The 223,915-nt window shown below is 49.4% G+C and carries 243 protein-coding genes, 1 tRNA gene and 14 pseudogenes; 98 read left to right on the top strand and 160 right to left on the bottom strand.

Translation table 11 applies throughout. The annotated features are described in order from the left end of the window. The first annotated feature begins 83 nt into the window (after nucleotides 1-83). Nucleotides 84-650: a manganese efflux pump MntP gene (mntP, locus tag A1SC_RS18330; RefSeq protein WP_016261953.1), complete on the top strand. Its 567-nt coding sequence runs from the start codon at nucleotides 84-86 to the stop codon at nucleotides 648-650. Here the strand turns inward: mntP and rlmA are convergent. The 5 genes from rlmA to mgrB all read right to left on the bottom strand — a co-directional run bounded on the left by rlmA (nucleotide 647) and on the right by mgrB (nucleotide 3,153). Beyond that, nucleotides 647-1,456 (bottom strand): 23S rRNA (guanine(745)-N(1))-methyltransferase, encoded by an 810-nt coding sequence (rlmA, locus tag A1SC_RS18335; RefSeq protein ID WP_000010094.1) that lies wholly within the window; start codon nucleotides 1,454-1,456, stop codon nucleotides 647-649. The genes mntP and rlmA overlap by 4 nt on opposite strands. A 166-nt stretch (nucleotides 1,457-1,622) precedes the next feature. Continuing rightward, nucleotides 1,623-1,832: a transcription antiterminator/RNA stability regulator CspE gene (gene cspE / locus A1SC_RS18340; protein WP_001062678.1), complete on the bottom strand. Its 210-nt coding sequence runs from the start codon at nucleotides 1,830-1,832 to the stop codon at nucleotides 1,623-1,625. 39 nt (nucleotides 1,833-1,871) lie between these two features. Then, entirely contained in the window at nucleotides 1,872-1,988 is a 117-nt protein-coding gene (locus A1SC_RS0121235; RefSeq protein ID WP_032141266.1) for a DUF2627 domain-containing protein, read from the bottom strand. Nucleotides 1,989-2,647: 659 nt separating this feature from the next. Next, nucleotides 2,648-2,935, bottom strand: a complete 288-nt coding sequence (locus A1SC_RS18345) for a YebO family protein (protein WP_001006870.1) — start codon at nucleotides 2,933-2,935, stop codon at nucleotides 2,648-2,650. 74 nt (nucleotides 2,936-3,009) lie between these two features. After that, nucleotides 3,010-3,153: a PhoP/PhoQ regulatory lipoprotein MgrB gene (mgrB, locus tag A1SC_RS0121225; RefSeq protein ID WP_000714549.1), complete on the bottom strand. Its 144-nt coding sequence runs from the start codon at nucleotides 3,151-3,153 to the stop codon at nucleotides 3,010-3,012. Between the two features lie 157 nt (nucleotides 3,154-3,310). Here mgrB and A1SC_RS18350 point away from each other — a divergent pair, with 157 nt between their 5' ends. Beyond that, nucleotides 3,311-3,550, top strand: a complete 240-nt coding sequence (locus A1SC_RS18350) for a YobH family protein (protein ID WP_016261952.1) — start codon at nucleotides 3,311-3,313, stop codon at nucleotides 3,548-3,550. A gap of 154 nt (nucleotides 3,551-3,704) precedes the next feature. Here A1SC_RS18350 and kdgR read toward each other — a convergent pair whose 3' ends face one another. Further along, nucleotides 3,705-4,496 carry a DNA-binding transcriptional regulator KdgR gene (gene kdgR, locus A1SC_RS18355; protein WP_001262177.1) on the bottom strand — a complete coding sequence of 264 codons (792 nt, stop codon included), beginning with the start codon at nucleotides 4,494-4,496 and terminating at the stop codon, nucleotides 3,705-3,707. A gap of 176 nt (nucleotides 4,497-4,672) precedes the next feature. On the opposite strand from kdgR, the gene A1SC_RS18360 reads away from it, so the two are divergent. Beyond that, nucleotides 4,673-6,046 (top strand): MFS transporter, encoded by a 1,374-nt coding sequence (locus A1SC_RS18360; protein ID WP_010376166.1) that lies wholly within the window; start codon nucleotides 4,673-4,675, stop codon nucleotides 6,044-6,046. A 46-nt stretch (nucleotides 6,047-6,092) separates the two neighbouring features. Here the strand turns inward: A1SC_RS18360 and htpX are convergent, their stop codons facing one another. From htpX to msrC, 4 genes are all read right to left on the bottom strand, one after another. Next, nucleotides 6,093-6,974 (bottom strand): protease HtpX, encoded by an 882-nt coding sequence (htpX, locus tag A1SC_RS18365; RefSeq protein WP_000984500.1) that lies wholly within the window; start codon nucleotides 6,972-6,974, stop codon nucleotides 6,093-6,095. Nucleotides 6,975-7,165: 191 nt separating this feature from the next. After that, nucleotides 7,166-9,214: a carboxy terminal-processing peptidase gene (gene prc, locus A1SC_RS18370; RefSeq protein WP_016261951.1), complete on the bottom strand. Its 2,049-nt coding sequence runs from the start codon at nucleotides 9,212-9,214 to the stop codon at nucleotides 7,166-7,168. 19 nt (nucleotides 9,215-9,233) lie between these two features. Next, the gene (proQ, locus tag A1SC_RS18375) at nucleotides 9,234-9,932 is read right to left on the bottom strand and encodes an RNA chaperone ProQ (RefSeq protein WP_000431382.1); all 699 of its coding nucleotides are present in this window, start codon (nucleotides 9,930-9,932) and stop codon (nucleotides 9,234-9,236) included. Nucleotides 9,933-10,028: 96 nt separating this feature from the next. Continuing rightward, complete coding sequence (gene msrC, locus A1SC_RS18380; protein WP_001043873.1) at nucleotides 10,029-10,526, bottom strand: L-methionine (R)-S-oxide reductase; 498 nt, start codon at nucleotides 10,524-10,526, stop codon at nucleotides 10,029-10,031. A gap of 129 nt (nucleotides 10,527-10,655) precedes the next feature. On the opposite strand from msrC, the gene yebS reads away from it, so the two are divergent. From yebS to A1SC_RS18405, 5 genes are all read left to right on the top strand, one after another. After that, the gene (yebS, locus tag A1SC_RS18385; protein ID WP_001516266.1) at nucleotides 10,656-11,939 is read left to right on the top strand and encodes a membrane integrity lipid transport subunit YebS; all 1,284 of its coding nucleotides are present in this window, start codon (nucleotides 10,656-10,658) and stop codon (nucleotides 11,937-11,939) included. Beyond that, entirely contained in the window at nucleotides 11,908-14,541 is a 2,634-nt protein-coding gene (gene yebT / locus A1SC_RS18390) for a lipid-binding membrane homeostasis protein YebT (RefSeq protein ID WP_000076949.1), read from the top strand. The genes yebS and yebT overlap by 32 nt, the downstream gene beginning before the upstream one ends. 79 nt (nucleotides 14,542-14,620) lie before the next feature. After that, entirely contained in the window at nucleotides 14,621-16,060 is a 1,440-nt protein-coding gene (gene rsmF / locus A1SC_RS18395; protein WP_024214557.1) for a 16S rRNA (cytosine(1407)-C(5))-methyltransferase RsmF, read from the top strand. A gap of 115 nt (nucleotides 16,061-16,175) precedes the next feature. Continuing rightward, nucleotides 16,176-16,412, top strand: coding sequence for a YebV family protein (locus A1SC_RS18400; RefSeq protein ID WP_001516264.1), 237 nt, complete (start codon nucleotides 16,176-16,178; stop codon nucleotides 16,410-16,412). Nucleotides 16,413-16,516: 104 nt separating this feature from the next. Further along, nucleotides 16,517-16,708 carry a YdfD/YebW family protein gene (locus A1SC_RS18405; RefSeq protein WP_001516263.1) on the top strand — a complete coding sequence of 64 codons (192 nt, stop codon included), beginning with the start codon at nucleotides 16,517-16,519 and terminating at the stop codon, nucleotides 16,706-16,708. On the opposite strand, the gene pphA is transcribed toward A1SC_RS18405, so the two are convergent. The 4 genes from pphA to yobA form a co-directional block, all read right to left on the bottom strand. Next, nucleotides 16,709-17,365: a protein-serine/threonine phosphatase gene (pphA, locus tag A1SC_RS18410; RefSeq protein WP_000806226.1), complete on the bottom strand. Its 657-nt coding sequence runs from the start codon at nucleotides 17,363-17,365 to the stop codon at nucleotides 16,709-16,711. A gap of 409 nt (nucleotides 17,366-17,774) precedes the next feature. After that, the gene (locus A1SC_RS18415; RefSeq protein ID WP_000976465.1) at nucleotides 17,775-18,116 is read right to left on the bottom strand and encodes a YebY family protein; all 342 of its coding nucleotides are present in this window, start codon (nucleotides 18,114-18,116) and stop codon (nucleotides 17,775-17,777) included. 12 nt (nucleotides 18,117-18,128) lie between these two features. Then, a complete protein-coding gene (gene copD, locus A1SC_RS18420; RefSeq protein WP_000879335.1) occupies nucleotides 18,129-19,001 on the bottom strand; it encodes a copper homeostasis membrane protein CopD in 873 nt (290 codons plus the stop codon). A 3-nt stretch (nucleotides 19,002-19,004) separates the two neighbouring features. Further along, on the bottom strand, nucleotides 19,005-19,379 hold the full coding sequence (gene yobA, locus A1SC_RS18425; protein WP_016261949.1) for a CopC domain-containing protein YobA: 375 nt from the start codon (nucleotides 19,377-19,379) through the stop codon (nucleotides 19,005-19,007). A 138-nt stretch (nucleotides 19,380-19,517) separates the two neighbouring features. Between yobA and holE the strand changes: the two genes are divergently transcribed. The 3 genes from holE to exoX all read left to right on the top strand — a co-directional run bounded on the left by holE (nucleotide 19,518) and on the right by exoX (nucleotide 21,192). Further along, a complete protein-coding gene (gene holE, locus A1SC_RS18430; protein WP_000916764.1) occupies nucleotides 19,518-19,748 on the top strand; it encodes a DNA polymerase III subunit theta in 231 nt (76 codons plus the stop codon). 100 nt (nucleotides 19,749-19,848) lie between these two features. Then, on the top strand, nucleotides 19,849-20,505 hold the full coding sequence (gene yobB, locus A1SC_RS18435; protein ID WP_016261948.1) for a carbon-nitrogen hydrolase family protein YobB: 657 nt from the start codon (nucleotides 19,849-19,851) through the stop codon (nucleotides 20,503-20,505). A 24-nt stretch (nucleotides 20,506-20,529) separates the two neighbouring features. Further along, nucleotides 20,530-21,192 (top strand): exodeoxyribonuclease X, encoded by a 663-nt coding sequence (gene exoX / locus A1SC_RS18440; protein ID WP_000944296.1) that lies wholly within the window; start codon nucleotides 20,530-20,532, stop codon nucleotides 21,190-21,192. Here the strand turns inward: exoX and ptrB are convergent. The 4 genes from ptrB to yebG all read right to left on the bottom strand — a co-directional run bounded on the left by ptrB (nucleotide 21,189) and on the right by yebG (nucleotide 25,137). Then, the gene (ptrB, locus tag A1SC_RS18445; protein WP_016248631.1) at nucleotides 21,189-23,249 is read right to left on the bottom strand and encodes an oligopeptidase B; all 2,061 of its coding nucleotides are present in this window, start codon (nucleotides 23,247-23,249) and stop codon (nucleotides 21,189-21,191) included. The two genes, exoX and ptrB, sit on opposite strands and share 4 nt — an antisense overlap. Before the next feature lie 208 nt (nucleotides 23,250-23,457). Continuing rightward, nucleotides 23,458-24,117: a tellurite resistance TerB family protein gene (locus A1SC_RS18450; RefSeq protein WP_016261947.1), complete on the bottom strand. Its 660-nt coding sequence runs from the start codon at nucleotides 24,115-24,117 to the stop codon at nucleotides 23,458-23,460. A 306-nt stretch (nucleotides 24,118-24,423) separates the two neighbouring features. After that, nucleotides 24,424-24,780 (bottom strand): protein YebF, encoded by a 357-nt coding sequence (yebF, locus tag A1SC_RS18455; RefSeq protein WP_016248629.1) that lies wholly within the window; start codon nucleotides 24,778-24,780, stop codon nucleotides 24,424-24,426. Between the two features lie 66 nt (nucleotides 24,781-24,846). After that, on the bottom strand, nucleotides 24,847-25,137 hold the full coding sequence (gene yebG, locus A1SC_RS18460; protein ID WP_016248628.1) for a DNA damage-inducible protein YebG: 291 nt from the start codon (nucleotides 25,135-25,137) through the stop codon (nucleotides 24,847-24,849). A 141-nt stretch (nucleotides 25,138-25,278) separates the two neighbouring features. On the opposite strand from yebG, the gene purT reads away from it, so the two are divergent. After that, nucleotides 25,279-26,457 (top strand): formate-dependent phosphoribosylglycinamide formyltransferase, encoded by a 1,179-nt coding sequence (gene purT, locus A1SC_RS18465; protein WP_001516260.1) that lies wholly within the window; start codon nucleotides 25,279-25,281, stop codon nucleotides 26,455-26,457. Nucleotides 26,458-26,512: 55 nt separating this feature from the next. Here purT and kdgA read toward each other — a convergent pair whose 3' ends face one another. The 4 genes from kdgA to A1SC_RS0121215 form a co-directional block, all read right to left on the bottom strand. Next, a complete protein-coding gene (gene kdgA, locus A1SC_RS18470; RefSeq protein ID WP_000800529.1) occupies nucleotides 26,513-27,154 on the bottom strand; it encodes a bifunctional 4-hydroxy-2-oxoglutarate aldolase/2-dehydro-3-deoxy-phosphogluconate aldolase in 642 nt (213 codons plus the stop codon). Between the two features lie 37 nt (nucleotides 27,155-27,191). Further along, the gene (edd, locus tag A1SC_RS18475) at nucleotides 27,192-29,003 is read right to left on the bottom strand and encodes a phosphogluconate dehydratase (RefSeq protein WP_001516259.1); all 1,812 of its coding nucleotides are present in this window, start codon (nucleotides 29,001-29,003) and stop codon (nucleotides 27,192-27,194) included. Nucleotides 29,004-29,237: 234 nt separating this feature from the next. Beyond that, the gene (gene zwf / locus A1SC_RS18480) at nucleotides 29,238-30,713 is read right to left on the bottom strand and encodes a glucose-6-phosphate dehydrogenase (RefSeq protein ID WP_000301721.1); all 1,476 of its coding nucleotides are present in this window, start codon (nucleotides 30,711-30,713) and stop codon (nucleotides 29,238-29,240) included. A 15-nt stretch (nucleotides 30,714-30,728) separates the two neighbouring features. Beyond that, nucleotides 30,729-31,028: a hypothetical protein gene (locus A1SC_RS0121215; protein ID WP_000155615.1), complete on the bottom strand. Its 300-nt coding sequence runs from the start codon at nucleotides 31,026-31,028 to the stop codon at nucleotides 30,729-30,731. Nucleotides 31,029-31,050: 22 nt separating this feature from the next. Between A1SC_RS0121215 and hexR the strand changes: the two genes are divergently transcribed. Together hexR and pyk are read left to right on the top strand one after the other, a co-directional pair. After that, nucleotides 31,051-31,920 (top strand): DNA-binding transcriptional regulator HexR, encoded by an 870-nt coding sequence (gene hexR / locus A1SC_RS18485; protein WP_016261946.1) that lies wholly within the window; start codon nucleotides 31,051-31,053, stop codon nucleotides 31,918-31,920. Nucleotides 31,921-32,046: 126 nt separating this feature from the next. Then, complete coding sequence (pyk, locus tag A1SC_RS18490; protein WP_000091161.1) at nucleotides 32,047-33,489, top strand: pyruvate kinase; 1,443 nt, start codon at nucleotides 32,047-32,049, stop codon at nucleotides 33,487-33,489. Between the two features lie 154 nt (nucleotides 33,490-33,643). Here pyk and lpxM read toward each other — a convergent pair whose 3' ends face one another. The 3 genes from lpxM to znuA form a co-directional block, all read right to left on the bottom strand. After that, nucleotides 33,644-34,615, bottom strand: coding sequence for a lauroyl-Kdo(2)-lipid IV(A) myristoyltransferase (gene lpxM / locus A1SC_RS18495; RefSeq protein ID WP_016261945.1), 972 nt, complete (start codon nucleotides 34,613-34,615; stop codon nucleotides 33,644-33,646). A gap of 118 nt (nucleotides 34,616-34,733) precedes the next feature. Continuing rightward, nucleotides 34,734-36,056 (bottom strand): murein DD-endopeptidase MepM, encoded by a 1,323-nt coding sequence (mepM, locus tag A1SC_RS18500; RefSeq protein WP_001184055.1) that lies wholly within the window; start codon nucleotides 36,054-36,056, stop codon nucleotides 34,734-34,736. Between the two features lie 15 nt (nucleotides 36,057-36,071). Further along, a complete protein-coding gene (gene znuA / locus A1SC_RS18505; RefSeq protein ID WP_010376204.1) occupies nucleotides 36,072-37,004 on the bottom strand; it encodes a zinc ABC transporter substrate-binding protein ZnuA in 933 nt (310 codons plus the stop codon). A 78-nt stretch (nucleotides 37,005-37,082) separates the two neighbouring features. Here znuA and znuC point away from each other — a divergent pair, with 78 nt between their 5' ends. Together znuC and znuB are read left to right on the top strand one after the other, a co-directional pair. Next, nucleotides 37,083-37,838 (top strand): zinc ABC transporter ATP-binding protein ZnuC, encoded by a 756-nt coding sequence (gene znuC, locus A1SC_RS18510; RefSeq protein WP_001516255.1) that lies wholly within the window; start codon nucleotides 37,083-37,085, stop codon nucleotides 37,836-37,838. Continuing rightward, nucleotides 37,835-38,620, top strand: a complete 786-nt coding sequence (gene znuB / locus A1SC_RS18515; RefSeq protein WP_000571466.1) for a zinc ABC transporter permease subunit ZnuB — start codon at nucleotides 37,835-37,837, stop codon at nucleotides 38,618-38,620. Before znuC ends, znuB begins: the two co-directional genes overlap by 4 nt. Before the next feature lie 837 nt (nucleotides 38,621-39,457). On the opposite strand, the gene A1SC_RS18520 is transcribed toward znuB, so the two are convergent. The 3 genes from A1SC_RS18520 to A1SC_RS18530 all read right to left on the bottom strand — a co-directional run bounded on the left by A1SC_RS18520 (nucleotide 39,458) and on the right by A1SC_RS18530 (nucleotide 41,020). Next, nucleotides 39,458-39,904 (bottom strand): YcgN family cysteine cluster protein, encoded by a 447-nt coding sequence (locus A1SC_RS18520; protein WP_001516253.1) that lies wholly within the window; start codon nucleotides 39,902-39,904, stop codon nucleotides 39,458-39,460. A gap of 91 nt (nucleotides 39,905-39,995) precedes the next feature. Then, complete coding sequence (locus A1SC_RS18525; RefSeq protein ID WP_000284291.1) at nucleotides 39,996-40,655, bottom strand: fumarylacetoacetate hydrolase family protein; 660 nt, start codon at nucleotides 40,653-40,655, stop codon at nucleotides 39,996-39,998. A gap of 71 nt (nucleotides 40,656-40,726) precedes the next feature. Beyond that, entirely contained in the window at nucleotides 40,727-41,020 is a 294-nt protein-coding gene (locus tag A1SC_RS18530) for a YcgL domain-containing protein (protein ID WP_001516252.1), read from the bottom strand. A 128-nt stretch (nucleotides 41,021-41,148) separates the two neighbouring features. Here A1SC_RS18530 and minC point away from each other — a divergent pair, with 128 nt between their 5' ends. The 6 genes from minC to A1SC_RS18555 all read left to right on the top strand — a co-directional run bounded on the left by minC (nucleotide 41,149) and on the right by A1SC_RS18555 (nucleotide 44,084). Continuing rightward, nucleotides 41,149-41,844: a septum site-determining protein MinC gene (minC, locus tag A1SC_RS18535; RefSeq protein ID WP_001516251.1), complete on the top strand. Its 696-nt coding sequence runs from the start codon at nucleotides 41,149-41,151 to the stop codon at nucleotides 41,842-41,844. Nucleotides 41,845-41,867: 23 nt separating this feature from the next. Then, entirely contained in the window at nucleotides 41,868-42,680 is an 813-nt protein-coding gene (gene minD, locus A1SC_RS18540; protein WP_000101053.1) for a septum site-determining protein MinD, read from the top strand. Nucleotides 42,681-42,683: 3 nt separating this feature from the next. Further along, nucleotides 42,684-42,950, top strand: coding sequence for a cell division topological specificity factor MinE (gene minE / locus A1SC_RS18545; RefSeq protein WP_001185664.1), 267 nt, complete (start codon nucleotides 42,684-42,686; stop codon nucleotides 42,948-42,950). A gap of 296 nt (nucleotides 42,951-43,246) precedes the next feature. Continuing rightward, a complete protein-coding gene (locus tag A1SC_RS26165) occupies nucleotides 43,247-43,384 on the top strand; it encodes a hypothetical protein (protein ID WP_228988174.1) in 138 nt (45 codons plus the stop codon). Nucleotides 43,385-43,400: 16 nt separating this feature from the next. Next, entirely contained in the window at nucleotides 43,401-43,745 is a 345-nt protein-coding gene (locus tag A1SC_RS18550) for a YMGG-like glycine zipper-containing protein (protein WP_000726984.1), read from the top strand. A gap of 3 nt (nucleotides 43,746-43,748) precedes the next feature. Continuing rightward, a complete protein-coding gene (locus tag A1SC_RS18555; protein ID WP_000979974.1) occupies nucleotides 43,749-44,084 on the top strand; it encodes a YmgD family protein in 336 nt (111 codons plus the stop codon). A gap of 307 nt (nucleotides 44,085-44,391) precedes the next feature. Here A1SC_RS18555 and ymgF read toward each other — a convergent pair whose 3' ends face one another. The 3 genes and pseudogenes from ymgF to A1SC_RS26160 form a co-directional block, all read right to left on the bottom strand. Next, a complete protein-coding gene (gene ymgF / locus A1SC_RS18560; protein ID WP_001065870.1) occupies nucleotides 44,392-44,610 on the bottom strand; it encodes a cell division-associated protein YmgF in 219 nt (72 codons plus the stop codon). Between the two features lie 170 nt (nucleotides 44,611-44,780). Beyond that, the gene (locus A1SC_RS18565) at nucleotides 44,781-46,304 is read right to left on the bottom strand and encodes an EAL domain-containing protein (RefSeq protein ID WP_016261944.1); all 1,524 of its coding nucleotides are present in this window, start codon (nucleotides 46,302-46,304) and stop codon (nucleotides 44,781-44,783) included. Nucleotides 46,305-46,976: 672 nt separating this feature from the next. Beyond that, nucleotides 46,977-47,062 (bottom strand): annotated as a pseudogene (locus tag A1SC_RS26160) (capsid protein); the annotation flags it as partial. A gap of 52 nt (nucleotides 47,063-47,114) precedes the next feature. Between A1SC_RS26160 and A1SC_RS0121205 the strand changes: the two are divergent. Further along, nucleotides 47,115-47,444: a YkgJ family cysteine cluster protein gene (locus A1SC_RS0121205; protein WP_010376212.1), complete on the top strand. Its 330-nt coding sequence runs from the start codon at nucleotides 47,115-47,117 to the stop codon at nucleotides 47,442-47,444. A 274-nt stretch (nucleotides 47,445-47,718) separates the two neighbouring features. Beyond that, complete coding sequence (locus tag A1SC_RS18570) at nucleotides 47,719-48,435, top strand: YebC/PmpR family DNA-binding transcriptional regulator (protein ID WP_000532916.1); 717 nt, start codon at nucleotides 47,719-47,721, stop codon at nucleotides 48,433-48,435. Nucleotides 48,436-48,547: 112 nt separating this feature from the next. On the opposite strand, the gene A1SC_RS18575 is transcribed toward A1SC_RS18570, so the two are convergent. Beyond that, entirely contained in the window at nucleotides 48,548-48,874 is a 327-nt protein-coding gene (locus A1SC_RS18575) for an EthD family reductase (protein WP_016261943.1), read from the bottom strand. Between the two features lie 228 nt (nucleotides 48,875-49,102). Between A1SC_RS18575 and A1SC_RS18580 the strand changes: the two genes are divergently transcribed. Further along, the gene (locus A1SC_RS18580) at nucleotides 49,103-50,014 is read left to right on the top strand and encodes a LysR family transcriptional regulator (protein WP_016261942.1); all 912 of its coding nucleotides are present in this window, start codon (nucleotides 49,103-49,105) and stop codon (nucleotides 50,012-50,014) included. Here the strand turns inward: A1SC_RS18580 and A1SC_RS18585 are convergent, their stop codons facing one another. Together A1SC_RS18585 and A1SC_RS0121200 are read right to left on the bottom strand one after the other, a co-directional pair. Continuing rightward, the gene (locus tag A1SC_RS18585; RefSeq protein ID WP_016261941.1) at nucleotides 50,015-51,124 is read right to left on the bottom strand and encodes an alkene reductase; all 1,110 of its coding nucleotides are present in this window, start codon (nucleotides 51,122-51,124) and stop codon (nucleotides 50,015-50,017) included. Nucleotides 51,125-51,308: 184 nt separating this feature from the next. Next, a pseudogene (locus tag A1SC_RS0121200) lies at nucleotides 51,309-51,615 on the bottom strand (terminase small subunit); the annotation flags it as partial. Between the two features lie 758 nt (nucleotides 51,616-52,373). On the opposite strand from A1SC_RS0121200, the gene ynfU reads away from it, so the two are divergent. Beyond that, nucleotides 52,374-52,544 (top strand): putative zinc-binding protein YnfU, encoded by a 171-nt coding sequence (gene ynfU, locus A1SC_RS25590; protein ID WP_001405948.1) that lies wholly within the window; start codon nucleotides 52,374-52,376, stop codon nucleotides 52,542-52,544. 279 nt (nucleotides 52,545-52,823) lie between these two features. Here ynfU and cspB read toward each other — a convergent pair whose 3' ends face one another. The 5 genes and pseudogenes from cspB to A1SC_RS23060 all read right to left on the bottom strand — a co-directional run bounded on the left by cspB (nucleotide 52,824) and on the right by A1SC_RS23060 (nucleotide 55,355). Continuing rightward, nucleotides 52,824-53,039: a cold shock-like protein CspB gene (gene cspB / locus A1SC_RS18590; protein ID WP_000066486.1), complete on the bottom strand. Its 216-nt coding sequence runs from the start codon at nucleotides 53,037-53,039 to the stop codon at nucleotides 52,824-52,826. Nucleotides 53,040-53,411: 372 nt separating this feature from the next. Further along, nucleotides 53,412-53,735 (bottom strand): annotated as a pseudogene (locus tag A1SC_RS24940) (antitermination protein); the annotation flags it as partial. A 56-nt stretch (nucleotides 53,736-53,791) separates the two neighbouring features. Next, entirely contained in the window at nucleotides 53,792-53,893 is a 102-nt protein-coding gene (locus tag A1SC_RS24400; protein ID WP_077767216.1) for a hypothetical protein, read from the bottom strand. A gap of 103 nt (nucleotides 53,894-53,996) precedes the next feature. After that, nucleotides 53,997-54,794 (bottom strand): annotated as a pseudogene (locus tag A1SC_RS24395) (helix-turn-helix transcriptional regulator). A gap of 9 nt (nucleotides 54,795-54,803) precedes the next feature. Further along, nucleotides 54,804-55,355, bottom strand: a pseudogene (locus A1SC_RS23060) (kinase inhibitor). Between the two features lie 361 nt (nucleotides 55,356-55,716). On the opposite strand from A1SC_RS23060, the gene A1SC_RS18595 reads away from it, so the two are divergent. Continuing rightward, nucleotides 55,717-56,760, top strand: a complete 1,044-nt coding sequence (locus A1SC_RS18595) for an alpha/beta hydrolase (RefSeq protein ID WP_001516240.1) — start codon at nucleotides 55,717-55,719, stop codon at nucleotides 56,758-56,760. A 60-nt stretch (nucleotides 56,761-56,820) separates the two neighbouring features. Here A1SC_RS18595 and emrE (A1SC_RS18600) read toward each other — a convergent pair whose 3' ends face one another. Continuing rightward, on the bottom strand, nucleotides 56,821-57,153 hold the full coding sequence (emrE, locus tag A1SC_RS18600; protein ID WP_016261938.1) for a multidrug efflux SMR transporter EmrE: 333 nt from the start codon (nucleotides 57,151-57,153) through the stop codon (nucleotides 56,821-56,823). Between the two features lie 195 nt (nucleotides 57,154-57,348). Here emrE (A1SC_RS18600) and A1SC_RS26155 point away from each other — a divergent pair. The 3 genes and pseudogenes from A1SC_RS26155 to A1SC_RS0121185 form a co-directional block, all read left to right on the top strand. After that, nucleotides 57,349-57,495: pseudogene (locus A1SC_RS26155) on the top strand (exonuclease); the annotation flags it as partial. A gap of 106 nt (nucleotides 57,496-57,601) precedes the next feature. Next, entirely contained in the window at nucleotides 57,602-57,703 is a 102-nt protein-coding gene (locus tag A1SC_RS24935; protein ID WP_309186804.1) for a DUF1317 family protein, read from the top strand. Between the two features lie 182 nt (nucleotides 57,704-57,885). Continuing rightward, nucleotides 57,886-58,296 (top strand): ASCH domain-containing protein, encoded by a 411-nt coding sequence (locus tag A1SC_RS0121185; RefSeq protein WP_001516236.1) that lies wholly within the window; start codon nucleotides 57,886-57,888, stop codon nucleotides 58,294-58,296. 263 nt (nucleotides 58,297-58,559) lie between these two features. Here A1SC_RS0121185 and A1SC_RS23050 read toward each other — a convergent pair. Continuing rightward, nucleotides 58,560-58,727, bottom strand: a pseudogene (locus A1SC_RS23050) (NADP-dependent isocitrate dehydrogenase); the annotation flags it as partial. Nucleotides 58,728-59,262: 535 nt separating this feature from the next. On the opposite strand from A1SC_RS23050, the gene ompT reads away from it, so the two are divergent. Continuing rightward, entirely contained in the window at nucleotides 59,263-60,216 is a 954-nt protein-coding gene (gene ompT / locus A1SC_RS18615; RefSeq protein WP_001201818.1) for an omptin family outer membrane protease OmpT, read from the top strand. A gap of 249 nt (nucleotides 60,217-60,465) precedes the next feature. Here the strand turns inward: ompT and appY are convergent, their stop codons facing one another. The 25 genes and pseudogenes from appY to A1SC_RS18735 all read right to left on the bottom strand — a co-directional run bounded on the left by appY (nucleotide 60,466) and on the right by A1SC_RS18735 (nucleotide 83,346). Next, nucleotides 60,466-61,215: a DNA-binding transcriptional activator AppY gene (gene appY / locus A1SC_RS18620; protein WP_016261937.1), complete on the bottom strand. Its 750-nt coding sequence runs from the start codon at nucleotides 61,213-61,215 to the stop codon at nucleotides 60,466-60,468. Nucleotides 61,216-61,761: 546 nt separating this feature from the next. Further along, a pseudogene (locus A1SC_RS0121180) lies at nucleotides 61,762-61,872 on the bottom strand (tail fiber assembly protein); the annotation flags it as partial. 19 nt (nucleotides 61,873-61,891) lie between these two features. After that, a complete protein-coding gene (locus A1SC_RS18625; RefSeq protein WP_000355360.1) occupies nucleotides 61,892-62,185 on the bottom strand; it encodes a hypothetical protein in 294 nt (97 codons plus the stop codon). 12 nt (nucleotides 62,186-62,197) lie between these two features. Next, on the bottom strand, nucleotides 62,198-62,476 hold the full coding sequence (locus A1SC_RS18630; protein ID WP_000654170.1) for a hypothetical protein: 279 nt from the start codon (nucleotides 62,474-62,476) through the stop codon (nucleotides 62,198-62,200). Between the two features lie 1,654 nt (nucleotides 62,477-64,130). Then, a pseudogene (locus A1SC_RS26150) lies at nucleotides 64,131-64,494 on the bottom strand (prophage tail fiber N-terminal domain-containing protein); the annotation flags it as partial. Between the two features lie 58 nt (nucleotides 64,495-64,552). Beyond that, nucleotides 64,553-68,034 (bottom strand): annotated as a pseudogene (locus A1SC_RS18640) (host specificity protein J). 60 nt (nucleotides 68,035-68,094) lie between these two features. Further along, entirely contained in the window at nucleotides 68,095-68,667 is a 573-nt protein-coding gene (locus A1SC_RS18645; protein WP_016261934.1) for a tail assembly protein, read from the bottom strand. Further along, a complete protein-coding gene (locus tag A1SC_RS18650) occupies nucleotides 68,664-69,407 on the bottom strand; it encodes a C40 family peptidase (protein ID WP_032141264.1) in 744 nt (247 codons plus the stop codon). The genes A1SC_RS18645 and A1SC_RS18650 overlap by 4 nt, the downstream gene beginning before the upstream one ends. A gap of 5 nt (nucleotides 69,408-69,412) precedes the next feature. Beyond that, on the bottom strand, nucleotides 69,413-70,111 hold the full coding sequence (locus A1SC_RS18655) for a phage minor tail protein L (RefSeq protein ID WP_001152574.1): 699 nt from the start codon (nucleotides 70,109-70,111) through the stop codon (nucleotides 69,413-69,415). Then, nucleotides 70,111-70,440, bottom strand: a complete 330-nt coding sequence (locus tag A1SC_RS18660) for a phage tail protein (protein ID WP_000847332.1) — start codon at nucleotides 70,438-70,440, stop codon at nucleotides 70,111-70,113. Before A1SC_RS18660 ends, A1SC_RS18655 begins: the two co-directional genes overlap by 1 nt. Next, complete coding sequence (locus A1SC_RS18665; protein WP_016261933.1) at nucleotides 70,437-72,998, bottom strand: phage tail tape measure protein; 2,562 nt, start codon at nucleotides 72,996-72,998, stop codon at nucleotides 70,437-70,439. Before A1SC_RS18665 ends, A1SC_RS18660 begins: the two co-directional genes overlap by 4 nt. Beyond that, nucleotides 72,991-73,425, bottom strand: a complete 435-nt coding sequence (locus tag A1SC_RS18670; protein WP_000459457.1) for a phage tail assembly protein T — start codon at nucleotides 73,423-73,425, stop codon at nucleotides 72,991-72,993. Before A1SC_RS18670 ends, A1SC_RS18665 begins: the two co-directional genes overlap by 8 nt. Continuing rightward, on the bottom strand, nucleotides 73,407-73,829 hold the full coding sequence (gene gpG, locus A1SC_RS18675; RefSeq protein ID WP_000479155.1) for a phage tail assembly chaperone G: 423 nt from the start codon (nucleotides 73,827-73,829) through the stop codon (nucleotides 73,407-73,409). Before gpG ends, A1SC_RS18670 begins: the two co-directional genes overlap by 19 nt. 15 nt (nucleotides 73,830-73,844) lie before the next feature. Further along, complete coding sequence (locus A1SC_RS18680; RefSeq protein WP_016261932.1) at nucleotides 73,845-74,585, bottom strand: phage tail protein; 741 nt, start codon at nucleotides 74,583-74,585, stop codon at nucleotides 73,845-73,847. Nucleotides 74,586-74,592: 7 nt separating this feature from the next. Continuing rightward, on the bottom strand, nucleotides 74,593-74,988 hold the full coding sequence (locus tag A1SC_RS18685) for a phage minor tail U family protein (protein WP_000683106.1): 396 nt from the start codon (nucleotides 74,986-74,988) through the stop codon (nucleotides 74,593-74,595). Continuing rightward, nucleotides 74,985-75,563: a phage tail protein gene (locus tag A1SC_RS18690; RefSeq protein ID WP_000975067.1), complete on the bottom strand. Its 579-nt coding sequence runs from the start codon at nucleotides 75,561-75,563 to the stop codon at nucleotides 74,985-74,987. Before A1SC_RS18690 ends, A1SC_RS18685 begins: the two co-directional genes overlap by 4 nt. 11 nt (nucleotides 75,564-75,574) lie before the next feature. Further along, nucleotides 75,575-75,928: a head-tail joining protein gene (locus tag A1SC_RS18695; RefSeq protein ID WP_000753001.1), complete on the bottom strand. Its 354-nt coding sequence runs from the start codon at nucleotides 75,926-75,928 to the stop codon at nucleotides 75,575-75,577. Nucleotides 75,929-75,939: 11 nt separating this feature from the next. Next, entirely contained in the window at nucleotides 75,940-76,335 is a 396-nt protein-coding gene (locus A1SC_RS18700) for a DNA-packaging protein FI (protein ID WP_000158917.1), read from the bottom strand. A gap of 41 nt (nucleotides 76,336-76,376) precedes the next feature. Then, entirely contained in the window at nucleotides 76,377-77,402 is a 1,026-nt protein-coding gene (locus A1SC_RS18705) for a major capsid protein (RefSeq protein WP_000063216.1), read from the bottom strand. A 55-nt stretch (nucleotides 77,403-77,457) separates the two neighbouring features. Further along, nucleotides 77,458-77,790: a head decoration protein gene (locus tag A1SC_RS18710; protein WP_001299443.1), complete on the bottom strand. Its 333-nt coding sequence runs from the start codon at nucleotides 77,788-77,790 to the stop codon at nucleotides 77,458-77,460. Nucleotides 77,791-77,799: 9 nt separating this feature from the next. Next, a complete protein-coding gene (locus A1SC_RS18715; RefSeq protein WP_000123305.1) occupies nucleotides 77,800-79,119 on the bottom strand; it encodes a S49 family peptidase in 1,320 nt (439 codons plus the stop codon). Further along, the gene (locus A1SC_RS18720) at nucleotides 79,100-80,701 is read right to left on the bottom strand and encodes a phage portal protein (RefSeq protein WP_010379329.1); all 1,602 of its coding nucleotides are present in this window, start codon (nucleotides 80,699-80,701) and stop codon (nucleotides 79,100-79,102) included. Before A1SC_RS18720 ends, A1SC_RS18715 begins: the two co-directional genes overlap by 20 nt. After that, a complete protein-coding gene (locus tag A1SC_RS18725; protein WP_000198149.1) occupies nucleotides 80,698-80,904 on the bottom strand; it encodes a phage head-tail joining protein in 207 nt (68 codons plus the stop codon). The genes A1SC_RS18720 and A1SC_RS18725 overlap by 4 nt, the downstream gene beginning before the upstream one ends. Continuing rightward, on the bottom strand, nucleotides 80,901-82,826 hold the full coding sequence (locus A1SC_RS18730; RefSeq protein ID WP_001027289.1) for a phage terminase large subunit family protein: 1,926 nt from the start codon (nucleotides 82,824-82,826) through the stop codon (nucleotides 80,901-80,903). Before A1SC_RS18730 ends, A1SC_RS18725 begins: the two co-directional genes overlap by 4 nt. After that, entirely contained in the window at nucleotides 82,801-83,346 is a 546-nt protein-coding gene (locus A1SC_RS18735; RefSeq protein WP_000453587.1) for a DNA-packaging protein, read from the bottom strand. The genes A1SC_RS18730 and A1SC_RS18735 overlap by 26 nt, the downstream gene beginning before the upstream one ends. Before the next feature lie 388 nt (nucleotides 83,347-83,734). Between A1SC_RS18735 and A1SC_RS0121165 the strand changes: the two genes are divergently transcribed. Then, nucleotides 83,735-83,968 carry a YlcI/YnfO family protein gene (locus tag A1SC_RS0121165; protein WP_001331705.1) on the top strand — a complete coding sequence of 78 codons (234 nt, stop codon included), beginning with the start codon at nucleotides 83,735-83,737 and terminating at the stop codon, nucleotides 83,966-83,968. 57 nt (nucleotides 83,969-84,025) lie between these two features. After that, a complete protein-coding gene (locus A1SC_RS18740; protein WP_000079508.1) occupies nucleotides 84,026-84,436 on the top strand; it encodes a DUF1398 domain-containing protein in 411 nt (136 codons plus the stop codon). Between the two features lie 588 nt (nucleotides 84,437-85,024). Here the strand turns inward: A1SC_RS18740 and A1SC_RS18750 are convergent. The 7 genes from A1SC_RS18750 to A1SC_RS18780 form a co-directional block, all read right to left on the bottom strand. Further along, the gene (locus tag A1SC_RS18750; RefSeq protein WP_001516221.1) at nucleotides 85,025-85,306 is read right to left on the bottom strand and encodes a hypothetical protein; all 282 of its coding nucleotides are present in this window, start codon (nucleotides 85,304-85,306) and stop codon (nucleotides 85,025-85,027) included. Next, complete coding sequence (locus A1SC_RS18755) at nucleotides 85,303-85,800, bottom strand: KilA-N domain-containing protein (RefSeq protein WP_000839225.1); 498 nt, start codon at nucleotides 85,798-85,800, stop codon at nucleotides 85,303-85,305. Before A1SC_RS18755 ends, A1SC_RS18750 begins: the two co-directional genes overlap by 4 nt. A gap of 201 nt (nucleotides 85,801-86,001) precedes the next feature. Then, the gene (locus A1SC_RS18760; RefSeq protein ID WP_001082731.1) at nucleotides 86,002-86,460 is read right to left on the bottom strand and encodes a lysis protein; all 459 of its coding nucleotides are present in this window, start codon (nucleotides 86,458-86,460) and stop codon (nucleotides 86,002-86,004) included. Then, nucleotides 86,457-86,954, bottom strand: a complete 498-nt coding sequence (gene rrrD / locus A1SC_RS18765; protein ID WP_016261931.1) for a lysozyme RrrD — start codon at nucleotides 86,952-86,954, stop codon at nucleotides 86,457-86,459. The genes A1SC_RS18760 and rrrD overlap by 4 nt, the downstream gene beginning before the upstream one ends. Beyond that, nucleotides 86,954-87,169 carry a phage lysis protein EssD gene (gene essD, locus A1SC_RS18770; RefSeq protein WP_000839582.1) on the bottom strand — a complete coding sequence of 72 codons (216 nt, stop codon included), beginning with the start codon at nucleotides 87,167-87,169 and terminating at the stop codon, nucleotides 86,954-86,956. Before essD ends, rrrD begins: the two co-directional genes overlap by 1 nt. A gap of 188 nt (nucleotides 87,170-87,357) precedes the next feature. Beyond that, the gene (locus A1SC_RS18775; protein WP_001146311.1) at nucleotides 87,358-88,089 is read right to left on the bottom strand and encodes a helix-turn-helix domain-containing protein; all 732 of its coding nucleotides are present in this window, start codon (nucleotides 88,087-88,089) and stop codon (nucleotides 87,358-87,360) included. 351 nt (nucleotides 88,090-88,440) lie between these two features. After that, a complete protein-coding gene (locus tag A1SC_RS18780; protein ID WP_016261930.1) occupies nucleotides 88,441-89,400 on the bottom strand; it encodes a YbgA family protein in 960 nt (319 codons plus the stop codon). A gap of 192 nt (nucleotides 89,401-89,592) precedes the next feature. On the opposite strand from A1SC_RS18780, the gene A1SC_RS18785 reads away from it, so the two are divergent. After that, complete coding sequence (locus A1SC_RS18785) at nucleotides 89,593-90,117, top strand: lipocalin family protein (protein WP_000780582.1); 525 nt, start codon at nucleotides 89,593-89,595, stop codon at nucleotides 90,115-90,117. A gap of 155 nt (nucleotides 90,118-90,272) precedes the next feature. Here the strand turns inward: A1SC_RS18785 and A1SC_RS18790 are convergent, their stop codons facing one another. From A1SC_RS18790 to A1SC_RS18855, 17 genes and pseudogenes are all read right to left on the bottom strand, one after another. Further along, complete coding sequence (locus A1SC_RS18790; protein ID WP_001204777.1) at nucleotides 90,273-90,650, bottom strand: antiterminator Q family protein; 378 nt, start codon at nucleotides 90,648-90,650, stop codon at nucleotides 90,273-90,275. Nucleotides 90,651-90,735: 85 nt separating this feature from the next. Continuing rightward, entirely contained in the window at nucleotides 90,736-90,876 is a 141-nt protein-coding gene (locus A1SC_RS0121160; RefSeq protein WP_000971055.1) for a YlcG family protein, read from the bottom strand. Beyond that, a complete protein-coding gene (gene rusA, locus A1SC_RS18795; protein WP_001099715.1) occupies nucleotides 90,873-91,235 on the bottom strand; it encodes a crossover junction endodeoxyribonuclease RusA in 363 nt (120 codons plus the stop codon). Before rusA ends, A1SC_RS0121160 begins: the two co-directional genes overlap by 4 nt. Further along, a complete protein-coding gene (locus tag A1SC_RS18800; protein ID WP_000774488.1) occupies nucleotides 91,232-91,522 on the bottom strand; it encodes a DUF1364 domain-containing protein in 291 nt (96 codons plus the stop codon). The genes rusA and A1SC_RS18800 overlap by 4 nt, the downstream gene beginning before the upstream one ends. Continuing rightward, the gene (locus A1SC_RS18805; protein ID WP_000224916.1) at nucleotides 91,515-91,685 is read right to left on the bottom strand and encodes a NinE family protein; all 171 of its coding nucleotides are present in this window, start codon (nucleotides 91,683-91,685) and stop codon (nucleotides 91,515-91,517) included. Before A1SC_RS18805 ends, A1SC_RS18800 begins: the two co-directional genes overlap by 8 nt. Beyond that, nucleotides 91,685-92,140 carry a DNA base-flipping protein YbcN gene (gene ybcN, locus A1SC_RS18810; protein ID WP_001054339.1) on the bottom strand — a complete coding sequence of 152 codons (456 nt, stop codon included), beginning with the start codon at nucleotides 92,138-92,140 and terminating at the stop codon, nucleotides 91,685-91,687. Before ybcN ends, A1SC_RS18805 begins: the two co-directional genes overlap by 1 nt. After that, the gene (locus A1SC_RS24385; RefSeq protein ID WP_001303586.1) at nucleotides 92,137-92,238 is read right to left on the bottom strand and encodes a hypothetical protein; all 102 of its coding nucleotides are present in this window, start codon (nucleotides 92,236-92,238) and stop codon (nucleotides 92,137-92,139) included. The genes ybcN and A1SC_RS24385 overlap by 4 nt, the downstream gene beginning before the upstream one ends. 116 nt (nucleotides 92,239-92,354) lie before the next feature. Next, nucleotides 92,355-93,152 (bottom strand): helix-turn-helix transcriptional regulator, encoded by a 798-nt coding sequence (locus tag A1SC_RS18815; RefSeq protein WP_000881075.1) that lies wholly within the window; start codon nucleotides 93,150-93,152, stop codon nucleotides 92,355-92,357. Between the two features lie 9 nt (nucleotides 93,153-93,161). Further along, on the bottom strand, nucleotides 93,162-93,713 hold the full coding sequence (gene ybcL / locus A1SC_RS18820; protein WP_001445652.1) for a Raf kinase inhibitor-like protein YbcL: 552 nt from the start codon (nucleotides 93,711-93,713) through the stop codon (nucleotides 93,162-93,164). 464 nt (nucleotides 93,714-94,177) lie between these two features. Continuing rightward, nucleotides 94,178-95,704 carry a recombinase family protein gene (locus A1SC_RS18825; RefSeq protein ID WP_000709082.1) on the bottom strand — a complete coding sequence of 509 codons (1,527 nt, stop codon included), beginning with the start codon at nucleotides 95,702-95,704 and terminating at the stop codon, nucleotides 94,178-94,180. A 57-nt stretch (nucleotides 95,705-95,761) separates the two neighbouring features. Further along, nucleotides 95,762-95,910 (bottom strand): annotated as a pseudogene (gene ylcJ, locus A1SC_RS24925) (protein YlcJ). A 47-nt stretch (nucleotides 95,911-95,957) separates the two neighbouring features. Next, a complete protein-coding gene (gene emrE / locus A1SC_RS18835; protein WP_001070451.1) occupies nucleotides 95,958-96,290 on the bottom strand; it encodes a multidrug efflux SMR transporter EmrE in 333 nt (110 codons plus the stop codon). Between the two features lie 67 nt (nucleotides 96,291-96,357). Then, complete coding sequence (locus tag A1SC_RS18840; RefSeq protein WP_000145915.1) at nucleotides 96,358-96,660, bottom strand: protein ren; 303 nt, start codon at nucleotides 96,658-96,660, stop codon at nucleotides 96,358-96,360. Further along, nucleotides 96,657-97,358 carry a replication protein P gene (locus A1SC_RS18845; RefSeq protein ID WP_000788823.1) on the bottom strand — a complete coding sequence of 234 codons (702 nt, stop codon included), beginning with the start codon at nucleotides 97,356-97,358 and terminating at the stop codon, nucleotides 96,657-96,659. The genes A1SC_RS18840 and A1SC_RS18845 overlap by 4 nt, the downstream gene beginning before the upstream one ends. Continuing rightward, nucleotides 97,355-98,261: pseudogene (locus tag A1SC_RS0121155) on the bottom strand (replication protein). The gene A1SC_RS18845 and the pseudogene A1SC_RS0121155 overlap by 4 nt, the downstream one beginning before the upstream one ends. A gap of 86 nt (nucleotides 98,262-98,347) precedes the next feature. Continuing rightward, a complete protein-coding gene (locus tag A1SC_RS18850) occupies nucleotides 98,348-98,887 on the bottom strand; it encodes a toxin YdaT domain-containing protein (RefSeq protein WP_001182878.1) in 540 nt (179 codons plus the stop codon). Between the two features lie 30 nt (nucleotides 98,888-98,917). Next, complete coding sequence (locus A1SC_RS18855) at nucleotides 98,918-99,145, bottom strand: helix-turn-helix domain-containing protein (RefSeq protein WP_000184665.1); 228 nt, start codon at nucleotides 99,143-99,145, stop codon at nucleotides 98,918-98,920. A gap of 110 nt (nucleotides 99,146-99,255) precedes the next feature. Here A1SC_RS18855 and A1SC_RS0121150 point away from each other — a divergent pair, with 110 nt between their 5' ends. The 14 genes from A1SC_RS0121150 to A1SC_RS18920 all read left to right on the top strand — a co-directional run bounded on the left by A1SC_RS0121150 (nucleotide 99,256) and on the right by A1SC_RS18920 (nucleotide 107,084). Continuing rightward, complete coding sequence (locus tag A1SC_RS0121150) at nucleotides 99,256-99,948, top strand: XRE family transcriptional regulator (RefSeq protein WP_000712396.1); 693 nt, start codon at nucleotides 99,256-99,258, stop codon at nucleotides 99,946-99,948. Nucleotides 99,949-100,028: 80 nt separating this feature from the next. After that, a complete protein-coding gene (locus tag A1SC_RS18860; RefSeq protein ID WP_000380252.1) occupies nucleotides 100,029-101,090 on the top strand; it encodes a hypothetical protein in 1,062 nt (353 codons plus the stop codon). Next, a complete protein-coding gene (locus A1SC_RS18865; protein WP_000866321.1) occupies nucleotides 101,068-101,445 on the top strand; it encodes an ASCH domain-containing protein in 378 nt (125 codons plus the stop codon). Before A1SC_RS18860 ends, A1SC_RS18865 begins: the two co-directional genes overlap by 23 nt. A gap of 480 nt (nucleotides 101,446-101,925) precedes the next feature. Beyond that, complete coding sequence (locus tag A1SC_RS18870; protein WP_000233577.1) at nucleotides 101,926-102,132, top strand: phage encoded cell division inhibitor protein; 207 nt, start codon at nucleotides 101,926-101,928, stop codon at nucleotides 102,130-102,132. A 75-nt stretch (nucleotides 102,133-102,207) separates the two neighbouring features. Next, on the top strand, nucleotides 102,208-102,504 hold the full coding sequence (locus A1SC_RS18875) for a host-nuclease inhibitor Gam family protein (RefSeq protein ID WP_000995455.1): 297 nt from the start codon (nucleotides 102,208-102,210) through the stop codon (nucleotides 102,502-102,504). 5 nt (nucleotides 102,505-102,509) lie between these two features. Next, entirely contained in the window at nucleotides 102,510-103,295 is a 786-nt protein-coding gene (bet, locus tag A1SC_RS18880) for a phage recombination protein Bet (protein ID WP_016261926.1), read from the top strand. Then, complete coding sequence (locus A1SC_RS18885) at nucleotides 103,292-103,972, top strand: lambda exonuclease family protein (protein WP_016261925.1); 681 nt, start codon at nucleotides 103,292-103,294, stop codon at nucleotides 103,970-103,972. The genes bet and A1SC_RS18885 overlap by 4 nt, the downstream gene beginning before the upstream one ends. Then, nucleotides 103,969-104,130 (top strand): DUF1317 family protein, encoded by a 162-nt coding sequence (locus tag A1SC_RS18890; protein ID WP_000682294.1) that lies wholly within the window; start codon nucleotides 103,969-103,971, stop codon nucleotides 104,128-104,130. Before A1SC_RS18885 ends, A1SC_RS18890 begins: the two co-directional genes overlap by 4 nt. Beyond that, the gene (locus A1SC_RS18895; RefSeq protein ID WP_000129285.1) at nucleotides 104,123-104,680 is read left to right on the top strand and encodes a phage N-6-adenine-methyltransferase; all 558 of its coding nucleotides are present in this window, start codon (nucleotides 104,123-104,125) and stop codon (nucleotides 104,678-104,680) included. The genes A1SC_RS18890 and A1SC_RS18895 overlap by 8 nt, the downstream gene beginning before the upstream one ends. Before the next feature lie 76 nt (nucleotides 104,681-104,756). Beyond that, complete coding sequence (locus A1SC_RS18900; RefSeq protein ID WP_000188870.1) at nucleotides 104,757-104,972, top strand: hypothetical protein; 216 nt, start codon at nucleotides 104,757-104,759, stop codon at nucleotides 104,970-104,972. A gap of 98 nt (nucleotides 104,973-105,070) precedes the next feature. Continuing rightward, entirely contained in the window at nucleotides 105,071-105,289 is a 219-nt protein-coding gene (locus tag A1SC_RS18905; protein ID WP_016261924.1) for a TraR/DksA family transcriptional regulator, read from the top strand. 47 nt (nucleotides 105,290-105,336) lie between these two features. Next, nucleotides 105,337-105,576 (top strand): DUF4222 domain-containing protein, encoded by a 240-nt coding sequence (locus A1SC_RS18910; RefSeq protein ID WP_000488406.1) that lies wholly within the window; start codon nucleotides 105,337-105,339, stop codon nucleotides 105,574-105,576. A gap of 139 nt (nucleotides 105,577-105,715) precedes the next feature. Further along, complete coding sequence (locus A1SC_RS18915; RefSeq protein WP_000088652.1) at nucleotides 105,716-105,952, top strand: excisionase; 237 nt, start codon at nucleotides 105,716-105,718, stop codon at nucleotides 105,950-105,952. Beyond that, nucleotides 105,942-107,084 (top strand): site-specific integrase, encoded by a 1,143-nt coding sequence (locus A1SC_RS18920; protein WP_000741339.1) that lies wholly within the window; start codon nucleotides 105,942-105,944, stop codon nucleotides 107,082-107,084. Before A1SC_RS18915 ends, A1SC_RS18920 begins: the two co-directional genes overlap by 11 nt. Before the next feature lie 113 nt (nucleotides 107,085-107,197). On the opposite strand, the gene icd is transcribed toward A1SC_RS18920, so the two are convergent. Then, nucleotides 107,198-108,448 carry an NADP-dependent isocitrate dehydrogenase gene (gene icd, locus A1SC_RS18925; RefSeq protein WP_000444487.1) on the bottom strand — a complete coding sequence of 417 codons (1,251 nt, stop codon included), beginning with the start codon at nucleotides 108,446-108,448 and terminating at the stop codon, nucleotides 107,198-107,200. A gap of 171 nt (nucleotides 108,449-108,619) precedes the next feature. Between icd and rluE the strand changes: the two genes are divergently transcribed. The 8 genes from rluE to roxA all read left to right on the top strand — a co-directional run bounded on the left by rluE (nucleotide 108,620) and on the right by roxA (nucleotide 116,442). Then, nucleotides 108,620-109,273 carry a 23S rRNA pseudouridine(2457) synthase RluE gene (gene rluE, locus A1SC_RS18930; protein ID WP_001516210.1) on the top strand — a complete coding sequence of 218 codons (654 nt, stop codon included), beginning with the start codon at nucleotides 108,620-108,622 and terminating at the stop codon, nucleotides 109,271-109,273. A gap of 9 nt (nucleotides 109,274-109,282) precedes the next feature. Then, complete coding sequence (gene nudJ / locus A1SC_RS18935) at nucleotides 109,283-109,744, top strand: phosphatase NudJ (protein ID WP_016261923.1); 462 nt, start codon at nucleotides 109,283-109,285, stop codon at nucleotides 109,742-109,744. Between the two features lie 53 nt (nucleotides 109,745-109,797). Then, entirely contained in the window at nucleotides 109,798-110,904 is a 1,107-nt protein-coding gene (gene mnmA / locus A1SC_RS18940; protein WP_016261922.1) for a tRNA 2-thiouridine(34) synthase MnmA, read from the top strand. Between the two features lie 34 nt (nucleotides 110,905-110,938). Beyond that, nucleotides 110,939-111,580, top strand: coding sequence for a high frequency lysogenization protein HflD (gene hflD / locus A1SC_RS18945; protein WP_001516208.1), 642 nt, complete (start codon nucleotides 110,939-110,941; stop codon nucleotides 111,578-111,580). Between the two features lie 3 nt (nucleotides 111,581-111,583). Then, nucleotides 111,584-112,954 carry an adenylosuccinate lyase gene (gene purB, locus A1SC_RS18950; protein WP_000423722.1) on the top strand — a complete coding sequence of 457 codons (1,371 nt, stop codon included), beginning with the start codon at nucleotides 111,584-111,586 and terminating at the stop codon, nucleotides 112,952-112,954. 159 nt (nucleotides 112,955-113,113) lie between these two features. Beyond that, nucleotides 113,114-113,785, top strand: coding sequence for a two-component system response regulator PhoP (phoP, locus tag A1SC_RS18955; protein ID WP_001265481.1), 672 nt, complete (start codon nucleotides 113,114-113,116; stop codon nucleotides 113,783-113,785). After that, entirely contained in the window at nucleotides 113,785-115,245 is a 1,461-nt protein-coding gene (gene phoQ / locus A1SC_RS18960) for a two-component system sensor histidine kinase PhoQ (RefSeq protein ID WP_016261921.1), read from the top strand. Before phoP ends, phoQ begins: the two co-directional genes overlap by 1 nt. Nucleotides 115,246-115,320: 75 nt before the next feature. Continuing rightward, entirely contained in the window at nucleotides 115,321-116,442 is a 1,122-nt protein-coding gene (gene roxA, locus A1SC_RS18965) for a [50S ribosomal protein L16]-arginine 3-hydroxylase (protein WP_000456528.1), read from the top strand. Nucleotides 116,443-116,490: 48 nt separating this feature from the next. On the opposite strand, the gene pepT is transcribed toward roxA, so the two are convergent. Next, nucleotides 116,491-117,717 carry a peptidase T gene (gene pepT, locus A1SC_RS18970; RefSeq protein WP_016248603.1) on the bottom strand — a complete coding sequence of 409 codons (1,227 nt, stop codon included), beginning with the start codon at nucleotides 117,715-117,717 and terminating at the stop codon, nucleotides 116,491-116,493. A 249-nt stretch (nucleotides 117,718-117,966) separates the two neighbouring features. Here pepT and potA point away from each other — a divergent pair, with 249 nt between their 5' ends. The 6 genes and pseudogenes from potA to A1SC_RS0121135 all read left to right on the top strand — a co-directional run bounded on the left by potA (nucleotide 117,967) and on the right by A1SC_RS0121135 (nucleotide 123,073). After that, the gene (gene potA, locus A1SC_RS18975) at nucleotides 117,967-119,103 is read left to right on the top strand and encodes a spermidine/putrescine ABC transporter ATP-binding protein PotA (RefSeq protein ID WP_000531593.1); all 1,137 of its coding nucleotides are present in this window, start codon (nucleotides 117,967-117,969) and stop codon (nucleotides 119,101-119,103) included. Then, the gene (gene potB / locus A1SC_RS18980; protein ID WP_000799418.1) at nucleotides 119,087-119,944 is read left to right on the top strand and encodes a spermidine/putrescine ABC transporter permease PotB; all 858 of its coding nucleotides are present in this window, start codon (nucleotides 119,087-119,089) and stop codon (nucleotides 119,942-119,944) included. The genes potA and potB overlap by 17 nt, the downstream gene beginning before the upstream one ends. After that, nucleotides 119,941-120,735, top strand: a complete 795-nt coding sequence (gene potC / locus A1SC_RS18985) for a spermidine/putrescine ABC transporter permease PotC (RefSeq protein WP_000580316.1) — start codon at nucleotides 119,941-119,943, stop codon at nucleotides 120,733-120,735. Before potB ends, potC begins: the two co-directional genes overlap by 4 nt. Further along, on the top strand, nucleotides 120,732-121,778 hold the full coding sequence (gene potD, locus A1SC_RS18990; protein ID WP_000759322.1) for a spermidine/putrescine ABC transporter substrate-binding protein PotD: 1,047 nt from the start codon (nucleotides 120,732-120,734) through the stop codon (nucleotides 121,776-121,778). The genes potC and potD overlap by 4 nt, the downstream gene beginning before the upstream one ends. A gap of 58 nt (nucleotides 121,779-121,836) precedes the next feature. Then, nucleotides 121,837-122,292 (top strand): DUF3592 domain-containing protein, encoded by a 456-nt coding sequence (locus tag A1SC_RS18995; protein WP_001516204.1) that lies wholly within the window; start codon nucleotides 121,837-121,839, stop codon nucleotides 122,290-122,292. Beyond that, a pseudogene (locus tag A1SC_RS0121135) lies at nucleotides 122,289-123,073 on the top strand (TPM domain-containing protein). The gene A1SC_RS18995 and the pseudogene A1SC_RS0121135 overlap by 4 nt, the downstream one beginning before the upstream one ends. Nucleotides 123,074-123,211: 138 nt before the next feature. On the opposite strand, the gene cobB reads toward A1SC_RS0121135, so the two are convergent. The 5 genes from cobB to lolC are packed head-to-tail and all read right to left on the bottom strand — an operon-like array spanning nucleotide 123,212 to nucleotide 128,125. After that, a complete protein-coding gene (gene cobB / locus A1SC_RS19000) occupies nucleotides 123,212-124,033 on the bottom strand; it encodes a Sir2 family NAD+-dependent deacetylase (protein WP_016261919.1) in 822 nt (273 codons plus the stop codon). A 15-nt stretch (nucleotides 124,034-124,048) separates the two neighbouring features. After that, nucleotides 124,049-124,960, bottom strand: coding sequence for an N-acetylglucosamine kinase (gene nagK, locus A1SC_RS19005; RefSeq protein WP_016261918.1), 912 nt, complete (start codon nucleotides 124,958-124,960; stop codon nucleotides 124,049-124,051). Between the two features lie 27 nt (nucleotides 124,961-124,987). Continuing rightward, the gene (lolE, locus tag A1SC_RS19010; protein ID WP_001251382.1) at nucleotides 124,988-126,232 is read right to left on the bottom strand and encodes a lipoprotein-releasing ABC transporter permease subunit LolE; all 1,245 of its coding nucleotides are present in this window, start codon (nucleotides 126,230-126,232) and stop codon (nucleotides 124,988-124,990) included. Further along, entirely contained in the window at nucleotides 126,232-126,933 is a 702-nt protein-coding gene (gene lolD, locus A1SC_RS19015; RefSeq protein WP_001033706.1) for a lipoprotein-releasing ABC transporter ATP-binding protein LolD, read from the bottom strand. The genes lolE and lolD overlap by 1 nt, the downstream gene beginning before the upstream one ends. Continuing rightward, on the bottom strand, nucleotides 126,926-128,125 hold the full coding sequence (lolC, locus tag A1SC_RS19020; RefSeq protein WP_000284703.1) for a lipoprotein-releasing ABC transporter permease subunit LolC: 1,200 nt from the start codon (nucleotides 128,123-128,125) through the stop codon (nucleotides 126,926-126,928). Before lolC ends, lolD begins: the two co-directional genes overlap by 8 nt. Nucleotides 128,126-128,386: 261 nt before the next feature. On the opposite strand from lolC, the gene A1SC_RS19025 reads away from it, so the two are divergent. The 3 genes from A1SC_RS19025 to ldtC all read left to right on the top strand — a co-directional run bounded on the left by A1SC_RS19025 (nucleotide 128,387) and on the right by ldtC (nucleotide 134,243). Next, complete coding sequence (locus A1SC_RS19025; protein ID WP_000810305.1) at nucleotides 128,387-129,457, top strand: acyltransferase family protein; 1,071 nt, start codon at nucleotides 128,387-128,389, stop codon at nucleotides 129,455-129,457. 127 nt (nucleotides 129,458-129,584) lie between these two features. Further along, nucleotides 129,585-133,031, top strand: a complete 3,447-nt coding sequence (gene mfd, locus A1SC_RS19030; RefSeq protein ID WP_024196607.1) for a transcription-repair coupling factor — start codon at nucleotides 129,585-129,587, stop codon at nucleotides 133,029-133,031. A 249-nt stretch (nucleotides 133,032-133,280) separates the two neighbouring features. After that, entirely contained in the window at nucleotides 133,281-134,243 is a 963-nt protein-coding gene (gene ldtC / locus A1SC_RS19035; protein ID WP_072274906.1) for a L,D-transpeptidase LdtC, read from the top strand. Between the two features lie 82 nt (nucleotides 134,244-134,325). Here the strand turns inward: ldtC and bhsA are convergent, their stop codons facing one another. Continuing rightward, nucleotides 134,326-134,583, bottom strand: coding sequence for a multiple stress resistance protein BhsA (gene bhsA / locus A1SC_RS19040; protein WP_001516196.1), 258 nt, complete (start codon nucleotides 134,581-134,583; stop codon nucleotides 134,326-134,328). A gap of 240 nt (nucleotides 134,584-134,823) precedes the next feature. Between bhsA and comR the strand changes: the two genes are divergently transcribed. Next, nucleotides 134,824-135,456: a TetR family copper-responsive transcriptional repressor ComR gene (gene comR, locus A1SC_RS19045; RefSeq protein WP_000179798.1), complete on the top strand. Its 633-nt coding sequence runs from the start codon at nucleotides 134,824-134,826 to the stop codon at nucleotides 135,454-135,456. Between the two features lie 61 nt (nucleotides 135,457-135,517). Here the strand turns inward: comR and A1SC_RS19050 are convergent, their stop codons facing one another. The 8 genes from A1SC_RS19050 to hinT form a co-directional block, all read right to left on the bottom strand. Beyond that, nucleotides 135,518-136,057: a glycine zipper 2TM domain-containing protein gene (locus tag A1SC_RS19050; protein ID WP_001516195.1), complete on the bottom strand. Its 540-nt coding sequence runs from the start codon at nucleotides 136,055-136,057 to the stop codon at nucleotides 135,518-135,520. Between the two features lie 227 nt (nucleotides 136,058-136,284). After that, on the bottom strand, nucleotides 136,285-137,589 hold the full coding sequence (gene ndh / locus A1SC_RS19055) for an NADH-quinone dehydrogenase (RefSeq protein WP_016261917.1): 1,305 nt from the start codon (nucleotides 137,587-137,589) through the stop codon (nucleotides 136,285-136,287). 386 nt (nucleotides 137,590-137,975) lie between these two features. After that, the gene (gene ycfP, locus A1SC_RS19060) at nucleotides 137,976-138,518 is read right to left on the bottom strand and encodes an alpha/beta hydrolase YcfP (protein WP_000587920.1); all 543 of its coding nucleotides are present in this window, start codon (nucleotides 138,516-138,518) and stop codon (nucleotides 137,976-137,978) included. A 22-nt stretch (nucleotides 138,519-138,540) separates the two neighbouring features. Next, nucleotides 138,541-139,566: a beta-N-acetylhexosaminidase gene (nagZ, locus tag A1SC_RS19065; RefSeq protein WP_000529327.1), complete on the bottom strand. Its 1,026-nt coding sequence runs from the start codon at nucleotides 139,564-139,566 to the stop codon at nucleotides 138,541-138,543. Between the two features lie 10 nt (nucleotides 139,567-139,576). Then, the gene (gene thiK, locus A1SC_RS19070) at nucleotides 139,577-140,401 is read right to left on the bottom strand and encodes a thiamine kinase (protein WP_016261916.1); all 825 of its coding nucleotides are present in this window, start codon (nucleotides 140,399-140,401) and stop codon (nucleotides 139,577-139,579) included. Further along, on the bottom strand, nucleotides 140,382-141,023 hold the full coding sequence (gene lpoB / locus A1SC_RS19075) for a penicillin-binding protein activator LpoB (protein ID WP_001516192.1): 642 nt from the start codon (nucleotides 141,021-141,023) through the stop codon (nucleotides 140,382-140,384). Before lpoB ends, thiK begins: the two co-directional genes overlap by 20 nt. 13 nt (nucleotides 141,024-141,036) lie before the next feature. Continuing rightward, entirely contained in the window at nucleotides 141,037-141,414 is a 378-nt protein-coding gene (locus A1SC_RS19080) for a YcfL family putative periplasmic lipoprotein (protein WP_001225274.1), read from the bottom strand. A 2-nt stretch (nucleotides 141,415-141,416) separates the two neighbouring features. Beyond that, nucleotides 141,417-141,776, bottom strand: coding sequence for a purine nucleoside phosphoramidase (gene hinT, locus A1SC_RS19085; RefSeq protein WP_010377279.1), 360 nt, complete (start codon nucleotides 141,774-141,776; stop codon nucleotides 141,417-141,419). Between the two features lie 286 nt (nucleotides 141,777-142,062). Between hinT and A1SC_RS0121130 the strand changes: the two are divergent. Beyond that, nucleotides 142,063-142,218, top strand: a pseudogene (locus A1SC_RS0121130) (TonB-dependent siderophore receptor); the annotation flags it as partial. A 59-nt stretch (nucleotides 142,219-142,277) separates the two neighbouring features. On the opposite strand, the gene ptsG reads toward A1SC_RS0121130, so the two are convergent. The 14 genes from ptsG to yceD form a co-directional block, all read right to left on the bottom strand. Continuing rightward, a complete protein-coding gene (gene ptsG, locus A1SC_RS19090; RefSeq protein WP_000475699.1) occupies nucleotides 142,278-143,711 on the bottom strand; it encodes a PTS glucose transporter subunit IIBC in 1,434 nt (477 codons plus the stop codon). 294 nt (nucleotides 143,712-144,005) lie between these two features. Next, nucleotides 144,006-144,803, bottom strand: coding sequence for a metal-dependent hydrolase (locus tag A1SC_RS19095; protein WP_000480281.1), 798 nt, complete (start codon nucleotides 144,801-144,803; stop codon nucleotides 144,006-144,008). A gap of 10 nt (nucleotides 144,804-144,813) precedes the next feature. Next, a complete protein-coding gene (holB, locus tag A1SC_RS19100) occupies nucleotides 144,814-145,818 on the bottom strand; it encodes a DNA polymerase III subunit delta' (protein ID WP_016261915.1) in 1,005 nt (334 codons plus the stop codon). Continuing rightward, nucleotides 145,815-146,456 (bottom strand): dTMP kinase, encoded by a 642-nt coding sequence (tmk, locus tag A1SC_RS19105; protein ID WP_001257001.1) that lies wholly within the window; start codon nucleotides 146,454-146,456, stop codon nucleotides 145,815-145,817. Before tmk ends, holB begins: the two co-directional genes overlap by 4 nt. Then, a complete protein-coding gene (gene yceG / locus A1SC_RS19110) occupies nucleotides 146,446-147,468 on the bottom strand; it encodes a cell division protein YceG (protein ID WP_000756887.1) in 1,023 nt (340 codons plus the stop codon). Before yceG ends, tmk begins: the two co-directional genes overlap by 11 nt. Nucleotides 147,469-147,470: 2 nt before the next feature. Then, on the bottom strand, nucleotides 147,471-148,280 hold the full coding sequence (pabC, locus tag A1SC_RS19115; protein WP_016261914.1) for an aminodeoxychorismate lyase: 810 nt from the start codon (nucleotides 148,278-148,280) through the stop codon (nucleotides 147,471-147,473). Between the two features lie 119 nt (nucleotides 148,281-148,399). Then, nucleotides 148,400-149,641 (bottom strand): beta-ketoacyl-ACP synthase II, encoded by a 1,242-nt coding sequence (gene fabF / locus A1SC_RS19120; protein ID WP_000044679.1) that lies wholly within the window; start codon nucleotides 149,639-149,641, stop codon nucleotides 148,400-148,402. Between the two features lie 88 nt (nucleotides 149,642-149,729). Beyond that, complete coding sequence (gene acpP, locus A1SC_RS19125; protein ID WP_000103754.1) at nucleotides 149,730-149,966, bottom strand: acyl carrier protein; 237 nt, start codon at nucleotides 149,964-149,966, stop codon at nucleotides 149,730-149,732. A gap of 210 nt (nucleotides 149,967-150,176) precedes the next feature. Further along, nucleotides 150,177-150,911 (bottom strand): 3-oxoacyl-ACP reductase FabG, encoded by a 735-nt coding sequence (fabG, locus tag A1SC_RS19130; protein ID WP_001008542.1) that lies wholly within the window; start codon nucleotides 150,909-150,911, stop codon nucleotides 150,177-150,179. Nucleotides 150,912-150,923: 12 nt separating this feature from the next. Beyond that, nucleotides 150,924-151,853, bottom strand: coding sequence for an ACP S-malonyltransferase (gene fabD, locus A1SC_RS19135; protein ID WP_016261913.1), 930 nt, complete (start codon nucleotides 151,851-151,853; stop codon nucleotides 150,924-150,926). A gap of 15 nt (nucleotides 151,854-151,868) precedes the next feature. Next, nucleotides 151,869-152,822 carry a beta-ketoacyl-ACP synthase III gene (fabH, locus tag A1SC_RS19140; RefSeq protein ID WP_000288127.1) on the bottom strand — a complete coding sequence of 318 codons (954 nt, stop codon included), beginning with the start codon at nucleotides 152,820-152,822 and terminating at the stop codon, nucleotides 151,869-151,871. Nucleotides 152,823-152,889: 67 nt separating this feature from the next. Further along, nucleotides 152,890-153,960, bottom strand: a complete 1,071-nt coding sequence (gene plsX / locus A1SC_RS19145; protein WP_072024137.1) for a phosphate acyltransferase PlsX — start codon at nucleotides 153,958-153,960, stop codon at nucleotides 152,890-152,892. A gap of 80 nt (nucleotides 153,961-154,040) precedes the next feature. Continuing rightward, on the bottom strand, nucleotides 154,041-154,214 hold the full coding sequence (gene rpmF / locus A1SC_RS19150; protein WP_000290727.1) for a 50S ribosomal protein L32: 174 nt from the start codon (nucleotides 154,212-154,214) through the stop codon (nucleotides 154,041-154,043). A 51-nt stretch (nucleotides 154,215-154,265) separates the two neighbouring features. Next, entirely contained in the window at nucleotides 154,266-154,787 is a 522-nt protein-coding gene (yceD, locus tag A1SC_RS19155) for a 23S rRNA accumulation protein YceD (RefSeq protein ID WP_001174477.1), read from the bottom strand. 198 nt (nucleotides 154,788-154,985) lie between these two features. Here yceD and yceF point away from each other — a divergent pair, with 198 nt between their 5' ends. Then, a complete protein-coding gene (yceF, locus tag A1SC_RS19160) occupies nucleotides 154,986-155,570 on the top strand; it encodes a 7-methyl-GTP pyrophosphatase (protein WP_001516185.1) in 585 nt (194 codons plus the stop codon). 111 nt (nucleotides 155,571-155,681) lie between these two features. On the opposite strand, the gene rluC is transcribed toward yceF, so the two are convergent. After that, a complete protein-coding gene (gene rluC, locus A1SC_RS19165) occupies nucleotides 155,682-156,641 on the bottom strand; it encodes a 23S rRNA pseudouridine(955/2504/2580) synthase RluC (protein WP_024191859.1) in 960 nt (319 codons plus the stop codon). 572 nt (nucleotides 156,642-157,213) lie between these two features. On the opposite strand from rluC, the gene rne reads away from it, so the two are divergent. Beyond that, nucleotides 157,214-160,393, top strand: a complete 3,180-nt coding sequence (gene rne / locus A1SC_RS19170; RefSeq protein WP_001516183.1) for a ribonuclease E — start codon at nucleotides 157,214-157,216, stop codon at nucleotides 160,391-160,393. 196 nt (nucleotides 160,394-160,589) lie between these two features. Here the strand turns inward: rne and flgL are convergent, their stop codons facing one another. From flgL to flgB, 11 genes are all read right to left on the bottom strand, one after another. After that, nucleotides 160,590-161,543, bottom strand: a complete 954-nt coding sequence (flgL, locus tag A1SC_RS19175; RefSeq protein WP_001212793.1) for a flagellar hook-associated protein FlgL — start codon at nucleotides 161,541-161,543, stop codon at nucleotides 160,590-160,592. A gap of 12 nt (nucleotides 161,544-161,555) precedes the next feature. Beyond that, on the bottom strand, nucleotides 161,556-163,199 hold the full coding sequence (gene flgK, locus A1SC_RS19180) for a flagellar hook-associated protein FlgK (protein WP_016261911.1): 1,644 nt from the start codon (nucleotides 163,197-163,199) through the stop codon (nucleotides 161,556-161,558). A 65-nt stretch (nucleotides 163,200-163,264) separates the two neighbouring features. After that, nucleotides 163,265-164,206 carry a flagellar assembly peptidoglycan hydrolase FlgJ gene (gene flgJ / locus A1SC_RS19185; RefSeq protein WP_001516180.1) on the bottom strand — a complete coding sequence of 314 codons (942 nt, stop codon included), beginning with the start codon at nucleotides 164,204-164,206 and terminating at the stop codon, nucleotides 163,265-163,267. Then, nucleotides 164,206-165,303: a flagellar basal body P-ring protein FlgI gene (gene flgI / locus A1SC_RS19190; protein WP_001516179.1), complete on the bottom strand. Its 1,098-nt coding sequence runs from the start codon at nucleotides 165,301-165,303 to the stop codon at nucleotides 164,206-164,208. Before flgI ends, flgJ begins: the two co-directional genes overlap by 1 nt. Before the next feature lie 11 nt (nucleotides 165,304-165,314). Continuing rightward, nucleotides 165,315-166,013: a flagellar basal body L-ring protein FlgH gene (gene flgH, locus A1SC_RS19195; RefSeq protein ID WP_016248589.1), complete on the bottom strand. Its 699-nt coding sequence runs from the start codon at nucleotides 166,011-166,013 to the stop codon at nucleotides 165,315-165,317. 52 nt (nucleotides 166,014-166,065) lie between these two features. Beyond that, complete coding sequence (flgG, locus tag A1SC_RS19200) at nucleotides 166,066-166,848, bottom strand: flagellar basal-body rod protein FlgG (protein ID WP_000625823.1); 783 nt, start codon at nucleotides 166,846-166,848, stop codon at nucleotides 166,066-166,068. A gap of 171 nt (nucleotides 166,849-167,019) precedes the next feature. Then, nucleotides 167,020-167,775, bottom strand: a complete 756-nt coding sequence (gene flgF, locus A1SC_RS19205; RefSeq protein ID WP_000349270.1) for a flagellar basal-body rod protein FlgF — start codon at nucleotides 167,773-167,775, stop codon at nucleotides 167,020-167,022. Nucleotides 167,776-167,794: 19 nt separating this feature from the next. Beyond that, nucleotides 167,795-169,000 (bottom strand): flagellar hook protein FlgE, encoded by a 1,206-nt coding sequence (gene flgE / locus A1SC_RS19210; RefSeq protein ID WP_000885838.1) that lies wholly within the window; start codon nucleotides 168,998-169,000, stop codon nucleotides 167,795-167,797. Nucleotides 169,001-169,024: 24 nt separating this feature from the next. After that, on the bottom strand, nucleotides 169,025-169,720 hold the full coding sequence (flgD, locus tag A1SC_RS19215) for a flagellar hook assembly protein FlgD (RefSeq protein ID WP_016261910.1): 696 nt from the start codon (nucleotides 169,718-169,720) through the stop codon (nucleotides 169,025-169,027). Nucleotides 169,721-169,731: 11 nt separating this feature from the next. Beyond that, nucleotides 169,732-170,136 (bottom strand): flagellar basal body rod protein FlgC, encoded by a 405-nt coding sequence (gene flgC / locus A1SC_RS19220; RefSeq protein ID WP_001196470.1) that lies wholly within the window; start codon nucleotides 170,134-170,136, stop codon nucleotides 169,732-169,734. Nucleotides 170,137-170,139: 3 nt separating this feature from the next. Next, the gene (gene flgB, locus A1SC_RS19225; protein WP_000884689.1) at nucleotides 170,140-170,556 is read right to left on the bottom strand and encodes a flagellar basal body rod protein FlgB; all 417 of its coding nucleotides are present in this window, start codon (nucleotides 170,554-170,556) and stop codon (nucleotides 170,140-170,142) included. Nucleotides 170,557-170,709: 153 nt separating this feature from the next. On the opposite strand from flgB, the gene flgA reads away from it, so the two are divergent. The 3 genes from flgA to flgN all read left to right on the top strand — a co-directional run bounded on the left by flgA (nucleotide 170,710) and on the right by flgN (nucleotide 172,159). Beyond that, the gene (gene flgA, locus A1SC_RS19230) at nucleotides 170,710-171,369 is read left to right on the top strand and encodes a flagellar basal body P-ring formation chaperone FlgA (protein WP_024214550.1); all 660 of its coding nucleotides are present in this window, start codon (nucleotides 170,710-170,712) and stop codon (nucleotides 171,367-171,369) included. 75 nt (nucleotides 171,370-171,444) lie between these two features. Continuing rightward, nucleotides 171,445-171,738 (top strand): flagellar biosynthesis anti-sigma factor FlgM, encoded by a 294-nt coding sequence (flgM, locus tag A1SC_RS19235; protein ID WP_000020864.1) that lies wholly within the window; start codon nucleotides 171,445-171,447, stop codon nucleotides 171,736-171,738. Between the two features lie 4 nt (nucleotides 171,739-171,742). After that, a complete protein-coding gene (gene flgN / locus A1SC_RS19240) occupies nucleotides 171,743-172,159 on the top strand; it encodes a flagella biosynthesis chaperone FlgN (protein ID WP_001516175.1) in 417 nt (138 codons plus the stop codon). Nucleotides 172,160-172,198: 39 nt separating this feature from the next. Here the strand turns inward: flgN and murJ are convergent, their stop codons facing one another. From murJ to rimJ, 4 genes are all read right to left on the bottom strand, one after another. Beyond that, nucleotides 172,199-173,734: a murein biosynthesis integral membrane protein MurJ gene (murJ, locus tag A1SC_RS19245; RefSeq protein ID WP_001050690.1), complete on the bottom strand. Its 1,536-nt coding sequence runs from the start codon at nucleotides 173,732-173,734 to the stop codon at nucleotides 172,199-172,201. 109 nt (nucleotides 173,735-173,843) lie between these two features. Next, nucleotides 173,844-174,767, bottom strand: a complete 924-nt coding sequence (locus tag A1SC_RS19250) for a Gfo/Idh/MocA family protein (protein ID WP_016261908.1) — start codon at nucleotides 174,765-174,767, stop codon at nucleotides 173,844-173,846. 1 nt (nucleotide 174,768) lies between these two features. Then, nucleotides 174,769-175,416, bottom strand: coding sequence for a YceH family protein (locus tag A1SC_RS19255; RefSeq protein ID WP_016261907.1), 648 nt, complete (start codon nucleotides 175,414-175,416; stop codon nucleotides 174,769-174,771). 10 nt (nucleotides 175,417-175,426) lie between these two features. Next, nucleotides 175,427-176,011, bottom strand: a complete 585-nt coding sequence (gene rimJ, locus A1SC_RS19260; protein WP_000468210.1) for a ribosomal protein S5-alanine N-acetyltransferase — start codon at nucleotides 176,009-176,011, stop codon at nucleotides 175,427-175,429. 235 nt (nucleotides 176,012-176,246) lie between these two features. Here rimJ and mdtH point away from each other — a divergent pair, with 235 nt between their 5' ends. From mdtH to A1SC_RS19300, 9 genes are all read left to right on the top strand, one after another. After that, the gene (gene mdtH, locus A1SC_RS19265; RefSeq protein ID WP_016261906.1) at nucleotides 176,247-177,455 is read left to right on the top strand and encodes a multidrug efflux MFS transporter MdtH; all 1,209 of its coding nucleotides are present in this window, start codon (nucleotides 176,247-176,249) and stop codon (nucleotides 177,453-177,455) included. Between the two features lie 170 nt (nucleotides 177,456-177,625). Next, on the top strand, nucleotides 177,626-178,186 hold the full coding sequence (locus A1SC_RS19270) for a lipoprotein (RefSeq protein WP_016261905.1): 561 nt from the start codon (nucleotides 177,626-177,628) through the stop codon (nucleotides 178,184-178,186). A 106-nt stretch (nucleotides 178,187-178,292) separates the two neighbouring features. Then, nucleotides 178,293-179,339: a dihydroorotase gene (gene pyrC, locus A1SC_RS19275; protein WP_016261904.1), complete on the top strand. Its 1,047-nt coding sequence runs from the start codon at nucleotides 178,293-178,295 to the stop codon at nucleotides 179,337-179,339. Between the two features lie 74 nt (nucleotides 179,340-179,413). After that, nucleotides 179,414-179,659, top strand: a complete 246-nt coding sequence (gene dinI, locus A1SC_RS19280; protein ID WP_001217758.1) for a DNA damage-inducible protein I — start codon at nucleotides 179,414-179,416, stop codon at nucleotides 179,657-179,659. Nucleotides 179,660-179,934: 275 nt separating this feature from the next. Further along, a complete protein-coding gene (gene bssS / locus A1SC_RS19285) occupies nucleotides 179,935-180,189 on the top strand; it encodes a biofilm formation regulator BssS (protein ID WP_000414435.1) in 255 nt (84 codons plus the stop codon). Nucleotides 180,190-180,303: 114 nt separating this feature from the next. Beyond that, the gene (gene solA / locus A1SC_RS19290; protein WP_016261903.1) at nucleotides 180,304-181,422 is read left to right on the top strand and encodes an N-methyl-L-tryptophan oxidase; all 1,119 of its coding nucleotides are present in this window, start codon (nucleotides 180,304-180,306) and stop codon (nucleotides 181,420-181,422) included. 48 nt (nucleotides 181,423-181,470) lie between these two features. Beyond that, nucleotides 181,471-181,584 (top strand): YceO family protein, encoded by a 114-nt coding sequence (locus A1SC_RS22840; RefSeq protein WP_016261902.1) that lies wholly within the window; start codon nucleotides 181,471-181,473, stop codon nucleotides 181,582-181,584. A gap of 261 nt (nucleotides 181,585-181,845) precedes the next feature. Then, entirely contained in the window at nucleotides 181,846-182,412 is a 567-nt protein-coding gene (locus A1SC_RS19295) for a cytochrome b (protein ID WP_010377234.1), read from the top strand. A 3-nt stretch (nucleotides 182,413-182,415) separates the two neighbouring features. Continuing rightward, a complete protein-coding gene (locus A1SC_RS19300; RefSeq protein WP_016261901.1) occupies nucleotides 182,416-182,991 on the top strand; it encodes a YceI family protein in 576 nt (191 codons plus the stop codon). 41 nt (nucleotides 182,992-183,032) lie between these two features. Here the strand turns inward: A1SC_RS19300 and A1SC_RS19305 are convergent, their stop codons facing one another. Beyond that, a complete protein-coding gene (locus A1SC_RS19305; protein ID WP_016261900.1) occupies nucleotides 183,033-184,085 on the bottom strand; it encodes an oxygen-dependent tRNA uridine(34) hydroxylase TrhO in 1,053 nt (350 codons plus the stop codon). Nucleotides 184,086-184,308: 223 nt separating this feature from the next. Here A1SC_RS19305 and lpxL point away from each other — a divergent pair, with 223 nt between their 5' ends. From lpxL to A1SC_RS19320, 3 genes are all read left to right on the top strand, one after another. Beyond that, a complete protein-coding gene (lpxL, locus tag A1SC_RS19310) occupies nucleotides 184,309-185,229 on the top strand; it encodes a kdo(2)-lipid IV(A) lauroyltransferase (RefSeq protein WP_001516170.1) in 921 nt (306 codons plus the stop codon). Nucleotides 185,230-185,406: 177 nt separating this feature from the next. After that, a complete protein-coding gene (mdtG, locus tag A1SC_RS19315; RefSeq protein WP_000075038.1) occupies nucleotides 185,407-186,633 on the top strand; it encodes a multidrug efflux MFS transporter MdtG in 1,227 nt (408 codons plus the stop codon). An 82-nt stretch (nucleotides 186,634-186,715) separates the two neighbouring features. Then, on the top strand, nucleotides 186,716-187,090 hold the full coding sequence (locus A1SC_RS19320) for a MysB family protein (RefSeq protein WP_001516169.1): 375 nt from the start codon (nucleotides 186,716-186,718) through the stop codon (nucleotides 187,088-187,090). Here the strand turns inward: A1SC_RS19320 and A1SC_RS19325 are convergent, their stop codons facing one another. The 3 genes from A1SC_RS19325 to mdoG form a co-directional block, all read right to left on the bottom strand. Further along, on the bottom strand, nucleotides 187,091-187,318 hold the full coding sequence (locus tag A1SC_RS19325) for a YceK/YidQ family lipoprotein (RefSeq protein WP_001211026.1): 228 nt from the start codon (nucleotides 187,316-187,318) through the stop codon (nucleotides 187,091-187,093). A 137-nt stretch (nucleotides 187,319-187,455) separates the two neighbouring features. Further along, nucleotides 187,456-189,999, bottom strand: coding sequence for a glucans biosynthesis glucosyltransferase MdoH (mdoH, locus tag A1SC_RS19330; protein ID WP_010377224.1), 2,544 nt, complete (start codon nucleotides 189,997-189,999; stop codon nucleotides 187,456-187,458). Further along, on the bottom strand, nucleotides 189,992-191,527 hold the full coding sequence (gene mdoG / locus A1SC_RS19335) for a glucans biosynthesis protein MdoG (protein WP_010377222.1): 1,536 nt from the start codon (nucleotides 191,525-191,527) through the stop codon (nucleotides 189,992-189,994). The genes mdoH and mdoG overlap by 8 nt, the downstream gene beginning before the upstream one ends. 393 nt (nucleotides 191,528-191,920) lie before the next feature. Here mdoG and mdoC point away from each other — a divergent pair, with 393 nt between their 5' ends. After that, nucleotides 191,921-193,078, top strand: coding sequence for a glucans biosynthesis protein MdoC (gene mdoC / locus A1SC_RS19340; RefSeq protein WP_001516166.1), 1,158 nt, complete (start codon nucleotides 191,921-191,923; stop codon nucleotides 193,076-193,078). A gap of 7 nt (nucleotides 193,079-193,085) precedes the next feature. On the opposite strand, the gene clsC is transcribed toward mdoC, so the two are convergent. The 6 genes from clsC to csgB all read right to left on the bottom strand — a co-directional run bounded on the left by clsC (nucleotide 193,086) and on the right by csgB (nucleotide 196,918). Then, nucleotides 193,086-194,567: a cardiolipin synthase ClsC gene (clsC, locus tag A1SC_RS19345; RefSeq protein WP_016261899.1), complete on the bottom strand. Its 1,482-nt coding sequence runs from the start codon at nucleotides 194,565-194,567 to the stop codon at nucleotides 193,086-193,088. Then, nucleotides 194,509-195,042 carry an O-acetyl-ADP-ribose deacetylase gene (ymdB, locus tag A1SC_RS19350; protein WP_016261898.1) on the bottom strand — a complete coding sequence of 178 codons (534 nt, stop codon included), beginning with the start codon at nucleotides 195,040-195,042 and terminating at the stop codon, nucleotides 194,509-194,511. The genes clsC and ymdB overlap by 59 nt, the downstream gene beginning before the upstream one ends. A 94-nt stretch (nucleotides 195,043-195,136) precedes the next feature. After that, a complete protein-coding gene (locus A1SC_RS19355) occupies nucleotides 195,137-195,448 on the bottom strand; it encodes a type 1 fimbrial protein (RefSeq protein WP_000489594.1) in 312 nt (103 codons plus the stop codon). A gap of 121 nt (nucleotides 195,449-195,569) precedes the next feature. Next, nucleotides 195,570-195,902, bottom strand: coding sequence for a curli assembly chaperone CsgC (gene csgC, locus A1SC_RS19360; protein WP_000992824.1), 333 nt, complete (start codon nucleotides 195,900-195,902; stop codon nucleotides 195,570-195,572). Nucleotides 195,903-195,960: 58 nt separating this feature from the next. Next, nucleotides 195,961-196,422: a curli major subunit CsgA gene (csgA, locus tag A1SC_RS19365; RefSeq protein ID WP_000771420.1), complete on the bottom strand. Its 462-nt coding sequence runs from the start codon at nucleotides 196,420-196,422 to the stop codon at nucleotides 195,961-195,963. 40 nt (nucleotides 196,423-196,462) lie between these two features. Then, on the bottom strand, nucleotides 196,463-196,918 hold the full coding sequence (csgB, locus tag A1SC_RS19370) for a curli minor subunit CsgB (RefSeq protein ID WP_001516164.1): 456 nt from the start codon (nucleotides 196,916-196,918) through the stop codon (nucleotides 196,463-196,465). A gap of 755 nt (nucleotides 196,919-197,673) precedes the next feature. Between csgB and csgD the strand changes: the two genes are divergently transcribed. Genes csgD through csgG form a run of 4 tightly spaced genes read left to right on the top strand, consistent with a single transcriptional unit; the run spans nucleotide 197,674 to nucleotide 200,020 of the window. Continuing rightward, nucleotides 197,674-198,324, top strand: a complete 651-nt coding sequence (gene csgD, locus A1SC_RS19375; RefSeq protein ID WP_000481523.1) for a biofilm master transcriptional regulator CsgD — start codon at nucleotides 197,674-197,676, stop codon at nucleotides 198,322-198,324. Nucleotides 198,325-198,328: 4 nt separating this feature from the next. Beyond that, the gene (gene csgE, locus A1SC_RS19380) at nucleotides 198,329-198,718 is read left to right on the top strand and encodes a curli production assembly/transport protein CsgE (protein WP_000833232.1); all 390 of its coding nucleotides are present in this window, start codon (nucleotides 198,329-198,331) and stop codon (nucleotides 198,716-198,718) included. A gap of 25 nt (nucleotides 198,719-198,743) precedes the next feature. Continuing rightward, nucleotides 198,744-199,160, top strand: coding sequence for a curli production assembly/transport protein CsgF (gene csgF, locus A1SC_RS19385; RefSeq protein WP_001264092.1), 417 nt, complete (start codon nucleotides 198,744-198,746; stop codon nucleotides 199,158-199,160). 26 nt (nucleotides 199,161-199,186) lie between these two features. Continuing rightward, nucleotides 199,187-200,020, top strand: a complete 834-nt coding sequence (gene csgG / locus A1SC_RS19390; protein ID WP_001189334.1) for a curli production assembly/transport protein CsgG — start codon at nucleotides 199,187-199,189, stop codon at nucleotides 200,018-200,020. 50 nt (nucleotides 200,021-200,070) lie between these two features. On the opposite strand, the gene A1SC_RS19395 is transcribed toward csgG, so the two are convergent. The 4 genes from A1SC_RS19395 to ghrA form a co-directional block, all read right to left on the bottom strand. Beyond that, nucleotides 200,071-200,562 carry a DUF1097 domain-containing protein gene (locus A1SC_RS19395; protein WP_010377210.1) on the bottom strand — a complete coding sequence of 164 codons (492 nt, stop codon included), beginning with the start codon at nucleotides 200,560-200,562 and terminating at the stop codon, nucleotides 200,071-200,073. Between the two features lie 101 nt (nucleotides 200,563-200,663). Beyond that, nucleotides 200,664-201,218: a molecular chaperone YcdY gene (ycdY, locus tag A1SC_RS19400; protein WP_001516162.1), complete on the bottom strand. Its 555-nt coding sequence runs from the start codon at nucleotides 201,216-201,218 to the stop codon at nucleotides 200,664-200,666. Between the two features lie 23 nt (nucleotides 201,219-201,241). Continuing rightward, nucleotides 201,242-201,979: a zinc-binding phosphatase gene (ycdX, locus tag A1SC_RS19405; RefSeq protein ID WP_000283676.1), complete on the bottom strand. Its 738-nt coding sequence runs from the start codon at nucleotides 201,977-201,979 to the stop codon at nucleotides 201,242-201,244. Between the two features lie 54 nt (nucleotides 201,980-202,033). Next, nucleotides 202,034-202,972 carry a glyoxylate/hydroxypyruvate reductase GhrA gene (ghrA, locus tag A1SC_RS19410; protein ID WP_000351274.1) on the bottom strand — a complete coding sequence of 313 codons (939 nt, stop codon included), beginning with the start codon at nucleotides 202,970-202,972 and terminating at the stop codon, nucleotides 202,034-202,036. Nucleotides 202,973-203,204: 232 nt separating this feature from the next. Here ghrA and A1SC_RS19415 point away from each other — a divergent pair. Further along, nucleotides 203,205-203,292: transfer RNA gene (locus A1SC_RS19415), tRNA-Ser, on the top strand. Between the two features lie 278 nt (nucleotides 203,293-203,570). Here the strand turns inward: A1SC_RS19415 and phoH are convergent. The 6 genes from phoH to A1SC_RS0121095 form a co-directional block, all read right to left on the bottom strand. Then, nucleotides 203,571-204,359 carry a phosphate starvation-inducible protein PhoH gene (gene phoH / locus A1SC_RS19420; protein ID WP_000533531.1) on the bottom strand — a complete coding sequence of 263 codons (789 nt, stop codon included), beginning with the start codon at nucleotides 204,357-204,359 and terminating at the stop codon, nucleotides 203,571-203,573. A gap of 560 nt (nucleotides 204,360-204,919) precedes the next feature. Then, on the bottom strand, nucleotides 204,920-206,191 hold the full coding sequence (efeB, locus tag A1SC_RS19425; protein WP_016248580.1) for an iron uptake transporter deferrochelatase/peroxidase subunit: 1,272 nt from the start codon (nucleotides 206,189-206,191) through the stop codon (nucleotides 204,920-204,922). A 5-nt stretch (nucleotides 206,192-206,196) separates the two neighbouring features. Continuing rightward, nucleotides 206,197-207,324, bottom strand: a complete 1,128-nt coding sequence (efeO, locus tag A1SC_RS19430) for an iron uptake system protein EfeO (protein ID WP_016248579.1) — start codon at nucleotides 207,322-207,324, stop codon at nucleotides 206,197-206,199. 57 nt (nucleotides 207,325-207,381) lie between these two features. Further along, the gene (efeU, locus tag A1SC_RS19435) at nucleotides 207,382-208,212 is read right to left on the bottom strand and encodes an iron uptake transporter permease EfeU (protein ID WP_000497945.1); all 831 of its coding nucleotides are present in this window, start codon (nucleotides 208,210-208,212) and stop codon (nucleotides 207,382-207,384) included. Between the two features lie 210 nt (nucleotides 208,213-208,422). After that, entirely contained in the window at nucleotides 208,423-209,931 is a 1,509-nt protein-coding gene (gene putP, locus A1SC_RS19440; RefSeq protein WP_001018482.1) for a sodium/proline symporter PutP, read from the bottom strand. Between the two features lie 160 nt (nucleotides 209,932-210,091). Further along, nucleotides 210,092-210,295 carry a hypothetical protein gene (locus A1SC_RS0121095; RefSeq protein ID WP_145961914.1) on the bottom strand — a complete coding sequence of 68 codons (204 nt, stop codon included), beginning with the start codon at nucleotides 210,293-210,295 and terminating at the stop codon, nucleotides 210,092-210,094. A 57-nt stretch (nucleotides 210,296-210,352) separates the two neighbouring features. Here A1SC_RS0121095 and putA point away from each other — a divergent pair, with 57 nt between their 5' ends. Beyond that, the gene (gene putA / locus A1SC_RS19445) at nucleotides 210,353-214,315 is read left to right on the top strand and encodes a trifunctional transcriptional regulator/proline dehydrogenase/L-glutamate gamma-semialdehyde dehydrogenase (RefSeq protein ID WP_016261897.1); all 3,963 of its coding nucleotides are present in this window, start codon (nucleotides 210,353-210,355) and stop codon (nucleotides 214,313-214,315) included. Between the two features lie 39 nt (nucleotides 214,316-214,354). Here putA and rutR read toward each other — a convergent pair whose 3' ends face one another. After that, nucleotides 214,355-214,993, bottom strand: a complete 639-nt coding sequence (gene rutR, locus A1SC_RS19450; protein WP_000191701.1) for an HTH-type transcriptional regulator RutR — start codon at nucleotides 214,991-214,993, stop codon at nucleotides 214,355-214,357. Between the two features lie 212 nt (nucleotides 214,994-215,205). Beyond that, the gene (locus A1SC_RS19455; protein WP_001273657.1) at nucleotides 215,206-215,379 is read right to left on the bottom strand and encodes a con-10 family general stress protein; all 174 of its coding nucleotides are present in this window, start codon (nucleotides 215,377-215,379) and stop codon (nucleotides 215,206-215,208) included. 361 nt (nucleotides 215,380-215,740) lie between these two features. Here A1SC_RS19455 and wrbA point away from each other — a divergent pair, with 361 nt between their 5' ends. After that, nucleotides 215,741-216,337 (top strand): NAD(P)H:quinone oxidoreductase, encoded by a 597-nt coding sequence (gene wrbA / locus A1SC_RS19460; RefSeq protein ID WP_001151439.1) that lies wholly within the window; start codon nucleotides 215,741-215,743, stop codon nucleotides 216,335-216,337. A gap of 20 nt (nucleotides 216,338-216,357) precedes the next feature. After that, nucleotides 216,358-216,585: a YccJ family protein gene (locus tag A1SC_RS19465; protein ID WP_001143120.1), complete on the top strand. Its 228-nt coding sequence runs from the start codon at nucleotides 216,358-216,360 to the stop codon at nucleotides 216,583-216,585. Nucleotides 216,586-216,804: 219 nt separating this feature from the next. Here the strand turns inward: A1SC_RS19465 and agp are convergent, their stop codons facing one another. Further along, the gene (gene agp / locus A1SC_RS19470) at nucleotides 216,805-218,046 is read right to left on the bottom strand and encodes a bifunctional glucose-1-phosphatase/inositol phosphatase (protein ID WP_016261896.1); all 1,242 of its coding nucleotides are present in this window, start codon (nucleotides 218,044-218,046) and stop codon (nucleotides 216,805-216,807) included. 149 nt (nucleotides 218,047-218,195) lie between these two features. Continuing rightward, on the bottom strand, nucleotides 218,196-219,629 hold the full coding sequence (locus A1SC_RS19475) for a hypothetical protein (protein ID WP_016261895.1): 1,434 nt from the start codon (nucleotides 219,627-219,629) through the stop codon (nucleotides 218,196-218,198). A 273-nt stretch (nucleotides 219,630-219,902) separates the two neighbouring features. Here A1SC_RS19475 and A1SC_RS19480 point away from each other — a divergent pair, with 273 nt between their 5' ends. From A1SC_RS19480 to cbpM, 5 genes are all read left to right on the top strand, one after another. Continuing rightward, nucleotides 219,903-220,817 carry an HTH-type transcriptional regulator AdmX gene (locus tag A1SC_RS19480; protein ID WP_000776564.1) on the top strand — a complete coding sequence of 305 codons (915 nt, stop codon included), beginning with the start codon at nucleotides 219,903-219,905 and terminating at the stop codon, nucleotides 220,815-220,817. 50 nt (nucleotides 220,818-220,867) lie between these two features. Further along, complete coding sequence (locus tag A1SC_RS19485) at nucleotides 220,868-222,121, top strand: D-amino acid dehydrogenase (RefSeq protein ID WP_001516153.1); 1,254 nt, start codon at nucleotides 220,868-220,870, stop codon at nucleotides 222,119-222,121. Beyond that, the gene (locus tag A1SC_RS19490; protein WP_024193561.1) at nucleotides 222,118-222,474 is read left to right on the top strand and encodes a RidA family protein; all 357 of its coding nucleotides are present in this window, start codon (nucleotides 222,118-222,120) and stop codon (nucleotides 222,472-222,474) included. Before A1SC_RS19485 ends, A1SC_RS19490 begins: the two co-directional genes overlap by 4 nt. 214 nt (nucleotides 222,475-222,688) lie before the next feature. Further along, nucleotides 222,689-223,609, top strand: a complete 921-nt coding sequence (cbpA, locus tag A1SC_RS19495) for a curved DNA-binding protein (RefSeq protein ID WP_000420635.1) — start codon at nucleotides 222,689-222,691, stop codon at nucleotides 223,607-223,609. Beyond that, nucleotides 223,609-223,914 (top strand): chaperone modulator CbpM, encoded by a 306-nt coding sequence (gene cbpM, locus A1SC_RS19500; RefSeq protein ID WP_000024563.1) that lies wholly within the window; start codon nucleotides 223,609-223,611, stop codon nucleotides 223,912-223,914. The genes cbpA and cbpM overlap by 1 nt, the downstream gene beginning before the upstream one ends. The last annotated feature ends 1 nt before the right edge of the window (nucleotide 223,915 follow it).

Below are 223,915 nucleotides of genomic sequence, written 5' to 3'. Positions count from 1 at the left end.
CATGAGCGCTTCTTGTCGTTCGTGTGTGCATGTTTGCTGGGGGCGATGATGTGTTTTATGGATACCCCGGTCAGGACATTGTCATGAATATCACTGCTACTGTTCTTCTTGCTTTTGGTATGTCGATGGATGCCTTTGCTGCATCAATCGGTAAAGGTGCCACCCTCCATAAACCGAAATTTTCTGAAGCTCTGCGAACTGGCCTTATTTTCGGTGCCGTCGAAACGCTGACGCCGCTGATTGGCTGGGGGATGGGCATGTTGGCCAGCCGTTTTGTCCTCGAGTGGAACCACTGGATTGCGTTTGTACTGCTGATATTCCTCGGCGGGCGAATGATTATTGAGGGTTTTCGCGGTGGAGATGATGAAGATGAAGAACCGCGTCGTCGTCACGGTTTCTGGGTGCTGGTGACTACCGCAATTGCCACCAGCCTGGATGCAATGGCTGTTGGTGTTGGTCTGGCCTTCCTGCAAGTGAACATTATCGCGACTGCGCTGGCGATTGGCTGCGCCACCTTAATCATGTCAACATTAGGCATGATGGTGGGCCGCTTTATCGGTTCAATTATTGGGAAAAAAGCGGAAATTCTTGGCGGGCTGGTGCTTATTGGCATTGGCGTCCAGATCCTCTGGACGCACTACCACAGCTAATTTATTCGTTGCCAGACGTGAATATTAAAATCCGTCTGGCAATTAAATTCTTCTTTTGCTGCCAACGCTTGCCATACCTCTGGCTTTGCGCGCCAGGCAAACGGCGTCATCTGTAACAACGCAACCGCCTCATCTCCGCGCAGGCGCATCGGATAATGTAATTCATTACTCCGCTGCAGCTCAAAACCATCCAGTTTCTCAGCATGGGGCGCATGTAGATGTACTTCGTCGTAAATTAAACCCTTCAGCTCCATTAAATGCCGTGGCCCAGGAGTAGCGGTAATGACCCACCCACCCGGTTTGACTACTCGCGCTAATTCTTCTGCTTTGCACGGTGCGTAGATACGGATAATGGCATCCATACTGGCATCAGAAAACGGCAGACGGTGGCTGGAAGCGACACAAAAGGTGACCTGCTGATAGCGTTTCGCAGCAGCTTTAATCGCGACCTTAGAGACATCCAGACCAAAAGTCGTCACGCCAGGTAAGACATCGGCAAAAGCATGGGTGTAGTACCCTTCCCCACAACCAATATCCAGTATCGCCGTTGCGTGCTGCTCAAGACATTCACACAATTGAGCGACAATCGCATCGCGAAGCGGCTGATAATGACCGGCATCTAAAAATGTACGCCGCGCTTGCATCATTTCCGCACTATCGCCCGGATCGCGAGAACGTTTATGCTGAACGGGCAGCAAATTAACATATCCCTCTTTCGCCATATCAAATTGATGCCGTTGGGGACAGATATAGCTGTTTTTTTCAAGCGCTAAAGGCTGATGACAAAGTGGACAGGAAAATGACATGACAACTCCGGCAGGATACTAAAGGCCGCAAGTGTAACGCGAATCGCACGACTGGCAAATATCCGGAGACAGGAGCAAAAATAAAACAAAGTAAAAAGCCTCGCAAATTCGACGAGGCTTTATAGCGAGATTGAAGCGCGTTTACACTTCAGATCAGTGGATTCGATCAGATAGCTGTTACGTTAACAGCCGCCGGACCTTTCTGGCCGTCCTGAATTTCGAACTCAACGTTCTGGCCTTCGGCCAGAGTTTTGAAGCCATTACCCTGGATAGCAGAGAAGTGTACGAACACATCTTTGCTGCCATCTGCCGGAGTAATGAAGCCAAAACCTTTAGACTCGTTGAACCACTTAACCTGACCTTTAATCTTTGCCATTTGAAAAATTCCTTAGATTGTTTTCTTCGCCCGCAGGCATTACAGAGATAAAACTGACACATTACTGCATGAGGCACTAATATAAGGCTCGGCAGAGAAGCGGTATTCAACGACAACGTGTTTACTCAGGACTTCTTTACTGAAAATGCCACACATAAACAGAACTGTACCTCGTTTAACCCGAAACTGTTATCACATACAACGTTAATTATGGCAAGCCATTTTTAAACATGTCTCGATCAGCCGCACAAATCTCGATACGCCTTCCACTTTTTTTGCACACTTATGCAACGGAATACGTGCCGATATATCGATGCACTTAACCATACCATTACACGCAGATACTTGACCTGATGCAGTTTCTAACATAGTTCAATAAGTTCAGTTCTTCCAGAGCAGCAGTACAAGTTATTACGCAATGCGAGCGATATCACTTTTTATGATATATAACGAATAAAATGTTATATAACTTCACCCAATAAAACAGATAGTTAACAACATACACAGGTGAAATGAAGAAACCAGACTTAATGCTCATTATTAATTTAAAATAAGAAAAATTGATGAATTACTAAAAAGTGAAGGGAGAAACGTTTCGCTAATAAATAATACCGCAATTGATCACAATTCCGATGTAAACATCCCAATAGCTTAGTGCGATTAATATCTTTTTCCGATACCGCTATTATGAAATAAATAACACGATAAATAATCGAAGTCAGACCAGAGTATTAATTTGAATCAATTGCACCACTATAGTGCGGATAAGATGAGTAACCCATCAGCATTAGGGCTACTCAAATTTTGAGGAAAGATTACCGTTCCGCTACCAGGCGGATGATATCTTCATCTTCAGCCGTTTTTAGGTTCTCAGCAGTATTCGCATCCGTTTTTTCAGGTTCGTTTGCTTCGCACAAACGACGTAACAGTGCATTTTGCCGTTTTTGCTGTTCCAGCAATGCCTCAAGAAGTTCAATCTGTTCGTTAGTCCGTGAACTGGCACGGTTGATGAAAAACCACAAGATGAGCCCAATAGCGAGAATTACCACCGATACAACCAAAGACGCAACGTTCATTACGCCTGAATTTACAACTTCGTTCATTTCACCACCTCTAAGTAGAGGTGTCATTCTACCACTGCCACACAGGAAGGAAATCTACTGCTGAAAAAATGATATCACCACGGGATAAATTGATTGATGGCACAAATTCCGCTGAAAAATTGTACATCCTGATCGCACATCATGTTGAATACCTGCGCCCATAGCAGCAAGCAAGCCAGCACAGCAACAACCAGAACGACCCATCGAAACTTTTTCACTCCATTCTCCGTTTAACCTACCTTATGTCATTAAACTATCATGCGTTAGTTAAACAGCGCCTAACCATGTCGATATTCGTGCTTTTTCGGAACTATACGCTTGCTTCAGTCCATATTACCGCTACGATTAAGCGAACAAAAAAGAGAAGAGGTCATAATGCGATTCATTATTCGCACAATTATGTTGATAGCACTGGTATGGACAGGATTATTACTAAGCGGATATGGTGTTCTGATTGGAAGCAAGGAAAATGCCGCTGGGTTAGGGTTGCAATGCACCTATCTGACGGCCCGGGATACCAGTACGGTACAATACCTGCACACTAAAAGTGGTTTTTTCGGGATGACCGATTGCCCACTGTTACGTAAAAACAATATCGTCGTCGATAATGGCTAATAGATTAAGGTATAAATACCCACATTAAACTCAATGAATAAAACGTACACTTATCACCAACGTATACGATATTACGCCAGCCATCAGTAACTTTATTTAACCCCCACCAGATAAGAACCTGTCTGAATATTATACAGACAGGTTCTAACTCTAATCAGAACGGATAGTCGTGATACCCCATTTGCGAGGAAATTTTACGTGCGGCCGTATGCAACATAGCTACGTACTCCTGCAAACGCTCTTCAGAGAAACGCAGCGTTGGGAAGGAGATGCTCAGACCGGCAATAACCACACCAAAGCGGTCAAATACCGGAACCGCGATACAGCGTAGTCCTTCTTCCTGCTCTTCGTTATCTTCACCATAACCTTGCTCGCGCACCTGGTCCAACACCGGTAGTAACGCTTCGGTACTGGTAATGGTACGATCGGTACTGCGTTTATACTCAACGCCCTCAAGGATCTGCTTCACTTCATCACGATCGCGCCAGGCCAGCAGCACTTTACCAATCGCGGTGCTGTAAAGCGGATTACGACGACCAATCCGTGAATACATGCGCAAATTGTACATAGAGTCAATTTTGTGGATGTAAACAATGCTGTCTTCGTCCAGTGCGCCAAGGTGGATGGTTTCTTTCGTCAGGCGGGAGATTTCGCGCATCTGGATATCTGCGCTACGAATGAGATCGACGTTTTGTAAGGCACGAGCCCCCAACTCAAACAATTTCAGGGTCAGAGAATATTTCTCCGACTCCCCTTCCTGCGCCACATACCCCAGGGTTTTCATGGTCTGTAAAAAGCGATAAACGGTGCTTTTTGACATCATGACGCGCTGTGACAGCTCGGTTATCCCTATTTCGCGCTCTTCGCCCAGCGCCTGTAAAATGCCAAAAACCTTCAGTACAGAAGATACAGAATCAGGCTGTTTATCCAGATCTGCGTTAGCCATTTATCACCTCATTGCGAGTGTTTTATAAAAATCAGAACTGTTTTTTATTATAATTTCGCGCCTGGGTGGTCGCAATCCATCTTTTGCCGGTTAGTTACAATTCTGCGACATCCGCCGTGAATATCAGTGCTAGAATCATAACCCTGTTGATTATCATCCAAAGATATAAAATTCCTATGCCAAAAGTTCAGGCCGATGGCCTGCCGTTGCCTCAGCGATACGGCGCGATTTTAACCATTATTATCGGTATTTCGATGGCGGTCCTCGACGGCGCTATCGCCAACGTCGCCTTGCCAACTATTGCTACTGATCTTCACGCCACGCCAGCCAGTTCTATTTGGGTGGTGAATGCCTATCAAATCGCGATCGTCGTCTCCCTGCTTTCGTTTTCGTTTCTGGGAGATATGTTTGGCTATCGACGCATTTATAAATGCGGCCTGGTCGTATTTCTGCTGTCATCGTTGTTCTGTGCCCTTTCTGATTCGCTGCAAATGCTAACTCTGGCGCGTGTAATACAAGGTTTTGGTGGCGCAGCACTAATGAGCGTCAATACTGCTCTTATCCGGCTAATCTATCCACAGCGTTTTCTGGGGCGGGGAATGGGAATTAACTCGTTTATTGTCGCCGTCTCCTCTGCTGCCGGGCCAACTATCGCCGCGGTAATCCTCTCCATCGCGTCATGGAAGTGGCTATTTTTAATCAACGTACCGTTGGGTATTATCGCCCTGCTTCTGGCAATGCGTTTTCTGCCACCTAATGGTTCTCGTGCCAGTAAACCACGTTTTGACCTGCCCAGCGCCGTGATGAACGCGTTAACATTTGGTCTGCTTATTACCGCGTTGAGTGGTTTTGCTCAGGGGCAATCGCTGACGTTGATTGGTGTAGAACTGGCGGTAATGGTTGTCGTTGGTATTTTCTTTATTCGTCGTCAGCTTTCTCTTCCCGTGCCGCTGTTGCCAGTGGATTTACTGCGTATTCCGCTTTTTTCACTGTCTATTTGCACGTCTATTTGTTCTTTCTGCGCACAGATGCTGGCAATGGTCTCCCTGCCCTTTTATCTGCAAACGGTGCTCGGACGTAGTGAAGTGGAAACAGGTCTACTTCTGACCCCATGGCCGCTGGCAACAATGGTGATGGCACCGCTGGCAGGTTATCTGATAGAACGCGTGCATGCTGGGTTACTTGGAGCTTTAGGGTTGTTTATTATGGCGGCGGGGCTTTTTTCGCTGGTTCTCTTGCCTGCTTCACCTGCCGATATCAATATCATCTGGCCTATGATCTTGTGCGGTGCCGGTTTTGGATTATTCCAGTCACCCAATAACCACACCATTATTACTTCCGCCCCGCGGGAACGTAGCGGCGGTGCCAGTGGCATGTTAGGTACGGCTCGTCTGCTTGGTCAGAGTAGTGGCGCAGCGTTGGTGGCACTGATGTTAAATCAGTTTGGTGATAATGGTACGCACGTCTCGCTGATGACCGCGGCTATTCTGGCAGTAATCGCTGCCGGTGTTAGTGGTTTACGGATCACCCAGCCACGATCCCAGGCATAAAAAAAGCGCGTCAACCTGGACGCGCTTTTTGAGTATTTATTTCATCTTACTTCAGGTATTCACCCGTGCGCAGAGCCTCAATACGTTTATCCAGCGGCGGGTGGGTCATGAACAGCTCGCTCAGCGATTTTGACTTACCGTTAATGCAGAAAGCCATCATGCTGGTTGCTTCTTGCGGTTCATAGCTGGTTTTCAGGCGCTGTAGCGCAGCAATCATTTTTTCACGGCCAACCAATTTGGCTGAACCGGCATCAGCGTGAAATTCACGGTGACGCGAGAACCACATGGTGATAATGCTCGCCAGAATACCAAACACTAACTCCAGTACCGTCGCAACTGCAAAGTAGATCAGCGGGTTGCCGTTACTCTCTTCGCCTTCGTCGCGGTTACCGCCCATGAAGCCAGCGGCCAGTTGTGCCAGAATACGGGAAATAAAGATAACAAAGGTGTTCACCACGCCCTGAATCAGCGTCATGGTAACCATGTCACCATTAGCAATGTGGCTAATTTCGTGGGCAATTACCGCCTCGGCTTCATCCGGGCTCATGTTTTGCAACAAACCCGTGCTGACAGCAACCAGAGAGGCATCCCGGCGCGCACCGGTTGCAAAAGCGTTAATGTCCGGCGCATGGTAGATAGCCACTTGTGGCATAGCAATCCCAGCCTGACGCGCCTGGGTTGCAACAGTATTGATCAGCCAACGTTCCCTTTCGTTACGCGGTTGCTCGATCACTTCCCCGCCAACAGATCGTAATGCCATCCATTTGGACATCAGAAGCGAAACGAAGGAACCACCGAAGCCGAACAGCAAGGCCATAATCATCAGCCCCTGAACGCTGCTCGACTGTATCCCTGTCAGGCTCAGTACCAGCCCGAAAACGACCATAACGGCCAGGTTCGTTAGCAGGAAGAGCGCGATTCGCATCATAATTTTCTTTTTACCTCAGTTTAACAAAACGCAATATGCGATACCCACATCGTATGGGTTACTCGACTATTTTCAAGTCTGGATAGAGCGTAAGTCACCAGAAAGACACAACTTTACATTTTGTAGCATCTGATTTACGGCATCTTGCCGCTGTTAAAAAATCAGGCACAATTTCTTGTGCCTGATTGATGTTACTTGACGGGAGCGGGCTGTTCCGCGGGTCTGGCTTTTTCCAGACGCGCCAAATCAAGCGCGATGTTCACTGTCTCATCCAGATATGGATCTGGCTCCTTATAATCTTTTGGCAGATCATCCAGTTTCTTCAATGCCGGTTTTCCTTCGCGTTTAAAGCGATCGTTCAACCGCGCCAGACGCGTCGCATCATCTTCGTTATTCTCTTTTTCACGCACGGCGTAGTTCAGAGAGACGATGTTACGCTTATCCTTCATGGCGTTGAAGCGAGCGATATCCTTCATGATATTCTGGAATTCAGGATCCTTCGCGATACGCGCATTATGTTCCTTCAACAACTCCGGCTCAAATACCGTTAAGTCTCCTGATTTCACATAGGTTGCTGCGTCGATGCTATCCCACGGCAGCGCATTATCTTCGAATTTCTCACCCGTTTCCGTCTCTTCATTGCCCGTAGGCATGATGATATCTGGCGTTACGCCCTTGCGTTGCGTACTGCCACCGTTAACGCGATAGAATTTCTGGATTGTATATTGTACTGAGCCTAACGCAGGCCATTCTGGGCGCAACATCTGATCGTAGATGCGGTTCAGAGAGCGATACTGCTGGACTGTGCCTTTACCAAATGTCGGCTCGCCCACAACCAGCGCGCGACCATAATCCTGCATTGCGGCAGCAAAGATTTCCGAAGCCGAAGCACTGAAACGGTCAACCAGCACCACCAGCGGGCCTTTATAGAAGACCTGGCCGTCGGTATCACTGTCTTCACGGACTTTACCGTTGTTATCGCGAACCTGCACAATCGGACCTGATGGGATAAACAAACCAGAGAGCGATACCGCTTCAGTCAACGCACCGCCACCGTTGCTACGCAGGTCGATGATGACACTGCTGACATTTTGTTTTTCCAGTTTCTGCAGTTGAACTTTGACATCGTCCGTCAAGCCAACATAGAAGCCCGGAATATCCAGCACACCGACTTTTTCTTTGCCAACCGTCTTCACAGACATTTTAACGGCACGGTCTTCCAGACGAATGCGCTCACGCGTCAACGTCACCGTGCGGGTTTTAGTGCCTTTACCCGCAGGTAAAATTTCCAGACGAACCTTACTGCCCTTCGGCCCTTTGATTAAGGCAACAACATCATCAAGACGCCAACCGATCACATCAACCATCGGTTTACCGGTTTGTCCGACCCCGACAATTTTGTCACCAACGCTAATCGCTTTACTTTTCGCAGCCGGACCACCCGCCACCATCGAATTGATAACGGTGTAGTCATCATCCATTTGCAACACTGCGCCAATACCTTCCAGCGATAAACTCATTTCAGTATTGAACTGTTCGGTATTGCGCGGGGAAAGGTAGTTGGTATGCGGATCAATTTCGCGTGCGAAAGCCGTCATTGCCAGCGAGAAAACATCTTCGCTGTTAGTTTGCGTCAGGCGGCGAATAGCAAATTTGTAACGACGCGTCAGGGTTTCACGAATTTCTTTATCCGTTTTTCCCGCCAGCTTCAGGCTTAACTCGTCGAATTTAACTTTGCTGTCCCACAGCGCGTTTAACTCAGCCTCATTTTTCGGCCAGGGCGCTTTGCTGCGGTCAAGGTTATAAGAATCATTACCGGTAAAATCCATCGGTTTTTCCAGTACCGACAACGCATACTGGTAACGTTCGAAGCGGCGTTTTTGCGCCAGATTGTAAAGATCGTAGAAAACGTCGAGTTTGCCGGAACGAAGTTCATCGCCCAACTCGGTTTTCTTTTTCGCGAATTGTTCGACATCGCTAGCCAACAGCACGTTGTGGCTGTAATCAAGCAGATTCAGGTAGCGGTCAAAGATTTTGGCCGAGAACGCCTGATCGAGGTCGAATTGTCGATAATGGGAACGGGTGAAGCGCGACGTTACGCGCTCACTCACAGTTGCATGCTGCGTCTCTTCCTTTAATACCGGAATCTGATCAGCACGCGTAATATCTTCTACTGCGAAGGTCTGGCCTGCTATTGCAAGCAGGCCAGCTAACGCGGTAAGCCTAAAAAACATGTTCATGCCTGGCCCGGCCTCCGTTTCAGAACACCAGGTGTTCTGCGCGCACAATCAAAGACATACCCGAATTCAGTTGGACGCGGACGCCGTCTTTGGTGATTTCTAATACGGTGGCATCCATCGCGTTTTGACCAGCTTTCACCTTCAGGGCTTGTCCGACAGTCAGAGCTGAAATGTCAGAAACCGGGGTATGCTGTTCTTCGCGAGGTGCTTTTACTGTTTTTGGCGCTTTCTCAGCCGGTTTTTGCGCACGAGGTTTGCGCTCGGCGCCTTCTTTACGGCGTTGCGCAGCAGGACGTGGTTTACGTTCACGACGTGGTGCATCTTCTTTCTCACCAGCAGCGATGGCAGCTTCGCGTTTTTTAGCTTGCTGTTCAGCACGCTGGGCCTGAACGCGCGCTTTCGCTTCTTCAAGCTGCTTGCGAGCATGTTCTACATGTTGCTCGTCCAGCTCACCGCAAGGGTTGCCGTCAAGATCGACACGCGTCGCGCCTGGTTTAACACCATACAGGTAGCGCCAGCTCGAAGTGTAGAGACGTAAAGCGGATCGCAGTTGCGTTTTGCTCAGGTTCATTTCCCCGGCAACACGATCGACCAAATCCTGAAAAATACCGATTTTCAGCGGACGCGCTTCACCTTCCGCACTGAAACAGTGGGGAAAACGTTCGGCCAGAAACGCGATTACTTCTTTACTGCTATTCAACTTAGGTTGATTTTCCATGAAATTTCCTGATTACAACGGACGTAGCCAACAAGCGCAGGCATGAACAGGCGTCATTATAATGACGCCATCAGTAAATGCTACGTTATCCGTTGATTATCCTGCGACGCTCGCAAAGAATTTTTTGTAATCCGTCGTTGCAAGCACCTTTTCAAGCTGTGCCACAAGCTGACGTAAGCCTTGTTCGTCCTCGTCGGTGAAGCGACCGAAGACGGTACTGTCGATGTCGAGAACGCCAATAATCTGATTTTTCACCACCAACGGTAGAACAATTTCAGAATTACTCGCCGCATCACAGGCAATATGTCCATCGAATGCGTGAACATCCTCGATTCGCTGTACTTCGTTACGGGCAACCGCGGTGCCACACACGCCGCGCCCGACGGGGATCCTTACGCAGGCAATTTTGCCCTGAAACGGTCCGAGAACCAACGTCTCATCTTCGAGTAGATAAAACCCCGCCCAGTTTACGTCGGCCAGACGTTCGTATAATAACGCGCTGGTATTAGCCAGTGTTGCCAGAAAACTGGTTTCTCCCGCCATCAGCGCATTAAAGTCGCGGTTTAAGTCCGCGTAAAATTCTGTTTTGTTCATTATATAATCACTTGGTTGTCTTACCTGGAACTGCCAGCCTATTAAAATAAGCATTAAATGCGTTAATGCTCAAGATCATTCCCATCATGAGTTAAGATTAGTGTTAATTCTTATTACATTTGGCGCGTCATGGCTCTTTACACCCCACAAGTTACGCCAACAAAAAAAATAACAGTGAGATCAATTGGCGAAGCGTTGCCGCATGGTGATTACCAACGCTGCCCGCAATGTGACATGCTGTTCAGCCTGCCAGAGATAAATTCACACCAAAGTGCCTATTGCCCACGCTGCCAGGCAAAAATCCGTGACGGACGCGACTGGTCGCTAACGCGCCTGGCGGCAATGGCCTTCACAATGCTGTTGCTGATGCCTTTTGCGTGGGGCGAACCACTATTGCATATCTGGTTGTTAGGTATTCGTATTGACGCCAACGTAATGCAAGGCATCTGGCAAATGACCAAACAGGGAGATGCGGTAACGGGCGCAATGGTTTTTTTCTGCGTTATCGGTGCCCCCCTCATTCTGGTGACATCTATTGCCTGGTTGTGGTTTGGTAATCGGCTGGGAATGAATTTACGTCCGGTGTTGCTGATGCTTGAGCGGCTGAAAGAGTGGGTAATGCTGGATATCTACCTGGTCGGCATTGCCGTTGCCTCTATTAAGGTGCAGGACTATGCCCATATCCAGGCCGGTGTCGGCCTATTCTCTTTTGTAGCGCTGGTGATTTTAACGACGGTGACGTTGTCACATCTTAATGTTGAACAGTTGTGGGAGCGATTTTACCCTGAACGCCCTGCCACGCGTAGGGATAAAAAACTACGCGTTTGTCTGGGGTGTCACTTTACCGGCTACCCTGATCCGCGCGGTCGCTGTCCCCGTTGCCATATCCCGCTTCGCCTGCGTCGCCATCATAGTATTCAAAAATGTTGGGCGGCGCTGTTAGCTTCAATCATCTTGTTGTTTCCTGCCAACCTGTTACCTATTTCGATCATTTATCTGAACGGTGGTCGACAAGAAGATACGATCCTTTCCGGGATTATGTCGCTGGCGAACAGCAATATTGCCGTTGCCGGAATCGTATTTATCGCCAGTATTCTGGTGCCATTTACTAAAGTGATTGTTATGTTCACTTTATTGTTGAGCATTCATTTTAAGTGCCAACAGGGGTTACGTACGCGAATAATGTTACTGCGAATAGTGACCTGGATTGGCCGCTGGTCGATGCTGGATCTGTTTGTCATTTCTTTAACCATGTCGCTGATTAATCGCGATCAAATCCTCGCTTTTACTATGGGACCGGCTGCGTTTTATTTCGGCGCAGCGGTTATTTTGACTATTCTTGCAGTGGAATGGCTGGACAGCCGCTTACTTTGGGATGCACATGAGTCAGGAAACGCCCGCTTCGACGACTGAAGCGCAAATTAAAACTAAACGCCGTATCTCACCTTTCTGGCTACTGCCATTCATCGCGCTAATGATAGCCGGTTGGCTAATTTGGGGGAGTTATCAGGATCGAGGCAATACCGTCACCATCGATTTTATGTCGGCGGATGGCATTGTTCCGGGTCGCACACCTGTTCGCTATCAGGGCGTTGAAGTCGGAACGGTGCAGGATGTCAGTCTGAGCGACGATCTGCGTAAGATTGAAGTGAAGGTCAGCATCAAGTCCGATATGAAAGATGCGTTGCGCGAAGAGACGCAGTTCTGGCTGGTGACGCCAAAAGCTTCGCTGGCAGGTGTTTCCGGGCTGGATGCGCTGGTCGGCGGAAACTATATCGGCATGATGCCAGGTAAAGGTAAAGAGCAAGATCACTTTGTCGCCCTCGATACCCAGCCCAAATATCGGCTGGATAATGGTGATCTTATGATCCATCTACAAGCCCCCGATCTTGGTTCGCTGAACAGCGGCTCGTTGGTCTATTTCCGCAAAATCCCGGTGGGGCGAGTCTATGACTATGCGATCAATCCCAATAAGCAAGGCGTGGTGATTGATGTCCTGATTGAGCGGCGCTTTACCGACCTGGTGAAAAAAGGCAGTCGCTTCTGGAATGTTTCTGGCGTTGATGCCAATGTCAGTATCAGTGGCGCGAAGGTGAAACTGGAAAGTCTGGCTGCTCTGGTTAACGGTGCGATTGCCTTCGACTCGCCGGAAGAGTCGAAACCTGCCGATCCGGAAGATACCTTTGGTCTGTATGAAGATCTCGCCCACAGCCAGCGTGGGGTGCTCATAAAACTGGATCTGCCAAACGGAGTCGGATTAAGCGCCGATTCAACGCCGCTCATGTACCAGGGACTGGAAGTCGGGCAACTGACCAAACTGAATTTAAATCCAGGTGGCAAAGTTACTGGTGAAATGACCGTTGATCCCAGCGTAGTTACCCTACTTCGTGAAAATACTCGCATTGAGTTACGTAACCCGAAATTATCCCTCAGCGATGCCAATCTGAGTTCCCTACTGACCGGCAAAACCTTCGAACTGGTGCCAGGTAATGGCGAGCCACGCAAAGAGTTTGTTGTTGTGCCTGGCGAGAAAGCCCTGCTGCATGAACCGGATGTTATGACGCTGACCCTGACCGCGCCGGAAAGTTACGGTATTGATGCCGGTCAGCCGTTAATTCTGCATGGTGTACAGGTAGGCCAGGTAATTGAACGTAAACTTACCAGCAAAGGCGTCACCTTTACCGTTGCCATCGAACCGCAGCATCGTGAACTGGTAAAAGGTGACAGCAAATTTGTCGTTAATAGCCGTGTTGACGTGAAAGTGGGACTGGATGGCGTCGAGTTCCTCGGTGCCAGCGCCTCAGAATGGCTCAACGGTGGCATCCGCATTCTGCCGGGTGAAAAAGGCGAGATGAAAGCCAGCTATCCGCTGTATGCCAATCTGGAAAAAGCCCTGGAAAACAGCCTGAGCGATTTGCCTACAACGACCGTGAGTTTGAGCGCGGAAACGCTGCCAGATGTGCAGGCGGGATCGGTAGTGCTGTACCGCAAATTTGAGGTTGGTGAAGTTATTACCGTACGTCCTCGGGCCAATGCCTTTGATATCGATCTGCATATTAAGCCGGAATATCGCAATCTCCTGACCAGCAACAGTGTGTTCTGGGCGGAAGGTGGCGCAAAAGTTCAGCTTAACGGCAGCGGCCTGACCGTACAGGCATCACCGCTTTCACGGGCATTAAAGGGGGCTATCAGTTTCGATAACCTCAGCGGTGCCAGCGCCAGTCAGCGTAAAGGCGACAAGCGAATTCTATATGCTTCCGAAACAGCCGCTCGTGCGGTTGGCGGGCAGATTACGCTCCATGCTTTCGATGCCGGAAAACTGGCTGTTGGTATGCCAATTCGCTATCTCGGTATTGATATCGGGCAGATCCAGACGCTGGATCTGATCACCGCACGCAATGAAGTACAGGCAAAAGCGGTGCTCTATCCGGAATATGTCCAGACCTTCGCCCGCGGAGGTACGCGCTTCTCGGTGGTCACACCACAGATTTCGGCAGCGGGCGTTGAGCACCTTGATACCATCCTTCAGCCGTATATCAATGTCGAACCTGGTCGGGGTAATCCTCGCCGTGACTTTGAGTTGCAAGAAGCCACCATTACCGATTCTCGTTACCTTGATGGCTTAAGCATTATTGTTGAAGCGCCAGAAGCCGGGTCATTAGGCATTGGTACTCCGGTACTGTTCCGTGGTCTGGAAGTAGGTACGGTTACCGGAATGACGCTGGGGACATTGTCAGATCGGGTGATGATTGCGATGCGCATCAGTAAGCGATACCAGCACCTGGTGCGTAACAATTCCGTCTTCTGGCTGGCATCGGGCTACAGTCTGGACTTTGGCCTGACGGGTGGTGTGGTGAAAACCGGCACCTTTAATCAGTTTATCCGTGGAGGGATCGCCTTCGCTACCCCACCAGGAACGCCACTGGCACCGAAAGCTCAGGAAGGCAAACACTTCCTGTTGCTGGAAAGCGAACCGAAAGAGTGGCGTGAATGGGGCACCGCCCTGCCTCGTTAATCTCCTCCTGCTCCGGCGTGCCTGCGCCGGAGCGTTTATGCTAAACTGCGCGCCTGTTTTTTTCCGCTGGTACATACTTGTGGCTCAACACACCGTTTATTTCCCGGACGCCTTTTTGACGCAAATGCGCGAAGCGATGCCTTCGACGCTCTCTTTTGATGATTTTCTCGCCGCCTGCCAGCGCCCGTTGCGCCGCAGCATTCGCGTTAATACGCTGAAAATCTCCGTTGCTGATTTCCTGCAATTAACCGCACCTTACGGCTGGACGTTAACACCGGTTCCCTGGTGTAAGGAAGGTTTCTGGATTGAACGCGACGATGAAGAGGCATTACCGTTGGGCAGTACCGCCGAACATTTAAGTGGCCTGTTTTATATTCAGGAAGCCAGTTCGATGTTACCGGTTGCGGCGTTGTTTGCCGATGGTAACTCCCCGCAACGGGTGATGGATGTGGCGGCTGCGCCGGGATCAAAAACCACGCAGATTGCTGCGAGTATGAATAATGAAGGCGCGATCCTTGCCAATGAGTTTTCCGCCAGCCGGGTAAAGGTGTTACATGCCAATATCAGCCGCTGCGGTATCAGTAATGTAGCTTTAACGCATTTTGATGGCCGCGTGTTTGGTGCAGCGTTGCCAGAAATGTTCGACGCCATTTTGCTGGATGCTCCCTGCTCCGGTGAAGGTGTGGTACGTAAAGACCCCGACGCGCTGAAAAACTGGTCACCGGAAAGCAACCTGGAAATCGCCGCCACCCAGCGTGAACTGATTGACAGTGCATTTCATGCCTTACGTCCTGGCGGTACGCTGGTTTACTCGACCTGTACCTTAAACCGTGACGAAAACGAAGCCGTTTGCCTGTGGCTGAAAGAGACTTATCCCGGTGCAGTAGAGTTTTTGCCGTTGGGCGATCTCTTCCCTGATGCAAAAAAAGCGCTGACCGAAGAAGGCTTCTTGCACGTCTTCCCACAAATTTATGACTGCGAAGGCTTCTTCGTTGCTCGTCTGCGTAAAACTCAGGCCATTCCTGCCTTACCCGCACCGAAATACAAAGTGGGCAATTTCCCGTTTAGCCCAGTGAAGGATCGCGAAACCGCACAAATTCGGCAGGCGGCTGCGAATGTTGGCTTACAGTGGGACAAAAACCTGCGTCTCTGGCAGCGTGATAAAGAAATCTGGTTATTCCCGGTGGGCATTGAAGCGTTGATCGGTAAAGTCCGATTTTCTCGTCTGGGAGTAAAACTTGCCGAAACGCATAACAAAGGTTACCGCTGGCAGCATGAAGCGGTCATTGCCCTTGCCTCACCCGACCACGCTAACGCGTTTGAACTAACACCACAAGAAGCAGAAGAGTGGTATCGTGGGCGCGATGTTTACCCGCAGACCGCACCAACCGGGGATGATGTGTTGGTCACCTTCCAGCGCCAGCCAATCGGTTTAGCCAAACGTATTGGCTCGCGACTGAAAAACAGTTACCCGCGTGAGCTAGTGCGCGACGGAAAACTTTTTACGGGTAAAGCCTGACAGTACACAAAAAGCGCACGTTTTGACTGGCGAATCTGACTGCCTTGACTAGGCTGAAAAATGGTGCGATCGGACTGGTCGTACCACAACCAGCACTTCAATGGAGAGCACGAAGATGAAAACCAGTGTGCGCATAGGCGCTTTTGAAATCGATGACGGCGAGTTACACGGCGAATCGCCTGGTGACCGAACGTTGACCATTCCCTGTAAATCTGACCCGGATTTATGTATGCAACTGGATGCCTGGGACGCCGACACCAGCATTCCTGCCCTGCTAAACGGCGAACACTCTGTCCTTTACCGTACCCGCTACGATCAACAGTCCGATGCCTGGATTATGCGTCTTGCCTGATCCAAAAAGAACCCGTCGGCATGACGGGTTATTTATCCCGGTTATTTTCCCGTTGTAAAATCTCTCCTAAACTTAACGGTACGGCAACGCACTTCGAGGATGAAATGTTCGCGCTGGTACTTTTTGTTTGCTATCTGGACGCTGGTTGTGAAGATATTGTGGTTGATGTCTACAATACGGAACAGCAGTGCCTCTACTCAATGGACGATCAACGGATCCGCCACGGTGGCTGTTTTCCCGTTGAAGATTTCATTGATGGGTTCTGGCGGCCTGCGCAAGATTACAGTGACTTTTAATTACTGGAGTCGTTCCAACGTGAGTGTTCCACCAAAGACCGCGCCGGTATCAATATAATGCAAGTTACCGATATCTACGCGATGGCGTAATGGCGTATGACCAAACCAGAAATGATCAGCGCCGGTAATTCCCTGCCCTTTTCGGCCTTCACGCAATCGCGAGCGACTCCACAACACCTGATGCAGATCGACTTCCTTATGCCACTCATAAATATCATTGGGGTAATCCGCATGGGCGATGACATGCAGTCCGCTACTACAGCTTAATTCAATTATCCACGGCAAAGACCCGCACTTTTCCAGCGCCCTTCTCGCTTGCTCACGTTGGTGCTCTGTCAGTGCGGCAAACCAGTCGCCACCATTCATAAACCACAAAGACATCTGCTGCGATGCCAGCGCATCCATCGCCATCTGCTCATGATTGCCTCTTACCGCCCTGACCCAGCGTTGATCCAGTAATTGCAGGCAACGCAAACTCTCCGGGCCACGATCGATAACGTCACCAACCGAGATTAACAAGTCTTGCCACGGGTCAAACCGGCAGAACCATAATTTCTCTCGCAGTTGCGCCAGGCAGCCATGAATATCACCCACCAGCCAAATATGTCGCCACTGACTACCATCAATTCTCTGATAGATGTGGCCTGCCTGTTTCATCAATTCCTTACTCCCGCGCATAAGATCACATTATTTTAACAAAAATGTTAAAAAAGCCTGGACTGAAGCAGTAGAGTGTGTGTTATGGTTGATTGTGAAGTCAGTGAGGGAAAAGCAGTAATGCCATTATCAAACTGGCTTTATAGATAAAAAGAGACCGAACACGATTCCTGTATTCGGTCCAGGGAAATGGCTCTTGGGAGAGAGCCGTGCGCTAAAAGTTGGCATTAATGCAGGCTTAGTTGCCTTGCCTTTTAAGAATAGATGACGACGCCAGGTTTTCCAGTCCGCGCGTAAAGTGGTCAGAAAAAAAGCGCGTTTATCATCCTCTAAAATGTTAAAAACCGCCCGTTCTGGTGAAAGTACCCGGGCGGTTTTTTATTTAAAATCAAAAAATTACTATAGATAATTAACAGAGTCTCTCTGCTCTTTCAATAAACGGTGCCAGACTCACTTTTTCACCTGGTTTATTGGGATCATCAATCTGGATCACCGAAATGGGCTGGGCTTTAGTCTTCCCGCTGGCTACTTCCTTTTGTGCGATATCGTTTAAAGGATACTGCACCAGGGTACTTGGGTTAATGACATACAAAGCATTGCCCGGACGACAGGTCAGCATCACCTCTTCGCGATTAAACGCCCATTTGTCTTTACCCATTTCAAAACGGCTGACGGTAATCACCTGCGGAGCCGCCAACGCCGCTGCCGAACTGGTGAGTAACAGAAACGCCAGAATACTTTTTTTCATCATTTTCGTAATCCATCAAAAAGGTTCGAGAGTCGCAAGCAGGCTGATAATCACCAGCACTACCGCACCTATCGCCCATTCGAGTTTAGTCATCCACACAAACCAGGGTGCCGCACGGTCTTCGTCCTGCCCCATGCGCGGAACAAGAACATAACGATTTGCCAGCGCGATGGCCACCATAACCATTACCAGTATGACTTTAAGTAATAAAAGCTGCCCCCAGTACGTCGCAAGTGTGGGGGAAAATCCAGTGATTAACAATGTATTAAGCACACCACTGCCCAGTACACCTATCACAGCAAAATGTCCACACCGGGAAAATCGCATCAGTGCATGAATGGCCTCACGTCGCCAACGCCCTTTCACCAACTGCATACACCAGACGACCGGCAGCAAGCCACCAAACCATGCCGCCGCACAGATCAGATGTACGGCGTGATTCGTCTGATGGATTTTCGCCGTTAATCCTTCGTTTAATGTCGCGTGTCCTACTCCCGCCATCAAAATAAATTGCGCGGTAGTTAACATAAACAACAGACGAGGCATATTCCGTGGTTGCATCAGAGCCACGGTCAGCGTAACGAGGGCGAGAACGATTTGCCAAATCCAGACACCACCAAACTGTGTTTGTAACACCGACAACCAAATGTTCAACGACACCACATCCGGCCATCCCGCGCCCATCAACCCTCCCTGAACGGCGAACATCGCAGCGGCACTGCTCAAACTCCAGACGGCGGCGTGCTGTTGTATACGCAGAAAACGTTTCGTCAGTAATCGACGAATTGTTACTGGTGCCAGCCATGCTCCATACATCGCGAAGCCAAAGACCAGCATCAGGGAGATAAAATGGATAAATCGTAGTGCGACCCAGGTAAACGCCAACATGCTTTATTTCACTGTAAAGGTGTATTGCCCTTTGGTTTTATGCCCGTCCACCGAAACAACATGCCAGTTAACGGTATAACTCCCGGGCTTCAGGGCGTCGGCAAGCGGAACAATCAATTGGGTTTTGTCCTGTTCATTACGCTTCGCGGGTAACGTTTTAATATTTTCATTCTTTGAGCCAATGACTTTTGCGCCACTGAACCCGGGTTCAATTCTTTCAGAGAAGTTTAAAGTAATGGCCTGTGGAGCAGCGATAACCTCCGCATTCGCCGCAGGATACTGATGCGTCAAATGCGCATGCGCCCAGGCAGAAGGTACTCCCAGCGAAGCTGTCAGAAATGTCAGCGCATAACGAAGGGAACGTGCAGTTGAAGCCATATTATCTATTCCTTTTTGTAATAACTTTTTTACAGAGCATAACCTTGTCTAATGATAGAGTCGAGGATCATCAATTCCGGCTTGCCATCCTGGCTAACTCTTAGTAACTTTTGCCCGCGATTAATGAGGAGACACAGCATGTTGAAGAATCTGGCCAAACTGGATCAAACTGAAATGGATAAAGTTAATGTCGATCTGGCGGCCGCCGGGGTAGCATTTAAAGAACGTTACAATATGCCGGTGATTGCTGAAGCGGTTGAACGTGAACAACCAGAACACCTGCGAAGCTGGTTTCGTGAGCGCCTTATCGCCCACCGTCTCACCTCTGTAAATCTGTCACGTTTACCTTACGAACCTAAACTTAAATAAACCTTATATTAAGTTACACTTCCTTACATGATGCCTGCTAAATTATGAGTATTTTCTTATTCTCACCAATATTTGCGGACACTGTGAAAAGGAAGTCATCATGTCATACAGGAAAGTCGCAGCAGCACAATATGAGCCTCGTAAAGCCTCACTCACTGAGCAGGTAGCCCATCATCTGGAGTTCGTGAGGGCTGCCGCCAGACAGCAGTGTGAACTTTTGGTTTTCCCCTCGCTTTCTCTACTGGGATGTGATTATAAACGACGCCCTCTTCCTGCCCCGCCCGACCTCTCGCTATTAGACCCGCTTTGTTATGCCGCAATGACTTATCGAATGACCATTATTACCGGCCTTCCCGTTGAATATAACGATCGATTTATTCGTGGAATTGCCGTATTTGCACCGTGGATGAATGCGCCAGCAATTTATCATCAAAGTCACGGAGCATGCCTGGGGCGACATTCCAAAACCATCACGGTGGTGGATGGACAACCTGAAGGTATTGATATGGACCCGAGCTGCTCACTCTTTACCACCGGTCAGTGCATCAGCGAGCCAGATTTATTGACTTCTACTCGCCACTTACAATTTTTCTCACATCAATATTCCATCGCTGTTCTAATGGCTAATGCCCGCGGTAATAGTGCATTGTGGGATGAATATTGTCGCCTCATCGTCCGCGCCGATTACGGTTCGTTATTGTTAGTTGGTCAGCGCACATCGCAGGGTTGGCAAGGCGATATCATTCCATTACGCTAGGCGTTTTCGACCCGGAGTTTTGCCATGTTGCGTATTATCGATACTGAAACCTGCGGTTTACAGGGAGGGGTCGTGGAGATTGCCTCTGTTGATGTTGTTGACGGGAAAATCGTTAACCCTATGAGTCACCTGGTTCGCCCCGACCGCCCTATCACTCCGCAGGCTATGGCGATCCACCGTATTACTGAAGCCATGGTTGCTGACAAACCGTGGATTGAAGACGTGCTCCCACACTACTACGGTAGTGAATGGTATGTCGCCCACAACGCCAGCTTTGACCGCCGTGTACTGCCTGAAATGCCCGGTGAGTGGATCTGCACGATGAAATTGGCCCGTCGTTTGTGGCCGGGGATCAAGTACAGCAACATGGCGCTGTATAAAACACGTAAGCTCAATGTGCAAACGCCGCCGGGGCTGCATCACCACCGTGCGCTGTATGACTGTTACATCACCGCGGCCTTACTTATCGATATTATGAACACATCCGGCTGGACGGTAGAACAAATGGCGGATATCACCGGGCGTCCGTCATTGTTAACGACATTCACGTTTGGCAAGTATCGCGGCAAAGCGGTATCAGAAGTTGCAGAGCGCGATCCGGGCTATCTGCGCTGGTTGTTTAATAACCTCGACAGTATGAGCCCGGAACTGCGTTTAACCTTGAAGCACTATTTGGCGGATGCTTAAGCCGCTGGCTGACCAGGTAATGTTCCCTGCGCCAGCGCGACCAGAAAAGCATATTCCATTGCCACACCTTCGTAAGATTTAAAGCGACCGGATTTGCCGCCATGCCCCGAGTCCATGTCGGTACATAACAGCAACAGATGGTCGTCTGTTTTAAGCTCGCGCAATTTAGCCACCCATTTTGCCGGTTCCCAGTATTGCACCTGTGAATCGTGTAAACCTGTCGTCACCAGCAAATGTGGGTAAGCCTGCGCCGTGACATTGTCATACGGGCTGTAGCTTTTCATGTACTCGTAATATTGTAGATCCTGCGGATTCCCCCACTCTTCAAACTCGCCCGTAGTGAGCGGAATCGACTCATCAAGCATCGTCGTCACCACATCGACAAACGGCACCTGGGCAATAACGCCGTGGAACAATTCTGGTCGTTCATTGATAGCGACCCCCATCAACATGCCACCCGCGCTACCACCCATCGCATAACAGAGCGAAGGAGAACCGTAACCCAGCTTTAACAGTGCGTCGCAGGCATCAAGATAATCATTGAAAGTATTTTTCTTTTTCAGGAACTTGCCATCTTCGTACCACTGCTGTCCCAGTTCACCACCGCCACGAACATGCACAATGGCGTAGACAAAGCCGCGATCCAACAAACTCAGGCGACTAAAACTGAAATCGGCATCAATACTTGCGCCGTAAGAACCATATCCGTACACCAGCAGCGGGTTGTGCCCTTTGCGGAAATGTTTGCGATGATAAACCAACGAAACCGGAACTTCGACGCCATCACGGGCGGTGATCCACAGGTGTTCACTACGGTAATTCTCTGCATCAAAACCGGGCACTTCAGTTTGTTTTAATACGCGGCGTTCACCGGTGTCCATATCCAGTTCAAACAGCGTGTCTGGCGTGGTCATGGAGGAATAGCCGTAACGCAATCGCGAAGTTTCAGGTTCCGGATTATAGGCAATCCAGGTGACGTAAGCCGGATCGTCAAAAGCAATACCGATAACTTCCCGCGTTTTGCGATTGATTTGCCGCAGACTGGTTAACCCACGCTGGCGCTCTTCAACCACCAGCCAGTCGGTAAACAGCGTAAACCCTTCCAGCATGATGTTATCGCGTGGCGGAATTAACTCTTCCCACTGCTGCTCTTCACGCATTCGGGTACGATATAAACCAAAGTTTTTGCCGTTACGGTTAGAGCGTAGATAAAAGCGGTGCTGATAATGATCGAGACTGTATTCGTGATCTTTACGCCGCGGCAAAAAGACAAACGGTTCTGCATCGGCCAGCTCGGCATCCAGCAGACGAACTTCACTGGTCGTGGCGCTGGCAAGGTGAATAACCACATAGTGTTTTGATGTCGTTTTATGCAGACTGACATAAAACGTATCGTCTTTTTCTTCGTAGATCAGTTTATCTTGCGATGCCGGAGTCCCGATGGCGTGCCGCCAGACCTGATAAGGCAGCAGAGTTACCGGATGCTTACGCACATAATAAAAAGTCCATGAGTCATTCGCCCAGACAAAGCTGGGTTCCACATTATCCAGCAGTTCGGGATACCAGTTGCCCGTTTCAAGATTGCGAAAACGGATGCCGTACTGGCGTCGGGAAAGGAAATCTTCTGCCAGCGCCATAATGGTGTTATCGGGCGTTATAGCCATGCCGCCCATAGAATAAAATTCACTGTGTGCCGCCCGCTTGTTGGCATCAAGCAACGTTTCCCATTCGTCCCACTCTTCAGTGAATGCAGACTGGCGTTGATAAATGGCATATTCACTGCCGGGTTCATAAATATGCCGGTAACGATAACCGTTTTTAATATAAGGCGCAGAGACTTCTCTTTGCGGGATACGCTCAATGATTTCTTTTAGTATCCGATCCTGCAGGGCTTGTTGCGAAGCCATCACCTGGTGCCCGTAACTATTTTCCTGTTGCAGGTAATTCAGTACTTCCGGCTGCGAGCGCGTGTCGTCCCGCAACCAGTAGTAATTGTCGATACGCGTATCACCATGAAGCGTCATGGCATGGGGAATTCGAGCAGCTTTTGGTAGCATGTTATTGTTCTTTCTGGTTGAAGCATCTTATAAGGGTGGCAAAACTCACCCGGGATGCAAGCGAAACAGGACAGTCATTGCAGCGATGATGACACGTTATGAAGTGAAAATCGAAAGGTAGCAGGCAGATAAAATCAGTCGGTTCAACTAGCTGTGCGAGTTTGTATAGCCCGAAAAACGTAAATATAGGGCTATACAGAGAGAAGGATTATTCAGACAAAGTACGCTTTTGCTGTTCGAGATCGCGTTCGATCCCTTCGCGAACATCCTGGGGAATTTTCAGCGCGTCGCCCAGTGCATTCAGGTAACTACGCTCCATAAAATGGTCAATATCAATAGCTGCACAGCTCAGGAAATAGATTTCCAGCGCCTCTTCTTCGTTTCGAACCCCCAGGGCCAGACGCTGAGGAGCCAATGGCTGTTCGATTGCCTGCTCGATAAGAACACGGCCCTGCTCTTCTACACCCGCTTCACGCAATTGCTGATCGATAGCCGCACGTTCTTTGGCATCAATATGACCATCACTTTTAGCGGCAAATACCAGCGCGAGGATCAAACGTTCCGTGCGCTCATCCAGCGGCGTGCTCTGGGTGCCGAATTGCGGTTCGTTCTGGTGCGCCGCGCGAATTTTATCTTTGTATTTGTTCCACAGCACCGTACCAGCCACCGCGCCACCGCCTACCAGCAACGCGTTCGTGCCATACTTCGTTAAAAGTTTACGTGCTGATTTATTCGCTACCAGTAACCCAGCCAGCCCGCCTAATGCGCCCGGCACTAAAAGTTTGCCCAATCCCTGATCCGTAGACGAGGAGGTAGAAGAACTGTTTTGCCCGAGAAGGGATTGCAGTTGATTTAACCAGTTAGCCATGTTTGCTCCTCAATAACCATTTTAATGCCTGTAGCATAGCGGATGAGGATGTCAGAAAGTGTATATTGAGGCAAAAGATGCGCAAATTAGCGGACAGCAAGGAAGCCAGCCACGGAAAATGGTGATCGGGTTATTTAGGGTAATTGCGATGGTAGAGGTTTGTAGCCGTAATTGGAGTTGCCTTATGCTGATTGCCTGATGCGACGCTGTCGCGCCTTATCAGGCCTGCAGGATCTGGTGCGTTATAGAGCGGATAAGACGCTCGCGCCGCATCCGCCAGGGGTTATGTGCAATGACTGACAGCAATTAACGACGCTGGTAATCCGCCATTCCCGCTTTACAGTCCACATTAACCAGATAATGAATATCAGCGCTTTTACCACGCACTGTCAGCGGAACTGACCATTTATCATCTTTACCCTGAATATCCTGCACACTGACCCACGCTACCGGATCGGCCTGACCAACGATTTTTTGATCGTCTGCCCAGCGCGCGACGCGGTTTTGTTGATAATCGCGTTTTACACTCGCAGCGATTCCGGCTGCATCCAGACCTTCACACTTTGGGAAAGTGACCGACTTGCTGGCTTCGTTATTTGCAGCGAAAACTGATGCACAGGCAGAAAGCAGTAACAGCCCCAACAACGCCCCTCTTTTTTTCATGTTTTTCTCCATAGCACAATGATTCAGGAGAAAGCATGGTACAAATTATCAGGAGCGCAAGTGGCTTCAGGCGGCGTGTGTCTCATCTGCCACATCAGAGCGACTACCGACCACCTGGGGAGACGGTAATTTACCAGTTTTCAGAATCGTGCTAAGCACATCTTTCTGTTCTGCCAGCCACAGCGAAAGCGCTTCACGTTGCTCGTCTTCCATTTGTACTGGAGAACTTGTCAGCCAGGTGTCGAGCAGATCCGCCGTATCAAGCATTTTGTCATAAGCATCGGCTTCCTTTTTGCTGGTAAACGACATCTTCTCTTCGCCCTCACGAATGACTACGTATTTAATTTCAACCGCCATTTGCAGCCTCTCACAATAACTGTAATTTTATACAGTATAATTCTTTTCGGTCTTGAAATCAACACGAGCAATCAAGCAATAAAGACATACGCAAACGTTTTCGTTTATACTGCGCGCGGAATTAATCAGGGGATATTCGTTATGACGTTATTAGGCACTGCGCTGCGTCCGGCAGCAACTCGCGTGATGTTATTAGGCTCCGGTGAACTGGGTAAAGAAGTGGCCATCGAGTGCCAACGCCTCGGTGTAGAAGTGATTGCGGTCGATCGCTATGCCGACGCGCCAGCCATGCATGTCGCGCATCGTTCTCATGTCATCAATATGCTGGATGGCGATGCGTTGCGCCGTGTGGTTGAACTGGAAAAACCGCACTATATCGTGCCGGAGATCGAAGCTATTGCCACCGATATGCTGATCCAGCTTGAAAAGGAAGGGTTGAATGTTGTCCCCTGCGCTCGTGCGACTCAGCTAACGATGAATCGCGAAGGGATCCGTCGCCTGGCGGCAGAAGAACTTCAGCTTCCCACTTCAACGTATCGTTTTGCCGATAGCGAAAGTCTTTTCCGCGAGGCGGTTACCGCCATTGGCTATCCCTGTATCGTTAAACCGGTCATGAGTTCTTCCGGCAAGGGGCAGACGTTTATTCGCTCTGCCGACCAGCTTGCTCAGGCGTGGGAGTACGCCCAGCAAGGTGGTCGCGCCGGGGCGGGCCGCGTGATTGTTGAAGGCGTGGTTAAGTTTGACTTTGAGATTACCCTACTAACCGTCAGTGCGGTGGATGGCGTCCATTTCTGTGCACCAATAGGTCATCGTCAGGAAGATGGTGACTATCGCGAATCCTGGCAACCGCAGCAAATGAGTCCACTGGCTCTGGAACGTGCGCAGGAGATTGCCCGCAAAGTGGTGCTGGCGCTGGGCGGCTATGGTCTGTTTGGTGTGGAGTTGTTTGTCTGTGGCGATGAGGTGATTTTCAGTGAAGTCTCCCCTCGCCCGCATGACACCGGGATGGTGACGTTAATTTCTCAGGATCTCTCGGAATTTGCCCTGCATGTACGCGCGTTCCTCGGACTGCCTGTTGGCGGGATTCGTCAGAATGGCCCTGCCGCTTCTGCTGTTATCCTGCCGCAACTGACCAGTCAGAATGTCACGTTTGATAATGTGCAGAATGCCGTTGGCGCAGGTTTGCAGATTCGTTTATTTGGTAAGCCGGAAATTGATGGCAGCCGTCGTCTGGGTGTGACGCTGGCTACAGCGGAGAGCATTGATGAGGCAATTGAACGCGCGAAGCACGCCGCCGCACAGGTGAAAGTACAAGGTTAAGTCCGTCAGAAACACGCTGCAAAAATGCCCGATCATGGATCGGGCATTTTGACTTTTACAGCTTCGCGCCTTCTACTGCTTCACGTGCCAGCTTAGTGATGCGGTCGTAATCGCCTGCTTCCAGCGCATCCGCCGGAACCAGCCATGAACCACCGATACACAGCACGCTTTTCAGCGCCAGGTAGTCACGGTAGTTAGCCGGAGAAATACCACCAGTCGGGCAGAAACGAACCTGGGAGAACGGGCCTGCGATCGCCTGCAGTGCTTTCACGCCGCCATTAGCTTCCGCCGGGAAGAATTTGAACTCTTTCAGGCCGTAGTCCATACCCAGCATCAGTTCAGAAACAGTGCTGATACCTGGAATCAGAGGAATGGAGCCTTCAGTCGCTGCTTTCAGCAGTGGTTCAGTCAGACCCGGGCTAATGGCGAACTGTGCGCCTGCTTCGGTCACTTCTGCCAGTTGCTGTGGGTTCAGCACAGTACCAGCACCCACAATCGCTTCCGGTACTTCTTTGGCGATTGCACGGATAGCATCAACTGCACACTCGGTACGCAAAGTCACTTCCAGAACGCGCACGCCACCAGCAACCAACGCTTTTGCCATTGGCACCGCGTGTTCCAGTTTGTTTACCACAATAACCGGTACAACCGGGCCAGTGGTCAGGATTGATTCTGCACTTGTTTTCCAGTTTTTCATCAGAGTTTTCTCTCGCCTGATTACAAATTTTGTCGTCTTAAAAAGTGATACAGGTTGCGCCCTGTTCGGCACCGGACAGTTTTTCACGCAAGGCGCCGAATAATTCACGTCCTGTTCCTACGCGTGACGCGCTCAGGTCAGGAATGTGTGGTTCGCGAGCAGCCAGTTCCGCTTCGTCTACCAGCAACGTCAGTTCGCCTGTCTGTCCATTCACACGAATGATGTCTCCATCGCGCACTTTCGCCAGTAACCCGCCATCGTAGGCTTCTGGTGTTACGTGGATAGCTGACGGCACTTTACCTGAAGCACCGGAGAGGCGTCCATCGGTAACTAACGCAATTTTGAAACGCCGGTCCAATAATACACCAAGTGGCGGCATGAGTTTATGTAATTCTGGCATTCCGTTCGCTTTTGGCCCCTGATGACGAACAACAACCACACAATCACGGTCCAGCAAACCCGCTTCAAAGGCTGGCATAACGTCATGCTGGCTCTCGAAAACAACCGCAGGCGCTTCAATTACCTGGTTTTCAACGGGTACAGCGGAGGTTTTCATAACCGCACGGCCCAGGTTACCGCTTAACACTTTTGTCCCACCATGATGAGAGAAAGGTTGTTCGAAGGAAGCGATCACATTGCTGTCGAGCGATTTTTCTGCACCTTCTCGCCAGTCCAGCTCACCGTTATTCAGCCACGGCTCGAGGGTATAACGAGAAAGACCAAAACCCGCTACCGTATTCACATCTTCATGCAGCAGACCCGCCTTGAGCAGTTCACGCACCAGCACCGGTACGCCCCCCGCCGCCTGGAAGTGATTAATATCGGCCGGACCGTTCGGGTAGAGACGCGCCATCAGCGGTACGACATCAGAAAGATCAGAGAAGTCATCCCAGTTAATCTGAATACCCGCCGCACGCGCCATCGCCACCAGGTGCATTGTATGGTTAGTGGAACCACCTGTTGCCAGCAGCGCCACGATACCGTTCACCACCACTTTCTCATCAATCATCTTACCGATTGGCATCCATTCATTACCATTGCCGGTCATGCGTGTAACCTGGCGCGCAGCGGCTGCAGTTAATGCATCACGCAGTGGAGAGTCCGGATGAACAAAAGAAGAGCCTGGCAACTGCATCCCCATAAATTCAACCACCATCTGATTGGTGTTGGCTGTACCGTAAAAAGTACACGTACCCGGCGCATGATAAGACGCGGCTTCTGACTCCAGCAGCGCCATACGATCCACTTTTCCTTCAGCATAAAGCTGGCGAATGCGAACTTTCTCTTTGTTTGGCAAACCACTTGCCATCGGGCCTGATGGCACAAATACCGCAGGCAGATGACCGAACGACAGTGCAGCCATCGTCAGCCCTGGGACAATCTTGTCGCACACGCCGAGGAACAGCGCGCCATCAAACATGTTATGAGACAGCCCCACCGCCGCCGACATGGCAATCACTTCGCGGCTTAACAGCGACAGCTCCATTCCGTCCTGCCCCTGGGTGACACCATCGCACATCGCCGGAACACCCCCCGCCACCTGGCCGACCGCGTTAGCTTCATGCAGTGCTTTACGAATGATCTCTGGATAATGTTCATAAGGCTGGTGGGCAGAGAGCATGTCGTTGTAGGAGGTGATAATGGCGATATTGTTACGCAACATGCTTTTCAGGGAGGCTTTGTCTTCTGGCTGGCAAGCGGCGAAACCGTGTGCCAGATTACCGCATGCCAACTGCGAACGATGAACGGTCGAGGTTTTCGCTTGTTCGATCCGGGCGAGATAAGCAGAACGAGTCGCGCGCGAACGTTCAATAATTCGATTTGTTACGCGTAACAATTGTGGATTCATAAAGGCTCCTGAAATTGAGTTGTCAGAGCAGGGTGATTCACAATGCGTTTCACTCAAGAAAAATATGACTGAAACGCCTGTAACCGGAGCTCATAGGGCAGAAACGTTTCAGTGAGTGTAATAAAAAAAGCCTCGTGGGTGAATCCACACGAGGCTCAAAAGTGTAAAAATTACTCTACAATCTGTGCAAGATCATGTTACCGGTAAAATAACCCGTAAGGATAAGTCGAGACATTACTCAAACTCATTCCAGGAGCGACCGTCACGGGTAATCATCGCCACCGAGGCAACCGGGCCCCAGGTTCCGGCCTGATACGGTTTCGGCGCATCGTTGTCCATCGCCCATGCTTCAGTAATGGAATCTACCCATTTCCACGCTTCTTCCACTTCATCGCGACGCACAAACAACGCCTGAATACCGCGCATCGTTTCCAGCAACAGACGCTCATAAGCATCAGCCAGATGCGTCTGATTAAAGGTTTCTGAATAGCTCAGATCCAGTTTGGTGATTTGCAGATTATGTTTGTGATCAAGACCAGGGACTTTATTCAACACCTGGATATCCACGCCCTCATCGGGTTGCAGACGAATAGTCAGTTTGTTCTGCGGCAGATCCTGCCACGACTCTTTGAACAGATTCAGTTCTGGTGTTTTGAAATAGACCACAACTTCAGAGCATTTTGTCGGCAGACGTTTACCTGTTCGCAGGTAGAACGGCACGCCAGCCCAACGCCAGTTATCGATGTCGACGCGGATAGCCACGAAGGTTTCCGTGTTACTGCTTTTATTCGCACCCTCTTCTTCCAGATAGCCTGGTACTTTTTTGCCCTGAGCGAAGCCTGCGGTGTATTGCCCGCGTACTGTTTTTTCACGCACATTGGTGCGGTCAATTCGACGCAATGACTTCAGTACTTTCACTTTTTCATCACGGATGCTGTCGGCGCTCAGGTCGGACGGCGGAGACATCGCAATCATGCAAAGAATTTGCAGCAGGTGGTTCTGGATCATATCGCGCATCTGACCGGCTTTATCAAAATACCCCCAGCGCCCTTCGATTCCGACCTCTTCTGCCACCGTGATCTCAACATGATCAATGGTGCGATTGTCCCAGTTGTTCACAAACAGAGAGTTAGCAAAACGCAGCGCCAGCAGGTTCAGTACCGTTTCTTTACCCAGATAGTGGTCGATACGGTAAACCTGGCACTCCTCGAAATATTCGCCTACCTGATCGTTAATTTCACGCGAAGTCGCCAGTGATGTTCCCAGCGGTTTTTCCATGACCACGCGAGCAGGTTTAGCATTCAGTTTTGCCTCACCCAGCCCTTTGCAGATCGCACCAAAGGTGCTTGGTGGCATGGCAAAGTAGTTAATGGTGATACGATTTTTTTGATCCAGCATCGCGCCAAGGCGGTTGAATGCGGCCGTGTCATTGACATCAAGATTACAAAAATCCAGACGCGCACTCAGGGTATCCCACAGACCTTCATCAATGGTTTCTTTCATGAAGGTTTCAAGCGCCTCGCGGACAACTTTGGTATATGCCGCTTTATCCCAGTCAGCACGCCCTACGCCGATAATCCGGGTGTCCGGGTTGAGCTGACCGGCTTTTTCCAGTTGATACAGGGAAGGCAGCAATTTACGACGCGCAAGGTCGCCTTTCGCGCCGAAAATGACCAGGTCACAGGCCTGGGCTGTTTGCGTTACCGCCATGTCATTCTCCTTAAGTTAACTAACCCGGTACTTAAGCCTGGGTATATTTGTAATTTTCTTACGGTGCACTGTACTGCTTTTACGGGCTTGCGAAAACTGTAAACGCTTATCCACCCGTGCGATTACAGCAAAAGCGCGCAAAGTGCGGCAAAACTGATAAAAAAACCATCGTTTTCCATTGGGTAAAAATCTGACACTGATCATGTTATGAAAAAAAATAACAACTTTTTTATCTGCTTTTGTCATTAACCCAGCACACAGGCGTAATATCTGACAAAACTGCATTTCGATTTCTTTCAGTGCGGAAATCGTCATTACCCGTGAGTCTCTTTACATCATGAATATGCTGGAAAAAATCCAGTCTCAACTGGAACAGTTGAGCAAATCAGAACGCAAAGTTGCCGAGGTCATTCTTGCTTCGCCCGACAACGCGATCCATTCGAGTATTGCTGCTCTGGCGCTGGAAGCCAATGTTAGCGAGCCGACGGTGAATCGTTTCTGTCGCAGCATGGACACTCGCGGTTTTCCTGATTTTAAACTGCATCTGGCGCAAAGTCTGGCGAATGGCACTCCTTATGTTAATCGCAACGTCAATGAAGATGACAGCGTTGAATCATACACAGGGAAAATATTTGAGTCGGCAATGGCTACTCTTGATCACGTCCGTCACTCGCTGGATAAATCCGCCGTCAATCGTGCCGTTGATCTCCTCACCCAGGCGAAGAAAATTGCCTTTTTTGGATTAGGTTCTTCCGCTGCCGTTGCCCACGATGCGATGAATAAGTTTTTTCGCTTCAATGTTCCGGTGATCTACTCGGACGATATCGTACTGCAACGAATGAGTTGTATGAATTGTAGTGATGGTGACGTCGTTGTGCTGATTTCCCACACCGGCAGAACAAAAAATCTGGTTGAACTGGCGCAACTGGCGCGAGAAAACGACGCAATGGTGATTGCCCTCACCTCAGCGGGAACGCCACTCGCCCGGGAAGCAACGCTGGCAATTACCCTCGATGTACCGGAAGATACTGACATTTATATGCCCATGGTCTCTCGACTTGCACAGTTGACCGTGATAGATGTGCTGGCAACAGGATTTACTTTGCGACGCGGAACAAAATTCAGAGATAACTTGAAGCGGGTCAAGGAAGCTCTCAAGGAATCGCGTTTTGATAAGCAGTTACTTAATTTAAGTGACGATCGCTGAAACGATAGTCACTGTTCTATCCTTATACGACATTCGCATGTGTTTAATTTAGAACCGTTATCGTTTTAATTTATGCGAATTTCATGTTCAAGCAACACCTTGTTGTTTCAGTCAACGGAGTATTACATGTCCAGAAGGCTTCGCAGAACCAAAATCGTTACCACGTTAGGCCCGGCTACTGATCGCGATAATAACCTTGAAAAAGTTATCGCTGCCGGCGCAAACGTTGTACGTATGAACTTTTCTCACGGCTCGCCTGAAGATCACAAAATGCGCGCAGATAAAGTTCGTGAAATTGCCGCAAAACTGGGGCGTCATGTGGCTATTCTGGGTGACCTTCAGGGGCCAAAGATTCGTGTATCTACCTTTAAAGAAGGTAAGGTGTTCCTCAACATTGGGGACAAATTCCTGCTGGATGCTAACCTGGGTAAAGGTGAAGGCGATAAAGAAAAAGTCGGTATCGACTATAAAGGTCTGCCTGCTGACGTCGTGCCTGGCGACATCCTGCTGCTGGACGACGGTCGCGTACAGTTAAAAGTGCTGGAAGTTCAGGGCATGAAAGTGTTCACCGAAGTCACTGTCGGTGGCCCTCTCTCTAACAATAAAGGGATCAACAAACTCGGCGGCGGTCTGTCGGCTGAAGCACTGACCGAAAAAGATAAAGCTGATATTCAGACTGCCGCACTGATTGGCGTGGATTATCTGGCAGTTTCCTTCCCGCGCTGTGGCGAAGATCTGAACTATGCCCGCCGTCTGGCACGCGACGCAGGTTGTGATGCGAAAATTGTCGCCAAGGTTGAACGTGCGGAAGCCGTTTGCAGCCAGGATGCAATGGACGACATTATCCTCGCCTCTGACGTGGTGATGGTCGCACGCGGTGACCTCGGCGTTGAAATTGGCGATCCGGAACTGGTCGGCATTCAGAAGGCCTTGATCCGTCGTGCGCGCCAGCTTAACCGTGCGGTAATTACAGCGACCCAGATGATGGAGTCAATGATCACCAACCCGATGCCAACCCGTGCAGAAGTTATGGACGTGGCAAACGCCGTGCTGGATGGTACTGATGCCGTGATGCTGTCTGCGGAAACCGCTGCGGGCCAATACCCTTCAGAAACAGTTGCTGCGATGGCGCGCGTTTGCCTGGGTGCTGAAAAAATCCCGAGCATTAACGTTTCTAAACACCGTCTGGACGTTCAGTTCGATAATGTGGAAGAAGCAATCGCCATGTCCGCGATGTATGCAGCTAACCACCTGAAAGGGGTTACCGCTATCATCACCATGACCGAGTCTGGTCGTACCGCGCTGATGACCTCCCGTATCAGTTCCGGTCTGCCAATTTTCGCCATGTCTCGTCATGAGCGTACCCTGAACCTGACTGCGCTTTATCGTGGTGTCACGCCGGTCTATTTTGACAGTGCAAGTGATGGCGTAGTTGCGGCCAGCGAAGCGGTAAATCTGCTGCGCGATAAAGGCTATCTGATGTCCGGCGACCTGGTCATCGTCACCCAGGGCGACGTAATGAGTACCGTGGGTTCTACCAATACCACGCGTATTTTAACTGTTGAGTAAGTAAGTTGCCGGATGCGGCGTAAACGCCCTATCCGGCCTACAACACCTTGATAATTCAAAAGATTACAAATCGTCTGTAGGCTCGATAAAATTACTCATCAGGCAAACTTGAACTTATCAACTAACGGAAGCCTCTCCTCGTGAGAGGCTTTTTTTATTTGATGGGATAAAGATCTTTACGTTTATACGGCTGGATTTCACCAGGCTTCCGGGTCTTGAGCAATTTTAAAATCCAGGTGTATTGTTCTGGTCGCGGACCAACAAAAATCTCGACTTCTTCATTCATCCGCCGCGCAATCGTATGATCATCCGCTTCTGACAAGTCGTCCATCGGCGGGCGCACCTGAATCGTCAAACGGTGCATCTTGCCATCATAAATCGGAAACAGCGGTACGACGCGCGCACGACACACTTTCATCAAACGACCAATCGCGGGCAGCGTCGCTTTATAGGTTGCAAAGAAATCAACAAATTCGCTGTGCTCCGGGCCATGATCCTGATCGGGCAAATAATAGCCCCAGTAGCCCTGACGAACCGACTGGATGAACGGTTTAATGCCATCATTTCTCGCGTGAAGACGTCCGCCAAAACGACGACGCACGGTGTTCCAGACATAATCAAAAACTGGATTGCCCTGATTATGGAACATTGCCGCCATTTTCTGTCCTTGCGAGGCCATCAACATGGCGGGGATATCCACTGCCCAGCCGTGCGGCACCAGAAAGATCACTTTCTCGTTGTTACGCCGCATCTCTTCGATGATCTCCAGCCCCTGCCAGTCGACGCGCGGCTGAATTTTCTCCGGCCCACGTATCGCCAGTTCCGCCATCATCGCCATCGCCTGGGGCGCTGTGGCAAACATCTCATCAACAATCGCTTCGCGTTCGGCTTCGCTACGTTCCGGAAAACAGAGGGACAGGTTGATCAACGCACGACGGCGCGAGCTTTTTCCCAGTCGTCCGGCAAAACGCCCGAGTCGCGCCAGAATGGGATCGCGGAATTTCGGAGGTGTTAAAGCAATACCGGCCATCGCCGCCACGCCCAACCAGGCTCCCCAGTAGCGCGGATGGCGAAAGGATTTATCAAACTCAGGAATGTATTCACTATTATTTTTTTTCGTTTCCATGCTTTTCCAGTTTCGGATAAGGCAAAAATCAATCTGCTGATAGTGTAGCGGCGCAATTTGCCCCGCACCAAATAAAAAAGCCGGTACTGACTGCGTACCGGCTGTGAATGGATGTTAATTAATCAAACAGTAGCTGCGGCACAATCTCTTTGGCCTGCGCCAGGAACTCGCGACGATCGGAACCTGTCAGCCCTTCGGTACGCGGCAGTTTCGCCGTCAGCGGGTTTACAGCCTGCTGGTTGATCCATACTTCATAGTGCAGGTGTGGTCCGGTTGAACGCCCGGTGTTACCGGATAGCGCGATACGATCGCCACGTTTCACCTTCTGCCCCGGTTTCACCAGAATCTTACGCAAGTGCATATAACGCGTGGTATAGCTACGACCATGACGGATCGCAACATAATAACCTGCAGCGCCACTGCGTTTGGCTACCACCACTTCACCGTCACCCACCGAAAGCACCGGTGTACCCTGTGGCATCGCGAAATCAACACCTCTGTGTGGTGCAACACGACCAGTTACCGGGTTCAGACGACGCGGGTTAAAGTTAGACGAGATGCGGAACTGTTTCGCCGTCGGGAATCGCAAGAAACCTTTCGCCAGGCCAGTACCGTTACGGTCATAGAACTTGCCATCTTCAGCGCGGATTGCGTAATAATCTTTGCCTTCAGAACGCAAACGCACGCCCAGCAACTGGCTTTGCTCACGTTTGCCATCAAGCATTTCACGCGACATTAATACAGCAAATTCATCGCCTTTTTTCACCTTCCGAAAGTCCATCTGCCACTGTAGCGCTTTGATCACTGCGCTCACTTCAGCGCTGGTCAAACCAGCATTTCTGGCGCTGGCAACAAAGCTCGACCCAACGGTGCCTTTCAGTAGATTATTAACCCACTCCCCTTGCTGCATTTCGCTGGTCATTTTAAAACCATTAGCAGCAGTGCGATCATAGGTACGGGTTTCGCGGCGAGAAACTTCCCAGGTCAGACGCTGTAAATCGCCCTCTGCGGTTAATGTCCAGGAGAGTTGTTGACCAATTTTCAGGTTACGCAGATCTTTATCCGCAGCAGCCAGTTGGGTGATATCACCCATCTCAATACCATATTGATTGAGGATGCTACTTAGCGTATCGCCTGTGGAAACGACATATTCATGCACACCCGCTTCACCAGCGGTTTTGTCGTCCAGTTCGTCCTGCGGAATGGCTTCATCTTCTTGTGCGGTTTGATCAATCGGTTCACTGGCTTCAGGTAAGAGTGAACGGATTTCGTTCTGTTCCAGCTCAATTGTTTTGACAATTGGCGTGGCGTCGCGGTGGTAAACATAGGGCCGCCAGACAGCGACGGCCAGGGTAAGAACGGTGAGCGACCCCAGCATAACGCGGTGTGGTCGCGGTAAATTATTAAACGCCAGGGCGACAGAGCGGGCTATCTGTTGCACGTAATCACTTCCTCATTAATCTCCTTTCAGGCAGCTCGCATACTGGTTGGCTAATTGATTCAGAAACTCTGAATAACTTGTTTTACCCAGTTTGATATTCGTCCCAAGGGGATCCAACGTTCCCATACGAACGGATGTCCCTCGTGCGACGCTTTCAACGACCGCTGGCCTGAACTGTGGCTCAGCAAAAACGCAGGTTGCTTTTTGCTCAACCAACTGTGTTCTTATTTGATGTAAACGCTGCGCGCCCGGTTGAATCTCTGGGTTAACGGTAAAATGACCAAGCGGTGTCAGTCCGAATTGTTTTTCGAAGTAGCCATAAGCATCATGAAAAACGAAATAACCTTTTCCCTTGAGCGGCGCGAGCTCATTACCAACCTGTTTATCGGTTGCAACTAATTGTGCCTCAAAATCCTTCAGGTTGGCGTCAAGTTTGGCTCGACTTTGCGGCATAAGTTCCACTAATTTTCCATGGATTGCAACCGCTGTAGCCCGCGCTATCTCTGGGGAAAGCCAAAGATGCATGTTGAAATCGCCGTGATGGTGATCTTCGTCACTTTTTTCCGCGTGGTTATGATCATCATCATCGTCGTGAATACTTTTCATCAGCAGCGGTTTTACATTCTCAAGCTGCGCAATCGTTACCTGTTTCTCCTCTGGTAATTTGCTCACCGGCTTTTGCATAAACGCTTCCATCTCCGGGCCAACCCAAACGACTAAGTCCGCGTTCTGTAAGCGTTTTACATCCGATGGACGCAGTGAATAATCGTGTTCAGAAGCACCGTCCGGAAGTAATACCTCGGTCTCTGTTACCCCATCAGCAATGGCGGAAGCGATGAATCCGACAGGTTTAAGCGAAGCAACAACGGCGGCATTTGCGGCCTGTGTTGCGCCCCCCCAGAGAGCAGCGGATAATGCTGCGAAAAGAAGCGTTTTTTTATGTAACATAATGCGACCAATCATCGTAATGAATATGAGAAGTGTGATATTATAACATTTCATGACTACTGCAAGACTAAAATTAACATGACAAGTCTGGTTTCCCTGGAAAATGTTTCGGTCTCTTTTGGCCAACGCCGCGTCCTCTCTGATGTGTCGCTGGAACTTAAACCTGGAAAAATTTTGACCTTACTTGGGCCGAACGGTGCCGGTAAGTCGACGCTAGTGCGGGTTGTGCTCGGACTGGTAACACCTGATGAAGGTGTTATCAAGCGCCACGGAAAACTGCGCATCGGATATGTGCCGCAGAAGCTGTATCTCGACACCACGTTGCCACTAACTGTAAACCGTTTCTTACGCTTACGCCCCAGTACACATAAAGAAGACATTCTGCCTGCACTGAAACGCGTTCAGGCCGGGCATCTGATTGACGCGCCAATGCAAAAGCTCTCTGGTGGTGAAACGCAGCGTGTATTGTTGGCACGCGCGTTGTTAAATCAACCGCAATTATTAGTGCTGGATGAACCTACTCAGGGCGTGGATGTGAATGGTCAGGTTGCGCTGTACGACCTTATTGACCAACTGCGCCGCGAACTGGATTGCGGCGTTTTAATGGTGTCTCACGATCTGCATCTGGTGATGGCCAAAACCGATGAAGTACTTTGTCTGAATCATCACATCTGTTGTTCCGGCACACCGGAAGTCGTTTCCCTGCATCCGGAATTTATTTCGATGTTCGGACCTCGGGGTGCTGAACAGCTAGGTATCTATCGCCATCATCATAATCACCGCCACGATTTACAGGGGCGAATTATTCTGCGTCGGGGAAATGACCGCTCATGATTGAATTATTATTTCCCGGTTGGTTAGCCGGGATCATGCTGGCCTGTGCTGCAGGTCCGCTGGGTTCGTTTGTTGTCTGGCGTCGTATGTCTTATTTCGGTGACACGCTGGCTCATGCGTCTTTACTGGGAGTCGCGTTTGGTTTGTTACTGGATGTGAATCCTTTCTATGCGGTGATTGCGGTTACGCTGCTGCTGGCGGGCGGCCTGGTATGGCTGGAGAAGCGCCCACAACTTGCGATCGATACGTTATTGGGAATTATGGCGCACAGTGCATTGTCGCTGGGTCTGGTCGTCGTCAGCCTGATGTCTAACATTCGCGTTGACTTGATGGCATACCTGTTCGGTGATTTGCTGGCAGTAACACCGGAAGATCTTATCGCTATTGCGATTGGCGTGGTTATCGTGGTGGCGATTCTGTTCTGGCAATGGCGCAATTTACTGTCGATGACGATTAGCCCGGATCTGGCGTTTGTTGATGGTGTGAAATTACAGCGTGTGAAATTGTTGTTGATGCTGGTGACCGCATTGACGATTGGCGTAGCAATGAAATTTGTTGGCGCGTTGATTATTACCTCGCTGTTGATTATTCCTGCGGCTACTGCGCGCCGTTTTGCCCGCACGCCGGAACAGATGGCTGGTGTCGCTGTTGTAGTAGGAATGGTTGCTGTAACGGGCGGTTTAACATTTTCCGCGTTTTACGATACGCCAGCAGGCCCCTCGGTGGTGTTGTGTGCAGCGCTGTTGTTCATTCTCAGTATGATGAAAAAGCAGACCAGCTAAGTTGCGACTGGCACTATACAGTGCCAGTTTCATCAACCAGGCCACCACATTGCGGACATAATCAAAAAAACATACCGTTAAGAACGATCGAACAGTGAGAACATAAATCTGTATATGTTCTGAATGAGACCCGTGTTCGGGTTCGACGAATTAAACGGCTATATTAGCAAATCTCCTTTTACAGCTATTCTCCCTCTCAAAAAAGCGAAATCAGATCAAACCCCTCTCACTTGTGAGGGATATTATCGTCTCTCTGGAAAATGCCCGTACAGGCAGATACATAATCTCTGGAAACTGGTAATAAACACAGTAGTGTGGCACGGCGAAATATATGTATTAACAGGGGAAATATTTATACAAAAAATGGATAATTACCATCAAATGCAATCTTGCGATTAAAGATCATTTCACATCATCAGAAACAGAAAGCGGTATACGGATGATCAATCTTAGGCAGGCCGTTATTAATGTGCTGATAATTCAGATGGCTTTTACCAGAATAGGTAAATAACCTTATATTGAGGTTCATCTTCGTTCCTCACTTGATGGCAAGAAATAACAAAGGTGGTAAACGGCATGCACCTGGCTCATTTGGTGCTAACTGAAACAACACTCTAAAAAGAGCAGCTATGTGTTTGTAACGTGTACAAATCAAGGCGCACATTTGCTTGTAGAGCACTAAGCGCAGGTCATTGCTGCACAAATGGGGCAGATTTCTGCTCAGATGGGTGTCAGACAATAATGGCAATCCACTGGCAATTCTGGATGCTAATTTCAGTTCTGATGCACCAACAATGCCCCATGCACAAAACAAGTAATCCCTTCGGTTTCAGTTGCTCACTGTGCCCAGTCAGGTTTATTGAGTATATGATCCTGCCAGTCGATCACTTCTGATTCTTTCACCGCGATATGACGTACGGAGATTCGCTCACCATGCATTGCCGCTTTCGAACCGGTAATCAGTGGGTGCCACCCAGGCAATGCCTTCCCTTCCGCCAGCAACCGATAAGCACAGGTCATCGGTAGCCATTCGAATGTTGGCAGATTCTCACGGGTTAATTTAATGCAGTCAGGTTCAAACTCGAAGCGGCGTTCGTAGTTACGACATTGACAGGTTTTAATATTAAGCTGACGGCAAGCGACGTTAGTGAAGTAGATTTCGTCAGTATCTTCATCCATCAGTTTATGCAGACAGCACTGACCACAACCATCACACAACGACTCCCATTCTGCATCGCTCATTTCATCCAGGGTTTTACTTTGCCAGAAAGGTATATCGCTCATCAGGTGTTCCGCCATTACGTTAAAACGCACCTTATAACCAGTCTGGCACAGCGTTGCAAGTATTGCCGCCTCTTTCAGGCGGCAAAAAGTATTACAAAACGCGAGTTGTCAACGAATGACTACCGAAAGTGATGATCAGTTCATCACCGCTGTGTAGTGGACCAACACCATCAGGCGTGCCTGTTAGTACAACGTCACCAGGCTTGAGGGTAAAAAACTTGCTCATATAAGCAATCAGCGGAACGATTTTATGGATCATATCTGCCGTTGTACCCTGTTGACGAACGACACCATTTACACTTAAGCCTAGCGACGTATTTTGTGGATCGCCAGTGAACTCTGCAGCGGGAATAAACCCGGACAGTGGGCAAGAGTTATCAAACCCTTTAGCTTTTTCCCATGGCTGCCCGGCTTTCTTCATCTTTCCCTGAACATCACGTAATGTCAGATCGAGCGCCACACCATAACCGGCAATGGCTTTGCGTACATGCTCTTCCGTGGCCTGGCGTAGCGTCGCGCCGATCAACACCGCCAGTTCAACCTCATGATGAACCGCACCGAAATCAGAGGGGATGGCCAATGGCTGGCGCAGATCGCACAGTGCCGTTTCGGGTTTAATGAACAACACTGGCTCTTCAGGCACTTCACTCCCCATCTCTTTAATATGTTTGGCATAATTACTGCCAACACAGACCACTTTACTCACCGGATAATCCAGCAGCGCACCTTGCCAGTTGTGATGTTGATACATAACGTTCCTCTCACTTCATCGTGGTTCTTAAAACCCGCTCCGACAAATATGGTGCCACCGCCGGATATCGGTTATTTTTTAGTGCTGTCTGTATTTTTCGCCATCACAGAAAGATGTTGCTTCAGCAAATCCTCGGGAGGTGGTGGCAATTGAAGATAATAGCCATGCTCAGCTAATGCCTGTTTAACTTTCTCAATATCGGCATTTACCAGTTTCTTTCTCCCGTCCAATGGAAGAATCATCGCAAGTTGAGGTTGACCAAAACCTTTCATCAGCTCCTCTGGAACACGCGAAAAGTCGTCTTTTTTTTCAACATATAAATAGGTCTGGTCACGTTTGCTACTTCGATAGATCACACAAAACATAATTTTACTCTGAATAAATGGGGGGGTGACTTGCCTCAATATAATCCAGACTATAACATGCCTTATAGTCTTCGTAATATCATCGCACGCTGATGATGATGGTAATTAGCTAATTGAGTAAGGCCAGGATGTCAAACACGCCAATCGAGCTTAAAGGTAGCAGCTTCACCTTATCTGTGGTTCATCTGCATGAGGCAGAACCTAAGGTTATTCATCAGGCGCTGGAAGACAAAATCGCTCAGGCTCCCGCATTTTTAAAGCATGCCCCCATCGTACTCAATGTCAGTGGCCTCGAAGAACAGGTCAACTGGTCTGCAATGCATAAAGCTATCTCGGCAACGGGCTTGCGGATCATTGGTGTCAGTGGCTGCAAAAATGCGAAACTGAAAGCTGAAATCGAAAAAATGGGGTTGCCAATCCTGACTGAAGGAAAGGAAAAAGCGCCGCGTCCAGCTCCTGCCCCCCAGGCTCCTGCGAAAAATACAACGCCGGACACAAAAACGCGCTTAATAGATACCCCAGTGCGTTCCGGTCAGCGCATTTATGCGCCACAATGTGATCTAATTGTTACAAGCCATGTTAGCGCAGGGGCAGAATTGATCGCAGATGGTAACATTCATGTCTATGGCATGATGCGCGGTCGTGCGCTGGCGGGGGCAAGTGGTGATCGGGAAGCACAAATATTTTGTACGAGCCTGATGGCAGAACTGGTCTCTATCGCAGGTGAATACTGGCTGAGTGATAAAATCCCAGCAGAATTTTATGGCAAAGCGGCACGGCTGCAATTAGTCGAAAACGCTTTGACCGTTCAATCGTTAAATTGATCCCTTTTTAACAAGGAATTTTTATGGCACGCATTATTGTTGTTACTTCGGGGAAAGGGGGCGTTGGAAAGACAACCTCCAGCGCGGCCATCGCCACTGGTTTGGCCCAGAAGGGAAAGAAAACTGTCGTGATCGATTTTGATATCGGCTTGCGTAATCTCGACCTGATTATGGGTTGCGAGCGCCGGGTCGTTTACGATTTCGTCAACGTCATTCAGGGCGATGCAACGCTAAATCAGGCTTTAATTAAAGATAAGCGTACTGAAAACCTCTATATTCTTCCGGCATCACAAACTCGCGATAAAGACGCCCTTACCCGCGAAGGGGTCGCCAAAGTTCTTGATGACCTAAAAGCAATGGATTTTGAGTTTATTGTTTGTGACTCACCGGCGGGTATTGAAACCGGTGCATTAATGGCGCTCTATTTCGCAGATGAAGCTATTATAACCACGAACCCGGAAGTCTCATCAGTTCGTGACTCAGACCGTATTTTAGGTATTCTGGCGTCGAAATCCCGTCGAGCAGAAAACGGTGAAGAACCGATTAAAGAGCACCTGCTATTAACGCGCTATAACCCAGGCCGCGTTAACAGAGGCGACATGTTGAGCATGGAAGACGTACTGGAGATCCTGCGCATCAAGCTCGTCGGCGTGATCCCAGAGGATCAATCAGTATTGCGCGCCTCTAACCAGGGGGAACCGGTTATTCTCGATATCAACGCCGATGCGGGTAAAGCCTATGCTGATACCGTAGAACGTCTGTTGGGAGAAGAACGCCCTTTCCGCTTCATTGAAGAAGAGAAGAAAGGTTTCCTCAAACGCTTGTTCGGAGGATAAGTTATGGCATTACTCGATTTCTTTCTCTCACGGAAGAAAAACACGGCCAATATTGCAAAAGAACGGTTGCAAATTATTGTTGCTGAACGCCGGCGCAGCGATGCAGAACCGCACTATCTGCCGCAGTTGCGTAAAGATATTCTTGATGTCATTTGTAAATACGTACAAATCGATCCCGAGATGGTGACTGTTCAGCTTGAGCAAAAAGATGGTGATATTTCCATCCTTGAGCTTAACGTGACCTTGCCGGAAGCAGAAGAGCTGAAATAAGCCGTATTAGCTCAGACCTGATCTGACAGTTACCGGTGATTTATACAGGTATCTGTCAGATTACATCCGATTTAAGTTTTTCTCTGCCTGGCTACCCCCTTCCCCGCCAAACAGATTCACATTACTGCCGCCAGAAGATAATCACTTACATTACGTTTTCTGATAAATATTGTTCACATATAAATTACACAATAATATTGATATTTCAGATCACCTTACCTTTACAATACCACGTTAACATTTGATGACATTTCTTGAATAAACATTTCAAATCAATGAGTTAATTATTATTTAAGATTATTCCCATTCAAGCAAAAACCATAATTCTTATTATACAAACCGCGCTCATTTTGAATTATCTGAATAATAGAGAGCGTTCTTTAGTTAAGCTGTTCTTAATTGAAGACGAAATTATTGTGTGTGCAACTTACTAAATACCGGACATCTAAGTTGAAGAAAAAAATACTCGCCTTAGGGCTTATCTCAGCATTGCTCTGCTCCGCGCCAGCGATGGCGGATATGAATCGCACCACGAAAGGTGCACTGTTAGGCGCAGGCGTTGGTTTACTGACTGGCAATGGTGTTAATGGCGTACTGAAAGGTGCTGCTGTGGGCGCTGGCGTTGGTGCAGTAACAGAAAAAGGCCACGATGGTAAAAATGCCCGTAAAGGCGCAAAAGTGGGTGCCGCCGTTGGCGCGGTCACTGGCGTTCTGACCGGCAATGGTCTTGAAGGCGCAATTAAAGGTGCCGTAATTGGCGGTACGGGTGGTGCAATTCTGGGTAAAATGAAATAAGGAATGATGATGAAAAAATTTGCTTTACTTGCGGGGCTGTTCGTCTTCGCACCAATGACCTGGGCTCAGGACTATAATATTAAGAATGGTTTGCCAGCAGAAACCTATATTACCTGCGCAGAAGCCAACGAAATGGCAAAAACTGACAGCGCACAGGTTGCAGATATCGTTGCGGTAATGGGTAACGCCAGCGTTACCAGCCGTGATTTAAAGATTGAGCAATCACCGGAACTGAGTGCCAAAGTGGTAGAAAAACTGAATCAGGTTTGTGCCAAAGATCCGCAAATGCTGTTAATTACCGCAATTGATGACACCATGCGTGCCATCGGTAAAAAATAATCGATAATGTAGCACCGCGCCGATTGATTCGACGCGGTGTATTTTTAGCGGGTGAACAGACTTACAGACAATACTGAAGCACTGATTATTTATTTTGGTGATTTTATTGATTTAGTTTTTTATTCTTCACAAAAACTATTTCCCTGCAATCATATTCGTATACGCGTTACTCACCGCCAAAGCAATTCCTCAAATTAAACCCGGATAGTTTTTCAGTTTTAATGATTAATTATTCAATGATTGGACTTATAAACACGCCTGATCAAATATCCTATAAGTCCAGATTATCAAAATATAATGAAAAAGATTAATGTTGATCCCTTTGACTTACAAACTTTTCTCTTAATCGGTTAAGCAAATTGATCACCAACCAAACAAGTGCATTGATTAAATTTATGGTAACCAGCACTTCTCCCAGCCAGATGCTGGGTTTGGCGACCAGGATCACCAGAATGGTGATCAGCATAAACGCGATGGAGAAGATGATATACAAAGTGAAATAATCCAGGCTATTACTATTGTTCATGCTACTGACGGCGATCCTGAAAACAATTTCAGATAATTATAGCAAACAAAATAATGAACAATAGTAACAAGACGCAACGAGCTAATTATCTGTCTACAATTGCACCACCACAGAGTCTTTTCGATCATTTTTTAGTCAGGCATCATCATGCTACGTGAATTAGTACCTATTCACTCAACAACCACCTTCACCCTCGGTTTTGAGAGAATAATTTTGACTAACTCAATATACGTCACCGGTTTATAGAAATAGTACCCCTGCTGAAACGTGATATTATTTTTGTTCAGGTAATCGAGTTGCTCCTTCGTTTCGACACCTTCGGCAACAATACTGATAGAAAGTCTTCGCGCCAGATCCAGCACACAGTCCAGAATTCGGGTGGAATCTGGATCTGCGTTGACCCGACCAACGAAACTGTGATCAATCTTAATATAATCGATGTGCAGATCATGGAGATAAGAAAGTCCCGAGTACCCCGTACCAAAATCATCCAGCGCAATGACAAAGCCATTTTCATGCAGAATATTTAGTCGCTGGACAAGGTTTTCATCAACATGCAAAGCTTCACGCTCAGTAACCTCAAGAACGAGATTCAAATCATGGCGCGTGAAGCTGTCCCGGTATTTCAGACACTCTTCAACAAACGTAGGCGAAATAATATGTGAGGCGCTAAAATTAATCCCTACATGGAAACCTTCCGGCAGTTTACTTGCGATCGCGTTCATTTGTGTGGCGACCTGGTTCATCAGACTTTGGGTGAGCGGAACTATCAACCCTGATTTTTCAGCAAGTGGAATAAATGCTGCGGGTGAAATATATCCTCCGCGAGGATGTTTCCACCTGGCAAGTACTTCTACGCCGCGTAACGTCCCTTCCCGGCCATTAACCACGGGTTGGTAAAAAGGTACAATTTCACCATTGCTTATTGCTCTACGCAGGATCTCTTCAGGCGTGTCACTCTTGTTAAAATATTTATCAAGCAAAAAAGCAGCAGAACAGGAGATTAACAGGCTGAATATCAAAATACCCAAACCTTTATCGATAAGTCTGGTGAAATTAAATAGCGGCGGTTGGTTATAGATAATACTGAAATGATATTCTGTGGAATTTACCCGTCCAGAAAATTGATGGCTGCCATTGAGAGTTGTCACATCTCCTGACGGTCCAATAATGCTATTCCCCACGCGCAAAGTATATTTCACCCCCTTCAACGGCACATTGAGCGCCCCGCGGATATGCTGGTCACTAATTGTCACCATGATACGCGTATCAGCGAATTGAATCTGATAAAGGAGGATGGGTAATCTATTTACGGTGTCGATCGCCGGAGCCAATAGCAAATTGTTGTCAGATATAACAGGAATACGGGATAGCAGAACCCGATTACCTGGTAGCGATGTACACCAGACTGCACCTTGTTTGAGAATGATGATCGTCCGCAGATGTGGTTTCAGCGCAGCCTCTGTACCTAGTTGGTATTGTTCATCCAGATCGCACCTCTTCCCGGCAATTTTCATTGCCGTTCGAGTCGCCTGTGACGCTTCCTCAAGAATATGATTAATGTTGTTAGCGGCGTACCTCGCCCCCGCCAGGCTCTCTGCTTTTGCGGAATACCAGAGCTGAAAATTCAAAATAGACACACCAGTAAGAAACAAGCACACCGCAACGAGGATGGGGATAAGTGTATTGCGCATTTGCGTGTCCCGGGGCCATTATTTTGTGTTCATTCGCTCAATCTGGCGTCTACAAAGAGCATGGTAGAGAGAACCAGAAATATCCATACTCTTGATGAAATTTTGCCCTCTATGCCGTAACTTAAAGCAGAGAAAAAGCATTGGACAACAAAACGGAACAAGAATATTGGTCAGGCAAAGTTCTCTGTGTCCCCTTCACTTTTATACATAAGCTATCAATAAGTAAGGATATGATGAACTGGCACAACGTCGATGGGGCCTCGCTGGTAAGGTGGGTGTTAATTTTCCAGTACGTGCCCCCGCGTCTTTTCTTCGATAGCGGCGGCTCCAGCTCATAAGATGGAGATGCCAGACCATGTCGCTCAATAGCCACATCCCAAATCAGCACCAATACATACAGCAAAATCACTAGAATGAATGTGAAACACGGATAGCAGTAATATAAGCCTTACACGTTAAAACAAGAAAAATAACTTTTTCTGATGAACTTACCTAACCAATTAGAATTAAAAAGAAATCACTAATCGCTATATTTAGCAAGTCGGACTATAGGGACAATATAATACAGACTCTGGTTACATAAGACGTTCACTTTTCACAAACCACCACGTTACAAATTGTAAAGATTAACTCTTCCAGTTTGCATTCAACTTGTCTGGTCATATCTAAATAGATATGTAAAATTGATAACGGCTGGTAATCATTCAATACTCGCACTATAGAAAGTTCGCCAGCCTGCCGCAGGCACGTGCTTTCATATGACGTGTCTGCGGTTTCGTTGTGATATTTAAATAGTAGTACTGGTGAATTATGAGCAATCCGAATCCATGCATGACGTGTGGTGCCTGTTGTGCATTTTTCCGCGTCTCTTTTTACTGGGCCGAAGCTGATGATGCAGGCGGCACCATACCGGCTCATCTGACTGAGCAGATATCCCCTTACCACCGATGTATGCGCGGTACTAACCAGAAGAATCCACGCTGTGTTGCCCTGGCTGGAACGCCTGGAAAAAACGCCTGCTGCACAATATACAAGAATCGCTCATCCACATGTAGAGAATTCGCCATGTCTGGCGAGCATGGAGAAATTAATGAGGCATGTAATCGCGCCCGAGCTAAATATGGGCTACCGCCAATTTAAAACCGCGCCTCCTTAATAAGGCATTCAGGTGTCAAAATCAACCATACCGCGACATTATTGTTGCGGTTTAATTATTAACAATGAAAAATGAAATTATAAAATAACGCATCGACAATAATTAACATCGTTAAAATTAAATATCCTTGCGTGAAAATAGAATATTTTATATTCCCATAGACGAATTTTTTCATGTTATGATATAATATAATACGATGAAAAAACACAAGTTATCAACTTGTCGGTAATGTAAATAAATTTCGAGGAGATCATTCCAGTGGGACGTAAATGGGCCAATATTGTTGCTAAAAAAACGGCTAAAGACGGTGCAACGTCTAAAATATATGCAAAATTCGGTGTAGAAATCTATGCTGCAGCTAAACAAGGTGAACCAGACCCTGAATTAAATACATCTTTAAAATTCGTTATTGAGCGTGCGAAGCAGGCACAAGTTCCAAAACACGTCATTGATAAAGCAATTGATAAAGCTAAAGGTGGCGGAGATGAAACGTTCGTACAAGGACGTTATGAAGGTTTTGGCCCCAATGGTTCAATGATTATCGCCGAAACGTTAACTTCAAATGTTAACCGCACGATTGCTAATGTTCGCACAATTTTCAACAAAAAAGGCGGAAATATCGGAGCGGCAGGTTCTGTCAGCTATATGTTTGACAATACTGGAGTGATTGTATTTAAAGGAACAGATCCTGACCATATTTTTGAAATTTTGCTTGATGCTGAAGTTGATGTTCGCGATGTGACCGAAGAAGAAGGAAATATCGTTATTTATACTGAGCCTACAGACCTTCACAAAGGAATTGCAGCGCTAAAAGCAGCCGGAATTACTGAGTTCTCAACAACAGAATTAGAAATGATTGCTCAATCAGAAGTTGAGCTTTCACCAGAAGATTTAGAAATCTTTGAGGGACTTGTTGATGCCCTTGAAGATGATGATGATGTTCAAAAAGTATATCATAACGTTGCAAATCTCTAATTATGAATTTAAGAAATCTGCCTTTATGGCAGATTTCTTCACCTTATCTTAGATTTACCTAAAAACTCCGCATTAAATCCAGTACCTCTACCGCTCCCGGCATGTTAAGGCATTAGCGCTTTCTGATTTCAGTGATGTAGGTAATGGCAGCATGTTCAACAAAATTGGACACGTCGTCATAGGCTTCTTTACCGACGGGAGAATTGAATGCCGCGATAGCGTCTTCAAGTGAGTCGAACCACAGTTCGGAGAAACCGTCGACGGGGGAATCGGGATATTTTTCCCGATCGATGGGGTTGAGTACATAACCTCTTAAGCCGGGGAGTCTGAGCGCTATCGCTGTATGTACCTCATCCCAGTATTTAACAAAATCGTCGAAGCTCTGTCCTTTTTTACGGGTAAGAAAGCCCACATGTTTGAAACCGTTAGCAGATAACATCATATTCTCCTCTGTATTAATTCATGTTTTTGTAAAACTGGCCGGCGAAATCCGGCATCGTCTTGCAATTTAGATGAAGCGTAATAGAGAAGGTGACTATGGCTGTTTTTCTTCGTGCGATAAACACGCTTTCACTCGTCTCTGAGTAGACATAGATTCTACAAATCGTTTTCAATTTATTGTAAAATAAATCTATGTATACAGGGCTAATACCTCTCACGGACAATTATGAGAAGAACAGATCATCTGGGGGGAATTACGGCTTTTGTCGCCACAGCCCAGCAAGGAAGTTTTACGGCAGCAGCGGAAAAGCTGGGGCTGACAAAGTCTGCCATAGGAAAAAGCGTCAGTCGTCTGGAAGACCGCCTCGGGTTGAAGCTTTTTCAACGTTCCACCCGTCGGTTGAGCCTGACGCCTGATGGCGAGCGTTTTCTTGCCAGTTGCCAGAGCGCAATAGATATCCTGGAGCAGGCTGAGGCGGAACTGACGTCACATACCTGCCAGCCCTCCGGGCGCCTGCGGGTAGATTTACCTGCAGCCTTCGGACGACAGCGCATCCTTCCTATCCTGCTTGATATCACCCGACGCTACCCCGAACTGGCGTTGACCGTTACGTTCAGCGAGCGGTTCGTTGACCTGATTGATGAGGGGATCGATCTTGTCGTTCGCATTGGTGAGCTGTCAGACAGCAGTGGGCTGGTTGCCAGAAGACTGACAACCCAGAAGCTGGTGATCTGCGCCTCTCCAGATTATCTGTTCAACCACGGCGAGCCTGTCAGTATCGATGACCTGAATCACCATCAGTGCGTTGTCGGCTTTCGCCGTAACCAGCCTGTTTCGTGGTTGCTGAAAGAGGGGGATGGTCAAATCAGCCGCTTTGTCCCTCCGCCGCCCCATGAGTTTGCCGATGGTGACGCGATGCTCGCTGCTACCCTGGCGGGAGGGGGATTGTCGCAACTCCCCCTCTGGTTGGTGGGCAGATATCTCGACGAGGGTAAATTGCGGGAAGTGCTGCCCGGACACTCCGGCGGGGAGATGCCTATCAGCGCGCTGTGGCCAAAAAGCCGCCAACTGCTGCCCAAAATCCGCTATGTAGTGGATACCCTGGTCAGGGCTGCGGAAGACGGCCTGCTTGATTAATTATTCCCTGCTATCGGACCAGAAGGGGTAATCTGTATAGCCTTTTTCATCTCCGCCGTACATCGTTGCCCGGTTAACGTCATTCAACGGCCAGTCATTAACCATTCGTTCCACAAGATCCGGGTTCGCAATGTAAGGCCGACCAAAACCAATCAGGTCAGCTTTCCCCTCCTGGAGATATGCTTCGGCACGCTGCTTATCAAAGCCACCGGTAATAATCAAAGGTCCGGAATAAGCTGCACGAAATTTTTCAATAAACCCGGCAGGGATGGCCTGTTCTCCCAGTGTTTGCTGGTCGCTCAGATGAACATACGAGAGAGAACGGGCGCTGAGTTTATCAGCAAGCATCAGCCAGGTTTCTTCCTCGCCATCAAAAGGACGCATGTCAAACAGACGCCCGAAGGGAGCCAGGCGGATACCCGTTTTACCTGAGCCGATGGCCGTAGAGATTGCGTCAGTCACTTCCAGAACAAAGCGCAGGCGATTGTCAGTATCCGCGCCACCGTACTCATCCTTGCGAGTATTCAGCCCACCATTAATAAACTGCTCAAGCAGATAGCCATTGGCGGCGTGGATCTCAACACCATCAAAGCCCGCCCGAATAGCATTTTTAGCGGCCTGAACGTAATCCTGCACCACGGCTTTAATCTCGGGGATCGACAGCGCACGGGGTTCCGATACCGGAACCGGACCGGGTTTGCCGTTTTCGTCGCGTGCGTAGCAGGTGGAATTATTGGCTTTAACTGCCACCGAACTGACGGGGGCCTGTCCATTAGCCTGCAAACTTGTGTGAGAAATTCGCCCGACGTGCCAAAGTTGAATATAAATTTTTCCGCCAGCGTCGTGGACCGCTTTTGTAACTTTTCCCCATCCCTGCACCTGAGCATCGCTGTAGATTCCGGGAGTGAAAAGGTAACCCTGTCCCTGGACGGAGATTTGCGATCCTTCTGTAATAATGAGCCCTGCAGATGCGCGCTGCTGATAATATTTTGCAGTCAGTTCATCTGGAGTATCGTCTGAAATTGCCCGTGAGCGGGTCATTGGTGCCATAACGACGCGATTTGCCAAGTTAGTGTCACCGACCTGAAACGGGGTAAATAATTTTTCCATTTTTATCTCCTTTACTGGAGGAAGTATGATGGTCTCAACGACGTAATAAAAAAACAGCACTCTGGTCCGAACTAAGTAGACATAATTTCTACATTTAGTGTTCTCTCAGTATTAAGCCGTCATATTTTTGTTTTTAGGTGATGTCCCACGTGGAGATAAAGCCTGCCGCAAAGTTGATGAAGGCTCAGTACATCTGCTTCTGGCACATAACAGTCTTCCAGACAGCGGTCGATATATTCACTCGGCCCCGTATCAGTTCATCCAGTGCGGTTGCTTTGTTCATGGCTTTGATGATGTCCCGTTTCAGGAAATCAATATGCCGGTTATCCAGCTCAAGAAAATGCTGCTGCACCACAGGGGTATTCCGTCGAGAATACTGGCAATTTCACCTGCAATCCGTGAAAGCACAAAAGTACAAAATGCGGTTTCCACCACTTCAGCAGAGTCTCTGGTATTTTCAGCTCCTGTGCGTCGGTCTGCGCACGTGTAAGTTCTGAATAGTACGGACATTCGCACCAAAAATGTCAGCCGACTGCTTTTTGTTGACTTCCATTGTTCATTCCACGGAAAAAACAGAGAAGGAAGCGGCAGAGGCCAAAAAGCCCATTTTCAGTAACTGTCGTTTTCTTTCTTTTTAGGCGGTGTTTTAAATAAAAACATTAAGTTACTGTGAAGAAGAACGAAACGCCTTAAACCGGAAAATTTTCATAAATAGAGAAAACCCGCGCGCCTTCCCCCCCGTAGTCTGCCGGATTGCCGGAAAGGGCCTGCAAAATTTTAGTCACCAAGTCCAGTTATAAGAGGAGCATTCCTGTCTCATATTCTCTTTTTCTGCTCCTCACTCTGAGGGAAATAACGATTTTTGGAAGTAATAGCAACCGCAACAGTCTTGCGTAATGATGGCGGCATCATTCATCTCTCGCAGTCTTACGCCTCTCTTCTTTAATCTTGAAATGTGACGGAGTTCCGGCAATGCCCAGAAACCAGCATTACAGGCCGATGTGCCACAGGCGACGCCAGTTGTTATTATCAATGGATTTCATATCCTCACCCCGATGTGCGCGAATGGTGCAGTATGTTTGAAAAGATCGGAGTCTACGGGTTAGTTTTTACAGCAAACATTGTTCACAACAACACTAAAAAACAGAAATTTAAAATAATAGGGTTAAAAACCATGTATTAAATAATAATGCGCGATATGTTTTGTTATTTAGTGTATTGTATACGACCATTTACACAGGAAAAGCCTATGTCAGAACGTAAAGACTCAAAATCACGCCGTAATTATCTCGTTAAATGCTCCTGCCCAAACTGCACCCAAGAATCAGAACACAGTTTTTCCAGAGTACAAAAAGGTGCCCTTTTAATCTGCCCTCATTGCAACAAAGTATTCCAAACAAATCTTAAAGCTGTTGCCTGATTTTTGATTACTTATCAAGAGCTTTGATATTTTAATAATATATTTAAATCAGATAAGAAAAAACCCGCCTGAGCGGGTTTGAGATTGTGGTGCTTTTTGTGGGAGTCACCCACTTACGCACTTTGTTTTACTATGCCAGCAGTTAGCTTCTGCTATTAAACTATTCATACAGCAAACCTGTACTTCACCACAAAATGGGATTCTATATCCATTACTCTATCTGCATCTCTACTCAGGCATCAGCCATCTTCGTTATCGTATACAGTCGAGTCCTGGATTTTAATCGGTAATTATAACATTTGCTGCCGCAGGACCTTTAGCACCACTCTCTACAGAGAAGGTAACCTTTTGACCTTCAAATAAGGTTCGATAATTATCATTCTGAATCGCAGAAAAATGCACAAACACATCTTTACTACCATCAACAGGAGAAATAAAGCCGAAACCTTTATCAGCGTTAAACCATTTTACTAAACCAGTCATTTTATTTGACATTCTACATTCCTTAACTTGAGCCTTTCGGCATAAATGGTTTGTATAACAGAAACGACTTCGTACTTAATTGGAGAGACTCAAAGAAGGAATAAGTGAATAACACCTGAAATGAGAACTGCTTTAGTAAACTACTTCGTATATCGTCTGTTCTTCAAACCGACGCAATCATTAACGCATAGTTGTACACATAGAAGCAATGTTTATTTTAGACATCCAGCCACCCCCTCCAATTTAAAACACAAAAAACTCTCATTAGCGGGTTTTCTACTTTTTCTCAACACCGGATATACAAAGCCCATCGTTGAGAAAATCTCACCCATGTTTTCTGAAGCAAAAAGCAAGCATCATGCCGCCATCTTCGCTGAAAATTATTTATATTGTCAATTTCCTTAACTGCACCTCACATACGCTTCTTCCTGCCAGCACTTTGTAACCAGTTTATCAATAACGTCAGCATATCCTTTATCCCATTGATAATCCGTCATGTCTGGAACCAGCTTCTGGACATGACATCGCACCTGGGGGGCGGTAAACGACTAAACCAATTTCCATTGCAACGTCCGCACATCTTATAAACAGGCACGCCATGAAGCCGGATTCTTTTTTATCCAGGACAATACCTTTACCCTTACACCCTCTGCTCACCGTGCTGACTTCTCCCTTGCCATGACAATACTGACATAGTTTCTTCTCCCACCAGGTAGACGGTATATCCGAGCAGCGTTGGCATTTCGGATAACTTCAGCTCAGGTTTACGCTTCACCTCCACAGAGGTCAAACGCTGGATACAAAAAATCGCAGGTGCATTTCTGCATCTCTGATGGAAGAAAAGGGTTTAGATTGTATGTGCGCATAAACGTCCCTGTTTAGCGCAGAAGCCACCGGAGTTGTTCAGGCTCCGATAGGGTAATTATGCCGTTTTGATTTCCCAAAAACATCGATACAGTTAAAATACTTTTACTCTCTGGAAGCCTTTCTTAGCTCTCTTGGTGTTATCTTAAAACGATTATGGAATCTTTCAGTAAAACGAGAAGGACACTTATAACCATTTTCTCTGGCAATCTCGCCTATGGATTTTATAGTCGTTTGTATAGCAGACAACGCATTATTTAACCTCACATCGTCCAATATACTTTGAAAACTTACCCCCTCGTTTGCCAGACGGCGATGTAATGTGGAAACAGAAATGTAGAGATAATCTCGCAACCTTGTTTGCTGTCCATTTTGCTCCTGGTTCGGATAGCAGCAGGTTATAACAATGACTTATCAGTGATTGTTTACTATCTGATAAAAGTAAATAATTAGCATGATTTACTCCTAACGAAAGTAGAACAGCCATTGCTAAATGCTCCTGAATTTGAGTTGAGAAACCTCGAAAAATAGATATTTTTAGCTGCTCCCAACAATATATTAACTCAGGGTTCTGAGGTAAACAGAACCCTGTTTTGTTACATGTTTGATCAGTTACCGCAAAAAAATTTTGGGATTTTTCAATTAGTTCAATGGGAAAGTAAAGCATTTCTGCAAGATAAAGACCTGCTTCTGGATAATTCGCAATATAAAACTCATGTCCACATGGAAATAACATTATTTGATTATTATCAACAGTCAAACTATGCGTCTCCCAATTGATAATTTTTTTCCCTGACGGATACGACATAAAGCTGGCACAATAGCCCTAACCCTATGAGTCTCATGATGTTTATGCATCCGTATTTCTTCAATCCTTAGGTTGGTCTTACCTTTTGCCAGCATACTCTCACCCTACTTTATCTCATAAACTGGTGTTATCTCAGCGGTTGTGATTTTATTGGCATTAAGCATATAACCAACTAACGCTCCGCTGGAATTAGAATCTACAGGAATCTTGTCAGTTTTCAGAGCTCATACTTTAAACTGGTAATGATGCGGTTTATCCCCTTTCAGAGGACATGCACCACCAAATCCGGCATAGCCAAAATCATTTCGGCCTTGAACAGCACCTGTCGGCAGTTTTGTACCATCACGTCTTCCTGCATCAGCAGGCAAATATGTTACTGTTGCTGGAATATTAACAACAGTCCAGTGCCACCAACCACTACCAGTAGGTGCATCTGGATCATAAACAGTTACGGCAAAACTTTTAGTGCCCTCAGGGGCACCAGACCAGGTTAATGAGGGCGATATATTGCCACCTTCACACCCAAATCCGGAAAAGATATGAGACTTTGTAAGTTGTTTTCCTGTTTTTATTTCACTACTTGTGACCTGAAACTCTGCGGCCTGCGCAGAAAATGTGATGAATACCAATACACTTGAAACGATAAGTTTTTTCATAAAAACCTCTTTGTTATGACCTATCGTTATTTTATTTGATATTCCTTTATCTCATTATGCATAAAGACGCAATGTTCATGCAAAAGCAATCATAATTATAAAATAGACCCCAGCATTAACCATAATATGCACGAATCATATTGATGTTATCTAAATAGATTTTAGGTTTATTATTAGTCATGCGGGCATAAGTTAGTATGATTTATAGACGGCTATTTTTGAACCAGAATACGCGCAATTTCACTGACAAGGATTTTTTGCATCTTGTTGAGTTTCCTAAGATGCCTCCTGTTGTACAACTCTTAAGTTGCCGTTAAATTCGCTAAGAAAATTTCATCCGATAAGTCAAGGCATGTAAAATATGAAAATTAACAAAATACTATCATCCGCAACATTGTTGTATGGTATGTCAGTAGTCATGTCGGTCGGGAATTGTTCAACAACTGTCCAGACTAATCTTCCTGGTTACACCCCTGGTGCAGATGTCATTAATGTTTCATCGACCAGAAACCAGGTCGATCTTATTGGTGATGTTGTTTATTCCCAGATAAAAGGGACCCGTTCTGTCAGACAGCTTCACATGTCAGTTCTTGTCCCGCGAACAAATGATTTGAAACCAGCCATTATTTATTATCCTGGCGGCGGATTCATGTCTTCTGAACATGACAAATTTATTGAAATGAGAATGGCTCTGGCAGAAGCTGGTTTTGTTGTAGCCGCTGTAGAATACAGAACAATTCCTGATACATTTCCAGCGCCAGTTGAGGATGGAAAAGCTGCAATACGTTACCTGAGAGAGCATGCCAGCGATTATGGGGTTGATCCTCAAAGAATCGGAGTTCTGGGTGACTCTGCCGGTGGATGGCTTGCCCAGATGATGGGAACTACAAATGGTGACAAAACCTTTGATAAAGGTGACTTTCTTCAGCAATCATCAGATGTTCAGGCAGTTGCCACACTTTATGGGATTTCTGACTTGTTGAATATTGGTGAGGGGTTCCCTGAATCAGTGCAGGAGGTTCATCGATCTCCTGCCGTAACCGAAGCTTTAATGATCAATGGCCCTGCATTCAGAAGTTTTGCGGGAGCCCCCATCACAGCGTCAAAAGAAAAAGCGCTAAACGCCAGCCCAATCGGACATATGAAAGGAGTAAAACCCCCATTTCTTATTATGCATGGTAGCAAAGACACTCTGGTTTCACCGGAGCAAAGTGCCAAACTATTCAGAATGTTGAAAAAGAACGGCAATAATGCTGAGTACGTGCTGGTAGAAGGGGCTGAGCATGGAGATAATACATGGTATCAGCCAATTATTATAAACAGGGTTGTTGAGTGGTTTACTAAAAATCTGGGAGTCCCTATGAAAACCACCACCCAACAACAAAACCCAAACGCTAACCTGTAAAAAGCAGCCCGCATTTACATGCGGGCTGACATATTCCATTTGATTAAAAAGAAATTATTTTTAATGTGGTGCGCTTCGTGACAACAAGTTAATTACCAACACTCCGGCACAAATCAATATCATGCCTATAATGGCTGGCAGATCCAGACGTTGGCCGAAAAATCCCCAGAAAAGTAAACTAATCAGGACTATACCGACTCCTGACCAGATAGCATAAGCAATCCCTGTAGGAATATAAGCCAATGTTTGAGCTAATAACCAGAATGATGCACAGTAACAAATAATTGTACCAACAGAGGGCCATAACCGTGTAAAGCCATCTGAATACTTCATTAAGGTTGTACCAATCACCTCTGCAAATATTGCACCACCAAGATAAATATAAGGATTCATAGCATAGTCTTTCCTGTTAATACCGGAGAGAATTGTACTACAGTTTGAACTTAACTCACCGGTTTCATCCCGGTGCATTCATTGATGTTCGTTTATATACCATCGATAACCTGAATTCCTGTCTGCGCCACTTTAGCCGCTGCCTGATTTATACTGGTTACTGAAACAGAAAGCCACAGAGCAGAAGGTGGCGTCATGGCACCGGACATTATCCTGCTGCGTACCGGGATCGACGTGAGGGCTGTCAAACAGGGAGATAATGCGTGGCACAAATTACGGCTCAGCGTCATTACCGCTTCTGAAATTCACAACGTGATAGCAAAACCCCGTTCAGGAAATAAGTAGCCTGACATGAGAAGTACATGCCGAGTTTTGACGAGATGGTGCCGGAGTTCATCGAAAAAATGGACGAGACATTGGCTGAAATTGGTTTTGTATTTGGGGAGCAATGGCGATGAAGCATACTCACGATAATATCCGCGTAGGCGCGATCACTTTCGTCAAACCGATCGTTATCATGATGATTGAGGTAAAGAATGGCGCAAAGTAGCGTTGTGAAAATTTAAACGTCTCAACGCCTCCTTGAATTTCTCACCCCACATGAAAAAGAACCAAACAGCCCGCTTTGAGCGAAAAACGAACTATGATATTAGCAAGAAAGCATCACTGTTAATATTCGAACAATTAATGCTCAGCTATTTCTCTATTATTTACAATCAGAAAGGACGTGTAATGGGTAAGGTTGATGAACTAAAGATGAAATATCCGGACGCGAATGCCTGGCAAATGGGCGACAGCCCTGAACTGGCTAACGAGCTTGCAGCACTTATAGAAAAAGGGATTAAAACGGCCTCCTGTGGCTCTTATGCCTCTTATCAGAAGGAAGAATTTGCCCCAAGGATTGGGAGCTATAACATCATCCTTGACGGCCAGGATGTACCGGTATGCGTGACCAGGCTGGTGTCGATGCAACTGGTGTGTTTTTGTGATGTTACTGCCGAGTTAGCTCGCAAGGAAGGTGAAGGCGATTTGAGCCTTGAATATTGGCAGAGAGAGCATCAACGATTTTTCACCCAGGAAGGTCATTTTTCTGAAGATATGGAGTTGATTATGGAAGAGTTTGAAGTTGTTGAGGTTCTGTAAGATGAGATAAACGAGCTGACGTTATATCAATTGGCATTTATAACAATGTCCGCACCTGACACATAGCGGATCTAAATATTAACGAGCGTCCACCAAATAGAGGAATGTCTAATAGGAACCTGGCCGTAGAACTGTCATCTGACTGACCAACCGACCCCAAACAACTAAGAGGTTTTGATAACTTATTTTGATAACCGTTAGCAAACTTACATAAAACAACGGGCGTGTTATACGCCCGTTACAATATTTAACACATGTAGTGATTACATATTTTTGATGATCGCATCACCAAACTCTGAACATTTCAGCAGCTTAGCGCCTTCCATCAGACGTTCGAAGTCATAGGTTACGGTCTTAGCGTTAATTGCGCCTTCCATACCTTTAACAATTAAGTCAGCCGCTTCAACCCAACCCATATGGCGCAGCAGTATATAAAAACATTAAGTTCAATTCATTGATATTTAATGATAAAAATTATTTTATTGTCTTTTTATTAGCCAAAATCAACTTTATTCAACCGTTTGATTTCATTGACGTTCGTTTTTATTTTGGGGAAAGGTTTTATCTACCATTTATATCAAAATTACAAGCCTACATTTTATTAACATCTCAATACATGTGAGGCCTTGCAGACCTTTGTGAGGCCTTATGTGTCTCAGTTTTGTCCCTCTTTTTTGTACTAAAAAACATAGTAATTGAGGATAAACCTCATGCTATTTTCGCTTATATGCCTCTAAAGGCATGGCACTTAAATAGATAAAAGCACCACAAAATCATAAAAAAACCACACAGTAAAACCGCAATATGAAACAATAACAGATAATTAAACCAAAAACAGATAGCGCATTGTGATAATCATTCAATACTAAACAAAATATAAACAGTGGAGCAATATGTAATTGACTCATTAAGTTAGATATAAAAAATACATATTCAATCATTAAAACGATTGAATGGAGAACTTTTATGCGGGCGAAACTTCTGGGAATAGTCCTGACAACCCCTATTGCGATCAACTCTTTTGCTTCTACCGAGACTTTATCGTTTACTCCTGACAACATAAATGCGGACATTAGTCTTGGAACTCTGAGCGGAAAAACAAAAGAGCGTGTTTATCTAGCCGAAGAAGGAAGCCGAAAAGTCAGTCAACTTGACTGGAAATTCAATAACGCTGCAATTATTAAAGGTGCAATTAATTGGGATTTGATGCCTCAGATATCTATCGGGGCTGCTGGTTGGACAACACTCGGCAGCCGAGGTGGCAATATGGTCGATCAGGACTGGATGGATTCCAGTAACCCCGGAACCTGGACGGATGAAAGTAGACATCCTGATACACAACTCAATTATGCCAACGAATTTGATCTGAATATCAAAGGCTGGCTCCTCAACGAACCCAATTACCGCCTGGGACTCATGGCCGGATATCAGGAAAGCCGTTATAGCTTTACAGCCAGAGGTGGTTCCTATATCTACAGTTCTGAGGAGGGATTCAGAGATGATATCGGCTCCTTCCCGAATGGAGAAAGAGCAATCGGCTACAAACAACGTTTTAAAATGCCCTACATTGGCTTGACTGGAAGTTATCGTTATGAAGATTTTGAGCTAGGTGGCACATTTAAATACAGCGGCTGGGTGGAATCATCTGATAACGATGAACACTATGACCCGGGAAAAAGAATCACTTATCGCAGTAAGGTCAAAGACCAAAATTACTATTCTGTTGCAGTCAATGCAGGTTATTACGTCACACCTAACGCAAAAGTTTATGTTGAAGGCGCATGGAATCGGGTTACGAATAAAAAAGGTAATACTTCACTTTATGATCACAATAATAACACTTCAGACTACAGCAAAAATGGAGCAGGCATAGAAAACTATAACTTCATCACTACTGCTGGTCTTAAGTACACATTTTAAGAACGCCAACTAAAATTTCCCCGAGGTGAAAATCGCCCCGGGGAATAACTAGCCATTTCAATGTAACAATTAACCCTTAAAATAAACCCAGAAGGTTATTAACTAAATCACATAGAAAACCATCAATTATAGTGTGTATAAAATAGGCGACAGCAACCCAATTACAAATTAATGGTTCCAGAATATCACATCAAAAAACACGCTGTATAATATTATAATTAACATGTAGACAACTTGTAATAAATATTATCAGTCAATTGTTTTGTTTATTCCATCTGTGACGCCGATTATTTTCTCAAAATAATGAGATGGCGTGACACCATAATAATCTTTAAATGCACATATGAAATATGAAGTACTGTTATAGCCACATTTCTGGGCTACGACATTGATAGAATAAGAGTTTGAAGTTATGAGTTTTTTTGCATACCTCATCCTAGTATCTCTCAATATTTCAGTAAATGACGTTCCTTCATCCCTTAATCTTTTTTTTATTAAACTTTCACTCGTATAAATCAATTCCGCAATATCTTTTAAATGCCATTGCCGCTCAATATTAAAACTGATTATTCCAGTAATTTTACAGGTAAATGTATTTATATTTGTTAGTATAAATGAATTTACACTTTCGCGTTTTTTGAACATGGCAAGTAAGGATATACATAGTCTTTCTTTTAACCAAAGGGAGTGTGAGTCTGCTATTTTAATCCCTTCAAACAGAGAAAAAACAAGCGATAATGGAGGTTCCTCTTCAGCAATATAGCCATTCTTATCAAGAGTAAATTTGCCAGGCAACTCATTATTCACGTCGATAAAAAAGGATAAACATGTTTTCTTATCTATATCAACAACTCTTAGTTTAGAGGGGCATACTGGTAACTCTCTTCTAATTTTGTCGCTTACAATAAACAATGAATTTTTTTTGAACGAGATAACTCTCCTGTTTATAATTAAATCAAATGATTGACAGATGAAAACTACGGAGCAAACATAATCCATCTTGCACCTATCATAAAATTAAAACAAGTTGATAGTAGTCAAATAACAACCAATTAAATACACAATCATAATCAGGATGATGTGCATTTATATTTTTATACACAAAATTATAGTTTGCAAATTTTAATAAATTTCATTTAAGATTAAATTATTATATGTATATTGTTTTTTATTCTAACGTATTTCAAAGTTACATTTTTTCAACGATTACTATGCTTTTTATTAACATAAACTCACTACAACGCACCTGAAACCTCTTGCTATATATATGTCAACCGTTTGAATTTAAAATAAAAAGAGTATCATTTTTACTTGCATTTCTTATCAAGTCACATTCAACAACAGTAAAAAAACATTATTAGAACCATTCAATTAACAAAAAACCAACATCCAGCTTGCTTAATTTTTCTTTATTAAACGATATTGAAAATCAATTGATAAAATACATCTAAACAACCTTTTGGGGCGCAAAAGCATAACATCAAACAAACAAATAACACACCGAAAAAACTCACAATTAATAACCTATGATATACATACTGTTTATTATGGTTGAATAAGCCACTCGATATCTGGTGCTACGGAAGTGTCCACACGGTTTAGCAACACCCGATACTTTTTCCTGGCTTCCAGCAACGGGGTTTCTTCCTCCGTTGCATATACAGCTCACCTTTTTTCACCCACGATTAACCAACAGCCAGACCAGCAGACACGCCACCACCGGCACAGCAAAATCCATCAGGCTTGCCACATCCCAAGCTCGCGGATCAAAACCGCCCCACCACGGCATATTCATACGCTTGCCATGTCCGAACATTTCAATCCAGCGATATTCTGCCTGGGTGTGTTCACGCGCAATGAAGAACGTACAACCAGCTATCGCTCCGTAAGCCCAGTTTCCGGTAAAAAGACCAACCAGTATCTGCGCAGCCACAGCACAAAGTGCATGAAGTAAGGGGCTTATATCCATTATTTCCTCCTTTCAGCTCCATTCCCGAAGCGGTGTTTCCAGCTCCACGACATAATCAGAGAATACAGAAACATCAAACAAGTCATCAAGAATGCGAATGTTGACAAAATAACCGTCATTCCGGATACAGACAGGTTCTCCCTCTTCAGTTACCCCTGTTTCTGTGTAGGTGAAACCAATTTCATCGACTAACAGTTTATTCTGGAGGTCTTCATCTTCCTCCCAGTCAAGAGATGACAGGAAGGATTTAAACTCTCTGTTTCCAGGAAATTTCAAAGTTAAATCTTTCATACTGCCTCCTTGATTTGCCTGTCATTTAATTCTTTAAACCAGACTCTGAAATTTCTGATGTGTCCAAACAAATGACGCGTTCCTGCTGCGGTCTGCCCACCAAACCGGTACGATGTTGCTGTAACTCCAAATATTTTACCATTAAGGTTTGTTGTATAATTACCATTGCATATTGCATTTACTGATAAATCAGATTTAGCTCTCACACCCACAATGAACCTTTCTCCATCTGAGGCAATTTGTGGCTGAACCATTCCTACGTTGGCGCTTATCTTTCCTGTTGAAACAAACCCCAGCGATAAATAATTATCATCAATACTGTGCCCTCCAACATCAAATATCCTTGGCGCAACATTGGGCGGTGTACTCCAGTTCCTGCTTACTTCGCACAATACCGTAAAAGGCCGTGTTGACAGGTTATTCTGCGATGGGATAGTAACCACATCACTTGCGCGTGTTGTTGGCATTGTAGTTACAATAAATGACGATGCCGTATTGCCCAGTTCAATTTGCGGCGTCGTCATGGTTAATGTTGAGTCATCATAGAATGGCTCATTACTTATTTTATTTGTCATATAAAAAGCACAGTTAACGGTATCAATGTCCGTATTAGCTGTATAAGTGGCCTCATAGTAGGTCCACTCGCCCTGTTGTTCAGCTTTGGCTGTTATAAGGGATGTATTACCGCTTACTGTTGCGATCCGGGTATCCAGATCAAGATAAGAGTCAGCAGAGAAGGTATCTGTTCCACCAATAATAACTGAAACTCTTAACCTGCATCGTGCTTTAGCGCCTTTAACCCGGCACGAAAAAGTGAAACATTCACCACTTGCCAGCGGGAATCTGTCTGCTGCAACCACACCATGCACAGTATAGCCACCTGTTGTTCCCACTATACTTTCCGTGGGTGTCACCGTGGCATAATTGAACCCCTGTTTATCAGTGCCAAATGTTTTATTCAGTGCGGAATGAACAGTCCATGAGTCTGGTTTATTTGAGTTCCTCAGATAATTTGTCCTCTGTCCTTCAATCAATAAGCCATCGCGCTCAAATCGCGGTTCATCAACTTCAGCAAGCTTGAGTTGGCCGGACTTATTAATATACGTTGCTGTTGAAGCACGTTTAAACTTAACAATCTTGTCGCCTGGCATTGTTATTTCATCGTCACCAATAACAATCTTTTTATATGATGGCGAAAACCCCGTAATCATATCCAGTGTATCGTTAAACGGTATCCATACATCAGGCAGCGGCGGCACTATATTCGCATAGGGCTCTGCAGTCACTTCCGCTGCGGCTTCTGCGCGGTCTGCCGCCTTTTCTGCTCGTGTCGCTGCCGACAGAGCCTCATCCTTTTTCTGCCCGGCCTTTGTTGCGTCTGCTGCGGCCTCCCGCGCTTTTGTGGTGGCGATTCCGGCATTTTCAGCGGCTGACTCTGCATTACGGCGGGAAGCCTCTTCACTGTCTGCGGAGGCTTCCTCTGACGCACGGGCATTTGTCTCTGAATGTTCTGCCGCTGTTGCTGCATTTTGTGCGGCTGTTTTTGAAGAAGCTGCCGCTTTCGCGCTGTTACCTGTATTCGTCTCTGATGTTTTCGCCGCGTTCCTGGACGATGCCGCTGCTGTTTCTGATTTCTTTGCTGCCGCTGCGCTCTGAGAGGCGGCTTCAGCGTTGCGTGCCGCCTCTTCCACCATCTTTTCAAAACGATACAGTGCCTCCGGACGAACATCATCTTCTGTTGCAGCGCCCAGAAAATCATTCAATGTCCCCGGCTTAGAATCCTCATACACGGTGATGGTCCCGGCATGTGAAGGCGGAAAACCTTCAACCAGCAGGGCGACGCTGTACTGGCCATACTCAACATCCATGCTGTAACGTCCGGCTTCATCCGGATTTTCTGAGGCCACCGTGTTCACCACAACTGTGGTGCTGTTACGTTTTGCTTTGAGCTGAATGGTGCAGTTCTGTATCGGTTTTCCTGCACCGTCTTTCAGCACACCTGAAATCTGTACTGCCATATTCACTCCACAAATAAAAAAGGCACCATTTCTGGTGCCCGAATTTGGGTTTTAAAATTCAACTGATACTGATGCCGGCTGTTGATTTCTTCATCACGACAACAAGAAGGTCGCTGATACTGGTCGTTGGCGTCCAGTTATTTGCACCATATGAAGAAACATTGAAAGTCAGGGTGACATGGCCGTGTCCGGCAGGCATATCAATGACTGATGAAAATACCCTGCTGACATCCGTCGCGGGTTGCTGAAAGATTTCCTGTCCGTTCTTCAGCACCTGCAGCTTACAGGTTGAATACCAGTATGACTGTTGGTTGTTGCTGTTGAAGTTTTCATGCTTACCACCGCGAAACAGAACGGGGGGATTACTATCTGACGGTCAAAAGCCTGGTCATCGTACACCGTGACCGTTATTGTACCGCTGGCATAACTGCTATTTCTCGGAAAGGCTTTTCCCACCGTTTTAACAATATCGCCTTCAATCTGGTTGGCTGACAGTTTTCCCAGAATCCGGCAGTTCTGATTAATCGTGACATTGTTGAGCGTCCCGGAGTTCGCGTTCACGTTACCGCTGATATCCGCATTTTTCGCCGTCAGCCGCCCGTCCGGTGTCAGGGAAAATGCCGGAGGATTACCGCCGCTGGTAATGGTGGGAGCCGTCAGATATTTCAGGAACACTTCATTCATAAATATCTGATCGCCCTGACCAACAAACATCGGCTTTGTATTGCCATTCGCAGGATTAATCATCGCAATCCTGTCCGCCGCCAGCAGCACCTGACTCTGCATACCGTCAGGGGTATTCTCAATACCGGCACCAATACCCGCGATATAAAGGCGTCCGTCCTGCATCTGCTGCAGCTTCACAGCCCACATGCTGTTCAGGTTATTATTTGTATCAACCTGAACCTTCTGTATCTGCTGGATCGCTGCACTCTGGTCTTCCAGTTTCTTATTGACGGTCTGCGTGATTTCATTGCTGACATCCGTAATGGACGTCCTGATTTCAGCCAGGTCAGGCGCAAGCTGACCGTTATCAATCTGCGTCCACAACTCCTGAGCCAGATGGGTTTTCCCTATCTCTCCTTTGAAAAAATCCAGATAGCCGGATGCATCATCACTCGGCTGGCCAACAGCCTCCACAAATGCCGATTTGCCAACGGTGTTCACACTGCGGATATAAAAGTAATAATCATGGCCCGGTTTGATATTGATACTGGCGGCTATCCAGTACAGCGCCGTACCAAGATAGCGGGCTGTGGTTTCAACCTGCCTGATATCGGTAATCCGCTTTTCCGAGAACCAGAACTCAAACTGTACCGTCGGGTCATAAACGGCAAGATGCGGCGTGGCGGTTATCTGAAAATAGCCCGGCGTCAGCTCAATCCTCGACGGTGCTGCCGGTGCGGCAATCCGGAACGATACCGACGCCGGATCGCCCTGCTGCCCCCACGCATTTACCGCCCGGACTGTCAGCCTGTAGTTCCCTGGCGCCAGTTGCGTGAAGCGGTATGTGGTTTCCGTCGTCCGGGCCGTGCTGACCAGCCGCTCACTGCCGTCATCCGCTGTTACGGTCAGACGGAGCAGGAAGCTCACGCCCTTCACCACCTTCGGCGTGTCCCAGCGCGCCAGCACCTGATATTCCCCGCTGTCTGCGGTGACTTCGGCGGTCAGGTGCTGCACCGCTGGCGGCGTGACACCATTCACCGTGCCGCTCTGGTCGCCGTCAAAGTGCGCCCCGTTATCCACGATGGCTTCTTTTTCCGGTACATGCTGCACGGCAGTGATGGCATACGTGCCGTCATCGTTCTCACGGATACTCACACAGCGGAACAGGCGCTGACGCAACGTCGGCAACTTCAGCCCCCACACACTGTATTCTGCAACGCCGTCAGGAACCCGGTTCACTTTCACCTTAAGTCCGTCGGTGACGGACTGAACCTCCACGCTGACCGGATTACCACTTCCGTCAACCAGGCTTATCAGCGTGGTACCGGAGGATGGCAGCGTGATTTCACGGTCGAGCGTCAGCGTCCGGGTCTGGCTGTTCACCGCCAGCACGCGACCACCGGTGCTGATACCGGCATAGTCATCATCGCAGATTTCAATGACATCGCCCGGTACATGGCGAAGCCCTTCAGCACCCACGCTGAAATCCACGGTCTGCGTCTCCAGCAGTTCCGTTTTAATCAGCCACAGCCCGGCGCGGTGTGCCTGCCCCCGGCTGGTACAGCCAAAGGCATCCATCTTCGTGACATTACGACCGTAACGGGCAATGGCCTGCGTATCTTCAACAAGCTCTGTCGCCGTCTCCCAGCCGTTGTTCGGGTCAATCCAGTTCACCTCAACGGCATTATGGCGGTCCTTCAGGGCGCTGAAGCTGTAGCGGAACGGCGCGCCATCATCCGGCATCACCACATTACTGCGGTTATAGGTCCACACCTTATCTGATGGCCGGTCCTGCACGAACGTCAGCGTCTGCCCGTTCCATACCGGCATACAGCGCATCGCCGAGCAGAAATCACTGAGCACATCCCACGCCTTACGCTGCGTGGTCAGGTAGGCATTACAGGTGATGCGCGGCTCCGTGCCGCCAAAACCGTCCGGCACTGACTGGTCGCAGTACTGGCCGATGACATACAGCGCCCATTTATCCACATCCGCCGCACCAAGACGTTTCCCCATGCCGTAGCGCGGGTGGGTCAGCATATCCCACAGACACCAGGCCGGGTTGTTGCTGTATGCCGGCTTAAACGTTCCGTCCCAGATACCGCTGTATTGCCGCGTCTGCGGGTTATAGTTCGACGGCACCTGCAGAATGCGCCCGCGAAGATGATAATTACGGCTCACCTGCTGGCTGCCGAACTGCTCCGAGTCCACCTGCACGCCGACCAGTGCCGTGTTCGGGTAGCACTGTTTCACATCGATAATTTCGGTGTATGACGACCAGAGCGTTTTGTTCTGCAGCTGGTCTGTGGTGCTGTCCGGCGTCATCCTGCGCATCCGGATACTGAACGGGCGCGGCGGCAGGTTATCCACCACCACCGAGGCCAGATACTGTGAAGTGGTTTTACCCTTAATGGTGATGTCTTTTTCCGTCACCCAGCCACCGTTACGTTGTATCTGAACCAGCAGGCGGACTTCCGATGGATTCCTGTCCCCCTTTGAGGTGGTTTCCACCAGTGCCTGCACGCCGAAAGTAAAACGCAGACGGTCAATGTTTGCCGACGTGATGGTCCGGGTGATCGGCGTGTCATATTTCACTTCTGTACCGAGCACCGTCTCGGAGCCGGAGGATTCAAATCCCTCCGGCGGTGTCTGCTCCTGCTCACCGGCCCGGAACACCACCGTGACGCCGGATATATTGGTATTCCCCTCACTGTCCAGCACCGGCGTACTGTTCAGCAGCACGCTTTTTAATCCATCCACCGGACCTTCAACCGGCCCTTCGCTGATGGCATCGATCACACTCAGCAGCTGCGTGGACTTCAGGTTGTCCTTCGCTTCGCGCGGGATATGCCCCTTACTGCTGCCTTTACCCATTCGTCATGCTCCATAAACGATAAAACCGCCCGGAGGCGGTTTCACATAAAACATTTTGCATCAGCGACCAATCACCACAATCTGACCACCATCCCCTTCGTCTGCCGTGCTGATCTCCTGAGAAACCACGCGTGACCCCACGCTCATTTCACCGTACAGAACCGGCAGAACATTGCCCAGGGCAACCATGTTATCCAGTGAGGAGAAATAGGTGTTCTGCTTACCGTTATCCGTTGTCTGTGTACGGGGAGTTCTGGCTTTCGGTGCCAGCATCTGCGCCACACCACCAAGTACCATACTGGCACCGAGAGAAAACAGGATACTGGTCATACCACCGGCCCCAATGGCTGCCCCCCATGCTGCAAGGGTGGCTCCGGCAGTAAAGAATGATCCGGCAATGGCGGCAGCCCCCAGAACAATCTGGAATACGCCCCCTGACTTGGCCCCGGCGACTCTGGGAACAATATGAATCACAGCGCCGTCAGGCAGAGTCTCATGTAACTGCGCCGTCAATCCGGACGTGCTGACGTCCCGCCCGGAAATCCGTACCTGATACCAGCCGTCGCTCAGTTTCTGACGAAACACCGGGAGCTGTGTGGCCAGTGCGCGGATGGCTTCAGCCCCCGTTTTCACACGAAGGTCGATGCGGCGGCCAAATCGTTGTAAATCCCCGTAAAGGCAGATGCGTGCCATGCCCGGTGACGCCAGAGGGAGTGTGTGCGTCGCTGCCATTTGTCGGTATACCTCTCTCGTTTGCTCAGTTGTTCAGGAATATGGTGCAACAGCTCGCCGTCGCCGCAGTAAATGGCGGCATGATTCGGCACCGATGAACCAAAACAGCACAGCAGCACATCGCCCGGCTGCGCCGCTGACAACGGCACCTGATACAGCCCTGTGGCCTCCAGATTATCCAGATAGAGATTCTGACCGTTACGCCACCAGTCATCCTCGCGGTGAAAATCCGGCATCTCAATCCCCGCCAGATGGTAAGCGTCCCGGAACAGCGTGTAACAGTCCGTCACCCCGTGCTCAAAGCGCCGCCCGATGAGATACGGCACACAGCGGAATTTATGAATCTCCCCGCGGCAGACCAGCCACCACGGTAAATCACTCTGCACCTGCAGCCGCCGGTCGGCTTCACTCAGCCAGGGCAGACCACCGGGATGGCTGTGGACCAGCGCCACAATCTCACCCTGCATCTCTGCCTGCAGCCAGTCCTCCGGCGACATCCGGAAATACTCCTCCGGCTCACCGGAGATATTCACGCAGGGAAAATATCTTTCCCCCTCCGGCGTTCTCACCACGAAGCCGCACGACTCCGCTGGCGCACATCGTCGGGCGTGCGCCAGAATCGCTGATTCTGTCTCTGTCATGGGATTTACTGCGAAAGTTTGTTAATGGAAAGGAAGCCGCCAAAGTTGCCGACGTTATTGCGAAACTTACAACCACTCAGGCATTTGCTGCATTTATCCTTCGTGATATCGGACGTCGGCTGGTCATATTCATCCGCGACAGCCGGACCGTGATAACCGCACTCATCACCGCGATAGGTCCAGGTGCAGGTATTAGCCAGCATGATGCGCCCCGGAAAAACAGCACCATCCGTTTCAGTCGGCGTGGACAGTACAAAAGAGGCACTCACCGCGCTCAGTTCGCTGCACTGTTCGATGCGCCAGCGGCTGATCACCTCCTGCTCCGGATCGGCGTCGCTGTTTCCGTTAACGAAGTTCACCGCATCCAGAAAACGGGCGTAAACCTTACGCCGGACCACCGTTCCGCCGACCAGACTCTGCAGGTCTTCCGCCATACCGGTGACCATGCCGTGCAGGTTAGAGACCGTCAGCGTGGGGCGCGTACTGGTGCCTTTGCCATTCAGTTCAAAACCGCTCCCCTGAATGGGATACGGCTGATACTGTCGCCCCTGCCAGGTGACCGGCTCACCTTTTTCGTTCTGCTCATTACAGAAAAAATAACGTTCTCCACCGACCTCTGTCAGATCGATTTCCCAGAGCACCACGCTGGCCGACTGCTCCGCACGGGTGCATTCATTCAGTGTTTCCTGCCGGATATCCTGCATCAGTTCACCACCTGTTCAAACTCTGCGCTGAACTCAACACGCAGCATACTGACCCGCGACGACCATTTTGCGCAGGTCACCTTTATCTGCCGCCACTCATAAGGCGGCGTCCACAGAAAGGATTTCCAGCCCCCGTGCTCAGCCAGAAACGACTCAAGCGCCGTGGCCTCCCAACGGGGAACAGAAAGCGTCACGCTGTACGTTTTCAGGTCGGCATTCAGCCCGGCAGGCGCTCGCTGAGAATAGCCATCACCAAAGCGCACCTTTCTTACGGAAGGGGCCGAAGCCACATCCATACCGGGTTTCACTTTCCAGCGGAAGGTTTTCATCGTCCACCTCCGGAGAACAGACCACCATCGCGCATCTGCCCGGTCACAACATCCATTGCCGCCTTACGGGCTACGTCATAAACCGCCTTCAGCGCCTGTGGCCCTATCTGACCGTTCGTGCCGTCGTTGTTAATCACCACATGGTTATTCTGCTCAAACTTCCCGGACGCCTGCGAGCGGCTGTCCGCCATGCTGCCCGGTGTACCGACATAACCGCCGGTGGCATAGCCGCGCATCAGCCGGTAGAGATTCCCCACGCCAATCCGGCTGGTTGCCTCCTTAGTGAAGACAAATTCACCACGGTGAACAATCCCCGCTGGCTCATATTTGCCGCCGGTTCCCGTAAATCCTCCGGTCGCAAAATGGAATTTCGCCGCAACTGCCTGAATGGCTGTACCGCCTGACGCTGATGCGCCGCCACCAACAGCCCCGCCAATGGCGCTGCCGATACTCCCGACAATCCCCACCATTGCCTGCTTAAGCAGAATTTCTGTCATCATGGACAGCACGGAGCGGGTGAAGCTGCGCCAGTTCTGTTCACTGCCGGTCAGCATCGCCGCCATATTCTGCGCAATACCATCAAAGGTCTGCGTGGCTGCACTTTTAACCTGCGACATACTGTCCGTGGCGCTCTCTTCCCACTCACTCCAGCCGGACTTGAGGCCTGCCATCCAGCTCCCGCGAAGCTGGTCTTCAGCCGCCCAGGTCTTTTTCTGCTCTGACATGACGTTATTCAGCGCCAGCGAATTATCGCCATACTGTTCCTTCAGGCGCTGTTCTGTGGCTTCCCGCGCTGCCTGCCGGTCAGTAAGCCCCCGGTTTTTCGCCTCAATGGCTGCCCGTTTTGCCCGTTGTTGCTGTGCGAACTTATCCGCCTGCTGCGCCAGCGCATTCAGGTGCTCCTGATACGTGACCTTATCGCCAAGTACAGCCAGCTGGCGTTTGTACTCCAGCGTCTCATCTTTATGCGCCAGCAGGGATTTCTCCTGTGCGGATAGCTGGCGACGTTGTGCCGCCTCCTCCAGTACCGCGAACTGATTTTCCGCCTTCCACAAATCCCGGCGCTGCTGGCTGATTTTCTCATTCGCTCCGGCATGCTTCTCCAGCGTCCGGAGTTCTGCCTGAAGCGTCAGCAGGGCAGCATGAGCACTGTCTTCCTGACGATCGCCCGCAGACACCTTCACGCCGGACTGTTTCGGCTTTTTCAGCGTCGCTTCATAATCCTTTTTCGCCGCCGCCATCAGCGTGTTGTAATCTGCCTGCAGGATTTTCCCGTCTTTCAGTGCCTTGTTCAGTTCTTCCTGACGGGCGGTATATTTCTCCAGCGGTGTCTGCAGCCGTTCGTAAGCCTTCTGCGCCTCTTCGGTATATTTCAGCCGTGACGCTTCGGTATCGCTCTGCTGCTGCGCATTTTTGTCCTGTTGACTCTGCTGTTCAGCCTTCTTTCGGGCGGCTTTAAGCGCAAGACGGGCCTTTTCACGGTCATCCCAGTAACGCGCCCGCGCTTCATCGTTAACAAAATAATCATCCTTGCGCAGATTCCAGATGTCGTCCGCTTTCTTAAACGCAGCCTCTGCCTTAATCAGCATCTCCTGAGCGGTATCAGGACGACCAATATCCAGCACCGCATCCCACATGGATTTGAATGCCCGTGCTGTCCTGTCTGCCCAGGTTTCCAGCGTGCCCATGTTCTCTTTCAGGCGTCGGGTCTGGTCATCAAACCCTTTCGTTGCGGCCTCGTTCGCCGCCTGCAATGCCCCGGCTTCATCGCCGGAACGCTGCAACTGAGCAACATACGCAATCTGTTCCGCCGTCACGTTATGGAACTGGCGTGCCATCGCCGTCAACCCCGACGTCGGGTCTGTGGTCAGCTTCCCGAAGGCTTCAGCGACCTTGTCCACCTCCACACCGGATGCAGAGGAGAAACGCGCCACACTCTGGCTGATGGACGCAATCTGAGCCTCACCGCTTACCCCCGCCTTAACCAGTGCGCTGAGTGACTCGCTGGTCTGGTTAAACGTCAGCCCTGCCGCCTGCCCGGCTCTGGACAGGACCAGAATACGATCTGCCGTCAGTCCCGCCTGATTGCCGGAAAGGACCAGCGTTTTGTTGAAATCGGACAGGGTTGAGTTGCCCTGATACCAGGCATACGCCAGCGCACCGGTCGCCACCGCCAGCGAGGTGGCCCCGACCATCGGCAGGGTGATCGCACCGGCAAGCCCCCTGAACATGGGGATCATCCCGCCGAAGGAGTCCTTAACCTGACCACCCTGTTGCAGCAGGATCAGCCACGGACTTTGCCCGCCTGCAAGCTGCGTGGCCACGTCGGTGAACTGTGCAGGAAGCATACGCATGGCGGCTTTATACTGTCCGACGGAAATCCCCGCTTTCTGTGCAGCCAGCGCCTGTCGGCTCAGCGACTGTTCAACGACTGCCGCTGTTTTTTTCGCATCAGTTTCCGTACCGGAAAAATGACGCCTGACTCTGGCCATCTGCTCGTCAAATCTGGCCGCATCCAGACTTAAATCAACGACCAGATCGCCTACCGGTTCAGCCATACCGGACTCCTCCTGCGATCCCTTCTGATACTGTCATCAGCATTACGTCATCCTCCGTCATGTCCGCCACATCCGGGGAAGCGGGGATAACTTCATTCCCGTCCGGGCCAAAACGAACGCCTCCGGCAAGCCCTGCCGCTTTCTGCATCAGCACATCATCTTCAGGCTCTTCGTCAGCCTCGCGCCGGTTCAGCAGACTGAAATCCAGCGGATGCATATCCGGATCGCTGAAAAACAGGCTGAGCACGGTGTACGTCAGCCCGGAAAAGTGCATATCCAGCAGAACATCATGAAAATAATGGGTACTGTAAAAGCGGTGCCAGTCGGCATACTCCGTGGATGACATCCCGGCAAGCATGGCACGCCAGTCGGGTCGCCCCATCTCACGCGCCAGTTTCAGGGCAAAACTCAGCTCACCGTCGAACACTTTCCCGCAGAAACAGGCTCTGCAGGCCCGGCGTCCTCTGTCTGTTCAGGGGTATTATTCACAACAAACTCATACATACCAGACAGCCGGTACACCACGTTTTCAGCATGAGAAATTGCCTCCGTGGGCCAGGTGGTAAGCACTTCCTGCTCAATCTGTTTAACGGCTTCATTCATGGACGGCATCTGCGTCTTCTGCGGATGGTTATGCCACAGGGACATCGCCACCAGAAACGCGCCGGTTCTGATGGCGTCTTCCACAGTAAACTTCCGGTTGCTGTCTGACTCCGCCTGTTCTGCCTGCCGTTTCATCAGGGCGAGATGCTCAATACGCTGCAGGGCTGACAGTTCAGAAAGCGTGACGGTCACACCGTTATGTTCAAATGATTCGGTTTTCAGGAACATCTCTGACTCTCCGGATTAACTGGCGGTGACGGTGATTTCTGCAACCGCAGCAAACTCACCATTACCGGATACGACCGGAATGTTGACCTTACCTGCAGCAACGCCATTCACGGTGATGGTCATACCACTGACCGACACGGTGGCTTTTGTTTTATCCGCTGACACCGCACGGAAGCTCTTGTCGGTTGCGCCTTCCGGCTGGAATGCCACGGTCAGCGTGGTGCTCTTCCCTTTCACTACGGAAGCGCTGGCTGGCGTCACGGTCATACCGGTTGCCGCTGTTACCGTGCTGCGATCTTCTGCCATCGACGGACGTCCCACATTGGTGACTTTCACCGTACGGGTGATCACTTCCTTCGCCGTCACCGCCTTACCGATACTGCTGACCCAGCCACGGAACACATCGACCGTGCCGTTCGGGAAGCGGATTTTATAGGCACGGGTATCGCCTTCATTAAACCACGCCAGCAGCGCCTGCTGCCCCTGCTCTCCGGGCATCCACGCCAGCGTGAAGCTGGTATCTCCGGCAGATTTCTGCCCCTGCCCGGTCGCGGTCCAGTCTGCATCTTCATCATCGAGATAGCTGTCGTCATAGGACTCAGCGGTCAGTTCGCCGGGCGTCAGGTCTTTAACTTTAGCCAGACGCGACCAGTCAACGTCTGAAAGCGGGTTCGCATAAGGGTCACCGTTCCCCTTATAAACCCACAGGGTGGTCCCGGCCCCTTTCACCGGTATTGCTGGATTTGGTACAGGCATATCGTCCTCACATTTCATAGGTAATGACATAAGTCATATCGGCTGAACTCCACAGGCCCGCATCATCGTCGCGCCGGTAGTCATAGCCGCTGGCCACCATACTGGTGATCAAATCTGACAGTGCCGGGATATCACTCATCACCGGATAAATCCGGGACTCCATCCACGCATCCAGCTCTGAATCCGGCACCTGAGCAGGCAGGAAAACTTCGATATGCAGCTCCGCCTGCCAGGTATCGCTGTCCAGCTCTTCGCCCGTGTATTCAGCGCCGGTGAGATAAACGGCAACTGCCGGAAAATCCGCCTCATCAAAAACAGCGGGGCGACCATCAAAAAACGTCGCCCCGGTGTCATGCTTCTCCAGTGCATCCAGTACGGCTGCACGGAGTTCAGTATGTTTCATCGCTTTATTACCATTCTCAGTTGATGCTGCAGCGCATAGCCCAGCTCTTTCGGAAGACGTTCACGCCGTATCCGTTCAATATTCTGTTTAAACGCCGTGGTCAGCGGCACCGCCATCGGGATTTTCACTACATCAATGGGGTAACGGTTTTTCCCGGCCACACGCTGCATAACATGCCACCGGCCGTTTTTCAGTTGCTGAATAAACGCGCCGGGAATACGACGGTTTCCCACCACAAGCACGCTGCCGCCACCTTTCAGGGCTGAACGCTGCCCCTTTTTACGACGCCTGCGTCGGGACAGGACAACCCGCGCGTTACCCAGCTTGATTACGGGCAAATCCCCCCGGTTAACTTTGATTCTGGCCTGCGGATTTTTGACCGTGGCCCTTTTCAGCCTGGCCCTTTCCTTTACCAGTTTCCGGCGCACCTTTGTCTCACGGGCAACCTGTGACGCCGACTGCGATATCGCGGATGAAGCAACGCGGTTAATGGCCATTGCGGCGGCACCAGGCACCGCCGTTTTGCTGATACGGCTGAGGTTTTCAACGGCCTGCTCAAGACCTTTTATGGCCATACATCCCCCTTTCAGCGGCGACGGTTAACGGCAGGCGGTACCCCCCGCCCAAGCCAGAGATGACAGCTTCCGCCATCATCCGGCGTAACCCGATCTACCCAGAAGTTTTCCTCACCGATGGTCAGCGTGTCTCCACGCCGCAGTTGCCGCACATCATCAGTCCGGACAAACAGGGACGGGCTGGAGCCTTCAACGCGCACGCCCTGTCCGGCATAGCTGATATTTTCAGGGTCATCAAAAACACCACGTATTACTGCGCCGGACTGCTCACCGGATGTCATGGTGGCTGACGTTCCCATGTACCCGCGTATCGTTTCATCGGCGCGGGCAATGGCAGCATCGAACAGGTTATCGAAATCAGCCACAGCGCCTCCCGTTATTGCATTCTGGCCAGGCCACGTTCTGTCATTTCGGCTGCCACAACGACAGAGACACGAAACGCCGTTCCCGGCAGCACAAATGCCACAGCCTCATCCCGCGTGGCGTGAAGTGCATCAGTATGCAGCGTCACCAGTGCCACAACCGTGACCAGATCAGCCGTATCAGTCACGGTATCCGGCTGCGCTGATACAACCTCATTTTCATGTCCGGTCAGCACATTTTCCGGGCTGAGAGGGGTATCCTGACCGGCAGTGTCGCCCGTGTCATCAAGCTCTTCTTCCAGCTCTGCCACACGGAGCGCCAGTTCTTCTTTCGTCCCCGTCAGGCTGACATCACGGTTCAGTTGCTCACCCAGCGACCGGAGACGGGCAATCAGTTCATCTTTCGTCATGGACTCCTCCACAGAGAGAAAATGGCCCCGAAGGGCCATGATTACGCCAGTTGTACGGACACGAACGCATCAGGGTCAGCCAGCAGCATCAGCGGTGCTGACTGAATCATGGTGAACTCACGCGCCGGATCGCCGGTGGTCACCCAGTTTTTCGGGTAGCGGGCAGAGGCGTTAATACCTTCGCGCTGTGCGTCCGCATCCTGAATGCAGCCATAGGTGCGCAGACCGCGTGCCTGAGTGTTCCCCAGCACCATCGTGTTGTCCGGAAGGAAGTTCTTTTTGACGTCGTTTTCCACGTACTGTCCGGAATACACGACGATCGCCGTATCGCCATACATCCCCTTATAGGACACCGCTTCGCCCAGGTCTTTTACCGCTGTCTCCAGCTCGGAATTAGAGCCGCGACGGGTATCCAGCTTCTCCTTGACGGCTTTGAAGGAACGGAACAGCGCCCAGCCTTTCGGATCAAACACGATGATATTCACCACACCGCTGGCGTTCAGCGCGTAGGCTTCGATATCGTCGGTCGGGTCATACGTGGACTTGTCACGCTTGCTCCACTCCGTACCGCCGGACTGCGTGATGTTATTTGCCTCACTGCGCCCCATATCCACTTCAACCGGATCGAAGGCTTCACCGGTCATGGTGTATTTGCCCTTAAGCACGGCAGAAACTGCCTGCATCTCTTCGACCTGAGCAATGGCCAGCTCTTCGTCTCGCATGTTCTGCAGGATGATGCGACGGCGGCGGTAAGCCGGGTCCGCCAGATTCTGTGGATCTTCATCCGGCAGGCGACGCAGGGTCATCTGCGGATTCACCTCATGCTTGGGCTTGACATATCCCGGTGTAAATTCAGAGGTGGAGCCGCCACGGGAGCGGATAACCTCACCGGAAACAATCGGCGAAACGTACAGCGCCATGTTTACCAGTCCCGGAATTTGTGAGAGATAGACTTTCTCCGTGGTGAAGGGATAGCTCTCACGGAAAAAGAGACGCAGAAACAGCGGATCAAACTTAAATTTCTTCTCATTTGCCGCCAGCAGCTGGGCGGTTGTGTACATCGACATAAAAAAATCCCGTAAAAAAAGCCGCACAGGCGGCCTTTAGTGATGAAGGGTAAGGTTAAACGATGCTGATTGCCGTTCCGGCAAACGCGGTCCGTTTTTTCGTCTCGTCGCTGGCAGCCTCCGGCCAGAGCACATCCTCATAACGGAACGTGCCGGACTTGTAGAACGTCAGTGTGGTGCTGGTCTGGTCAGCAGCAACTGCAAGAATGCCAACGGCAGCACCGTCGGTGGTGCCATCCCACGCAACCAGCTTACGGGTGGAGGTGTCCAGCATCAGCGGGGTCATTGCAGGCGCTTTCGCACTCAATCCGCCGGGCGCGGTTGCGGTATGAGCCGGGTCACTGTTGCCCAGCGGCTGGTAATGGGTAAAGGTTTCTTTGCTCGTCATAAACATCCCTTACACTGGTGTGTTCAGCAAATCGTTAACGGCATCAGATGCCGGGTTACCTGCAGCCAGCGGTGCCGGTGCCCCCTGCATCAGACGATCCAGCGCAGTGTCACTGCGCGCCTGTGCACTCTGTGGTGCTGCGGCCAGAATGCGGCGGGCCGTTTCCACGGTCATACCGGGGGTTTCTGCCAGCACGCGGGCCTGTTCTTCGCGTCCGTGAGCCTCCTCACAGTTGAGGATCCCCATAATGCGGCTGTTTTCTGCCGCAACCGCAGCGGTGATCTGCGCGTTCACGTCCGGCTGCGCCGCGCTGGCGTTTTCGCCCTCCGTCGCTGGCACCACGTCAGTAACGTCAGCCTGCGAAGCAGTGGCTGAAACAGTTGTTGATTGAGTCTCTTTGGTCATTCGCCCTCCTGAGAGACGGGATTTACGCGCATCCAGTGCATCACGCATGACGGTGATCGCATCGGTGCTGTTAACAAGTTCATCAGCCAGTCCGGCATCAATGGCCTCCTGACCGCTGTACACTGCAGCCTCGGTATCCAGCACAGCCTGCACAGACAGGCCGGTATATGCCGACACCTTCTGCGCAAACATCTGGCGGGTTGCGTCCATCCGGGACTGCAGTGTCTCCCGGACGTCATCCGGAAGATGGCTGTAGGGATTGCCATCCACCTTATGGCTGCCGCTGTAAATCAGCGTGATTTCCACACCCTGTTTCTCCAGGGCAGCACCGTAATTACTGTGAGCCATCATGACGCCGATGGAGCCTGTCCGGGCGGTCTGCGTGACCAGACGCCGGGAGGCGGCGCTGGCAAGCAGCTGACCTGCACTGCAGTTCATGTCGTTGGCAAGCGCCCATACCGGTTTTATGTCACGCACACGGGCGATGATGTCAGCGCAGTCAAATGCCCCCGCCACCATTCCGCCTGGCGTGTCCATATCGAGCAGAATGCCGTCCACCATCGGGTCGCTGGCAGCCTGTTGCAGACGGGCGATAATGCCGTTGTAACCGGTCATCCCCGAGTACGGCTGCAGCGCCCGCGTCCGGCTGACCAGCGTGCCGGACACCGGCAGCACGGCGATGCCGTTCATGACCTGATAACTGCGGGCCTGTCGTGGTCCGTCATCATCACCGGATAATGCCAGCGTCGCGAGTGCCTCCTGGGCAGTCAGGCTGTCGCCGGACACCGCATCCGTCAGGCGGCTGATCCCAAGCTGGCCTGCAAGCGCACAAAAGAAAACCCGCGCATAGGCGGGTTCAAGCATCAGCGGCTCATTAAAGGCCATGCTGGCAATATGCGGGAGATTACGCAGCTCTGCTGTCACTCTTCTCCTCCTCTGTTGATTGTCGCAGCCCGGATTCAAATGCTGCAGCCGCCCAGGCGGGCGGTTTAAGACCGGCTGCGCGGCGCTCCATCGTTTCACGGACCTGCTGGGCAAAAATTTCCTGATAGTCGTCACCGCGTTTCGCGCACTCTTTCTCGTAGGTGCTCAGTCCGGCTTCTATCAGCATCACCGCTTCCTGAACTTCTTTCAGACCATCGATGGCCATACGACCGGAGCCTATCCAGTCGCAGTTCCCCCAGGCACTGCGGGCTTCCTGAAAACTGAAGCGCGCTTTTGAAGGTAACGTCACCACGCGGCGAACGATGGCCTCTTCCAGCCAGCACAGAAACATCTGGCTCGCCTGACGGGATGCGACGAATTTTCGCCGCCCCATAAAGTACGCCCACGACTCGTTCGCACTGGCCCGTGCCGTGGAGTAGCTCATCTGGGCGTAATTCCGGGAAAGTTGCTCATACGAGACACCCAGCCCGGCAGCGATATACCGCAACAGTGACTGCTCAAACACGGAGTAGCCGTTATCCGTGTCCTGAGCCGTCTGCAGGTTCAGTGAGTCCCCCGGCATCAGGTGCGGCACTTTTGCGCCTCCCAGCCGGACCGGTGCTGCGGCGTAATACGCGGCAATTTCACCAATCCAGCCGGTCAGCCTGTCCCGCTGCTCCTGACTGTTCGCGCCCAGAATAAAATCCATCGCTGACTGCGTATCCAGCTCACTCTCAATGGTGGCGGCATACATCGCCTTCACAATGGCGCTCTGCAGCTGCGTGTTCTGCAGCGTGTCGAGCATCTTCATCTGCTCCATCACGCTGTAAAACACATTTGCACCGCGGGTCTGCCCGTCCTCCACGGGTTCAAAAACGTGAATGAACGAGGCGCGCCCGCCGGGTAACTCACGGGGTATCCATGTCCATTTCTGCGGCATCCAGCCAGGATAGCCGTCCTCGCTGACGTAATATCCCAGCGCCGCGCCGCTGTCATTAATCTGCACACCGGCACGGCAGTTCCGGCTGTCGCCGGTATTGTTCGGGTTGCTGATACGCTTCGGGCTGACCATCCGGAACTGTGTCCGGAACAGTCGCGAGGGACTGGTATCCCAGGTGGCCTGAACGAACAGTTCACCGTTAAAGGCGTGCATGGCCACACCTTCCCGAATCATCATGGTAAACGTGCGTTTTCGCTCAACGTCAATGCAGCAGCAGTCATCCTCGGCAAACTCTTTCCATGCCGCTTCAACCTCGCGGGAAAAGGCACGGGCTTCTTCCTCCCCGATGCCCAGATAGCGCCAGCTTGGGCGATGACTGAGCCGGAAAAAAGACCCGACGATATGATCCTGATGCAACTGGATGGCGTTGGCGGCATAGCCGTTATTGCGTACCAGATCGTCTGCGCGGGCATTGCCACGGGTAAAGTTGGGCAGCAGGGCTGCATCCACACTTTCACCCGGTGGGTTCCACGCCCGCAACTGCCCACCAAATCCGCTGCCACCGCCGTGATAACCGGCATATTCACGCAGCGATGTCATGCCGTCCGGCCCCAGAAGGGTGGGAATGGTGGACGTTTTCATACATAAAATCCTGCAGGTCCCCTGCGTCGCTGTGTCATGCCGGTCTGCACTTCCAGCTCCGCAATGTATTTTTTCAGGTCAGACACGGAAGTGGCCGTAAACTCCACTCGCCGTCCGTCTTTCTGTACCGTTGCCACCCGTTTACCTGTCATCAGGTCATGCAGTGCCGCACGGGCAGCGGCAAGTTCTTCCTGTCGCGTCATTCATCCTCTCCGGATAAGGCACGGGCGTAATCTGCCAGTGTTTTCTTGTTGGTTGCTGCACCATCCTCTTCCTGCAGGCTCGCCAGCAGTGCACTGAGATCCAGCTGCCAGCGGGAAATACTGATGCGCAGCGCCGCCAGCGCATAAACGAAGCAGTCGAGCGCCTCATTGCGTCGCTTTTTGCTGTCCCACAGTATTTTTTTCCTGCCATCCACCCATTTTTCGACCTGCTCTTCAGCAGTCAGCTGCTGCGCTTCGGTCAGATCAAAAATATCCGGGTTATTCGGGAAGTGAACGGCACCGGGAAGCGGTTCATCCCCTTCCGGCGTCAGTGTGAAGCGGTTATAAATCTGCTCTTTCGCGGTATCCGTACCAATTTCGGTAAGGTAAACCCCGTTTTTGTTTCGCTTACGTGGCATGCTGGCCACAGGCTTTCCGTAGACGGATGCCCCTTTAATGGGGATCACCCGGAACAGCCCATGCTTTTTCGAGCGTTCATACACAATGGTCGGGTCAATCCCGCCAGTATCCCAGCAGATACGGGATACCGACATTTCTGCACCATTCCGGCGGATATAGGTTTTATTGATGGCCTCATCCACACGCAGCAGCGTCTGTTCATCATCGTGGCGGCCCATAATAATCTGCCGGTCAATCAGCCAGCTTTCCTCACCCGGCCCCCATCCCCATACGCGCATTTCGTAGCGATCCAGTTGGGAGTCGATACCGGCAGTCAGGTAAGCCACACGGTCAGGAACGGGCGCTGAATAATGCTCTTTCCGCTCCGCCATCACCTCAGCATCCGGACGTTCGCCGATTTTCGCTTCCCATGTCTCACCGAGCGTGGTGTTCACGAAGGTTTTACGTTTTCCCGTATCCCCTTTCGTTTTCATCCAGTCTTTGACAATCTGCACCCAGGTGGTGAACGGGCTGTACGCCGTCCAGATGTGAAAGGTCACACTGTCCGGCGGCTCAATCTCTTCACCGGATGACGAAAACCAGAGAATGCCATCACGGGTCCAGATCCCGGTCTTTTCGCAGATATAACGGGCATCAGTAAAGTCCAGCTCCTGCTGGCGGATGACGCAGGCATTATGCTCGCAGAGATAAAACACGCTGGAGGGATCATCCGGCGTCCATTTGAGGCCAAACGGCGTCTCTTTATCGCCAAATTTAAGGTACTGCTCCTCCCCGCAGTGCGGGCAGGCAACATGAAAACGCATAAAATGCGGGGATTCACTGGCTGCACGCTCAATCTGGCAGGTGCCTCTCACTTTGGGCGTGGAGCCACGGATGGACTTTGGCCAGACCGAGCCTTCAATACGCTTGTCACCCAGGAACGTCGGAGAGCCTTCCTGTTCAATATCATCATCAAAAGCAGCAAGTTCATCATAACCCGCCACATCCACCGACTTTTCACGGTAGTTTTTTGCCGCTTTACCGCCCAGGCACCAGAAGCCACGCCCATTGGTGAAACGCTTCATGGTGAGCGTGTTATCCCGGTGCTTTTTGCCATACCACGGGGCCAGCGCCAGCAGCGACGGAATATCGCGGATGGTCGGCTCAACGTGGGTTTTCATAAAGTTCTCGGCATCACCATCCGTCGGCAACCAGATAAGGGTGTTGCGCTGCTTATGCTCTATGAAGTAGGCATAAACACCCAGCAGCATTTTGGAATAACCAACACGGGCAGACTTCACCACATTCACCTCACGGATGTAGTCGCTGCCCATCGCATTCATGATGGCCCGCTGAAAGGGCAGTGTTTCCCAGCGCCCTTCCTGGTATGCGGATTCTTTCGGGAGATAGTAATTGGCATCCGCCCATTCAACGGCGGTCTGTGGCTCCGGCCGGAACAGTGAGCGAAGCCCGGCGCGGACAAAATGCCGCAGCCTGTTAACCTGACTGTTCGATATATTCACTCAGCAACCCCGGTATCAGTTCATCCAGCGCGGCTGCTTTGTTCATGGCTTTGATGATATCCCGTTTCAGGAAATCAACATGTCGGTTTTCCAGTTCCGGAAAACGCCGCTGCACCGACAGGGGGATCCCGTCGAGAATACTGGCAATTTCACCTGCGATCCGCGACAGCACGAAAGTACAGAATGCGGTTTCCACCACTTCAGCGGAGTCTCTGGCATTTTTCAGCTCCTGTGCGTCGGCCTGCGCACGCGTAAGTCGATGGCGTTCGTACTCAATAGTCCCTGGCTGCAGATCTGTCTCGCTGGCCTGCCGCAGTTCTTCAACCTCCCGGCGCAGCTTTTCGTTCTCAATTTCAGCATCCCTTTCGGCATACCATTTTATGACGGCGGCAGAGTCATAAAGCACCTCATTACCCTTCCCGCCACCTCGCAGAACGGGCATTCCCTGCTCCTGCCAGTTCTGAATGGTACGGATGCTCGCACCGAAAATGTCAGCCAGCTGCTTTTTGTTGACTTCCATTGTTCATTCCACGGACAAAAACAGAGAAAGGAAACGACAGAGGCCCAAAAGTTCGTTTTCAGCACCTGTCGTTTCCTTTCTTTTCAGTGGGTATTTTAAATAAAAACATTAAGTTACGACGAAGAAGAACGGAAACGCCTTAAACCGGAAAATTTTCATAAATAGCGAAAACCCGCGAGGTCGCCGCCCCGTAACCTGTCGGATCGCCGGAAAGGACCCGCAAAATGATAATAATTATCATCTACATGTCACAACGTGCATCTACGCCATCAAACCACGTCAAATAATCAATTATGACGCAGGTATCGTATTAATTGATCTGCATCAACTTAACGTAAAAACAACTTCAGACAATACAAATCAGCGACACTGAATACAGGGCAACCTCATGTCAACGAAGAACAGAACCCGCAGAACAACAACCCGCAACATCCGCTTTCCTAACCAAATGATTGAACAAATTAACATCGCTCTTGTTCAAAAAGGGTCCGGGAATTTCTCAGCCTGGGTCATTGAAGCCTGCCGCCGGAGACTGTGCTCAGAAAAAAGAGTTTCGCCTGAAGCAAACAAAGAAAAGAGTGACATTACTGAATTGCTCAGAAAACAGGTCAGACCAGATTGAAGCAATTTAGATAATCGTGCAGACTACGCCCCATCATATCACATGGAAGGTACTACAATGGCTCAGGTTGCCATTTTTAAACAAATATTCGATAAAGTGCGAAATAATTTAAACTATCACTGGTTTTATTCTGAACTAAAACGTCACAATGTCTCACATTACATTTACTATTTAGCCACAGAGAATATTCATCTTGTTCTTGAAAACGATAATACGGTTTTAATAAAAGGACAGGGTAAGGTTGTAAATGTAAGATTTTCAAAAAATAAATGCCTTATAGAAGCCACCTTAAAAGGATTCAAATCAGGAGAGTTATCATTTTACGAATACAGGAAAAATCTTGCTACAGCAGGGGTTTTCAGATGGATTACAAATATCCACGAAAACAAAAGGTATTACTATACCTTTGATAATTCATTACTATTTACTGAGAACATTCAGAACACTACACAAATATTTCCGCACTAAATCATAACGTCCGGTTTCTTCCGCGCCAGAACCGGACTCGCTGGCATGATGAAATATGTGTACCCGGTAACCCCGGTGTGCATCGTTTTTGATTATTCCCGCACACTCACGCAGAAGGAATTCCCCGTCGGGCTACGGTCTCTGTTAATACGGGAATACGGCGACGATACAGCGCATGATGTGTCAGGCTTGAATACCTTTATCCTTTAAAAGGGATATCAGTTAAGTTATCCCGTGTAGGGTATAAGCCATTATCAAAGCCACTCTGTAGGGAATGGCTTTTGTGATGGCATCACTTACTCTTTACGCTGCTATCCCACTCATCCCGGAATTTTGATGGGTTATTGAAACCTTCTGCTGACATAACAACTCCTTCAATGTTTGGCTGAAATTAGGATGTCTTTCCATCAGTCCGCCACCACAAAGAATCTTTTTTGCCATAAGGCAGGAGGTTCATCTTTCAGTGGCTGCCGGTGTTATTTCTCCACTTACTGGCTTGGGTTGTTTCGTGGTACTGCCGTTAACTGGTGGCCCAGAATAAATTCCGGTTTCATTATCAAGCCCACCCGTAAATGGGCTTTGTAATGGCTACTTCACTTTTGCTTTTGCTTTTGCTTTTGCTTTTGCTTCCGCTCGCTTACGCCGGCGCTCTTCTTTCCTCTCGGCTTTTGCCATGTCCATGAATGCCTGCATGATCGAGTTCCGCATCATGTAGCTAACAAAGTGATGATTGACACAGCCGTTGAGGCGCAGCTGCTCGCCAAACTCATCCACCGAGGCCAATGCTTCCATCATGCCCTTCTCGCCTTTCATGAACTCTGAGAAGTCGCGCCCCGCTCTGGAGGCGCATTCAATAACCCGATCACTCATCCCGGAAGCCCGGGGATCGTAATCTGCAGCTGGTTAGCCAGGGAGTTAATCTCAGCGACCAACACTGGCTTCGTATAGCGCCATGCTGCCAGCCCTTGTCCGCAGAAGCTCGCCATGTCTTTCTTCTGGTCAAACTCATGACATTTCATGTTGAGCTGCGCACTTAAGCTGTTGCGATGCTGAAGTTCTCCGGTGAAGTAGTCATCGAGGACTTTATAGGCCGCGTACTTGAACCCGGGGTTTAACCAAGCCGCATAATCGTAAGCAACAAACTTCCCGCCATATGTTCCACCGTGTACACCGCGCTCAGTAAAAACCACAGATTCGTGGTTTTTCTCCAGCTCGGCTAAGAACTCTTTGGTCTGCTTGTTTCGCAGGTAGTGGTAAGGCGATTCAGATTCACTTTTACCACTGGCTTTCCACATATCAGTGAGGCAGATCATGCCATCTTCACCGATACGAATTGGTTGATTGAAGAGGGTTAATGATTTCATAGCGTGTACCTACTCTTTGAAATGAACCTTTGCCGCACAGGAAACCAGCCCACCGAGGCTCGCCAGCACTAACTGGTATCCTCAAAGGCCCATTCCAAAGGGGCAGGTTCGGTGTAAAAAACATGCGTTGCGGTACGCATTTATTGCAAAAAGCCCCGCATCGCGAGGCTCATTAAATGGACTTTGTGATTTGCAAAAAAATTATTTCAGGCATTGCGTCCTGATGTATTCCTGCAGGTAGTTAACCTGCGCGGTTATCTTGTCGATTCCACTTCGGAGACGGTAATAATTGAGTTCAGCATCTGCTGTAAGTCCTGGGCTTTCTCCATCGCCCATGCCGCTGGCTCCGGTCGTTGACTTTGCACAGGTGGCGGCGACTTGCAGGCGCTTACGCCCAGCAGAAACATCAGCACGGAGACTTTCGATAGTCGCGTTAGCATCAGCAAGCTCCTTTGTGTATCTTGCGTCGAGTTCTGCTACATCACGTTGACGCTTCCGCATGTCAGCGATGGTGGCGTTCGCCTTCTCCAGTTCACTGGCCTTGTTATCGCGCTGCTCTTTGTAGGCGATTGCGTTATCACGGTAATGATTAACAGCCAATGACAGGCAGACGATGATGCAGATAACCAGAGCGGAGATAATCGCGGTTACTCTGTTCATTGCTGACCCCACAAACAGATTTCACGCTCAATCTCACGACGAGTCATGAGACCTTTCCATTGCTTACCGCCAGCATATGTCCAGCGACGTAGCTGATCACATGCGCCTTTGATATCGCCCTGGTTTATTTTGCGAAGAAGCGTCGATGTTCTGAAATTGCCAGCGCCCACGTTGTAAACGAACGAGTAAAGAGCGCCGCGCATTGTTTCCGGTATATCAACTTTTATGTACGGGTTAATTTGTCTGGCGACAGTGGCAAGGTCTTTATTCAAGAGGGCTTTGCATTCTGCTTTGGTATACGTTTTACCGAGCATGATGTCTTTTCCTGTATGCCCGTGACATACAGTCCATACACCAACAATATCTTTGTATGGTATGTAGCTGACACCTTCCAGACCATCGTTACCACTTGGGCCAGTGATTAACACTGATGCTATAGCAATTGCTCCGCCACCAATAGCAGCAGCAACGACTTTTCGTAATGATGGAGGCATTATTCACCTCTCGCAGCCTTGCGCTTATCTTCTTTAATCTTGAAATAAAGGTTTGTCAGGTACGTCAGCAGGCCAAATACCAGGCTACCCAGCACACCTATTGCTGCCCACTGTGAGGGCGTGACTTTATCGAGCAGCTGTAAAAACCAGTAGCCAGCACTGCCTGCGGAGGTGCCGTAGGCAATGCCCGTTGTTAACTTATCCATGGATTTCATAGCCTCACCTCCGCAAATAACGGATGGTGTACACGGTTCGGAACGAAGAGGAAAGGTATAGAAGTTACATTAGCGTAAGGCTTGAACATCTATTCAAAAAGAAAAACGCCAGCGATTATTCTGGCGTAGCTGAAAGCATCATACAATTATCAAATACGAAAATTACAAAATCATTAAAACGCATCACGTTACATCATGTCTTTTTCTAAAAAAAATCTTGATGAATATTGATGGGGAGGAACACCAAAATATCTTCTGAAAACACTTACAAAATATGACGTGTTTTCATAACCGCATATCTCAGCAACTTTTCCAACAGAATATAAATTGTAGCTTAATAACCTTTCCGCCATCACCATTCGCTCTTCAAGAATTAATTTACTAAATGATAAGCCTTCGTGCTTTAATTTTCTTTTTAACAGACTTTCACTCAGATACAGTCTTGAAGATATATCACAAAGTCTCCATGTTGCAGATATATCCGTGTGAATAATAGCCTTAACTTTACTTCCTAAACTATTAAGACATCCAAATAAAAAACTTTGCACTATTTTCTCTGAAGATAAGATAGCAAGACATGCAAGTGATATTTGATTTCTAACAAAATCCACAGTTCTGCCATCACAATTCAAGCATGCAATCAAGTTCTTTAACAATGAAAAATCTTCACATTCCACCATCAAGTATGCCGGATAAAACCTTCTTACAGAAAAAGGTGAGAGTGTGTTGCTTTTAAAGAAATCATTAACTGTTTTCTCTTCAACATCTACGATCATTACATGATCTATATTTGATGAAAAAAAATCTTTTAAATTGTAATCAATGAGAACAGCACTTCCTTTTTTAAACAAAATATCTTCTTTACCAATTCGGACATCAAACGAGTTCAACACCAAAATGATAGAACATATGTATGGCATATTATCCACCTGATATCATTGGGGTTACACCAGGTAAGTATAGGTGGAAAATCAATATTCGCCAGTTCAACAATAAGGAAAATCTCATTGCATCACAAGTATAAAATTATGTATTTAACTCACAAAGACAAATTATTAAACCAATCTGTTATATTATATATAGCTGCGTGGAATCATAATATCATATATTTTGACTGGCATGTTTACCAAATTTAAGTTGCATCTCAATGGTTTCTTCAGCGTAAACAGAGTTTTTATACAAACTGACACTCTGGGTATCATAGTGTAGTTTTTACGATTGTAAATATCCTGTATGCAGGAACTCATCCTTTTGGATGATATCGCATACAATTAATTTACCATCAGTCTTAGAGCCAGTTCGTCCGGATAGGGATCGAAGTAATTCTGTGTAAGCAAGTAATCATTAGGATACTCACCCAGATAATGCTTCAGCAGAGTCAACGGCGCAAGAAGAGGTAATGTGCCAGAACGATAGTTAAGTATAACCTCGCTCAACTCTTTACGCTGGCGTGTACTTAAGTAGTTACTAAAATACCCCTGTATATGCATCAGCACATTCGTGTGATTTTTACGTGATGCAGGTTTTCTGAGAATCGCCATCAGCTTATCACGATACATCTCAAAGTATGATTCAAGATCCGCCCACTCGTGTATTGCAGCCACAAATGGTCCCATATCTTTATAGCCTGTCTGACTATGCGCCAACAACTGAAGCTTATAACGACTATGAAAAGCCAATAACTCTCTTCTTGATAATTTCTCCTTGTAAAGGTGATTGAGCTCATGCAAAGCAAAAACTCTTTCAACAAAATTCTCACGAAGCACTGGATCATGTAATCGCCCATCCTCTTCAACCGGTAGCCAGGAAAACTTTTCCATCAAAGTGCTCGTAAATAGTCCCACTCCATCTTTACGACCTCGATTACCATTTTCATCATAGACACGCACGCGCTCCATGCCACAGCTGGGAGATTTAGCACAAACCACAAACCCCGATACATCCTTTAATTTGTCCATATAAGAACGACTAAACTCTGTCATTCTCTCTGTCACATCCTCATTCTGGTCGTGGCTGAAACACATCCGTATATTTCCTTGCGTCGAGCGCACAAGACGTAGAGCAGGACGCGGAACTGGCAGCCCTATAGCCATTTCCGGACATACTGGTCTGAATGTTACCCATTCCACTAATTTGTCCATTAAAAAGTCAGCTCTTTTGTGACCACCATCAAAACGAACAGCAGAACCGGCCAAACAACCGCTGATTCCAATCACAGGTTTTTTTATCATATCCTCCCCCTTGACTAATTCATTAACACATAAACTGTGTAGTGCACGGAATAAATTGCCTTTCTGGCGTCATCACTGACAATTTTTCTGTTATGGACTATTCCTAATATAGTATGAAAGTTCTTTAAGTGATCGGTCGTAATCATCTATCTTTCATACTTACTCTCAACTATCAAAAGTACAGGATTTATTATGAAGTTATGGCCTGTGTTGACTGGCATTGCGCTCTCTTTCACTCTTATAGCATGTAAGGCCCCGACACCACCTAAAGGTGTGCAGCCGATTACAAATTTTGACGCCAACCGCTACCTCGGAAAATGGTATGAAATAGCTCGCCTCGAGAACCGGTTCGAACGTGGTCTGGAACAGGTCAGCGCTACTTATGGAAAACGGAACGACGGAGGGATTCGTGTACTTAACCGTGGATACGATCCAACGAAAAATAAATGGAGCGAGAGCGAAGGTAAAGCATACTTTACTGGAGATACTAAAACTGCAGCGTTGAAGGTTTCGTTTTTTGGCCCCTTCTATGGTGGCTATAATGTAATCAAACTGGATGATGAGTATAAGTATGCTCTTGTCAGTGGTCCGAACAGAGAATACCTATGGATTCTGGCAAGGACCTCAACTATTCCAGATAAAGTAAAAGCAGACTATGTGCGAACCGCTCAAAAGTTGGGATTCAATGTCAATGAATTATTATGGGTTAAACAATAAAATCCCTACCCGAAATGATACTTATTAGAAAAAAACCAGCCTTTGGGGAGGCTGGCTAAATCAGGAAACAAGCTGTTATATGATAATAACTACGTTGCGATTCCAACATTTAAAATGTTAGACTAATGACAATCAGACAGCAACTTTTCCTTTAATTATTTCGAACAATCAGCATCCATCTCCAATCGGAGATCCAACACCATCAGCATACCCTCCACTACGCCCTCAGCTTTCTGGAGCATCCTGCCAACCCAACAATCAGATCGCCCATGCTTACGTGCAAGCGCCATAAAAGTCATGCCGCCGACATAATAGTCCACCAATAAATCATGCAAATCGCTGTTGTTCTTTTTCAGACGGGCCATGCACCCGCAAATGATCATCGCGTCATCGTCACAACATTGCGGGCGAGATTTTACTTTTGAAGGAATTAATCCCTTAAAACCGGCGGCAATGGACGACCAGGTCACATCTTCATGATTATTAGCCGCCCACGCTCCCCAACGCTCAAGAACCATCTGAATATCACGCATCAACTTACTCCACAAAACTCAGACCAGAACGCCAATTACAAGCAAAAATCAACAAAACAGTATTAGTTGATTGTTATCTCTGACTTCATACTCCTGCTCCTGTCAGTGTTTTGGCGTAATTCTTCAGTATTCGGTAATCGGTCAAAACAGAGCCGGGGAAACGATATAAGCGCAGACGCCCCCAGCGGTGGCGAAGAAGTTCTGCCATATTAAACTCAAACATCATTCATTCCCCATTTCGGTGATGGTCAGTTCCAGCCTCCCACCTTTGGTAACAGGCATCTTCACAACGCGGTAATCAACGACCTGAGCATCATCCAGCCAGAAACCTGCTTTAGTGAGTGCGTCAAAAGCGGCTTTTTGCAGATTATCCAGGTCACGGCTACGGCGATCCGGCATGTGGCACTCAATGCGGATTTTCACAGGCATAGCCAGGCCGATATCCAGCATTGCGTTTTTAATGATTCGAGCGACGTTATCGCGGTATGCCTGCCCCTCTGCACTGACGTGCGTGCGCCCGCGATTATGGCGGTAATAGCGATTATTGCTCGGAGGCCAGGGTAATGTGATACTGTAGGTATTCACGCCTTAATAACCCCCTCTTTCAGCCAGATAACCTGTGTTCTCGCCATACCTTCCAGCGCGCATTCTTTTGCATATGCAGCATCGACAAAATGTGTGCGGCGGTCGATTTCGTCGTGGCAGGCAGAACATGCAATGGTGGCAATCAGGTCTGGCGGTTTGATACCGGTACCGCACAATCCAGCCAGCCGGATATGTGCCAGTACAGACGTTTCAGAATTGCCATTACATACGCCAGGGATTCTTACCTGGCATTCCCGACCACGCGCTGCTTTTCTCAAATCAGCCATGATTCCTCCTTGCTGCCAGTCGCAACCATTTTTTATCAACCAGGCTAGCGGTATATCCGAGCAGTGTTGGTATTTCGGATGGCTTCAGCTCAGGCTTACGCTTACGACGATTTGATACTCTGTAGATGTGTCCGTTCATGACACGAATAAGCGGTGTAGCCATTACGCCTCCTGCTTGTCGCGGAGCTGCTGGAACTCGCAGCTCTGCGGAATAGTCAGGTGGCAGCCAATATTCACCGCCCAGGCTTCAACCTTACACAGGAAGACATACATCTCTCCGGTATCAAGATCGGAGGTATGGCGTAACGACTGGATAGTGGTGATATCACCGGTTACGACATCAACCAGGTCTTTGGTTTCATAACCGAGATATGTGTGTTTGAGAGCATCTTTTACCCAAGCTGGAGTGGCGAACGTTTTACCCCTGCTGATGAGGTGTTCACTGATTTCGCTGTACCACATGTGGCTGAGTGCATTCTGGGAAAGACTGCGTTTCTCACGCCACGGTTTAAGCACCATGCGAAAGCATTTGCCCTCCTCCAGATAAGGCTGGATCTGCCGACCGATAGCGGTGAAGTTGCCGCGATGTAATTTGATGCCGTCTTGTGAGAGGTTCACGCTTCACCTCCGCAGAGGTCAAACGCTAGATGCAAAGAATTGCAGGTGCATTTCTGCATCTGTGAAGGGAGAAGAGAGTTTGGATTGTATGTGCGCATAAACGTCCCCGTTTAGCGCAGAAGTCACCGGAGTTGTTCAGGCTCCGGTGACATAATTATGCCGTGTTGATTTCCCAAAATCAAAATCGATAGAATTGCTCCTTCTTAAAACACTTTTACTCTCTGGAAGCTTTTCTTATCTCTCTTGGTGTTATATTAAAACGATTATGAAATCTTTCAGTAAAACGAGAAGGACACTTATAACCATTTTCTCTGGCAATCTCGCTTATAGGTTTTACCGTCGTTTGTATAGCAGACAACGCATTATTTAACCTCACATCGTCCAGTATACTTTGGAAACTTACCCCCTCGCTTGCTAGACGGCGATGTAATGTAGAAACAGAAATGTAGAGATATCGAGCAACCTTGTTTGCTGTCCATTTTGTGCCGGGTTCGGATAGCAGCAGGTTATAACAACGACTTATCAATGATTGTTTACTATATGATAAAAGTAAATGATTAACATGATTCACTCCTAACGAAAGTAGAACGCCCATTGCTAAGTGCTCCTGAATTTTAGTTGAGAAGCCTCGGGAAACAGATGTTTTTAGTTGCTCCCAACAATATATTAATTCAGGATTCTGAGGTAAAAAGAAACTTGTTTTGTTACGTATTTGATCAGTTACCGTATAAAGTTTTTGGAAACTCTCAATTAAATCAATGGGTAAGTAAAGCATTTCTGCAAGATAAAGCCCTGCTTCAGGATAATTCTCAATATAAAATTCATAACCACAAGGAAATAATATTATTTGATTATTATCAACAGTTAAAGTATGCGTCTCCCAATTGATAACTTTCTTTCCCTGACGGATACGACACAAAGCTGGCATAAGAGGCTTAACCCTATGAATCTCATGATGTTTATGCATCCGTATTTCTTCGATCTTTAAGTTAGTCTTACCTCTTGCCAGCATACTCTCACCCTACTTTATCTCATAAACTGGTGTTATCTCAGCGGTTGCGATTTTATTAGCATTAAGCATATAACCAACTAACGCTCCGCTGGAGTTAGAATCTACAGGAATCTTTTCAGTTTTTAGAGCCCATACTTTAAACTGGTAATGATGTGGTTTATCTCCTTTAGGAGGACATGCGCCACCAAACCCAGCATAGCCAAAATCATTTCGGCCTTGAACAGCACCAGTCGGCAGTTTTGTTCCATCACGTCTCCCTGCATCAACGGGCAAATATGTTATTGTTGCTGGAATATTAACAACAGTCCAATGCCACCAACCACTGCCTGTAGGTGCATCTGGATCATATACAGTTACGGCAAAGCTTTTGGTACCTTCAGGAACACCAGACCAGGTTAATGAGGGCGATGTATTACCACCTTCACACCCAAATCCAGAAAAGACATGAGACGTTGTAAGTTGCTCTCCTGTTTTTATTTCATTACTAGTGACCTGAAATGCTGCAGCCTGCGCAGAAAATGTTATGAATGCCAATACAGTTGAAACGATAAGTGTTTTCATAAAAACCTCTTTGTTATGACCTATCGTTATTTTATTTGATATTCCTTTATCTCATTATGCATAAAGGCGCAATGTTTATGCAAAAGCAATCACAATTGTACCCCCAACCCAATTATTTGCCACAATATACACAAAGCACATTGATACTATCTAAAAACTCTGCTTTATTATTAGTAATACCTACGAAAGTCGGTGTTATTTTTTAACCTACCATTCAAAATACGTGACATACACCATTTTGCTCATAATAATTTGTCACGTATTTTCAGTATTTGAATCTGCGACCAAGAGTTCTCACCTAACAAATGATTAAGATTGTATAGCTCATTTACTACCCCAATACAGCCGTACAAAACTCGCTTGTGGGAGCAAACAAAGTAATTACCCATTAAGTTTCGTCAAAGATAATTAATTCTGTCTTGCACTTTATCACCATAGCATAACTTAAAATCCGAGATCATTATTTAGAAATAAATCTCACCATCAACCATATATTTGAGAGCACTTATCGCCTGCTGGGCGGATATTACTTTCATTAAAGGATAGTGTTTAAAAACAATGCCATTCATAAAATAGATATCACAGGTTTTATTATCCGTATTAATTATGATTTTTTCGAATGTTTTATAGGCAAGTGTACGGCATAACTCTCGTCCATTTTTACTGGTTAAGTCAATAGCATAAAAATCACTGAATGAATTTACACCTTTACTCTTCAAAGTTTTCAATGATACCGAAGCCCTTCGTAATTCCTTATCTAATAGTCTTATTTTCTCTGCTATAGCGGTAACTTCAGGCGCGACAGACAATGCAACGATTAAATTATTAATTTTCATCTGAAGCTCAATAATTTTTAACTCTAAAGTTTCATTAGCATCTTTCTTGTTTTCAACTGGTTGAATTTTGCTACAATTAAAAAGCAATTCATTAATGATATTATAATCAACCAAATCTCTTTTTATTGATGGCCTGTCACATCGATGTAATCTTCTCATCGGACAAACATAATAGCCATGCAAACTTCCAGATACCGCATGAACAATCATGGTATTACCACAAGCCTCACACTTCATAACTGTTCGAAGTAGATTTATTAGCATAGGATTCTTGCTACTATTGCTAATACCAAAAGGTGCCAACCGAATTTCCTGTACAGCGTAAAACAAATCATCTGATATGACTCTGGGATAATAGCCAGCGATTTCACTTATCCCTTTCCCTCTTGCACGATATGAAGGTACGCATATACCTATCAGAGCTTTATTCGCTAATAATTTTTCAATTACAGAAGGTCCCCATGCACTTTCTTTTCCTGAGAAATTCTTTACAGCATGATCATTTAAATACTTGGCTATTGCATTCAATGAGCGCCTTTCCATCCTGAGTTTAAAAATTAGCTCAATAGTTTTCACCCTGTCGGGGTCTGGAACAAAAGCCGTTCTTTTGTCATCTAAGGAGAGCCATCTCGGACAAGACGCCGTCATAATCGTACCTGATTCCAGTGCATCCTGCCGTTTTTTCTTCCATGATAATTTAACCCGACTTGACTTTATCTCGCTTTCTTCATTTGCCCTTTGTGCTATAAGTATGGCTTTTATTAATGAATATGGCTCATTCAAAGAGTCAATATTATAGACTGTATTGTCGCAAAGAGTTATAACATCAATACCGTGATTCAAAATCAATTTCAGACGTTCAATCGCTTCACCGACTTTTTCTCTTGAAAGTCTGTCCAGACTTTCAACTAACAATGTAGTTCCTGGCAATATATAACCATGCTCTATAGCATCTAAAAATTCCGAAAAAGCTCCTGATTGTGCATGCTTTCCTTTGAATGCACTTAATCCTAAATCTTCATATGTTATGGTATCAAGATAATAATCACTATTTACCTTTAACCATTCAGCAATAAGTCTTCTCTGTCGGTTTAATGAGTCACCAGACATCTGACCTGGTGATGAAAATCGCATATATGCTATGGCTTTTTTCATGGTGACACCTGCTAACGTATGCTTTTATAAACCTTAGTGATGGGATATAATTTTTGTTTAATTTTTATTTAAAAAGACAATTAAGGTCACATTATCTTGAATATACAACAATAATCGTATTGCAATTTTCTTACGCCATAATCTTGAAAGCACAAAAGAATACATAAAAATAAAGACATTAACAAAAAGCATAAAACGAGGCTCATATAAATATAAGAGCCTCCATATTTTAGTCGTTTAGAAACAAATTATTTTAATGTGGTGTGCTTCGTGACAATAAATTAATAACCAACACACCGGCACAAATCAACATCATGCCTATAATGGCTGGCAGGTCCAGCCGTTGGCCGAAAAGTCCCCATGACAGTAAGCTAATCAGGACAATACCGACTCCTGACCAGATAGCATAAGCAATCCCTGTAGGAATATAAGCCAGCGTCTGAGCTAATAACCAGAATGATGCACAATAACAAATAATTGTACCAACAGATGGCCATAACCGTGTAAAACCTTCTGAAAACTTCATTAAGGTTGTACCAATGACCTCTGCAAGTATTGCACCACCAAGATAAATATAAGGGTTCATAGCATATTCTTTCCTGTTCAAACTGGAGAGAATTGTACTACAGTTTGAACTCAACTCACCTGTTTCATCATTGTGTACCCATTGATGTTCTTTTATATACCCTCAATACCCGTTTCATCGCGGCACTCTGGCGACACTCCTTAAAAATCAGATTCGTGCTCACCTTTCCTTCCCGTTCTTCTCTGGTAGCGAACCGGTAATACACCGTTCGCCAGACCTTACCATCAACGACCAGGATTCCTGCCCGCGCCATTTTAGCCGCAGCCTGATTTATGCTGGTTACGGTTGCGCCTGTTACCGCGGCAACGTCCTGTGCACAGAAGCTCTTATGCGTCCCCAGGTAATGAATAATTGCCTCTTTGCCCGTCATACACTTGCTCCTTTCAGCCCAAACTTAGCTTTGATTTCTGCGATCTTCGCCAGAGCCTGTGCACGATTTAGAGGTCTACCGCCCATGACAGGAAGTTGTTTTACTGGTTCAGGTATCGCCTCATCACGGTTAATTCGCGCTGTCATACAGGCCAGTTCATCGGCAGCCTTGCGCCGTAATTCCGCATCAGTCAGCGCATTGGCCCGCATGTTCTGATACAGGTTGGTAACCAGCCAGTAGTGCGCGTTTGATTTCCACGGATAAGACTCTGCATCCGGATACAGGCCACGTTTCCGGCAATACTCGTAAACCATATCAACCAGCTCGCTGGCGTTTGGCAGCCCGGCGGTAACGGATGCTTCTTCCCGGCACCAGGCAACAAACTGCCCGGGTGATGGCAGGAATGGTCGATTCTGCCGACGGGCTACGCGCATTCCTGCGTTAACCTGTTCCATCGTGGTGATCCCGTTTTCCCGGAAAGCCAGAACCCACTGGCGGCGGATTTCGTTCAGTTCGTTCTGGTCCCGGTTAGCCAGGCTCGCCGGGAAAGTTGCCAGTAACTGGCTGAACACACCGTTGATGATCTGCGCTACCTGCTGTACCTGCGGCTTTTCGTCGTACTTTTCCGGCATGTTGTTGGCGATCCGACGCATCTGCTCACGGTCAAAGTTAACCATCTGTGCGGCGATGTTTTTCATAGATCCACCCCGTAAATCCAGTCTGTGTTTGTCAGGTCGAGTTTTGGTTTGCTGGCTATCACGCCTGCCTGTTGCTTGTTACGGTTAATTTCGAGTTGGGTCCACTTGTCGCGGAGTTTGGCCGGACTTAGCACGTTACCGGACCAGAAGTTGTCCTGGCATGCCCAGCGGAACAGCACGCACATGTCGCGGTGGTTACGTCCGTCACGTTCACGCATCAGGCGGATATCGTTAGCCCACCCAGCAAAATTCGGTTTTCTGGCTGATGGTGCGATAGTCTTCACCATGTCAAACATCCACTCTGCGGCGGTCAGGTCTTCTGCTGTCCCCCACTTGCTGCCGCTCTGAATTGCAGCATCCGGTTTCACCACAGGAAGATCGTTTTCTGGCTGGTCAGAGGATTCGCCAGAATTCTCGGACGAAAAAGGTTTTATATTGTCTTTTGTTAGTTTGTCTTTTGTGTTTACCTGATTCGGGTAAACTTTTCTTACCTGATTCAGGTAAATTTACCTCTTTCAGGTAAACTTTATTTTTCTTACCTGATTCGGGTAATGTTGACCATTCACTGACCACATTATTAATGCCGATATTCCGCCCGCTCTGAATAAGAATCCCACGCTTTACCAGAACGCTTTTTGCAGCAGAACACTTGTGCGGCAATATCCCGGTCAATTCGGAAAGTTGCTCGTTGCTCACCCAATCCAGTTTTTTATTAAAGCCATATGTTTTGCGCATGACAGCCAGGAAGACCAGAAGCTGGTGCTGTGTTAATCCGGCCAGCATCACAGCTTCCAGCAACTCATTTGCAATGCGCGTATAACCATCATCGAGATCTGCCACGCGCGGCTCCTTTTGTGCCGCATCCGGCACTGGAAAATTGAATATCTCAGCAGTGTTTGCCATAATTCCTCCCGCAATGAGTGCGTTACGATTTGCACCTGAAAGTCGGTTCTGTTCCAGCAGACCGGCTTTCGCCATTTCTGAACCAGTCATATTGCCCCCAGCATGGTGGTGACCATCGCCATCAATGGACCAGCCAGATCCGGGTCCACACGAAACATCGACACAATGCCTTCACTCATCTCCTTCAGTTTCTGGTGGCGTGGCGCGTTGAGAATGACAGCCTGTTTTGCTTCACTGAGTTCCTTTTCCATTTCAGCCAGCCGAGCCATGAAGCTATCCTGCTCAACCAGGTGGCCGCGATAGTCCAGCGGTAGTACCGCCAGAATTGCCGGGGTCAGTTCACGCACGTTATTTCGGTATTTTTCAGAATCGAATTTGTTATCGAGGAAGCGGAACAGCTTCTGGCGTGCACGGCTGACATCATCAGGGAAATCGATGGTGCCGCCGCCCTGCTCCCGATACTCATTCACAATGAGTGCGGCAACAACATCCTGATTATCTGCAGCCGACCAGGCGCGGACGGCATCACGGATTTTTTCGTGGCCTGGAGCTTGTTTTGTTTGAGAACGATTTATCACCGCAGTCGGGCTAAATCCGCTAGTCTGTTGGTATGTAAGTGGTTGCATAGTCATTGCCTTATCAGTTAACGCCGCAGATTAGGCGGCAGAATTACTCGCGTTAAACAATGGTGCGAGGTCGGGACGAATATCTGCTGGTTTAATCTTTCCACCAGTGGCTGAGACAATTTTCATTACATAGCGGGCATCAATTCCGCCACCGTGTAGCCAACGCCAAACAGTGGGCTGGGCTACACCGCATAGATCTGCCAGTCGTTTTTGACTACCTGTAATACTGATTGCGAGTTGAATGGTTTGATTTGTCATTGTTAATTCCTATTGGTATTACAATGAATAAATAATAGCAATGCGTATTAATCATAACAATAGCAAAACGTGTTTTGACCATCAATACGCAAGCGTATAAATTAAAACTTATGAAAAAAGAAACTCTTGCTGATCGCTTAAACCTAGCGATGGAACAATCTGGAATGTCTCAAGGCGCTCTTGCAAAGGCGTCTGGCGTAGCTCAACCCACAATCTGGAGACTGACAAGCGGCAACGCGCGCGGCTCAACAAAAATTGTTGAAATAGCTAATGCATTGGGTGTTCGAACAGAGTGGCTCTCATCAGGCATAGGCCCGATGAGAAATGACGGTCAACAATTAGGGAAGCCTACTGCCAACCATCCCAAATACTTCAAGATTGACGTTCTTGATATAGAAGTGAGTGCCGGGCCGGGAGTCATCAACCGTGAGTTTGTAGAAGTTCTACGCTCGGTTGAGTACTCGTTTGACGATGCTCGTCACATGTTCGATGGTAGGAAGGCAGAAAATATCCGCATCATTAACGTACGCGGTGACAGCATGTCAGGAACGATTGAACCTGGTGATCTTCTATTCGTTGATATCACGGTTAAATCTTTCGACGGTGATGGTATCTATGCGTTTCTGTACGACGACACAGCCCATGTAAAGCGCCTGCAAATGATGAAGGATAAGCTGCTGGTTATCTCTGATAACAAAAGCTACTCACCGTGGGACCCGATCGAGAAAGATGAGATGAACCGGGTATTTATCTTCGGGAAAGTTATTGGGAGCATGCCGCAGACGTATAGGAAGCATGGATAGTACCAATTAAAAATTATCAACCGGGCATTGTGCTCATTCAGTAAAACAACTTAATTATTCATTTTAGAATGGAGAACTTAATGGATACTTTAAAATATGAGAAATTCTCTGATTTTGATCACAATGACCCATTTTTTGACTCTTTAAAAAAAGATTATAAAGAGTTTCCTCTTTGGTTAGAAAAAAAAGCCAGAGAAGGAGAATCAGCTTATGTGCTCTATGATGACAAGCATAAAATCGAAGGTTTTATGTATCTAAAAGAAAATGATGATGCAAATGACATTAATCCAGCGCTCCCACCAGGACGTCATCTAAAGATAGGAACATTCAAATTTGAATCTAAAGGCACCCTTCGCGGACAACGATTTCTAAAAAAAGCGTTTGACCATGCATTTTCATCAAAATCTGATGATATTTATGTTACTGTTTTCGACAAACACGTCCATCTAATAAAACTTTTCCAAACGTACGGATTTTACATTCATGGTGAAAAAGAAACACATAACGGGAAAGAGTTTGTATATGCGAGGTCTTTGCATGAGCCTTATGGTGATATTTTATTAGATTACCCTCGAATAATGACATCAAGGGCCAACAAATATTTACTGGCGATTTATCCCGAATATCACACTAGACTATTCCCTGATTCAAAACTTGTAAATGAATCACCAGATATTGTCAAAGATATATCCCATGCTAACAGCATTCATAAAATTTACATATGTGGAATGCGTTCTGTGATGGGAATGAAAAGAGGAGATATCATTGTCATCTATAGAACCGGAGACAAAAAAGGGCCAGCTCGCTATCGTTCTGTAGCCAGTACATTATGTGTAGTTGAGAGCGTAAAAAATATTTCTGAATTTTTAAGCGAAGATAGTTTTGTAGACTATTGTATTCGTTTTAGCGTATTTTCTGAAGATGAACTCAGAAAAATCTATAAAGAACGTCGATACCCTTTCATTATAAGATTCACATACAATCTGTCTTTGCCAAAGAGACCCAATCGTGCTATTTTAATAGATCATGTGGGGCTAAATGGTTCGCGTGCATTCCGATGGAGTCACTTTAAACTCACAAATGAGCAGTTCTTAAAGATCATCGAGTTAGGCAAGATAAATGAAAGTTTTATTATCCATTAAGCCTGAGTTTGCAGAAAAAATATTGAACGGAACAAAGCGGTTCGAGTTTCGTAAAGGTATATTCAAAAATCCGCAAATTAGCACCGTTGTTATTTATGCCACGATGCCATTAGGTAAAGTTGTTGGTCAATTCCGTATTGAATCAATACTAAGTGACGAACCGGAATCTCTTTGGAAAAAGACGGAAAAACACGCAGGTATTTCTAAGCAATTTTATGACTCATATTATTCAGGTAGAGAAAAGGCCTACGCAATAAAAATTGGTGAAGTGGAAAGATATAAAGAACCAATTCCTATCTCTGCTCTAGGTAGTAATATTAAGCCACCACAATCATATCTTTACCTACCTGCGTAAGAATCCCGGCCACCGTGCCGGGTTTTCTTTTGTCCCCTCATCACACAAACCGTTCGAAAAACCACCACATCCTCCCTTCAGTTATCGCTATGCGATGCAAGTCACAAAATTAATTCTTTTTGCTATCAAACAGTTAATATCAAAACACATCAATCAATAGCAATAAGTATTGATACAGCCAATAGCAATAGCTATTATCACCATATCGCAACAACACAACGATACGGCAATCACCTGATTCACCGTTGCGATGACCGCTTAGATCCGCAGCTTGAATTTCAGCAGGCTCCGGGGAGTGCGAGGGGTGAAGCGGACGCGTGAACGTCGGTGTGACCAGCTGAAATCAACCCAACTCAACACCTCATACCTCAGTCGCTTCAACGAGGCGGCTTAGTTATGACAACCGGCGGCCATCCACCGCCTGAATACGCGCAGAAGTCTCTATATGTTCAGCAGCCCAGCTTACGGGCAGGAGTTTTTATGGTTCATCAACATTACGGAACGCAGACCGTTAATCGAGGTGCGGTCATGCCAGGAATGCTGGTCAAACACAAAGATGGTACCTGGACTGCATCAGCTAATTTACGCGGACGGCTATATCTGCATCGCGGCATCGAGCGCACTTATACCCGTGATTTGCTCGTGGAAGTTTTTCTCGACGGACGCGGTAACGGCCTGAATCGCTAATCCCCTTTCCTGTTTTCCTAATCAGCCTGGCATTTCGCGGGCGATATTTTCACAGCCATTTTCAGGAGTTCAGCCATGAACGCTTATTACATTCAGGATCGTCTTGAGGCTCAGAGCTGGGCGCGTTACTACCAGCAGATCGCCCGTGAAGAGAAAGAGGCAGAACTGGCAGACGACATGGAAAAAGGCCTGCCCCAGCACCTGTTTGAATCGCTATGCATCGATCATTTGCAACGCCACGGGGCCAGCAAAAAAGCCATTACCCGTGCGTTTGATGACGATGTTGAGTTTCAGGAGCGCATGGCAGAACACATCCGGTACATGGTTGAAACCATTGCTCACCACCAGGTTGATATTGATTCAGAGGTATAAAACGGATGAGTACAGCACTCGCAACGCTGGCAGGGAAGCTGGCTGAACGTGTCGGCATGGATTCTGTCGACCCACAGGAACTGATCACCACTCTTCGCCAGACGGCATTTAAAGGTGATGCCAGCGATGCGCAGTTCATCGCATTGCTGATCGTCGCCAACCAGTACGGCCTTAATCCGTGGACGAAAGAAATTTACGCCTTCCCTGATAAGCAGAACGGCATTGTTCCGGTGGTGGGCGTTGATGGCTGGTCCCGCATCATCAATGAAAACCAGCAGTTTGATGGCATGGACTTTGAGCAGGACAATGAATCCTGTACATGCCGGATTTACCGCAAGGACCGTAATCATCCGATCTGCGTTACCGAATGGATGGATGAATGCCGCCGCGAACCATTCAAAACCCGCGAAGGCAGAGAAATCACGGGGCCGTGGCAGTCGCATCCCAAACGGATGTTACGGCATAAAGCCATGATTCAGTGTGCCCGTCTGGCCTTCGGATTTGCTGGTATCTATGACAAGGATGAAGCCGAGCGCATTGTCGAAAATACTGCATACACTGCAGAACGTCAGCCGGAACGCGACATCACTCCGGTTAACGATGAAACCATGCAGGAGATTAACACTATGCTGATTGCCCTGGACAAAACATGGGATGACGACTTATTGCCGCTCTGTTCCCAGATATTTCGCCGCGACATTCGCGCATCGTCAGAACTGACACAGGCCGAAGCAGTGAAAGCTCTTGGATTCCTGAAACAGAAAGCCACTGAGCAGAAGGTGGCAGCATGACACCGGACATTATCCTGCAGCGTACCGGGATCGACGTGAGAGCTGTCGAACAGGGGGATGATGCATGGCACAAATTACGGCTCGGCGTCATCACCGCTTCAGAAGTTCACAACGTGATAGCAAAGCCCCGCTCAGGAAAGAAGTGGCCTGACATGAAAATGTCCTACTTCCACACCCTGCTGGCTGAGGTTTGCACCGGTGTGGCTCAGGAAGTTAATGCTAAGGCGCTGGCCTGGGGAAAACAGTACGAGAACGACGCCAGAACCCTGTTTGAATTCACTTCCGGCGTGAATGTTACTGAATCCCCGATCATCTATCGCGACGAAAGTATGCGCACCGCCTGCTCTCCCGATGGTTTATGCAGTGACGGCAACGGCCTTGAACTGAAATGCCCGTTTACCTCCCGGGATTTCATGAAGTTCCGGCTCGGTGGTTTCGAGGCCATAAAATCGGCTTACATGGCCCAGGTGCAGTACAGCATGTGGGTGACGCGAAAAGATGCCTGGTACTTTGCCAACTATGACCCGCGTATGAAGCGTGAAGGCCTGCATTATGTCGTGATTGAGCGGAATGAAAAGTACATGGCGAATTTTGACGAGATGGTGCCGGAGTTCATCGAAAAAATGGACGTGGCACTGGCTGAAATTGGTTTTGTATTTGGGGAGCAATGGCGATGAAGCATCCTCACGATAATATCCGGGTAGGCGCGATCACTTTCATCTACTCCGTTACAAAGCGAGGCTGGGTATTTCCCGGCCTTTCTGTTATCAGAAATCCACTGAAAGCACAGCGGCTGGCTGAGGCGATAAATAATAAACGGGGGCTGTATGACTGATTTCACCGGAAGCAATACTCCTGCCGAACATCGCGACAGCTGGCGCACACCACCAGAGATTTTTGCTGCGCTTAATGCAGAGTTCGTTTTTCAACTTGATGCTGCCGCCAGCGAAAAAAACCGACTATGTCGGCTTTTTATCTCACAGGAGCAGAACACATTAACCACTTCATGGCCTGAAGCAATGGGATATGCCTCTGGTTATGTCTGGTTGAATCCACCATACAGCAATATTTCCCCTTTTGTGAAAAAGGCAGCCACTGAAAACAAATTCAGTAGTGTGGGATGTGTAATGTTATTGCCTGCTGACACATCTGTCGGATGGTTTCATGAAGCGATACAAACCGCCAGTGAGGTCAGATTCATCACGGCAGGACGACTGGCATTTATTAACCCACTCACTGAGAAACCCGTCAGTGGAAATAATAAAGGCTCGATGCTCATTATCTGGCACCCATACCCCCGTACACACTGCCACTTTACGACCGTTGATCGTGGAGAGTTGATGGCGTTCGGCTCAAGGATTCTTGCCCGTCGGGAGGCTGCATGACAACCACGGAATGCATTTTTCTGGCAGCGGGCTTCATATTCTGTGTGCTTATGCTTGCCGACATGGGACTTGTTCAATGACACCTCAGCAGGAAAACGCCCTTCGCAGCATTGCCCGTCAGGCTAATTCTGAAATCAAAAAAGCCAGACAGCAGTTTCCGGATAAAAACGTCGATGACATTTGCCGTAGCGTACTTAAGAAGCACCGCGAAACGGTAACGCTGATGGGATTCACACCGACTCATTTAAGCCTGGCGATCGGCATGTTAAACGGCGTCTTTAAGGAACGGTGAACATGAAAAGCAAAATCATCAGGGAGCTACAGGCTCCTTTTTTATTGTTCGCATTCATCCTCAAGCGTATTAACCAACAATTCAGGGATTAATGAAAGATGGCAGACATCATTGATTCAGCATCAGAAATCGAAGAATTACAGCGCAATACAGCAATAAAAATGCGTCGTCTGAACTATCAGACTGTATCCGCAACTCATCGTTGTGAATGTGGCGATCCGATAGATGAGCGAAGACGCCTGGCTGTTCAGGGTTGTCGGACTTGTGCAAGTTGCCAGGAGGAGATCGAACTTAAGAACAAACAATGGGGACTGTGATGGCCTCAAAGCAGCAAATTTCAACATCGTCCAACTGAGGTGTAAAAATGTTCAGAATCATTTTTCCTAACACCTGGTACGTCGACCACCACGGCACTCCCTGCAAAATCCTGCGTTCTACCCACAACAAAGTTCACTACATCCGAAAAGGCAGAACATGTATCGCCAGCATGTTCCGCTTTAATCATGACTTTGAACCTGTGAATAAAGCTGATGCAGATCGGATAGCAGAAGAGATCGAAACGGCAGAACACATTAAGAAGTTACGTGCCATACGCAGGAAATAGAAAAATTGATAAATTCAATACTGCATTTCTCAGCATTAAATTTATCTCTATGACCAGTCAAGAGATGTACCTGCCATGAGCTTAATATCATGTCAGATATATCGGTCACAAACTCCCTCAGCAGCTAAGAGGAGGACAAATGTCTCGACTAATCACTTTACAGGACTGGGCTAAAGAAGAATTTGGGGACTTAGCACCAAGTGAGCGAGTTCTGAAAAAATACGCGCAAGGGAAAATGATGGCCCCACCCGCTATAAAAGTTGGTCGCTACTGGATGATTGACCGAAATTCCCGTTTTGTAGGAACGCTTGCAGAACCGCAACTCCTAATAAACGCAAACCCAAAACTCCAACGGATAATCGCTGATGGCTGCTAGACCCCGATCTCACAAAATCTCTATACCTAATTTATATTGCAAATTAGATAAGCGAACCGGAAAGGTATATTGGCAATACAAACATCCACTATCCGGTCGTTTTCATAGCTTAGGAACTGATGAGAATGAAGCAAAACAAGTTGCTACTGAAGCAAATACCATTATTGCTGAACAACGTACCAGACAAATATTAAGCGTCAATGAGCGTCTGGAAAGAATGAAAGGCAGGCGCTCAGACATTACGGTGACAGAATGGCTTGATAAATATATTTCTATCCAGGAGGACAGGCTGCAACATAATGAACTAAGACCCAACTCCTATCGGCAAAAAGGCAAACCCATTCGTCTTTTCCGTGAGCATTGTGGAATGCAACACCTCAAGGATATTACCGCACTTGATATTGCCGAAATAATTGATGCTGTAAAGGCTGAAGGTCATAACAGGATGGCGCAAGTCGTGAGAATGGTGTTGATCGACGTCTTCAAAGAAGCACAACACGCAGGACATGTTCCGCCAGGATTTAACCCAGCGCAGGCAACAAAACAACCGCGAAATCGAGTAAACCGCCAAAGATTGTCACTGCCCGAATGGCAGGCAATATTTGAAAGCGTAAGCAGACGGCAGCCCTATTTAAAATGCGGCATGCTACTTGCTCTTGTTACTGGACAACGTTTAGGCGATATCTGCAATTTGAAATTCTCTGATATATGGGACGACATGTTGCACATTACTCAGGAAAAAACCGGTTCAAAACTTGCTATTCCGCTTAACCTGAAATGCGATGCTCTGAATATTACCCTTCGTGAAGTTATATCTCAGTGCAGGGATGCTGTTGTTAGTAAATATCTGGTCCATTACCGTCACACTACCTCTCAAGCAAACAGAGGAGACCAGGTTTCTGCAAATACTCTGACAACGGCTTTTAAAAAGGCCCGGGAAAAATGTGGCATAAAATGGGAGCAAGGAACTGCGCCCACATTTCATGAGCAGCGATCTCTGTCAGAACGGTTATATCGGGAACAGGGTCTGGATACGCAAAAGTTGTTAGGTCATAAATCCAGAAAAATGACCGACCGATACAATGATGATCGTGGTAAAGACTGGGTTATCGTAGATATTAAAACAGCATAGAAAATAGCCAGTTTTGGGGAAGGGTTTTGGGGAAAGTTTTGGGGAAGATTTTACATCTTCATAAAACAACGGGCGTATAACACGCCCGTTTCAATATTTAACACATGTAGAGATTACATGTTCTTGATGATCGCGTCACCAAACTCTGAACATTTCAACAGTTTAGCGCCTTCCATCAGACGTTCGAAGTCATAGGTTACGGTCTTGGCGTTGATTGCGCCTTCCATACCTTTAACAATCAGGTCTGCGGCTTCAGTCCAACCCATATGGCGCAGCATCATCTCCGCGGAGAGAATGATAGAGCCTGGGTTTACTTTGTCCTGACCGGCATATTTCGGTGCTGTACCGTGGGTGGCTTCAAACAGTGCGCATTCGTCACCGATGTTTGCACCAGGGGCGATACCGATACCGCCAACCTGTGCTGCCAGTGCGTCAGAAATGTAGTCACCGTTGAGGTTCATACAGGCGATAACGTCGTATTCAGCCGGACGCAGCAGGATCTGTTGCAGGAATGCGTCAGCAATCACGTCTTTAATGACGATCTCTTTGCCGGTGTTCGGGTTTTTGACTTTCAGCCACGGGCCGCCGTCGATCAGTTCACCGCCAAACTCTTCACGCGCCAACTGGTAACCCCAGTCTTTAAACGCGCCTTCGGTGAACTTCATGATATTGCCTTTGTGCACCAGGGTCACTGAGTCACGGTCGTTGGCAATTGCGTATTCGATTGCTGCTCGTACCAGACGTTTGGTGCCTTCTTCAGAACACGGCTTAATGCCGATACCGCAATGTTCCGGGAAGCGAATTTTCTTCACCCCCATCTCTTCACGCAGGAATTTGATCACTTTCTCAGCGTCAGCAGAGTCAGCTTTCCATTCGATACCTGCATAAATGTCTTCCGAGTTTTCACGGAAGATGACCATATCAGTCAATTCAGGGTGTTTAACCGGGCTTGGAGTGCCCTGGTAGTAACGAACCGGGCGCAGGCAGATGTAGAGATCCAGTTCCTGGCGCAGTGCTACGTTCAGAGAACGAATACCGCCACCAACCGGAGTAGTCAGCGGGCCTTTGATGGCAACGCGATATTCACGAATCAGATCAAGGGTTTCAGCAGGTAGCCAGACGTCCTGACCATAAACCTGGGTGGATTTTTCACCGGTGTAAATTTCCATCCAGGAGATTTTACGCTCGCCTTTATAGGCTTTCTCGACTGCAGCGTCGACCACTTTCAGCATGGCTGGGGTTACATCTACACCGATTCCATCACCTTCAATGTAAGGGATAATCGGATTTTCAGGAACGTTGAGTTTGCCGTTTTGCAGGGTGATCTTCTTGCCTTGTGCCGGAACAACTACTTTACTTTCCATTCACCTCTCCTTCGAGCGCTTCTGGTTTGCTCGTCTGCCACCACGTTGCACATGCGTTTGCGTCCTGCCACACGGATGCATTAGAGCAATTTTTTGTTAATGATTTGTAATTGGCTTGTCAATACTACCCTATTGTTTGTCGTCATGAAAGATGCGCGTTATTAGGCTATAATGCGGCAATTCATAAACCCTGAAAATACCATGCAAAAAACTTCTTTTAGAAATCACCAGGTTAAGCGATTCAGCTCGCAACGTTCCACCAGGCGCAAACCTGAAAACCAGCCCACGCGCGTGATCCTGTTCAATAAACCCTACGATGTTCTTCCGCAGTTCACCGATGAAGCCGGGCGCAAAACATTAAAAGAATTCATCCCTGTTCAGGGCGTTTATGCGGCAGGTCGTCTCGACAGAGATAGCGAAGGGTTACTGGTGCTGACGAATAATGGCGCGTTACAGGCGCGTTTAACCCAGCCGGGCAAACGCACCGGAAAAATCTATTATGTGCAGGTGGAAGGCATTCCCACGCAAGACGCACTTGAAGCCTTACGCAATGGCGTAACCTTAAATGATGGCCCTACCCTGCCCGCAGGTGTGGAACTGGTTGAAGAACCGGAGTGGTTATGGCCACGTAATCCACCAATTCGTGAGCGTAAAAGTATTCCTACCTCCTGGCTTAAGATCACCTTATATGAAGGACGTAATCGCCAGGTGCGCCGCATGACCGCCCATGTTGGTTTCCCCACGCTGCGACTGATTCGCTATGCGATGGGTAATTACACGCTGGATAATCTTGCCAATGGCGAATGGCGAGAAGCGACAGAATAAGGACGCAAAATGTTTAAACCGCACGTTACCGTTGCCTGCGTGGTGCACGCAGAAGGCAAATTTTTAGTCGTTGAAGAGACGATTAATGGTAAAGCGTTATGGAACCAACCCGCCGGGCATCTGGAGGCGGATGAAACATTAACAGAAGCAGCGGCGCGTGAGCTGTGGGAAGAAACCGGCATCAGCGCGCAACCGCAATATTTCATCCGTATGCATCAGTGGATTGCGCCGGATAAGACGCCATTTTTGCGCTTCCTGTTTGCCATTGAGCTTGAGCAAATATGCCCAACACACCCTCATGACAGTGATATCGACCGTTGCCGTTGGGTCAGTGCTGAAGAGATTTTACAGGCACCAAATCTGCGCTCGCCATTAGTGGCAGAAAGTATTCGTTGTTATCAAAGCGGGCAACATTATCCGCTGGAGATGATTGGCGAGTTTAACTGGCCTTTTACAAAGGGTGTCATCTAAAAGGCTGCGTGATAGAATACGCCGCCTTGAAGTTCAATGTCGTGAGTAATCCAATGTCTGAAACCGCAAAAAAAGTGATCGTCGGCATGTCCGGCGGCGTCGATTCCTCCGTTTCTGCCTGGCTGTTGCAACAACAGGGATATCAGGTCGAAGGCCTGTTTATGAAGAACTGGGAAGAAGACGACGGTGAGGAATATTGCACGGCGGCAGCGGATCTGGCTGATGCCCAGGCTGTCTGCGATAAGCTCGGCATTGAACTGCACACTGTCAACTTTGCAGCCGAGTACTGGGACAACGTCTTTGAACTGTTCCTTGCTGAATATAAAGCGGGTCGCACGCCGAACCCGGATATTCTGTGCAACAAAGAGATCAAATTTAAAGCCTTCCTCGAATTTGCCGCCGAAGATTTAGGTGCCGATTATATCGCTACCGGCCATTACGTTCGTCGTGCAGATGTCAATGGCAAGAGCCGCCTGCTGCGTGGTCTGGACAGCAACAAAGACCAGAGCTACTTCCTTTATACACTTAGCCATGAGCAGATAGCGCAAAGCCTGTTCCCGGTTGGCGAACTGGAAAAACCGCAGGTACGTAAGATTGCGGAAGATCTCGGTCTGGTCACCGCGAAGAAAAAAGATTCTACCGGGATCTGCTTTATCGGTGAACGTAAATTCCGCGAGTTTCTTGGCCGTTATCTCCCGGCGCAACCGGGAAAAATCATTACTGTCGATGGTGATGAGATTGGCGAGCACCAGGGGCTGATGTATCACACCCTCGGACAGCGTAAAGGCCTGGGCATCGGTGGCACCAAAGACGGCACTGAAGAGCCGTGGTACGTGGTGGATAAAGACGTCGAGAACAACATTCTGATTGTTGCGCAGGGTCATGAACACCCACGTCTGATGTCTGTCGGATTGATTGCCCAGCAACTGCACTGGGTCGATCGCGAACCTTTCACCGGCACTATACGTTGCACGGTGAAAACCCGCTACCGCCAGACTGACATTCCATGCACCGTCAAGGCGCTGGATGATGATCGCATTGAAGTGATTTTCGATGAGCCGGTTGCGGCCGTCACTCCAGGTCAATCCGCCGTCTTCTATAACGGTGAAGTGTGCCTCGGCGGCGGCATCATTGAGCAGCGTCTGCCGCTGCCAGTCTGATTATTTTCTTACTTAAAACAAGGAAGCAGTGAACGTGGCAAAGAATTACTATGACATCACCCTCGCCCTGGCCGGTATTTGTCAGGCGGCACGCCTGGTACAACAGCTTGCTCACCAGGGGCATTGTGATGCCGATGCGCTACACGTCTCACTCAACAGTATTATCGATGTGAACCCCAGCTCCACGCTGGCGGTTTTTGGCGGCAGCGAAGCCAACCTGCGCGTCGGGCTGGAAACCCTGCTCGGCGTGCTCAATGCCAGCAGTCGCCAGGGCTTAAACGCTGAGTTAACCCGCTACACCCTTAGCCTGATGGTGCTTGAGCGCAAACTCTCGTCTGCCAAAGGTGCGCTCGACACTCTGGGTAACCGGATTAACGGTCTGCAACGCCAGCTCGAACATTTCGATTTACAGTCGGAAACGCTGATGAGCGCAATGGCTGCTATTTATGTTGATGTTATCAGCCCACTTGGCCCACGTATTCAGGTCACCGGTTCCCCTGCCGTACTGCAAAGCCCACAGGTGCAGGCGAAAGTTCGCGCTACCCTGCTGGCAGGCATTCGCGCCGCCGTGCTCTGGCACCAGGTTGGCGGCGGACGTCTACAACTGATGTTTTCTCGTAATCGCCTGACCACTCAGGCAAAACAAATTCTTGCTCATTTAACCCCGGAGTTGTGATCTATGGAATTATCCTCACTGACCGCCGTTTCCCCTGTCGACGGACGCTACGGCGATAAAGTCAGCGCGCTGCGCGGGATTTTCAGCGAATATGGTTTGCTGAAATTCCGTGTACAAGTTGAAGTACGTTGGCTGCAAAAACTGGCCGCGCACGCAGCGATCAAGGAAGTTCCTGCTTTTGCTGCCGACGCAATCGGTTACCTTGATGCAATCGTCGCTAATTTCAGTGAAGAAGATGCGGCGCGAATCAAAACCATTGAGCGTACCACTAACCACGACGTTAAAGCGGTTGAGTATTTCCTGAAAGAAAAAGTGGCTGAGATCCCAGAACTGCACGCAGTTTCTGAATTTATTCACTTTGCCTGCACCTCAGAAGACATCAACAACCTCTCCCACGCATTGATGCTGAAAACCGCGCGTGATGAAGTGATCCTGCCGTACTGGCGTCAACTGATTGACGGCATTAAAGATCTGGCTGTTCAGTATCGCGATATTCCGCTGCTATCCCGTACCCACGGTCAGCCAGCGACACCGTCAACCATCGGTAAAGAGATGGCTAACGTCGCTTATCGTATGGAGCGCCAGTTCCGCCAGCTTAATCAGGTGGAAATCCTCGGCAAAATCAACGGCGCGGTCGGTAACTATAATGCCCACATCGCCGCGTATCCGGAAGTTGACTGGCATCAGTTCAGTGAAGAGTTTGTCACCTCACTGGGTATTCAGTGGAACCCGTACACCACCCAGATTGAACCGCACGACTACATTGCCGAACTGTTTGATTGCATCGCGCGCTTTAACACCATTCTGATCGACTTTGACCGTGACGTCTGGGGTTATATCGCCCTTAACCATTTCAAACAGAAAACCATCGCCGGTGAGATTGGTTCTTCCACCATGCCACACAAGGTTAACCCAATCGACTTCGAAAACTCCGAAGGTAACCTGGGGCTTTCCAACGCGGTGTTGCAGCACCTGGCCAGCAAACTGCCGGTTTCCCGTTGGCAGCGTGACCTGACCGACTCTACCGTGCTACGTAACCTCGGAGTGGGCATCGGTTATGCGCTAATTGCTTACCAGTCCACCCTGAAAGGCGTGAGCAAACTGGAAGTGAACCGTGACCATCTGCTGGATGAACTGGATCACAACTGGGAAGTGCTGGCTGAGCCGATCCAGACAGTTATGCGTCGCTATGGCATCGAAAAACCGTACGAGAAGCTGAAAGAACTGACTCGCGGTAAACGCGTTGACGCCGAAGGCATGAAGCAATTTATCGACGGTCTGGCGCTGCCGGAAGAAGAGAAAGCGCGCCTGAAAGCGATGACCCCTGCTAACTACATTGGTCGCGCCATCACAATGGTGGATGAGCTGAAATAACACCCATATCAATGCCGGATGGCGATGCTGTCCGGCCTGCTTCTTAAGCTGATCTTTTCCCGTATTATCTCCCCTACCCGCTGGTTTAATTAATGTTTACTCCCATAAACACATAATCGCGTTACACTATTTTAATAATTAAGACAGGGAGAAATAAAAATGCGCGTACTGGTTGTCGAAGACAATGCGTTGTTACGTCACCATCTTAAAGTTCAGATTCAGGACGCTGGTCATCAGGTCGATGACGCAGAAGATGCCAAAGAAGCAGATTATTATCTCAATGAACATTTGCCAGATATTGCAATTGTCGATCTCGGTTTGCCTGACGAAGACGGTCTGTCACTGATCCGCCGCTGGCGCAGCAATGATGTTTCACTGCCGATTCTGGTATTAACCGCCCGTGAAAGCTGGCAGGACAAAGTAGAAGTATTAAGCGCCGGCGCTGACGATTACGTGACTAAACCGTTTCATATTGAAGAGGTGATGGCGCGGATGCAGGCATTAATGCGTCGTAATAGTGGTCTGGCTTCACAGGTTATTTCGCTGCCACCGTTTCAGGTTGATCTTTCCCGCCGTGAACTATCGATTAATGACGAAGTGATCAAACTGACCGCGTTTGAATACACCATTATGGAAACGTTGATTCGTAATAATGGCAAAGTGGTCAGCAAAGATTCGTTGATGTTACAACTCTACCCGGACGCCGAATTGCGGGAAAGCCATACCATTGATGTACTCATGGGGCGTCTGCGCAAAAAAATTCAGGCGCAATATCCGCAAGAAGTGATTACCACCGTTCGCGGCCAGGGTTATTTGTTCGAATTGCGCTGATGAAAAAATTACTGCGTCTTTTTTTCCCGCTTTCGCTGCGGGTACGTTTTCTGTTAGCGACGGCGGCGGTAGTACTGGTGCTTTCGCTGGCCTACGGAATGGTCGCGCTGATCGGTTATAGCGTCAGTTTCGATAAAACCACGTTTCGCCTGTTACGCGGCGAGAGCAATTTGTTCTATACCCTCGCAAAGTGGGAAAACAATAAGTTGCATGTCGAGTTACCAGAAAATATCGACAAGCAAAGCCCCACCATGACGCTAATTTATGATAAGAACGGGCAACTTTTATGGGCGCAGCGTGACGTTCCCTGGCTGATGAAAATGATCCAGCCTGACTGGCTGAAATCAAATGGCTTCCATGAAATCGAAGCGGATGTTAACGACACCAGCATCTTGCTGAGTGAAGATCATTCGATACAGCAACAGTTACAGGAAGTACGAGAAGATGACGACGACGCAGAGATGACCCACTCGGTGGCGGTGAACATCTACCCGGCAACGTCGCGGATGCCGAAGTTAACCATTGTGGTGGTGGATACTATTCCGGTGGAGCTTAAAAGTTCCTATATGGTGTGGAGCTGGTTTGTCTACGTGCTCTCAGCCAACCTGCTGTTAGTGATCCCTCTGTTATGGGTCGCCGCCTGGTGGAGTTTACGCCCCATCGAAGCCCTGGCAAAAGAAGTCCGCGAACTGGAAGAACATAACCGCGAATTGCTCAACCCAGCCACGACACGAGAACTGACCAGTCTGGTGCGTAACCTGAACCGGCTATTAAAGAGTGAGCGTGAACGTTACGACAAATACCGCACAACGCTCACCGACCTGACGCACAGCCTGAAAACACCACTGGCGGTACTGCAAAGTACGCTGCGTTCTTTGCGTAGTGAAAAGATGAGCGTCAGTGATGCTGAGCCGGTAATGCTGGAGCAAATCAGCCGTATTTCACAACAAATCGGCTACTACCTGCATCGCGCCAGTATGCGCGGTGGAACGCTGCTTAGCCGCGAACTGCATCCCGTTGCTCCGTTACTGGACAATCTCACCTCGGCGCTGAACAAAGTGTATCAGCGTAAAGGGGTCAATATTTCTCTCGATATTTCGCCAGAAATCAGTTTTGTTGGCGAGCAGAATGACTTTGTCGAAGTGATGGGCAACGTACTGGATAACGCCTGTAAATACTGTCTTGAGTTCGTGGAAATTTCAGCGAGGCAAACCGAAGATCATCTCTATATTGTGGTCGAGGATGACGGCCCGGGAATTCCATTAAGCAAGCGTGAAGTCATTTTCGACCGCGGCCAACGTATAGATACTTTGCGTCCCGGACAAGGTGTTGGTCTGGCTGTCGCCCGTGAAATTACCGAGCAATACGACGGAAAAATCATCGCCGGAGAGAGTATGCTCGGCGGCGCACGAATGGAGGTCATTTTTGGTCGCCAGCATTCTGCGCCAAAGGGTGAATAAATATGCCCTTTCTTCACGCATTACGTTAAGCATCCGTTATAATCGGTTGCAGATACCCGCCTATGGACGCTTAATATGGAATACCAACTTACCCTTAACTGGCCCGATTTTCTTAAACGCCACTGGCAGAAACGTCCGGTGGTGTTAAAACGCGGCTTTAATAATTTTATTGACCCGATCTCTCCAGACGAGCTGGCAGGTCTGGCAATGGAAACGGAAGTCGACAGTCGGCTGGTCAGTCATCAGGATGGCAAATGGCAGGTCAGCCACGGTCCATTCGAAAGCTACGATCATCTCGGTGAGACCAACTGGTCATTGCTGGTGCAGGCAGTGAATCACTGGCATGAGCCAACCGCCGCGCTGATGCGTCCGTTCCGTGAATTACCAGACTGGCGCATTGACGACCTGATGATCTCATTTTCCGTACCTGGCGGCGGCGTCGGTCCACATCTCGATCAGTACGACGTTTTTATTATTCAGGGCACCGGTCGTCGTCGTTGGCGGGTGGGTGAAAAGCTGCAGATGAAGCAACACTGCCCGCATCCGGATCTGCTACAGGTCGAGCCGTTTGAAGCAATTATCGACGAAGAACTGGAGCCAGGCGATATTCTTTATATTCCGCCAGGATTCCCGCACGAAGGCTACGCGCTGGAAAATGCGATGAACTATTCTGTCGGTTTTCGTGCACCGAATACGCGGGAGCTGATCAGCGGTTTTGCCGATTATGTTCTGCAACGTGAACTGGGCGGTAATTATTACAGTGATCCGGATATCCCTCCTCGCGCCCATCCGGCGGACGTTCTGCCGCAGGAGATGGATAAACTGCGTGAGATGATGCTTGAATTGATCAACCAGCCAGAACACTTTAAACAGTGGTTTGGCGAGTTTATCTCCCAGTCACGGCATGAACTGGATATCGCTCCGCCAGAACCGCCTTATCAACCGGATGAAATATACGACGCGCTGAAACAAGGTGATGTACTGGTACGTCTGGGTGGTCTGCGCGTGTTGCGTATTGGTGATGAAGTATATGCTAATGGTGAAAAGATCGATTCTCCACACCGTCCGGCGCTGGAGGCACTCGCCAGCAATATTGCTCTGACCGCCGAGAATTTTGGCGATGCGCTGGAAGATCCATCGTTCCTCGCGATGCTCGCGGCGCTGGTCAATAGCGGGTATTGGTTCTTCGAAGGATAAGTTTGAATCTAAGCCGGATGCGGCATCACATGCCGCATCCCTTTTCGCTTACTTCCGTTGTGCCGTTAACTCGGCAATACGCACGATCACCTGTACCGCTTTTTCCATTCCTTCCAGGGTCACAAACTCATGTTTACCATGATAGTTATAACCGCCAGTAAACAGGTTCGGGCACGGCAATCCCATAAATGACAACTGTGCACCGTCGGTGCCGCCACGGATCGGTTTCAGATCCGGTTCAATATCGCAATCGCGCATCGCCTGCTGGGCGATATCAAGAATATGCGGATGCTCAACGATTTTCTCGCGCATATTGTAGTAGCTGTCTTCAATCACCAGTTCAATGTAGCAGTCAGGGTGTAGCCCTTTGCCCACTTTCTTGGCAATTTCCATCATCTTACGTTTACGCGCTTCAAACTGTTTACGGTCGAAATCACGAATGATGTAGTGCATATCGGCACGCTCAACGGTGCCTTTCATGCTCGTCAGGTGATAAAAACCTTCATAACCTTCGGTAGTTTCCGGGCTTTCATCCGCCGGAACTTCCGCATGAATGCGTGCTGCCAGTGACAGCGCATTAACCATCACGCCTTTTGCCGAGCCAGGGTGAACGTTGTTGCCGACTATTTTGATATTCACCGATGCGGCATTAAAGTTTTCAAACTCCAGTTCACCTACGCCACCGCCATCAACGGTATAAGCCCAACGAGCATCAAAGGCTTCAACATCAAAGTGTTTTGCCCCTTTGCCCACCTCTTCATCTGGCGTAAAGGCGATGCGAATATCGCCGTGTGGAATGTTTTTCTGCTGCAATACTGCCAGCGCGGTCATGATTTCTGCGATACCCGCTTTATCATCTGCACCTAACAAGGTTTTACCATCGGTGGTGATCAACGTCTGCCCCAATAGTTGATGCAGAACCGGGAACATCACCGGTGATAAGACTTCATCACCGATACCCAGCGCGATGTCACCACCGCGATAGTTTTCAACAATTTGCGGATTTACATTTTTACCGCTGCAATCCGGAGAGGTATCCACATGAGAAATAAAGCCAATCGCCGGAATATCGCCTGGAACGTTAGCCGGTAACGTCGCCATCAATGTGCCCTTCTCACTTAAGGTCACATTGATAAGCCCCATCTCTTCAAGCTGATCTTTCAACAGATGCAATAACTTCCACTGGCCTTCCGTGCTGGGAACCTGTCTCACCCCCGCTTTTGATTGGGTATCCAGAGATACGTAGTTCAAAAAACGCTCAAGTAGTTTATCCATGTAGTCACCCTCACTTTTCGTGACAACATTATTAAGAAGCAAGAAAAGACAAATATTGCGTCAGGTCACTTTTACCCCTGCAAGCGGGAATATTTATCAACATTACCTTAATCAATATAAAGCTAAGCCAGTAATTCACAACAAGGATTGGCGATTACGATGGTTTGCCGTAGAATTACCGCCCTCATTAAGAGTCACCAAGGTGGTTAACCACAAACCCCGCATCGGTAAGCCATCCGTTGCGTTTACATGGGACAGAGTAAAAAATTGAATAAACAACCGAGTTCGCTTTCACCGCTGGTGCAATTGGCGGGAATTCGCAAATGTTTTGATGGTAAAGAAGTCATTCCCCAGTTGGATCTGACTATCAACAATGGCGAGTTCCTTACGCTGCTTGGCCCTTCTGGCTGCGGTAAAACAACCGTTCTTCGCCTGATTGCAGGTCTGGAAACTGTTGATTCTGGACGCATCATGCTGGATAACGAGGACATCACCCACGTTCCGGCGGAAAACCGCTATGTGAACACCGTTTTCCAAAGCTACGCGCTATTCCCCCACATGACCGTGTTCGAAAATGTGGCCTTTGGCTTGCGTATGCAAAAAACCCCCGCTGCTGAAATTACGCCTCGCGTGATGGAGGCTCTGCGGATGGTGCAACTGGAGACCTTCGCTCAACGCAAACCGCATCAACTCTCTGGCGGTCAACAGCAACGCGTAGCCATTGCCCGCGCGGTGGTTAACAAGCCTCGCCTGTTGCTGCTGGATGAATCGCTCTCCGCGCTGGATTACAAACTGCGTAAGCAGATGCAGAACGAGCTGAAAGCTTTACAGCGTAAGCTTGGCATTACTTTCGTTTTCGTCACCCACGATCAGGAAGAAGCGCTCACCATGTCGGACAGAATTGTGGTGATGCGCGATGGTCGCATTGAACAAGACGGCACGCCGCGTGAAATTTACGAAGAGCCGAAAAACTTGTTTGTTGCCGGATTCATTGGCGAAATCAATATGTTCAACGCCACGGTGATCGAGCGTCTCGACGAACAACGCGTACGAGCCAACGTTGAAGGCCGCGAATGTAATATCTACGTTAACTTCGCTGTTGAACCAGGGCAAAAGTTGCATGTTTTGCTGCGCCCGGAAGACTTACGCGTTGACGAAATCAACGATGACAACCACGTCGAAGGGCTGATTGGCTACGTTCGCGAACGCAACTACAAAGGTATGACGCTGGAATCAGTTGTCGAACTGGAAAATGGCAAGATGGTGATGGTCAGCGAATTCTTTAATGAAGACGATCCTGACTTTGACCATTCTCTCGACCAGAAAATGGCCATTAATTGGGTAGAAAGCTGGGAGGTTGTACTGGCTGATGAAGAACACAAGTAAGTTCCAGAATGTAGTGATTGTCACTATTGTCGGTTGGCTTGTGTTGTTTGTCTTTCTGCCCAACCTGATGATCATTGGCACCAGCTTTTTGACCCGCGACGACGCCAGTTTCGTCAAAATGGTTTTTACGCTGGAGAACTACGCCCGTCTGCTCGATCCGCTCTATTTTGAAGTGCTGCTGCACTCACTGAATATGGCGCTGATCGCGACTATAGCCTGCCTGGTGCTGGGCTACCCGTTTGCCTGGTTTCTGGCTAAACTGCCACACAAGGTGCGTCCGCTGTTACTGTTTCTGTTGATTGTGCCGTTCTGGACCAACTCACTGATTCGTATCTATGGCCTGAAAATTTTCCTCAGCACCAAAGGCTATCTCAACGAGTTCTTGCTGTGGCTGGGCGTTATTGATACCCCAATTCGCATCATGTTCACCCCCAGCGCGGTGATTATCGGTCTGGTATATATCCTGTTGCCGTTTATGGTGATGCCACTTTATTCCAGTATTGAAAAGCTGGATAAACCATTGCTGGAAGCGGCTCGCGATCTCGGTGCCAGCAAGTTGCAGACTTTTATCCGCATCATCATCCCACTGACCATGCCGGGGATTATTGCCGGATGTCTGTTGGTGATGCTGCCAGCAATGGGCCTGTTCTATGTTTCTGACCTGATGGGCGGTGCGAAAAACCTGCTGATCGGTAACGTCATCAAAGTGCAGTTCCTCAACATTCGCGACTGGCCGTTTGGTGCCGCGACCAGTATTACCCTGACTATCGTAATGGGTCTGATGCTGCTGGTTTACTGGCGCGCTTCTCGTTTGCTGAACAAGAAGGTGGAACTCGAATGATCGGTCGACTGCTCCGCGGCGGTTTTATGACCGCTATCTATGCGTACCTGTATATTCCAATCATCATTTTGATTGTGAACTCCTTTAACAGCTCGCGCTTTGGCATCAACTGGCAGGGTTTTACCACCAAATGGTATAGCCTGCTGATGAACAACGATAGTCTGTTACAAGCAGCGCAACATTCACTGACGATGGCGGTGTTTTCAGCGACATTCGCTACGCTTATTGGCTCACTGACGGCTGTTGCGCTGTACCGCTATCGCTTCCGCGGTAAGCCATTCGTTAGCGGGATGCTGTTTGTGGTAATGATGTCGCCAGATATCGTGATGGCGATTTCCCTGCTGGTGCTGTTTATGCTGCTGGGTATTCAGCTTGGCTTCTGGTCGCTGCTGTTCTCACACATTACCTTCTGCCTGCCATTTGTGGTGGTGACGGTGTATTCGCGTCTGAAAGGCTTTGATGTGCGGATGCTGGAAGCAGCGAAAGATCTCGGTGCCAGCGAGTTCACCATTCTGCGGAAAATCATTCTGCCACTGGCAATGCCAGCGGTGGCGGCGGGTTGGGTGTTAAGCTTTACCCTGTCCATGGACGATGTGGTAGTTTCGTCGTTTGTCACCGGGCCGAGCTATGAAATTCTGCCGTTAAAAATTTATTCGATGGTCAAAGTCGGCGTATCGCCGGAAGTTAACGCGCTGGCAACCATTTTACTGGTGCTGTCGCTGGTGATGGTGATTGCCAGCCAGCTTATTGCTCGTGATAAAACGAAAGGTAACACAGGGGACGTTAAATGAAAAAATGGTCACGCCACCTGCTCGCGGCGGGTGCTCTGGCACTGGGCATGAGCGCCGCTCACGCCGATGACAACAACACGCTGTATTTCTACAACTGGACCGAGTACGTACCGCCAGGACTGCTGGAACAGTTCACTAAAGAAACCGGCATTAAAGTTATCTATTCGACTTATGAGTCGAATGAAACCATGTACGCCAAGCTGAAAACGTACAAAGACGGTGCTTATGACCTGGTGGTTCCTTCAACCTATTACGTCGATAAAATGCGTAAAGAAGGGATGATCCAGAAGATCGACAAGTCGAAGTTAACGAACTTCAGCAACCTCGATCCAGAAATGCTCAACAAGCCATTTGACCCGAATAACGATTACTCCATTCCGTATATCTGGGGCGCGACGGCGATTGGCGTTAACGGTGATGCGGTTGATCCGAAATCCGTGACGAGCTGGGCCGATTTGTGGAAGCCTGAATACAAAGGCAGCCTGCTGCTGACCGACGACGCCCGTGAAGTGTTCCAGATGGCACTGCGTAAGCTGGGTTATTCTGGCAACACCACCGATCCGAAAGAGATTGAAGCCGCGTATAACGAGCTGAAAAAGCTGATGCCAAACGTAGCGGCGTTTAACTCCGATAACCCGGCTAACCCGTACATGGAAGGCGAAGTTAACCTCGGCATGATCTGGAACGGTTCTGCTTTCGTTGCCCGTCAGGCAGGCACGCCAATTGACGTGGTCTGGCCGAAAGAAGGCGGCATTTTCTGGATGGACAGCCTGGCTATTCCGGCAAATGCCAAAAACAAAGAAGGCGCGCTGAAACTGATCAACTTCCTGCTACGTCCGGATGTGGCAAAACAGGTTGCGGAAACTATTGGTTATCCAACACCAAACCTCGCCGCACGTAAACTGTTAAGCCCGGAAGTGGCGAACGACAAGACCCTCTACCCGGATGCCGAAACCATCAAAAATGGCGAATGGCAGAGTGACGTTGGCTCAGCCAGCAGCATTTATGAAGAGTATTATCAGAAGCTGAAAGCAGGACGTTAATTCAGCAAGCGGGCGGAGTTATTACCGCCCGCTTTTTTATTAAGCAAGGATGTTGCTTATGAGTCAGGACAATCAAATTTTATCCCGCGTTTTCCCTGGAGTCGGTCTGATACTCCTCCTTATTTCTATTGTTATCTTTTATAACCAGTTCACCTACAGCAAAAATACTGTACATACCGAAGGGATCATTGTTGATACCGTCTGGCACAATTCACGCCAGATCGGTAATGATGGTTCATGGCATCCTGTTGTCGCATTTCGTCCTACGCCAGACTACACGCTCATTTTCAATTCGAGTATCGGTAGTACTTTTTATGAAGACAGCGAAGGCGATAAAGTTAATGTTTATTATCCTCCAGGACATCCTGAAAAGGCTGAAATAAATAACCCGTGGGTTAATTTTTTCAAATGGGGATTTATCGGCATGATGGGCGTTATTTTTATCGCCGTCGGTTTATTAATCAGTATGCCCTCCTCTAAAAAGACGCGCAGGAAAAGGAAATCCCGCCAATGAAAAAGTTATTTATATTGCTTTACTTACTGATTTTTCTGCCACTGGCGGGAATAAGCCAGCCTGTAATACCCGTAATGAAAACATTCTTTACGGATACCACTGGCACCGTTCCCGATGGCGAGGATATCGCGCGTAAAGCGGAGATCTTTCGTCAACAAACCGGGATTGCGCCATTTATCGTGGTTGTTCCTGACATTAATGAAACCAGTCTCAGGAAAAATGGCAAAGCGATGCTGGTGCATGCGTCATCTTCATTGACTGATGTAAAAGGGAGTGTTCTGTTAATCTTTACTACCCGGGAGCCACGGTTAATTGTGATAACCAACGGCCAGGTTGAAAGCAGTATGGACGATAAACATCTGGGACGGCTGATAGAAAATTACACACTGGCTTATTTAAATGCTGATCTCTGGTATCAGGGTATGAATAATGCACTGGATATTTTACAAGCACAGATATTAAAACAACCGACGCCGCCACTGACATATTATCCGCATCCCGAACAAAAGCATGAGAGTGATCCGCCAGCAGCACCTCGACATTAGGTTTTATCTCCTGGGCTGCAGCGTTTGTCTTATTTTCCAGGATCTTTTACTACACGACACGTTTTATTTATGCGCTAAAATTTGCAGTAGCTATGACTGTTGCCAATATGGGCTATCAGGCTTTATGCCTGTGTATCGATAATAGCTTTACGATTGCCAGAATATCGCCGCTCTGGGCGGTGCTGATTGGTGTCTGTACGTTTTTTGCCGCGCTGTTATGGCCGAGTAAAAGTTAAAAGGGGTCGATAAAATGCGCGTGTATTATGCCGGATGCGGCGTGAACGCCTTATCCGGCCTACAAAACCCACAAATTCAATTAATTGTGCCCTTTTATAGGCCTGATAAGCGTAGCGCATCAGGCAATGACTTCTGCTTTATAAGCCCTTCAGCAACTTCTCAACAAACTCTGGCACGACCTGACTTGCCGGGCCGTAATATTTCTCGGCAAACTCATTGCCAACCAGGCTCGGTTCAAGGTTCAGTTCAACCGTATGCGCGCCATGCAGCTTCGCTTCGTGGACAAATCCTGCTGCCGGATAAACATGCCCGGACGTGCCAATAGCAATGAAAATATCCGCCATCGATAACGCCATATAGATTTCATCCATACCGAACGGCATTTCACCAAACCACACCACGTGTGGGCGCAGCGGTGCCGGAAACTGGCAGCAATGGCATTTATCTTCTGGCGTGACATCGCCCGTCCAGTCGAGCACCTGCCCGCTTTGCGTACAGCGTACTTTCAGCAATTCCCCATGCATATGAATCACATTGGTATTGCCCGCGCGTTCATGCAGGTTATCGATATTCTGCGTCACCAGCAAAAAGTGATCGCCCAGGGCGTCTTGCAGTTTTGCCAATGCAAGATGCGCAGCGTTAGGTTGAATTTCTGGCTGTTGTAGTTGACGGCGACGGGCGTTATAAAATGCCTGTACCAGTTCAGGATCGCGGTTAAAGCCTTCTGGCGTCGCGACATCTTCAACACGATGTTCTTCCCACAGGCCGTCTGCAGCGCGAAAGGTACGAATACCTGATTCCGCAGAAATGCCTGCCCCTGTCAGTACGAGTACTCTTGGTTTTTCCATTGCTTCCGGCACCACTTTATCTCTGAAAAAAATACGCTGACGCAAACGCTCGTGCAGGCGGCGTTTGTTTTTTCGAAAACGACTTAACCGATGACCCCGACGCGACAGCATAGCAACCTCTATTGATTAATCGGTAAGATGTAAGAAGGCAGCTCCACGCATTCCTCCTGCATCCCCGTGACGCGCACGCTCAATGCGTGGGACACGAGCTACAGGTAAGAGATGACGAGGCAACCTGTCCGTTAGTTGCGTTGTGATTGCCGGGAAATTGGATAACCCGCCACCAATGACCAGCAAATCAGGGTCAATGATAGTCAGGATATTTCCCAGACAAACCGCTAATAAATCCAGATAACGCTCAACGTGCGCCCTTGCCTGCTCATCGCCTTGATCGTAAAGCGCAATAATCTCTGGAGCCTGCAACGGTTGATGATAATAATGTTGATACAGCCACGCAAAACCGCGACCAGAAAGATAATTCTCGATACAGCCATGCTGGCCACAACCGCAACGGCGTAACGGGAAATCCAGTCCCATCATGGTTAACGCATCGACCGGCAGACGCATATGCCCAAACTCGCCGGTAATATAGCGTTTTCCCGTCACCGGTTTACCGTTGAATACCAGCCCGCCACCAACGCCAGTACCAAGAATTAACCCCATCACCAACGGATATTGGGTAAATTCCTCATCCCAGGCTTCAGAAAGGACAAAACAGTTGGCATCGTTATTAAGGCGCACATCGCGATCAAGACGTGCGCTCAGGTCGGCACGCAGCGGTTTACCGCTGGCAGCAGGAACATTGACGGCATACAAAGTGCCATCTTCCGTTTCCGGCATTCCAGGAATGCCAATGCCAACAGAACCTTTACAGCCAAAACGCAGGTCAGCTTCGGTCACCAACTCACACACCGCATCTAAAAATGCGTCATAGCTGTCACGCGGCGTCGACACCCGCTTTTCCCATTGCAGTTGCCGATTGTTATCAAACACGCCAAGCGCAATTTTCGTCCCACCAATATCAAACCCGTAATACATTGCCACTCCTTGTTTTAATGTACTGCCTTACTGGCCGCTAAGGACTCGCGCAGGGTCAATATTACTGGCGCGCCGCGCCGGATACCAACTTGCCAAAAGACTCAGCAACAATGCTGTGACCAGTACGTAGAAGACGTCCAGCCAGTGTAATTCCGATGGCAGAAAGTCAATAAAATAGATGTCACTGGAGAGGAACTGATGACCGATCAGACCTTCAATCCACTCAATAATCGGAGTAAGTTGCAGCGAAACCACCACGCCGATAACCACGCCACACAGGCTGCCAAACAGCCCCGCCAGTAGTCCATACCAGACGAAAATAGCGCGAATTAAACCGTCTTTAGCACCCAGCGTTCTCAATACTGCGATATCGCCGCTCTTGTCTTTCACCGCCATCACTAAGGTGGAGACGATGTTGAAACAGGCTACGCCAATCACCAGTACCATTGCCAGATACATAATGGCGCGGATCATCTGGATATCCCGATACATATAGCCGTAAGTACCGATCCAGCTCTTGATATAGACATAGCTGTTGGTCACTTCACCCGCATCGCGTACCAACTTGTTGGCGTTAAAAACATCCGTCATTTTAAGGGCAATACCTGACACACTGGAACCCATATCAAGATATTGTTGAGCGTCCGTCAGCGGGATCATGGCAAAACTGTGATCAAGTTGACCGCTTAGCTGCAAAATTCCGGTAATTTGCAAGCGCACACGTTTCGGCTGCATCAGCTTATGCTCAGGGTTTGAGTTCGGGATCATGATCGACACCCAATCGCCCTGCTTCACTTTCAACGCATCCGCCACGCCTTTGCCGATAATAATCTGCTGTTCACCGGCTTTAAAATTGTTCCAGGCATCTCCCTGGACAAACGATGGCAGCGCGCTCAGTCGCTGTTCCTGCTGTGGGTCAACACCTTTTACCTGCAGAGCGCGCAAATTTGCACCGCTCTCCACCAGCCCCGTGAAATTGATATATGGCGCAGCGGCGGCAATACCCGGCACTTTCTGCACTTTATCCAGTGCTTCTTGCCAGTTCGTCCACGGCTGATTCACCGCTTCAATTTCACCATGCGGCACCACTGCCAGAATGCGGTTGTTCAGTTCACGTTCGAAGCCGTTCATCGCACTTAAACCGACAATCAATACTGCCACGCCCAGGGCAATGCCAATGGTAGAAATAACGGAGATCAGCGACACCATGCCGCCGCGTCGCCGTCCGCGACTAAAACGCAAGCCAATTAATAACGATAAAGGCATCGCCATTACTCCGCCCCCATCAGGCTCAGTTCCGCCGTCAGACGACCATCACGCATTTCCAGTTGACGGCTCATACGTTTCGCCAGTTGCAGATCGTGAGTAACCACCAGAAAGGCAGTGCCCTGCAAGCGATTCAATTCTCCGAGCAACTGGAAGATGCTGTCAGCGTTACGCGCATCGAGGTTACCAGTAGGTTCATCCGCCAGCACCAGACGCGGGTTATTAACCAGCGCCCGGGCAATCGCCACACGCTGACGCTCACCGCCAGAAAGTTCTGACGGGCGGTGATTCGCCCGGTGCTCCAGCCCCACAGCTTTTAACATTTCCAGCGCCCGACTGTTAATTTCAGCAGGCTTTTTCTTGCCAATCAGCAGCGGCATAGCGACGTTTTCCAGCGCGGTAAAGTCCGGCAGCAGGTGGTGGAACTGATAAATAAAGCCCAACTTCTGGTTGCGCAGTTCCGCTTTCGCCGCCGACGACAGTTTGCTCATCGGCTGACCGCTAAAAATCACATCACCGGAGGTTGGCGTATCCAGCCCGCCCAGTAAATGCAGCAAGGTACTTTTGCCAGAACCGGAGCTACCGACAATGGCCATCATTTCGCCTTCGCCCACGCTGAAACTGACATTGTGCAGCACGTCGGTTTGCACACTGCCTTCCTGATAGCGTTTGCACAGGTTGTCGCATTGCAACAGGATCTTATTCATAACGTAAAGCCTCAGCGGGTTGAGTGGCGGCAGCGCGCCAGGAAGGGTAAAGCGTAGAAAGCAGCGCGATAGCCATCGCCACCAGCGCAATAACAATGACCTGTAAAGGTTCGATAGCGACCGGTAACGCCGCGCCATCAAGCAGGACGCCGATTATCGGCATCAGATTATTTAACTGGCTGGCAAGCAGTGCACCAAGCGCAGCGCCCAGGATCGCACCGATAACGCCAGCGCTGGCTCCTTGTACCATAAAGACCATCATGATTTGTCGTGGAGTTAAGCCTTGTGTCTGTAGGATCGCCACTTCGCCCTGCTTCTCCATTACCATCAGCCCCAGCGATGTAATAATGTTAAACGCTGCAACGGCGACAATCAGACTCAGCAGCAGGCCCATCATATTTTTTTCCATGCGCACGGCCTGGAACAACTCGCCTTTACGATCGCGCCAGTCCTGCCACTTGCTGCCTTCTGGCAGTTTTTGCTGGCTTAAAGAGTCGACTTTCAGCGGCTCATCCAGCCACAGACGCCAGCCGGTGATATTACCCGCCGGGTAACGCATCAGACGCGAGGCATCCTCAATATTCACCAGCATTTCATAGCCGTCGACTTCACTGTTGGCAGCAAAAGTGCCAATCACATTGAACAGACGCTGACTTGGAATACGCCCCATCGGCGTAAACTGGCTGGCAGACGGCACCATCACACGGATTTGATCGCCGCGATTGACGCCTAACTGTGAGGCAAGTTGTTCACCGAGGATGACATTATATTTCCCCGGTTCGAGGTCGGCTTGCTTCACATTGACCAGATACGGGGTTAGCGGATCTTTTTGCGCCGGGTCGATACCCAGCATCACCCCGACCGCCACGCTGCGCGCGCTTTGCAGCACCACATCACCTGTAGTGAGAGGCGCAATACGATTTACGCCGTCAAGTTTGACCGCAGTCTCCGGGAGTTGTTGCGGGTTAAGGGAGCCATGCTCCGAAGAGAGAATTGCCTGTGGCATCAGGCCAAGGATGTTGTTTTGCAGTTCGCGCTCAAAACCGTTCATCACTGACAATACCGTGACCAGCGCCATCACCCCGAGGGTAATGCCGATAGTAGAAAGCCAGGAGACGAAACGACCGAAGCGATCCGCTGCACGCCCACGCATGTAACGCAGGCCAATAAATAGAGCGACAGGTTGGTACATGAAATCCGTCTGGTTGCTGTTAGCAAAGACACGAGTATATAAGCGAAAGCAGGATGGGTAAACGCCTGAACTGTAAGTGATCGTCAGGGCTAATCTGAAAAGTATCAGTAAATCAATCGGCTAAAGTGTCTCGTTTTCTCATCTGCCTTGTAACCTGATCTTTATCTGAAAAATAACCAAATACAGACAGATACGCATTACACCACGCCGCTCACCCCGCAGGATCAACGGCATGTTAAATTTTATGAGCGCGTTGTCCTGATGAAACAAAAAGAGCTATGGATTAATCAGATCAAAGGGTTATGTATTTGCCTGGTGGTGGTTTATCACTCGGTTGTTACCTTTTATCCGCATCTGACCACTTTCCAGCATCCGTTATCGGAAGTCTTGAGCAAATGCTGGATCTATTTCAATCTTTACCTTGCACCCTTTCGGATGCCGGTCTTTTTCTTTATATCCGGCTATTTGATTCGCCGCTACATCGACAGCGTGCCGTGGGGTAATTGTGTCGATAAACGCATCTGGAGCATCTTTTGGGTGCTGGCGCTTTGGGGCATTGTCCAGTGGCTGGCGTTGAGCGCGCTCAACCAATGGCTGGCACCAGAGCGCGATTTAAACAATACCGCCAATGCTGCTTATGCCGATTCCACCGGCGAGTTCCTGCATGGGATGGCCACCGCCAGCACCAGCTTGTGGTATCTGTATGCCTTAATCGTCTATTTCGTGGTGTGTAAAGCTTTTAACCGCCAGGCTCTGCCGTTATTCGCCCTGTTTGTACTGATGAGCGTGGCTGTTAATTTCGTTCCCACACCGTGGTGGGGGATGAACAGTGTGATCCGCAATTTGCCTTATTACAGTCTTGGCGCATGGTTTGGCTCAACGTTGATGACCTACGTTAAAGAGGTGCCGCTACGTCGCCATCTGTTGATAGCAGTGCTGCTGGCTGTTCTGGCGATCGGAGCCTGGTTGTTGAACGTGTCGCTACTACTGTCGCTGGTGTCGATTGTGGTGATTATGAAGCTGTTTTATCAGTTCGAGCAGCGCTTCGGTCTGCGTTCCCTCAGCCTGTTGAATGTGATTGGTTCCAACACCATCGCCATCTACACCACCCATCGCATTCTGGTAGAGATATTCAGCTTAAGTCTGATTCCGCAAATAAACGCGGCGCGCTGGTCGCCGCCAATCGAACTGGCGCTCCTGCTGGTTTATCCCTTTGTCAGTTTGTTGATTTGCACACTGGCTGGCTTGCTGGTGCGAAAATTTTCACAACGCGCATTCAACGATCTGTTGTTCTCCCCGCCTTCTCTGCCTGCAACCAGTTACTCTCGCTAAGCCATCGCCCCAGCCGGGGCGATTCAATTTGCTAAACCATGTCGATTCCGGATAATGAACAGCATTGCTTATCAGAGATATGCCCCCATATGTTGAGGCATATCCTAACGAGACTCTGACAACTGTTATGCCTGAACAATATCGTTATACGCTGCCCGTCAAAGCGGGTGAGCAGCGTCTGCTGGGCGAGTTAACCGGAGCTGCCTGCGCGACGCTGGTAGCCGAAATTGCCGAACGTCACGCCGGACCGGTGGTGCTTATTGCACCAGATATGCAAAATGCCCTGCGTTTGCACGATGAAATCAGCCAGTTCACCGACCAGATGGTGATGAACCTGGCGGACTGGGAAACCCTCCCCTACGACAGTTTTTCGCCTCATCAGGACATTATCTCCTCGCGTCTTTCCACCCTTTACCAGTTACCATCAATGCAGCGTGGCGTACTGATTGTTCCGGTGAATACGCTTATGCAGCGCGTTTGCCCGCACAGTTTTCTCCACGGCCATGCGCTGGTAATGAAAAAAGGTCAGCGGTTATCGCGCGATGCATTGCGTACCCAACTGGACAGCGCCGGTTATCGCCATGTTGATCAGGTGATGGAGCACGGCGAATACGCCACGCGTGGTGCGTTGCTGGATCTTTTCCCAATGGGCAGCGAACTGCCTTATCGTCTTGATTTTTTTGATGATGAAATCGACAGCCTGCGGGTATTTGACGTCGACAGCCAGCGCACGCTGGAAGAAGTGGAAGCCATCAACCTGCTGCCCGCACATGAATTTCCGACCGATAAAGCGGCGATTGAGCTGTTCCGCAGTCAGTGGCGCGATACTTTTGAGGTGAAACGCGATCCGGAACATATTTACCAGCAAGTGAGTAAAGGCACGCTGCCTGCCGGGATCGAATACTGGCAGCCGCTGTTCTTCAGCGAACCGCTGCCGCCACTGTTCAGTTATTTCCCGGCCAATACGTTGCTGGTGAATACCGGCGATCTGGAAAACAGTGCCGAACGTTTCCAGGCTGATACGCTGGCGCGTTTTGAAAGTCGCGGCGTCGATCCGATGCGACCGCTATTGCCGCCACAATCGCTCTGGCTGCGAGTGGATGAACTTTTCTCGGCGTTAAAAAACTGGCCTCGCGTGCAGCTTAAAACCGAGCATTTACCGACGAAAGCAGCGAATGCCAATTTAGGTTTTCAGAAACTGCCAGACCTGGCCATTCAGGCGCAACAAAAAGCGCCGCTGGATGCGCTGCGTAAATTTCTCGAATCCTTCGATGGCCCGGTGGTGTTCTCGGTAGAAAGTGAAGGCCGCCGCGAAGCACTCGGGGAACTGCTCGCCCGAATCAAAATTGCCCCGCAACGCATTATGCGTCTCGATGAGGCCAGCGAGCGTGGACGTTATCTGATGATCGGTGCTGCCGAACATGGTTTTATCGATACAGTACGTCATCTGGCGCTGATTTGTGAAAGCGATCTGCTCGGTGAACGTGTTGCCCGTCGTCGTCAGGACTCTCGTCGCGCCATCAACCCAGACACGCTGATCCGCAACCTCGCGGAGCTGCATATCGGCCAGCCAGTTGTTCACCTGGAACATGGCGTCGGGCGCTATGCCGGAATGACCACGCTGGAGGCTGGCGGCATTACGGGCGAGTATCTGATGCTCACCTACGCCAACGACGCCAAACTGTATGTTCCGGTGTCATCGCTGCACCTGATTAGCCGTTACGCCGGTGGCGCAGAAGAAAACGCTCCGCTGCATAAACTTGGCGGAGATGTGTGGTCACGGGCGCGGCAGAAAGCGGCGGAAAAAGTGCGTGATGTGGCAGCGGAACTACTGGATATCTACGCCCAACGCGCTGCCAAAGAAGGCTTCGCGTTTAAACACGATCGCGAACAATATCAATTGTTCTGCGACAGCTTCCCGTTCGAAACCACGCCGGATCAGGCGCAGGCCATCAACGCAGTTCTTAGCGACATGTGTCGGCCACTGGCAATGGATCGTCTGGTGTGCGGTGACGTTGGCTTTGGTAAAACGGAAGTGGCGATGCGTGCCGCTTTCCTGGCGGTGGAAAACCACAAGCAGGTGGCAGTGCTGGTGCCAACCACCCTCCTCGCCCAACAACACTACGACAACTTCCGCGACCGTTTTGCTAACTGGCCGGTGCGCATCGAAATGATCTCCCGTTTCCGCAGCGCCAAAGAACAGGCGCAAATCCTTACGGAAGTGGCGGAAGGGAAAATCGATATTTTGATCGGCACGCACAAACTGCTGCAAAACGACGTCAAGTTTAAAGATTTGGGCTTGCTGATTGTCGATGAAGAACACCGCTTTGGTGTCCGTCATAAAGAACGCATTAAAGCGATGCGCGCGAACGTCGACATACTGACGCTCACCGCGACACCAATTCCGCGCACGCTGAACATGGCAATGAGTGGAATGCGCGATCTGTCAATTATCGCCACACCGCCCGCCCGTCGTCTGGCGGTCAAAACGTTTGTCCGCGAGTACGACAGCCTGGTCGTCCGGGAGGCCGTCCTGCGTGAAATTTTGCGTGGGGGGCAGGTTTATTATCTCTACAATGACGTGGAAAACATCCAGAAAGCCGCCGAACGGCTGGCGGAACTGGTGCCAGAAGCACGAATTGCCATCGGTCACGGGCAGATGCGTGAGCGCGAACTGGAACGGGTGATGAATGATTTCCATCACCAGCGTTTCAACGTGCTGGTTTGTACCACAATTATCGAAACCGGGATCGACATTCCTACCGCCAACACCATTATCATTGAACGCGCGGATCATTTCGGTCTGGCGCAGTTGCACCAGTTGCGCGGTCGCGTCGGACGCTCACACCATCAGGCGTATGCGTGGCTGCTGACGCCACATCCGAAAGCGATGACTCCCGATGCGCAAAAACGTCTCGAGGCGATTGCGTCTCTGGAAGACCTTGGCGCGGGCTTTGCGCTGGCAACTCACGATCTGGAGATTCGCGGTGCGGGTGAACTGCTCGGTGAAGAACAAAGTGGTTCGATGGAAACCATCGGTTTCTCGCTGTATATGGAGTTGCTGGAAAACGCCGTTGATGCGCTGAAAGCCGGACGCGAGCCGTCGCTGGAAGATCTCACCAGCCAGCAAACGGAAGTCGAACTGCGGATGCCGTCGCTACTGCCGGACGATTTCATCCCTGACGTGAATACACGTCTGTCGTTCTATAAACGCATTGCCAGCGCCAAAACGGAAAATGAACTGGAAGAGATCAAAGTAGAGCTTATCGATCGCTTCGGCCTGCTGCCGGATCCGGCACGTACTCTGCTGGAGATTGCCCGCCTGCGTCAGCAAGCGCAGAAGCTGGGGATCCGGAAGCTGGAGGGGAATGAGAAAGGCGGCGTGATCGAATTTGCCGAGAAGAATCACGTGAATCCAGCCTGGTTGATTGGTTTGCTGCAAAAACAGCCGCAGCACTATCGTCTCGATGGCCCGACGCGCCTGAAGTTTATTCAGGATTTGAGCGAGCGGAAACAACGTATCGACTGGGTGCGCCAGTTTATGCGTGAGCTGGAAGAGAACGCCATCGCGTAGTAGTAAATCGGGGGGCGGTTATGCCCCCTTTAGACACAAAGCATAAACAAAATTTGCTACGCTTATCAGGCCTACCGTGTATTGAATTTGCAGGCGGATAAGGCGTTCACACCGCATCGGGCATGAACCAGCATCTCTCCTAATATTTACAAATTCTTTGCACTTCCCTGCACTACCCGACACTGCCACCATTCATAATTCATACTTATTTTTTTATTACAATAACCTTATATTTTTTATGGATTTTTGGTGATGATCAAAACGCGTTTTTCTCGCTGGCTGACGTATTTTACGTTCGCCGCAGCCGTAGCACTGGCGCTACCGGCAAAAGCCAATACCTGGCCGCTGCCGCCTGCGGGTAGTCGTCTGGTTGGTGAAAATAAATTTCATGTGGTGGAGAATGACGGTGGTTCGCTGGAAGCCATCGCCAAAAAATATAACGTCGGTTTCCTGGCGCTGTTACAGGCCAACCCTGGCGTTGATCCGTATGTACCACGAGCCGGAAGCGTGTTAACGATTCCGTTGCAAACGCTGCTGCCGGATGCGCCACGTGAAGGCATTGTGATCAATATTGCAGAGTTACGTCTCTATTATTATCCACCGGGTAAAAATTCGGTGACCGTATATCCGATCGGCATTGGCCAGTTAGGCGGAGACACATTGACGCCAACAATGGTAACTACCGTTTCGGACAAGCGAGCTAACCCAACATGGACACCTACCGCAAACATCCGCGCCCGTTATAAAGCCCAGGGCATCGAACTTCCGGCTGTTGTTCCGGCAGGACCGGATAATCCGATGGGTCATCATGCGATCCGTCTGGCGGCCTATGGCGGCGTTTATTTGCTTCACGGTACAAACGCCGATTTCGGCATTGGTATGCGGGTAAGTTCCGGCTGTATTCGTCTGCGCGATGACGATATCAAAACACTTTTCAGCCAGGTCACCCCTGGCACCAAAGTGAACATTATCAACACACCGATTAAAGTCTCTGCCGAGCCAAATGGCGCACGCCTGGTAGAAGTGCATCAGCCTCTGTCAGAGAAGATTGATGACGATCCGCAATTGTTGCCGATTACGCTCAATAGTGCGATGCAGGCATTTAAAAATGCAGCGCAAACTGACGCCGAAGTAATGCAGCATGTGATGGATGTACGTTCAGGAATGCCGGTGGATGTACGCCGTCATCAAGTGAACCAACAAGCGTTGTAAATACCGGATAAAAAAATCCCCGCGGCACGGCATGTCGCGGGGAAAAAAAGCAGCAGTAACGGGCATTAATGAGGGTTAATGCTTATTTATAAATTACTGCCGTTCCATGAAGGGTATTCGGGCCGGTTACTGAAGTAATACGGAAAGATTTTGCGCCCATCTCATCCGCTTTTTGTGCCAGTTGTTCTTCCAGCGATCCCAGATTTGTCCCCGCGTTAGCACTGATAGTACCCACTTTTTGTTGACCTTCTGGTGTTGCCTGAACTTCGACAGCCGCAAAGCTGGCAAATGACATGGAGCTTAAAATCGCCGCAGTGATGAGGGTTTTTACGTTTTTCATAATAGTGACCTTATGCAGATGAATGGCGTCGCAAGCAATTACTTAACGATCGATAACTAAATGATAGATGTGATCTGGATCACATACAAGATATTTTTTATAACACTCATTAATTAAATTAAAACTCTTTAAATTTCAGTTAAATAGAGAGCAATTATTTTTCTGCTCCCTGGACTGGTGAACGGTGGTGATTATTTTTATAATAATCATTCATTCACAGCTACAAGGTACAACGGCATCATGGCAACTGACTCAGCACATTGTGTAAAAAAAAGCCGTGGCCGCCCCAAAATGTTCGACAGGGAAGCCGCGCTTGATAAGGCTATGAAACTGTTCTGGCTGCACGGTTATGAAGCAACTTCCCTTGCCGATCTCGTCGAAGCGACCGGAGCCAAAGCGCCGACGCTGTATGCGGAATTCACCAACAAAGAGGGATTATTCCGCGCCGTACTTGACCGCTATATCGACCGTTTTGCCGCAAAGCACGAAGCGCAATTGTTTTGTGAAGAGAAAAGCGTGGAGTCTGCACTGGCAGACTATTTCGCCGCCATCGCGAGCTGTTTTACCAGTAAAGACACCCCTGCAGGTTGCTTTATGATTAACAACTGCGCCACGCTCTCCCCGGATTCTGGAGATATCGCCCATACCGTAAAGTCACGCCACGCGATGCAGGAACGCACCTTGCAACAGTTTTTATGTCAACGCCAGGCTCGCGGGGAAATTCCTGCCCACTGTGACGTAACGCATCTTGCGGAATTTCTTAATTGTATAATTCAGGGGATGTCGATCAGTGCCCGGGAAGGCGCATCGCTGGAAAAACTAATGCAGATTTCGCGGACAACATTGCGCTTATGGCCAGCGCTGGTGAAATAAGACGCAAAAAAAGCCCCTCAGCCTGAGCGAATGAGGGGCTAAATTGCAGAGTACAGCTTTTTTATACTTTGTTATTCAGAACCAGTTGTCCGTTGTTATCCAATGGGATTTGTGTGCCCGGATCGCTACCCATGCGGATTTTGCCCTGCTGATCGCCAATCTTATAGGTCACGTCATATCCCAGCATTTTTTCTGACTTGTCATATACCGTTTTACAACGCTGTTGGGTGGTCGTGTAAGTATCGCTTTCCTGGAGAGAGCCCTGAATCTGATTACCGGCATACCCACCACCAAGCGCCCCCACAACGGTGGCAACATCTTTACCGCGCCCACCGCCAAACTGATGCCCTATAACCCCGCCCGCCACAGCGCCCAGAACCGAACCGGCGATGCGATTTTCATCCTGCACCGGTCGGCGGTGAGTCACCGTGACGTTGCGGCACTCCTGGCGCGGTGTTTTAACTGTTTCCTTGATTGGGATTGCAGAAACAACCTGAGCGTATTGCGGGCCACGTTCAAACACGTTCAGACTGGCTACTGCTGCTACGCCGAGCGCAGCCGCGACACCAATCCCGATACCCGCCAACATTGATTTATTCACGGGAACACCTCCTTCTTTGCAGTTATGCCAATCATGCAAGCGAAGAGGAAAAGCCGCTATCAGACAGAAGATGAAAAACGCGGGAATAGCAGGAAATACTGAATGATTCAGATGAGTCTGAAGGGATGCCTGATGCGACACTTAACGCGTCTTATCAGGCTCACAAATCGTCCTCTTCCTGTAAGGGCGGATGAGGCGTTCACACCACATCCGCCAGTACAAGCCAATTAATGCAGTTTCAGACGCGGACGGATCACGCGGTTAATGCTACCTACCAGCATCATCAGCCCCGTTTTAAAGTAGCCATGCAGCGCAATCTGATGCATGCGGTACAGAGAAACGTACACAAAACGCGCAATACGTCCTTCAATCATCATCGAACCTCGGGTCAGGTTACCCATCAGGCTACCAACGGTAGAGAAGTTCGACAGTGATACCAGCGAACCGTGATCCTTATACTGATAATTTTTTAGTGGTTTACCGTTCATCTGCGCCAGAATATTGTTCATTGCGCAGGTAGCCATCTGATGTGCGGCCTGGGCGCGCGGCGGTACAAAGCCCCCTTCCGGACGCGGACACGACGCACAGTCGCCAATGGCATAAATGTCTGGATCGCGCGTGGTTTGCAGCGTCGGTTCCACCACCAGTTGGTTGATACGGTTGGTTTCCAGCCCACCAATATCTTTCAGGAAATCCGGCGCTTTAATTCCGGCAGCCCACACCATCAGATCGGCCTGAATATATTCGCCATCTTTAGTGTGCAAACCGCCTTCATCGGCACTGGTCACCATCGTTTGCGTCAGTACACGAACGCCCAGTTTCGTTAACTCACTGTGAGCCGCAGCAGAGATACGTGGCGGCAATGCTGGCAAAATTCGCTCGCCCGCTTCCACCAGCGTTACATTCAGGGCTTCGTTGGTCAGCCCTTTGTAACCGTAACTATGTAGTTGTTTCACCGCATTGTGCAGTTCGGCAGAGAGTTCCACGCCAGTAGCGCCGCCGCCGACAATCGCAATGTTCACTTTGCCATTGGCGCCCAAATTAGCAGAGTACTTCAGGAACAGATTCAGCATCTCCTGGTGGAAACGACGCGCCTGGTGCGGGTTATCGAGGAAAATGCAGTTCTCTTTTACACCCGACGTATTGAAATCGTTGGAGGTGCTGCCCAATGCCATTACCAGCGTGTCATAGGCAATTTTGCGTTCAGGCACCAGCAGTTCGCCTTTTTCGTCGCGCAGTTCAGCAATGGTGATTGTTTTCGCTTCACGATCGATATCAACCACAGAACCTAACTGGAACTGGAAACCATGATTACGTGCATGGGCCAGATAGCTCAGCGCATCAACGCCTTCATCGAGCGATCCAGTCGCCACTTCGTGCAGCAGCGGTTTCCACAGATGGCTGTGGTTACGATCTACCAGCGTAATTTTGGCTTTTTTCTTGCGCCCCAACTTATGTCCAAGCTGTGTCGCCATTTCCAGCCCACCAGCACCGCCGCCGACAATCACAATCTTTTTCAATGGCGTAGTCAACGTGACCCCCTTAAATTTATTAACCAATTGTTAATTAATGGTTATGATCATAGCCCTTAATTAACAGCAGGTTACAGTGATGAAAATGTTCTTCGCTATTGAGAATAACATGAATGGTGCATTGGTCATACCAAAATTGATGTGAATCAAGTTTTGTTGCTGAAAAGATAATCGGATTTACCGGATGAGATCAAAAAACACAGTGCTTTGTTTATTGTTCAAGCAGCTTCGAGAGAGTGAAACAGGGTGAGGTGTTAGGCCTGATAAGATGCACATCAGACATTGGTGCACGGCTGTCGGATGCGGCGTGGACGCCTTATCCTACCTACAGAATCCGGGGCGCATCAGATAGCGGCAAGGTTACCTGATGCGACCGATGATAGCTTTTAACCGAGGGTTTTGAACGCTTTAATACGCTGCAAATGCGGGGAGATGTTTTTGAACTTGTGCGTCTGCTCTTCGTCCCAGACAATCTCGTAATAATGATGCAACTCTTCAGATGTCCGCTGGCTATTAAGCGCTTCATCGTGACGCGACAAGATCACCAGGCAACGATCGCGATTCTTCTCGCGGAAGTTGGTCACACACTTAGTAGCAATATCAGCGTACTCTTCCGGGCGATCAATCTTCCCTTCCATGTTTTCATAAGGGAACAGATTAGGGTTGAAGATCACCTGGCGGATATCACAGAGAAAACCAATCCGCTCCGCCCAGTAACCACCCAGCCCAACACCGCAAATTAACGGGCGCTCGTCAACATTCAGTTGCAGCATTTTGTCCACTTCTTTGAGCAGATGCTGCATATCGTGTTTCGGGTGCAGAGTGCTGTAGCTTATCAGCCGTACATCGGGATCAATAAACTGCAATTGTAAGACTTTTTCGTGGTTACCCGGACTGTTAGAGTCAAAACCGTGTAAATAGATAATCATCGCTTCCTCACATAAGCCAGGGTTAGTGACTTGCTTTCTCTTCCTGCCAGCGTTCATGTAACTGATTCAGACGGGCGCTGATCTCTTTCCAGCGAGCCAAGTCCATCAGTTCCTGTCGCGAAAATGAACCTTTATGATACAAACGTGTAACACGTTCTGCCTTGATCGGTGACAGATTATCTAACACGCTGACGGCCCCTTTACGATTATTGCAGACCAGGATCATATCGCAACCCGCATCCAGTGATGCCTGCCCACGTTCAGCATAACTGCCCATAATCGCTGCGCCTTCCATCGATAAATCGTCAGAGAAAATCACACCGTCAAAACCCAGTTCCTGACGTAAAACGGTCTTAAGCCAGTGGGGAGATCCGCTCGCCGGACGCGGATCAACATCACTGTAGATCACATGCGCAGGCATAATGGCGTCGAGTTTATTTTCGCGAATTAACGTGCTGAAGACTGACATATCTTTGGCACGAATTTCCGCTTGCGGACGCGGATCACACGGCGTCTCTTTATGTGAGTCAGCAGTTACTGCGCCGTGACCAGGAAAGTGTTTACCGGTGGTTTTCATTCCGGCTTCATGCATACCATCAATAAATCGGCTGGCGATTGCGAGGGCTTTTTCTGGATCAGCATGATAAGAACGCTCACCAATCGCCGCGCTGATATGCCCTACGTCCAGCACTGGCGCAAAGCTGATATCAATATCCATAGCGATCATTTCGCTGGCCATTAACCAACCCGCCTCTTGCGCCAGTTTGCCACCCTCTTCCATTCCCAGCAGTGCAGCGAATGATTGCGCCGCCGGTAAGCAGGTAAAACCCTCACGAAAACGCTGCACACGCCCACCTTCCTGATCCACCGCCACCACCAGGTGATTGCGCGAAGCTGCTCGGATCTGACGCACCAGTTCGCGTAACTGCTCTGGATCGTGATAGTTACGCGTAAAGAGAATCAGCCCTCCGACCAGCGGATGCGCGAGAATCTCACGCTCTTCCGCGTCCAGTTCGTAACCTTCAACATCCAACATTACTGGACCCACACTGCTCTCCTTATTGTTTTATTGATAGCTGCCGCCAGGTGTCATTGGCCAGCCTGATAAATTGTTGATCGCCGGTTTGTTGCCAGCGGTACTCAAACCACCCTGCTTTCAGCATCAGCAACCAGGGAAACCAGCGCCTGACCTGACGCCACAATTGCTCCGGATTAATCTTCGCCCGCACGGCATAATCATTAACCAACCGTCGGTGCTGGTCAGTATTTTCCACCCACACCGCCGCCAGTTCCAGCGCGATATCGCCATCACCGGCATACTCCCAGTCGATGAGTTTTAACCCTGACGCGCTATGCACCAGGTTTCCGGCATGAACATCCATATGCAACGGACTCAGGCGTAGTGGCTGTGGTTCCCGCGCTTTGCGCAGACGTTTCAACATTCGCAGCCACCCCGTTGTTCGCCGCGCAGGATCGCTTTGCTGCCAGTACAGTTCCAGTAGCGGCAACAACGTTACTCGCCAGCCAAAACGCGGTTGTTGATGCAAATAATACAGCAAGCCAGCCAGTTCGTCGGTATCTGGCAATTGCGTTTTTACCTCGCCGGGTAAATAGTCAACCACCATCCAGCCACGAAGATATAAATGCGGCTTTGGCGCAAGGTATGCAGGTAATTGTGATAACACCCGATACTGACGTAAAAACGCGGACTGCGACGCATCAGGATCGTGCGGCTGACGCACAACAAAACGCTGATCCTTATATTCAATGAGAAAACTCCCGCCGCTAAGCCCATGATTAAACGTCGCGACGGGATGATACTGCGGAAAATAGCGCGACAGTAATTCGTCGCGCGTGATGGGATTATTGCTGCTGAACGGCACCTTTACCTGACCAAATAATTTCGCCCGTCTGCACCAACATCAGTTGCATTTGTAGGGTCGGTGCATTGACGTTGCCAGAGGCACTGGAGTAAAGCACGTAATGAGCTCCGACATTGCGAGCAATGCCTATGGCTTTACTACGCGTGCCTAAGCTGTCCTGCGGCGACAAACCTAGCTGCTGCTTAGCCATAGAAAGCTGCTGGGCGGAAACAAGGGTAAATTTACCGTTATTGGCCAGCGCATTACGCAGCGTTTCAGTCGCTTCTCCGGTATTCAGCGAACCGTTAGTACGGTTGTTAACGCTATCAACCAGCAGAACGCTCCCCGCAGTCACGCCATCAGCCCCAAGCATCTTACTGACCATTGGTTGCATTGCGCCATTCCAGTCATAATGACGAATATGCGGTGCAGGAGGCGCGGTTTGATCTTCGTGCTCAATTGGCCCTGGCTGCTGCGGGATCGTCGGCACCGATGGCACCGTGGGTACTGGCTGTTGCGGCTCGGCAGGTTGCTCCGGCGCAGGTTTCACCTCTTCTACCGGTGCGGGTTCACGTGGCCCCACACACCCGGCGAGAAACATCGCCAGCGCGGTGATTAAGGCGTAGCGACTCATTTTTGTCATCAAGATTCACCCCTTACAAATAAATATAAAGTCTGACTTTGTGCGCCCCAAGATAATTGGCGCTGCCGTACAGAGTCACCGCTGAACGCGCGGGAATCGTGACACTGCGTGGCGTTTCCAGAGGATGCATCTCCAGCCCTCTGGCGTCATACCAATAAAAACGATAATGAACGGTAACGGGTTCTTGCCTTTCGTTATAGAGCGTCGAGGATGCTGAAGACTGAATATCAGACATTGAAAAAACAGGCTTTTCTGCGCTGATACCAGCAGCCAGAAGTGATGACTCCATCACCAGAGATTGTTCATCATTCACCGGAATTTCCGGATGTGAGCGACAACCCACCAGCAATAACAGCGCCAGAGACACCAGCCCAAAGCATCCTTTTCTCATCGTTACAGACCTTTATGCGCCAGCATTGGCCCCAACGGACGACCACCCAGCAGGTGCATATGGATGTGGTACACCTCTTGTCCACCATGACGGTTGGTATTCATGATCAAACGGTAACCATCTTCGGCAATCCCTTCCTGCTCAGCGATTTTTGCCGCCACGGTGATCATGCGCCCCAGCGCCTGCTCATGCTCGGTTGACACGTCATTCACGGTAGGAATGAGGATATTAGGAATGATCAGAATATGTGTTGGCGCTTGCGGCGAAATATCGCGAAACGCCGTTACCAGATCATCCTGGTAAACGATATCGGAGGGGATCTCACGACGAATAATTTTGCTGAAAATAGTTTCTTCTGCCACGACATTTTCCTTTTTCATAATAGCCATGCGTTGCGCCATGCTACGCCGCGCCACACTGCGAGTATAGAGTATGGTCGAGTTAAACCCGCTCTTTCAACCTTAACTCACGATTTATTAAGCAAAAAATCGCTTTACTGCCGCATACATCGCTATTATTCCCATTTCCGCCTGCTAATGAACCGAAAACATGATTTCTCTTTAGTTTATATATTAAACAGGGATACACAGCCGCCATTGTTACCCGCCTGTATTGCGTTGGCATTATTCTTTCGCGCCGAAAACGACAGTTGATCTGTTCACCCGTTATCAGGTGACAAAAAACTTCTCGTTACAGGGGAACGTCAATAACCTGTTCGATAAAACCTATGATCCCAACGTAGAAGGTTCTATCGTCTACAGCGCACCGCGTAATTTCAGCATTACCGGAACGTACCCGTTCTGATTGGCGCCAGTAAAAAAGGCAGCCATTTGGCTGCCTTAGTCTCCCCAACATCTTACGGATTAGTGGTTACGGATGTACTCATCCATTTCAGTTTTCAGGTTATCGGATTTAGTACCGAAAATCGCCTGAACACCAGAACCAGCAACCACTACGCCCGCTGCGCCCAGTTTTTTCAGGCCAGCCTGATCCACTTTGGACACATCAGCAACGCTGACGCGCAAACGGGTAATACATGCGTCGAGGTTAGTGATGTTTTCTTTACCGCCAAATGCGGCAACCAGAGCCGGTGCCATTTCGCTAGTACCGGTTGCTTTCGCATCTTCAGTTGCGTCTTCACGGCCCGGCGTTTTCAGATCCAGAGCTTTAATCAGCACGCGGAAGATAGTGTAGTAAACAATCGCATAACCGATACCGACAATCGGGAACAGCCACAGGTTGCTGCTGTTACCAGACAGTACGATAAAGTCAATCAGACCGTGCGAGAACGAAGTACCGTCACGCATCCCCAGCAGAATACAGATTGGGAATGCCAGACCTGCCAAAATCGCGTGGATGATGTACAGGATCGGCGCAACGAACATGAAGGAGAACTCGATCGGTTCGGTGATACCGGTCAGGAACGAGGTCAGTGCCGCGGAGATCATGATACCGCCCACTTTAGCGCGGTTTTCTGGTTTAGCAGAGTGCCAGATAGCAATCGCGGCAGCCGGCAGACCGTACATTTTGAACAGGAAGCCGCCAGACAGTTTACCCGCAGTCGGGTCACCCGCCATATAACGCGGAATATCGCCGTGGAACACCTGACCTGCGGCATTGGTGTATTCACCAATCTGCATCTGGAAAGGTACGTTCCAGATGTGGTGCAGACCAAACGGTACCAGGCAGCGTTCGATGAAGCCGTAGATACCAAACGCAACTACCGGGTTCTGGTAAGCAGCCCACTGGGAGAAGGTCTGGATTGCGGAACCAATTGGCGGCCAAATGAAGGACAGCACAACGCCAGTAAAGATGGCAGCCAGGCCAGAAATGATCGGCACAAAGCGTTTACCGGCAAAGAAGCCAAGATACTCAGGCAGCTTAATACGGTAGAAACGGTTAAACATGTACGCTGCAATCGCACCGGAGATGATTCCCCCGAGTACGCCTGTATCCGCCAGATGTTTAGCGGCAATTTCTTCAGCAGGTAAATGCAGTACCAGCGGCGCAACCACGGCCATGGTTTTTACCATGATGCCATAGGCAACAACTGCGGCCAGCGCAGATACGCCATCGTTATTGGTAAAGCCGAGGGCAACACCAATCGCAAAAATCAGTGGCATGTTTGCAAAGACGGAACCGCCTGCTTCTGCCATAACATGCGATACAACGGCGGGTAGCCAGCTGAAATTCGCGGAACCGACGCCCAGCAGAATACCTGCGATAGGCAGTACGGATACCGGCAGCATCAGCGATTTACCGACCTTTTGCAGGTTAGCAAATGCATTCTTAAACATAATTGAGAGTGCTCCTGAGTATGGGTGCTTTTTTAACGTTCTCACGCGTGGCAAGGGGGGAGAGCCTTACCGTATACAGGGCATCTAAGCGCCCCTTATTTATTACACAGAGTAAAATAATTCAATGTTGATTTGTTTGACGGTTATCACGTTTCAACTTCTGGTCATGAGAGAAGTTGCACATTTTGACAAAACATATGTCAAGATATTTCAAACGTGGTTATCCACCGCCCAATTTGCGGCGGTGAACTTTACTCGTTTTACCCATTAATTACGAGCTTAAAAAAAATTCATTCAACAGATGGATTGAAGGCGGGAAGCGTCGATGTGAAACAGACGGGCGAAGTTATCGGTGGTTACCTGCGCCAGTTCTTCAACGGCAACACCTTTCAACACAGCCATGTATTCTGCAACGTCACGAACCATCGCAGGTTGATTCTCTTTTCCTCGATGCGGTACGGGTGCCAGATAAGGTGAGTCAGTTTCGACCAACAACCGATCCAGAGGCACATAGCGCGCGGCATCGCGTAGCTGTTCCGCATTTCGGAAGGTCACAATGCCGGAGAAGGAGATGTAAAATCCGAGATCCAGTAACTTGCCCGCTGTTTCTCTGTCCTCTGTAAAACAGTGTAGTACGCCACCGCAATCCGTCACTCTTTCTTCGCGCAGAATTGCCAGCGTATCGGCACGGGCATCGCGCGTATGAACGATAACCGGTTTGTTCAGTTCGCGGCCAATCTGGATATGGTGAATAAAGGACTCTTGCTGACGCACTTTAGTTTCCGGCGTGTAATAATAATCCAGCCCGGTTTCACCCAGCGCAACAACCCCCTCTTCTGCCGCCAGGCGGCGTAAATCTTCCACATCGTAGGGATCGTTCTGGTTGAGCGGATGTACACCGCAAGAAAATGCAACGTTGTCACGTTCGCCTACCAGATCTCGCATATGCAAGTAACCCGGTAATGTCGTGGCAACCGCCAGACAAAATTTCACATCGCGCGCGGCGGCTTTCGCCAGAACGTCATCCACGTCCTTATGCAAAGATTCATAATTCAGACCATCAAGATGGCAGTGTGAGTCGACTAAAAACATAATGTCTCTCTTAAAGATGAGGAACCGGTAACACAACGCCCGGTTGCAGGTAATGCTCAATACGCAGTAAAAGATCGGTGATGAGAAGCTCGCGGTTTACGCCTGTGACAGAAATTAACTGTTCACGACTTTGGCAAACATCCCCCAGTATAGCCTGCAGGCGAGAGGGAGAAAGCTGGTTTGCCAGCGCGGCGACAACGCCAGGAACATCAACATTGGTGACATGTGAGGCGTCATAATGGCGTTTGAGCGCATCCATCAACAAAGTTGCCAGCCAATGTAAACGCGCCGGAGCTTGTTCGTGATTAAGTGCCGACAACATCGAATACCAGTCGCCAGATTGCACGCTATGTGCCAACGCCTGACAAAGAGTCTCACGTGCCTGCCAGGTATCTCCCTGAAACAACACCAACGCCGCACCAGGCGAACCGGCGCTCAGGCGCAATGCGGTGAGTATGGCCTCTGGTGACATTGTCACTTCACGCGCAAGCCAGCTCACCGCGTACTGTTCTGGCGGTGGTGCAAGGTAATACAAGCGACAACGGCTGCGCAGTGTGGCCAGTAAGCGTTCAATTTCTCGTGTAGCGAGGAAAAACCAGGTTTCCGCTGGCGGCTCTTCCAGAGTTTTCAGCAAGGCATTAGCAGCAGCATCAGTCAGCAAGGCGGCATCGGTGACCCAGACAACTTTTGCACCGCCTAAGCGTGCGTGCTCATTCAATTTTTCAGTGACTTCACGCACAGCATCAATGCCCAGCGCGTTCTTTCCTTTTTCAGGTGCAAGAGTGTAATAATCGGGATGTGTCCCCGCCTGCATCAACTGGCATCCACGACAGTGACCACAGCTTTTGTGGCCCTGCGGTTGTTGGCAAAGTAAATAACGGCTCAGAGCATAGATTAAGGCATCATCGCCCATACCGGGTAACGCCTGAATCAGTAGCGCATGGTGACCCCTTCCGGCCTGATAGCTGGCTACCAGTTTTTCGAAATCAGGTCGTAACCATGGATACCATCTCATGCGTCCTGCTCCTTAACCCAGTGAGTCACGGTGGTGCGAATCGCGTCCATAACGGCTTCCAGCGGCTGGGTAGCATCAATGGTATGAATGCTTTTATCTTGTGCGGCCAGTTCCAGGTAGCGGGCGCGGGTACGATTAAAGAAATCAAAAGACTCTTGCTCAATGCGATCCAGCTCGCCACGCGCACGTGCGCGCTTAAGGCCGACTTCTGGGGTAACATCGAGATAGAGCGTTAAGTCAGGGCGAAAATCCCCAAGAACGGCATCACGTAACGTTGCCAGCATATGCTGGTCAATACCACGGCCACCGCCCTGATACGCCTGAGTGGAGAGATCGTGGCGATCGCCAATCACCCAGGTTCCATTAGCCAGCGCGGGTTTGATGACAGTCTCGACCAACTGAACGCGCGCGGCATAAAACATCAGCACTTCGGCTTTATCGGTAATGACTTCATCGCCTACCGATTTGATATCCAGCACCAGGCTTCTTAACTTTTCGGCAAGTTGCGTGCCGCCAGGTTCCCGAGTGAAAACCATGTCACGGATACCCAGTTGCTCAAGCGTCTCGACCACCACGTTACGCGCGGTAGTTTTGCCTGCACCTTCCAGCCCTTCAATGACGATATACTTACTGCGCATTTTTTTCCTTAAGCACTTTCAGATAATCCTGCACAGACTTGTTATGACTGGCAAGATTGGTATTAAACGTGTGACCGCCTTTACCATCGGCCACAAAATAGAGATACGGCGTTTTTGCCGGATGCGCAGCAGCCTTCAGCGAATCCGCCCCCGGCGTTGCAATTGCGCCTGGTGGCAGACCGGTAATGGTATAAGTGTTATACGCTGTTGGTGCTTCCAGATCTGCACGGGAGAGCTTGCCATTATAACGCTCTCCCATCCCGTAAATCACCGTCGGGTCGGTCTGCAGACGCATGCCAATACGTAAACGGTTGATAAATACCGAGGCCACCTGATCGCGTTCACTGGCAACGGCCGTTTCTTTTTCGATAATCGACGCCATGGTCACCAGTTGGTTTTTATCTTTATAGGGCAGCCCATCTGCACGGCCTTCCCAGGCGCTATCGACCGCTTTCACCATTTTCTTGTGCGCTCGTTTGAGTAACGCGACATCAGTGGTATTGGCGGTATACATCCAGGTATCTGGCCAGAACCAGCCTTCAATCCACTCCGGGTTTTCCAGCTCCAGCGCCTGTGCCACGGTGGCGTATTTATCGTCGCTCAACGTGTGCTTAACATACGGTGCCTCACGCAATTGTTTGAGGTAATCGCTCAGACGCATCCCTTCCACCAGGCGTAGCGGGAACTGCGCTTCTTTACCGCTTTCCAGCAATTTCAGCATCTCGCGCACGGTCATCTGTGGTGTAAAACGGTAAGTACCGGCTTTGAAATGAGAAAGATCCGGCTCGATACGCAGCAACCATTGAAATACACGTGGGCGATTGATGATCTTATCGGCATAAAGTTGTTCACCGAGCCCCCGTCGCCCGGTCCCCGGTTTCAAGGTAAATATAGTCTCTTCTTTAATAAGTAATTTGCTGTCAGCAAGGTGGCGAACTTTCCAGACGCCCACACCAGCGGCGATACCCAGTACCACCAGCAATAACAAGACAATCAATAACACTTTTTTCATGACTAATTCGGGTGCTCACAAAGTGGGGCTAAATATTCATATAGCGTTGTTGACGAAAAGGAGACATCGTCACAAGCGCGTACAGGGATAATCGGCATTAGCGCATTACAAACTATCATCTCATCCGCCTGCATCACTTCTTCCAGTGTGGCTTGCACTTCGACAACCTGATAAGAGGATTGTGCCAGTAAACGAATACAGAATTGTCGCATAATGCCGTTGACACCAGCCTGATCCAGACGCGGCGTATAAACTACGTTGTTCTTGCGCCAGAACAAATTAGCCGCACAGCATTCCGTAACCCACCCTTCGCTGTCAAGAACCAGCGCCTCATCAGCGTTTGTCTGCTCAAGATGAGAGCGGATCAGTACTTGCTCAAGGCGATTCAGATGTTTAATACCTGCAAGATGAGGATTGCGCCCCAGCCGCACCGGGCTTAGCGCCAGCGTCATCCCCTCGTTACGCAAACGGTCGTAATGTGCTGGATAAGCCGTGACTGAAAGCATCCGCGTTGCCGGGCCACTGTTCAATGCGCTGTACCCTCGCCCGCCACTGCCGCGACTGATCACCACTTTCAGCACACCATTCTGCTGCTCTGCCGCCAGAATTTTCATCTCTTGCTCAAGCTGGCACCAGAAGTCACAGGTGATCATTAAGCGCTGACAGGCTTCCTGTAGCCTCGTGATGTGAGCGGATAATAAGCTGACTTTTCCGTCGATAATTCTGGCTGTGGTGAAACAGCCATCGCCAAATTGCGTAGCCCGATCGCTCGCTGCCAGCGAATCCTGTTTATGACCGTTAATTAAGAACATACCGGCTCCTTATCAGAGGATTGTTAGTGTGGCAGCATGTTCTCTACGGAACAAGTCTGAATAAAACCTAAGAAAAAAGGCCCGCAAGCGGACCTTTTATAATGGTGAAAAATGGCAGATTAGATCTTTTTAAAGATCAAAGAGCCATTGGTGCCACCGAAGCCGAAGGAGTTACACAGTGTGTACTCCATTCCGCTTACCTGGCGCGCTTCATGCGGCACAAAATCCAGGTCGCAGCCTTCATCCGGGTTATCCAGGTTGATGGTCGGCGGAACAGCCTGATCGCGCAGGGCCAGGATGGAGTAGATAGACTCTACTGCACCCGCTGCACCTAACAGGTGACCAGTCATGGATTTCGTGGAACTTACCAGCACACGGCTTGCAGCTTCACCGAAGATGGTTTTCACTGCCTGCGCTTCGGCCTTATCGCCTGCTGGCGTTGAAGTACCGTGCGCGTTAACGTAGCCAATCTGGCTCGCTTCAATGCCTGCATCACGCAAAGCATTCGCCATTGCCAGTGCTGCGCCTGCGCCATTTTCCGGCGGCGACGTCATATGGTAGGCATCGCTGCTCATACCAAAGCCGACAAGTTCAGCGTAAATTTTCGCACCGCGTTTTTTTGCGTGTTCGTACTCTTCGAGCACCAGCATACCGGCGCCATCGCCCAGTACGAAACCATCACGCTCTTTATCCCACGGGCGGCTGGCCGCTTGCGGGTTATCATTGCGGGTAGATAATGCACGTGCCGCGCCGAAACCACCAACGCCCAGCGGCGTACTGGCTTTCTCTGCGCCACCTGCAACCATCACGTCAGCATCGCCATACGCGATAATACGCGCAGCATGGCCAATGTTATGCACGCCAGACGTACAGGCGGTCGCGATAGAGATGCTTGGGCCACGCAGGCCATACATGATAGTCAGGTGACCTGCCACCATGTTCACAATCGTTGACGGAACGAAGAATGGGCTGATCTTACGTGGACCACCGTTCATCAGAGATGTGTGGTTTTCTTCGATCAGTCCGAGGCCGCCAATCCCGGAGCCAATTGCGGCACCAATGCGGGTTGCGTTCTCTTCCGTTATTTCAAGGCCAGAATCCTGCATGGCCTGAACGCCAGCGACAATTCCATATTGAATGAAGGCATCCATCTTGCGCTGTTCTTTGCGCGAGATAATGTCCTCACAGTTAAAATCCTTTACTAAGCCAGCAAATTTCGTTGCATAGGCGCTAGTATCGAAATGGTCGATTAGGCTGATGCCACTCTGACCGGCAAGCAGAGCTTTCCAGGTAGACTCTACGGTATTGCCGACAGGAGACAACATGCCCAGTCCGGTCACAACTACACGACGCTTAGACACGTTTGTCCTCCAGGGAGGGAAAAAAATGATTCTAGTGGGACAAAAAGATAAAACTCAGGCGGTCGAACGACCGCCTGGAGATGTTCACTTACGCCTGGTGGCCGTTGATGTAATCAATGGCAGCCTGAACGGTGGTGATTTTCTCAGCTTCTTCGTCCGGAATCTCAGTATCAAACTCTTCTTCCAGAGCCATTACCAGCTCAACGGTGTCAAGAGAATCCGCGCCCAGGTCTTCAACGAAAGAAGCATTGTTGGTAACTTCTTCCTGCTTAACGCCCAGCTGTTCGCCGATAATTTTCTTAACGCGTTCTTCGATAGTGCTCATACTCTTAAATTTCCTATCAAAACTCGCTTTCGCGATGGTTTTCGTAGTGTATAAAATGTTGAAAAATTTGCAACTAAATCCCGGCAGGTCTTACCACGATTTTACGCTATTTTGAGGCCATACCCCCCAACAACGCAAATCATTTTGCACTAATTATTACTCATAACCACGCAGACTGCGCGCAACATGAGCATTTTGTGCAATTCGCGGTCAGACCATGTACATCCCGCCGTTCACATGCAAAGTTTCACCCGTGATGTAAGCTGCTTCGTCGGATGCCAGGAATGCAACCGCGTTGGCGATTTCCTGTGCGCCGCCAAGGCGACCCGCAGGAACCTGCGCCAGGATACCCGCACGCTGGTCATCGCTCAGCGCACGTGTCATGTCCGTTTCAATAAAGCCCGGAGCAACAACGTTTACAGTAATACCGCGTGACGCAACTTCGCGCGCCAGTGATTTACTGAAGCCGATCAAGCCCGCTTTCGCCGCAGCGTAGTTGGCCTGACCGCCATTTCCCATGGTACCAACCACAGAACCGATAGTGATAATACGACCATGACGCTTTTTCATCATAGCGCGCATTACCGCTTTTGACAGACGGAAAACAGATGAAAGGTTGGTTTCGATAATATCGTTCCACTCATCATCTTTCATTCGCATTAACAGGTTATCACGAGTGATACCGGCATTATTGACCAGGATATCGACTTCACCAAATTCTGCGCGAATTTTTTCCAGAACAGATTCGATAGATGCCGGGTCGGTCACATTCAACATCAGACCTTTACCGTTAGCACCTAAATAATCACTGATCGCCTGAGCGCCGCTTTCACTGGTCGCAGTGCCGATAACTTTCGCACCACGGGCTGCGAGCGTTTCAGCAATTGCGCGGCCAATCCCACGGCTTGCACCGGTTACCAGTGCGATTTTTCCTTCAAAATTCATGATTTTCCTCTTTTAAAGCTCGAGCGCCGCTGCCATCGCTGAAGGTTCATTCAGCGCCGAGGCGGTCAGGGTGTCGACAATGCGTTTTGTCAGGCCAGTAAGCACTTTGCCCGGGCCGACTTCATAAAGATGTTCTACGCCTTGCGTTGCCATGTATTCAACGGACTTCGTCCACTGAACTGGGTTATAAAGCTGGCGCACCAGGGCATCACGGATGGCATCACCATTGGTTTCGCATTTCACATCAACGTTGTTCACAACCGGAACGGTTGGGGCGTTAAAAGTGATTTTTGCTAATTCAACAGCCAGCTTGTCGGCAGCCGGTTTCATCAACGCACAATGAGACGGAACGCTCACTGGCAACGGCAACGCACGTTTTGCGCCAGCAGCTTTACAGGCAGCACCTGCACGATCAACCGCTTCTTTATGACCGGCAATAACCACCTGGCCCGGAGAGTTGAAGTTTACCGGAGAAACCACCTGGCCTTCCGCTGCTTCTTCACAAGCCTTAGCAATAGACGCATCATCCAGACCGATGATTGCCGCCATTGCGCCAGTCCCTTCCGGTACAGCTTCCTGCATGAACTTGCCGCGCATCTCAACCAGACGCACCGCATCAGCAAAATCAATCACACCAGCACAAACCAGCGCGGAGTATTCGCCCAGGCTGTGACCAGCCATCATTGCTGGAGCTTTGCCGCCCTGCTGCTGCCATACGCGATACAGCGCAACAGATGCAGCTAACAGTGCTGGCTGGGTTTGCCAGGTTTTATTCAGTTCTTCGGCTGGCCCCTGCTGGGTCAGCGCCCACAGGTCGTAGCCCAGCGCTGCAGAAGCTTCAGCAAACGTTTCTTCAACAATGGGATAGCTCGCCGCCATATCAGCCAGCATTCCAACGGTTTGAGAACCCTGTCCAGGGAACACAAATGCAAATTGCGTCATCTTTAAATCCTTATCCTAGAAACGAACCAGCGCGGAGCCCCAGGTAAACCCACCGCCAAAGGCTTCAAGCAGGACCAACTGACCAGGCTTAATACGCCCATCGCGTACCGCTTCATCAAGTGCACAAGGCACAGAAGCAGCAGAGGTATTACCGTGGCGATCCAGAGTCACGACGACATTGTCCATCGACATGCCGAGTTTTTTCGCCGTTGCGCTGATAATACGCAGGTTCGCCTGATGCGGAACCAGCCAGTCCAGTTGAGAACGGTCAAGATTATTCGCCGCCAGCGTCTCATCAACGATGTGCGCAAGCTCAGTTACCGCGACCTTGAAGACTTCGTTGCCTGCCATAGTCAGATGAATTGAATTCTCTGGATTCACACGGTCAGCGTTAGGCAGCGTCAGCAATTCACCATAGCTGCCGTCGGCATGCAGATGGGTGGAGATAATTCCTGGCTCTTCAGAGGCGGCCAGCACCGCAGCGCCCGCACCATCACCAAAAATGATAATGGTTCCGCGATCTGTTGGATCGCAGGTGCGCGCCAGTACATCGGAACCGACGACCAGAGCATACTTCACCGCACCAGATTTCACATATTGATCAGCTACGCTCAGGGCGTAGGTGAAACCTGCACAGGCTGCGGCAACGTCAAACGCCGGGCAACCTTTAATGCCCAACATGCTTTGAATCTGACATGCTGCGCTCGGGAAGGCGTGCGTGGCAGAAGTCGTTGCCACAACAATCAGGCCAATCTGGTCTTTGTCGATCCCCGCCATTTCAATTGCACGTGTCGCCGCTTCGAAGCCCATGGTAGAAACGGTTTCGTTTGGTGCAGCAATATGACGTTCACGGATGCCAGTACGAGTAACAATCCACTCGTCAGAGGTATCCACCATTTTTTCCAGATCGGCGTTTGTCCGCACTTGTTCGGGCAGATAGCTGCCAGTACCAATAATCTTCGTATACATGTACGCTCAGTCACTTTTCGGTTATATACCGTCACTTGCAAACTGCGAGTTCGCTGGCAGCGTCCTGCTACCGCAGAGTTCCGCTTTTGCCACCGTCCAGCAGCTCAAAACCAGCTGGGTATACAGATTTCAGGCGAGCGGCAATTCGCTGAGGAACTTGTCGCTGCACCGCCTGCACTGCCTGTTCAATCGCGACCGCAAAAGCTCGCTGATTGGCCGCACCATGACTTTTTATCACCGTGCCGCGCAATCCTAACAGACAGGCGCCGTTATACTGGTCGGGGTTGAGGTGACTGAATCGCCTCGTCAGGCTCTTTTGTAGCCAACGCTTTAATAACAGTAGCCACCACGACCGTTTTTTCCCTTCTCCCTGGGATTTCAGCAGAGAAAGGAACATCCTGACAACACCTTCCATCGTCTTTAATGTGACATTTCCTGTAAAACCGTCACAGACCAACACATCTGTCTTGCCAGTTAATAACTCATTGGCTTCAAGATAGCCGATATAATTGACAGAAGGGATTGTTTTAAGCACAACTGAGGCGTCCCGAATACTGTCGAGACCCTTTACTTCTTCTTCACCAATATTGAGCAACGCCACGCGAGGGTTAGGGATTTCCACCACCTCTTCTGCCAAAACAGAGCCCATAATGGCGAATTGCACCAACATTGTGCTATCACAATCGACGTTGGCCCCTAAATCGAGAACCACCGTTTTGCCCTTTTGCTGATGCGGTAACACCGTCACCAACGCCGGACGCTCAATCCCCTCCAGGGGTTTGAGCAATAATTTTGCCAGTCCCATCAGCGCCCCGGTATTACCGGCACTGACACAGGCCTGCGCTCGCCCCTCTTTCACCAGTTCCAAAGCCACGCGCATTGAGCTACCACGACTGCCGCGGATAGCTTGCGAAGGCCGGGCATCACTGGCGATAACTGACTGCGCAGGGATAATCTGCAAACGCGAACGTTGTTCGAAGTCAGCTTTAGCAAGTAATGGCGTGATGGCGTCGGGATTACCGACTAAAAGAAGAGTGAGTTGCGAATTAGAGTTCAGTGCCTGCAAAGCTGCAGGCACTGTCACAGAAGGGCCAAAATCGCCCCCCATGACATCTAACGCCAGGGTTAGACGTGTCAAGGTATCGTCGCCGCCCGGTTTGGTCTTTCCCCAGTTACCTGGGGAAAATCCTCACTAAGCTTCATCACGCAGACGCGTGATTACTTAGCGATGACCTTGCGGCCGCGGTAGTAACCGTCGGCAGTGATGTGGTGACGCAGGTGTTTTTCACCAGAAGTTTTGTCTACAGACAGGCTGGTGACTGCGGTCAGCGCGTCATGGGAACGACGCATGCCACGTTTGGAACGGGTTGGTTTATTCTGTTGTACGGCCATGGACCTTACTCCTCAATTACGGTTTATCCCCGATCCAACGGGGAGCACCAATTACTTACGCTTTAAGCTGGCTAATACGGCAAATGGGTTTGGTTTTTGCGCTTCATCAGGCAATTCACCAAAGACCATGTCCGCTTCGGACACTTCACAGTGTTCAGAATCATGCACCGGAACTACCGGCAAGGCGAGGATGATTTCATCTTCAACCATTGCAAGCAGATCGATTTCACCGAATTCGTTAACCTCAATCGGTTCATACGTTTCCGGCAGTGCTTCAGCCTGTTCGTCTGAACGCACAGGACTAAAACAATACGTTGTGTAGACCTGATGAGAAAACGGCTTCCCGCAACGCTGACACTCGAGCGTTACCGTCACCTTCGCATCGCCGTTTAACACTGCGAGACGTTGGTTATCGATAGCGAACGACATGGAGCATTCCACATCACTGTCCACACTGACTACAGATTCAGCGACGCGCTCAACCTGATCAGGAGTATAAATACCCTGGTAATCAAGGCGTTTTTGAGCCGTACGAACCGGATCGAGAGTCAGGGGTAATTTTACCTTTTGCATAGGGCGCGCATATTAACTTTGTAACGTCATAGAGTCAAAGAAAAAGGCAGCCTGTGGTTGCCTTTTGCCAATAATTCGCACACATTGCGGGTTACTGCTTTATTTTCGTTCAGTGCTGACAACGAACATCAACCTGCAAAACGAAGCGCATAGTTTAAAATGGCTATCATCAATACGCTATATCTGATGGAAAAAAATATGTCTAAACTTATTTTAGCCTCCACCTCGCCCTGGCGCCGCGCTCTACTTGAAAAACTGCAAATCTCTTTCGAATGTGCCGCGCCGGAGGTCGACGAAACCCCGCATAGCGATGAATCACCTCGCCAACTGGTGCTTCGACTGGCGCAAGAAAAAGCGCAATCCTTAGCATCACGTTATCCAGATCATTTAATTATTGGTTCTGACCAGGTGTGTGTTCTTGACGGTGAAATCACCGGTAAACCGTTAACGGAAGAAAATGCGCGCCTGCAATTACGCAAAGCCAGCGGCAATATTGTCACCTTTTATACCGGGCTGGCATTGTATAATTCCGCCAACGGACATCTGCAAACAGAAGTGGAACCATTTGACGTCCATTTCCGTCATCTGAGCGAGGCGGAGATTGATAATTACGTGCGTAAGGAGCATCCCCTGCACTGTGCAGGTAGCTTTAAGAGTGAAGGCTTTGGCATTACGCTATTCGAGCGTTTAGAAGGGCGTGACCCTAACACGCTGGTTGGTTTGCCGCTTATTGCGCTCTGTCAGATGTTACGTCGGGAAGGGAAAAACCCGCTGATGGGATAATTTTATGGGCCGGACGCGTTTACGCCGCATCCGGCAATTGGTGCTGACTGCCTGATGCGGCGTAAACGCCTTATCAGGCCTACCGCCTACTATCTGATTTATATGCTCGCATTAACGCGTATTACGCAGTTTCTGCAAACAACGCTTCAAACCATCATCCATCGGCGCTTCGATACGCATCACCTCACCCGTTCCCGGATGGGTAAACTTCAACGCCGCGGCGTGCAGGAATAAACGATTTAATCCCGTTCCCGCTTCAGTGAGTTGTTTATCAAATTCGCGGTCGCCGTAACGATCATCAAAGGCAATCGGATGACCAGCGTATTGCGTATGCACACGGATCTGGTGTGTACGACCGGTCACCGGGCTACAACGCACCAGCGTGGCAAACGCATAGCGTTCTTCCACTTTGAAGCGCGTTTCTGACGGCTTACCCTCCTGGCTCACACGCACAATACGCTCACCGCTTTGCAGAATGTTTTTCAGCAACGGCGCTTGCACGCTTTTCACGTGTGACTGCCACTGACCGCGCACCAGCGCCAGGTAATCTTTTTGCATACCTTTTTCACGTAATTGCTCATGTAGAGAACGTAACGCCGAGCGTTTTTTCGCTACCAGCAGTACACCAGAGGTGTCCCGGTCGAGTCGATGCACCAGTTCAAGGAACCGCGCTTCGGGGCGCAACGCCCTCAGTCCTTCAATAACGCCGAAACTTAAACCACTGCCGCCATGTACTGCTGTGCCAGACGGTTTATTCAACACCAGGATATGATCATCTTCATATAAGATGACATCCGCCAGCGCAGCGACTTTTTGCAGATGCGGCGAAACCGCGTCTTCTTCCCGTTCAGCAACGCGAACCGGCGGAATACGCACTTCATCGCCAGCTTCGAGTTTATATTCAGGCTTAATACGTTTTTTGTTCACCCGTACTTCGCCTTTACGCAAAATACGGTAGATCATACTTTTTGGTACGCCTTTCAATTGGGTACGCAAAAAGTTGTCGATACGTTGCCCCGCTTCATCAGCGGTAATAGCAACAATTTTTACGGATGGAGTCTCTGTTTTCATGGTGGGCGATTCTAAATAGCCAGCAGGATTCGCGCCACTCATTTTTCTATGCTTATATTTAGTTCTGCACCTTATTACTTCCCAGCGCAATCACTTAATTGCTGGTTATTAAACCAATCACCAGCAAGAAGTGAAAAAACTGTGAGTAAGTGGGTGATAAATGGTAAAAGTCATCTTGCTATAACAAGGCTTGCAGTGGAATAATGAGAACGTTTCCGTGTCCAACCTTGTTAAAACAAGAAATTTTACGGAATAACCCATTTTGCCCGACCGATCATCAACGCAGCAATGGCGTAAGACGTATTGATCTTTCAGGCAGTTAGCGGGCTGCGGGTTGCAGTCCTTACCGGTAGATGGAAATATTTCTGGAGAGTAATACCCAGTCTGTTTCTCTGATAATTGCGCTGTTTTTCCGCATGAAAAACGGGCAACCGACACTCTGCGCCTCTTTGAGCTGACGATAACCGTGAGGTTGGCGACGCGACTAGACACGAGGCCATCGGTTCACACCCGGAAAGGCGTTACTTTGCCCGCAGCTTAGTCGTCAATGTAAGAATAATGAGTAAGTTACGATGAAAAGAATGTTAATCAACGCAACTCAGCAGGAAGAGTTGCGCGTTGCCCTTGTAGATGGGCAGCGTCTGTATGATCTGGATATCGAAAGTCCAGGGCATGAACAGAAAAAGGCGAACATCTACAAAGGTAAAATCACCCGCATTGAACCGAGTCTGGAAGCTGCTTTTGTTGATTACGGCGCTGAACGTCACGGTTTCCTCCCACTAAAAGAAATTGCCCGCGAATATTTCCCTGCTAACTACAGTGCTCATGGCCGCCCCAACATTAAAGATGTGTTGCGTGAAGGTCAGGAGGTCATTGTTCAGATCGATAAAGAAGAGCGCGGTAACAAAGGCGCAGCACTGACCACCTTTATCAGCCTGGCGGGTAGCTATCTGGTTCTGATGCCGAACAACCCGCGCGCGGGTGGCATTTCTCGCCGTATCGAAGGCGACGACCGTACCGAATTAAAAGAAGCACTGGCAAGCCTTGAACTGCCTGAAGGCATGGGGCTTATCGTGCGTACTGCTGGCGTCGGCAAATCTGCCGAGGCGCTCCAGTGGGATCTGAGCTTCCGTCTGAAACACTGGGAAGCGATCAAAAAAGCCGCTGAAAGCCGCCCTGCTCCGTTCCTGATTCACCAGGAAAGCAACGTTATCGTTCGCGCTTTCCGCGACTACCTGCGTCAGGACATAGGTGAAATCCTTATTGATAACCCGAAAGTGCTCGAACTGGCGCGTCAGCATATCGCCGCGTTGGGCCGCCCGGATTTCAGCAGCAAAATCAAACTGTACACGGGTGAAATTCCACTGTTCAGCCACTACCAGATTGAATCGCAGATCGAGTCCGCTTTCCAGCGTGAAGTTCGTCTGCCGTCCGGTGGTTCTATTGTTATCGACAGCACCGAAGCGTTAACCGCCATCGACATCAACTCCGCACGCGCAACCCGCGGCGGTGATATCGAAGAAACCGCGTTTAACACTAACCTGGAAGCTGCTGATGAGATTGCTCGTCAGTTGCGTCTGCGTGACCTCGGCGGCCTGATTGTTATCGACTTTATTGACATGACGCCAGTACGCCACCAGCGTGCGGTAGAAAACCGTCTGCGTGAAGCGGTGCGTCAGGATCGTGCGCGTATTCAAATCAGCCATATTTCTCGCTTCGGCCTGCTCGAGATGTCCCGTCAGCGCCTTAGCCCATCGCTGGGTGAATCCAGCCATCACGTCTGCCCGCGTTGCTCCGGTACTGGCACCGTGCGTGACAACGAATCCCTGTCGCTCTCTATTCTGCGTCTGATTGAAGAAGAAGCCCTGAAAGAGAACACTCAGGAAGTCCACGCTATTGTTCCTGTCCCCATTGCTTCTTACCTGCTGAACGAAAAACGTTCTGCGGTGAATGCAATTGAAACCCGTCAGGACGGCGTGCGCTGCGTGATTGTACCAAACGATCAGATGGAAACTCCGCACTACCACGTACTGCGCGTGCGTAAAGGAGAAGAGACGCCGACCTTAAGCTACATGCTGCCAAAACTGCATGAAGAAGCGATGGCATTACCTTCTGAGGAAGAATTCCCTGAACGTAAACGCCCGGAACAACCTGCACTGGCAACCTTCGCCATGCCGGATGTTCCACCAGCGCCAACCCCGGCTGAAACTGTAGCACCAGCAGCAGCCCCAGCACCGAAAGCTGCGCCGACAACGCCTGCTGCTCCAGCACAACCAGGCCTGTTGAGCCGTCTTTTCAACGCACTGAAATCGTTGTTCAGCGGCGGCGAAGAAACCAAACCGGCCGAGCAACCCGCGTCGAAAGCAGAAGCAAAACCGGAGCGCCAACAGGATCGCCGTAAGCCTCGCCAGAACAACCGCCGTGACCGTAATGAACGCCGCGATACACGTAGTGAGCGTACAGAGGGCAGCGATAATCGCGAAGAAAACCGTCGTAATCGTCGCCAGGCACAGCAGCAGACTGCCGAGGCTCGTGAGAACCGTCAGCAGACCGATGTAACTGAAAAAGCACGCACCACTGACGAGCAGCAAGCACCGCGTCGTGAACGTAGCCGTCGCCGTAACGACGATAAACGTCAGGTGCAACAAGAAGCTAAAGCGCTGAATGTTGAAGAGCCATCTGTTCAGGAAACCGACCAGGAAGAACGTGTACGTCCGGTTCAACCACGTCGTAAACAGCGTCAACTGAACCAAAAAGTGCGTTACGAGCAAAGCGTTGCTGAAGAAGTTGTAGTCGCACCGGTGGTTGAAGAAACCGTCGCTGCCGAGCCTGTTATGCAGGAAACGCCTGCCCAGCGAACTGAACTGGTAAAAGTTCCGCTGCCTGTGGTTGCGCAAACTGCGCCGGAACAGCAAGAAGAGAACAATGCCGATAACCGTGACAACGGTGGCATGCCACGTCGTTCTCGTCGTTCGCCTCGTCACCTGCGCGTAAGTGGCCAGCGTCGTCGCCGCTATCGTGACGAGCGTTATCCGGTTCAGTCACCAATGCCGTTAACTGTAGCGTGCGCATCTCCGGAACTGGCCTCTGGCAAAGTCTGGATCCGCTACCCGGTTGTACGTCCGCAAGATGTACAGGTTGAAGAACAACGCGAGCAGGAAGAAGTACAGGTTCAGCCGATGGTGACTGAAGTCCCTGTCGCCGCCGCTGTGGAGCCAGTCATTGCCGCGCCGGTTGTTGAAGAAGTAACTGAAGTCGTAGAAGCACCTGTTCAGGTTGCCGAACCGCAAGTGGTTGAAACGACGCATCCTGAAGTGATTGCCGCTGCAGTAACTGAACAGCCGCAGGTGATTGCCGAAGCTGATGTTGCCGTAGCGCAGGAAGTTGCAGAGCACGCAGAACCAGTGGTTGAACCGCAGGAAGAGACGGCTGATATTGAAGAAGTTGCCGAAACTGCCGAGGTTGTGATTGCCGAACCTGAAGTCGTTGCTCAACCTGCCGCGCCTGTGGTCGCTGAAGTTGCAGCAGAGGTTGAAACAGTAGCCCCTGTTGAAGCCGAGGTAGTCGTAGAGCATAACCACGCTACCGCGCCGATGACACGTGCTCCGGCACCGGAATATGTTCCGGAAGCGCCGCGCCACAGTGATTGGCAGCGTCCAGCCTTTGCCTTCGAAGGTAAAGGTGCCGCAGGTGGTCATACGGCGACGCATCATGCCTCTGCCGCCCCTGCGCGTCCGCAACCTGTTGAGTAATCATTAACTCAAAGCGATCAAGCCCTGGCAACCGCCGGGGCTTTTTTTATTTCAGTTATGAATCAATATATTCAACTTCACCCAATGGTATTCTTGCCAGCCACACTCAAAAATAAGGCAAAAAAAATGCCCGCTCAGGCGATCCCAGAGCGGGCAGACAAAACATACCCAGTTTCATGATATGTTTGAAAAGTGCTTATTTATTGAGCTGAAAAAGCGATAATCCTTGCATATCAGTAAACGCTTTGTACGACGCCTGCAACGCCGTTTGCTGCATGATGTAAGATGAAATCGTCGCGTTCCAGTCCACATCAACCAAATCACTCATCTGCTGCGTCTGACCTAAAGCGCGATCGCTACCTAATGAATCCAGCGACTCCAGTTCGTTCAACTGTGTGCCTAATTCCGCACGTACGGTGAGCACATTATTCAGCGAGTTTTTCAGGCCACGGTTAGTTTTATCTAATGCCGCAGCAGCGGTTTCTTTATCCGCTTCACTATCTGCAACCGGTGTTTTCAGCGCAGCGATGGCGCTATCCAGCATAGCAAAAAGGCTGGTTTCAGAATCGCTACCATCTGGTTCCGCTACCGCATTACTGGTAATGCTATTAAAAATTTTGTCGCCGGTATGCCCTATCACCATCGAACGCGAAGCATCAACCTGTTGCTTAATACTTTCAGTTCCGCCGACATATTCACCTTTCGCTTCGCTAAACGGTGCGGATTCGGTTTTATAACCAGCAAAAATGTAGCGCCCGTTACCGTCAGTGGTATTCGCCAGATTCAACAACTGGTCGCGGAGTCCCTGAATATCCGTGGCTAACGATGCCCGATCATCGTCACTTAACGTGCCGTTGCTGGCGTAGACAATTTTTTCCTGGGCGTTCTGGATTGCCGTAGTAACCTGGCTAAGCACACTCTCTTCCAGCGACACTTTTTGCGTCGCGAAAGTACGCGCCAGCGTGTACTGACTGTTTTGCGCCTGCGCTTGTGAGAGCACGACAGCTTGTGATGCAGCAATGGGATCGTCAGAAGGGTTAACAACTCGCTTACCCGTCGACATCTGTTCGCCATACTTCATCCATTCCGCCTGGGAACTGGTGATACCGCGCATATTTTGCTGGTACATCATCTGGGTACTGAAACGCATTTTTTCTCTCCCTTAGCGAATGTTAATAAGCGCATCGAAAATGGCGTTCGCCGTCTGCAGAACCTGCGCATTCGCCAGGTAGTACTGCTGAAAACGTTGCAAGTTGCCGTACTCTTCATCAAGGTTGACGCCGGAAATAGATTGCTGCTGATTAGAGAGTTGCGTCACCACATTACCTTGCGTCGTACTGCTGGTTTTCAACGTAGCAGTTTTATTGCCGATATCACTCACTAACGAGGCATAGGCGTCGTTGAAGGATTTCGCCCCGCCCACCGTTTTACTGTTGCTTTGCAAATCCAGCAGCGCCTGACCATTACGGTTATCGCTCTCACCAGCGGTTTTATCGCTCGCCATGGCGATTTTCGCTTCGTCGGTGATTAAAACGTCCATGTTGACGATGGCATCGCTTACCGGTTTCAACGTGAAGCTGTCATTAGCATCTGGTGTGCCGGTAAACGTCAACTCCAGACCGTCAAACGAAACTTTACCGTCGGTATCTGGCGTCACCGTAAAAGTAGTATTGCTGGCAAGGCGGGTGACCTGCCACTGATTATTGTTGAAAGAGATTTTGTAATCTGTTGCCAGCACCGCGGAGCCGTCGGTCACCGTGGCGCTGATCGCGCTACTACCCTGGTTTTTAGTATTCTCCAGCACAGCCGGTTTCCCGATGGCAAAAAAATCTTTCCCTGTATCGCCATTGGCATCAAACCCGTCTTTGTGTTGAGTATTGAAAGCCCCGGCAAATGCCAGCGCCAGTTGTCCGAGCGTATTGCGCGTCTGGTCGAGATCCTGAGAACGGAATGTCAGAAGGCCGCCCAGCGACCCGGTATTCAGTAATTTCTCCGGGATCTCAATATTGCCCACAGTACTATCAACATAAGCGACTGTCGTGCGGGAAGGATCGGCGCTGGACGGTACTGCCGCCAACTGACGCGCCGTGCTGCCCTGTACCAGTGAGTAACCATTGGCCATCGTGATGTTGTAAGTGCCGCCATCCTGAACGCTGACTTCTACACCAACGATCTGGTTTAATTCGCTCACCAGTTGATCACGTTGATCCAGCAGCTCGTTAGGTGACGCCCCTGCCCCCACACCTGTCAGGCGTGAGATTTGATCGTTCAGACTGGCGATTTGTTTAGCATAATTGTTGATCTGGTCAACGCTGGCACCTATCGCGATATTGACCTGTTTATCCTGGTCGCGCAGATACTGATCGGTGGTTTTAAACTGGTTTACCAGCCCTTCTGCTTTACCGATCAGCGCCTGACGTGCCGCCGGATCTTCCGCGTTACTGACCAGTGTTTGCAGACTGGTGAAGAAATCCTGCATCTGTGTTGCCAGCGAGGTCGTGCTGCCAGAGAGCATATTGTCGATTTTCGACATCTGTTCATAGCGGGAAGTCAGACCGCTACTCTGGGTTTGCGCCGCACGTAACTGGTTGGTAATAAACGCATCATACTCACGTTGCACACCGGATACGTAGACACCATTGCCAACCCAACCACCTGCACCCAGAGTGCTGTTGGCCTGCGCCATAATGGTGGTTTGGCGGGTATATCCGGCAACGTTATAGCTGGAAATATTATTACTCGCCGTATTTAACGCTGCCTGCGCCGCGTTAAGTCCGCTCATGGCGTTATTGATCAAGCTGGACATGGAGGTTCCTTATAAGCCTTCAATTACAGAGCATTATCGGCAGACACCCGCCGGACTTGAGTTCTTCAGAACAGATTATCGATACTCATGTTGTAAGTTTTGCTCACTTTGTCGCTTACCGATTTCATCTGCTGAATCATATGGGTTAGTTTGCGGGCATAATGAGGATCGGTCGCATATCCCGCGTCCTGTAATGCCTGCGCCCCCTGCTCAGCGCTTTTGGCATTCGTCACGGCGGCGTAACGCGGGTTACGTGTTAATAGACCGACATAATCTGAAAGCGCTTCAAGATATGAGCTGTAAACCCGGAACTTCGCCTTTACTTTCTTCGCTTCGCCATTTTCATATTCGGTGGTGGTAATTTCAGTGATCGGCCCTTTCCAATTGCCGGAGGCTTTGACGCCAAACAGGTTATAGCTTGGCTCACCATTTTCACGACGGATTTGCCGTTGTCCCCAGCCTGATTCCAGCGCCGCCTGGGCAAGGATCAGATGATGCGGCACACCACTTTGCTGGCTTGCCCGTTGGGCGGGAAGCGAGAGTTGCGCGAGGAACGCTTTGCTGTCACCAGGTAGCGAATCATCGTAGTTACGTGGTACGGCTTTTTGCACCAGTTGCGAGAGCGCCTGGTTTTGGTAACGCATCACAGTTTCAAGCGGGAATTTCATCGGTGCCGCTGGCGTTGCTTCATCTGGCAACGGCTGCTCTGGTGTCATCTGTTTAACCATCATCTCCGCCAGCCCCAAACCTTTGCCTGCTGTCATCTGTTGGGCAATCTGCTGGTCATACATACTGGTGTAGAGTCGGGTATGCTCGCTGCTGAACAGGCCATCTTTCGGTAAGGCTTCACGCATACTTTTCAGCATCATCTGCACGAACATCCCTTCTACCTGACGAGCCACCGGGCGAATATTTGCCGCCGGATCTTCGCCCACTTTCGCTTTCAGGTCATTAAGCGATTGAGCATCCCAGGCGGCACTGGCCAGCAGTTTGCTGTCGCTAATCATCAAATGATTTCCAGTTTTGCCCGCAGACATCCCGCGCTTTGCATCGATTGCAGTATGGACATCAGATCCATCGGCGTAGCCCCCAATGCATTGAGCGCGCGCACTACGTTATTGAGGCTGGCGCTTGAACGCACGCTTTGCAGCGAACCACCGCTCTGACGTAAGTCGATCTGCGTTTGTGGGGTTACCACGGTTTCTCCACCACCAAACGGCGTATCTGGCTGGCTGACATTCACCTGCCGATTCACCGTAACCGAGAGGTTGCCCTGTGCCACCGCGCAGCTATCGAGGGTCACTTCACGATTCATCACCACTGAACCGGTACGCGAGTTAATAATCACTTTGGCGTCCTGCGGAGTGACATTGACCTGCATGTTCTGGATATCGGCAAGGAAACGCACCTGGGAACTGTTGCCACTCGGCACGCGTACCTGAATAGTTCGCGCATCTAACGCCGTCGCATTGCCGTATCCGCGTGTGCGGTTGATGGTATCGGCAATTTCCTGCGCCAGGGTGAAATCTTCCTCATTTAGCTGCAAATTGAAGGTATTGCCAGCACCAAACTGGCTGGGCAATTCGCGCTCAATAATTGCACCATTGGTGATCCGTCCGCCATTCAATTGGTTAACCTGAACACTGCTGCCCCCCGCCGATGCGCCTGCGCCGCCGACCAGAATATTGCCCTGCGCCAGCGCATACACCTGGCTATCGACACCCTTAAGCGGTGTCATCAGCAGCGTACCGCCACGCAGACTTTTGGCGTTACCCATCGACGACACCACGACATCAATGGTTTGCCCCTGGCGTCCAAAAGGCGGAAGTGACGCCGTCACCATTACCGCAGCGACGTTTTTTAACTGCATATTGGTGCCTGTCGGAACGGTAATTCCCAACTGCGAGAGCATGTTATTTAGCGTTTGCGTGGTAAACGGCGTCTGGGTCGTCTGGTCACCCGTACCATCCAGGCCAACTACCAACCCATAACCAATCAGCGAGTTTTGCCGTACGCCCTGAACGCTGGTGAGATCGCGAATACGGTCGGCCTGCGCCACGACCGCAACCAGCAGAAGAATGAATGCAGAGAGAAATTTAATCACCACAGCCTCACTTACATTGGCGACAGGTTAAGGAAGAAACGCTGTAACCAGCCCATATTTTGTGCTTCGTTAATGTAGCCATTGCCAACGTACTCAATGCGCGCATCCGCCACCTGGGTAGACGGTACGGTGTTGCTACCACTGATAGTGCGTGGATTGACCACGCCGGAGAAGCGAATAAATTCGGTGCCCTGATTAATGGCGATCTGTTTTTCACCCACCACATGCAGGTTACCGTTTACCAGCACTTGATCGACCGTCACCGTCAACGTGCCGCTGAAGGTATTGCTGGCATTGGCTCCACCTTTCCCGTTGAAGCTATTGCCGCCAGAGGCATCGACATCAGCGCGGGCATTACCAAACAGCCCCTGCAAATAGCGCGGCACAGTATCAAAGCCAAAATTGGTTTTACCGTCGCGGCTGGCATTCGCGGAAGAACTCTTGCTGGCACTGACGTTTTCCTGCAACACAATGGTCAGCGTATCGCCAATATTACGTGGGCGGCGATCTTCAAACAGCGGTTGATAGCCATAGTTAATCGGCTGAGCAGACTGGAATATGGAACCGTTGGCGACGGGTGTCGGACCAGGAACCGGCTGTGCAGTAGTCGCCCCCTGTACCAACGGCGTGGAGGGTATCCAGGCACAGCCGGTCAGTGAAAACACCAACAAGCTGGAAATGGCGTAAATGCGCGCAGCGTTTTTTTGCATGGCTATCATCTTTAAAAATCAGTAAACCGGTGAACCAGCCACCGGTTATGCCTTAGAGTTGCGTCAGTTTTTGCAGCATCTGATCGGTGGTAGATACCGCTTTACTGTTGATTTCGTAGGCACGTTGTACCTGAATCATGTTGACCAGTTCTTCCGCCACGTTGACGTTAGATGTTTCAACATACCCTTGATACAGCAGCCCCGCGCCGTTCAGACCCGGTGTACTTTCGTTCGGTGCGCCGGAGGATTGCGTTTCGGTGTAGAGGTTTTCGCCAATGCTCTCCAGCCCAGTGTCGTTCATAAAGGTAGTGAGATTAAGCTGCCCAACCTGAACCGGAGCCGCCTGGCCTTGCTGGGTTACGCTGACCACGCCATCACGACCGATGGTGATGCTTAACGCATTCGCTGGAATGGTGATCGCAGGCTGTACCTGAAAACCACCCGCCGTCACCAACTGCCCGTTCTGATCCACCTGGAAAGAGCCGTCGCGGGTGTAGGCCGATGAGCCATCCGGCAGCATGATCTGGAAAAAGCCCTGCCCTTTAATCGCCACATCTTTGCTGTTATTGGTTTGCGACAGGTTGCCCTGACTGTGTAGGCGTTCAGTGGCAACCGGACGCACACCAGTACCGATTTGTAACCCGGACGGCAAGGTGGTTTGTTCGGAAGACTGCGCTCCAGGCTGGCGAATGGTTTGATAAAGCAGATCTTCAAACACCGCCCGCTGACGCTTGAAACCGTTGGTACTGACGTTTGCCAGGTTGTTGGCAATGACGTCCATATTGGTTTGCTGGGCGTCGAGGCCGGTTTTGGCGATCCATAATGAACTGATCATAAAATGTCCTGTAGTGGAGTGCTGACCACGTGCATATGTCTTTTTACCGGATGCGGCGTAAACGCCTTATCCGGCCTACAAGATCTCGCAAATTCAATACATTGCGATGCAACTCGTAAGCCCGATAAAATTGCGCATCAGGTAACTTATGCTTGTCACTTATCCTTTCAATTAACTCATCGAAAGCAGTTGATTGGCACGGCCTGCGTTATCATCAACGCTGCTGATAACCTTCATCTGCATTTCAAAACGCCGCGCGCTGGCAATCATGTCGCTCATCGCCGCAACAGCATTGACATTACTGCCTTCCAGCACGCCCGACATCACCCGTAACGTCGGGTCTGCCTGAAGTTCCGCTCCACGTGTGGCCTGACTTTCAGCAGTCAAACGAAAAATGCCGTCATCGCCGCGCTGCACTTCACTGCCCGTAGCTTTCACCAGTTTCAGCCGCCCGACTGGAGCGACGGTATTTGCCGGATCGCCAGAATTCAGCGCCGAGATAGTACCATCGGCAGCAATAGTGATTTCCGCCCCTTCCGGCACAGCAATCGGCCCCGCCTCACCAATCACCGGATGCCCCTGAATCGTCAGTTGCCCGGTGGGATCAACCTGAATGCTGCCATTACGCGTATATCCTTCGCTACCGTCAGCAGTCTGCACGGCCAGCCAGCCGTCTTGCTGTAACGCAACATCCAGCGGACGTGAGGTGTAATCCATCTTGCCGGGCGTCATGTCTGCCCCTGGCGTAGATGCCGTCACCAGCGTGCGTGTAGGCAGCGAAAGTCCCTCTACCGGCACTGCACGTAAGGCGTTTATCTGCGCGCGAAAACCAGGTGTAGATGCATTCGCCAGATTACTGGCAGTTACCGCTTGCTGATTCAGCGTCTGGCTGGCGGCCCCCATCGCGGTATAGATTGCGTGATCCATTGAGCTATCCCGTCAGCGATTAGCGTAAGTTAACCAGCGTGTTGAGGATCTGGTCCTGGGTTTTGATAGTCTGGGCGTTGGACTGATAGTTACGCTGGGCGACAATCATATTGACCAGTTCTTTGCTGAGATCGACATTGGACGCTTCCAGCGCACCATTGGTCAGCGTGCCAAAATTGCCTGTTCCGGCAGTCCCCAACAGCGCCACGCCAGAAGATTGCGTCGCAGACCAGACATTATCGCCTTCGGACGCCAGTCCTTCGTTGTTAGCGAAGTTAGCCAGCACAATCTGCCCCAACAGTTGGGTTTGTTCGTTGGAATAGTTGCCGACTACCGTACCGTCATCGTTGATTTGGTAACTCACCAGATCGCCCGGTTTGTAGCCGTTCTGGGTGGTTGCCACGATGTTGTTCGCACCGGTGTTTTGTTGCATGGAGTTGAGGAAACTTAACGAGAATGAGGCGGGATCTGCACCGTTAATTGCACCGGTGGCAACTAACGCAGAAGCACCAGATGTCAGAGTTCCATTCGCATCAAACGCCAGTGTTGTTACTTGCTTAGCGATACTGGCTGCATCACTACTATCCTGGGTGTAAACATCCCAGTTATTATCCCCGGTCTTCACAAAGTAGACGCTCATGTCATGAGCATTCCCCTGGCTGTCAAATACCGTTACCGAACCTTTTTTGTTATAGCTATCCGCATCGCTGGCATCGAAAGTTTTGACTGTCGGAAGAGGATCACTGGAGTTAAGGTTGATCTGCATTGACGCCGTTGTCGTCGTTTTCGCCGCCATCAGGGTATTCGGAATCGAAATATTGCCTGGATTCGCCCCCTGCTGAATAGTCGGTGGTGTGCCGGTTGCCGGATACCCCGTTAACTGTAAACCTTGCATATTCACCAGATTACGGTTTTCATCGAGTTTAAATTGCCCGTTACGGCTGTAAAACACTGAGCCGTTACTGTCTACGAGGCGGAAGAAACCGTTCTGGCTGATGGCAACGTCAAGGCCACGTCCTGTATTCGTGGTCGTTCCATCGGTAAAATCCTGGGTAATGCCGGCAACTTTTACCCCCAGCCCCACTTTAGAACCCGCGAACATATCAGCAAAAGAAGCCGTACCGGATTTAAAACCATAGGTGGCGGAGTTGGCGATATTGTTGCCAATAACATCGAGGTTGGTGGCGGCTGCGTTTAATCCGCTAACCGCTTGAGAAAAGGCCATGACTGACTCCTGAAATGTGAAGGCTTAAATTATCTGCCGTACTTCGTCGAGAGTGGTGGTGCCGTAAGTGCCGAGATCCAGCGTATTACCGTTGTTACCGCGGATCACGCCCTGCACCAGAGCAAACTGCAGCGGTTGCGCAACTAACTGCGTACCACCGTTACTGGCGCTAATCGCCACGTTATAAGAACCATTCGGTGCGGTTGTGCCGTCAGTTAATGTGCCGTCCCAGGTGAAACTGTGGACTCCGGCGGTCAGTTCACCGATATCAATCGTGCGTACAACCGCGCCATTTTTATCAGTGATCGTGGCGGTGACTTTGTCTGCCGCCTGTTGCAGTTCAACACCAAACGGCGTGGTCGTGGTTACCGCCCCTTCTTCACTGCCAGTACCGGCAAGAATGGTGGTGCCGGGGATCATCACACCATGACCAATCAGGTTACTGGCCTGTAGCGACTGACCGTTGTCTATCTGTCCGGAAATCGAACCGAGTGTAGTATTGAGTTTTTCAATCCCGCTAACCGTGCTGATTTGCGCCAGTTGCGATGTCAACTCGTTGTTCTCCATCGGATTGGTCGGATCCTGATTTTTCAGTTGCGCCACCAGCAACGTCAGAAAACTGCTTTGCAAATCTGCAGCGTTACTGCCAGTGAGCGAACTACTGCTGGTAGTACTGACACCAGTTTTTGTCGGATCGGTAGTGGTTACCGCAATGGACATGGTTTTCTCCTTTATTGACCGAGCGTGAGGGTCTTCAGCATCATGCTTTTCACCGTGTTGAGGACTTCAACGTTGGCCTGATAACTGCGTGATGCCGACATGGTGTTAACCATCTCCCCAACCACATCCACGTTTGGCATTTTCACGTAACCCTTCGCGTCCGCCAGTGGATTTCCCGGCTCATATACCAGTTTGTCTGGCGCCTGGCTTTCAATCACGTCAGCCACTTTCACCCCACCTGTCGCGGTTCCCGGCGCGGCGTTCACCTGAAACACCACCTGTTTTGCCCGATAAGGTTGTCCGTCTGGCCCTGTCACGCTATCGGCATTCGCCAGATTACTGGCCGCTACGTTCAGACGCTGGGACTGGGCAGTTAACGCCGACCCGGCGATCTCAAAAATATTCAGCAGTGCCATCCGTTAATTTCCGCTCTGTAAAACGTTCATCATGCCTTTGATTTGCCCACTCAACGCGCTAAGGCTCATCTGATATTGCAGGCTGTTATCGGCAAACTGGGTGCGTTCGCGATCCATATCGACGGTATTGCCGTCCAGCGAAGGCTGATCCGGAATACGGTATTGCAGTTCTGCGGAAGGAGGCGTCAACGCCTGCGCCGGAATGTGTTGCGTTGAGGTCATGGTCAGGGCCACCACACTGGTTTCATCCCGTCCACGCAGCATTACTTTTTTAAGTTCACTTGCAAAATCTATATCGCGCGCCTGATAACCAGGGGTATCGGCGTTGGCGATGTTTGCCGCCAGCACTTCCTGACGATGGGCGCGCAGATTGAGCGCCTCTTGTTGAAAACGTAAGGCGGCGTCGAGCTTATCGAGCATATCTCCTCCGCAGATATCAAAATTCTGCCGTCAGCTTAAAGGCTTTAGGCGCGCGTTATCGGCGGAATAAACGCAAAATGGGTCGCTATTTATGCCGTTGATGGTCACGCCGCGCGGGTACAATTTAGCCTGTAGAAATGGCTGGGGGCGGAAATGCAAATAATGAAGCATGGCGTGGTACTCATCGCGATACTGTTCAGCCCGCTGAGTACGGCTGGCGATTTCACATCACAATTGAAAACCTTTTTTGTGGTACAACTGGCGGGGTTGAGTGATGAGGTTCGTATCTCTATTCACACGCCCCCCCATTTACTGCCTGCGTGTGAACAGCCATTGTTTTCCATCACCAGTAATTCCCGCCTGTGGGGCAATGTGAATGTGCTGGCACGCTGCGGCAACGACAAACGATATGTGCAAGTCAATGTGCAGGCCACCGGGAATTATGTCGTTGCCGCGATGCCCATTGTGCGGGGAGGAAAACTGGAATCTGCCAGCGTCAAACTGAAACGCGGACGGCTGGATACCTTACCGCCACGTACTGTACTGGATGTTAATCAACTGGTTGATGCAGTCAGTCTGCGCGATCTGACGCCCGGGCAGCCAATACAACTAACCATGCTACGCCAGGCCTGGCGAGTAAAAGCCGGACAGCGTGTCAACGTGATCGCCAGTGGCGATGGTTTCAGCGCTAATGCTGAAGGTCAGGCGCTGAACAACGCGGCGGTTGCGCAAAATGCTCGTGTCCGCATGGTGTCGGGTCAGGTGGTCAGTGGTGTGGTGGATGCGGATGGGAATATTCTTATAAACCTGTAATCTGTTAAAGATTGACCGACTATTGCCGATAAATAAGCAACAAATGATAAAAGCGCCCTCAATGAGGAATAAACCATGAGTATTGACCGCACCGCTCCCCTGAAGCCCATAAGCACCGTTCAGCCACGCGAAACCAGTGACACTCCGGTAGCCAATACCCGCTCGACAAAAACGACCGCCGCCGCCAGTACCAGTGTGACATTAAGCGATGCACAAGCAAAGCTGATGCAACCAGGCAGCAGTGATATCAATCTTGAGCGCGTAGAAGCGTTGAAACTGGCGATTCGTAACGGTGAACTAAAGATAGATGTCGGCAAAATTGCCGATGCACTGATCAGCGAAGTGCAACAAGACTTACTGAGTAAATAAACGTATGACGCGTCTTGCAGAGATCCTCGACCAGATGTCCGCAGTGCTTAACGATCTTAAAACGGTGATGGAGCAAGAGCTGCAACATCTCTCTATGGGGCAGATCAACGGCAGTCAGTTACAACGGATTACAGAACAAAAAAGCTCACTGCTGGCGACGCTGGATTACCTCGAGCAGTTACGTCGGCAAATACCGGATGCCGCAAACAGCAACGATATCGCACAATGCTGGCAGGAAATTACCGTAAAAACGCAGCAACTGCGTCAGTTAAATCAACATAACGGCTGGCTACTGGAAGGACAGATTGAGCGCAATCAACAGGCGCTGGAAATGCTGAAACCACATCAGGAGCCGACGCTGTACGGGGCCAACGGTCAAACCTCAACGCCCCATCGCGGCGGTAAAAAGATATCTATCTGAAGATTTTCTCCGGCCTGCAATGCAGGCCGGGATTGGTTATTAAGCCGTCCGACGGGCAAACTCTTTGACTTTAAAGCCCAGCACCGCCAGCGCGGCAAAGTACGCCGCAATTCCCGCGACAACTACCGCCATCAAACGCAGTAAGCGCCAGGGCATAGTACCCAATGACCAGTCCGGCATGATGTGCAACATACCTAAAAGTACGCCAGACATCACCAGCACTGCTACCACCAGACGCAGCAGAAACGCAGTCCAACCGGGTTGCGGGGTAAAGATTTTCTGCTTACGCAACTGCCAGTAAAGCAGCGAGGCATTCAGGCAAGCTGCCAGACCAATGGAAAGCGACAGTCCGGCATGTTTCAACGGGCCGATAAACGCCAGGTTCATCAACTGCGTCAAAATCAGCGTGACGATGGCAATTTTCACCGGTGTTTTAATATCCTGGCGGGAATAAAAACCCGGAGCCAGCACTTTCACCACAATCAGGCCGATCAACCCCACTGAATAGGCAATCAATGCCCGCTGAGTCATCAGCGCATCAAAGGCGGTAAATTTACCGTACTGGAACAGCGAAACAGTTAATGGACCAGAGAGAATACCCAACGCTACCGCGCTCGGCAGCGCCAGCAGGAAACAAAGACGCAGGCCCCAGTCCATCAAGCGGTTGTATTCATCATGATTACCGCTGGCAAAACTTTTCGACAGCGACGGCAGCAAAATAGTCCCCAGCGCCACGCCCAGTACGCCAGACGGAAACTCCATTAAACGGTCGGCGTAGTACATCCACGACACGGAACCTGAGGCAAGAAACGAAGCAAAAATGGTGTTGATGATCAAGGAGATCTGACTAACAGAAACACCAAGGATCGCCGGCCCCATCTGTTTCACCACGCGCATTGCTCCTGCATCGTGAAAGTTAATGCGCGGCAGAACCAACATGCCGATCTTCTTCAGGTGCGGTAGCTGATACACCAGTTGCAGTATACCGCCCACCGTAACAGCCCACGCCAGCGCCAGCACCGGCGGATTAAAGTACGGTGCAGCAAACAGCGCAAAACCAATCATGCTGATGTTAAGTAACGTCGGGGCAAATGCCGGAATCGAGAAACGGTTCCAGGTATTCAAAATAGCCCCCACCAGCGATGCCAGGGAGATCAGCAAAATATAGGGAAAAGTGATCTGCAATAGCTGAGTGGTCAGCGCGAATTTGTCGGCGGTGTCAGCAAAGCCCGGCGCGGTCACCATTATCACCCACGGTGCGGCGAGCATCCCGGCAACGGTCACAACCGCCAGTGCCAGCGTCAGCAGGCCCGAGACATAAGAGACAAAGACCCGAGTTGCATCTTCACCTTGCTTGCTTTTATATTCCGCCAGAATCGGCACGAATGCCTGGGAGAATGCCCCTTCGGCAAAGATACGGCGCAACAAGTTAGGAAGTTTGAAAGCGACGAAAAAAGCGTCGGTTGCCATCCCTGCGCCAAAAATTCTGGCGACAATAGCGTCACGTGCAAAGCCAAGCACACGCGAAAACATGGTCATCGAGCTGACGGCGGCCAGCGATTTTAATAAATTCATTGGTGTTCTAATCCAGACCCACGAACAAAACGCCTGCAACGCAGGCGCTGAAAGAGGCGAATAGTCTACCTGGATTATGGTGAATTGCTACCGCCAGATGTTACAGGGTTTATTCACTCATCGCGTCTCGCCAGAGTTTGTCAACGATGCGCTGCGCCAGTACTGCCTGCTCACCAGCAGTTTGTGGAACTGTCTGATTTTGCACGCATTCGATGAAATGATGCGCGCAGCCAACAAATCCACGCTGCTCGAGGGTACTTTGCCAGCCGGGAATCGGTTTGTGCACCACGCCCTGCCCGCGCTCTTCGCGCCATTCACGCATATCCGTAATGTCGATGAGCGCGCCGTCGGTCACGGCCTGCACCGTTTCACGCTGGCTACCAGCACGGCGATGCATGCAGGTGGTGATTTGCAAAGGCCCCACCGAAAAATGGTGCTCGGCAAACAACATTTCGCCAGACTCGTTAGTCAACAGCGAACCACCGTCAAGGGAGGCTTTGCCGCCAGACAGCCACAGAGCAGTGTCAACCACATGCAGATAATCATCCAGCAACGTGAAATAAAGATCGTGTGGCCCGACGCTATGAGTACGATGTTTATCCATTCTCAGCGACACTGCGGTGGCAAGTTGCGTTTTTAGCTCACTGTAGAGCGGTGCAAAGCGACGGTTAAAACCAACCATCAACGTCAGTTTTTTCCGCGCCGCCAGTTCCACCAGCCGCTCGGCATCGCGCAGATTTTCTGCCAGGGGTTTATCGACACAGACATGAACGCCAGCGTTTAATAACGCACTGACCACTTCAAAATGACTGGCGGTGCTGGAGTGGACAAAAACTGCATCGCAACTGGCAGCAAGGTTAGATAACGAATCGGCATAAGGAATGCGCCAGCTTTCACAAATGGGTAGAGCTTTCTCGCGCGTTGGCGACCATGCCCCCTGTAACGTCCAGTCAGACGCTGCCGCCAGCACCGGTAACCACGCTTTTTGCGCGATCCCTCCTAACCCCACTACGCCGATACGTAATTTTTTCACTTTAATCTCCCAGATGGGCCAGCAACGAATCAAGACGCTGTTTCAGTTCTGCCACTTCGATTTCCAGTGCTTCGACACGGACCTGTAAATCACCTTCAACCGCGTTCGACGGTTCCGTTACCACAGGTTGCTCATCTATCTCACCACTGAAAAGATGCATATAGCGACTTTCGCGTTTACCCGGTTCGCGAGCCAGACGCACCACAAAAGGGCCATCTTCGCGATTCGCCAGTTGTTCCAGCGTCGACTCCACTTCCGCCATATCGCTAAATTCATACATTCGCGCCGCGCGGCTGCGCAGTTCACCCGGCGTCTGGGCACCACGCAATAACAACGTGGTGATTAACGCCACTTCTGCGGCGCTCAGTTTCAGATCGCCAAATTCTGAATTACAAAAGCGTTGCTCATATTTGGTGACCCGATTACCAAAACCGCTCACCGTGCGTAAATAATGACGTTTTACCAGATTATCCAACTGCTCCTGCACTTCAGATTCGCTTAAGTTCATTACCGGTTCACGGTTCGTTTTCTGATTACAGGCCGTGACTACGCTATTCACGGAGAGCGGGTATTGCTCCGGCGTCGTCACCTGTTTTTCCAGTAAACAGCCAATCACGCGGGCTTCCAGTGCGGTAAGTTGATACTTCATAACATTCTCCTTAGCGGCCGGGCGTCCAGTCCGGGGTGGTTAATGCCGTCAGCACGTGATCGCGCCATTGTCCATCAATCAACAGATAATCTTTCGCATAACCTTCTTTTTCAAAACCCAGTCGCGCCAGCAAATCACCGCTACGTTTATTGTGCGGCATATAGTTGGCCATAATGCGATGAATGTGTTGAGTACGCTGCATATAACGAATAGCGGCGGTCAGGGCTTCAAACATTAGCCCCTTGCCCTGCCATTTTTGTCCGATTGAATAACCGAGATAGCAGGCATGGAAAGATCCTCGCACCACATTAGAAAAATTGGCAACGCCAATAATCTCTTTCTCATCCGGGTCGAACAACCCAAAATAGAATGCAGAACCTTGTTTATGAAATTCATTAATCATGCTTAACCTGGCCTGCCAGCCTGAAGGGTAGCAGTGGCTTTCGTCGCGCACTGGTTCCCAGGGCTTGAGAAAATGGCGATTTTCTGCGTAATAGTCCGCCAGCCGCCAGGCATCACGTTCATGCACCAGACGCACGACCAGTCGGTCTGTGGTTAAGCGCACTTTTGGCACGTTACTACGATAGCCAAACATTCTATACCTACTCCTTCCCGTAACGTCTTTAATACGCTGTAAGTATTACTATACCTGCGCAACCAGAACCTGTGAAAAGTCCAAAATGCCATTTCCTGCATTATTCACATATTTGATAAAAACTCTCTATCAAAGAGGACTTTCGATAAAAAAATATTGTCCCGGGAAATATGGGAAAAGTATTAGCGACCATGCAGAATAGAAAGTGCTCATCTTTTATTTCCCGGGAGGGGAAATGTCGCGCGTTTCACAGGCCAGGAACCTGGGTAAATATTTCCTGCTCATCGATAATATGCTGGTCGTGCTGGGGTTCTTTGTTGTCTTCCCCCTGATCTCTATCCGCTTCGTTGATCAAATGGGCTGGGCAGCCGTGATGGTCGGTATTGCTCTCGGTCTGCGTCAGTTCATTCAGCAAGGTTTAGGCATTTTTGGCGGCGCAATTGCCGACCGCTTTGGCGCAAAACCGATGATCGTCACCGGAATGCTGATGCGCGCCGCGGGATTTGCCACTATGGGGATCGCCCACGAGCCATGGATGCTGTGGTTTTCCTGCCTTCTCTCAGGTCTTGGCGGTACTCTGTTCGATCCGCCGCGTTCGGCACTGGTGGTCAAATTGATCCGCCCGCAACAGCGTGGACGTTTTTTCTCCCTGTTGATGATGCAGGACAGTGCTGGTGCGGTCATTGGCGCATTATTAGGTAGCTGGCTGTTGCAATACGATTTCCGCCTGGTCTGCGCGACGGGTGCAATTTTGTTTGTGCTGTGTGCGGCATTTAATGCCTGGTTGTTACCGGCATGGAAACTTTCTACCGTGCGTACGCCAGTCCGCGAAGGCATGGCCCGCGTGATGCGCGATAAACGTTTTGTCACCTATGTTCTGACGCTGGCAGGCTACTACATGCTGGCCGTTCAGGTAATGCTGATGCTGCCGATTATGGTCAACGATATCGCCGGAGCGCCCTCTGCCGTTAAATGGATGTATGCCATTGAAGCGTGTCTCTCCTTAACGTTGCTTTACCCTATCGCCCGCTGGAGCGAAAGACGTTTTCGTCTGGAACACCGATTGATGGCTGGGCTATTGGTCATGTCGTTAAGCATGATACCGGTTGAAATGGTCAGCAATCTGCAACAACTCTTCACCCTGATTTGTCTATTTTATATCGGTTCAATCATTGCCGAACCTGCGCGTGAAACCCTAAGCGCCTCGCTGGCAGATGCACGAGCGCGCGGCAGCTATATGGGGTTTAGTCGTCTGGGCCTGGCGATTGGCGGTGCTATCGGTTATGTCGGTGGCGGCTGGCTGTTTGACCTGGGTAAATCGGCGCAGCAACCAGAACTACCGTGGATAATGTTGGGCATTATTGGCATTATCACCTTCGTTGCGATGGGGTGGCAATTTAGCCAGAAACGCGCTACGCGTCGGTTGCTGGAACGCGACGCCTGAAAATGCCATGCTTTCTGTTACCATTGTTCGCCCAGTCAATCTACTCGCCGCAGCAACCTGTTATTACCTGTCGCCGCTGTTTTCAGTTTTTTCTGCTGGCGGGTTTAACGCTGGTGACACATGCTGCGTTGTGTCAGGATATTGACGCAGATTTCATGTCGAGGACTACCATGAACAAGTTTTTATTTGCCGCTGCATTGATCATCAGCGGCCTGCTCGTTGGCTGTAATCAACTCACCCAGTACACGATTAGCGAACAAGAAATTAACCAGTCGCTTGCGAAACATAATAATTTCTCAAAAGATATCGGTTTGCCCGGTGTGGCTGATGCCCATATCGTTCTGACAAATCTGGCCAGTCAAATTGGCCGCGAAGAGCCAAATAAGATCACCTTAACCGGTGATGCCAATCTGGATATGAACTCTCTTTTCGGCAGCCAGAAAGCAACCATGAAACTGAAGCTGAAGGCGCTGCCGGTGTTTGATAAAGAAAAAGGCGCGATCTTCCTGAAAGAGATGGAAGTGGTCGACACAACGGTGCAGCCAGAAAAAATGCAAACGGTAATGCAAACATTGCTTCCCTATTTGAACCAGGCACTACGCAATTACTTCAACCAGCAACCGGCTTACATTCTGCGCGAAGATGGTAGTCAGGGTGAAGCAATGGCGAAAAAACTGGCGAAAGGTATTGAGGTGAAACCTGGCGAAATTGTCATTCCGTTTACTGATTAAACACGAAGGGCGCATTCGCGCCCTTTATTTTTCGTGCAAAGGAAAACGTTTCCGCTTATCCTTTGTGTCCGGCAAAAACATCCCTTCAGCCGGAGCATAGAGATTAATGACTGCACCATCCCAGGTATTAAAGATCCGCCGCCCAGACGACTGGCACCTTCACCTCCGCGATGGCGACATGTTAAAAACTGTCGTGCCGTATACCAGCAAAACTTATGGCCGGGCCATCGTTATGCCCAATCTGGCTCCGCCCATAACGACCGTCGAAGCTGCCGTAGCGTATCGCCAGCGTATTCTTGACGCCATACCTGCCGGACACGATTTCACCCCGCTGATGACCTGTTATTTAACAGATTCGCTGGCCCCCAATGAATTGGAGCGTGGATTTAACGAAGGCGTGTTCACCGCGGCAAAACTTTACCCGGCAAACGCTACCACCAACTCCAGCCACGGTGTGACGTCGGTTGACACTATCATGCCGGTACTTGAGCGAATGGAAAAAATTGGCATGCCGCTGCTGGTGCACGGAGAAGTTACACACGCCGATATCGACATTTTTGACCGTGAAGCCCGCTTTATTGAAACGGTTATGGAGCCACTGCGCCAGCGCCTGACTGCGCTGAAAGTGGTTTTTGAGCACATCACCACTAAAGATGCTGCCGAATATGTTCGTGACGGTAATGAATTGCTGGCCGCTACTATTACCCCCCAGCATCTGATGTTTAATCGTAACCATATGCTGGTTGGCGGTGTACGTCCGCACCTGTACTGCCTGCCCATTCTCAAACGTAATGTGCATCAACAGGCACTGCGTGAGCTGGTCGCCAGTGGCTTTAATCGCGTTTTTCTCGGGACTGACTCCGCACCACATGCACGTCATCGCAAAGAGAGTAGCTGCGGTTGTGCAGGCTGTTTTAATGCACCAACGGCGCTGGGCAGTTACGCCACTGTATTTGAAGAAATGGATGCGTTGCAGCACTTTGAAGCGTTCTGCTCTTTAAACGGCCCGCAGTTCTATGGTTTACCGGTCAACGAATCGTTTATTGAACTGGTACGTGAAGAGCAACAAGTTGCTGAAAGCATCGCTCTGACCGACGACACGCTGGTGCCATTCCTGGCCGGAGAAACGGTTCGCTGGACAGTTAAACAATAAAAAAACGTAGCACCCTGTTGTCATTAGGTTATTTTACCTGTATAAATAAACAGTATATTTAACAGGGGGCTATTATGAGAATTGAAGTCACCATCGCGAAAACTTCTCCATTACCTGCCGGGGCTATTGACGCTCTGGCAGGTGAACTTTCCCGCCGTATTCAGTATGCGTTTCCTGATAACGAAAGCCATGTGTCTGTTCGTTATGCTTCAGCCAATAATTTATCGGTTATTGGCGCGACAAAAGAAGATAAACAACGTATTAGCGAAATTCTGCAAGAAACATGGGAAAGCGCAGATGACTGGTTCGTTAGCGAATAATATGCAGTAATGTTTGTTTTGCCGGGTCGCCCCGGCTTTTTTATTTTGCGTACAAATCTTCTACACTTCCTCAAAATAATTGCACAATATGCTAAAAAAATATGAATGACATGCTGTTTTATTGTTCATATAAATCTTAAAACCAAAAAAATATCTCTTTCCCCCTTTAAAAATTCGGTGAACACCCTTACTTATTGGTATACTGAAGTTGCTTCAGATAAAAACGCATTGAACCTCGAATAACGTTGTCTAGTAACACGAATTAGGGGGCCATGATGGAAAAAAACAATGAAGTCATTCAGACTCATCCGCTCGTAGGGTGGGACATCAGCACCGTTGATAGCTATGATGCGCTGATGTTGCGTTTGCACTACCAGACCCCAAATAAGTCCGAGCAGGAAGGGACTGAAGTTGGTCAGACACTCTGGTTAACTACTGATGTTGCCAGACAATTTATTTCGATATTAGAAGCAGGAATCGCCAAAATTGAATCTGGTGATTTCCATGTAAATGAGTATCGGCGTCATTAACATGACATGACCATCCACCCAAAAGGCACCTGACCGGTGCCTTTACCATTTCTGGGTTGTATATCTGCATTCACTTAATTACTCTGCTTGTACCATGAGAGCAGAGAGAAAAAAATGAAATACGATCTCATCATTATTGGCAGCGGTTCCGTAGGTGCTGCAGCCGGGTATTATGCCACCCAGGCCGGTTTGAAAGTGCTGATGACCGACGCCCATATGCCACCACATCAACACGGCAGTCACCACGGTGATACGCGATTAATTCGCCATGCTTATGGTGAAGGCGAAAAATATGTTCCGTTAGTGCTTCGCGCGCAAACGTTGTGGGATGAACTCTCCCATTACAACGAAGAAGACCCTATTTTTGTGCGCTCTGGCGTCATCAACCTTGGTCCATCTGACTCCAAATTCCTCACCAACGTTGCCCACAGTGCGGAACAGTGGCAACTCAACGTCGAAAAACTGGATGCGCAAGCGATTATGGCCCGCTGGCCGGAAATACGCGTCCCGGACAACTACATCGGCTTATTTGAAGCTGATTCCGGCTTTTTGCGCAGTGAACTGGCGATTAAAACCTGGATCAAACTGGCGAATGAAGCTGGCTGCGCGCAACTGTTTAATTGCCCGGTCACCGCTATTCACCATGATGACAACGGCGTAACCATTACAACGGCTGATGGCGAGTATCAGGCAAAGAAAGCGATCGTCTGCGCGGGAACCTGGGTAAAAGACCTGCTACCAGAACTCCCGATTCAGCCAGTACGCAAAGTATTTGCCTGGTATCAGGCAGATGGTCGTTATAGCATTAAAAATAAATTTCCGGCGTTTACTGGCGAACTGCCCAATGGCGATCAATATTACGGTTTTCCTGCCGAAAATGACGCTCTGAAGATTGGTAAACATAACGGTGGTCAGGTGATTCATTCCGCGGATGAACGAGTTCCATTTGCGGAAATTACCAGCGACGGTTCTGAAGCCTTCCCATTCTTGCGCCAGGTGTTGCCAGGTATTGGCTGCTGCCTGTACGGCGCTTCCTGCACCTATGATAATTCGCCTGACGAAGATTTTATTATCGATACCCTGCCCGGTCACGATAATACGCTGCTGATTACCGGCCTGAGTGGGCACGGCTTTAAATTTGCGTCGGTTTTAGGGGAAATAGCCGCTGACTTTGCACAAGACAAAAAAAGCAATTTTGATTTGACGCCATTCAGACTTTCCCGCTTCCAATAATCATCATTACGGCCTCCAAAATGAGGCCGTTTTTACAGGAGTTTTTTAATGCGTCGTTTGGTGAACTATCTCATCAATAATATTCGCGAACACTTCGTGCTTTATCTTGTTCTTTGGTCACTGCTGGCGATTATGGATCTCATCTATGTATTTTATTTCTAACCCGTAATCACTGACATAAATTGACAAATATTTAATATCTCTTTCATTTGGTGTGAAAATTTGAATAAGCTTATTCCTGCAATAACCGCATTCACCAGATTTCACTCATCCTGAAACAACTAAACTTATGAAGATCTCTTCATTATTAAATCAAAATTATTGAAATAAAAATAAATATCATTCGAATTGTTATTTTTAAGTTGCAATTCATTCTCCGACACGCCATTTTCATTCTCTCGCAAATATGTTTCGGATGCCCTTATGCCACTTACAAATACCCCTGAACGCTATGGCGTTATATCAACAGCCTTTCATTGGCTAAGTGCAATCATTGTCTATGGCATGTTTGCTTTGGGTCTGTGGATGGTAACGCTCAGTTATTACGATGGCTGGTATCACAAAGCACCAGAACTGCATAAAAGCATCGGTATTCTGTTAATGATGGGGCTGGTTGTTCGTATTCTGTGGCGTGTCATATCCCCACCGCCAGGTCCGTTGCAAAATTATTCGCTTATGACTCGTCTTGGTGCAAAGACTGGACATCTTGCGCTATACCTCTTGCTCTTCGCCATTGGCATCAGTGGCTATCTGATCTCTACCGCCGATGGCAAACCGATCAGCGTTTTTGGCTGGTTTGACGTTCCCGCAACCCTTGCCGATACTGGCGCGCAGGCTGACTTAGCCGGTGCCCTGCATTTTTGGCTGGCGTGGAGCGTGGTCGTTCTGTCCGTTATGCACGGATTTATGGCTCTGAAGCATCATTTCATCGATAAAGACGACACCCTGAAGCGCATGCTGGGAAAATCGTCATCTGACTATGGAGTTTAAAAAATGAAAAAAAGCCTGCTTGGTTTAACCTTCGCTTCACTGATGTTCTCTGCCGGTTCAGCTATCGCCGCCGATTATAAAATTGACAAAGAAGGCCAGCACGCCTTTGTCAATTTCCGCATCCAGCATCTGGGTTACAGTTGGTTGTACGGCACATTTAAAGATTTCGACGGTACATTTACGTTTGATGAAAAGGATCCTGTAGCCGATAAAGTGAATGTGACTATTAACACCACCAGTGTTGATACCAATCACGCCGAGCGCGATAAACATCTCCGCAGCGCGGATTTCCTTAATACAGCAAAATATCCGCAGGCAACCTTCTCCTCCACCAGCGTGAAGAAAAACGGTGACGAGCTGGATATTACTGGTGATCTGACGCTGAATGGCGTGACCAAACCAGTAACGCTGGAAGCGAAATTGATTGGCCAGGGCGACGATCCGTGGGGCGGTAAACGTGCGGGTTTTGAGGCTGAAGGGAAAATTAAGCTAAAAGACTTCAATATCAAGACAGATTTAGGCGCGGCTTCGCAGGAAGTTGATCTGATTATTTCAGTTGAAGGCATACAACAGAAGTAGTGCTGAGATGTTGCCGGATGACACGCATCCGGCACGAATGTTTATTCTGTTGGATCAGGAATAACCAGTGTCGTGTTCAGGCATCCACGTGATTTATTAAAGATCTTATTGCCATTTTCCCGCCCGGCACGGAGACGTCGCTGTTCTTCTGGCGGTAACGCGCTTTCTTCACAGCAAATCTCACTACAACAGCCTTTGAATTTCTCGGCGCACGCCGGACACTGAATGAACAGCAGGTGGCAACCATCATTTTTGCAGTTGGTATGGCTGTCGCACGGTGTGCCACATTGATGACAATGCGCGATAATTTCATCAGAGATGCGCTCCCCCATCCGCTCATCAAAAACGAAATTTTTACCAATAAAGCGGACCGGCAGACCTTGTTCCCGCGCTTTGCGGGCGTATTCAATAATGCCGCCTTCGATATGCCAGACTTTATTGAATCCGCTATGTTTCATCCAGGCACTGGCCTTTTCGCAACGAATACCACCGGTGCAGTACATCACGATTTTTTTATCTTTATGCGCCTGCATCATCTCAACCGCTTTCGGCAGTTGCTCACGGAAGGTATCAGCCGGAATTTCGAGCGCGTTTTCAAAATGCCCCACTTCGTATTCATAGTGGTTGCGCATGTCGATAAACAGCGTATCTGGATCGTCAAGCATGGCGTTCACTTCCGCCGCTTGTAGATATTCCCCGACGTTACTGGCGTCAAATTGAGGATCGTCAATACCATCGGCAACAATTCGTTCGCGGACTTTCATGCGCAGCACCCAGAAGGATTTCCCGTCATCATCCAGCGCAATATTCAGACGTAATCCGTTTAAAGCAGGGTCAAAAGCATAAAGCTGTGCGCGAAATGTCTCTACGTTGCTCGCCGGTACGCTGATTTGTGCGTTGATCCCTTCACGTGCCAGATAGACCCGCCCAAAGACATTCAACGCAGTAAATAGCTGATATAAAGCATCGCGGGTCGCCCTGGGATCGGCAATTTGGAAATATTTATAGAACGACATGGTGGTGCGTGGTTCGCTCTCGGCCAGCATTTTGGCTTTCAGCGCGTCATTAGAAATGCGGTTGTGTAACACTGGCATGGTGTACGGTTCCTGCGGGTGGGTAAGTAAAAATCCGCGGCATCATATAGCAATTATCGATAATTAACATCCACACATTTTACGCTACATTTGCACATTAAAAATTAATAATGGTTTACATGCGCGGCAATTTCACCCAATCCCCGGTCACAAATTTTGGTTGCGGACGAAAAAATGCGACAATACATACAATTGCCCGTATAGGTTGAAAGACAGGATTGATATGACGAATCTACCCAAGTTCTCCACCGCACTGCTTCATCCGCGTTATTGGTTAACCTGGTTGGGTATTGGCGTACTTTGGTTGGTCGTTCAGTTACCCTACCCAATTATCTACCGCCTCGGCATCGCGGCGGGACGACTGGCGTTACGTTTTATGAAACGACGCGCCAAAATTGTGCACCGCAACCTGGAACTGTGCTTCCCGGAGATGAGTGAACAGGAACGCCGTGAAATGGTGGTGAAGAATTTCGAATCCGTTGGCATGGGGCTGATGGAGACTGGCATGGCATGGTTCTGGCCGGACCGTCGGGTTGCCCGTTGGACAGAAGTGATCGGCATGGAACATATCCGTGACGTGCAGGCACAAAAGCGCGGCATCCTGTTAGTTGGCATCCATTTTCTGACTCTGGAACTGGGCGCAAGGCAATTTGGTATGCAGGAACCGGGTATCGGTGTCTATCGCCCGAACGATAATCCATTGATCGACTGGCTGCAAACCTGGGGGCGTCTGCGTTCGAATAAATCGATGCTCGATCGCAAAGATTTAAAAGGAATGATTAAAGCACTGAAGAAAGGCGAAGTGGTCTGGTATGCACCAGATCACGATTACGGTCCACGCTCAAGTGTTTTTGTGCCGCTGTTTGCCGTTGAACAGGCGGCGACCACCAGCGGCACCTGGATGCTGGCCAGAATGTCTGGTGCGTGTCTGGTGCCGTTTGTTCCGCGTCGTAAGCCAGATGGCAAAGGGTATCAATTGATCATGCTGCCGCCAGAGTGTTCACCTCCGCTGGATAACGCTGAAACCACCGCTGCGTGGATGAATAAAGTGGTAGAAAAATGCATCATGATGGCGCCGGAACAGTACATGTGGCTGCATCGTCGCTTTAAAACGCGCCCGCAAGGCGTACCTTCTCGCTATTAATACATATTCACAGGCCGGATAAGATGCCTGCATCACATCCGGCCTGTCAGCATCAAATCCCCTGATTTAGCGATAAAAGCTCTCTGCGTTGCACCACCTATAAGTCAGGCGCATAATTAGTGTGCTTATTTTTTCTTCTTATGTTCACCGCGCCTGGCGCACCAACAGCGGATTGCTATGTCACCCTCTGATAATGACACCTCCATAAACTGGAAACGAAACCTGATCGTTGCCTGGCTAGGTTGTTTTCTCACCGGCGCCGCCTTCAGTCTGGTGATGCCGTTCTTACCCCTCTACGTTGAGCAACTTGGCGTCACCGGTCACAGTGAGCTGAATATGTGGTCCGGAATTGTCTTCAGTATTACCTTTTTATTTTCTGCTATCGCCTCCCCGTTTTGGGGCGGGCTTGCCGATCGCAAAGGCCGAAAAATTATGCTATTGCGCTCGGCTCTCGGGATGGGCATCGTGATGGTGTTGATGGGGTTGGCGCAAAATATCTGGCAGTTCCTGATCCTGCGGGCGCTACTGGGGCTGCTCGGTGGATTTGTTCCCAACGCCAACGCCTTAATCGCCACCCAGGTCCCACGCAACAAAAGCGGCTGGGCGCTGGGGACACTCTCTACCGGTGGGGTTAGTGGCGCGTTGCTCGGCCCAATGGCTGGCGGTCTGCTCGCGGATAGCTACGGCTTACGTCCGGTGTTCTTTATCACCGCTAGCGTGCTGCTACTCTGTTTTTTTGTCACCCTATTTTGTATCAAAGAAAAATTCCAACCGGTCAGCAAAAAAGAGATGCTGCACATGCGGGAAGTCGTAACGTCACTTAAAAACCCAAAACTGGTACTCAGCCTGTTTGTCACGACGTTAATTATCCAGATTGCCACCGGTTCAATCGCCCCAATCCTGACGCTGTATGTCCGCGAACTGGCCGGCAACGTCAGTAATATCGCGTTTATCAGCGGGATGATCGCCTCAGTCCCCGGCGTGGCAGCTCTACTTAGCGCACCACGACTCGGCAAACTTGGCGATCGAATCGGACCAGAAAAGATTCTGATAACTGCGCTGATCTTTTCTGTACTGCTGTTGATCCCAATGTCTTATGTCCAGACGCCATTGCAACTGGGGATTTTACGGTTTTTACTCGGTGCTGCAGATGGTGCTTTGCTCCCCGCCGTACAGACGCTGCTGGTTTACAATTCGACCAACCAAATCGCCGGTCGCATTTTCAGTTATAACCAGTCGTTTCGTGATATTGGCAACGTTACGGGGCCATTGATGGGGGCCGCTATCTCAGCAAACTATGGCTTCCGGGCAGTATTTCTGGTTACTGCCGGAGTCGTTCTGTTTAACGCTGTCTATTCCTGGAACAGCCTGCGTCGCCGCCGATTCCCCCAGGTATCGAACTGATTTTTCGCCTTTCATACTTGCAAAAGCGGAGAATCAGCTATTCTTTCCCTGAATACCTCATCAAATCAAAGGGAGAATCGTGATGACTATGTACGCAACGCTTGAAGAAGCCATTGATGCCGCACGCGAAGAATTTCTTGCTGACAATCCCGGCATCGACGCCGAAGAAGCGAATGTGCAACAGTTCAATGTCCAAAAATACATTCTGCAAGATGGCGACATTATGTGGCAGGTTGAGTTTTACGCCGATGAAGGCGAAGAAGGTGAATGCCTGCCAATGTTCAGTGGAGAAGCCGCACAGAGCATATTTGATGGCGATTATGATGAGATTGAAATCCGCCAGGAATGGCAGGAAGAAAATACTCTGCATGAATGGGACGAAGGCGAATTCCAGCTTGAGCCTCCGCTGGATACCGAAGAAGGGCGCACAGCAGCCGATGAGTGGGATGAACGTTAATTACTCATATGCTCCGTGGTGAATGTCGATCGGCAGCAGTAAGGTATCAAAGACTAAAGAGAATGGAAGATCAAGGATCGTGACATAGCGCCATGCGGAGTCACGCACATCCCATTGCACACCTGGATAATATTGATTGCCATGCCCCTGCCCCGGTATGGTGCGGCTGATGATGCTGCCACAACCACTCAGCAAAGCAACCATGATGCCTACCAAAATGAAACGCATTCGTACCCTCTTCTGTAAAAAAATACCGGCATTACGCCGGTATTTTTATTGGCTCGTTGTTTTTGCCGGATGTGGCGTGAACGCCTTATCCGATCTACGAAACCTTGCAAATTCAATATATTGCAGGTAACTACGCTTTATTGCGAAGCCACATCCGGTTTACGTAATGCCAGTGGATTCAGCTTTATCCCTTCGTAGTAACTCACCCATGAAGAATATTTCTCCGGGGAATTCCACACACGGAAATGCAGGCGTGCCATGGTTACCGGATCGCTCAACAGCACCAGGCGGCGATCGCGATTCAGCTTCTCTGGCGTCTCGTTCAGCGCCTGTTCAACGTGGCGATCGCGGGCGATTTCCAGCACCTTACTGGCGCGGTGACGCGCGGTGGCCATTGCCATTGCCAGGGCATTAAACGACGGATTAAACACCGCGTGCATAAAGCCATCGTCGAGAGAACGTTGACGGTTCATCTCAAGGAAACGATCGGTATCGACCAGTACCTGCGGCGGTGAATACTCTTCCGGGATCAGGAACAGTTTCCAGCGTTTCGTGCGCAAACCAACGGTTGTACGGCTGGAGATCACCGAAACAAACGGTGACAGGATCAACGAGAAGACAATCGGTGCCAGCCAGAACAGAAAACGCAGATCCAGCCACGCCATACCGACCGCCCACACTAACCCCAGCAATAACTGAGAGCCGTGGCGTTTAAACGCTTCGCCCCAGGAAGTGGAGTCATCATCACGCTGCGGTGAATTCCACACCACTTCCCAACCGAGGAAGGCGCTGACCACGAATACCGTATGAAACAGCATGCGTACCGGTGCCAACAACACGGAGAACAGCACTTCTAACAACAACGATAACGTCACGCGCCAGAAGCCGCCATACTCTTTCGTCCCTTTGCACCAGATGAGCAAAATACTCAACAACTTCGGCAGGAACAGCAGCACCATGGTCGAGGCAAACAGCGCAATAGCCAGTTCAGGACGCCACTGTGGCCACACCGGGAACAACTGCCGTGGTTGCAGAAAGTATTGCGGCTCGGTCAGCGCGTGCACTACCTGCAATGCGGTAGAAAGCGCGAGGAACATAAACCACAGCGGTGCGGAAAGATAAGACATCACACCTGTCAGGAACACCGCGCGGTGTACCGGGTGCATCCCTTTCACCAGGAACAGACGGAAGTTCATCAAGTTACCGTGGCACCAGCGGCGGTCACGTTTTAGCTCATCAAGCAGATTAGGCGGCAACTCTTCATAAGAGCCAGGAAGATCGTAAGCAATCCATACCCCCCAGCCTGCACGGCGCATCAGTGCGGCTTCCACAAAGTCATGCGAAAGAATTGAACCAGCAAATGATCCTTCACCAGGCAGCGGTGCCAGCGCACAATGCTCGATAAACGGTTTCACGCGGATTATCGCGTTATGCCCCCAGTAGTGCGACTCACCGAGTTGCCAGAAGTGCAAACCGGCAGTGAACAATGGCCCATAGACACGGGTAGCAAACTGCTGGCAGCGCGCATACAACGTATCCATACCGGACGCTTTCGGTGAAGACTGGATAATCCCGGCATTCGGATTGGCTTCCATCAGGCGCACCAGACCACACAAGCAATCACCGGTCATCACTGAGTCGGCATCCAGCACCACCATGTAGCTGTACTGACTGCCCCAGCGACGGCAGAAGTCATCGATATTACCGCTCTTACGCTTCACGCGACGACGGCGACGGCGATAGAAAATCTGACCTTCGCCACCGACTTCAGCGATCAGCTCCATCCACGCTTTTTGTTCTGCCACACAGATGTCTGGGTTGTAGCTGTCACTCAGAATATAGACATCAAAGTGTTGAGCATTGCCGGTGGCTTTTACCGATTCCCACGTTGCGCGCAAGCCTGCAAAGACGCGGTTCACATCCTCATTACAAATAGGCATGATCAATGCCGTGCGATGCTCCGGATTTAACGGCTCATCACCAACGGTTGACGCAGATATACTGTATTTATCGCGACCAATAAGTAACTGCAGGAAGCCCATCAGCGCCGTCCAGAACCCGGCAGACACCCAACAGAAAAGAACAGCGAAGAGGATCAGAATGCCGGTTTGCAGCATATAAGGCAGGAGCTGCATAAAGGAAACCCACAGATCCTGACCAACCATATCAACCGGATTAATCAACGCCCATCCCTGATACGGCAGAATCGTCTTCATGTACCAGGTGGCGACAACAGTTTGCGCCAACGTCAGGATAAGCAGGATGTAACGACGGATTGTCCCGACAGTACGCCACTTTTGCTCACTTTCCTGCTCTTCTTTGGTCAACCGGGCCAGATAGCGCGGCGTCACATCGCGCCCACGCAGACGATCCCAGAATCGCCCTACCGGATTAGTTCGCCACGGATCGGGAAACATAGAGGAGCGTTTTGCTTTCGGCATTGCCTGAAGCTGGTCGCGTCCTTCGTCGTCTTTAATTAACTGTCCATCAGCAAGCGAATCAGGCCAGGCTTGTTCCAGACGTGCCTTTACCGAGCCTTGTGGGGAGTCATCCTCCCGCGCATAGATCCGGTGTTCAGCATCCAGCGCCTGATGAACAGCGCGGATATCGGTCTTCGGCAATGCCGCTTTCTCGCTTGCAGAGATGGGCATTGCGTCAATGTACTCGGTTGTCTTATTCATTGGCAGGTAACTGGTAGCTCCAGGTTTCACTCAACGTCTGATCGGCATTCACCAGCGCAGCACGCATTTCAGTGGTTTTCTTGGCATCTTTCACTTTCACACGCATCACCAGACGCCAGCCTTTAGTAACCGGGTTATAACGCACCGTGCTTTCGACAATCTCACCATTATCGCCAATGCTGGTTTGCGCGGTGACCGGCGTATCCTCTGGCAGTTTTTTCATTTCTGCGCCGGTGAAATCGACCACAAAGGCAATAGTGCCATCAGGCTGGCGAATCAGGTTCGACTGCTTTACATCGCCCGTTGAACGGCGCGTCTGCTGCACCCAGGCGTTATCAGGCGCGTGAAGTTTGTCTTCGTCACGACTGAAGGTGATGGTGTATTTAAAGTTCATCTCTTTGCCCGGCTCCGGCAACTGATCCGGTGTCCAGTAAGCGACGATGTTATCGTTGGTTTCATCGTTGGTTGGAATTTCTACCAGCTCAACGCTGCCTTTACCCCACTCCCCTTTCGGCGTTACCCAGGCGCTAGGACGCAAATCATAACGATCGTCGAGATCTTCAAAACGGGAGAAATCGCGGCCGCGTTGCAGTAGACCGAAACCTTGAGGGTTCTCCATCGAGAAACTGCTGATCGCCAGATGTTTCGGGTTGTTCAGCGGACGCCAGATCCACTCACCGTTACCAGCATGGATAGAAAGGCCGTTAGAATCGTGCAATTCCGGACGATAGTTATTCGCCGGAGATGGCTGATTCGGCCCGAACAGGAACATACTGGTTAACGGTGCAACGCCCAGTTTGCCGACTTTATCGCGCAGGTAAATTTTCGATTGCACATCAACAACCGTGTCACGTCCCGGCATAACAACGAACTTGTAAGCGCCTGTCGCACGCGGCGAATCAAGCAGCGCATAAATCGTTAAACGTTTGTCAGTCGGTTTTGGACGCTCGATCCAGAATTCTTTAAATCGCGGAAATTCTTCACCGGATGGCAAAGCGGTATCAATTGCCAGGCCACGGGCAGAAAGACCGTAAACCTGACCTGCGCCAATCACGCGAAAATAGCTGGCCCCGAGCATGCTGACAATTTCATCGTTTTTATCTTTGCTGTTGATCGGGTAAAGCACTTTAAAACCGGCGAAGCCAAGGTCTTTTACCGTGTCTTTGTCATGCTGAACATCACCGAAAGTGAAATAATCCGGACTGTATTTGATTCTTTTTACTGCCGTTGCGGTGACTTCGTTGATTTTGACCGGCGTGTCGAAGTACATACCTTGATGGTAGAACTCGAGCTTGAATGGGGTCTTCAGATTGTTCCAGTAGGCTTTGTCATGATTAAACTGGATCTGCTGATAGTCCGCGTATTTCATGTCGCGGAAAACGGAGGGCAAGTTACTTTTAGGTGCCTCATAGCCTTTCCCGGCTAAGGATTGAGCTTGCTTTGCGACATCGTCAATGCTGAAGGCCCAGCCTGGCGATGTATACAGAGTTAACATTACTGCAGCGCTCAACCAACGCATTTTCATCATTTGTAGTTTATGTTTCATAATAAGTAAGCACTTCCCCCTTTGTGTGCTTATATCGATCCGATCTATTTTAATGGATAACCAGCCATTCCGACAACAGAATCCCGGTATTATTCGGCGTACCGGCTCATGGATTAAGCACCTGATTGCAACCGTTTTCACTTTCCGTGCTTCTCCTAAAGACAGAAGGAGCGAGTTCGTGTAGGGTTTGCCAGCAAATTTATTTATCAACCGTCTTACAGGCGCTTCCATTTTGGTTCGTGGTAGCGGTTATGCCGCATAAAAACACACTTGAAATCTGCGCCACATGTGGCCAGGTCGGTGTCGCTACGGCAAAAGCCTAAAGGCATTACCCGGTCGGGATAAGACGAAAAATCCGAGATTAGTTAACCATATATGAATCCAGTACCCGCGCAGCGTGAATATTTCCTCGACTCCATCCGCGCATGGTTGATGTTGTTAGGGATCCCTTTTCATATTTCTTTAATTTATTCAAGCCACACCTGGCATGTGAATAGCGCAGAACCATCATGGTGGCTGACGCTTTTTAACGATTTTATCCACGCCTTCCGTATGCAGGTATTTTTCGTTATTTCCGGGTATTTTTCCTACATGCTGTTTTTGCGCTACCCATTGAAAAAATGGTGGAAAGTGCGCGTTGAGCGCGTAGGTATCCCGATGTTAACGGCAATTCCCCTGCTCACCTTGCCACAATTCATTATGCTGCAATATGTCAAAGGCAAAGCGGAAAGCTGGCCTGGGCTATCATTGTATGACAAATATAATACTCTGGCCTGGGAATTAGTCTCGCATCTGTGGTTTTTACTGGTGCTGGTCGTTATGACGACACTGTGCGTGTGGATATTTAAGCGCATCAGAAATAATTTAGAAAATTCAGATAAGGCGAATAAATCTTTCTCGATGGTTAAGCTATCGATATTATTTTTCTGTCTGGGTGTTGGCTATGCAGCAATAAGAAGAACACTATTTATCATTTATCCGCCCATTTTAAGCGATGGCATGTTCAATTTTATTTTCATGCAGACGCTGTTTTATATGCCGTTCTTTATTCTCGGTGCACTGGCTTTCATTTTTCCTAACCTTAAAGCTTTGTTTACCACCCCATCTCGCGGCTGTACCCTCGCGGCAGCACTGGCATTTATGGCTTATTTGCTCAATCAACGTTACGGCAGTGGCGATGCATGGATGTATGAAACTGAGTCGGTGATCACGATGGTGCTCGGACTGTGGATGGTTAATGTGGTCTTCTCCTTCGGCCACCGCCTGCTTAATTTTCAGTCGGCACGGGTAACTTATTTTGTCAACGCGTCGCTGTTTATCTACCTGGTTCACCACCCGTTAACGCTCTTTTTCGGCGCATACATCACCCCGCATATCACCTCAAATTGGCTTGGTTTTCTCTGCGGTCTGATATTTGTGATAGGGATTGCGATAATTCTGTACGAAATTCATTTACGCATTCCGTTGCTGAAGTTTTTATTCTCTGGCAAACCGAACGTGAAGCGTGAGAATGATAAAGCGCCAGCCCGTTAAGCCACGTTTATAATAACCATTCTACGGGCAATATTGACGCCAGTCTGACCATAACCCGCTTCCAGAAACTGGTTGCGGGTTCTTTTTTGAGGATAATATCTTCCTTCCCATGACGATCGACCCAGTTGATCCTTCCCCAACGATCCAAACGGAGCTGCCAGGCCGCATCATACTGACTCTGCATAAAGCGTTTATCGATTAATTGCGCCAGCGTTTCACTCTCTATCACCAGGCCCATTTCAGTATTGAGCAGCGTTGAACGCGGATCGAAATTGAATGAGCCAATAAACACTATTTTGCCATCGACACTAAACGTTTTGGCATGCAGACTTGCGCCAGAATTCCCGGTTATACCGCGATCGTGCAGCGTTCCGCTCTGTTCCCGCGTCGGCTTCAGTTCATATAATTCAACGCCATAGCGGAGCAATTTTTTGCGCCAGCGGGCATACCCGGCATGAACGACAGCGACATCGTTAGCGGCAAGTGAATTGGTTAAGATAGCTATCTTGACCCCTTTTCTCACCATTCGTAAAAGCTGCGCCACTCCCGCGCGCGTTGGCACAAAATAGGAAGAGATAATATCAATACGTTCGCTGGGTGAGCCCATGATATCGAACAGACGTTGCGGCAGCAGTGAATGGCGTTTTGCCTTGCCCTCCCCTTTCGCGGGATCATCACTTAATAAACGCGTTCTTGCCCAGATTAGCGGCAATGTCCCGTCAACCAGTTGATTTATAAAAGGACTTAACTCCATTTGGCGCAAATAGCGATGTGTCCCGGTGTCGTTGTACCAGGACGCAGGTAGCTCAATGCGGTCAGCCATTTCGCCATCGGGAACATCCAGCACCTGCTGCAACGGTGAAACCGATTTGCAATACCAGTAGCGGGCGAAATCATCGGCAACGTCCTCAACTACTGGCCCAATTGCCATGACATCTAAATCAGAAAAAAGCGGCTCTTCCCCCGCACCAAAATAAGCGTCGCCAATGTTTCGCCCGCCCACCAGCGTTACCACACCATCAACGGTAAAACTTTTATTATGCATACGGCGATTGAGGCGGGAAAAATCGGTGATATAGCCAAGCGGGCGCAACAAACGAAACGAGAAAGGATTGAAAAGCCGGACTTCAATACGCGGGTGACTATCGAGCAAGCGTAAAATGTCATCAAGCCCGGGGGTATTGTTGTCATCGAGCAACAACCGGACGCGAACGCCACGCTTCGCTGCGGCTAACAGGGCGGAAAACAGCAACCGCCCCGACATATCGTCCTGCCAAATGTAGTACTGAACATCCAGCGTATGTTCCGCCATTTCCGCCAGATAATATCTTGCGGCAAACGCATCCAGGCTTTTATCAAGAGGGAAAATGCCGCATTTTCCAGGATGTTGCGAGCACAACGGCAGCACCGCGCTCGCCAGCCGGGGCAAATCATTCATCTCCTTGTTGGGTAAGGAGTCTTTCGTAGAGGTGGGTGTTTTCTGCATCATAACAGACAAAGTATACTTGCTCAGGTAAAGCGTGACGGGTAATAAATTCCGAAACGGTTTTTACAGCTATTTCAGCCGCAGCAGCACGCGGGTAACCATATACACCAGTGCTAATGGCAGGAAAAGCCACTGACGAATAACCGTTCGCAGCCACCAGTCGCAGACTATTGAGATAGGCATCCTGCAATAACTGGTCTTCATTTTGTTCGCCCCCGCGCCAGACTGGCCCAACGGTATGCACAACTGCTTTGGCAGGAAGATCGCCTGCAAGAGTAATGACTGCATGTCCCGTAGGGCAATCGCCCTGTTGCTGACGAACTTTTAAACAAGCATCCAGCAAGGCCGGACCAGCAGCGCGATGAATAGCGCCATCAACACCGCCGCCCCCCATTAATGATGGATTTGCCGCATTAACAATAACATCAACGGCCAGTTTGGTAATATCACCCTGCACAACATGAATACGCGATTTCATAACGCCTCCTTACACCATCTTGTTCCTTAAGTGTACAGCAGGGCTTTTAGGGAAATCGCATTTTTGTTGTCAGCAACGTGAGTTGCTCAGAAACTTAGTTATATTCGATGTTCATCACAGCCAGCTTTTTCTGCTCATCAAGGTACTGCACTTTTACTGAGGCAATTTGCGGATTTTTGACGTTACCGCTCATCAACTCTTTGCTGGAATAGGTTTTGTCCGGAACCGAACCATTCTGCATACAGGTCATTTCTGGTGGTGCCTGAAGAGTACTGACATCACATGTCGGTTCTACAATTTGACCACGAAAATAGATCACGCCACCTTGTGCATTACTGCCTGCGATGGCAATAAAAGGGTAAACCAGACTGCCGAGCATAAGAGAGTTTAAAAATGGTCTGAACATTTATTCTATTTCCTCAATGATTAATCATCCTTGAGGGTTGCTGTTATCCATACTGTCAGGTTGGCCGATTCGCATCAGACCATTCTCTCCCGATTCATTTTATGCTCAATATATCAACGCATTAAGACTTTCCTGAAGATGGCGGCCATTGTTGTGATAAATGCAGTGACTGTCCATCAGAAACAGTAACAACTATTTTCACTCGATCGTCCGGGGAAATATTTAAGCTCAATTTTGTCAAAGCAATGGGTTGATTAGCGGGCACTGAGAGGGTCTTTTCTTGCTTCGTCTGGCTTTGCCCAGAACTGCCTTCGCGCAGAGACAATATTTGTACCCGACACAGGCAAGATTGTGTCAGGGTGACTTCAGGGATAATGGTGTACATGTCGCCTTGCTGGGTCGTATTAAAGGTTATCTGGCTGGAAAGCGCCGCGAGAAGTAATAACGCGTTCATACTATTCTCCCGAAAAAAAACAGGGCTTACGCCCTGTTTCTGTCATACAAATTCTGTATTAGTACTGATGAGCAGTCGCGTTGTTACCAAAGCCAACCTGAGTTACGTTGACGCTGGAGTTAGATGCAGTCTGGTCAACAGCAGCACCGTTACCACCACCGAACTGTTTAACGGTCATAGTAGAATCTTTACCATTCCACTGATCGAGAGTAGCGCTGTTACCGAAACCACGCTGAGTCAGATCGATTGAGCTGTCATCAGAACCTTGTCCAACATCAGCGCCGTTACCGCCGCCATGCTGGGTAATAGTCAGATCGGAGTTGCGGGCATCAGCCTGCAATGCAACAGCAGAGTTACCGCCGCCGTACTGGTAAATATTCAGCTCTGAATTCGGGCCGCTGTTATTGCCGCCACCACCGTGGTTGCCGCCGCCACCGCCGCCGTACTGAGGAATAGCACCTGCCAGAGCACTACCAGAGAATACGATTGCTGCAATTGCTGCTACTTTTAAAAGTTTCATGTAAAACCCCCATCGGATTGATTTAAAAGTCGTATGGAAATTAACGTTGTGTCACGCGAATAGCCATTTGCGACTGTCTCTGCACTACAATTGCCGTTTTTTGAGTACCATACTGAGTAATATTTGCTTTATTACCAGAACCTTTCTGGATAATCATTGCAGTATTACCATATGCGCCTTGCGATATACTGGCATCGTTGGCATTGCCCGTCTGGTCAATATACGCAAGGTTATAATCTCCTTTCTGGTCAATCCTGGCTCGGTTACTATTACCTTCTTGCGAAATAACCGACAAAAGTTTAGAGCCTCCCTGCCGTAACTGCGCGCTATTATTAGCGCCAGTTTGACCAATTATGGCTGCCTGATTAAATGAAGACTTACTCAATTCATTTACCGCAAAGTTATATTCTGAATTAGCCAAATCATAACCTGCCGCGGCTGCAATCCCAGGCGCACCCAGTACTGTTAACATCATAAATAACAATCTGTTTTTCATGTTGTCACCCTGGACCTGGTCGTACATTAAAGAAATTTAAATCACTTCAACTTGGTTGTTAACGCAAACCGCTTTTTGTTAACGCTGCGTTACGATGGAAAGTATGTCTGTAGAAATATTTTTAATAACTCACCCACGCGTTGTATTTTTCTTTTTTTGTTCATACCAAAGTATTAAAACTCGCGTAAATACGCTGTTATTTACGTAAAAATATTTTGTTTACTTTTAAATTGCTATTTTTTGACCGCAAAAATTCAACGGACGGCCTCTCTGCACAAGTCGAGAAGATTACGTCGATATGTCTGTTCAACAAGCCGTGACAAACATCGTCTTTTTGCAGCAAAAATTTGTCCAGGGAGAACCTCCGAAAAATTAAGAAATTTCCGCGCAACAAAAGGACTATGTGGGAATAAATTTTATATGCATAATTATGGACTTAGCGTTATTTGTATGACTTTTTAAAATTGTGCAATAAAAGCTATATGTACAACTTTTCTATCATTTCTAAACTTAACCACCCCGCAGTGTTAACATTTTTAAATGGCAGATTACATTTTGTTACACGTTTAACACTTGCTTTAAGATTTGTAATAGCTAGATTGAAATCAGATGTAATCCATTAGTTTTATATTTTACCCATTTAGGGTTGATTTATTACTACACACAGCAGTGCAACATCTGTCAGTACTTCTGGTGCCTCTATTTTTAGAGGTAGCTGTCAGGTGTGCGATTAATAAAAAAAGCGGGGTTTCATCATGTTTAATGAAGTCCATAGTGTTCATGGTCATACTTTACTGTTGATCACTAAACCTTCCTTGCAGGCGACAGCGTTATTGCAGCATTTAAAACAATCGCTGGCAATCACAGGAAAACTGCATAATATTCAACGTTCTCTGGACGATATATCTTCTGGCTGCATTATTCTGTTGGATATGATGGAAGCAGATAAAAAGCTCATTCATTACTGGCAGGATACATTAAGCAGAAAACACAACAACATTAAAACAATGTTGTTAAATACCCCAGATGATTATCCGTACCGCGACATTGAAAACTGGCCACATATCAATGGTGTTTTTTACGCCATGGAGGATCAAGAACGCGTAGTCAATGGGTTGCAAGGCGTCTTACGTGGTGAATGCTACTTTACGCAAAAGCTTGCCAGTTACCTGATTACACATTCCGGTAACTATCGTTATAACAGCACGGAATCTGCCCTCCTTACTCATAGGGAAAAAGAGATCCTTAATAAGCTGCGTATCGGCGCCTCCAATAACGAGATTGCTCGTTCGCTGTTCATCAGCGAAAATACGGTTAAAACGCATCTTTATAATCTTTTCAAGAAGATAGCTGTAAAAAACCGAACACAAGCGGTCTCATGGGCAAACGATAACCTCAGGCGATAAAGCCATGAAACGTTATTTATGCTGGATTGTAGCAGCAGAACTTCTCTTCGCTGCGGGCAATGTTCACGCCGTTGAGGTAGAAGTACCGGGATTGTTAACTGACCATACTGTTTCATCTATTGGGCACGATTTTTACCGTGCCTTTAGTGATAAATGGGAAAGTGACTACACCGGTAATTTAACGATTAATGAAAGACCCAGTGCACGATGGGGAAGCTGGATCACAATAACGGTGAATCAGGACGTTATTTTCCAGACATTTTTATTCCCGTTGAAAAGAGACTTCGAGAAAACTGTCGTCTTTGCACTGATACAAACTGAAGAAGCACTAAATCGTCGCCAGATAAATCAAGCGTTATTGGGTACGGGCGATTTGGCGCATGATGAATTCTAAATAAAAAATTTGTCAGGAGGCTGCAATGCGTGTCAAACATGCAGTAGTTCTACTCATGCTTATTTCTCCATTAAGTTGGGCTGGAACTATGACCTTTCAGTTCCGCAACCCAAACTTTGGTGGCAACCCGAATAACGGCGCTTTTTTATTAAATAGCGCCCAGGCACAGAACTCATATAAAGATCCCAGCTATAACGATGACTTTGGCATTGAAACACCATCAGCGCTGGATAACTTCACCCAGGCTATTCAGTCACAAATTTTAGGTGGCCTGCTGTCGAATATTAACACTGGCAAACCGGGCCGAATGGTGACTAACGAATATATTATCGATATTGCCAACCGCGATGGTCAATTGCAGTTGAACGTGACAGATCGTAAAACCGGACAAACTTCGACTATTGAAGTGTCGGGTTTACAAAATAACTCAACCGATTTTTAAGCCACAGCTTCATAAGGAAATTAATCATGCAGCGCTTATTTGTTTTGGTTGCCGTCATGTTGCTGAGCGGATGCTTAACCGCCCCACCAAAAGAAGCCGCCAAGCCAACATTAATGCCTCGAGCCCAGAGCTATAAAGATTTGACCCATTTACCTGCACCAACGGGTAAGATCTTTGTTTCGGTATACAACATTCAGGACGAAACCGGGCAATTTAAAGCCTACCCGGCGAGTAACTTCTCCACTGCTGTTCCGCAAAGCGCCACCGCGATGCTGGTCACGGCATTGAAAGATTCTCGCTGGTTTATACCGCTGGAGCGTCAGGGCCTACAAAACCTGCTCAACGAACGCAAGATTATTCGTGCAGCACAGGAAAACGGTACTGTAGCGGTAAACAACCGAATCCCGCTTCAATCGCTGACCGCAGCCAATATCATGGTTGAAGGCTCAATTATTGGTTATGAAAGCAACGTCAAATCGGGCGGTGTTGGGGCGAGATACTTTGGTATTGGTGCAGACACGCAATACCAACTTGATCAGATCGCCGTGAACCTGCGCGTCGTCAATGTGAGTACCGGCGAGATCCTTTCTTCGGTGAACACCAGTAAGACAATCCTTTCCTATGAAGTCCAGGCGGGTGTCTTCCGCTTTATTGACTACCAACGGTTACTGGAAGGGGAAGTGGGTTATACCTCTAACGAGCCGGTTATGCTGTGCCTGATGTCAGCCATCGAAACAGGCGTTATCTTCCTGATTAACGACGGTATCGACCGTGGCCTGTGGGATTTGCAGAATAAAGCAGAACGGCAGAATGACATTCTGGTGAAATACCGCCACTTATCAGTACCGCCGGAATCCTGATACATAAAAAAGCTGGCTCTTTACTATTCAATCTAAAGCGTGAGTGCTCCTCACGCTTTATTTTTGACTTGTTGCTCTCGCTGAGCGGACTTAGCACCGCGCGCTGCCAGCCAAAGACCGCTGTTTTTCATCGCGTAGCCAAACACCAACCCAAGCGCCAGAGAGGGTAAAACCAGCTTCCAGTTCCCCTGCCCGGCAAACGTCGCACATGCGCCGATAAATGTACCAGGGACAAACGACAACAACAGATGTTTAGCCTGAATACACATCAGAAAAGCCACAATCCCCGTTATGACATAACCGAGAATTTCCAGATGTGGTGCCAGCGCACTACCGTGAATAATAACCATCGCCCACACCATGCCACTCAGCAACGTTGCAGCGGAGATTGCCAGTCCTTTCAAACCACCCTGTGGACAGGCAAAGTAGGCCGTGCAGCCCAGGAAACCCGCCCAGCTAAGTAAGCCAAGAGAAACAGCCACCCATCCCCAGATACCGGAGAGAATGCCTGTTGTGATTGCAATAGAGAGAAGTATGTTCATGCCGCGCATAATAGCAGAAAACGCGAAATTGAATGAGATCGAGCACACATTTTATGCAACGGCAAATTATAGATTGCAGTTATAAGTGACATGAGTCACATTTATTCTTCTGACTGTTCCTCAAGTTCATCCCACATTGCGCTAATGGCATCGCGGGTCAGCGGTGCCATGGTACGCCAGAACGGCGTGGTCGCATGGGCCTCAACTTTACCGAGAAATGCGCCGCACCAGGGCAACAGATACTCGCTGAACAGTGTTTCCAGCGCTTCGCTTTCATCTTCTGTTGACTGATCTTCCAACCAGGAAGCTGCCAGCAATAAAGTACCGATATGATCCGCTGGCGTATCCGCTAACGGCATCCCGCGTTCGGAAAGAAAAGCACGCACTTCTGCTTCTGTGGCACCCTCAACCCAGGCGCTGCGATAAGGCGAAACTGCGCATTCATCTCCGACAAATAGTGCATTGTAATCGGCAGATACTTGCGCCATATCACAGCTTTTCTGCAAGCGCGCCAGTAATTCATCCTGTTCCAGCGGCCAGTTCGCCGCCAGTTTTCCTTCACGAATCAAGGTAAACAGCGGAACCAGTAAAGGGTCCTGTGGTTGGCGGTAATAGAGCGAACCCAGTACACGACACAGGATAGAAAACTCGTTCATTAATTTATTTCCGTTAATAACAATTAAAGATCAGCAAATTCTGCAATTGGTGCCATACCGCGAGATTCAAGGAAGTTCAGTAAGCGGCGCGGTGAAACATTCAGAATACGCTCTTGCGGAAAATCAACCGCGTCGAGGATTTTACGACACTCTGCAAAGTCCCCCATGGTAAACGCGGTGTGAGAATCCGATCCTAACGCGACCCAGCCACCGGCATCGCGCACCGCCGCAGCCACTGCACGGCAGTTTTCTTCACTGCCCTTACGCGAATGTAAGAATGAGGAATTATTAATTTCCAGCGCCACCTGATATTTAGCCGCTGCTTCGGCAACAGCGTTAAAATCTATGGAATATTTGGGGTTCCCCGGATGGCTTATAATATGCACATTACCACTGGCAATAGTCGCGATCATCGCTTGCGTGTTAGTGGCTTTATCATGTGGTGCAAAAACTGGTTCATGAAAACCAGCAATGATCAAATCCAGCGACTCAAACATTTTGCCGCTGCAGTCAATTTCACCATCAACGTTTTTGATGTTGGCTTCGATTCCACGCAGGATCCCTACCCCATCGACCACTCGCGGCCAGATACGCATATTAATGAAGTGCCAATGGTGCGGTGCATCTTCCATATCCGGGCCATGATCGGTGATCGCAAAAAGTTTAATGCCCTTCTGTTTGGCCTGGGCAATGTAATCACTTAATGTGCTATATGCATGCGTACTGGCAACGGTATGCATATGAAGGTCGACGGGATACATAACTCTCTCCTGTATTCAATTACCGCCAAGGATAGCAGGAATCCGGAAGCTTTATTAGTAGCCTCGAGCGCGATCGACCTGCCCGCTAGCAGTCTCCCCTCGTTCAAGTTGCGTAATGGTGCGTGCAATATACTCCACCGCTTCAGCAGGTCGGGTAATGGCTGCAACATGTGGTGTTATTGTCACACGTGGATGTTGCCAGAGCCGACTTTCCGACGGTAAGGGTTCACGATTAAAAACATCCAGCATCGCCGCTTTAACCTTACCGCTATCCAGCGCCGCGAGCAGGTCATCTTCTACTACATGAACGCCACGCGCCAGATTCAGGAGATACGCGCCATCCGGTAATTTTTCTAATAATTGTTGATTAATAATGCCGGCCGTTTCGGGGGTATTCGGTAGAAGATTAATCAATACGCGGCATTGGCTCAGAAATGCGTGCAACTCTTCGCTTCCGGCAAAGCTTTGAACACCAGGCCAGGATTTACGAGTGCGACTCCAACAACGCAATGGAAAGCGCCAGGTTCGCAAACTCTGTGCGACTTTACTGCCCAATACACCAGCCCCCAGAATGCCGATAGTAAAATCTTCCCGGTGATATTCAGGCAGTGGTTGCCAAAGCGAAGCATTTTGTTGCTCGCGATAATCGTCAAAGCGCCGAAACCAGTGCAACACCTGGCTCACTGCGTACTCCTGCATTTGCTCGCCCATACCGGTATCTTCCAGGCGAAAAAGCGGAATAGACGGTTTCAGCATTTCAGGGTGTGTCTGTAATTTACTCAAAATCGAATCAACACCAGCACCCAACGCGAACACCGCCTTAAGGTCACGCCCTGCCAGCATCCCGACCGGAGGATGCCAGACCAAAGCATAATCCGCAGGATGATTATCGCCGGTTTCCCATGCTCTGACTCTTGCATGTGGAAGCGATTTCCCCAGCGCATCAATCCACCATTGGGTATCAAACGTTGGGTGATAAAAGATGATATCCATACTGACTCCCGAAAAATCTGAGCGAAATTTATTCGCACTTATCGTTATGATCTACAAAGACCACCAGCATAACAAATCAGCAGTCGGTGGCAAAAAAAGCAGATTTCGCTTATTAAAACTGCATATTGATTGAAGTTTGAATAAACGCGCGATTTTTTTAAAAAGTTTGTTGACCTCAGGCCATGATTTCCCTAAATTAGCGCCCGTTCCAGCAAGACAGGAACAACAATTTGGTGAGGTGTCCGAGTGGCTGAAGGAGCACGCCTGGAAAGTGTGTATACGGCAACGTATCGGGGGTTCGAATCCCCCCCTCACCGCCATATTTTAAGAAGAGCTCGTACGAAAGTACGGGCTTTTTTTTCGCATATTGCATACACCGGGGGGGATGAGAAACCCCGGCCGGGGTTCTCAGATTGTTGACACTGTGCGCTTTGTTCATGCCGGATGTGGCATGAACGTCTTATCCGCCCCACAAAATCTCGCAAATTCAATACATTGTGATTATCTTGTAGGTCTGATAAGCGTAGCGCATCAGGCATCTTACGTTTGTCATCAATCTCAAAGCCCGGCTCGCCCGGGCTTTGAACCAATAATACACTTAGCTGTAAGCATGTAGCGTTCGTTGGCAAAGTGCCGAACGTACGCAATCATCTTTGCCGAATCGGACAATCCCGATCATCTCATCTTCTTCAAAACGTTCCAGAGCGTCACTTAATCCGGATCGCACGCCGCGAGGTAAATCGCATTGCGTGATATCACCGTTGACGATAACCGTCACGTTTTCCCCGAGGCGGGTTAAAAACATTTTCATTTGCGCGGCAGTCACATTCTGCGCCTCGTCAAGAATGACAACTGCATTTTCAAAGGTACGTCCACGCATGTAGGCGAACGGCGCGATTTCCACCTTCCCTATTTCCGGTCGCAGGCAATACTGCATAAAGGAAGCCCCCAGGCGCCGGACAAGCACGTCATAGACCGGGCGAAAATAAGGAGCAAACTTTTCTGCAATATCTCCAGGTAAGAAGCCAAGATCTTCATCGGCCTGCAATACTGGACGGGTGACGATAATCCTGTCGACATCCTTATGAATCAGAGCCTCTGCCGCTTTTGCAGCACTGATCCAGGTTTTGCCGCACCCGGCTTCGCCAGTGGCAAATATAAGCTGCTTACTCTCAATAGCCTTCAGATAGTGCAATTGCGCTTCATTTCGCGCGGCGATTGGCGAAGTATCACGACTGTCGCGAGCCATGCCAATGGCTTCTACGCCGCTCATCTGCACAAGCGAGGTGACCGATTCTTCTTCACGCTGTTTATGGCTACGCGAATCCCGTCTCAGCACACGTTTTGCCTCGCGACGAGCTTTGATCACTGCTTTTTGTCTTCCCATGGAGAGCACCTTGAGTTGTTTGTATTCATCACACGCGCCGTTGGCAGCGCGATTATGCGCACGAACATCAGAGGGTTGGCTTCCTTGTAAGCCATAGTTTGCTTTTGGAAATAACACCGAAAACGGCTACGCGCACCGTTAAAGGCGTCGGTAACACGAATAAAGAAAGGAAGTGGATGAGAATGTAGAGTGACGCAGTTGCTACCGGAGGAGAAGTCTCCGCGTTTGGTCGAGCGTTGATTGTCAAAAACATGTCCAGTACAGGACGTTACCATCCGCGATCTCCATAGTGACTGACTATCACTGCCGGGAACTACCGCTGTTACATAATAAGTACAACAGATCTCTTATTCATTGCAACAATATATTTACTTATATTTAACTATAAACCACCATTTTGATGACATTAGCTTGTATCGCAAAGATGACAGTGTGATGACAAAAACGAGCAATTTGGGGCGATATTAGTGTGCTCTGTACCCTAACCGTAGGCATGATAAGAGGCGCAAGCGTCGCATCAGGCATCAGAGCACGAACACCAGATGCGGCGTAAACAAACATTAAACCCGCAATAACGCGCTTCCCAGGTAATCGTTCGCATCCTTCACCCCCGGCAGCGCAAAAAAATACCCCCCGCCGATGGGTTTGACATATTCCTCCAGAGCCTCACCATTCAGCCTTTTTTGAACTGTCAGGAAGCCTTTTTCCAGATCGTGTTGGTAGCAGACAAACAAAAGCCCCATATCAAGTTGCCCGGAGTTGGTGACACCCAACGAATAACTGTAGCCGCGACGCAGCATCAGGCTGGACTCACTCTCTGGCGTGCGGGGATTCGCCAGCCGGATATGGCTGTCCAGCGCAATCACCTTCCCTTCAGGGTCACTGGCGTAATCCGGTACATCATGCTCATGCTGCATACCCAGCGGTGCACCGGTTTGTTTATCTCGACCAAAAATCGTCTGCTGCTCTTTCAGTGGTGTTCTGTCCCAAAACTCCACCCGAAACTGAATTAAACGCACGGCCTGGTAGCTGCCACCAATAGTCCAGGCTGGCTCCTGCTGATCTGCCGTTACCCACACCACTTTTTGCATCAGTTTCGTATTCTGGCTGTCGGGATTGGCGGTGCCATCTTTGAAGCCCAGCAAATTAATCGGCGTCTCTTTGCCTTTGCTACGCGCCGCATGATCGGAAATAAACCCTTCCCGTTTCCAGCGAACGCTGAGTAAATCTGGCGTGTGTTTAATGATATCGCGCAGCGCATGGATCACCGTGTCCTGGGTGTTAGCGCAAATCTGCAACAGCACATCACCATGACACAATGCTGCATCCAGCGAGTCGTTAGGGAAACGCGTCATCTTCTGCAACTTTTTCGGCATCTGCGACGCAAGGCCAAACCGCTCATCAAACAACGAATGCCCCACAGACAGTGTAATAGTGAGATTATCAGGCGCAATGTATCCGCCGAGAATGCCGGAATCGAGTGGCGGCAAGCGAGGATTGGGCGTTTCTGGTGCCACTCCGCCCTGAGTCAGAAAAGCAAACCGCTGAGTCAGCAAACGAAACAGCCGCTCAAGATCGGCTTTATCGCTGGCCAGCACATCAAACGCCACCAGCATCATTGCAGCTTGCTGTGGTGTCAGAATGCCCGCCTGATGCTCACCATAAAAAGGTTGTTTCTCATTGCGCGCTTCTGGCGAAAGCGTACCCGGCGCACTTTGCACTTTTTGCGCATGAGCGACCGGGCAACTCCCTGCCAGCGCCAGCGCGCCAATCCCTTTCAGTAAACGTCGGCGTGACGGTTCATTCACGCCGTTTTCATTTTTGTACTGCATAACGCTTAATCCAGTCCCAGCACACCGCGAAGTTGCGCCAGATCTTCTGCCAGCGCAGTAATCGGCCCTTTCAGCGCGTTACGGTCGGCATCGGTCAGCTTATCGTAGGTTTCAAAACCGTCTTTAGTTCGATATTTCGCCAGAATGGTATCGACTTTTTTGAAGTTGGCGTCAACTTTCGCCAGCAGTTCTGGATTAGCTTTTTGTAATTGTGGACGCAGCAGATCGACAATTTTCTGAGAGCCTTCAATGTTTGCCTGGAAGTCCCACAGATCGGTATGGCTGTAGCGATCTTCTTCACCACTGATTTTGCTGGCTGCCACTTCTTCGATCAGCCCGGCTGCGCCACCAACGACTTTTGATGGCGGGAAAGCCAGTTCACTGATACGTTTTTGCAAATCGACCACATCGGTATAAAGCTGGTCAGCGTACTTATCCATCCCTTTGGTGGTGTTGTCGCCAAACAGCGCTTTTTCCAGACGGTGGAAACCGGTGAATTTCGGGTCAGCCGCTTTTTGTTCGTAATCATCCTCACGCGCGTCAATGCTGCCATCCAGATCAGAGAACAGTTCAGCGATTGGTTCAATGCGCTCATAGTGCTGGCGCGTCGGGGCATACAGTGCTTTGGCTTTTTCGATATCACCTGCTTTGATGGCGTCGGTAAAGGCTTTGGTATCGGTAACCAGTTGCGCGGTTTCCGCCATGACATACGCTTTATATTCGGTAATTGCACCGCCAAGACTTAACAGCGCATCGCTTTGCGCCGCATCCGCCGTCGCCTCGCCTTTGACGATCAACTTCCCTTTCGGGTTAGTCAGCAGACCGCAGGTCATATCGTATTCACCTGGCTGTAAATTCGCCGTCATTTTCTGGCTAAAACCAGGGGCGATATTTTCCCGCTCTTCCACCACCATCACACCTTTGAGGATCTCCCACTCCAGTGCCTTCTGGCTGTGATTCTGAATAATGAACTGCGTTTTACCGGCGTTGACCGTAATGGTCATCGGTTCGCACTGTTTATCCGTCACAGTCACTTTGACCTGCGGAACATCAGCAGCGTTAGCCATAAAAGCGGTGGAGAAAAGCGCAGCTACGCTCAGGTACAGTGCGCTACGGCGGAAGTTAATGGTCATGACGAGACTATCCCTTTAAAGTATGTTGTAACTAAGTAAGAGTTTGCGTCGTATTCGTTACACGGAGCGAGACGCTGTCGTACCGGTACGTGGCGGCAGAGCAAACGCCACCAGCGCCGGGATGAGATAAATAAACCAGACGGCCACTTCGCTGACGCTGGGCGCTTCCTGATAACCAAAAATACCTTCCATCAGCGTACCGAACAGAGAGTGAGTTGAGAGCACCGCGCTCATATCGAAGGCGATTTCCTGGAAGTGGTTCCACAGTCCGGCTTCATGAAATGCGCGAATGGCACCAGCGGCCAGCCCTGCGGCGACGAAGAGGATAAACAGGCTCGTCCATTTGAAAAATGCGCCAAGATTCAGGCGAATCCCCCCCCAGTAGAGCAAGAAACCGAGCACTACGGCAGTAGCGAGACCAAGCATTGCGCCCAGCGGCGGCCAAATCCCGACATCCTGTTGAAATGCCGCCAGCAAGAAAAAGACCGACTCCAGCCCTTCCCTTGCAACGGCAAAAAAGACCATCATCACCAGCGCCCAGCCGTGATGGTTTCCGCGCTGCAATGCGCTATCGACCGCCTGTTCCAGTTGCACTTTGACGTTGCGCGACACTTTGCGCATCCAGAAAACCATCCAGGTGAGGATCACCACGGCAATCACCGCCACGATACCTTCAAACAGTTCTTGTTCTTTTTGTGGGAATTCGCCGGTGGTTTCATTAATGAAGATGCCCAGTCCCAGGCACAACGCGGCGGCAAGCAACACGCCAATCCACATCACACCAATCCATCGGCCCCGCTGGGTACGCTTAAGATAGCTGGCAATCAAACTAACAATCAGCGCGGCTTCAAGTCCTTCGCGCAACATAATGAGAAACGGAACAAACATGCCACCCACCCTTAAACGTTTTTCTGAGTCAATCTATGCAAAGAAAAGTAAATCGCAGTGATAGCGATTATCATTACGGTGAAGGAAAACACAAGCGAAATGTAGTGATAATGATGATGAAATGTAAAAATACTTTGAAAGAAAACACAGAGGGCAATCACTGATTGCCCTCTGCCTGCTGCCTGTTATGTTTCGGTCAAACGCCTTCCCTTAGCTTTCCTGCAACCGTGACGGTGGCGCCGAATGATAATGCGCATCCGCTTCAGCAAAACGTTTTTGCATCGCCGCTGACGGTGCTTTACCCAGCAAACTGAACACCACAATCCCAATGCTGCCGAAGATAAAGCCCGGAATAATTTCGTACAGCCCCAGCCAGCCGAACTGTTTCCAGACGATAACCGTAAGCGCGCCAATAATCATCCCCGCCAGCGCACCGTTGCGCGTCATGCGTGACCACATTACCGAGAACAGCACGACCGGACCAAACGCCGCACCAAAACCTGCCCACGCGTAGCTCACCAGACCCAGCACGCGGTTTTCCGGGTTTGCCGCCAACGCAATGGCCACCAGCGCCACCACCAGCACCATCACGCGCCCAACCCACACCAGTTCTTTCTGGCTGGCATGTTTACGCAGAAACGCTTTGTACAGATCTTCGGTAATCGCACTGGAACATACCAGCAACTGACAGCTTAATGTTGACATCACCGCTGCCAGAATCGCTGACAACAGAATTCCGGCAATCCACGGATTAAACAGAATTTGCGCCAGTTCGATAAATACGCGTTCAGCATTCTGGTTTACCGCACCCGCTACCGCCGGATGATCATTAAAGTAAGCAATACCAAAGAAGCCGACAGCCACCGCTCCGGCCAGGCAGAGGATCATCCAGGTCATGCTGATACGACGCGCATGGACGATGCTATGGTGGGAATCCGCTGCCATAAAACGCGCCAGAATATGCGGCTGCCCGAAGTAGCCCAGCCCCCACCCCATCAGCGAGATAATGGCGACAAAGTTCAGGCCTTTGAGCATATCAACGTTTTCAATGCTCTTTTGTTTGATCACTTCCAGCGAGTCACCAAAACCACCGACGCTGATAATCACGATCACCGGAGTGAGGATCAGCGCAAAAATCATCAGGCTGGCCTGCACGGTATCGGTCCAGCTCACCGCGAGGAAACCGCCAATAAAGGTATAAAGGATGGTCGCCGCCGCACCTGCCCACAGAGCCGTTTCGTAGCTCATGCCGAAGGTGCTTTCAAACAGACGTGCGCCAGCCACAATGCCCGAAGCACAATAAATAGTGAAAAACAGTAAAATAACCAGCGCGGAGATAATACGCAAAATACGGCTTTTATCTTCAAAGCGCCCGGTGAAATAGTCCGGCAGAGTTAAGGCGTTATTGTTGTATTCGGTATGAACACGCAACCGCCCGGCCACCAGTTTCCAGTTGATCCACGCGCCTAATGTCAGGCCAATGGCGATCCAGCTTTCTGAAATCCCGGAAAGAAATACCGCGCCCGGCAACCCCATTAATAACCAGCCGCTCATATCCGACGCACCCGCCGATAATGCCGTTACAAATGGGCCAAGACTGCGGCCACCCAAAATATAATCGTCAAAGTTTTTGGTTGATCGCCAGGCGATAAACCCAATCAATATCATGCCAAAGATATAGACACAAAACGTCACCAACATCGGTGTGCTAATAGCCATCTAAAGTCTCCAAAAAAATATTATCGGCAATGTCGAAACTTGCCGTTATATCTGCCACCGGAACGGGGTAACAGAGTTTATGTTTACCAGGGCGACCGTATCCTGCCGTAAGCGCTGGTTATTCACAATCGATTTAACACATCATTTACATCAATTTTTATTACCCAGCGATACTATTTTCCATCAGGTTGCACTCCCTCACATTTTTTGCGGTTGCACCTTTCAAAAATGTTAACTGCCGCAGAGAAAAAGTCTGCGTTACTTTTTTAATTCCTGTCATAACGATTACTTTTATTAACATTTCATTCATTTTTAAGCTTGCTATGCAGGTCACATTTAACGCAGTTGCACAAAGTTGCAACATAATGGATATTTCACGATAACGTTAAGTTGCACCTTTCAGAACAACAGGAGTAATGGCATGGGAACCACCACTATGGGGGTTAAGCTGGACGACGCGACGCGTGAGCGTATTAAGTCTGCCGCGACACGTATCGATCGCACACCACACTGGTTAATTAAGCAGGCGATTTTTTCTTATCTCGAACAACTTGAAAACAGCGATACCTTGCCGGAGCTACCTGCGCTGCTTTCTGGCGCGGCCAATGAGAGCGATGAAGCACCGAATCCGGCAGATGAACCACACCAGCCTTTCCTCGATTTTGCCGAGCAAATTTTGCCGCAGTCGGTTTCCCGCGCCGCCATCACCGCCGCGTATCGCCGCCCGGAAACAGAAGCTGTTTCCATGTTACTGGAACAAGCTCGTCTGCCACAGCCGGTTGCTGAACAGGCGCATAAACTGGCATATCAACTGGCGGATAAAATGCGTAACCAAAAAAACGCCAGTGGTCGCGCAGGCATGGTTCAGGGACTATTGCAGGAGTTTTCGCTGTCATCACAGGAAGGTGTAGCGCTGATGTGTCTGGCAGAAGCGTTACTGCGTATCCCCGATAAAGCCACCCGTGACGCCTTAATTCGCGACAAAATCAGCAATGGTAACTGGCAGTCACATATTGGTCGTAGCCCGTCGCTGTTTGTTAATGCCGCCACCTGGGGGCTACTTTTTACCGGTAAACTGGTTTCTACCCATAACGAAGCCAGCCTCTCCCGTTCGCTGAACCGTATTATCGGTAAGAGCGGTGAACCACTGATCCGCAAAGGTGTGGATATGGCGATGCGTCTGATGGGTGAACAGTTCGTCACCGGCGAAACCATCGCGGAGGCGTTAGCCAATGCCCGTAAGCTGGAAGAGAAAGGTTTCCGTTACTCATACGATATGCTGGGCGAAGCCGCGCTAACCGCAGCGGACGCGCAGGCGTATATGGTCTCTTATCAGCAGGCTATCCACGCGATTGGTAAAGCCTCTAACGGACGCGGTATCTACGAAGGCCCGGGGATCTCAATTAAGCTCTCCGCCCTACACCCGCGTTACAGCCGCGCGCAGTATGACCGCGTGATGGACGAACTTTACCCGCGCCTGAAATCCCTGACGCTGCTGGCACGCCAGTACGATATTGGTATTAACATCGATGCCGAAGAGGCCGATCGTCTGGAGATCTCCCTCGATCTGCTGGAAAAACTCTGTTTCGAGCCAGAACTGGCAGGCTGGAACGGCATCGGTTTTGTTATTCAGGCTTATCAGAAACGCTGCCCGATGGTAATTGATTACCTGATTGATCTGGCGACCCGTAGCCGTCGCCGCCTGATGATTCGTCTGGTGAAAGGCGCGTACTGGGACAGTGAAATCAAGCGAGCACAGATGGACGGCCTTGAAGGCTATCCGGTTTATACCCGCAAGGTGTACACCGATGTTTCTTATCTCGCCTGTGCGAAAAAGCTGCTGGCGGTGCCGAATTTAATCTACCCGCAGTTCGCGACACACAACGCCCACACGCTGGCGGCGATTTATCAACTGGCGGGACAGAACTACTATCCGGGTCAGTATGAGTTCCAGTGCCTGCATGGTATGGGCGAGCCGCTGTATGAGCAGGTCACCGGGAAAGTTGCCGACGGCAAACTTAACCGTCCGTGTCGTATTTATGCGCCGGTTGGCACACATGAGACGCTGCTGGCGTATCTGGTGCGTCGTCTGCTGGAAAACGGTGCTAACACCTCGTTCGTTAACCGCATTGCCGACACCTCTCTGCCACTGGATGAACTGGTTGCCGATCCGGTCGCTGCCGTAGAAAAAATAGCGCAGCAGGAAGGGCAAACCGGATTACCGCATCCGAAAATTCCCCTGCCGCGCGATCTCTACGGTCACGGGCGCGACAACTCGGCAGGGTTAGATCTCGCCAATGAACACCGTCTGGCGTCACTCTCCTCTGCTCTGCTCAACAGTGCGCTGCAAAAGTGGCAGGCCTTGCCAATGCTGGAACAACCGGTTGCGGCAGGCGAAATGTCGCCCGTTATCAACCCGGCGGAACCGAAAGATATTGTGGGCTATGTGCGTGAAGCCACGCCACGTGAAGTGGACCAGGCACTGGAAAATGCCGTCAACAATGCGCCTATCTGGTTTGCCACCCCTCCGGCTGAACGCGCAGCGATTTTGCATCGCGCTGCCGTGCTAATGGAAAGTCAGATGCAGCAACTGATTGGTATTCTGGTGCGTGAAGCCGGAAAAACGTTCAGTAACGCCATTGCCGAAGTGCGTGAAGCCGTTGATTTTCTCCACTACTACGCCGGACAGGTACGTGATGATTTCGCTAACGAAACGCATCGTCCTTTAGGCCCCGTGGTATGTATCAGCCCGTGGAACTTCCCGCTGGCCATTTTCACCGGGCAAATTGCTGCCGCGCTGGCGGCAGGTAACAGCGTACTGGCAAAACCGGCGGAGCAAACGCCGCTGATTGCAGCGCAAGGGATCGCCATTTTGCTGGAAGCGGGTGTGCCGCCAGGCGTAGTACAATTGCTGCCAGGTCAGGGTGAAACCGTGGGCGCACGACTGACGGGGGATGATCGCGTGCGCGGGGTGATGTTCACCGGTTCAACCGAAGTCGCTACCTTGCTACAACGCAATATCGCCAGCCGTCTGGACGCTCAGGGTCGCCCTATTCCGCTTATCGCTGAAACCGGTGGGATGAACGCGATGATTGTCGATTCTTCAGCACTGACTGAACAAGTAGTAATAGATGTACTGGCCTCGGCGTTCGACAGCGCAGGCCAGCGTTGTTCGGCGCTACGCGTGCTGTGTTTGCAAGATGAGATTGCCGATCACACGTTGAAAATGCTGCGCGGCGCAATAGCCGAGTGCCGAATGGGCAATCCGGGTCGCCTGACCACCGATATCGGGCCGGTGATCGATAGCGAAGCGAAAGCGAATATTGAGCGTCATATTCAGACCATGCGCAGCAAAGGCCGTCCGGTGTTTCAGACAGTGCGGGAAAACAGTGAAGATGCCCGTGAATGGCAAAGCGGCACTTTTGTCGCGCCGACGCTGATCGAACTGGATAGCTTTGCTGAATTGCAAAAAGAGGTCTTTGGCCCGGTGCTACATGTGGTGCGCTACAACCGTAATCAATTACCGGAGCTGATCGAGCAGATTAACGCTTCCGGCTATGGCCTGACGCTCGGTGTCCATACGCGTATTGATGAAACTATCGCCCAGGTCACTGGCTCGGCGCATGTTGGCAACCTTTATGTTAACCGTAATATGGTTGGCGCAGTAGTTGGTGTGCAGCCGTTCGGCGGCGAAGGGTTGTCCGGTACAGGCCCGAAAGCGGGGGGGCCGCTCTATCTCTACCGTCTGCTGGCGAATCGCCCGGAAAGTGCACTGGCGGTGACGCTCGCACGTCAGGATGCAGAGTATCCGGTTGATGCCCAACTGAAAGCAGCATTAATTCAGCCACTGAATGCGCTGCGGGAATGGGCATCAAACCGAACAGAATTGCAGGCGTTATGTACGCAATATGGCGAGCTGGCACAGGCAGGAACACAGCGATTACTGCCAGGACCGACGGGTGAACGTAATACCTGGACGCTGCTGCCGCGTGAGCGCGTGCTGTGTATTGCGGATGATGAACAGGATGCATTAACCCAGCTTGCCGCCGTGCTGGCTGTGGGCAGCCAGGTGCTGTGGCCGGATGACGCGCTGCATCGTCAGTTAGTGAAGGCATTGCCATCGGCAGTCAGCGAACGTATTCAACTGGCGAAAGCGGAAAATATTACCGCTCAACCGTTTGATGCGGTGATCTTCCACGGTGATTCGGATCAGCTTCGGGCGTTGTGTGAAGCGGTTGCCGCACGGGACGGTGCGATTGTTTCGGTGCAGGGGTTTGCCCGTGGCGAAAGCAATATCCTGCTGGAACGGCTGTATATTGAACGCTCGCTGAGTGTGAATACCGCTGCCGCCGGAGGTAACGCCAGTTTGATGACGATCGGTTAAACAGGTAGCCGGAGGATGTCGCAACCTCCTCCGGCATCATTAACGTGGTCGGATCCCTTCAATAATGATCCGCTGCACGTTTTCAACCGTTTGATTGAAAAACACCTCATCGCGCAATGTCGCGCCCGTTACCGCCTCCACCTGGGGAGCGAAATCAGCGTAATGTTGGGTGGAAGCCCAAATCATAAAAATCAGATGCTGCGGGTCAATCGGCGCGAGTTTGCCGCTTTTGACCCAACCGGCAATCAGCGCCGATTTCTCATCAATTAACGCCTTCAGGTCGCCGGTCAGTTCATCCATCAACAGCGGCGCGCCAGCCAGCATCTCCATACAGAACAGGCGCGAAGCCTGCGGATAATCACGGGAAACTTCCAGCTTCAGCCGGATGTACTCTTTGATCGCCGCCAGCGGAGCGAAATCTTCACGAAACGCCTTTAACGGTGCCAGCCAGATATCCAGAATTTGCCGCAGCACGGCAATATACAGTGCCTCTTTCGACGGGAAGTAATACAGCAGATTGGTTTTTGAAACGCCCGCCAACTCTGCAATTTGCTCCAGTCTTGTGCCGTGAAAACCGAATTGTGAAAAAGTGTCCAGTGCCGCGCTAAGAATCGCTTTTTTCTTCGCGCTCACTGCGCGCGAACGTTTACCCGTTGTTTTCACTGCACCTTGCGTCATGCGCTCTCCCCTCTTGTCGATGGGCAACAGGATAGCAAAATCAGCACAATGCCTCGACCATCAACATTCGCAATATGAATGGAATAAGCGAGAAGGTATTAACGTGAGGATATAAAGGAGAACACCAGAACGAAAAAACCGCCGGGGTTTCCGGCGGTGGTGGCTAATGACGCGCGTCAGACAAAAACGCATTCGTCATTGATTAATCCCGGCTATTTGTCGCTTTTGCCGTGACTGCTTTTACCACCTTTTTTTCCTGCTTCAGATGCGCGCTGCGGGTCATTTTTGAAATTCCCCCCGCTGTGCTGTCCACCTTTTTTACCTGCTTCTGATGCTCTTTCGCGGTCTTCTGCAAAATTGCCGGAACCGCCTCGATGGTTTGCCATTACTGACCTCCGTCATCATAGTGCCCAGGATTAACGCGGCGTATGGCGGATGCCATATTTTCGCTACGTGGGACTAAGCTTAGTGAACTGACGCGGGTAAGCCTGCGTTTGGTAATATCCTGCAACAGCTTCTTAGCGAGAATAGATATCATTTCTGATAATCAGCCATAAGCCGCTCTTATGATTAAAAAAACGCTATGAGATAAAAATGTATCATTTTGCGACAAAATTACAGGCTTGTGAAAGTTGTTATAAATCAAATAAGTGGTTGTGAAATTTGCACTCTGAAAAGGACGTCTTATCTTTAAATGAGTGGTAGCGAATCGCTACGGAATAGAGATAACACGAGGAGTGGTTAGAAATGGCTAAAGTTCTGGTGCTTTATTATTCCATGTACGGACATATTGAAACGATGGCGCGTGCAGTCGCAGAAGGCGCAAGCAAAGTCGATGGCGCAGAAGTTGTCGTTAAGCGTGTACCGGAAACCATGCAGCCGCAATTATTCGAAAAAGCAGGCGGTAAACCGCAAACTGCGCCCGTTGCAACCCCGCAAGAACTGGCCGATTACGACGCCATCATTTTTGGTACGCCGACCCGCTTTGGCAATATGTCAGGGCAGATGCGTACCTTCCTGGATCAGACTGGCGGCCTGTGGGCTTCCGGTGCGCTGTACGGCAAACTGGCGAGCGTCTTTAGCTCTACCGGAACTGGCGGCGGTCAGGAACAAACCATTACTTCCACCTGGACGACCCTTGCGCATCACGGCATGGTGATTGTCCCCATTGGCTACGCAGCGCAGGAATTATTTGACGTCTCGCAGGTTCGCGGCGGAACGCCTTACGGCGCTACCACCATTGCAGGCGGTGACGGTTCGCGCCAGCCCAGCCAGGAAGAGTTGTCTATCGCACGTTACCAGGGGGAATATGTTGCTGGTCTGGCAGTCAAACTTAATGGCTAATCTTCAACAGGAGGATACGCATGCCAACTCAAGAAGCGAAAGCCCATCACGTGGGTGAATGGGCATCTCTGCGCAATACGTCGCCGGAAATAGCCGAGGCCATTTTTGAAGTCGCCGGGTATGACGAAAAAATGGCGGAAAAAATTTGGGAAGAAGGTAGCGATGAAGTGTTAGTCAAAGCCTTTGCCAAAACCGATAAAGATTCGCTTTTTTGGGGCGAACAGACCATCGAACGTAAAAACGTTTAATCCGCAATTCCCCCGCTTCTGGCGGGGGAGTTTTCAAATTGTTGACAAAGTGCGCTTTGTTCATGTCGGATGCGGCGTGAACGCCTTATCCGACCTACATGATCGTGCAAATTCGATATAGTGCAATTCTCGGGTAGACCTGATAAACGTAGCGCATCAGGCAATCTAACATTTGTCATCTGTCCCATACTCCCCCGCTTCTCGCGGGGGAGTTTTCTGTTATTTCACTGCCTCATTCAACACGCTATCAAACTTATCCATCGGGCAAAATCCGTTGGCATCTATCGGGCAGCCGGTAAGTTCCAGCGTCACGCGCTGAGCAGGTGCTTGCAGGGTTAAGGCGTCGGCATTACGCAACTGCTGCGAACTCTGGTACACATACTCGATTTTCATCAAATCACGATTGGCTTTGCTGTCATGCCAACGCTGGAAGACAATCTTGCCACCAATGGGCGTACGTTCATTCTGGTCATGCAGTTGATACGGTTTGAAATCCAGCGCAGTGAGTAGCGAGGCAATGTTAGAGTCGTGTCCTACCAACACCGTAATCTTCGGCGCACTGGCGCGATCGGTGACCAGGGCTTTGTCGATGTAGCTCACCAGCGGTTTCGCGACATTGCGCGCCACTTCCTGTGAAGTAAACAGGCTATCCTGGTAACCGTTTTTCAGTTTCGACAACACCTTCCACTGTTGATCTGATTTGATCTCTCCCCAGGCCACCTGATCCATCGGGAAACCTTCGTAGTATTGCAAAGTAAACGCATCCACCAGCGAGTTGCCCACCTTCAACGGCCCGGAAACGCCCGGCTCTTGTTGATATTTCGCGCTAAAAGTATTTTTGCCATCCACCAGTGAACACTGCTGTTTTTCTTTACAGGCCGGAGAATCTTTATAGTTAACGATTTTTTCCAGTAGCTGGTAGCTGTCGGTAAGCTGGAGTTTACTCAACTCTTTTTCCATTGCTGCCACTGCCTGCTCGCTGAATGCAGCGGAATCATCGGTGATTACCGGGTTAAAGGTTGGGTCCATCGTGCCCATTTTTTCCTGATGATGAACAGGAATATCACACCCCGGGAATGCGCCAGTAATAAAGAACTGCGCAGTGGCGACGGTACGTTGCAGGCTGTTCGCGTAGGCGTAAACGGTGTCCGGTGGCGGACATTCGCCCGATTTCACCATCCCCTGCTCTGCCAGCCATTCACGCATGTAATGGCCCATATACACTTCCAGCACGCCGCCTTTGGTGGTGAGTTGCCCTCCGGGGACATCCCATTGCGGCCATTTATTCGGCGTGGACTGCTCAAGCACGCTGCCATTATTTGCCAGCGGCGCACGTAAGTTATGACGGCTCATGAGTAGCACTTGCTGTAGCTGATAGCCTTCCGGCACTGTCTGTGCCTGAGCATTCGAAGAGAGTAAAACCATTCCAGCCACGGCCGCAGCGATTAGCGTTTTTTTCATTCCCATCACCTCTTTAGTTATCAATCAATTAAGAGTGTGACAGAAATATGGCATTTTTCCGGGAACCGGTTCGCAATTTAGCAGATGACGAGGCGGGAAACCGTCAGGCGATAACGGACTGTAGCTGCGCTATCGCCTGGTTTGTATCGTTAAACTAATATCTGAAACAGCACGGCAAAAAGAATGATATTGGCAATGACAATGGCCCAACCGTTATAAAGCATATATTTCAGGTGAGTAGATTGTGCCAGCCCCATTTGGCCAAACATATCCGATGAAGGGAAAGGCCCAAACCAGTCCACTTGCGATGAAGCTAACAATACCGCCGTTGTACCCTGTGGCGGTACACCTGCAGCCATCAACATCGGGCCAAATATTTTGTGCGTAAAAGTCATCTGAGCCACTGCGGCACCAGGCACATGACCGATAATGTTAAAGGCAAAAATACAGAAGCAAAGCCATGCCGGAGATATCCCGGTTAACAGGGGTTGGGTATATTCGAGCAACCCCTGATACGCCTGTAGGCTATCCATAAGTTCCAGAATCGGGTTATACAGCCAGTAGAGCAGAAACATCCACACCAGCCTGCCACACCCTTTATACAGCGCCTGCAAGATCCCGGTTGGACTTAACCCTCCCACCAGCCCGGTGACCAGAGCCACCAACAGCATAACGATAATGGCAAAACTAAAACCTGCTTTTATCACTACGCCAATAACCGCCATAACAATAATGGTTGCTGCAAATGCAAGGGCGCTGAGCTTGCGACGGCGATCGCGTGCGGGATCTTCTTCTTCCTGCGTTTTCTCTGAAAGATCGACGTCGTAATGCAATTTTCCTTCCGTCATCTTCTGAATTCGCCCGGCCATGATCCAGCCTGCGAATAACGTCACGGCGCTCATTGGTAACCCGACGTACATCAGATATTGCGGATAAGTCAGGCCGCCGAGTTGTAAAATCGTCACTGTGCTGGGGGTAAAAGGCCCGGTAAACAATCCCACAGACCCCGCCGTCATCATCAGTGCCGCCACCGTGGGAGGTGTAAGCCGTACTGCTGCTGCCACAGGAATAATCACCGCAACAATAATGGCATTGCCACCCGCCATAGTGCCCAGCGCGCCACAGATGAGAATGGAAGAGATGACGATGCCAAATTTGACCCGTGTCTGGCTGGAAAGTCCGATCCGATGTACCACAAATTTGACCAGTTCAACGGCCGCTCCGGTACGTGTTGCCACTTCACCGACGCCTGCGCCAAGCATAATGATCAGTCCAACAGTGGCGATAAACGATCCTGTCGATTTTGCCAGCATGGTGCCCATTTCTGGTAAACCGGTGGAAGTCATTATCATCGCAATAATAATGGATGAAATAACCGCCAGAACAATATCGACGCCTATCAACGAGAGCACCGCTAACGCCACCAACGGTGTGAAACCCAGCAGTCCGAGTTCATTACCTGGACGCCCCTGACACCAGAACGCTGTCAATAAAAAAATAACCAACAGTAAGCCAATAATGACATTCTTTTTGGTGATATTTTGTCTGGTTAGCAAACCACCAGAGAGCATTGAGTCACTCATATAACTCCTTAACCCCATCGAATCGACCGTCAATATCAGCCGATGTATTTGGACAGCTCAGAAAATATCCCCCCTCGTTATTATTGTTGGCAAAATGCACTGAGGGTTTGTCCGGGTACTACAGGTATTATTCTGAGTTCGTAATTAACCCCTTTTAGGTGGGCAAATAACGCATTGTTACCAGAACAGGCGTTACAGATTAAATTTATGTTAACTTGGTGTTACCATGAAATGACTTTTTATCTATCGTCTATAACTCTGGGTTAACTCTTAATGAAACTGCGCCACCTGGAAATCTTCTATGCCGTGATGACATGCGGAACACTTTCACGTGCAGCGGAATCGCTGAATATTTCCCAACCGGCCGCCAGTAAAGCGTTAAAAAACGCTGAACAAAAACTCGGTTTTCAGCTCTTTCAGCGAGTTCGTGGCAAGCTTCTTCCAACCAGCGAAGCGATCACACTTTTTGAAAAAGCGCAGTCGATTTATCACGAACTCGATAACCTGCGACTGCTGGCCGATAACCTGACGCGAGATCCCCGAGCCAGAATAGCCCTGGGATGCCTGCCAAGCCTGGGATTAAGCCTGGTGCCCGAAATAGTCACTGCGTTTTACCAGCAGAATGCAAATCTGGTAATGACACTGACGACAGAGCACACTGAAACGTTGGTTAAAAAACTTGATCTGCGTGAAATTGATCTGGCCCTGACGCTACAGCCGATTCAACAGGGGGAGATTATGACGACACTGATAGCCGAAGTTCCGCTGGTTTATATCGACCGGGACTATCGCCAGGGCGCGGTAGAAATAGACAAGATTGACCAACAACGCTGGATTTCTCCTGGCCCACATTCCCTTTCCAATGCCATAGCCAAACGGCGTGATTTTTTGACAACGCGCCTGAATGTCCAGACCTATTACATGGCGACTGAATTTGTAAAACGAGGAATGGGATGCAGTATTACCGATATTTTCTCTGCCCGTCATAACCTCCCGGCAGAAACAATTCACCCCATCGAACCACCAATGAAAATTGATCTTTGTTTGCTACGTCGTGCCGACGTGTCACTTAGCCCCATTACACAAAAATTTGTTGATTTCCTCTGCCAGCAATTACGTCAGCAACTGCGAGCCATTAACCTTGAGTTATACCCTGAAAATAAAAAGTCAATTGCTCCTCAGGCCTAAATGTTTTGACATAACCCCAACGCATTTATTAGCGGTGGATATCTCAGGTGATGAAAAAACGCATTGTAGTTATTGGCGGCGGGGTCATTGGTCTGGCGACAGCATGGGTCCTGGTAAAACAGGGCCATCAGGTACAATTGTTAGAACGCAACAGCCAGGCAGGCGTCGCCACCAGTTTCGCTAACGGTGGGCAACTCAGTTATCGTTACGTTGCCCCTCTGGCGGATAAAGGCGTACCGATGCAGGGGCTTAAATGGATGGGGAAAAGTGACTCTCCACTGAATATGCGTTTGCGCATGTCATTAAGTCAGTGGCGCTGGTTGCTGGCGTTTTTACTGGCCTGCAATAACCGGACAAATAAACTCAATGGCGATCATATTTTACGCTTATCACTATTAAGTCGTCAGGTAATGGAAGCATGGTTGCTGGAGGATAATCTTGATGATTTCCACTGGCGCCGTTCTGGCAAACTGATTATTCATCGCCGCCAGCAAGATTTAGCCAAAGCGGCAAAAGGCATTAATCCGCATTTTCAACAGACTCTATTACGCGAAGAGTGCGTTCATCTTGAACCCGCACTAAAACATATTGGTAATTCCCTGTGCGGTGGTATTTATTCTCCCGGCGATGAAACGGCGGACTGCTATAAGTTCTGCCAGGCATTACTTGCCAAACTTAATGCCAGCGCGAATTTTTCGCTACAGACCGATTGTGAAGTTTTGCAGTTGAATAAAAAAGGTGAGCGCATAGTCTCCATTACCACCAGTACAGGAACGCTGATTGCTGATGATTATGTCGTTGCCGCCGGAAATGGCAGCACACATTTACTTACCGAAACCGGGATTCACGTACCGCTTTGCGGTCTGAAAGGTTACAGTCTGACACTCCCTTTCCCACAAAAAATGGGGATCGCACCGCAAATCAGTGTCACCGACTATGGTCATAAAATTGTCTATGCCCGACTCGGTGACCGGTTGCGTATCGCCGCCATGGTCGATATTGGCTATGACGGTAATGAACTGCGCCCTGAACGCATTGATGCCTTAAAACAGATCGTAGCCTCCAGTTTTCCGCAACTGCAAGGTATCGATGATGCCGAATTATGGACAGGTATGCGTCCATCCACTCCTGCGGGTCCGCCACTATTAGGACGGGCGAAGTATCAAAATCTCTGGATGAATCTTGGTCAGGGCAGTCTGGGCTTCACGCTGGCGGCAGGTAGTGCTGTGGTGTTAGGCGCTCTGCTGTCGGGCGAAGATCCTGCAATTTCACTTGATGGACTGACATGGAGCCAATCAGCTTGAATATCAAACGTAATAACCCACAGCCGCGTCTGGCCGCCAGCGTGGAATATGGCAACCTTGTTTTTCTCTCCGGCCAGACACCGAAAAGCAATACCCCAGACATCGCGCAACAAACGCGCGAAGTGCTGGAAAAAATCGACGAATTACTTGCAGCGGCTGGCAGTGATAAATTTCATATCTTATCCGCGCAGGTATGGATAAAAGATATTACCCGCGATTTTGCCGATTTCAACGACGTATGGGTTAGTTGGATACCAGAAGGATATAGCCCAGCCCGTGCTGCCGTACAAGCTGAGATGGCTCGCCCGGAGATTCTGGTTGAAGTGATGGTCACGGCAGTAAAAGCAAGATAAGTTCCCCGTTTTCAGCCCCCTGGCAACGTAGTCATGGGGCATCCATGAAGGGTAAACGCCCCCCTCTTTTACCTGCCAACATTCAGGCTGAAAATATCATTTTTAGTTATGTTTCGTCACAGACCTACGATTTTTTCTGATTTCCCCTACACTTAACACTGATACCTTGTCAGGGGTTTCCCTTTGTCTGTATTGATTTACGCGAGATAACGCTATGGAATTAAAGGATTATTACGCCATCATGGGCGTGAAACCGACGGACGATCTCAAGACAATCAAGACCGCCTATCGTCGACTGGCCCGCAAATACCATCCTGATGTCAGCAAAGAACCCGATGCCGAAGCCCGCTTCAAAGAGGTCGCTGAAGCCTGGGAAGTATTGAGTGATGAACAACGTCGCGCTGAATATGATCAGATGTGGCAACATCGCAACGATCCGCAATTTAACCGTCAGTTCCAGCATGGTGACGGCCAGAGTTTCAACGCCGAAGATTTTGACGATATCTTCTCATCAATTTTCGGTCAGCATGCCCGTCAGAGCCGCCAGCGCCCGGCCACACGTGGCCACGACATTGAAATCGAAGTGGCGGTATTCCTTGAAGAAACGCTTACTGAGCATAAACGTACCATCAGCTATAACCTGCCGGTTTATAACGCCTTTGGCATGATCGAACAGGAAATCCCGAAAACGCTGAATGTGAAGATCCCGGCGGGTGTCGGCAATGGTCAACGTATCCGCCTGAAAGGCCAGGGGACGCCGGGCGAAAACGGCGGTCCGAATGGCGATCTGTGGCTGGTGATTCATATTGCGCCACATCCGTTGTTTGATATTGTCGGTCAGGATCTGGAAATTGTGGTGCCGGTTAGCCCGTGGGAAGCGGCACTGGGAGCTAAAGTCACCGTTCCAACACTGAAAGAAAGCATTTTGCTGACCATCCCACCAGGCAGTCAGGCCGGACAACGATTGCGCGTTAAAGGTAAAGGTCTGGTCGGTAAAAAACAGACCGGCGACCTGTATGCGGTGCTGAAAATCGTCATGCCGCCGAAACCTGATGAAAACACTGCTGCGCTGTGGCAACAACTGGCAGACGCCCAGTCGTCTTTTGATCCACGTAAAGATTGGGGGAAAGCATAATGGCTAACGTTACGGTGACTTTTACCATTACTGAATTTTGCCTGCATACCGGCATTTCTGAAGAGGAGTTGAATGAAATTGTCGGTTTAGGCGTAGTTGAACCGCGTGAGATTCAGGAAACGACCTGGGTGTTTGACGACCATGCCGCCATTGTGGTGCAACGCGCGGTACGTCTGCGTCAGGAACTGGCGCTTGACTGGCCGGGGATCGCGGTGGCGCTAACGTTAATGGATGATATCGCACATCTGAAACAGGAAAACCGCCTGCTGCGCCAACGGCTTTCCCGGTTTGTGGCTCATCCGTGAG

Origin of the sequence: Escherichia sp. KTE52, from assembly GCF_000408325.1 — a bacterium.
GTDB lineage: Bacteria > Pseudomonadota > Gammaproteobacteria > Enterobacterales > Enterobacteriaceae > Escherichia > Escherichia marmotae.
This window is presented reverse-complemented; position numbering and strand designations above follow the sequence as displayed.

What these genes read in the sequence shown, in the direction of transcription:
- mntP (WP_016261953.1), top strand. Translation starts at nt 84, where the DNA reads ATGAATATCACTGCTACTGTTCTTCTTGCTTTTGGTATGTCGATGGAT.
- rlmA (WP_000010094.1), bottom strand. Translation starts at nt 1,456, where the DNA reads ATGTCATTTTCCTGTCCACTTTGTCATCAGCCTTTAGCGCTTGAAAAA.
- cspE (WP_001062678.1), bottom strand. Translation starts at nt 1,832, where the DNA reads ATGGCAAAGATTAAAGGTCAGGTTAAGTGGTTCAACGAGTCTAAAGGT.
- A1SC_RS0121235 (WP_032141266.1), bottom strand. Translation starts at nt 1,988, where the DNA reads ATGTGTGGCATTTTCAGTAAAGAAGTCCTGAGTAAACACGTTGTCGTT.
- A1SC_RS18345 (WP_001006870.1), bottom strand. Translation starts at nt 2,935, where the DNA reads ATGAACGAAGTTGTAAATTCAGGCGTAATGAACGTTGCGTCTTTGGTT.
- A1SC_RS18350 (WP_016261952.1), top strand. Translation starts at nt 3,311, where the DNA reads ATGCGATTCATTATTCGCACAATTATGTTGATAGCACTGGTATGGACA.
- kdgR (WP_001262177.1), bottom strand. Translation starts at nt 4,496, where the DNA reads ATGGCTAACGCAGATCTGGATAAACAGCCTGATTCTGTATCTTCTGTA.
- A1SC_RS18360 (WP_010376166.1), top strand. Translation starts at nt 4,673, where the DNA reads ATGCCAAAAGTTCAGGCCGATGGCCTGCCGTTGCCTCAGCGATACGGC.
- htpX (WP_000984500.1), bottom strand. Translation starts at nt 6,974, where the DNA reads ATGATGCGAATCGCGCTCTTCCTGCTAACGAACCTGGCCGTTATGGTC.
- prc (WP_016261951.1), bottom strand. Translation starts at nt 9,214, where the DNA reads ATGAACATGTTTTTTAGGCTTACCGCGTTAGCTGGCCTGCTTGCAATA.
- proQ (WP_000431382.1), bottom strand. Translation starts at nt 9,932, where the DNA reads ATGGAAAATCAACCTAAGTTGAATAGCAGTAAAGAAGTAATCGCGTTT.
- msrC (WP_001043873.1), bottom strand. Translation starts at nt 10,526, where the DNA reads ATGAACAAAACAGAATTTTACGCGGACTTAAACCGCGACTTTAATGCG.
- yebS (WP_001516266.1), top strand. Translation starts at nt 10,656, where the DNA reads ATGGCTCTTTACACCCCACAAGTTACGCCAACAAAAAAAATAACAGTG.
- yebT (WP_000076949.1), top strand. Translation starts at nt 11,908, where the DNA reads ATGAGTCAGGAAACGCCCGCTTCGACGACTGAAGCGCAAATTAAAACT.
- A1SC_RS18400 (WP_001516264.1), top strand. Translation starts at nt 16,176, where the DNA reads ATGAAAACCAGTGTGCGCATAGGCGCTTTTGAAATCGATGACGGCGAG.
- A1SC_RS18405 (WP_001516263.1), top strand. Translation starts at nt 16,517, where the DNA reads ATGTTCGCGCTGGTACTTTTTGTTTGCTATCTGGACGCTGGTTGTGAA.
- pphA (WP_000806226.1), bottom strand. Translation starts at nt 17,365, where the DNA reads ATGAAACAGGCAGGCCACATCTATCAGAGAATTGATGGTAGTCAGTGG.
- A1SC_RS18415 (WP_000976465.1), bottom strand. Translation starts at nt 18,116, where the DNA reads ATGATGAAAAAAAGTATTCTGGCGTTTCTGTTACTCACCAGTTCGGCA.
- copD (WP_000879335.1), bottom strand. Translation starts at nt 19,001, where the DNA reads ATGTTGGCGTTTACCTGGGTCGCACTACGATTTATCCATTTTATCTCC.
- yobA (WP_016261949.1), bottom strand. Translation starts at nt 19,379, where the DNA reads ATGGCTTCAACTGCACGTTCCCTTCGTTATGCGCTGACATTTCTGACA.
- holE (WP_000916764.1), top strand. Translation starts at nt 19,518, where the DNA reads ATGTTGAAGAATCTGGCCAAACTGGATCAAACTGAAATGGATAAAGTT.
- yobB (WP_016261948.1), top strand. Translation starts at nt 19,849, where the DNA reads ATGTCATACAGGAAAGTCGCAGCAGCACAATATGAGCCTCGTAAAGCC.
- exoX (WP_000944296.1), top strand. Translation starts at nt 20,530, where the DNA reads ATGTTGCGTATTATCGATACTGAAACCTGCGGTTTACAGGGAGGGGTC.
- ptrB (WP_016248631.1), bottom strand. Translation starts at nt 23,249, where the DNA reads ATGCTACCAAAAGCTGCTCGAATTCCCCATGCCATGACGCTTCATGGT.
- A1SC_RS18450 (WP_016261947.1), bottom strand. Translation starts at nt 24,117, where the DNA reads ATGGCTAACTGGTTAAATCAACTGCAATCCCTTCTCGGGCAAAACAGT.
- yebF (WP_016248629.1), bottom strand. Translation starts at nt 24,780, where the DNA reads ATGAAAAAAAGAGGGGCGTTGTTGGGGCTGTTACTGCTTTCTGCCTGT.
- yebG (WP_016248628.1), bottom strand. Translation starts at nt 25,137, where the DNA reads ATGGCGGTTGAAATTAAATACGTAGTCATTCGTGAGGGCGAAGAGAAG.
- purT (WP_001516260.1), top strand. Translation starts at nt 25,279, where the DNA reads ATGACGTTATTAGGCACTGCGCTGCGTCCGGCAGCAACTCGCGTGATG.
- kdgA (WP_000800529.1), bottom strand. Translation starts at nt 27,154, where the DNA reads ATGAAAAACTGGAAAACAAGTGCAGAATCAATCCTGACCACTGGCCCG.
- edd (WP_001516259.1), bottom strand. Translation starts at nt 29,003, where the DNA reads ATGAATCCACAATTGTTACGCGTAACAAATCGAATTATTGAACGTTCG.
- zwf (WP_000301721.1), bottom strand. Translation starts at nt 30,713, where the DNA reads ATGGCGGTAACGCAAACAGCCCAGGCCTGTGACCTGGTCATTTTCGGC.
- A1SC_RS0121215 (WP_000155615.1), bottom strand. Translation starts at nt 31,028, where the DNA reads ATGACGATTTCCGCACTGAAAGAAATCGAAATGCAGTTTTGTCAGATA.
- hexR (WP_016261946.1), top strand. Translation starts at nt 31,051, where the DNA reads ATGAATATGCTGGAAAAAATCCAGTCTCAACTGGAACAGTTGAGCAAA.
- pyk (WP_000091161.1), top strand. Translation starts at nt 32,047, where the DNA reads ATGTCCAGAAGGCTTCGCAGAACCAAAATCGTTACCACGTTAGGCCCG.
- lpxM (WP_016261945.1), bottom strand. Translation starts at nt 34,615, where the DNA reads ATGGAAACGAAAAAAAATAATAGTGAATACATTCCTGAGTTTGATAAA.
- znuA (WP_010376204.1), bottom strand. Translation starts at nt 37,004, where the DNA reads ATGTTACATAAAAAAACGCTTCTTTTCGCAGCATTATCCGCTGCTCTC.
- znuC (WP_001516255.1), top strand. Translation starts at nt 37,083, where the DNA reads ATGACAAGTCTGGTTTCCCTGGAAAATGTTTCGGTCTCTTTTGGCCAA.
- znuB (WP_000571466.1), top strand. Translation starts at nt 37,835, where the DNA reads ATGATTGAATTATTATTTCCCGGTTGGTTAGCCGGGATCATGCTGGCC.
- A1SC_RS18520 (WP_001516253.1), bottom strand. Translation starts at nt 39,904, where the DNA reads ATGAGCGATATACCTTTCTGGCAAAGTAAAACCCTGGATGAAATGAGC.
- A1SC_RS18525 (WP_000284291.1), bottom strand. Translation starts at nt 40,655, where the DNA reads ATGTATCAACATCACAACTGGCAAGGTGCGCTGCTGGATTATCCGGTG.
- A1SC_RS18530 (WP_001516252.1), bottom strand. Translation starts at nt 41,020, where the DNA reads ATGTTTTGTGTGATCTATCGAAGTAGCAAACGTGACCAGACCTATTTA.
- minC (WP_001516251.1), top strand. Translation starts at nt 41,149, where the DNA reads ATGTCAAACACGCCAATCGAGCTTAAAGGTAGCAGCTTCACCTTATCT.
- minD (WP_000101053.1), top strand. Translation starts at nt 41,868, where the DNA reads ATGGCACGCATTATTGTTGTTACTTCGGGGAAAGGGGGCGTTGGAAAG.
- minE (WP_001185664.1), top strand. Translation starts at nt 42,684, where the DNA reads ATGGCATTACTCGATTTCTTTCTCTCACGGAAGAAAAACACGGCCAAT.
- A1SC_RS18555 (WP_000979974.1), top strand. Translation starts at nt 43,749, where the DNA reads ATGATGATGAAAAAATTTGCTTTACTTGCGGGGCTGTTCGTCTTCGCA.
- ymgF (WP_001065870.1), bottom strand. Translation starts at nt 44,610, where the DNA reads ATGAACAATAGTAATAGCCTGGATTATTTCACTTTGTATATCATCTTC.
- A1SC_RS18565 (WP_016261944.1), bottom strand. Translation starts at nt 46,304, where the DNA reads ATGCGCAATACACTTATCCCCATCCTCGTTGCGGTGTGCTTGTTTCTT.
- A1SC_RS0121205 (WP_010376212.1), top strand. Translation starts at nt 47,115, where the DNA reads ATGAGCAATCCGAATCCATGCATGACGTGTGGTGCCTGTTGTGCATTT.
- A1SC_RS18575 (WP_016261943.1), bottom strand. Translation starts at nt 48,874, where the DNA reads ATGTTATCTGCTAACGGTTTCAAACATGTGGGCTTTCTTACCCGTAAA.
- A1SC_RS18580 (WP_016261942.1), top strand. Translation starts at nt 49,103, where the DNA reads ATGAGAAGAACAGATCATCTGGGGGGAATTACGGCTTTTGTCGCCACA.
- A1SC_RS18585 (WP_016261941.1), bottom strand. Translation starts at nt 51,124, where the DNA reads ATGGAAAAATTATTTACCCCGTTTCAGGTCGGTGACACTAACTTGGCA.
- ynfU (WP_001405948.1), top strand. Translation starts at nt 52,374, where the DNA reads ATGTCAGAACGTAAAGACTCAAAATCACGCCGTAATTATCTCGTTAAA.
- cspB (WP_000066486.1), bottom strand. Translation starts at nt 53,039, where the DNA reads ATGTCAAATAAAATGACTGGTTTAGTAAAATGGTTTAACGCTGATAAA.
- A1SC_RS24400 (WP_077767216.1), bottom strand. Translation starts at nt 53,893, where the DNA reads ATGCGCACATACAATCTAAACCCTTTTCTTCCATCAGAGATGCAGAAA.
- A1SC_RS18595 (WP_001516240.1), top strand. Translation starts at nt 55,717, where the DNA reads ATGAAAATTAACAAAATACTATCATCCGCAACATTGTTGTATGGTATG.
- emrE (WP_016261938.1), bottom strand. Translation starts at nt 57,153, where the DNA reads ATGAATCCTTATATTTATCTTGGTGGTGCAATATTTGCAGAGGTGATT.
- A1SC_RS24935 (WP_309186804.1), top strand. Translation starts at nt 57,602, where the DNA reads ATGGCGATGAAGCATACTCACGATAATATCCGCGTAGGCGCGATCACT.
- A1SC_RS0121185 (WP_001516236.1), top strand. Translation starts at nt 57,886, where the DNA reads ATGGGTAAGGTTGATGAACTAAAGATGAAATATCCGGACGCGAATGCC.
- ompT (WP_001201818.1), top strand. Translation starts at nt 59,263, where the DNA reads ATGCGGGCGAAACTTCTGGGAATAGTCCTGACAACCCCTATTGCGATC.
- appY (WP_016261937.1), bottom strand. Translation starts at nt 61,215, where the DNA reads ATGGATTATGTTTGCTCCGTAGTTTTCATCTGTCAATCATTTGATTTA.
- A1SC_RS18625 (WP_000355360.1), bottom strand. Translation starts at nt 62,185, where the DNA reads ATGGATATAAGCCCCTTACTTCATGCACTTTGTGCTGTGGCTGCGCAG.
- A1SC_RS18630 (WP_000654170.1), bottom strand. Translation starts at nt 62,476, where the DNA reads ATGAAAGATTTAACTTTGAAATTTCCTGGAAACAGAGAGTTTAAATCC.
- A1SC_RS18650 (WP_032141264.1), bottom strand. Translation starts at nt 69,407, where the DNA reads ATGACAGAGACAGAATCAGCGATTCTGGCGCACGCCCGACGATGTGCG.
- A1SC_RS18655 (WP_001152574.1), bottom strand. Translation starts at nt 70,111, where the DNA reads ATGCAGGATATCCGGCAGGAAACACTGAATGAATGCACCCGTGCGGAG.
- A1SC_RS18660 (WP_000847332.1), bottom strand. Translation starts at nt 70,440, where the DNA reads ATGAAAACCTTCCGCTGGAAAGTGAAACCCGGTATGGATGTGGCTTCG.
- A1SC_RS18665 (WP_016261933.1), bottom strand. Translation starts at nt 72,998, where the DNA reads ATGGCTGAACCGGTAGGCGATCTGGTCGTTGATTTAAGTCTGGATGCG.
- gpG (WP_000479155.1), bottom strand. Translation starts at nt 73,829, where the DNA reads ATGTTCCTGAAAACCGAATCATTTGAACATAACGGTGTGACCGTCACG.
- A1SC_RS18680 (WP_016261932.1), bottom strand. Translation starts at nt 74,585, where the DNA reads ATGCCTGTACCAAATCCAGCAATACCGGTGAAAGGGGCCGGGACCACC.
- A1SC_RS18685 (WP_000683106.1), bottom strand. Translation starts at nt 74,988, where the DNA reads ATGAAACATACTGAACTCCGTGCAGCCGTACTGGATGCACTGGAGAAG.
- A1SC_RS18690 (WP_000975067.1), bottom strand. Translation starts at nt 75,563, where the DNA reads ATGGCCATAAAAGGTCTTGAGCAGGCCGTTGAAAACCTCAGCCGTATC.
- A1SC_RS18700 (WP_000158917.1), bottom strand. Translation starts at nt 76,335, where the DNA reads ATGACGAAAGATGAACTGATTGCCCGTCTCCGGTCGCTGGGTGAGCAA.
- A1SC_RS18705 (WP_000063216.1), bottom strand. Translation starts at nt 77,402, where the DNA reads ATGTCGATGTACACAACCGCCCAGCTGCTGGCGGCAAATGAGAAGAAA.
- A1SC_RS18710 (WP_001299443.1), bottom strand. Translation starts at nt 77,790, where the DNA reads ATGACGAGCAAAGAAACCTTTACCCATTACCAGCCGCTGGGCAACAGT.
- A1SC_RS18720 (WP_010379329.1), bottom strand. Translation starts at nt 80,701, where the DNA reads ATGAAAACGTCCACCATTCCCACCCTTCTGGGGCCGGACGGCATGACA.
- A1SC_RS18725 (WP_000198149.1), bottom strand. Translation starts at nt 80,904, where the DNA reads ATGACGCGACAGGAAGAACTTGCCGCTGCCCGTGCGGCACTGCATGAC.
- A1SC_RS18735 (WP_000453587.1), bottom strand. Translation starts at nt 83,346, where the DNA reads ATGGAAGTCAACAAAAAGCAGCTGGCTGACATTTTCGGTGCGAGCATC.
- A1SC_RS0121165 (WP_001331705.1), top strand. Translation starts at nt 83,735, where the DNA reads ATGTCAACGAAGAACAGAACCCGCAGAACAACAACCCGCAACATCCGC.
- A1SC_RS18740 (WP_000079508.1), top strand. Translation starts at nt 84,026, where the DNA reads ATGGCTCAGGTTGCCATTTTTAAACAAATATTCGATAAAGTGCGAAAT.
- A1SC_RS18750 (WP_001516221.1), bottom strand. Translation starts at nt 85,306, where the DNA reads ATGAGTGATCGGGTTATTGAATGCGCCTCCAGAGCGGGGCGCGACTTC.
- A1SC_RS18755 (WP_000839225.1), bottom strand. Translation starts at nt 85,800, where the DNA reads ATGAAATCATTAACCCTCTTCAATCAACCAATTCGTATCGGTGAAGAT.
- A1SC_RS18760 (WP_001082731.1), bottom strand. Translation starts at nt 86,460, where the DNA reads ATGAACAGAGTAACCGCGATTATCTCCGCTCTGGTTATCTGCATCATC.
- rrrD (WP_016261931.1), bottom strand. Translation starts at nt 86,954, where the DNA reads ATGCCTCCATCATTACGAAAAGTCGTTGCTGCTGCTATTGGTGGCGGA.
- essD (WP_000839582.1), bottom strand. Translation starts at nt 87,169, where the DNA reads ATGAAATCCATGGATAAGTTAACAACGGGCATTGCCTACGGCACCTCC.
- A1SC_RS18775 (WP_001146311.1), bottom strand. Translation starts at nt 88,089, where the DNA reads ATGCCATACATATGTTCTATCATTTTGGTGTTGAACTCGTTTGATGTC.
- A1SC_RS18780 (WP_016261930.1), bottom strand. Translation starts at nt 89,400, where the DNA reads ATGATAAAAAAACCTGTGATTGGAATCAGCGGTTGTTTGGCCGGTTCT.
- A1SC_RS18785 (WP_000780582.1), top strand. Translation starts at nt 89,593, where the DNA reads ATGAAGTTATGGCCTGTGTTGACTGGCATTGCGCTCTCTTTCACTCTT.
- A1SC_RS18790 (WP_001204777.1), bottom strand. Translation starts at nt 90,650, where the DNA reads ATGCGTGATATTCAGATGGTTCTTGAGCGTTGGGGAGCGTGGGCGGCT.
- A1SC_RS0121160 (WP_000971055.1), bottom strand. Translation starts at nt 90,876, where the DNA reads ATGATGTTTGAGTTTAATATGGCAGAACTTCTTCGCCACCGCTGGGGG.
- A1SC_RS18800 (WP_000774488.1), bottom strand. Translation starts at nt 91,522, where the DNA reads ATGGCTGATTTGAGAAAAGCAGCGCGTGGTCGGGAATGCCAGGTAAGA.
- A1SC_RS18805 (WP_000224916.1), bottom strand. Translation starts at nt 91,685, where the DNA reads ATGGCTACACCGCTTATTCGTGTCATGAACGGACACATCTACAGAGTA.
- A1SC_RS24385 (WP_001303586.1), bottom strand. Translation starts at nt 92,238, where the DNA reads ATGCGCACATACAATCCAAACTCTCTTCTCCCTTCACAGATGCAGAAA.
- A1SC_RS18815 (WP_000881075.1), bottom strand. Translation starts at nt 93,152, where the DNA reads ATGCTGGCAAGAGGTAAGACTAACTTAAAGATCGAAGAAATACGGATG.
- ybcL (WP_001445652.1), bottom strand. Translation starts at nt 93,713, where the DNA reads ATGAAAACACTTATCGTTTCAACTGTATTGGCATTCATAACATTTTCT.
- A1SC_RS18825 (WP_000709082.1), bottom strand. Translation starts at nt 95,704, where the DNA reads ATGAAAAAAGCCATAGCATATATGCGATTTTCATCACCAGGTCAGATG.
- emrE (WP_001070451.1), bottom strand. Translation starts at nt 96,290, where the DNA reads ATGAACCCTTATATTTATCTTGGTGGTGCAATACTTGCAGAGGTCATT.
- A1SC_RS18840 (WP_000145915.1), bottom strand. Translation starts at nt 96,660, where the DNA reads ATGACGGGCAAAGAGGCAATTATTCATTACCTGGGGACGCATAAGAGC.
- A1SC_RS18845 (WP_000788823.1), bottom strand. Translation starts at nt 97,358, where the DNA reads ATGAAAAACATCGCCGCACAGATGGTTAACTTTGACCGTGAGCAGATG.
- A1SC_RS18850 (WP_001182878.1), bottom strand. Translation starts at nt 98,887, where the DNA reads ATGCAACCACTTACATACCAACAGACTAGCGGATTTAGCCCGACTGCG.
- A1SC_RS18855 (WP_000184665.1), bottom strand. Translation starts at nt 99,145, where the DNA reads ATGACAAATCAAACCATTCAACTCGCAATCAGTATTACAGGTAGTCAA.
- A1SC_RS0121150 (WP_000712396.1), top strand. Translation starts at nt 99,256, where the DNA reads ATGAAAAAAGAAACTCTTGCTGATCGCTTAAACCTAGCGATGGAACAA.
- A1SC_RS18860 (WP_000380252.1), top strand. Translation starts at nt 100,029, where the DNA reads ATGGATACTTTAAAATATGAGAAATTCTCTGATTTTGATCACAATGAC.
- A1SC_RS18865 (WP_000866321.1), top strand. Translation starts at nt 101,068, where the DNA reads ATGAAAGTTTTATTATCCATTAAGCCTGAGTTTGCAGAAAAAATATTG.
- A1SC_RS18870 (WP_000233577.1), top strand. Translation starts at nt 101,926, where the DNA reads ATGGTTCATCAACATTACGGAACGCAGACCGTTAATCGAGGTGCGGTC.
- A1SC_RS18875 (WP_000995455.1), top strand. Translation starts at nt 102,208, where the DNA reads ATGAACGCTTATTACATTCAGGATCGTCTTGAGGCTCAGAGCTGGGCG.
- bet (WP_016261926.1), top strand. Translation starts at nt 102,510, where the DNA reads ATGAGTACAGCACTCGCAACGCTGGCAGGGAAGCTGGCTGAACGTGTC.
- A1SC_RS18885 (WP_016261925.1), top strand. Translation starts at nt 103,292, where the DNA reads ATGACACCGGACATTATCCTGCAGCGTACCGGGATCGACGTGAGAGCT.
- A1SC_RS18890 (WP_000682294.1), top strand. Translation starts at nt 103,969, where the DNA reads ATGAAGCATCCTCACGATAATATCCGGGTAGGCGCGATCACTTTCATC.
- A1SC_RS18895 (WP_000129285.1), top strand. Translation starts at nt 104,123, where the DNA reads ATGACTGATTTCACCGGAAGCAATACTCCTGCCGAACATCGCGACAGC.
- A1SC_RS18900 (WP_000188870.1), top strand. Translation starts at nt 104,757, where the DNA reads ATGACACCTCAGCAGGAAAACGCCCTTCGCAGCATTGCCCGTCAGGCT.
- A1SC_RS18905 (WP_016261924.1), top strand. Translation starts at nt 105,071, where the DNA reads ATGGCAGACATCATTGATTCAGCATCAGAAATCGAAGAATTACAGCGC.
- A1SC_RS18910 (WP_000488406.1), top strand. Translation starts at nt 105,337, where the DNA reads ATGTTCAGAATCATTTTTCCTAACACCTGGTACGTCGACCACCACGGC.
- A1SC_RS18915 (WP_000088652.1), top strand. Translation starts at nt 105,716, where the DNA reads ATGTCTCGACTAATCACTTTACAGGACTGGGCTAAAGAAGAATTTGGG.
- A1SC_RS18920 (WP_000741339.1), top strand. Translation starts at nt 105,942, where the DNA reads ATGGCTGCTAGACCCCGATCTCACAAAATCTCTATACCTAATTTATAT.
- icd (WP_000444487.1), bottom strand. Translation starts at nt 108,448, where the DNA reads ATGGAAAGTAAAGTAGTTGTTCCGGCACAAGGCAAGAAGATCACCCTG.
- rluE (WP_001516210.1), top strand. Translation starts at nt 108,620, where the DNA reads ATGCGGCAATTCATAAACCCTGAAAATACCATGCAAAAAACTTCTTTT.
- nudJ (WP_016261923.1), top strand. Translation starts at nt 109,283, where the DNA reads ATGTTTAAACCGCACGTTACCGTTGCCTGCGTGGTGCACGCAGAAGGC.
- mnmA (WP_016261922.1), top strand. Translation starts at nt 109,798, where the DNA reads ATGTCTGAAACCGCAAAAAAAGTGATCGTCGGCATGTCCGGCGGCGTC.
- purB (WP_000423722.1), top strand. Translation starts at nt 111,584, where the DNA reads ATGGAATTATCCTCACTGACCGCCGTTTCCCCTGTCGACGGACGCTAC.
- phoP (WP_001265481.1), top strand. Translation starts at nt 113,114, where the DNA reads ATGCGCGTACTGGTTGTCGAAGACAATGCGTTGTTACGTCACCATCTT.
- phoQ (WP_016261921.1), top strand. Translation starts at nt 113,785, where the DNA reads ATGAAAAAATTACTGCGTCTTTTTTTCCCGCTTTCGCTGCGGGTACGT.
- roxA (WP_000456528.1), top strand. Translation starts at nt 115,321, where the DNA reads ATGGAATACCAACTTACCCTTAACTGGCCCGATTTTCTTAAACGCCAC.
- pepT (WP_016248603.1), bottom strand. Translation starts at nt 117,717, where the DNA reads ATGGATAAACTACTTGAGCGTTTTTTGAACTACGTATCTCTGGATACC.
- potA (WP_000531593.1), top strand. Translation starts at nt 117,967, where the DNA reads ATGGGACAGAGTAAAAAATTGAATAAACAACCGAGTTCGCTTTCACCG.
- potB (WP_000799418.1), top strand. Translation starts at nt 119,087, where the DNA reads ATGAAGAACACAAGTAAGTTCCAGAATGTAGTGATTGTCACTATTGTC.
- potC (WP_000580316.1), top strand. Translation starts at nt 119,941, where the DNA reads ATGATCGGTCGACTGCTCCGCGGCGGTTTTATGACCGCTATCTATGCG.
- potD (WP_000759322.1), top strand. Translation starts at nt 120,732, where the DNA reads ATGAAAAAATGGTCACGCCACCTGCTCGCGGCGGGTGCTCTGGCACTG.
- A1SC_RS18995 (WP_001516204.1), top strand. Translation starts at nt 121,837, where the DNA reads ATGAGTCAGGACAATCAAATTTTATCCCGCGTTTTCCCTGGAGTCGGT.
- cobB (WP_016261919.1), bottom strand. Translation starts at nt 124,033, where the DNA reads ATGCTGTCGCGTCGGGGTCATCGGTTAAGTCGTTTTCGAAAAAACAAA.
- nagK (WP_016261918.1), bottom strand. Translation starts at nt 124,960, where the DNA reads ATGTATTACGGGTTTGATATTGGTGGGACGAAAATTGCGCTTGGCGTG.
- lolE (WP_001251382.1), bottom strand. Translation starts at nt 126,232, where the DNA reads ATGGCGATGCCTTTATCGTTATTAATTGGCTTGCGTTTTAGTCGCGGA.
- lolD (WP_001033706.1), bottom strand. Translation starts at nt 126,933, where the DNA reads ATGAATAAGATCCTGTTGCAATGCGACAACCTGTGCAAACGCTATCAG.
- lolC (WP_000284703.1), bottom strand. Translation starts at nt 128,125, where the DNA reads ATGTACCAACCTGTCGCTCTATTTATTGGCCTGCGTTACATGCGTGGG.
- A1SC_RS19025 (WP_000810305.1), top strand. Translation starts at nt 128,387, where the DNA reads ATGAAACAAAAAGAGCTATGGATTAATCAGATCAAAGGGTTATGTATT.
- mfd (WP_024196607.1), top strand. Translation starts at nt 129,585, where the DNA reads ATGCCTGAACAATATCGTTATACGCTGCCCGTCAAAGCGGGTGAGCAG.
- bhsA (WP_001516196.1), bottom strand. Translation starts at nt 134,583, where the DNA reads ATGAAAAACGTAAAAACCCTCATCACTGCGGCGATTTTAAGCTCCATG.
- comR (WP_000179798.1), top strand. Translation starts at nt 134,824, where the DNA reads ATGGCAACTGACTCAGCACATTGTGTAAAAAAAAGCCGTGGCCGCCCC.
- ycfP (WP_000587920.1), bottom strand. Translation starts at nt 138,518, where the DNA reads ATGATTATCTATTTACACGGTTTTGACTCTAACAGTCCGGGTAACCAC.
- lpoB (WP_001516192.1), bottom strand. Translation starts at nt 141,023, where the DNA reads ATGACAAAAATGAGTCGCTACGCCTTAATCACCGCGCTGGCGATGTTT.
- A1SC_RS19080 (WP_001225274.1), bottom strand. Translation starts at nt 141,414, where the DNA reads ATGAGAAAAGGATGCTTTGGGCTGGTGTCTCTGGCGCTGTTATTGCTG.
- ptsG (WP_000475699.1), bottom strand. Translation starts at nt 143,711, where the DNA reads ATGTTTAAGAATGCATTTGCTAACCTGCAAAAGGTCGGTAAATCGCTG.
- A1SC_RS19095 (WP_000480281.1), bottom strand. Translation starts at nt 144,803, where the DNA reads ATGTTTTTAGTCGACTCACACTGCCATCTTGATGGTCTGAATTATGAA.
- holB (WP_016261915.1), bottom strand. Translation starts at nt 145,818, where the DNA reads ATGAGATGGTATCCATGGTTACGACCTGATTTCGAAAAACTGGTAGCC.
- tmk (WP_001257001.1), bottom strand. Translation starts at nt 146,456, where the DNA reads ATGCGCAGTAAGTATATCGTCATTGAAGGGCTGGAAGGTGCAGGCAAA.
- yceG (WP_000756887.1), bottom strand. Translation starts at nt 147,468, where the DNA reads ATGAAAAAAGTGTTATTGATTGTCTTGTTATTGCTGGTGGTACTGGGT.
- pabC (WP_016261914.1), bottom strand. Translation starts at nt 148,280, where the DNA reads ATGTTCTTAATTAACGGTCATAAACAGGATTCGCTGGCAGCGAGCGAT.
- acpP (WP_000103754.1), bottom strand. Translation starts at nt 149,966, where the DNA reads ATGAGCACTATCGAAGAACGCGTTAAGAAAATTATCGGCGAACAGCTG.
- fabG (WP_001008542.1), bottom strand. Translation starts at nt 150,911, where the DNA reads ATGAATTTTGAAGGAAAAATCGCACTGGTAACCGGTGCAAGCCGTGGG.
- fabD (WP_016261913.1), bottom strand. Translation starts at nt 151,853, where the DNA reads ATGACGCAATTTGCATTTGTGTTCCCTGGACAGGGTTCTCAAACCGTT.
- fabH (WP_000288127.1), bottom strand. Translation starts at nt 152,822, where the DNA reads ATGTATACGAAGATTATTGGTACTGGCAGCTATCTGCCCGAACAAGTG.
- rpmF (WP_000290727.1), bottom strand. Translation starts at nt 154,214, where the DNA reads ATGGCCGTACAACAGAATAAACCAACCCGTTCCAAACGTGGCATGCGT.
- yceD (WP_001174477.1), bottom strand. Translation starts at nt 154,787, where the DNA reads ATGCAAAAGGTAAAATTACCCCTGACTCTCGATCCGGTTCGTACGGCT.
- yceF (WP_001516185.1), top strand. Translation starts at nt 154,986, where the DNA reads ATGTCTAAACTTATTTTAGCCTCCACCTCGCCCTGGCGCCGCGCTCTA.
- rluC (WP_024191859.1), bottom strand. Translation starts at nt 156,641, where the DNA reads ATGAAAACAGAGACTCCATCCGTAAAAATTGTTGCTATTACCGCTGAT.
- rne (WP_001516183.1), top strand. Translation starts at nt 157,214, where the DNA reads ATGAAAAGAATGTTAATCAACGCAACTCAGCAGGAAGAGTTGCGCGTT.
- flgL (WP_001212793.1), bottom strand. Translation starts at nt 161,543, where the DNA reads ATGCGTTTCAGTACCCAGATGATGTACCAGCAAAATATGCGCGGTATC.
- flgK (WP_016261911.1), bottom strand. Translation starts at nt 163,199, where the DNA reads ATGTCCAGCTTGATCAATAACGCCATGAGCGGACTTAACGCGGCGCAG.
- flgJ (WP_001516180.1), bottom strand. Translation starts at nt 164,206, where the DNA reads ATGATTAGCGACAGCAAACTGCTGGCCAGTGCCGCCTGGGATGCTCAA.
- flgH (WP_016248589.1), bottom strand. Translation starts at nt 166,013, where the DNA reads ATGCAAAAAAACGCTGCGCGCATTTACGCCATTTCCAGCTTGTTGGTG.
- flgG (WP_000625823.1), bottom strand. Translation starts at nt 166,848, where the DNA reads ATGATCAGTTCATTATGGATCGCCAAAACCGGCCTCGACGCCCAGCAA.
- flgF (WP_000349270.1), bottom strand. Translation starts at nt 167,775, where the DNA reads ATGGATCACGCAATCTATACCGCGATGGGGGCCGCCAGCCAGACGCTG.
- flgE (WP_000885838.1), bottom strand. Translation starts at nt 169,000, where the DNA reads ATGGCCTTTTCTCAAGCGGTTAGCGGATTAAACGCAGCCGCCACCAAC.
- flgD (WP_016261910.1), bottom strand. Translation starts at nt 169,720, where the DNA reads ATGTCCATTGCGGTAACCACTACCGATCCGACAAAAACTGGTGTCAGT.
- flgC (WP_001196470.1), bottom strand. Translation starts at nt 170,136, where the DNA reads ATGGCACTGCTGAATATTTTTGAGATCGCCGGGTCGGCGTTAACTGCC.
- flgB (WP_000884689.1), bottom strand. Translation starts at nt 170,556, where the DNA reads ATGCTCGATAAGCTCGACGCCGCCTTACGTTTTCAACAAGAGGCGCTC.
- flgA (WP_024214550.1), top strand. Translation starts at nt 170,710, where the DNA reads ATGCAAATAATGAAGCATGGCGTGGTACTCATCGCGATACTGTTCAGC.
- flgM (WP_000020864.1), top strand. Translation starts at nt 171,445, where the DNA reads ATGAGTATTGACCGCACCGCTCCCCTGAAGCCCATAAGCACCGTTCAG.
- flgN (WP_001516175.1), top strand. Translation starts at nt 171,743, where the DNA reads ATGACGCGTCTTGCAGAGATCCTCGACCAGATGTCCGCAGTGCTTAAC.
- murJ (WP_001050690.1), bottom strand. Translation starts at nt 173,734, where the DNA reads ATGAATTTATTAAAATCGCTGGCCGCCGTCAGCTCGATGACCATGTTT.
- A1SC_RS19255 (WP_016261907.1), bottom strand. Translation starts at nt 175,416, where the DNA reads ATGAAGTATCAACTTACCGCACTGGAAGCCCGCGTGATTGGCTGTTTA.
- rimJ (WP_000468210.1), bottom strand. Translation starts at nt 176,011, where the DNA reads ATGTTTGGCTATCGTAGTAACGTGCCAAAAGTGCGCTTAACCACAGAC.
- mdtH (WP_016261906.1), top strand. Translation starts at nt 176,247, where the DNA reads ATGTCGCGCGTTTCACAGGCCAGGAACCTGGGTAAATATTTCCTGCTC.
- A1SC_RS19270 (WP_016261905.1), top strand. Translation starts at nt 177,626, where the DNA reads ATGAACAAGTTTTTATTTGCCGCTGCATTGATCATCAGCGGCCTGCTC.
- pyrC (WP_016261904.1), top strand. Translation starts at nt 178,293, where the DNA reads ATGACTGCACCATCCCAGGTATTAAAGATCCGCCGCCCAGACGACTGG.
- dinI (WP_001217758.1), top strand. Translation starts at nt 179,414, where the DNA reads ATGAGAATTGAAGTCACCATCGCGAAAACTTCTCCATTACCTGCCGGG.
- bssS (WP_000414435.1), top strand. Translation starts at nt 179,935, where the DNA reads ATGGAAAAAAACAATGAAGTCATTCAGACTCATCCGCTCGTAGGGTGG.
- solA (WP_016261903.1), top strand. Translation starts at nt 180,304, where the DNA reads ATGAAATACGATCTCATCATTATTGGCAGCGGTTCCGTAGGTGCTGCA.
- A1SC_RS22840 (WP_016261902.1), top strand. Translation starts at nt 181,471, where the DNA reads ATGCGTCGTTTGGTGAACTATCTCATCAATAATATTCGCGAACACTTC.
- A1SC_RS19295 (WP_010377234.1), top strand. Translation starts at nt 181,846, where the DNA reads ATGCCACTTACAAATACCCCTGAACGCTATGGCGTTATATCAACAGCC.
- A1SC_RS19300 (WP_016261901.1), top strand. Translation starts at nt 182,416, where the DNA reads ATGAAAAAAAGCCTGCTTGGTTTAACCTTCGCTTCACTGATGTTCTCT.
- A1SC_RS19305 (WP_016261900.1), bottom strand. Translation starts at nt 184,085, where the DNA reads ATGCCAGTGTTACACAACCGCATTTCTAATGACGCGCTGAAAGCCAAA.
- lpxL (WP_001516170.1), top strand. Translation starts at nt 184,309, where the DNA reads ATGACGAATCTACCCAAGTTCTCCACCGCACTGCTTCATCCGCGTTAT.
- mdtG (WP_000075038.1), top strand. Translation starts at nt 185,407, where the DNA reads ATGTCACCCTCTGATAATGACACCTCCATAAACTGGAAACGAAACCTG.
- A1SC_RS19320 (WP_001516169.1), top strand. Translation starts at nt 186,716, where the DNA reads ATGACTATGTACGCAACGCTTGAAGAAGCCATTGATGCCGCACGCGAA.
- A1SC_RS19325 (WP_001211026.1), bottom strand. Translation starts at nt 187,318, where the DNA reads ATGCGTTTCATTTTGGTAGGCATCATGGTTGCTTTGCTGAGTGGTTGT.
- mdoH (WP_010377224.1), bottom strand. Translation starts at nt 189,999, where the DNA reads ATGAATAAGACAACCGAGTACATTGACGCAATGCCCATCTCTGCAAGC.
- mdoG (WP_010377222.1), bottom strand. Translation starts at nt 191,527, where the DNA reads ATGATGAAAATGCGTTGGTTGAGCGCTGCAGTAATGTTAACTCTGTAT.
- mdoC (WP_001516166.1), top strand. Translation starts at nt 191,921, where the DNA reads ATGAATCCAGTACCCGCGCAGCGTGAATATTTCCTCGACTCCATCCGC.
- clsC (WP_016261899.1), bottom strand. Translation starts at nt 194,567, where the DNA reads ATGATGCAGAAAACACCCACCTCTACGAAAGACTCCTTACCCAACAAG.
- ymdB (WP_016261898.1), bottom strand. Translation starts at nt 195,042, where the DNA reads ATGAAATCGCGTATTCATGTTGTGCAGGGTGATATTACCAAACTGGCC.
- A1SC_RS19355 (WP_000489594.1), bottom strand. Translation starts at nt 195,448, where the DNA reads ATGTTCAGACCATTTTTAAACTCTCTTATGCTCGGCAGTCTGGTTTAC.
- csgC (WP_000992824.1), bottom strand. Translation starts at nt 195,902, where the DNA reads ATGAACGCGTTATTACTTCTCGCGGCGCTTTCCAGCCAGATAACCTTT.
- csgA (WP_000771420.1), bottom strand. Translation starts at nt 196,422, where the DNA reads ATGAAACTTTTAAAAGTAGCAGCAATTGCAGCAATCGTATTCTCTGGT.
- csgB (WP_001516164.1), bottom strand. Translation starts at nt 196,918, where the DNA reads ATGAAAAACAGATTGTTATTTATGATGTTAACAGTACTGGGTGCGCCT.
- csgD (WP_000481523.1), top strand. Translation starts at nt 197,674, where the DNA reads ATGTTTAATGAAGTCCATAGTGTTCATGGTCATACTTTACTGTTGATC.
- csgE (WP_000833232.1), top strand. Translation starts at nt 198,329, where the DNA reads ATGAAACGTTATTTATGCTGGATTGTAGCAGCAGAACTTCTCTTCGCT.
- csgF (WP_001264092.1), top strand. Translation starts at nt 198,744, where the DNA reads ATGCGTGTCAAACATGCAGTAGTTCTACTCATGCTTATTTCTCCATTA.
- csgG (WP_001189334.1), top strand. Translation starts at nt 199,187, where the DNA reads ATGCAGCGCTTATTTGTTTTGGTTGCCGTCATGTTGCTGAGCGGATGC.
- A1SC_RS19395 (WP_010377210.1), bottom strand. Translation starts at nt 200,562, where the DNA reads ATGAACATACTTCTCTCTATTGCAATCACAACAGGCATTCTCTCCGGT.
- ycdY (WP_001516162.1), bottom strand. Translation starts at nt 201,218, where the DNA reads ATGAACGAGTTTTCTATCCTGTGTCGTGTACTGGGTTCGCTCTATTAC.
- ycdX (WP_000283676.1), bottom strand. Translation starts at nt 201,979, where the DNA reads ATGTATCCCGTCGACCTTCATATGCATACCGTTGCCAGTACGCATGCA.
- ghrA (WP_000351274.1), bottom strand. Translation starts at nt 202,972, where the DNA reads ATGGATATCATCTTTTATCACCCAACGTTTGATACCCAATGGTGGATT.
- phoH (WP_000533531.1), bottom strand. Translation starts at nt 204,359, where the DNA reads ATGGGAAGACAAAAAGCAGTGATCAAAGCTCGTCGCGAGGCAAAACGT.
- efeB (WP_016248580.1), bottom strand. Translation starts at nt 206,191, where the DNA reads ATGCAGTACAAAAATGAAAACGGCGTGAATGAACCGTCACGCCGACGT.
- efeO (WP_016248579.1), bottom strand. Translation starts at nt 207,324, where the DNA reads ATGACCATTAACTTCCGCCGTAGCGCACTGTACCTGAGCGTAGCTGCG.
- efeU (WP_000497945.1), bottom strand. Translation starts at nt 208,212, where the DNA reads ATGTTTGTTCCGTTTCTCATTATGTTGCGCGAAGGACTTGAAGCCGCG.
- putP (WP_001018482.1), bottom strand. Translation starts at nt 209,931, where the DNA reads ATGGCTATTAGCACACCGATGTTGGTGACGTTTTGTGTCTATATCTTT.
- A1SC_RS0121095 (WP_145961914.1), bottom strand. Translation starts at nt 210,295, where the DNA reads ATGTTGCAACTTTGTGCAACTGCGTTAAATGTGACCTGCATAGCAAGC.
- putA (WP_016261897.1), top strand. Translation starts at nt 210,353, where the DNA reads ATGGGAACCACCACTATGGGGGTTAAGCTGGACGACGCGACGCGTGAG.
- rutR (WP_000191701.1), bottom strand. Translation starts at nt 214,993, where the DNA reads ATGACGCAAGGTGCAGTGAAAACAACGGGTAAACGTTCGCGCGCAGTG.
- A1SC_RS19455 (WP_001273657.1), bottom strand. Translation starts at nt 215,379, where the DNA reads ATGGCAAACCATCGAGGCGGTTCCGGCAATTTTGCAGAAGACCGCGAA.
- wrbA (WP_001151439.1), top strand. Translation starts at nt 215,741, where the DNA reads ATGGCTAAAGTTCTGGTGCTTTATTATTCCATGTACGGACATATTGAA.
- A1SC_RS19465 (WP_001143120.1), top strand. Translation starts at nt 216,358, where the DNA reads ATGCCAACTCAAGAAGCGAAAGCCCATCACGTGGGTGAATGGGCATCT.
- agp (WP_016261896.1), bottom strand. Translation starts at nt 218,046, where the DNA reads ATGAAAAAAACGCTAATCGCTGCGGCCGTGGCTGGAATGGTTTTACTC.
- A1SC_RS19475 (WP_016261895.1), bottom strand. Translation starts at nt 219,629, where the DNA reads ATGAGTGACTCAATGCTCTCTGGTGGTTTGCTAACCAGACAAAATATC.
- A1SC_RS19480 (WP_000776564.1), top strand. Translation starts at nt 219,903, where the DNA reads ATGAAACTGCGCCACCTGGAAATCTTCTATGCCGTGATGACATGCGGA.
- A1SC_RS19485 (WP_001516153.1), top strand. Translation starts at nt 220,868, where the DNA reads ATGAAAAAACGCATTGTAGTTATTGGCGGCGGGGTCATTGGTCTGGCG.
- cbpA (WP_000420635.1), top strand. Translation starts at nt 222,689, where the DNA reads ATGGAATTAAAGGATTATTACGCCATCATGGGCGTGAAACCGACGGAC.
- cbpM (WP_000024563.1), top strand. Translation starts at nt 223,609, where the DNA reads ATGGCTAACGTTACGGTGACTTTTACCATTACTGAATTTTGCCTGCAT.